Genomic DNA, 230686 nt, shown 5'->3' with positions numbered 1-230686 from the left:
CGCACGCGACGTTCCGCCTTTGCTCGGGCAGGGGCGAGCAGGTGGCGGGCCTCTTCTTGCGCTGCGTCCCACCGGCGCTTCTCCGCCTTGTCGCCACGGCTCTCCTGGTCGAGCGCGTGAAGTGCCTGGGCACGCTCGGTCTCCGTGAGCGCGGACATGGCCACGATGGCGGCGCGACGTTCATGGCGCTGGCGGCGTCTGTCTTCGTGGCGCACGCGCATGGCTTCGCGCTCCGTTGCCTCGCGTGTCTGACGGGCGTCATCGTCCTCGCGCACGCGACGCAATTCCTCTGAGGTGCTCCACATCTCGGCGCGGGACAGCAGGGATTTCACCTTGGCGTCGGCTACCGGCTCGACGCGGGCGCGTGCCTCACGGTCGAAGACGGGAGGCACGAAGCCCGGTACGTCCCAGCGTCCCGCGAGCATCGCGGAGAAGGCTCGCAGCACGCCGAGCGTTCCGTCCGACTGCCGCACCACGAGCACGCCGAACATCTTTCCGCCGTCTGGTCCCTGGAGGACAGCGCTGGCAATGCCGGGAGCGATGAAGCCCTCGCGAAGCGTGGCTTGCAGCGACTCCGCGGCCCGGCGCGCGAGGGCGTGCGGGCCCACGGCGTCGAAGGGGCTAGGGAACGCACCTGGCAATTCATCCGCCTGGGGCGCCGGTTCGAGGAGGGTGACAAGCGGGTCCACGGCTTCGGGGTAGCACGAAACCTGGGGACTGGGGACGCAGGCCTACGGAGTGGCTGGCCGGCTGGCGCGGAAGAGGGCGACAGCGCGGTCCATGCACCGCTGGACGTCATCCAATTCCATGTAGCCCGCGTCATAGGGCCCGCCCGGCCAGATCTCTTCGTGACGCCAGCCCTCACCGCGAGCCATCGCAGCCTCGTCGACGTCGAGCGGGTCGCAGCCTGGCTGCGCGATGTCCAGTTCCCACGAATCCCAGCGCGCACGGAAGTAGAACGGAAGGCCGTCCACCTCGCCGTCGCCCTGCATCGGGCAGGAGCCGCCGAAGTCACCGCTCCATCCGTTTCCTTCGAGCTTCACGGTACGATCTCCTGAATGCGCCGCAGTTCATCACGGATGACCGATGTGAATATGACAAGAGTCGAGCCGGGCGAGCGTTTCAATGAGGCGAAGTGATGGATATCCCTGCGCGATTGCGTGAGTGGATTTACGCGGGAAAGCAGGTAGGGAAGCGTAAAGACCTGGTGCGAGAGGGAGAAGCGATCTACCAGACCATGGGGATCCAGCGTTCAGGGGATGTTTTTGTTGCCTATTATTTTGAGATCCCCGAGGCGCTGATGGCTGTTGAGGAGAATGCTCTTGAGTTGAGGGAGAGATTCGAGACGCTGGAAGCAGCCATGGCCTTTCTGGAGAAAGCCTCGGGTTCAGACGTGCTCGACATGACACCTCAGAAGGAGCGGAAGATTTTCCAGGTTGGATGAATAGGGGTTGAGGCGGTCTAGACTGTCTGCATCCATGGCCACTGCCCGTCCTGTCGCTGTTGGCGTCCTGCTGTTGACCGCGCTCCTGCTTCCCACCTGGGGCGTAGAGGCTCGCACCGCCATCCTGAAGGCAGGGGAGGGCTGGAAGTTGGAGGTGGATGGCCAGCCCTACGTGGCGAAGGGCGTCACCTTCAGCGGCACGGGCGGGCCCGCGAACTTCGACAAGGATTGCGAGCAACTCAAGACCCTGGGCGTCAACACGCTGCGCACCTGGGGCACGGGGGATGAAACCGCCGCGCTGCTCGATGCCGCGCACAAGCATGGCCTGCGCGTGCTGTTGGGCCTGTGGCTGCGGCCGGGCCGCCCGGGCATGGAGAATGACGACGCGTTCGACTACGTGCGCGACGCCAAGGGCCGTGAGGCGCAACTCCAGGCCACTCTCGCGCAGGTGCGCCGCTTCAAGGACCACCCGGCGGTGCTCGCTTGGGGCGTGGGCAACGAAGTCATCCTCAATTCGCCGGATGATCCGTCCAAGGTCGCCTACGCGCGCTTCCTGGAGAAGGTCGTCCGCGCGGTGAAGAAGGCGGACCCCGCGCACCCGGTGCTGTCCGTGGACGCTTGGACGCTGGGCATCCCGTTCTGGGAGAAGTACGTGCCCTCGCTGGATGCGTATGGCTTGAACGTCTACGGCCGGGGCATCCACGCGCTGTCGGATGCGGTGAAGCAGGCTGGTGGCCGCAAGCCGTGGTTCATCACCGAGTTCGGCGCGCAGGGCGAATGGGAGGCCCCCAAGGACGCTCGCGGCGTGCCACAGGAACCGGGTGACAGAGAGAAGTACGACGTCATCGTGGACGGCTGGCGCAACGCGCTGGCTCCGCACGTCCAGGCGGGCCGGTGTCTGGGATTGTTCGTCTTCAACTACAGCGCGGCGTTGGATCACACCGGCCTGTGGCTGGGCATGCTGTCCGGTACGTCCACGCGGCCGGCGTGGCACGCGGTGCGGGAGGCGTACACGGGCGTGAAGCCAGCGCCCGAGCTGCCCGTGCCGGTGCGCCTGGAGGTCCGGGGCTTGGAGAAAGACTGGGCGACCGTGGCCTTCGACGTCACCTCCGCCACTCCGCTGGACGTGTCCTTCGCCTACAACTTCCGGGGCGCGTCAGCCCGAGCGGAGCGCGACCGCGTGACGATGCTGGAGTCCCGGAAGGGGACCACTCCCGGTACGTGGCGGGTGCGTCTGCCAGTCGTGACGGGCGCCATCAAGCTGTACGGCCTGGCGAAGGACGGCGCGGGGAACCTGGTCGCGGCCACGACGTCCGTGTCGGCTCCCGCGACTCCCTGAGGCCCTGCGCTACAGTCCAGCGCCATGTCCTGGCGTCTGCTGTCCCTCTTCCTGCTGTGCCTTTCAACGGGATGTGGCCACTACGGTCTTCCCCCGTCCACTGCGAGTCACGGTCATCTGTCACTGGCCATGGATGCCTACCTGGACGACCCGAGCTCCTATGAGCGCCGCATCGCCCAGGGCACGAACTTCGGGTTCGTCACCACCGACGCGTTTGCTTCCTTGAAGGCCCCTTCCGTGGAGCTGGAGCCTGACCAGGCGCCCCGTGTCTTCGAAGAGGTCGTCCAGGTCCTGAAGGGAAATCCCTCCGACGCGGAGCTTCGCCGCGCCTTCGGGGAGCTGCGAGCCTCATGCGACGCGGACTACGAGAAGGCGTGCGTGTTCTTGAAGGAGCAGGTGCAGCCTTCGGTCATCCTTGAGGCCGCGGCGGTACGCCCCATGAAGCGGGAGCCGCGGTTCACCCACACCCAGTACGCGCTGATCATCCTCGGCTGCCGGCTGGATGTGGATGGCCGCCTGCGCGACTGTCAGGTCATCGAGAGTGGGCCGGAGCATGAAGCAGCGCACCTCATCGCGCAGCTCTCAGAGGACCGGTACAGGCCGTGGATGCTGGCGGGGCATCCGATGAGCCGCCCGTACACCGTCAACTTCCATCCCATCTACGGCAGCAACCGGAGCCCGGACCTGTCCACGGAGTTGAAGCTGGAGTGGGCCCGGAAGCGGGTGGGGTGGTCCCCTACGAGCACATCGGCCTGGACCAACCTGGCCGCGCAGCTCGCCATCCATGCACCGGATCATCCGCACTATCCCCGGGTGCTGGCCCGGGCCTACGCGATGGCGCCCGAATACTGGTGGATCGCCACGGAGATGGCCTGGCAGCGCGTCCAGGCGGGCCAGCACTCCGACGCGCTGAAGGCACTGCGCCCCGCCATCCGCCGCTCTGCGCTGGGCGAGCACCCCAACCCCTACGTGCTGGAGACCGCCGCCGCCGCGCACTTCGGGCTGAACCAGTGCACCGAGGCGCTGGCGCAACAGCGCAAGGCCGTGGAGCTGCTGCCCGCGAAATGGCCCGCGCCGGAACGGGAACGCTTCGAGCGCAAGCTCCAGGATTACCAGTCCGCCTGCGCCACGTCTCCGGCCACTCCCTGAAGCACCGCGCTCAGGGAGTGAGCGGCCCGTCCTCCGGGAACTGACGCGCCCATCCAGGGGCGAGGTTGGCATTGGCCTTCAACGCCGCATCGCGGTCCGCGCGGGCTTGGGCAGAGCCTGGGTCCTTCGTGCGAAGGATTGCCGCGCGCAGCAGCAGGGCTTCGGGCCAGTTCGGACGCTCCTTGAGCAACGCGTCCGCCAGCGCGAGTCCCTTGGACAGGAGTGGCTCCGGATCCTGCTTCGCGGCGTTTCGCGCCACTGCCCACTCACGGAACAGCTGGCCCTCCTCCAGACGGACCTCCCGATTCAGGGGCTCCACCTGGAGGGCCTCCTCGTAGGACTTCTCCGCTTCGACGAACGCCTTCTCCGCCTTCTCCGGATCCGTGCGGGCCGAATGGCGGGCACGCAGGCTGAACATCGTCCCGGTGGCGAGATAACGCAGGACGCGGTCCTGGCCGATCCGCTCCATGATGTCGAGGCTTTCCCACGGTCGATTGAGCACGGGGTCGGGATCCCGGCCCTGCTCCAGCAGGTGGCGCGCCAGGATGTGGGAAACCTTCATGCGGCCTACGAACTGCTGGTTCTTATGGGTTTTGAAGAAGGGGCGCGCCTGGCTGTAGAACGCATCCGCCCGCTCCGCCTGCTCGGTGGGATCCGCTCCTCGCCACCAGGCGTATTCCGCCCGCGCCGCGTGGACCGACGCCTGCCCGAACTTGCCCAGGTCATGAGAGGGCGCCAGCTTCGCCGCCTGGACCTGGGCCGCCTCCGCTTGATCCAGCAGCGCGGAGGGATCGCCTCCGTGCTCCCAGGTCTCCCTCGCGTGCTCCAGGAGGACGAGCCCCAGTTCGTGATGCAGGGTCGGATTGTGGGCCCCGTTGATGAGGGCATTGCGGATGTTTTGTGCGGCCTGCTCGAACCTCCACGGGGCCGTCTCTCCTTGGGCTCGCTTCCGCAAGGCCTGAGCCACGTCGTGGTGCGCTGTCAGGAGCCACACCTCGGGTGCCTTCGTGTAGCCGCCCCGCATGGCTTGCGACACAGCCTTTCCCGCTTGCTCCAAATCCTCGTCGACATCCTTCGCCGTGGGATTGGAAGCCCGGGCCAGGAGGAGTTCCCCCAACCGGACCCAGTACGCGGGGACACGCTCCTCGAGCGCGACCGCGCTCCGATAGGCTTCGATGGCCTGCTCCTGGTGCTTCCATCCGTTGGAGCCGACCCTCCAACTCCCTACCTGGAGGTCGGCCTCCGTCCAGAGATGGAGGAGCCGGGCGCGCAGGAGGTGGAACCCGAGATCCCGTCCAGGCGGAGGAACGGCCTCCAGCAGATCCAGGGCCTTCTGGAGCTTGTAGAAGTCCACCGGGCTCTCCTTCAGGACCTTCTCGGTCTCCTGCACCATCACCCGGGTCCACTCCATGCGGCCACAAGCGCTCGCAGGCTCCAGCGTCAGTGCATGTTGCGCGGCTTCGACGGCCCTGCTGCGCAGGGAAAGGAAGCCTCCATAGGTGTTCGGTCGCTCCGCGAGCATGGTGAGGAAGCGCGCCTTTTCGCAGGCGAACCCCGCATGGCCGGGATCAATCCGGGTGGCCGCGTCCAGCGCAGCGAGCCCCGTCTGCGCCGGCCCTTGCTCCTCTTCGTCATCGATGGACAGGCGCAGCACGCTCTCTCCGTAGGCGGTACGCACGAGGTTCATCGCGGCGGCCTCGTAGCGTCCCAGGGCCAGGTGGGTTGGGGCGAAGCTCTCCGCCGTGGCCCTGGCATTCGTGAGCGCCTGGAATGAGGCCGTCATGTCCTCGCCCGACTCTTTCGTCCGCTGCTCCCTCCAGTGCCAGGCGGCGCGCAGCAGGAGAACGTCCGCGCGCATCAGCCGCGCTTCCACGAACCAGGGATGCTTCGTGTTCACGGCCTCCAGGAGCGCGAGCGCCGCGTCCAGGCGGTCTTCGTGCATCGCGACCAGCGCCGCGCCGTAGTCCGTTGACGGAGACTCCGCTCCCGCCGCTTGACGCAGCAGCGTGAGCACGGGTTCGCGGTACTTGCTTTCCGCGTCCTGCTCGCGCGCCTTCCGTTCATCCGCGTCGGGAGCGGCGATGGCTTCCAGCCGCAGCGCGCGGTAGCGCTCGCTCAGGAGTTGTGCCCGGACCCACGCCACGCGAGGGTCACGGAAGCCTGCGCTCCAGGCCGCCTCCAACTGTGCGAGCGCTTCCGTTTCGCGACCCAGGACCCGTTCCCCGCACCCGAGCGCGTAGTGTCCGGGCCCCTGGGCCTCCGCGCCTCCGAGGGCCATCTCCGTGGAGACGGTTGCCATCCAGCCGCGCAGCTCCGCCTGATCCGCGCGCACGTCGTGCAGGCGGGCCATGCCCACCGAGCGGGCCCGGGCCTCGATGCGTTCCGCGGCGCTGATGAAGTGCGCGGCCCAGGTCGTGTCCCGCTGGGATTGCCTGTCCGCCGCGCAGGCCGTTGCCGCAATGATTAGCAGGACCTGCAAGGCCAGCACGCCGCTCCTGGACCTTCCAGAGGTGGCTTTGCTCGGGACGTCATTCAATGGCGCGGCTCCTGGTGCGTTCCGTGACGGGCCGGAACGTGTGCCATTCCAGGATACAAAGCCTTACGCGGTCATGGGCATTTTGCTTGCGCGACGCACTGAATCGCCACGCTCAAGGCACCTTGGGCATATCCTCGGGGAACTGACGCACCCATCCGGGCGCGAGGTTGGCATTGACCTTCAGCGCCGCATCGCGGTCCGCGCGGGCCTGGGCCGAGGCCGGATCCTTCGTGCGCAGGAGCGCCGCGCGAAGCAACAGGGCTTCGGGCCAGTTCGGGCGCTCATTCACCAATGCGTCGGCCAGCGCGAGCCCCTTTGCCAGCAAGGGCTCCGCGTCCTGCCCCGCGGCCTTCATCGCCACCGCCCGGTACCGGTTCAACTCACCCATGGCCAGACGGGCCTCCTGACTCCGAGGCTGCTGTCCCAGGGCTTCGGTCAGGGCCGCCAGCGCGTAGTTGAAAAGCGTCTCCGCCTGAGGCCGATCCGTCCGAGCAACCCATCGGGCCTGTACGAGGGTGTCCTCCCCGAGGGTTCGCAGGTAGGAGACGCGCTTGTGCACGGTCAGCATGGCCCTCAGGTCGATGGACTTCCTCCGCCGGTCGAGGGCGGGCTCTGGATCCCGGCCCTGCTCCAACTCGTAGCGCGCCTGGGGTTGAAGCACCTGCAGGAGGCCCAGGATGGCCTCCGTTTTCGTGGGTCCCTCGGACATGGCTTGCGCGTAGAGGGCTTCGGCCTTGTCCACGTCGGGGGAGGGATCCTCTCCTCGCCGCCAGGCGTACTCCGCTCGGAGCGCGGCGATGTCCGCCCGCCCCAGCACCCCGGGGCCATGTCCGGAGTCCAGCTTCGTGGCTACCGCCTGTGCCGCCTCCGCCGCGTCGAGCAGCTCCGCGGGATTGCCTCCGTGTGCCCAACGCTCCTTCGCCTGCTCCAGGAGGATCCGCCCCAGGGCGTGATGCATGGACGATTCCTGGGGCTGCTGGGTGAGCCCGTCGCGGAGGCGTGCCCTGGCGGTCTCCCACGCCTTCCCGGACTCCTCACCCCGGGCCCGGCTTCGCAGGGCCTTCGCCATCTGGACGTGAGCTCCCAGCAGCCACAACCCGGGAGCCTTCGTGCGCAGGGTGCTTGCCTTGGCCCAGGCGGCTTCCGCCTGTTCCAGGTCCGCGGCGCCGTCCTCCATCAACGGGTCCATGCCCCGCTCCACGAGCAGCTCCCCGAACTGGATCCAATACGCGGGGATGCGCGCTTCGAGCGCGAGGATGGTCCGCCAGACGTCGAGCGCCTGGTCGCGGTGCGCGCCGTGCCGGTCACCGACCCGGGTATGTCCCCAGTCGTTCTCGATGATCACCCAGAGTCCGAGGACCCGGGCGTGCAGGAGGTGGAACGCGAGGTCCCGCCCCGCTGGGGGCACGGCCTTCAACAGATCCTGCTCCTTGGGCATATCCGGGCCGTAACCTTCCTGCCTCGCCCTCTCCGCTTGGGACACCTGGGTCCGGATCCGTTCCATGTAGGCGCAGCGGCTGGTGGGGTCCCGGGCCAATATCGCGTCGGTGGTCTCGACCGCTTCGTTGAACAGATGGCCCTGGAAGTGATCCTTGCGACGCGGATGCTCAGCCAGGGCATTGAACATTCGTGCCCGCTCACAGGGCGGTGCGGGGGCGGCGGGGTCCAGCCGGGACGCGATGTCCAGGGCGCCGAGCGCACTGCCCGCGGGCCCCAGACCCGCTTCGTAGGTCAACGGCACGGTGCCGGGCGGGTCGGTCCGGATGACGGCGATGACGGCGGACTCGAAGCGCGCCTGCGCCAGGTACGCCTGCATCTGGCTCTCCGCCGTGGTCCTGGCCGCGGCGAGGGCCTCGCGGCCGTGCTCCAGCCGCGCCCGGGCCGCGCCCTCCTGTCCTTCCTCCCACAGCTGGGCGGCGCGGAGCAGCAGCACATCCGCGCGCAGCAGTGGCGCCTCGACGAACCAGGGATGCGAGGCGGTCATGGGCTCCAGCAGGGCGGCCGCCGCGTCCAGCCTGCCCTCATGAAAGGCGATGAGCGCCGCGAGGAGATCCGCCGACGGGGCCTCCTTCTCGCGGGCCTGACGGAGCAGGGCGAGCACCGGCTCGCGGTGCTGACGTTCCGTGTCCTGCTCGCGCACCCTCCGCTCCTCCGGATCCAGCACCGTCAACGCCGTGATGCACTGCTCGCGGTAGCGCTGGCTGAGCGCCAGGGCCCGGGCCCACACCACCGAGGGCTCACGAAAGCCCGCGCTCCATGCGGCCTCCAGGTGCTCGATGGCCGCGTCCAGGTCGCCCAGGGCCAGCGCCCCCCGCCCGAGCGCGGCATGCCCGGGCCCCTGGGCCTCGGCGCCTCCGAGCGTCATCTCCTTGGACAGCGTCATCATCCAGCCGCGCAGCTCCGCCTGCTCCGCGCGCACGTCGTGCACCCGGGCCAGGTCCACCGCGCGGGCCCGCGCCTCGATGCGCTCGGCCTCGAAGGCGAAGTGCGAGGCCCAGGAGGTGTCCTGTTGGGAGGCTTTGTTCGACGCGCAGGCCGAGGCCGCGACCAACCAGAGGAGCTGCAGGGCCAGCACCGCGCTCCGGGACACACCATGAGGCGCGATGTTCAAGACGTCTTTCAAGCAGACCGCTCCAGGTGCGATCGGGAAGAAATTCCAGTCCAGGATACGCAGCTTCGCGACGACACAGGTTGTTCCCCGGGGCCATTCCATCCAGCGCTGGTTCGCGCTCAGGGATTGAGCGGCGGGTCCTCGGGGAACTGCCGCTTCCAGCCGGGCGCGAGGTTGGCATTGGCCTTCAGCGCGGCGTCCCGGTCCTCGCGGGCCTGGGCTGAAGCCGGGTCCTTCGTGCGCAGGAGCGCCGCGCGCAGCAAGAGGGCTTCGGGCCAGTTGGGCCTCTCCGCGAGCAATGCGTCCGCGAGTGTGAGCCCCCGTGCCAGCGGCGGCTCCGGATCCTGCTTCGCGGCCTTGCGCGCCACTGCCCACTCTCGGAACAGGTGGCCCTCCTCCAAACGGACCTCCTGATTCGAGGGCTCGACCTTGAGGGCCTCGTCGTAGTTCTGCTCCGCGCCCTTGAACTGCTCTTCCGCCTTCTGGGGATCCGTGCGCGCCGAATGGCGGGCCATCAGACGGAAGAACTCGCCGGTGGCCCGGTGATGCACGACGCGATCACGGCTGAGCCACTCCAGCCCGTCGTCCTTGCGCGGACGCATGAGCGTGGGCTCTGGATCACGGCCCTGCTCCAGCAGGTGTCGCGCCTGGAGGTGGGCCGCCTTATCGATGCCCGCGAATTGCTCATCCTTCTGCGCTTGGAGGTAGGGCTGCGTCTGGCGGTAGAGCGCTTCCGCCCGGGCCGCCTCCTCGGTGGGATCCGCTCCCCGGCGCCAGGCGTACTCCGCTCGCGCCACACGGACCGCCGCCTGCCCGAGTCTGCCCTGAGTGGGAGACAGCTTCGCCGCCTGGGTATAGGCCGCCTCCGCCTGGTCGAGCAGCGCGCTGGGATCGCCTCCGTGCTCCCAGGTCTCCTCCGCCTGCTCCATCCGGATCCGCCCCAGTTCGTGCTGCAGGTCGGGATTGCGCCTCTGGCGGATGAATTCGGAGTCGAGGAAGGCCACGGCCTTCTCCAGGATCGGCCCGGCCACTTCCCCGCGGGCCCGTTGCCGCTGGGCCTGCGCCACGCGGATGCGTGCCTCCAGGAGCCACACCTCGGGGGCTCTCGTGTTGACCCTGACGGACTTCCCCCAGGCTGCTTCCGCCTGCTCCAGGTCCGCGCTGGCGTCCTTCGTCGCCGGATCCGTCCCCCGGGCCAGGAGCAGCTCCCCCAGCCGGACCCAGTACGTCGGGATGCGCGCCTCCAACGCGAGCGCGCTCCGGTAGGCTTCGATGGCTTGATCCCGGCGCTCCGCGCCAGGCGACCCGGGCTGGAGCCTGGCCAACTGGGAGAGGTTGTCCGCCCAGGCACCGAGGAGCCGGGCGCGGAGCAGCTGGTACGCGAAATCCTGTGCGTACAGCGGCGTGGTCTCCAGCAACTCCAGGGCGTCCTTGAGCTGGTAGCTCCCACTGGTGCCATTCCTCGAGGCTTCCTCCGTCTCCTGCACGAACGCCAGGCTCCACTCCGCGCGGCCACACGTGCTCTCCGCATCCAGCTCCAGGACGTGTTTCGCGGCCTTGATGGCATCCTGGCGCAGGGCTCCGGAGAAGGGCTCGTCGCGGTCCGGACGCTCCGCCACCATGTTGAGGAAGCGCGCCTTCTCGCAGGCGAACCCGGGGTTGCCGGGATCCACCCGGGCCGCCAGGTCCAGCGCTTCGACGCCCCACTTCGCCGGGCCCGGGTCGCCGCCGGTCAGCAGCAGCACGGCGCCGGAGAAGTCGGGACGGGTGAGGTTCATCGCCGCGGTCTCGAAGCGGGCCCGCGCCAGGTGGGCCGGCGCGAAGCTCTCCGCGGTGGTCGCGCTCTCCGTGAGCGCCTGGCGTCCGGCCATCAGGTCCTCGCGGGCATGGACCTTGTCGTCCTTGCCCCAGCGTCGGGCGGCGCGCAGCAGGAACACGTCCGCGCGCAGCAGCCGCGCTTCCACGAACCACGGATGCCGCGTGCCCACGGACTCCAGGAGCGCGAGCGCCGCGTCCAGGCGGTCCTCGTGCAACGCGATGAGCGCCGCGCCGAAGTCCGCCGACGGAACCTCCGCCCCCGCGGCCTGCCGCAGCAGCGTGAGCACCAGCTCCCGGTACTGGCGCTCCGCGTCCTCCTCCCGCACCTTGCGCTCATCCGTGTCCGGCGTGGCCACCGCCGCCAGCCGCAGCACGCGGTAGTGCTCGCTCAGTGCCTGCGCCCGGGCCCACGCCACGTGGGGTTCGCGGAAGCCCGCGTTCCAGGCGGCCTCCAGGTGCGTCCGTGCCTCCGCGTCCTGGCCCAACGCGCGTGCCCCGCACCCGAGCGCGTAGTGCCCGGGCCCCTGCGCCTCGGGGCCGCCCAGAGCCATCTCCTTCGACAGCCTCTCCATCCAGCCACGCAGCTCCGCCTGCTCCGCGCGCACGTCGTGCAGCCGGGACAGGCCCACCGCGCGGGCCCGGGCCTCGATGCGCTCGGCCGCTTCGGTGAAGTGCGACGCCCAGGAGGCGTCCCGCTGGAAGGACTTGTCCGCCGCGCACGCCGAGGCCATTACGAGCACCAGGATGGGCAACGCGCGCAGGGTGTTCCGGGGCCATCCCGCGGCCGTGTCGTTCGAGGCGTCTTTCAAGCAGACAGCTCCAGGTACGTTCGGGAAGTAGTTCCACTCAAGGATACGCAGCTTCGCGGCGACCCGGGTTGTTCCCGGGGCCACTTCATCCAGCGCCGCCTCGCGGTCTAGAGTGCCGGGCCATGCGTTGGAGCTGGCTGTTCCTGTCCCTGCTGCTTGGATTCACTGGATGTGCCCATTCGGGCGTCCCGACCCTGCCCGCGAGTCATGGCCATCTGATGTCCGCCATGGAGGACGTTCAGTCGAAGCGGGGCCTCCCGTCGACGGGGCTCTGGGACCTCGCGATAGGGGACGAGGTCGCGCCGCGACCGGCGCCTAAACTGGATCCAGCACAGGCGCCTCTCGTCTTCGAGAAGGCGGTCAAGACGCTGCGGGGCACCCCCGGAGAGGAGGCCGTCCTCAGCGCATTCCGGGACATCTCTGCCGCGTGTGCAGCGGAGTTCGCCGAAGCTTGCACGTTCACGTCCGGGGCGTTCACCCGTCCGGAGCCGAGCTCGCCGGCGGCCTTCACTTATCCCGAGGCGTTCCTCAGGCAAGGCGCGTTCGCATTCATGGTCTTCCAGTGCCGCATCGGCACGGATGGCCAGGTGCGTGACTGCACGGTCGTGGAAGGGGCTCGACTTCCCGGCATCGAGCAGAACCTCGCGGCGCTTCAATTGGCTCGATACCGTCCCGCGACCATTTCGGGGCACCCCGTGAGTGTCGAATACACCTTCAACGTGCGCTTCGTTCCGCAGGGGATCACGTTGAACAGGCATCAAGAACTGGACTGGGCCCGGCTGCGGGTCCGCCAGAACCCCGAGAGCCGTTCGGCATGGCTCAACCTGGCCCGGGAGCTCGCGAAGCATGCTCCAGAGGATCCGCTCTATCCCCAGGCCGTCACCCGCGCCTGGTTCCTGGCGCCCAGGAGTGGGTGGGCCGCCAGCGAGGCCGCGTGGCAGCTCGTGCAGTCAGGCCAGTATGCGCCGGCCCTCAGCGCGGTGCGTCCCTTCGTACGACGCAGCCACAATCCCTATGTGCTGGAGACCGCCGCCGCCGCGCAGTTCGGGCTGAAACAGTGCACCGCCGCACTGGCCGAACAACAGAAGGCCGTGGAGCTGCTGCCCGCGGAATGGCCCGCGCCGGAACGGGAGCGCTTTCAGCGCAAGCTCCAGGACTACCAGTCCGCCTGCGCCCCGCCCAAGTCCGTCAGCGCAGCGACGGATCCTCGCTGATCCGCGCCACCGCGCCGTGCAGGATGCCCAGTTGCCGGGGCACGCGCTCCAGCAGCGCGCCCAGCACGGGGTCGTCACTGGTGCGTGGCAGCGCCAGGGCCGGTAGGGGCGGGGGCTCGCGCCGCTCCTGCAATGCGCTGGCGAGCAGCTCCAGGCTGTCGCTGGCCCGCTGCGCCAGCTGCTGCGGCAGCACTGTTGCGGTCCTCCCATCGAAGCGCCCTGTGCCCAGCGCCGTCACCGCCAGCGCGAACCTGCGCGCGTAGGTGAGCAGCGCCATGCCCGGCTCCAGGTGCCCGGGCGGGCCCCGGTACTCCGTCATCAGCCGCTGGAAGGATGACTCCGCCTCCAGCAGCGCCTGGTCCAGGCGGCGGCGCTCCTCGTTCACCGCGGGCTCCGTGCCGCTGCGGTGCGTGACCAGCTGTTGCAGGTACTTCCCGTCCGCGCGCAGGGCGGAGGCCGCCGCGTCCGGGAAGCGGCGGCGCTCCGGGCTGGGCCACAGCGTCCAGGAGCCCACCAGCGCCAGTGCCCCCGCGATGAGCACGCCCAGCGAGCGCTGCGACGCCACCGTCCAGTCCCCGGAGCTGAGCGTGGCCATCAAGAGATAATCCGGCGTGAGCAGGACCTGGAACGCGCCGAAGTTCAGCGGCAGCAGCGCCACGGAGATGGCCGTCAGCACGCTGATGACGCCAATCATCATCGGCGGCGTGTGCACCGTGGTCGCGATGAGCGCCGCCAGGCTCGCGCCCACCAGCGTCCCCAGCGTGCGCTGGAGGACGCGCTCCTCCGTGCTGCCCGCGTAGGGCTGGAGGATGGAGATGACCACGAGGCTCACCCAGTGCGCGTCGCCCACCTGCAACGCCCTCGTCAGCCCCAGCGCCGCCGTAGCCACCATCCCCGTGCGCAGCGCGTGCCGCAGCACCACCGAGTCCGCGTGCAGGTGGTCGCGAATCGGCCGCCACAGGGAGAACCCCGGCGCCTGTCTGGGACCGCCCACCGTGCCCTTGCCTCGCGCCGACACCGGGTCTCCGAAGAGCAGGCCCGACGCCGTCTCGTGCGCCACACCCGCGTGCTCGCGCAGCCGGTCCAGCAGCGTGGCGACGTGCGTGGACAGCGGCCCCTCCGCGCTTTGCCGCACCGGGGGCACGGCCATCCTCGCGGGCTGCCGGCGACGGGGTCTCAGCGCCAGCCGGGGCGGCTCGCGCATGCCCTCGTTGCGCTCCTGTCGCAGCGCTCGCGATACCCATTGGTCCATCGCGCCGAAGGCCTCGCACAGCTTGATGACCCGTTCGCGCGTGGCGTGCATGTGCGGGTCGCGCCCCACCACTTGCATGGCTTCAGCCAGCGCGCTGAGCAGCGCCACCATGGGCTCCACCAGCTCCACCAGCACCAGCAGGTGTTCGCCGCGCCGGGACTCGTCCGGCCTCCCGCGCCGCGTGGCCGCGAGCACGTCGCGTGCCCGTTCGATGTCCGGGCGGATCCGCGCGTGGCGCTTCAGCCCCGCTGCCCACGACTCGGCCGTGGCTCCATCCCTCGTGGCCCTTCCCAGGTCCTCCGCCGCGATCGCGAGCCCCGCGTACACCTGCGCCACCGCCCGGCGCGCGGGGCGATAGGGTCTGAGCGGCCACAGCAGCAGTGACAGCGCCATCGCCCACAGGCCCCCCAGCAGCAATGCCGCGCCTCGCAGCACCGCCTCTCGCGGCGAGGCGGTGGGCGCGCCCAGCGACACGACGAAGATGACGGCGAGCTGCCCTCCCACGGAGCCCGCTGTCTCGCCGTAGCAGCGCGCGAAGTTCGCCGCGGTGACACCCAGGAGCAGCAGCGTGGCGTCCACCACATAGGTGTGGCCCGCGGGCGCGGCGAGCAGGCCGACCAGCGCCCCCAGCACCGTCACCACCCCCATGACGCGCGCCCGCACGCGGTAGGAACCGCCCTTGTCCGCGAGCGTGACGAGCAGCCCCGTGAGGCCCGCCCAGCCGGCCTGGGGCACGGTGGTCAGGAAGGACAGACACAGGGGCAGGGCGGTGGCGACGGCGGCCCGGATGCCCGCCCACAGGGCCGGTCTTCCGGGGTCCACTCGGAGGAGCGACTGGAGGTGTCTCCGCAGTCGATGGCGCATGGATTTCGGGGGAGCGGCGGGCCGTCACCCCAGAGGGTGGCTACGGCCGTCCCCATCCACAGGCGGGGGAAGGTCCTCCCCCTCAAGGCCCGGGCGCCACCCGGGCAGTACCCCGGGCCCCGCGCCACAAGCCCCTCCCTCCCAGAAGGCGGAGGCGGGTGGCCCGGCGTCAGCCCGTTCCCAGGGCCGGCGCAGCCTCGGTGGGCGCGCCTTCCGCTTCGAGCGCGGTGCCGTCCCATGGGATGTAGCGCACTCCCGGCATCTGCTCCGGGCCATGGAACTCCAGCGCGCCCACGGTGGAGGTCAGCTTCCCGGTGGGCTTCCACGCAGCGAAGGGGTGGGGCCGGGAGAACAGCTGCACCTCGCAGCGGGCCACGTCGCTCTGGGCCACCATCACGTCCCAGCCCTTGGGGTCGCGGTACGCGTAGCCCACCAGCGTGCGCGGGTCGCACCACGCGCGGCCTTCCACGGCCACGGTGGCGGACGCGGCACGGAAGGACAGCTCCCCGGACGCGGGCGACGTCACGCGCGACAAGAGCACGTGGGGCATTTCATGGAACGTGTGCTCGGCGTCTCGCGTGCGCAGGTAGATGGGCGACAGCTGTGGGTGGCCCCGTTTGCGCTTCGCGCGCACCGCCATGATCTCCAGCCGCGCGTCCGGGTCCTCGGAGAAGCGCGGGCAGTACAGCCACGTCAGCTCCTCCAACCGCCGGTGGCCCCACAGGTGCTTCTGCAGGCCGGGCGCGCCCTTCACGTCGATGCGCTCGCCGTCCACCGTCACCGTGCCTTCGAAGAGGACGTCGTCGTGCACGTGGGCCACCTGCGTGGGCAGGGGCAACAGCGCGGTGCCTCGCGGCTCGCGGCGCACGGGCTCCGGGTGTCCGCCCTGGAAGCGCAGGTCCCACGCGATGGAGTGCCCGCCGCTGGCCACCTGGCCGTGGACGTGGCCGGGCGTCAGCTCCGAGTCCGCGATGCGCACGCCGCCGTTCGGCAGCGCCGTGAACGCGGAGGCCGGATGGATGGCCTTGAGCGCCACCGCGGGCCGGTCCTGGGACGCGCAGTCGAACGCCGCCGCCCACAGGGTGGCGCGAGGCTCGCCGCCGCTGCCCGGCGCGGGCGTGAACAGGGTGTAGCGCAACCACCAGGCGCGGTCTCCGCCCGGGTCGAGCACCACCAGGAACCAGATTTCGAAGAACCCCTGCTGATGACCGTTCCAGCGCGGCAGGTTGGCGCGCTTGCTCGACGGCATTTGGATGAATCCCCCTCTTCGCGCGGCGTTCACGGCCCGGACGCCGCGCGCAGACCCTCACGCTGGCAGATGGGGCCCGGTGCGAGCAAGGGGCCCCACGGTCGCGGATCCGCGAGCAGGGGGACGCCGGTGACTCAGGCGCCCGGAGCGCCCCAGGACACGCGGTACGTGACGCTGTCGTCGTCGAACTGGACCACGTCCACCTGCGTGGCCGGGCCGCTGGCGGCGCGCACCGTGGCCAGCATCACGCCCTGCTTGAAGTAGCGCAGCAGGCCGGGCTCGTTGAGCCACAGGTCCGCCTCGCGCTCGCCACGCTCGGTGATGCGCACCTCGGTGTAGTTGTTGCCGGTGCGGAAGCTGTGCTGCGTGCGCAGGAGCATCCGCTTGGGCCCGATGAGCCGCAGCACGCCCAAGAGCGCCCGGCCCACCATCGTGTCGCGGTAGCCGTCGATCATCCGCTCGCCGAGCATCCGCCACGCCACCGGATCCGGCTGCTCCGGGTGCAGCGTCTTCGCCGTTAGCGCCACGCAGCGTGTCCACGTGTCCAGCGAGTACGCGGGCTGCAGGGGCCGGTCCAGGTCCAGGCCCTCCTTGCGCAGCTGCTCCTTGAGGGAGAAGGGCACCTTCCCGGAAAGTCCCCGGACGAAGAGTCCTTCGACGATGGTCGGGAATACGAGTTTCTCGGCGGTGGCCATGGGGGCCATTCCGCCCAGCACCGCGCGTTCTGGTCAAGACCTACCGCCCGGGCGGCGTCCAACGCCCGAAAGCGCGGTCGTCCTCCAGGGCCATTCCACCCGTTCCGGCACCCGTGAAACATCGCGTGTATCCGAGAAATTCACGCAAGGTGCGTAAACACTCCCAGCCCTCGCGGGGAGCGTCCATCTGGTAGCGTCCGGGCGCCCTGGCTCCCCCTGGCTGACCTCCCGATGACGTCCCGTGTCCTGACGTGCCTGCTGCTGTCCGTGCTGTGCGCGCTCCCGGCCCTGGGCGCCCGGCCGGTGCCCGCGCCGGCCGCGGACGGCATGGCGATGCTCCAGCGCGTGGACACGGCGCGGGTCCAGGGCAGCCCCAGCACGCTGCGCACGGAGCTGGACGCGCAGCAGGCGAAGGCGCCCAAGGACCCCATGCCCCGGGTGTACCGGGCCTTCCTCGCGCTGCCCTCGGACGAGAGCTTCGCCGAGTTCAAGGCGCTGGCGGTGGTGTACCCGGAGAACCCGTGGCCGCACGTGGGGATGGGGCTCGTCTACGTGCGCTGGGGCATGTTGAAGGACGCGGCCGCGCCGCTGGAGACCGCGCGCAAGGCGGTGCCCGGCTTCGCGCCCGCGCTCTGGGCGGACGGCCTGCGGCTCCAGGCGGAGGGCAAGCCCGCGGAGGCGGAAGCCCGGCTGCGTGAGGCGCTGACGAAGCTGGACATCCCGCGCTTCCGCACGGACCTGGCGCTGCTCCTGGCGGGCCGGCCGGGAGCCGCGGCGGAGGCGCGCGCGCTGCTGGTGCGCTCGGTGAAGGACTGGCCCGAGCAGCCGGAGGCGCTCCAGGTGTTGTCTCGGCTGGCGCGCGAGGCCGGAGACGCGAAGGCGGGCGCGGAGGCCGGGGCGCTGCTCGTCGCGCTCCAGCCTCACGACCGCGAGGCGCACCGGCGGCAGGCGGACGCGTGGCTCGCCGCGGGCGACAAGGCGCAGGCGGTGAAGATGTTGGAGCGCTACGCGACGCTCGGGGGCGCGGAGCCCGCGGTGCTCTCCACGTGGGTGAAGCTCGCCGTGGAGCTCGACCGCCCGGAGGACGAAGCGAAGGCCCTGGTGCGCCTGGCCGCGGCGACGCCCAAGGACCCCGAACCGCTCTTGCGGCTGGCGACGCTGGCGGAAGCGAAACAGGACGTGGCCGCCACCGAAGCCCGGTTGGATCAGGCGGCGGCGCTGGCCCCGGAGCGCGCGGACATCCAGGTGCGGCGGGCGCGGCTGCTCCTCAAGCTGGAGCGCTACTTCGAATCCATGGCGGCGTACCGCGCGGCGCTCGCTGCTCCGGAGCGGCCGGTGCCCGAGGCGGCGGAGGAGGCCGCGCAGCTGACCAGGAAGCTGCACCTGCCCGCCTCGCCCGCGAAGGGCACGGTGGAGCAGATCTACGACCGGGTATCGCTGGGGCTGGTGGCGCTGTACCTGGAGCACCTGATGGAGAAGCCGGAGCTCAAGGGCAACCTGAAGGTGCGCGTGGACCTGGACCCCACGGGGAAGGCCACGAACGTGGTGGTGCTCTACGACAGCCTCCAGGACGTGCTCATCACCCACAGCGCGCACGTGGCCTTCATGGATGCCCAGTACCCGCCCGGCAGCGAGCCTCAGGTGTACCAGTACGTCTTCCGTCCTCCTCCGCGCTGAGGCGGACATCCGGAGCGCAGTCCTTCCGGATGCGGGTTGACGCTGGTGTGAGCGGGCGGCACAGACTGGATGGCTTCGCGCCAGGAGCCCGCCCGTGAACGCCACACCGCTGACGCCCGCCGCCCTGTGGCCCCGCACGCTGGACGTCACCCGCCACGCGTTGGAGACCGGGGCGCTCCAGCCCATCGCCACGGAAGCGCGCACGGTGCCGGTCGCGGGCACGGAGTTCCAGGTGCGCGTGCTGGGGCGGGTGGCGCTCAAGGAGCGCAAGCGTCCGGCGCCGTCTGGCTCGGAGCCGTTCAACCCGTTCGCGAACCCGGAGCCGGACCTGGTGCTGGGGGACGTGGCGCCCGCGCACGTGTGCCTGCTCAACAAGTTCAACGTCGTGGAGCACCACCTGCTGCTGGTGACGCGGGCCTTCGAGTCGCAGGACGCGCTGCTGACGCCCGCGGACTTCGACGCGCTCTCCACGTGCCTGGAGGGGCTGGACGGGCTGGCCTTCTACAACGCGGGGGAGACGGCCGGCGCCAGCCAGCGCCACAAGCACCTGCAGCTGGTGCCGCCGCTGGGGCCAGACCGCCTGCGCGCGCCCGTGGAGGCGCTCTTCCCCGTGCTGCCGGGGCCGGGCCGCGTGGTGGCCGCGGAGTCGCTGCCGTTCGCGCACCTGCTGGCGGGCCTGGGGCCGTGGGGCGCGCCGGGGCAGGGCGCGCGGATGCTGGCGGCGTACCGGCTCCTGCGGGACGCGCTGGGCCTTGCGGAACACGCGCCGTACAACCTGCTCGTCACCCGGGACTGGATGCTGCTCGTGCCTCGGAGCCGCGCGGAGCACCTGGGCGTCAACGTCAACGCGCTGGGCTTCGCGGGGTCGCTGCTGGTGCGCACGCCCGAGCAGTTCGACGCAGTCGCCGCGCTGGGGCCGCTGGAATTGCTGCGCCAGGTCGCGGGCGTGACTCCGTAGGAAGTGTGCAACCGCGCGAGCGGACCGGCACAATGCCCGGGCAGCAGGCTCACCCGTCGACCAGGGCAGTCGCACGACGCGGGTGGGGGCCCGAACCGTATGGAGCGACGACCATGGATGTGAACGAGCTGGCCCGCGTGCCGGGCGTGAATCCCCAGGTTCCCGACGCGGCACGCATCTACGACTACACGCTGGGCGGCAGTCACAACTTCGACGCGGACCGGCAGGCGGCGGAGTACATGTTTTCGCTGCTGCCCTCCACGCGGAAGTGGGTGCGGATGCTGCGCGCATGCCTCCAGGGCGCGGCGAAGCGGCTGTCCGCGGAGGGCTTCACGCACTGGGTGGACTTCGCGTCCGGCCTGCCCACCAACGACCATGTGCACGGCGTGCTGCCGCCGGACGTGAAGGTGCTGTACTCGGACATCAATCCGCTGACGATGGCGCAGGCGCGCGTGCTGTTGGGGAACGAGCCGCGCGTGCGCTACCTGGAGTGCGACATCCGCCAGGCGAAGTCCTTCCTGGAGCGCCCGGACGTGCGCGACTTCCTGGGCGGCGAGCGCAAGGTGGCCCTGGGCGCCAACGGCATCACCGTGTTCCTCAAGGCGGAGGAGAACCAGAGGTTCTTCCGAGACCTCTACGACTGGGCCGCGCCGGGCTCCCGGCTCTTCACCACGTTCGAGACGAAGGACCCCGCGAAGACGACGCCCCAGTGGGAGCAGTTCGTGGGCATGTTCCAGAAGATGGGGGAGAGCTTCGAGCTGTTCTCCCTGCCGGAGTACCTGGAGCTGTGCAAGCCGTGGACGCCGGGCCCCGGTGGCGTGCAGACCGTGAGCCGATTCCTGGGATTGCCGGACGACTACATCACCGAGGAGGACCGGCAGGGCGTGGGCATCGAGTTCTACGCCGTCATCCTGGAGAAGAAGTAGCCGCCGCCTTCGCGCGGTAGCGCAGTCCGATGAGCGCCGCGACGAAGCCCGCAGCGGCGCCCACGCCCAACGCCTGGCGGGGACCGAACGTGTCCGCGACCCACCCGACGATGGGGGCCCCCAGCGGCGTGCCGCCCAGCGCGATGGCCAGGAGGATGGCGAGCACGCGCCCGCGCATGGACGGGTCGGTGGACAGCTGCACCAGGCTGTTCGCGGTGGTGGTGAAGGTCTGCGCGGACACGCCAATGACGACGAGCGTGACGGCGAAGAGGGCGTAGACGGGCATCAGCGCCGCGAGCGTGAGCCCCGCTCCGAAGACCGCGGCCCCCGTCACCAGCAGTCCGATGCGAGGCTGCGCGCGCCGGGCGGAGAGCAGCGCGCCCGTCACTGAGCCGATGGCCATGATGGACGTGAGGAGCCCGTAGCCGCTGGCGCCCTGACCGAAGACGCGCACGGCCATGGTGGAGATGAAGATGGGGAAGTTGAGGCCGAAGGTGCCAATCAGGAAGAACATGGTCAGCACCGCCACCAAGTCGGGCCGCTTCCCGACGTAGACGAAGCCTTCCAGCAGGCCCCCTCGTGTGTGGAGCGCCCGGTCCCTCACGTGCAACTCATTCACGCGAAGCAGGCTCAGCGAGCAGAGCACCGCGCCGAACGAGGCCGCGTTGAGGACGAACATCCACCCGGAGCCCACTGCGGAGATGAGCAGCCCCGCGATGGCAGGACCGAGCATGCGCGCGGCGTGGAACGAGGTGGAGTTGAGCGCCACGGCGTTGGCGAGGTCCTCCTCGCCCACCAGCTCCGATACGAACGTCTGGCGCGCGGGGGCATCGAACGCGGTGACGCACCCCAGGAGGAACGCGAACACGTTCACGTGCCACAGCCGGATGTGTCCGGAGAGCGTGAGCAGCCCCAGGCCCAGCGCCAGCGCGCCCAGGGCCGCCTGCGTGGCGAACAGGAGCTTGCGCCGGTCGAAGTGATCCGCCGCGAAGCCCGTCAGGGGAAGGAACAACAGCGGCGGCGCGAACTGGAGCGCCATGACCACGCCCACGGCCGTGGCGTTGTTGTGGGTGAGCTGCGTGAGGACGAGCCAGTCCTGGGCGGTGCGCTGCATCCACGTGCCCACGTTGGACACGAGCGCCCCGGCTGCCCACGTCCGGTAGTTGTAGCCGCGCAGCGAATGGAAGGTGCCCTTCATTCCGCGGGAGACCTTATCCGCATGACTCCCCGTTGGGTGCGCAGCGGCCGGACGCGCAGGGCGTGAAGGACGCGCTGGAGCAGCCCGTGGCCTCGCAGCGGCAGGTGGTGACGCGGCGGGTGAGTGGGTCGCAGCACGGCGCGTAGGACACCGGCGGCGTGCCCGCGTCGGTGCTGGTGCCAGCGTCGGTGCTGGTGCCTGCGTCGGTGCTGGTGCCCGCGTCGGTGCTGACGCCGCCGTCTTCGATTCCGGTGCCCGCGTCGGTGCTGACGCCCGCGTCGACGCCGGCGCCTCCGTCGAAGCTCGTGCCGCCGTCCTGGCTGCCGTGGAGGGTCTCGCAGCTGTCCCGGAGCGACGGCGTGCAGGTGCCAGCCGAGCAGGCCTGGAAGCGGATCTCACAGCCGTTGAGGTCCTCGCAAAGACAGGTGTCCACCTGGTTGCGGACGCAGCAGACGGCCCAGGACTCCTCGCCCAGTTCGTCGGGGTCCTCGTAGAGCGGGTCGAAGCAGGCGCCCAGGAGCGCGACGAGGATGGCGATGGCGAGTCGTTTCACGGCGCTTGGGACACCCGGTGCGGCCGGCCTGGGACATGCCGCCGGGGTACGACTAGTATCCCACAGCCCATCGCCGATGCGATGCGATGTCCCAGGCCGCCGGGGCCGGGTGTCTCAAGGACGAAAAGGAAGGTCGGACCCATCGGATGGCGAGCGGGCTCGGTGCGGAGGAGCTCAGGGAGCTCTACGAGCGCTTCGCGCCCGTGGTGCACCGTCGCGCGCTCGCGCTGCTGGGACGCGATGCCGATGCCTGGGACATCGTCCAGGAGGTCTTCGAGCGCATGTTGACGGCTGGCGCGCGGTTCCGACGGGAGGCCCGTCCCATGACGTACGTGTACCGCGTCACCACCAACCTGTGTCTCAACGCGCTGCGCTCGCGTCAGCTGCGGGAGCCGGTGCTCCTGGAGGCGCCGGAGGCCGCGGCGCTCACGCCCAGCCAGTGGGAGGCCGCGGACTTCATCCGGCACCTCGTGGGGCGGATGGGCGAGCGCGAGCTGGAAGTGGCCACGCTGCACTTCTTCGACGGGCTGACCCAGGAGGAGATCGCCGGGATGCTGGACGTGTCGCGAAAGACCATCGTCCGCGACCTGGACTCCATCCGGAAGAAGGCGGCGGAGCTGGGGCGGCTGCCGGAAGCGTTGGAGGCGGAGCGTGGCTGAGCACCTGACACGGCTGGAGTTGGACGAGTGGCTGTCGGGGCTGGATGCCTCGGGGCGCGTGGAGCGGCACGTGGCCGCCTGCCCGGCATGCGGGATGATCGCCGAGCGGATGCGGCAGGCGCGAGCGTCGAGCCTGGCCCAGCCCCGCGCGAAGGCGGTGCTGGCGAGGCTGGAGGAGAAGCGCGCCCGGTCCGCGAGTCCCTGGTGGAGCTGGGGCGTGCCGCTGGTGACCGCGCTGGCGGTGGGGCTCGCGATGGTCGTCTACGTGCCGCGAGGCGCGGAAGACGGCGTGCGACTGAAGGGGACCGTGGCGCTGCGGCTGCTGTCCGTGCAGGGCACTCCGGTGCAGGACGCGAAGCCCGGCGAGCAGGTGACGCTGGCGGTGGGCACGGGGCCGTACCGGAACGTGCTGGTGCTCGCGGTGGATGAAGCGGGCGCGGTGGATCCGCTCTGGCCGAGGGATGGGCAGACGAGCGGCACGGTGGAGCCAGGGGCGGAGGTCCGGTTGTCCCCCGCGTTGGAAGTGACGCCGGGGTCGGTGGCGTTGCATGCGTTCTTCTCGGATGCGCCGCTGGACGTGGCTCAGGCGCGCGAGGCGCTCACGGCGCGCGTCGCGGAGGCACGCGGGAAGGGGCAGGGCCCGCTGGAGGTGGCGACGCCGGATGCCATCGGGAAGGCGCAGGCGCGCACGCTGCTGAGGGTCGTGCCGTGAGCCGCGCGGTGGGCCTGGGCGTTCGGGTGTTCGCGGTGCTGCTCACGGTGCTGGGCCCGCTCCGAAGCACCGCCGAGGAGGTGCCTCGCCGCTGGGCGCTGGTCGTGGGAGAGAACCAGGGCCTGGCCAACGAGGAGCGGCTGCGCTTCGCGGAGACGGACGCGCAGCGGATGCGCGAGGTGCTCCAGGAAGTGGGCACCGTGTCGCCAGAGCGCACGATGACGCTGCTGGGCACGGATGCCGCGAAGCTGCGCGAAGCCCTGGCGCTCTTCCGGGCGCGGCTGGCCGTGGAAGCCTCGCCGAGGGATTGGCTCCTGCTCTACGTGTCGTCGCACGCGGGAGATGGCAGCCTGCACCTGCGCGGCACCGAGCTGCCGATGCGCGAGCTGGTGGACTTCCTCAAGGGTGCGCCGGTGGGCGTGGGGTTGCTCATCCTGGACTCGTGCCGCTCCGGTGTCGCCACGCGATTGAAGGGCCTGAAGCCTGTGGCGGCGCCCATTACGATGGAGGCCTCGGACCTGGAGGGCCGGGTCGTCATCAGCGCGTCTGGCGCGGATGAGTACGCGCAGGAGTCGGACGCGTTGCAGGGCTCCTTCTTCACGCACCACCTGGCGGTGGGCCTGCGCGGAGCGGCCGATGCTTCGCGAGATGGTCGCGTCACGCTGGAGGAGGCCTACCGCTACGCCTACGCGAGGACGCTGGAATCCACGCTCGTCTCACCGGGAGGCATGCAACGCCCCACGTTCCGCATGGACCTGAGCGGCCGCGGAGAGTTGATCCTCTCCGAGCCCCAGCGCGCGCGAGGCCGGCTGACGCTCGACGTGAAGGCCCCGGGCCGCTGGCTGGTCATGGCATCGGAGAGTGGCGCGCTGGTGGCGGAGCTGGAGAAGGGCGAGGGCCCCACGACGCTGGCCGTGGCGCCCGGCGCCTACCGGCTGCTGCTGCGAGCAGAGGACGGATACCTGGAGCGGTCGGTGAGGGTGCCGCTCGACGGAACCGTGTCGGTGGGTGGCGAGCCCCTGGAGCAGGCCGCGAGGATGAGGCTCGCGCGAAAGGGTGGCGCGGGGTCGGCGCTGCTGGTCGCGGTAGGGCCATCGCTGACGTCGGGCATCGTGTCGGGCCTGTCGTCGCTCGCGGGCCTGGACGTGCGCCTGGTGCGCGAAGGGCGGCTGTTCTCCGGTGTGGACACATCCGGCCTGGGGCTCGCGGTGCGGAGGGGGACGGGCAGCAGGGTGTCCTTTCAGCAGACGGAGCTGGAGTTGAGGCTGGGCGCGGGGCCGCACTGGAAGCTCGGAGCCTGGACGTTCAGCGGCGCGCTGGAGGCCGGGGCACTGGCCGTCTTCCAGTCGCGCATCCCGGACGAAGATGCGCGCTTCGGGCTGGAGCCGCTGGGGCTCGTCACCGGGGGCGTGCGGCTGGACGTGCGAAGCCGCCTGTCGATGCTGCTGAGCGCCTCCGCCGGAGGCGTCATGGCGAAGCGGGACTCAGGCACGGCGCTGGTGCCCAGGGCCTCCGCGTCACTGATGGTCGGCTACGCGCTCTGAGCAGACGGTATGGCCGGAGCCATGTGTCGCCATGGCTCGCCGCTTGCGGGTAGAACGCCTCGCCTGTCTTTCTCCGGAGCCACCCATGACCCTGCGCCGCCACTTTCTGCTCACCGTCACGCTGGGCCTCACCCTGGGCTGCGCGGGCGCGAAGCCCACTGCGACCCTGTCCGCCGAACCGGGTGCATTGGAGCGGGTGGCGCTGGTGCATGGTGGTGCGGGGCCGTGGGCGGTCGCGGGCTACCGGATGGGCGATTACGCGCTCCAGCAGCTGAGCCTGCCCCGGGGCAGCTTCAAGCTGGAGGTCGTCCATCACAGCCCGGCGAAGGTCCAATACACCTGCGTCGCGGACGGCGCGGCGGCGGCCACCGGCGCCAGCCTGGGCAAGCTCAACCTGTCGCTGGAGACCACACCCTCGCCGGAGGATGTCGCGACCACGTTCCGCAACCGCGACACCGGCCAGTCCCTTACGCTCCGCCCGTCCGCCAGCTTCGTGCAGCGCTTCCGGGACGTCCCGCGCGAGAAGCTGGGCGAAGCGGGCCGGGCCGTCCTCACCCTGCCAGACGCCGAAGTCTTCGAGACCGTCACGCCCTGAGCGGGCACCGTCTCAGAAGACGACGATCGAGATGGCCAGCGCCGGCAGCGCGCCCTGGACGAGGCTGGCCAGGAGGAACTTCCGGTTGCTGCTCACCAGCACCACCGCCGCCGCCAGCATGCACCCGCAGCCGAACACCACCGCCGCCACGCCCGACGCCACCGCGCCCGAGTGCACCAGCGCCACGCCCGCCAGCACGCCCACGGCGAGGAACAGGTTGTAGAAACCCTGGTTGAGCGCCATCGGCTTCACCACGTCCGCGTCCGCCTGCGACTTCAGCCCGAAGCGCTTCCACACCTTCGGCTGCGAGAAGACGATGCTCTCCATCACGAAGAACAACACGTGGATGAGCGCGGCGATGACCGCGAAGACCTGTGCCAGTGGCGACATGATGACTCCCCCTCCGGGGTTGGGATATTCTGAACCAGTCAGTTCCGAATTCATATTGAAACGGTCAGTTCAGAATTGTCAAGGAGGGTGACGTGGCGCGGACGCGGTCGTTCGACGAGACAGAGGCGGTGCGGGCGGCGTTGGGAGTGTTCTGGTCGCGCGGCTACGAGGCGACGTCGCTGTCGGACCTGGAGGCCGCGACGGGGCTGAACCGCTCCAGCCTGTACCAGACGTTCGACAGCAAGCGCGGGCTGTTCGCGCGGACCATCGCGCTGTACCTCCAGGAGGTCATCGGGCCCCGGCTGGGTGTCTTCGCGAAGGACGCGCCGGGGCTCGAGCAGGTGACGGAGTACTTCGAGTCGCTCGCGGCGACCATGGCCACCGCGCCGCCAGCGCTGACCCGGCGGGGCTGCCTGCTGGTGAACACGGCCACGGAGCTGGGCCCGCATGACGCGGAGGCAAAGCAGGCCGTGGAGGACTACCGGGCGCTCCTGCGAGGCCACCTGACGCGGGCCCTGGAGGGCGCGGCCCGGGCGGGCGTGTTGCCGCGCAAGACGGTGGCGCGCCGGGTGGAGCTGCTCCTGGGCGCGGTCATCGGGGTGCTCGTCACGGCGCGCGTGGACCCGGCGGCCGCGGCGAAGCTGGCCCAGGCGACGGCGAGCGAGGTGGCGGGCTGGGCGGGGTAGGGGGGCGCCGGGCTTGTCCGGCGTGGGAAGGCTGGTACAAGGGCGCGATCTCCCGAGGCGCCCCGTGCCTCCGTCCCCCGAGGCTCCGATGGAATTCTCCGCGCTCTCGCTGTCGCCCCCGCTGCTCCAGGTGCTGGAGGAGCTGGAGTTCAAGACCGCCACCCCCATCCAGGCACAGAGCATCCCGGTGCTGTTGCAGGGAAAGGACCTGGTGGGCCAGGCGCGCACGGGCAGCGGGAAGACGGCGGCGTTCGCGCTGCCCATCCTGCAGAAGGTGAAGCTCACGCAGGACCGGCGGCTCCAGGCGCTGGTGCTCTGCCCCACGCGCGAGCTGTGCGCGCAGGTGGCGGGAGAGATTCGCAGGCTCGCGCGACGCATGCCGGGGGTGCAGGTGCTGGCGCTCGCGGGCGGGCAGCCCATCCGGCCGCAGGTGGAGGCGCTGGAGAAGGGCGCGCACATCGGCGTGGGGACACCCGGGCGCATCATTGACCTGCTGGACCGCGAGGTGCTGGACACACGGCACCTGGCCACGGTGGTGCTGGATGAAGCGGACCGGATGCTGGACATGGGCTTCCGGGAGGACATGGAGCGGGTGCTCGGCGCGACGCCCTCGAAGCGGCAGACGGTGCTCTTCTCCGCGACGTTCCCGGACGACATCGAGAAGCTGAGCCGCGCGTTCCAGAAGGACCCCGTGCGGGTGTCGCTGGCGCAGGAGGAGGCCGCGCCGGACATCCAGCAGGTGGGGTACGCGTGCACGCCGGAGGAGAAGCAGACGTTGCTGTTGCGGCTCCTTCGCCAGCACCAGCCGGCCTCCGCCATCGTGTTCTGCAACTTCAAGGCGGTGGTGGTGGAGTTGACGCGAGCGCTGGTGCAGGCGGGCGTGAGCGCGGACGGATTGCAGGGCGACCTGGAGCAGTTCGACCGGGACCGGGTGATGGCGAAGTTCCGCAATCACAGTACGCGCGTGCTGGTGGCCACGGACGTGGCGGGCCGGGGCATCGACGTGGAGGCGCTGGACGCGGTGGTGAACTACGAATTGCCGCAGCAGCCGGAGGCGTACGTGCATCGCATCGGCCGCACGGGGCGCGCGGGCCGTCGCGGGCTGGCGCTGTCGTTGGTGACGCGCTCGGACAGCCGCAAGGTGGAGGACATCGAAGGTACGACGGGCGTGAAGCTGGAGAAGGGGGACGTGGACGCGCTGGTGCCGGAGAACGTGCCGGGCGTGTCGCTCATCTCCGGCTGGGAGACGCTGTCCATCTCCGCGGGGCGCAAGGACAAGATGCGGCCCGGAGACATCCTGGGCGCGCTCACGGGCGAGGCGGGCGGGTTGAAGGCGGAGGACGTGGGCAAGATTGAAATCCACGACCATCACGCCTTCGTCGCCGTCTCCAAGCGCGTGGTGAAGGTCGCGTTCCAGCGGCTGAGCGAAGGCCGCATCAAGGGCCGCAAGCACCGCATCGAACGCGTGCGGTGATTGTCTCATGATGGAACCGTGATGAAGGAGGCTGGGAGGGGCATGAGAGATTGCTCGCATGCCCCGAAGCCTTGTGTGTCTGGCGTTGTTGACCTTGAGCGTGGCGTGCAGGACCGCCGCGCCCGTCGCTCCCGATGCCGTCCAGGTGGCCCGGACGCCTACCGCGGCGGAGTGGGAGAAACAGCTGGATGCGATCCGGTTTTCGCCCGCGGGGCCCGCCCAGCAAGAGGGCTTCGTCCGGGTCCAACAGGAACTGGAGCCCGCCGTCCAGAAGGACCCGGCGGACGCGCACCTGCATTACCTGTTGGGGCGTGTGTATTACTACCTGATCCGTGACGCGGAGGCGGGGCGGGAGTTCGACCGGGCCCTGTCACTGGCGCCAGATGTCGCGGAGTACCACTATCTCAAGGCGCACTACCTCCGAACCGCCGGCGATGTGCGGGGGGCCATCGCGGAGCTGACCCGCGCGACGGAGCTGGCGCCCCGGACGGCGAAGTACCATGCCGTGCTGGGCGAGACCTTGATGTCGGAGGACCCGGACAAGGCCCGAAGTGCGCTCATGCAGGCGCTGGCGGTGGAGCCGGACAGCGCCCTGGCAGCGGGGCATCTCGGCCTGATGCTCCTGGATCAGGGCAAGGACGCGGAGGCGCTCCAATGGCTGGTGAAGACCACGCCCGAGGAACCACGCGATCCGATGACCCAGTACAACATCGGGCAGGCGTTCCAGAACCAAGGGGATCATCCGCGGGCCCTGGCGCACTTCCAGTCCGCCGCCCTGGGCATGCCCGAGGACTGGCGCACGCTCGCGAAGCTGGTGCAGGAGCATGCCGCTTTGAAGCAGTTTCCAGAGCGCGACGCCGCGCGCGCGAGGCTGCTGAAGCTCAACGACGAGGGCAAGGTGGACAGCCCCTTCTTCGTCCGGGAGCAGTTCCAGGAGGGCACCGAGAAGGTGATGGTGGCCGAGTACTTCAAGCTCGAAGGTGACTGGGCCGTCCGCTACGTCTTCCATATGGAGACGGCGCGGCCGGATGGCACGTCCCACGAGTGGCGACTGAGCCTGGGCTCGTATGCGTTCACCAACTCCTCGCGACCGCCCGGCTCCAAGGAGCGACTGTTCCACTTCGATGCCTACGAAAGCGACAACTCACACCTGACCTTCGCCTTCTTCGACGGCGAGCCCTCCTACGAGGATACGCGCGCGCTGGCGGTGGCCGTCCTGCGAGGCAAGGTGAAGCCCGTGTCGGGCACCCGCTTCACCCGGGAGTAAAATGCGGCCCACCATGACGCCTGCGCTTCAGCTTCATCTGCGAGACCTGGGACACGGCGAAGACCCCCATCCGGTCGATGCTCTGCCCGGGCCTGGGCACTGCCGTGGGACGGATGCCGCCGGCGCGCTGCGCGCGACAGATGAAGGAGGCCTGGGTGCGCACGGTCATGGGCAAGCCCGCCATTCCCCATTCGCTGCGCCAGGCCGCTGAGGACGACTTCCGGCTCCGCGTTGAGCAGGAACGGTGAGGAACTACCAATTTCCCGCGGAATTAGTAGCTCATTAGGAGTTGTCACCCCGGCGCGCTCTTGCGCTCCGTCGCGACCGGCGCCTGCGTGTGCTTCGCCAGCGCCTCCATGATCTGCTCCGCCTTCCATCCCGGATCCAACACCGGGCAGAAGTAGCCCGGACCCGCGCGTTCGCGCACGGCCCAGGCGAAGAAGTCCCTCGCCACGGTGTGGACCTCTTCTGGCAGGAAGAGCGCCGCCACGTCGTACTCCGTGAAGCGCATGAGGCCTGGGACGCGCCACTCCCGCTCCCAGTCGAAGCGGTAGCTGTAGGGCGCGTTGTGCGCGTCGCCCTGGATGTCCACGAAGGGCGTCACCGCCCACACGGGCTCCTTCTGGGGCTCCTTCGCCGCCAGGGCCTGGTCCAACTGGTGCTTCATTGCCAGGTGCGCCGGGGATCCGTATTGCACGTACCAGACAGGGCCTCCGCCCTGCGACAGGATGAAGCTCTTCCGGAAGGCGATGCCGTACAGACTCCGGCGCTGCACCAGCCTCGCGAGTTGATCCAACGGAATCTCGCTGAAGCACACCGAGCGGTGCCGGTCCGCCACCACCGCCTCCCGCCGCGCGATGCCAAACCCCTCCGCGCCCGGGATGAGCGTGCGCGCTCCCAGGATGCTCATCATGTTCTGGTATGCGTCGTGGTACGGGGGCCCGGGCTTCGTGAAATGCACCACGAAGTCAGACATGTCCCGCCACTGCGCATTCGCCTGATACCCGAGCATCGCCTCGCGAGTCTCCCGGCCCGATCCCTCCTTCGCAACACAACGTGCCGGGTTGTCCCAAGGCCTGCCCGCTCTCCTGACGTGCGAAGGCGTCAGGGCAGGCGGACGGGCGCTGGCTCCCTCGGCCGCGATAGGCGCATCAATGCCAGGCCCGCGAGCACCGCTACTGACGCCACCGCCGCCTCCCGCGCGCTCGCGCCGAAGGCCACCAGCGTCAGCCCCAGCACCAGCGTGGGCACCGCCAGCAGCGCGTGCACCGGCCGCAGGTTCCGCTCCCGCCGCAGCGACAGCACCGCGAGCGCCGCCGCCGTGACACCGAATTGCATCAGCACCGCGATGGCGGAGAGCGCGAAGAGCTCCGACAAGTCCCCCAGGTTCACGAACCCCAGCACCAGCGCCCACGTCACCGCCAGCGCCCGCACGGGCACGCCCGACGCCGACATGCGCTCCAGCCCGAACAGCGAATGCTCCCCGGAGGCCAGCGCGGACAGGTAGCGCGGCGTCGTCACCATCATCCCCACGCAGATGCCCAGCGCGGACACGCTCGTGCCCGCCCCCACCAGCCGCTCCAGCCCCGCGCCGCCCCACACCCCCGCCGCCTGCGCCAGGGGCGCGGACGCACTCGCCAGAGCCGGCAGCGCCGCGACGCACGCCCACACGAGCCCCACGTACAGCAGCATCGCCAGCAGCAGCGAGCCCACCGTCGCCATGGGCACCGTGCGCTCGGACGCGCGCACCTGTCCCGCGATGACCGGGACGATTTCGAAGCCCTGGTAGGCGAACATCACCGTCAGGCCCGCCTTCAGCCAGGACGCTCCCGTGGCGGGCAGCGGTGGCGGCACATCCCTGTCAGGCAGGAAGAAGAACGCACCCAGCAGCACCGCCAGCGGCACGAGCTTCAGCACCGTGAGCGCCGTCCAGGTCCGCGCCGATACTCGAATGCCCGACGCCACCAGCGCCGCCAGGCCCGTCACCAGCGCGGAGGCCAGCAGCCGCTCGCCCATGGGCCCGCCCAGGCCCACCGATGGCGCCACCGCTCGCGCCAGGCCCGCCATCACCGCGGACGTGCTCAGGAAGGCGCTGACGTAGGCCACCCAGCCGACGAGGAACGACACGCGTTCGCCGAACGCCGCCCTCGCGAACACCACGGGCCCGCCATCCGAGTCGAACCGCCGGCCGAGCACCGCGAACGCGAACGCCACCGGCACCAGCGCCAGCCCCGTCAGCGCGAAGGCCCATACCGCGCCCAGACCGGGCGCCTGCGCAGCGACCTCCGCGGGTGCGAAGAAGATGCCGACGCCCACGATGCCGTTGACGCCCAGGGCCAGCAGTTGGAAGGGCCCGATGGTGCGCTCGGGCGCGACGCCGGAGGGAAGGGTGGACACGGCGTGGACTTCACTACACCCGCGCCCCGCGCACCATCGCCGTGCTCACGGATGGGCGAGCAGCACGCTCAGCGCCGCCATGCGCCCGGTCGCGGACTCCCGCTCCAGGGACTTCGGGATGGAGACGAACACGTCGTTCTCACGCAGGTCGCCGCAGGCGCGCGTGCCCCGGTAGTGCTTGCGGTCCCGCTCGATGATGAGGTTGTAGCCGCACGGCCCCACCGACCCCATCAGCGCGTCCGGGCTGAGCGTCAGCGATGAGGGCTCGCCCGCGAAGGTGCCCATCATCTCCACCACGTCCGGACGCTCGGCCACGGTGAGGTCCACGGGTTTCTCTCCCACCGTGCCCTCGATGCGCCGCTCCGACAGCTTCAGGTCCACGGGGCGCTGGAAGGCCTGGCCCTTCAGCGCGTTGTCCGACAGCTGGAGCTTCAGGTCCGGACCCTGGAGGCCCTGCGCGTCGACGTTCGCACGCACGGTCGTCCGGGGCGTCCGCAGCTCCACGGTGTCGTTCTTCTTCGCCATGGCGGATCCGCCCGCGAGCAGGGCGGCAACGGTGAGGATGCGAGCGATTCTCATGCTCCAAAGCTGGGGCGTCGGGCCGCGCGTCACCAGGGCCATGCCCCGGCTGCTCGGCGGGCCGCACGTTCGTGATATCCGTGCGCGCGTGTCCCGCACGCGCCTGCTGGCCCTCCTCGTCGCACTCGTCGCACTCGTCGCCATCGTGGTCGCCGTCTGGCAGCGCTCCCGAGCAGTCGAACGGCTGGGCCAGGACTTCGACGAGGCGGTCTACCTGCCCATCGCCTTCACCTATGCCGGGATGCTGGACGAAGGCCGCTGGGGCGACATCGGCGCGCTCCGGGAGAACTTCGAACACCCGCCGCTGGTGAAGCTGCTCTTCGCCGAAGCCGTGCGCGTGACGGACGCTCCGGAGCCGGACTGGCGGGACGTCCCCATGGGCCGGCCCATCCCGGACGCAGCTCGCCCCTCGTTCAACGTGACGCGAGGCCTGTCCGCGGTGGCCGGGGTGCTCCAGGTGGGGCTCGTCGCCCTCGTGGACCCGTTGGGCGCGCTCCTGCTCGCGTGGGACCCGTACCACACGAAGTACACGTCCCAGGCGTACCTGGAGGCGGTGCCGGGGCTGCTCGCGGTGCTCGCGCTGCTCGCGTTCGAGCGCGCCCGGCGAATGGGCTTCGCGCCGGGATGGACGGCGGTGTCCGGTGCACTGCTGGGGCTCGCGGCGGCGGGGAAGTATCCGTATGGACTGGTGGGCGGGCTCACGTTCCTTCCGTTCCTGATATCGGGCGCGCGCACGCGGTGGCGCCCGTGGGCCGCCATCGTCGTGTCCACGGCGGCGGTGTTCATCCTGGCGAACCCGGCCCTGTGGGCGTCTCCGTTCGCGTCGCTGTGGGAGTCCATCACCTTCCACTGGAACTACTCCCACAACGAGCACGTGCGCCGCGCCGCGCTGCCCTGGTACCAGCCGCTCGTGTTCCTCACGGACACGTGGCTGTCAGGCTCCGACCCGGGCATCTACCTCACGCACTTCAACGCACGGGCGCTGCTGCCGCTGGCGGTGCTGGGCCTGCCCCGGACGTGGCGCGAGCGGCCCGTGTGGGCGGTGGCCGCCGTCGTGGGCCTGGTGTTCCTGCTGCTTTGGAACACCAAGTGGCCGCAGTACCTGCTGCTCGTCATCCCCGCGCTGTGCGTCTGCGCGGGCCGGGGCGTGCGGACCGTGGCCAGCTTCGCCGTGTGGCTGTTCCGCAAGGTGCAGGGCTCGCGCGTCAGCGCAGGTGCGTGAAGACGCACGGATTCGCGGGCAGGTCCAGGTCGCAGGTGGGCATCAGGCACGTCACCTTCGCGCGGCGGGGCATCGGCACCCAGCCCGAGCGCAACAACAGACACGCGGAAGTGCCGGGTCCGCGCAACATGCCCGCGAATGCCACGCCCCGGCGCTCCATGTCCTGCATGGCCACCTGGAGCAGCCGCTGCCGGTCCTCGGTGGACACGGAGGCGTGGAAGGCCATCAGGTCCACCACCTCCGCGGTGAGCTCTCCCACGCCTGTCATCAACAGGCTGTGCGCACTCACCAACCCGCGCACCTCGCCGTCCTGCTCCAGCACGAAGGTCCGGGGCACGTCGCGGTACTGGAGCTGGGCCGCCAGCTGCTCGGTCGTGTACGTGTAGCCCAGCGTCACCGGGCGCAGCATGTCGTGGACCAGCGCCGTGCAGCGGTTCAGGTCCGCCGGCTGGTAGGGGCGGATGTCCTGACGGTCCGCCTCCCGGAAGCGGTGCCGCAGGAAGGGATGCGCCAGCGTGAACAGCCTCCGCTCGTTGTCCGTGAAGGACCAGCGGGCGAGCGCTCGCGCATCAAAGGCATACATCCACATCCCCAGGCCCCCGAAGAGGCGCGTGTTCCACGTGCGCCGCCAGAAGCCGGGCGGACGGGGCTCCGTGGTCGTGAAGCCCAGGGTGAGCCGCGCCGCCCGGTCCTGGTGCCGCCGGAGCAGTTCGTGCGCGAGCTTCGCGCCAATGCCCTGTCCTCGATGGGAGTTCGTGACGGTGGCCCGCAGTCCATAGCTGCCGTCCACTTCCACGCGTCCCAGGCGCAGCCTCGCGGGCTCCGCGAAGAGGGTGCCCACCAACGTCTTCCCCTCGTACGCCGCCAGCAGGTAGTCGCGTGGCGCCTGACCGCCGCGGAACAGCCGCCAGTCGCAGAAGCGCGAGTCCCAGACGGGGAGCGGGGCTGTCTTGCCGTAGGTGGATTGCCAGACGCGGTTGAGGAACCAGGACGCCTCGGAGGCGTCGCCTTCGAAGGTGCGCACCTCAATCATTGCCTGCCCTCCAGGACGGGATGCCAGAGCGCCCGGGGGTGGCGTGTCGCACGCATGCGCCATGAGCTTGCTTTCATGGCATGGAAGGTAGGGAGGGGGGCCGGGCGGGAAATCGGCCGCCGAGCCCGGTTCCTCCCTGGCTGTCATTGCTCCGTCAATGCGAGGCCTTCCGCGTGCGGTGGTCCACAGGCACCGCGCTGACAGGGCGGGGGAGTGTGCGGGGCTCGCCGTCCCGCGCTTCAGGGAGGGGTGAGCGCGAAGTCCGCGTACACCGCGCCGTGGTCGGAGCCGCCGTAGCCCCCGGTGGGCTCGCGGGCCACACGGAAGGAGCCCGGCACGTAGACGCCGCCCCCGTTGGGCGCGAGGTAGAGGTGGTCGATGGCCTGGCCCCTGCCGGAATAGAAATACGTCCAGGTCTCGTTGTCCGGCCGGTCCTTCGCGACGCGCAGCAGGGCCTGGTCCAGGGCGTTGATGGGCTCCGAGCCGGGGATGTCGTTGAGGTCTCCGCCGAGCACGATCATCGCGTCAGGGAACTCCTTCGCCGATGCGAGGAGGATCTCCCGCGCGGCATTGGCCTCCGCCATGCGGCGGCCCGGATCGTCGTCCACCTTGGAGCGGAAGTGCGCCGCGAAGACGATGACCCGCGTGCCGTCCACGTCCACGTGGACCTCGAGCAGGTCGCGCGAGAAGCGGGTGGCGGAACCATCTGGCCTGTAGATGTATTGGCTCCGGTGGCTGCGCACTTCCGTGATGGCGTGGCGCGAGAGGACCGCCACGTCCACGGAGGCCTTGGTGTAGGTCTCCCCGAGGTGCGAGTGGGGGAACTGCGGGACCTTCGTCAGCAGCCCATCCAGCGAGTTCTGCGTTTCGACCTCTTCCAGCATCACGATGTCCGCGTTGAGCGCGGTGATGGCCGGGCCGAGCTGGCCCACCTGCGCCTCGAACTGCTCCGGCGTGGGCAGCTCCTCGTAGTTGGTGCCGCCGCAGGAGCCCGTGTCGCAGACGGTGTCGAAGAGGCGGTGCACGTTGAACGCCGCGATGCGCACGCGGGTGCCGGACGGATCCACCGGCGTTCCGCTGTCGGGCTGCGGGCAGTTGCCCTGGACGCAGGCTCCCGCGTCTGGAACCGGCAGGTTTTGGGAAGAGCCGTCACAGCCCGCGAAGGCGAGCACCAGGCCCCACAGGGCCAGGGTCGAGCGGGGACGGAAGCGGAAGGGGCGCCGCGGCGGGGGTGACATCGGGGCGGCAACCTAACATCGGGCCTTCCCGGACGCCGCGCGGACCGGTCCGGAGTGTCCGTCGACGCGGCGCGGCTCGCATCTTCGTCCAGGGCGCGGACTCCTGGTCCCTGTGATGCGGACCCCGGGTGGGGATGGCCCGCCGCTCCAGGCCCGGGCCGTGCCGACCGGCCACGGGAGGGCCAGCGCCGTTCGGCGTGGCTCCGCGACCGCTCGCCCCCGAGGTCCCCAGCCGTGCCGCCGGGCGTGAGCATCCTGGCGTTGTTCCGGGTGCCGACGCGCCCGCGAGGTGCCGCCGCCATGAACCCGTCCGTTCCCCTGTCTCCGCTTCCTCCTTCTCCCGCTCCCTCCGTCGCGGCCCCGGCCCGGCCGCTGCTGCCCTGGGTGCGCGCCCCTCGCCGGACGCTGGCGGCGTCGCTGACCGTGGGTGTGCTCGCGGAGGTCCTGCTCGAAAGGGCGCGTTGGGGCCTGGGCTTCCCGTTGCTGGTGGCGGTCCTGGTGGGCGCGCTCGCGTGGCTGGGCGGACGCGAAGGCTGGCAGCGCGCGCGGCCCAATGCGTGGCTGCTGGCGCCGCTGGGGATGGTCAGCGTCTTCGTGGCGGTGCGGGACAGCTCCTGGCTCCTGCCGCTCAACGTGATGACCGCGGCCGTGCTCCTGATGATGCTGTCGCACTTCTGGGCCGCGGGCCGCGTGGAGCGGCTGGGGCTCACCGACTACATCGTCGTCTTCTTCGGCTCCGCCGCGCAGAGCCTGCTCTACCCGCCGGTGCTCGTCCGGGAAAGCGTGGACCTGCGCGGGCTCAAGACCCACTCACGCCTGTTGGGGGCGCTGACGCGAGGCCTGCTGCTGGCGCTGCCGGTGCTGTTCGTGTTCGGGCTGCTGCTGGAGTCCGCGGACGGCATCTTCTCCTCCACCATGCAGCGGCTCCTGTCGTTCGACATGGACCTGGGCACGCTGATGTCGCGCGGCCTCGGCGTGGCGTTCGGCGCGAGCGTCGCGGCGGGCGTGCTGGGGCATGCGCTGCGCCGCCGCGCCACGAAGGAGCTGGGGGACGCGGAGCTGTCGTCCGCCACGCCCCGCCTGGGGCTCATCGAGGCGCTCACGCTCATCTTCGCCGTGAACGCGCTGTTCTTCGTCTTCGCGGCCTTCCAGGTGGCGTACCTGTTCGTCGGCGACGCGTCGTCACCCGCGGCCGGCTACACCTTCGCGGAGTACGCGCGGCGCGGCTTCTTCGAGCTGGTGGTCGTCGCCTCGCTGACGCTGGCGCTGGTGATGGCCCTGACGCGCTGGACGCGGCGCGAGACGCGCGTGGCGCAGACGGTCTTCCGCGCGAGCACGTCGTTGATGGTGGTGCTGACGCTGATCATCCTCTCCTCGGCGATGCGCCGTCTGTCGCTGTACGAGGACGCGTTCGGCTACACGCTGCTGCGCGTGCACACGCACGTCTTCATGATGGCGCTGGGCGCGGCGCTGGCCTGGCGCGCGGTGACGCTGTGGTGGAAGCCGGAGCGCTTCGCGGTGGGCGCGTTCGCCACGGCCCTGGGGTCGGTCCTCGTGCTCAACTTCCTCAACCCGGAGGCCTTCATCGTCCGTCACAACCTGGAGCGGTCCGCACGCACCGGCGGTTCGCTGGACACCGAGATGTTCTTCGACCTGTCCGCGGACGCCGTGCCCGGGCTGGTCCAGGCGGCCTCCACTCTCCAGAATGGGGACCAGTGGCGTCTGGAAACCGTGTTGAGGGAGCACCGGGAGCGGCTGTCCCAGCAGGACTCGGTGCCGGAGTGGAACGTCTCCCGCTTCCTCGCTCGCCGGGCGCTGCTGCGGATCGGGTCGAGTGCGCCAGACTCCGTCGGGTCGAATTGACAAAAAATGCATCCGTTGTCACATTGTCTGAATGGTGACGACGATGAACGAAGCGGAGACCGCCGCGCGCCGAGCGAAGATCCTGCTCGCCGCGCGGTGGTGCTTCCTCAACTTCGGTTTCGCGAAGACGTCGTTCGAGGACATCGCCAGGCGCGCGGACCTCTCGCGCACGCTCCTCTACCGGGTCTTCAAGGACAAGGAAGACATCTTCAAGGCCGTCTTCGTGGAGTGGCTGGTTTCGCGCCATTCCCTGGCGTTGCAGGCGGCGAAGGCACCGGGCCGCACGCCGTATGAGCGCTTGCTCGACGTTTGCCGCGTGATGGTGCTCGAGCCCTGGGCGGAGATGGTCGGTACGCCGATGGGAGGCGAGTTCCTCGCGGCCTGCGAGCGGATTGATCCCGAGACCGATGCGCTCCATCGCAAGATTGCGCTGCGGTGCGTGGTCTCCATCCTGGGCGATGAGGCGAGCGCCGAAGTCTTCCTCCTCGCGCTCGACGGTCTGCTCGCGGACGAGCCGAAGACGGCGGTGCTGGAGAAACGAACAGAGCTCCTCGCGGCGCGCTTCACCCCTCCCGCGAAGGAGAAGGGGAGGCGGAAATGAAAGTCATCATCTTTGGCGCGACCGGAATGGTTGGCGCGGGCGCCCTGCGCGAAGCGCTCAGTGCTCCTGAGGTCGAAGCCGTGCTGAGCATCGGGCGGCAGCCGTGTGGCGTCGAGCATCCGAAGCTGCGCGAGCTGTTGCTGAACGATCTCTTCGAATTCTCCGCCATCGAGGACCAGCTCGTTGGCTACGACGCCTGCATCTGGGCGATTGGCATCAGCTCGATGGGACTCGACGAGGCGGCCTACGCCCGATTGACCGAGGAGCTGACGCTCGTCTGGGCGCGCGCGCTCCTCCGGCTCAACCCCGGACTCTCCTTTTGCTACTGCTCCGCAGGGGGGGCTGGCGGGAACTCGATGTGGGCGCGCGTCCGGCAGCGCGTGGAGGGTGCGCTGAAGTCCATGCCGTTCCGGCATGCCGGCGCCGTCCGCCCTGCATTCATCCGGGCGGGTCCCGGGATCCGGAGCCGCACGCGGGCCTATCAGGTCGGAGTGGTCCTGATGAAGCCCCTCAACCCGGTCATTCCTTTCTTCATCCGGGTCTTCCCGTCCGTGTTCACCACTTCCGAAATCCTCGGCCGCGCGATGCTCCGTGTCGTCGAGGGGAAGGCCGATCGCTTCATCCTCGAGTCGGCCGACATCAACAGGGTTGGCGCATGAGCGCGACGACTCGCTCGCTGCGAGTCGCGAGGCTTGGCGTCGTCGCGCTGGTGCTCCTCACGCTCGCGGGCGCCTGGTACTTCGACGTCTTCGCATGGCTCTCCGAGCCGAAGGCCCTGGCCCACACGCTCGTCGAGATGGGGATATGGGGCTACCTCGCGTTCATCGTCGCGTACACGGTGCTCCAGCCATTTGGGGTCCCCGGGTCTATCTTCATCGTAGCGGCACCGCTGATCTGGCCATGGCAGACAGCCTTCGCGCTTTCGATGATCGGGACGATGTCCGCGAGCGTGGTCGGTTTCTCGTTCGCGCGCTTCGTGGCGAAGGATTGGGTTTCAGCGCGCATTCCCGCGCGATTCCGTAAATACGACGACGCACTGGAGAGGCGCGCCTTCCAGACCGTCGTGGTGCTGCGATTGGTTCTCTGGATGCCGCAGGTGCTCCACGGGTTCCTTGGCGTCTCGAAGGTGGGGTTCTGGACCCACTTCTGGGGTTCGCTGGTGGGCTACGTGCCGCCGCTGCTCCTCGTGAGCTACCTCGGCAACGAGATGTTCGACGCATCCGGGCGGATGCAGCCCGGCGCGTGGCCCATCCTCGGCGGCCTGCTCGTCGCTTCAATTCTCATTGCCGCGCTCGACCGGGCCTCCAGGGGCGGACGTCGCCCATGCAAACCCTGGCGCAGAATCTCGCAGGCAAGGTGATCTTGCTCACCGGGGCGACCGACGGCATCGGCAAGGCGGCCTCGCTCAAGGGCGAGTACGCCTCGAAGCGACGGCCAGTGAAACCGCGGAATCAGGCGCTGGACCCGAAGCTCGCGGCCGGTCTGTGGATGCTGAGCGAGCAGCTCCGCGCCGACGCCTCGGCTCGCGTGGCGGTCGTGTGAGGTGCAATCGCAGGGTGCACTCGCCGGTTCAGGGGACACGCTCTAGATTGCCGCGCCATGAGCGAAGTCGCCGGACGCCGTGTCCCTGCCTTGCCCCCCATTCCCGCGGTCCTCGTCGCCGTGGTGAGCGTGCAGGGGGGCGCCGCGCTCGCGAAGGGGCTCTTTCCGGTGCTCGGCGCGGTGGGGGCCGCGGGCCTTCGGCTGGTGCTGGCGTCGGTGATGCTGCTGGCCTTCTTCCGTCCGCCGCTGTTGCGCTACACGCGGTCGCAGTGGGCGGCGGTCGTGCCGTATGGCGTGGCGCTGGGCGTGATGAACCTCACGTACTACCTGGCCATCGCGCGCATCCCGCTGGGGCTCGCGGTGACGCTGGAGTTCGTGGGGCCCTTCGTGCTCGCGGTGGTGGGTTCGCGCAAGGCGTTGGACTTCGTGTGGGTGCTCTTCGCGGCGACGGGCATCGTGCTGATTACGCCCTGGACGGCGAACCCCGGCGGGTTGGATCCGCTGGGCGTGGTGCTGGCGCTGACGGCGGGCGCGTGCTGGGCGCTCTACATCCTGGCGGGAGGAAGGCTGTCGCGCCGCGTGCCGGAAGGGCAGGGCGTGGCGGCGGGCATGGTGGTGGCCATGTTGACGGTGCTGCCCTTCATGTTGAGCGAGGGTCACCTGGAGCGGATGACGCCAGGGCTCTTCGCCGCGGGCGTGGGCGTGGCGCTGTTGTCCAGCGCGCTGCCGTACACGCTGGAGATGATGGCGTTGGGCCAGCTCTCCAGCCGCACCTTCGGCATCCTGATGAGCCTGGAGCCCGGTGTGGCGACGGTGGTGGGGTGGTTGTTCCTGCGCGAGCAGCTCACGCCCCTGCAATGGCTGGCGGTCGGGCTGGTGAGCGTCGCATCCGCGGGAGCGACGCTGACGGCGAAGCGGCCTCCTCCGCCCGTGGAGGCGTAATGCTCGTACGGGTGCTCCTGCGAACACGGGGCTGGCGTCTGCTGCATTCAGTTAATAAGAACATCGCTGCGAAGAAGCAGCCGGCAATGCCAAGTCAATTGGTGAATTCATTGACAGGGCTCCTCCTCTAACGGCGAGTGTTGCCAGGACTGGATTCCCTTGGGGAGCATTCAATCGCCTTTCTTGAGAACCGCCGCAACAGAGTCGGCTGCTTTTCCAAAGACATTTCCCACAATGCTGCCGTCGTCCGCATCTTTTTCGCTAGTCTTGCTTGGGCGGAGAGACTCAGGGCGCGAGGCAGGTTTAGAGGGGCGAAGCAGCTGTCCGATTACCTTTCGCAGTGTTTCGCGTTGTGTGTCTTTTGTGTCGCCCTGGGCGTAGTCGAGGGCTAGTTGGAGGCGGTCAAGTGCGGCGAGTTCCGACTCAGCGTCACGATGTTGCTCGCGCAGTTTGTTGTCATGGCGTAAGAGAGCAAGCCCAATAGCCAGAGGAACAGCCGCTAGGCTGATGCTTGCAAGTAGGTAGTGCCAGTCCCGACTTGTTACAAGTAGCCAAACTGCAACTCCTGGCCCGCCAGTAGATAGAAAAAGAAAGAAGCAAGCTAGCTGAAATGCCCGCTGGGCGCGAACCCAAAGCAGATCGCGATCATCTCGGATGGACGTTGTCCGACTGCGAAGCTTTGCGCTAGCATCCAGTTGAACAATCTGTTCAGGCTCTGGATAGTCTTCAGTAATGCCAAAAGGCACTTCAGTCGACGCCGAGAGTGAGCTCGGATCGGTATTCGGGTCAGAAGATTTGCTGGTGACTTCCAGCAAGCGTCCAGCGGAGTCGTGCCGGATAATCCTCCCGTCGGGGTGAAGATATATGTCATCTGATAAACGTCTCCTGCTTATGGACGGGTTTGTCTTATCTCCAAATGCTCGCTGGAACGGGCGTTCAATGTCATTGGCGCTATCGGAGAGATATGCAGCCGCAACAACCAAGCCAGCGAAGACGAATGGCGCGATGACAACGAGACTCCTCTCGATTGAGCGCGTAGCCAGCCACCAATAGAAAGTCCACAGTAGGAGTCGCCAGATTCCGTAGATAAGCCCAGTAACGGGTAGTGCGATGGCAAACCAAGTTGCTCCTTTTTGGAGGAGGACTCGGGGGCTCATTACGCTGAGTTCTGCCAGGGAGCGATTCTTCGCAGGAATGGATAAGGCGTCCATGGTCGCTTGGGCGAAATCGCGGGTTCGGGGACCTACTGTCGACCTGCTCCCCCGGTCGAACAGACGCAGCATTAATCGATCTTCTGAAGACGTCGCATCAAGCAGATCGAGACCATTTGATTCTGCGGCCTTGCGTACCTGCCGTTCCCATCCAGGTAGAAGAGGCGTCGGACGCGGTATCGATACGGTTAATCGAACGCCGATGAATTGCCGAAACCATTCGGTCAAGGTGAGTACCTCCTCTAGGTGTAGTAGGTGATGCTAAGGCTCCTGTGCTCCGTATTGGAGGAAATGATTGGGTCCGGAACTTCAGGATGTTGTGGTGCAGTGGTCCCCCGTGCTCGTCGAAGTCGACACGGAGCGGGAGGCCGCGATGCGTGAGGGTCCCAGGCATCAGCGCAGCGAATCCAGAGCCGCGAGCAGCCGGCCCACGTCCTCCGCCGTGTTGTAGTGGAGCAGCGACGCGCGCACCGCGCCGTCAGGCATGAGCCCCAGTGCCTCCGCCGCCATCGTTGCGTAGTAGTGCCCCGCCGCGACGCCCACGCCTTGCTCCGCCAGATGCTCGGCCACGGCGCGCGGTGACAGGCCGGTCACGTTGAAGCAGAAGGTGGCCACGCGCCCGGCGGACGCCTTCGGCCCGTAGAGCTGCACGCGCGGATGACGGGACAACTGCTCCAGCGCGGCCTCCAGCAGCGGCTGCTCCAACTGCGCGATGCGCTGGAAGGCTCGGGTCAATCCCTCGCGTCCCGGCTGGCCACCGCCCAGCACGTCACGCAGGTAGCGCAGCGAGCCCAACCATCCGGCCCAGCCTTCGTGGTTCGCCGTGCCCGGCTCGAACTTCTGCGGCCCGTCATCCGGCATGAACCACAGCTTGTCCGCCGGAAGCCCCGCGAGCAGCTCGCGCCGCACGAACAGACAACCCAGGTGCGGACCGAAGACCTTGTACGGAGAGAACACCGCGAAGTCCGCGCCCCACGCGCGCACGTCCGGCAGGTGATGCGGGCTGGAGTGCACCGCGTCCACGAACAGCCACGCACCCACGCCGTGCGCCACCTCCGCCGCCGCGGTCACGTCCGGCGTCGCGCCCACGGAGTTCGCCGCCGCTGACAGCGCCACCAGCCGCGTGCGCGGCGTGACGAGCTTGCGCAGCTCGGAGGCCTCCAGCCGCCCCTCCGGCCAGCTCGCGCGCCAGGTCGTCACCTTCACGCCCTGCGCCTCCAGCGCGCGCCACGGGGCCGCGTTGGATTCGTGCTCCAGTTCGGAGATGACCACCTCGTCGCCCGCCTGGACGAGGCGCGAGACGGCACGGCCCACCTGGAAGGTGAGCGCGGTGGCGCTGGGCCCGAGCATCACCTCGCCGGGCCGGCAGTTCAGGAACTCCGCCGTCTCCTCGCGCGCCCGGGCCTTGAGCGCGGTGGCCACTCGGGAGGCGGGGTAGGGCTGGCCCACGTTGCAGCTGCCACCCGAGAGGAATTGATGGATGGCGTCGATGCAGTGCGTGGGCACCTGCGCCCCCGCCGCGTTGTCCAGGTAGCTGAAGCCGGACCGCAGGGCGGGGAAGTGCTCGGCGAAGGGGGAGGGCATGGGACGGGAAGCATAGCCCTCCGACCTCCAGGCGGAACTACGGCGTGCCGAAGTCCTGCGTCCAGTACGCGCGGTACGTGCTGGACGGCGCGTTGAAGTAGCCGATGCCCGACTGCTTCAGCGCCCCGTTCATGATGTTGTTGCAGTGCCCGGTGCTGGCCATCCAGCCGTCCACCACCGCCTGCGCGGTGCCGTAGCCCGCGGCGATGTTCTCCGCCGCCGTCCGGTAGCTGTAGCCCGCGGACGCCATGCGCTGCCACGGCGTGGAGCCGTTGGAGCCCGTGTGGCTGAAGAAGTTGTTCGTGCCCATGTCCTTGGAGTGCTTGCGCGCCGCACAGCGAAGCTTGTCATTGGTCGTGAGCGCGCCCACCGCCGGTTTCACCACACCGCCACAGGTGGCGCCCGCGGCGCGGCGCTGGTTGATGAGGTTGAGCACGTCCGTCTCGAACTGCACCCAGGCCGGATCCCACGTCGTCACGTCGTCGCAATACGCGGCGCTCGCGCTCAGCCCGTTGCCGGCGACCTCCGTCTGGACCGGCGGCACCACGACGCCTTCCCCCTGCGGCGTGGGCGCCTCCTCGCCTCCACAGCCGCCCAGCAGGGCAGCGGCGCTCAGCAACGTCAGACACAGCGAACGGGACGAGGGCTTCATGGACAGACCTTTCACCGGCGGGGACCGGTCAGGGGGAGGGGTTCAGCGAGATGCATTCTTGTCGGTTATTCCTGGTTTCCGCCATGGACCCTCCGTGCATTGTGATTGACGCGTGAAAGGGCAGGGTTGTGTCCGCGGTGTTGGTGACGGAAAGTTCCTGCATCGTGAAGACGCCTTCCGCTGCGCCTGCCATTCGTTCCGTGGTGCTGGACACCAACGTGGTGCTGGACGTGTTCATCTTTGACGACGTCTTCACGCGGCCGTTGGCGCAGGCGCTGCGTTCGGGCGCGCTGACGGCGTGGGCGGACCGGCACACGCTGAAGGAGCTGGCGCTGGTGCTCGCCTATCCCTCGTTCAAGCTGACGGCGGATGCGCAAGCGACGGTGCGCGACGCGTACAGCGCGCTCGTGCGCGTGGCGGAAGGTGAGGGCTCACCGGTGGAGCTGCCGCCGTGCCGGGACCGGGATGATCAGAAGTTCCTGGAACTGACGGCACGCTCGGGGGCTTCATGGCTGGTGAGCAAGGACCAGCGCGTGCTGTCCATGGGCGGTGGGCGGCGGCTGCCCTTCGACGTGCTCTCGCCTCGCCGTGCCTCGCAGGTGCTCGAGGCGGAAGGCTTCGTACGGAGCGCTTGAAGCAGGCAGGCAGGAGTGCGCACGGGCAGTCAAAATCGCGCTCCGCGCTTGGTGACCCGGGCATCTCGGGTCATCCTTCGGCCCGGTGCGTTCCTCACTCCTGATCCTCCTGTTCTGCGCCGGCTGCGCCGCGCGTGTCGTCACCCCCGTTCCGGCGTCGGCTCCGGCTCCGGTCCAGGCCTCGCCCGCGACGCCGCCCGTGGAGACGCCCGCCGCGGCCGAACCCCAGGCCACGCCCGCCGTGAGCGCGTCCGGCGCGCCCATCGCGATGCCTTCCCCGGCGGAGGTCGCCGCCGTCGTCACCGCCGCCGCCGTGCGGGAGAACCCCTGCCCCGTGGACGCGGAGGACGAGGACGACGAGGCCACCGCGGCCACGGATGACGAAGGCGTGAGCGAGGAAGGCGAGATGCAGGCGCCGCTCGCGCCCGCCGCGCCCTCGGGGCCGCTGTACACCGCCGACCTGTCCGAGGAGGCGCTCACCGAGGCGTGGAAGAAGGACCCGGCCACGCTGGGCTCCATGTCCATTGGCTTCGTGGAGAGCGGCCGGCAGATCAACAGCGTGCGCGTGCCGGATGACAAGGATTGGCTCGTGGTGTCTCCGGAGATTGCCTATGGCACGAAGGAGACGGTGGACTACGTGGCCGCCGCCATCCGCGCCGTACGCGCGCAGTACCCGAACGTGCCCACGCTGCGCGTCAACCGCCTGTCCACCAAGGACGGCGGTTACCTGCGCCCGCACAAGAGCCACCAGAACGGTCGCGACGTCGACCTGGGCTTCTACTACCCGACCGCGGAGCCGGTGCGTGAGCGCGAGCGGGAGCGCTACATCGACGTGGCCATGAACTGGGCGCTGGTGCGCTCGCTGGTGGTGAACACCGACGTGCAGATGATCCTCGTGGACAAGCGCGTGATGAAGGTCCTGTACGACTACGCGCTGTCCATTGGCGAGGACAAGGTCTGGCTGGATTCGCTGTTCAACGCGGGCTTCAACTCGCTCATCAAGCACGCGCGCCGGCACCGCGATCACTTCCACGTGCGCTTCTTCAACGGACGCGCGCAGGAGCTGGGCCGCCGGGTGGCGCCGCTGCTGGCGCTCCAGCCGGACCAGAACCTCATGATGTACAAGGTGCGCAACGGGGACACGCTGGGTGGCATTGCGATGCGTCACAACTCCAGCGTGGTGGCCATCAAGAAGGCCAACCGGATGCGCAACACGTTCCTGAGCATTGGCCGGCGGCTGGTGATTCCGCTGAAGGGCCCGTGCACGCACTGCCCCATCCCCCCGCCGGTGCAGCTGCCGCCGCGCCGGATGCCTCCCCAGGCGGAGGCCCCCGCTTTGGTGAACACGGAGCCCGCGGCTTCGGGCAAGCTGCCCAACCCGTGCACTCCCGCCGCGCCGGCACCGACGCCGGTGGCCGTTCCCACGGGTGTTCCCTCCGGTCTGTCGACCGGACGCTGAAAGGCTTCTGCTTCCATGGCAACTCCGCACATCTCCGCGTCTCCCGGTGACTTCGCTGAAGTGATCCTCATGCCGGGCGACCCGCTCCGGGCGCGCTACATCTCCGAGCGCTTCCTGGAGAACGCGCGCTCCGTTACGTCGGTGCGCAACATGCTGGGCTTCACCGGCACCTTCCGGGGCAAGCGGTTGTCGGTGATGGGGCACGGCATGGGCGTGCCCTCCATCTCCATCTACGCGACGGAGCTGGTGAAGAACTACGGTGCGAAGGTGCTCATCCGCGTGGGCAGCTGCGGCGCGCTGCGCACGGACGTGAAGCTGCGCGACGTCATCGTGGCGATGGGCGCGGGCACGGACTCCAACGTGAACCGCATGCGCGTGATGGGGCACGACTTCCCGGCGGTGGCGGACTTCACGCTGGCCCGGCGCGCGGTGGAGGCTGCGGAGAAGCGCAACAAGCCGGTGCGCGTGGGCAACGTCTTCACCTCGGACCTCTTCTACCACCCGCAGGAAGCGCTCAACGCGACGCTGGAGAAGATGGGCATCCTGGCGGTGGAGATGGAGATCGCCGGCCTGTACGGCGTGGCCGCGGAGTTCGGCGCGCGGGCGCTGTCCCTGCTCACCGTGTCGGACCACATCCGCACCGGCGAGCACCTGTCGCCGGAGGACCGTCAGACGACGTTCGACGAGATGATCGAACTGGCGTTGGACGTGGCCGCCTCCGAGGCGTGAGGACCTGAGCGCATGGCCTTGCCTCCCCGCAGGGGCCCGGGTTCCCCGCTGGCGCGCAAGGCCGCGCAGCGCACGCCGGGCCACCACTACAACGCGAGCTTCCTGAACTCGGCGGACCGCACGGAGATATTGGCGTGGCTGGGGACGCTGCATCCGCTGTGGGAGGAGCGCTTTTCGAAGCACTTCCCGCCGCCGGAAGGCCAGCAGCAGCGGCGGTTGCTCAGGCCGGTGTACTGGCTGGGCAACTGGCAGTTCGCGTGTCTGGACTACTACCGGCCCCCGAAGGGCGTGCAGAACCGCTGCGTGAAAGCGGAGCCGTTCCCGGCGGTGCTGGAGCGGCAGATTGAAAAGGTGGAGGCGCTGGCGCGGCGGATGTTCCGGGGCCCGGACATGCCGCAGGGCTGGCACCTCAACACGTGCCTGGTGAACTTCTACGGCAACCGGTTGGAGGACGGGCGCTGGGTGGACACCGCGCGCGTGGGCGAGCACAAGGACTTCGAGCCCGGCCCGGTGGCGTCGCTGTCGTTGGGCGAGCGCGCGCTCATCCAGTTCGTCACGTCCACGCGGCCCGGCGAGCGGGACGCGGTGGTGCTGGAGCAGTGGCTGGATGACGGAGCGCTGCAGCTCTTTGGCGGGGCGCAGTGGAAGGAGCAGACGTTCCACCGGGTGCAGCGGGTGGACACGCGCGCGGGGCACGTGATGCCGCCGGAGCTGCCGGACTTCCGCACGCGGCGCATCAACCTGACGTTCCGCTACGTGCCGGACGCGCACGTGACGCCGTTCGCGGCGCTGAGCCCGGAGGCCCGCGAGGACGTGCGCCCGTACATGGAGACGCTCGCGAAGGGCAGCCGGTTCTTCCGTGAGGAACTGGCGCGCGAACAGCCGCCGACAAAGGCGGAGTAGGGCGCGGCACCCTCCGGCCGGCGCGGTTCAAAACCTGTCCGACAGTCGGACAGGTTTCCGCGGTGCGCTGGCGGCGGGGCCGACCTCGCGTCTTCCAAACTTGTCCGACAGTCGGACAGGTTTCCGCGGTCCGGCGGGTGACGCGGCTGGCCTCTCGGTCGTCTAAACCTGTCCGACAGTCGGACAGGTTTTCACGGTGCGCTGGCGGCGGGGAGGCCTGGTAGGGCGCTCCCCTGACCGAAGGCTAGGAGGAGCCTGTCTCGGGGTTCGAGGACGAGGCCGCGGGCGGACGGCCCACGTAGCTCACCTGGGGCGCGGAACCCCGGGACGAACGTCCCGCGCCGCGCTCCGGGCCCTGACGGGGCATCCGAGGACCGTTGTTGGGCAGGTTGCCACGCGCCTCGCGGGGACCCGAGCCCGGGCCCCGGCCAGTCTGGCGCGGCTCGCCGTTCTGCTGCGGGTCGCCGTCCTGGAAGGAACCGTTGTTGCGCGGAGGCCGTCCGTTCATGCGCGACTGCGCTCCCGGACCCTCCTGGCGCGGCTCGCCGTTCTGCTGCGGACGACCATTCGCGCGCCACTCGTTGCGCGGCGGCCGGCCGTTGCCGTTCGGCTGTTGAGCCTGACCGTTCACCGCAGCCTCGCCGCCGTGCGGCTGGCCGTTCACAGCAGCCTCGCCGCTATCCGGCTGACCGTTCTGGCGCGACGGACCCTTCAGGCCCGACTCACCGCCACGAGACCTGCCATTCATGCGCGGAGGCCGGCCGTTCTGCTGCGACGCCTGAGCGTTCTCGCCAATCGGCTGGCCGTTCATGCGCGGAGGCCGGCCGTTCTGCTGCGGTGCCTGGCCGTTCTCACCAGCTGGCTGCCTGTTCATGCGCGGCGGCCGGCTGTTCTGCTGTGGCGCCTGACCGTTCTCGGCAGAAGGCTGACCGTTCATGCGCGGAGGCCGGCCGTTCTGCTGCGACGCCTGACCGTTCTCGCCAGACGGCTGGCCGTTCATGCGCGGCGGCCGGCTGTTCTGCTGCGACGCCTGACCGTTCTCGCCAGAAGGCTGGCCGTTCATGCGCGGAGGCCGGCCGTTCTGCTGCGACGCCTGGCTAATCTCGCCAGCTGGCTGCCTGTTCATGCGCGGCGGCCGGCTGTTCTGCTGTGGCGCCTGACCGTTCTCGCCAGACGGCTGGCCGTTCATGCGCGGCGGCCGGCCGTTCTGCTGCGATGCCTGACCGTTCTCTGCAGACGGCTGGCCATTCATGCGCGGCGGCCGGCTGTTCTGCTGCGACGCCTGAGCGTTCTCGCCAATCGGCTGGCCGTTCATGCGCGCCTCGCCGTTGGGCGAGCGCGGCGGACGTCCATCACGGCGCGGCTCGTTGCGCGGATTGCCGTTGCGCGGCCCTCCCTGCTGCGGCCGGCCGTTCATGCGAGCATCGCCCTGCGCCGCCGGCGCATTCGCACCCTGCGCCACCGGAGCATTCGCGCCCTGCGCCGGAGCGCCGTTGCGCGGTCCGCCCTGCTGCGGACGCCCGTTGTTGCCGTTGGGCCGGTTGTTGCCACCGCCCTGCGCCGGACGCGCTCCCGCGTTCTGCTGGGGCCCACCGCTCCCGGGCCGCGGCGCATTGCCGGTGCGCGGCGGCGGCTTGCCACCAGACCCACCGCGCCGACGCCCATCGCGCGGGCTCGCCGTGACGACGGGCCGCCCACGCTCGCCGCCACCCTGGCGCAGCACCAGCGCCTCCAGCGCGCGCAGCTCCGCCTCTTCCTCGCTGAGCCCTTCCTCCACCGGCACGGGCGCCGGAGCCGGACGGATCTCGTTGCGCCGGGCCTCCTCCTGCTGGAGGAACCGCTCCTGCCGGGACGTCTGACGGCCGGCGCCCTGCCGACGCGGCGCCTCTCGGAACGCTCCCGACGGCACGAAGTCCGGCGTCAGCTCGCGCCGCACGTACGCGTTCCAGATTTCGCCCGTGTCACCCGCGCGACCCGCCAGCCGGGACGAAAAGCCCGCCAGGAACTCCCGCACGTTATCCAGGTCGCGGCGGAAGTAGAACTCCGCCTGGCTGTTGCGCGCCGCCGCCACCGTCTGCGGAAAGTCGATGATGGTCGGCCCGGACCCGCTCATCAGGATGTTGTAGGGCGACAGGTCCCCGTGAATGAGGTCCGCGCACATGGTGCGAACCACCTGGGCCCGCAGGTCCAGGTAGAGGGCCTCGGCCTCCTCGGGCGTCTGGGGCGGAGCCTCCACCAGCCGGGGCGCGGGCTGTCCTTCCGCGTCCCGCACCAGCTCCATGAGGAGGATGCCCTCGTAGAACAGCACCGGCGTGGGCACGCGCACGCCTTGTGCGTGCAGCTTGTAGAGCGAGTCCGCTTCCGCGTTCTTCCACGCCTCTTCCGCGGCGGCCTGCCCGAAGCGGCTGCCCTTCTCCATGGCGCGGCGCGTGCGCGAGTTGCGCACCTCGCGGCCTTCCTTGTAGCCGGAGTTGTTGCGGAAGTTGCGCTCGTGGCGCTCCTTGTACAGCTTCGCTGCGACAACCTGGCCGGCGTGCTGGACGAGCCACACCTCCGCCTCCTTCCCCGTCTTCAGCTGGCCGATGACGGCGTCGATGATGCCGTCGGCGAGGAGGGTCTCGAGGGAGTCATTCATTCTTAAGCAAAAGGCCGGAACGGCACGGGGCGGGGAGCAACAGCCGCTGCGCACACCGGCGGCCCCTGCTCGCCATGATGCACGTTGGAGATGAGAACACCGGGCCGGCCCTGGTTTCCATCGCCGTTACGCTGAACGTCATCCAGGAAGCCCACGTACCGCTTGCTAGCAGCTTGGGAAGCAGGGGGCCAGGGGTGCCCCCGTGCCTGTAGCCTGTTCTCCGCCCACCCCTGCCCAGGGACCGGATTGACGTCCGCCCGGCGTCAAACCGTTTTCACGAAAGGAGCATTCCGCCCATGAAGGTCCTGCTCGCGTGGGGTGTCCTGTTGGCCTCGCTGTGCGCCCACGCGGAAGACCGGGTCGCGGCGGCCCGCAAGCGCCAGACGGCCGGTCTCGTCAAAACGTTCAAGGAGGCGGGGCTGTCCTGGCCGCCGGAGGAACTCTACCTGCGGGCCTTCAAGGTCGAGCGCGAGCTGGAGGTCTGGGCGGGCAAGCCGGGCCAGCCGCTGGTGAAGGTGCGCACCTTCCCCGTCTGCGCGGCCTCCGGCGACGTGGGCCCCAAACGGGCCCAGGGCGACCTGCAGGTCCCGGAGGGCTTCTACACGGTGGACCTCTTCAACCCGAAGAGCGCGTACCACCTGTCCATGCGGGTGAGCTACCCGAACGCGCTGGACCGCAAGCTGGGCGCCGCGAAGCCCGGGGGCGACATCTACATCCACGGCGACTGCGTGAGCATCGGCTGCCTGGCCATCGAGGACGGCCCCATCGAGGAGCTGTACGTCATGGTGTCCGAGGCCCGCGCGAGCATGCGCCGCGACGTGCCGGTGCACGTGTTCCCACGGCGGCTGGACGCGGCGGGGCTCACGGCGCTGGAGGCCCTCTCCGGTGTCACCGACGCGCGGAAGGCCTTCTGGCGCGGCCTGGAGCCGGGCTACCGCCTCTTCGAGGAGTCCCGGCGTCCACCGAAAGTGAAGGTGGATGACTCCGCGTCCGCCTACGTGGTGTCGCCGGCTCCGCGGGCCCGGGCGCGCTGAGAAGTTGGTAGAACCCTGGGCATGGGAGGGCCGCGCCGCCGGGGCCGGCCTCTGGGGGAGTGCACGCACATGAAGTCATCTGTCCCGCTTCAGGAGGCCGGAACCGCCGGGGGCGCACGCGCGCTCGTCTCCCTCACGACGACGGAGCTGGCGGCCGCCCTGCGCGAGCGTCACGTCACCGCGGTGGAGGTGCTGGACGCCTTCCTCGCCCGCGCGCGAGCACACAACCCCACGCTCAATGCCGTCGTGACGTGGGACGAGGCGCAGGCCCGGAAGCGGGCGGAAGAGGCGGACGCGGCGCTTGCCCGGGGCGAGCTGTGGGGCCCGCTGCACGGCGTGCCCTTCACGGTGAAGGACGCGTTCAGCACCGAGGGCCTGCGCACGACGTCCGCCCACCCGGCCCTCGCGGAGTACGTGCCCGCGCACGACGCGACCGTGGTGGCCCGGCTCAAGGCGGCGGGGGCCATCCTCTTCGGCAAGACGAACCTGCCGCCGTTCGCGGGGGACTTCCAGACGGACGGGCCGCTCTGGGGCCGGACGAACAACCCGCATGACCTGGGGCACACGCCGGGCGGCTCCAGCGGTGGCGCGGCGGCGGCGGTGGCGGCGGGGCTCACGCCGTTCGAGGTGGGCAGCGACATTGGCGGCTCCATCCGGCAGCCGGCGGCCTACTGCGGCATCGTGGGCCTCAAGCCCACGGAGCACCGCGTCTCCACCTTCGGCCACATCCCGGACCCGCCGGACGGGCCGCGCCACGTGCGCCACATGGCGTGCGCGGGGCCGCTGGCGCGCTCGGTGGCGGACGTGCGGCTCATCCTGTCCATCATCGAGGGCGCGGATCCGCGCGCCCCGGAGGTGCCGCCCGTCGCGCCGGTGGGCGCCGCGAAGCCCCGGGCGCTGAAGGGCCTGCGGCTGGCGTGGGCGGACACGCTGGGCCCCTTCCAGGCCGACCGCGAGACGCGTGAGCTGTTCCAGCGCTTCACCGCCGCCGCCCGCGCGGAGGGCGTCGTGGTGGAGCAGGCCGTGCCTCCGGGGCAGGACTTCACGGACCTGGTGGAGGTGTGGGGGCTGACGGAGGGCGCCGAGGTGGGCGCGCCCCTGCCTCCGCCCGTGCGCGAGGGCTATCAGCAGCAGTTCCTCCCCTTCGAGCGGGACCTGCTGGCGAAGGCCATCGTGCAGGGCACGCGCGTGGACATGACGGGCTACGGCACGGCGCTCAGCCGGCGGGACGTGCACATCGGCCTGTTGGAGGACTTCCTGTCCGGCTGGGACGCGTGGCTCGTGCCGGTGGCGATGACGGCCGCGCCGCCGCACATGCCGTTCGGGGCGCCGTTGGACGTGGACGGCGTGCCTCGCGACTACCTGGAGGCCTTTGGCGGGTTCACCTGCCTGTTCAACGCGACGGGGAGCCCTGTCGTGGTCTTCCCGCTGGGGCTCACGTCGGCGGGCCTGCCGGTGGGGGCGCAGCTGGTGGGGCGGCGGTGGACGGACGGGGCGCTGCTCGACGTGGCGGAGGCGCTCCTGCCCCTGGGCGGAGGCGTGCGGTGGCCCGCGGCGTTCACGCCCTGAGTCAGTAGACGCGCAGCAGGCGCGAGCGGCATTCGAAGTGCGGGTTGCGCACGTCGATGACGTAGACCTCGCCGGTGGTCTCATCGAAGTTGCCGGCGAGCAGTCCCGCGGCGGTCAGGGCGGCGAGGTAGATGTTGTCCGCGCCCTTCTTCATCTCGCTGACCTTGCGCACGTAGACGACGCGACCTTCCACGGCCCAGACGCTGCGGATGCCGTCCGTGTGCACGCCCATCGCGTCCGGGGGCGGCACGGCGGCCTTCCCCAGCGCGGGCGGGACGGCCTGGAGCACGTAGTCGTCGTAGGCGCGGTTGCCGCTGCGGCTGATGAGCTTCACCTCGCGCAGGAGGCCGTCCGGGCCCTGGAGCAGCTCCAGCGTGACGGTGAGCTTCATGGTGCTGACGCCGTGGGCGAAGTCCTGGAGCTCCTCGCCCGCCTGGGAGAGGCCTCGCAGTCGGTTGTAGCCGGGCTCGTCGCGGGCGCGCTTCGCGAGGAGCTCGCCCGGCTTGGGAGGCTTGCGAGGCCCGGGCATGCTCCCGGGGGAGCCGGTGGCGCCGAACTGCCGGGCCTTCTCCGCGTAGGAGTACATCAGCTGCTTGGGGAAGCTGGGCATGTCGAAGAGGGGCGGGGCGTCCATCTGCTTCTCCAGCTGCGCGCGCAGCTGGCCGAAGTAGGGATGGATGCGGCCGGTGTCCACGCGGTCGCGCGCGCGGCGTTCGTCGACGATGCCCTGCACCCGCTCCGACACGCGTGCGTGTTCCTCGGCTCGGAGGGATTCGGCGGACAGGCTCGGGTCGCCAGGGCGCAGCGTGCGGCCTCCGCCCCGGGAGTTCTCCGGCGTCGTGATGATGACCCCCTTGTTCGAACCGGGGGAGGGAATCAGGTTCTGGGGAAGGGCACCCGGGGGCCGGTCCCCGTCTGGAGAGGGCACGCGGGTCGCGATGTCCAGGCGTGGAATGTCGTCCGCCGACGCGCGCGGAGCGTCTTCGGAAGGAGCCGGCTCTCGCGTCGCGACGGGAGGCGGAGGCGGCTCCGGGGGTTCGCGCGTCGCGGTCGCTGGAGGTGGCTCGGTCGGCGCGTCCTTCGCTGGCGCACGCGGCTTCGCGGGGGCCGGTGCCGGAGGAGGGGCGCTCTTCGGCGGCTCACGCGTCGCGATGCCGGACGGTGGGGCGGCGGGCTCCGGTGCCGGGGGCGTCGGGGCGGGCGGGGTCACCGGGGGGACGGAGGGGGAGGTGATGATCTCCACCTCGACCGCCTTCTCGCGCAGCCGGGCGGTGCGTCCGGCGGACGACAGCGCGGGGTCCACTGCCCACAACAGCCCGAAGATGAGGGCGTGCAGTGCCAGGGATATCAGTCCGGCCCATCCGAGACGTCGCAACACCCGCATGCTTGGACACTTCCCAGAAAGCGCGCCCTGTCTCAACACATAGGGACGGGGGCGTTCGCGAACCGACGTCCCACCCGCCGAGCAGGCAACCCTTCAACGCATGAAACGTCCCGGGGGTGACTCGACGCCCGCCGTGAGTCCTGCTGTGCTGCCGCCTTCCTCGTGCCTCCCATGCCCCTCGCCTGTCTGGACGAACCCACGTTCATGGACCTCCTGCTCGGGACGCTGCCCTCCGACAGGGCGGCGCTCGTCGACGAGCACCTGGACACGTGCCCCTCCTGCCGGCGCATGGTGTCCGAGGCGCTGAAGGTGCAACCGCCCACGGACTCCGGGCTGGCTGTTCCGGAGGAGGAGGTCCTCGACAGCCAGCTGGCGACGCTGGCCGTGGACCCGTGGCGCGGGAAGAAGCCGCGCCTGAGGCTGCCCACGCCGCCGCTCGCGCGTGGCACGGCGGTGGGGCGCTACCTCATCCTGGAGATGCTGGGCGTGGGCGGGATGAGCGTCGTGTACGCCGCCTATGACCCGGAGCTGGACCGCCGCGTCGCGCTCAAGCTCCTCCAGGTGGAGGCGCTGGGGCTGGGCGCGGAGGCTGGACGCACGCAGGTGCTGCGCGAGGCGCAGGCCATGGCCCGCGTCTCCCACCCGCACGTCGTCTCCGTCTTCGACGTGGGCACCTTCGGCCGGCAGGTCTTCCTGGCCATGGAGCTGGTGGACGCGCACACGCTGCGCAAGTGGGAGCACGACGGTCCGCACCCGTGGCGCCAGGTGGTGGAGGTCTTCCTCGCCGTGGCCCGGGGGCTCGCCGCCGCGCACGCGGTGGGCGTCGTGCACGGCGACGTGAAGCCGGAGAACATCCTCGTGGGCCAGGATGGCCGCGTGCGCGTCACCGACTTCGGCCTGTCGCGCATCATGTTCGGCGCCGTGGTCCCGCCGGTGATGCCGGGAAGCCCCGCGCATCCGCGAGCCATGGAGGGCGGCACGCCCGCGTACATGGCCCCGGAGCAGTTCCCGCCGGAGGAGCGCACCGACGCGCGAAGCGACCAATTCGGCTTCTGCGCCGCGCTCTACGAAGGCCTCTACGGCGAGCGACCCTTCGCGGGCGCCACGGTGGAGGAGCTGTCCCAGGCGGTGCATGCGGGGCGAGTGAAGAGCGTGCCCCGGCACTCCGGCGTGCCGCAGTGGCTGCGCAAGGTGGTGGTGAAGGGCCTGTCGGTGAAGCCCGAGGACCGCCACGCGTCCATGGAGGCGCTCATCGCCGCGCTGGATGCGGACCCCGCGGCGCGCCGGACGCGGCGGCTGCGCGTGGCGGGCGCGTCGCTGCTGCTCCTGTCCGCGGTGGGCCTCACGCACGTCCTCAACCGCCGCGACGTCACGGGCTGCGAGGGTGCCGCCCGCGCCATGGACGGCGTGTGGGACGCGTCCCGGCAGCAGGCGGTGGAGGCGGCCTTCGTCGGCACCGAGCGCCGCTTCGCGCACGACGCCTTCCGGCATGTGCGCCGGGGACTGGACTCGTACACCGCCGCGTGGGTGACGACGCGCACGGCGGCCTGCGAGGCCACCCGCGTACGCCACGAGCAGAGCGAAGCGGTGATGGCGCTGCGCATGCGCTGCCTGGACGCGCGGCTCGCGGACGTGGCCGCGCTCACGCAGTTGTTCACGCAGGCGGACCCGGACCTGGTGGAGCGGGCGCCCCGCGCGGTGGAGGGGCTGACGCCGCTGGCGGGCTGCTCGGACGTGGAGGCGCTGACGTCGCGCGGCCACTCCTCATCCGATGATCCCGCTGCAAGGGACCGCACGGTGGCGCTGCTCCAGGCGCTCGTGGACGCAAGGGCGCTGCGCGCCGCCGGCCGCTATTCGCAGGGAGTGGCGCGCGTGGAGCCGGTGGCCCAGTCCGCACGCGCCGCGGGGGACTGGTCCGGCGCCGCGGACGCGCTGCTGCTGCTCGCGGAGTTGAAGGACGGGGCCGGGGACTACCGGGGCGCGGAGGCCACGGTGCTCCAGGCCGCGTGGACCGCGGAGGCCGGCCGCAACGACGACGCCGCCGCCCGGGCGTGGACGTTGGCGGTGCGCGTGACGGGCGAACGGTTGGACCACTACGTCCAGGGACAGCAGGCCGCGGAGCGGGCCAGCGCCGCGGTGGAGCGGCTGGGCGCCAGCAGGGAACTGGCCGGCGCGCTCGCCATGAACCTGGGCCGGCTGTTGTCGCGCCAGGGCCGCTACCCGGAGGCCCACGAACAGCTCACTCGCGCGCTGTCCTTCCTGGAGAAGCGCTTCGGCCCGGAGGCCCTGGAGGTCGCGGACGTGCGCGTGGAGTTGGGCACCGTGCGCCGCTCACAGGGGCGCGCGGAGGAGGCCCTGGGCCTGTACGAGCGCGCATTGGGCACCGTGCGAGGAGCGCTGGGGCCCGAGCATCCGGACGTGGCGCGCATCCGCCTGGAGCAGGCCAGCGTGCGTTGGCAGCAGGGCGACTTCGTGCAGTCGGAGCGGCTGGCCCGGGGCGCGCTGGCGCTGCTGGAGCGCTCGCTGGGCCAGGACCACCCGCAGGTGGCGGACGCGCTCAACAGCCTGGCGCTGGCGCTCCAGTACCAGGGCAAGCGCGAGGAGGCGCTGCCCCTCTACGAACGCGCGCTGAGCATCGCGGAGAAGACGGAGGGGCGCGACAGCTCCACGGTGGCCATCATCGTCAACAACATCGGCACGCTGCTGGTGCACATGGGCCGGTTGGAGGAGGCCACCCAGCGCTTCGCCACGGCGCTCGAGCAGGTGGAGAAGAGCCTGGGCCCGGACCACCCCACGCTGGCGCTGGTGCTCCGGGGCATGGGGCAGACGCTCAGCTACCGCAACCAGCCGGACCAGGCCCTGCCGTACTTCCAGCGCGCCGCCGCGCTCCAGACGTCCCTGCCAGACGACGTGAACGGCGGCTGGACGGGGGCGCTGGTGGACCTGGGGCGCACGTACATGGTGCTCGGCCGTCCGCGCGAGGCGCTGGCTCCGCTGGAGCAGGCCGTCGCCGGTTGGGAGCGCGCCCGGCCCCGACCCGCGGAGCGCCCCGCCGCGCGCTACATGCTGGCCCGCGCGCTGTGGGACGCGAAGCAGGACCCGGCCCGCGCCGTCCGGCTCGCCGCCGAGGCCCGCCAGGAGGCCGCATCGCTCCCCGACGAGGAGTCCTCCGTGCCGGAGCTGCGACAGGCGATGGACCGCTGGATCGCCAAGCTGCCCCCCGCCGCGCGCAGGGACATCAAGGCCGCCATGGCCACGCCGAAGCCCGCGGACCCCGCCAGGGACGCGCTCGTCCGGTAAGCGCCTCGTCAGAAGCGCCAAGGCCCTGGAGCGAGCACGAACGGGCCACGTTATACGGAGGGTGGAATGACGCTCCTCACGGACTCCCCTGTCGCCGCCCTCCCGCCGGAAGCGGGTGTGGACGCCCTGGCCAAGCTGCTGCGCGGACGCCGCGTCGTGGTGCTCACCGGAGCCGGAATCAGCACCGAGTCCGGCATCCCCGACTATCGCGGCCCGGAGACGCGCCACAAGGTGCGCAACCCCATCCAGCACCGCGAGTTCCTGCACCAGCCAGAGGTGCGTCAGCGCTACTGGGCGCGCAGCCTGCTGGGCTGGCCGCGCTTCACCACCGCCCGGCCCAACGACGCGCACTTCGCGCTCACCGCGCTGGAGAAGGCGGACGTGGTGCCCGGGCTCATCACGCAGAACGTGGACGGCCTGCACCACGCCGCGGGCAGTGAGCGCGTGCTGGAGTTGCACGGCGCGCTGTCGCGGGTGCGCTGCCTGGCGTGTGGCGCGCAGGAGCCTCGCGCGTCGCTCCAGGCGCGGATGCTGGGCCTCAACCCGGACTTCGCGCACACCCTCGTGGAGCTGCGTCCGGACGGCGACGCGGAGCTGTCGCAGGAGGCCGTGGAGGGCTTCCGCGTGCCCGCGTGCACGCGCTGTGGCGGGACGCTGAAGCCGGACGTGGTGTTCTTCGGGGACAACGTCGCGGCGCCGCTGGTGCAGGACGCGTTCGCGCTCGTGGAGGAGGGGGACGCGCTGCTGGTGGTGGGCTCGTCGCTGACGGTCTACTCCGGCTACCGCTTCGTCACGCGCGCGGCGGAGCGGCACATGCCCATTGGCATCCTCAACATCGGGGAGAGCCGGGGCGACGGCCTCGCGGATGTGCGCGTGGAGGCGAAAGCGGGGGAGGTCCTGCCCAGGCTCGCCCAGGCGCTGACCCGCACCTGACGTTCCTCCTCCCACACCGGGCGTGCAGCCGGGCCTCGGGGCTCCGGGCTCGGCACCGAATGGGCACGCCAGGGGAGGGGTCAAGTGTGCCATCATTCCCGGCTTCGCGAGGCACGCGCGCCAGGCCGTGCCCGCCGGGACGGAGACACAGGGCCGATGGACACCGGGCGCCCACTGGGCGGCAGGTACGCGCTGGAGCGCAGGATTGGCGGCGGTGGCATGGGTGCCATCTGGCGCGCGGTCGACCTGCAACTCCAGCGGCACGTGGCCCTCAAGCTCATCGCCTCCGACGTCGTGGCACGCACGCCAGAGGCCCACCGCCACTTCGAACAGGAAGCCCAGGCCGTGGCCCGGCTGCGCCACCCGCACGTGGTGCAGGTGCACGACTCCGGCGTGGACGGCGGCATGCCGTACATCGTCATGGAGCTGCTGGAGGGCGAGGACCTGGAGACGCGCCTCACCCAGCAGGGGCGCCTGTCCCCGGCCCGCGTGGCCGCGCTCGTCACGCCGGTGTCCCGGGCGCTGGCGGCGGCACACGCGGCGGGGCTCGTCCACCGCGACCTGAAGCCCGCCAACCTCTTCCTCGCCCACGTGGATGGGGAGGAGGTGGTGAAGGTGCTCGACTTCGGGCTCGCGCGCTCGCTCATCCCCACCAGCACGCCCGCGCAGGCGGAGGGCCTCACCGGCACGCTGCGCTACATGAGCCCGGAGCAGCTGCGCGCCGACCCGGACCTGGACGCGAGAGCGGACCTCTGGTCGCTCGCGGTGGTGCTCTACCGCGCCCTTACCGGCCAGTTCCCCTACGGGCCTGAGTCCGTGGGCTCGCTCCTGCGAGGCGCCTTCCACCCTCCCGCGGTGCCCGTCTCGCAGCTGGTGCCGGAGCTGGGCGCTGGCGGTGACGCCTTCTTCCAGCGCGCCCTGCACCCAACGCTCGCGCAGCGCTTCACCTCCGCGCGCGAGCTGGCCTCGGCCTTCGTCGCGCTGGTGGAGGCGGGCCGCGCCGGGCAGGCCGCCACGGTGCTGGTGGTGGACGACGAGCCGGATGTGGAGCTGCTCATGCGCCAGCGCTTCCGCCGGCACGTGCGCGACGGCGTCTACCGCTTCGTCTTCGCGCGCGACGGCGAGGAGGCGCTGGAGGCCCTTCGCCAGCACCCGGACACGCACGCGGTGCTGTGCGACCTGAACATGCCGCGCATGGACGGGCTCACCTTCCTGTCGCGCGTGGGCGAGGTGGATCCGCTGGTGAAGGTGGTCATGGTCTCCGCGTACGGCGACCTGCCCAACCTGCGCACGGCGATGAACCGGGGCGCGTTCGACTTCCTGGTGAAGCCGGTGGACCTGGACGACCTGGAGTCCACGCTGGCCAAGACGGTGCGCCACGTGGCGGAGCTGCGCCGCGCGGTGCGCTCCACGGAGGAGAACGCGCTGCTGCGCATGTTCGTCCACGGCGGCATCGTGGACCGGGTGCTGCCGCTGGTGCGTGGCCCCGGCGCGCTCGCGGGCGAGCAGGTGGACGCCACGGTGGCCTTCCTGGACGTCGCGGACTTCACCGCCGTCACCCGCGAGCACCCGCCGGAGTCCGCGCTGCGCCGGCTCAACGCCAACTTCGAGGTCATCCTCCCGGAGCTGGAGTCGCGCGGCGGCGTGGTGGACAAGTTCCTGGGCGACGCCGTGATGGCCATCTTCCAGGGCGAAGGCCACGTGTCGCGCGCGCTGGACGCCTGCCTCGCGGTGAAGCAGCGGCTGCAGGGCCTGGCGTGGAGCGGCGGTGACGCGTCTCCGTATGCCCACGGCGTCTGCATGGGCGTGGACACCGGGCCGGTGCTGTCCGGCAACGTGGGCGCGGCCGGGCGCGGGCGCCTGGACCACACGGTGCTGGGCGACGTGGTGAACACCGCGGCCCGGCTCGCCACCGTCGCCGCGCGCGACCAGGTGCTGGTGAGCGAGACGCTGGCCGCACGGCTCCAGGACGCCTTTGACTGCCGCCTCGCCGGAGACCGCCACCTGCCAGGGCCCAGAGGCCCGTCGCTCGCGGTGCGCGAGGTGGTGGCCCGCCACGGCAGCCAGTCCGAGTCCTCCGCGGACCGCACCTCCGAACAGGTGGCCCCCGCTGTCCTGGAAGCGCCCGCATCCCCGCCCCGGCCCGGTGCCTTCACGGCCAAGGGGCCCACCTGAAGCCTGTCCCCTCCACGCGGTCTTGAGCCCATGCGCGTCATCCTCAATCCAGGCCAGGTGGATGAACGGGTGGTGATGCTGCCGGAGGGCACCACCACCATCGGCCGCACCGAGGAGAACGGCATCCGCGTGCCGCACCCCAGCCTGTCGCGGCGCCACGCTCGGCTGGAGCGCGCGGGCGGGCGCGTGGTGCTGGTGGACCTGGACAGCAAGAACGGCAGCTTCGTGGGGCCACACCGCGTGTCGCGCCAGGAGCTGGGCCACGGCCAGTCCTTCCGCTGCGGCGAGGTGTTCTTCCGGCTGGTGTCCCTGGACACGCCGCTGCCGGACGGCTGGGGCCCGCTGCGCACGCAGCCGTTGGAGACGCGCTTCTCCGGCGGGTCCACCATGGAGGCGCTGCTCGACACGCGCTCGCCGGACCGCACCCGCGACAAGCTCCAGGTGCTGCTCAAGGTGGGGCAGATCCTCTCGTCCCCGGGCCCGGTGGACGGGCTGCTGGAGCGCGTGCTCCAGCTCGTCTTTCAAATCTGGGCGGTGGACCGGGCGGCGGTGCTGTTGGTGGACCGCGACACGGGGACGCTGGAGCCGCGTGTGTCCCGTGGCGCGCGGGGTGGGGCGCTGCCGGAGCACTTCTACAGCCAGCACATCGTGGACTACGTGCACTCGCGCGGCGTGGCGGCCCTCTTCACCGACGCGCAGGACGACGCGCGGCTCGTGGGCGCGGACTCCGTCTTCCGCCAATCCATCCGCGCCTCGCTGTGCGTGCCCCTGCGCACGCGGGACGCGGTGCTGGGCGTGCTGTACCTGGACAGCCTCACGCAGGGAGGACTCTTCACCGACGAGGACCTGGAGTTCCTCACCGCCTTCGCCAACCAGGCCGCCATCTCGCTGGACCACGCGCACCTGGCGCGGCGGCTGGAGGAGGAGGCGGTGCTGAGAAACGCCTACCAGCGCTTCTTCCCGCCGGACGTCGTGCGCCAGCTGAAGGCGCTGAGAGGCGTGCCGCTGGAGGTGCGAGAGGCGAACGTCACCATCCTCTTCTCCGACATCACCGGCTTCACCGCCATGTCCTCACGCCTCAAGCCCCGGCAGGTGGTGGACATGCTCAACGCGTACTTCCCGGTGATGGCGGACGTCGTCTTCCGCCACGAGGGCACGCTGGAGAAGTACATCGGCGACGCGCTGATGGCCGTGTGGGGCGCCCCCTTCGCCCGGCCGGACGACGCGTCCCGGGCCGTGCGCGCGGCCGTGGAGATGCAGCAGGCCCTGGCGGACCTCAACGCCCGTTGGCGGGCGGAGGGCGTGCCAGAGATTCAGGTCCACATCGGGCTCAACTCCGGCCCGGTGGCCGCGGGCAACATCGGCTCGGAGCGCTACCTCCAGTACGCCACCGTGGGAGACGCCACCAACGTCGCGGCCCGCGTGTGCGGCGTCGCGCGGCCGGGCGAGGTGCTGATTACAGGCGCCACGCGAGCGCTCCTGGACGCGGACGGCTTCGCGCTGGAGCCCCTGGCCCCGGTGCTGGTGAAGGGCCGTGACGAGCCCCTGTCCCTCTTCCGCGTGCGCGGCTGACGGCTACTCGGCGTCCTGGCCCAGCCGCTCCGGCTGGAGGAGGACGATCTGCCCGCCCTCGAAGCTGAGCATCCCCTCGCGCACGTAGTAGCGCAGCCACTTGTTGACGCTCTCGCGGGTGACGCCGCACAGGTTGGCCAGCTCCGACTGCGTGAGCTTCGGGGTGATGACCAGCCCGTCGGGGGCCTGCTTTCCCTGCGTCTTCGCCAGCTCCAGCAGCACCCGCACCAGCCGGCTGCGCGCATCCAGGAACGCCGAGTCGTACACGAGCTGCGTCGTGCGCCGCACCAGCCGGCTCATGTTCGCCAGCAGCGCCAGGCTCACCTGCGGCCGCGTCTCCAGGTAGCGCCGGAAGTCATCTCGCTGGAGCGTCAGGAGGTGGGCCTCCTCGCGCGCCATCGCGTCCGTGGAGCGCATCTCGCCGTCCAGCAGTGACAGCTCGCCGAAGGCGTCCCCCCGGTCCAGCAGCGCCAGGGTGATTTCGCGCCCCTCGCTGGAGGAGAGCCGGATGGCCACCTGGCCGCGCCGGATGATGAACAGCGCGGTGCCCACGTCCCCCCGGTGGAAGATGACCTCCCCCCTCGCGAAGCGCCGGGGCTGGAGGAGCGACGACATGTTCTCCAGGTCCTCCCGGCCGAGGCTCTCGAACATGGGGATTTCGGCCAGCAGCTGCGCGTAGGACATGGGGGGAGGTCCATTCTGCCCGGAATCCCTGGATACAGGTAGGGAAGCCTCCCATCCAGGCCCGGCGGACAAGTCCGGCGGGTGTGAACGCCTTCACACCGGGCTTGTGGGCCGCTTCACAGATCGAAACAGAGGGTCCCGGTACTGTTCCTTCATCGCAGCACGGGAAGCAGGGGGGCCCGCGCAGCAGCAACACGGTGAGTCACGGAGTCGGGGGACTTCTTAGCTCACCGCGGCACGCGCGGGAAATGAGGGGGACCGCAGGGGCTGGCACATAGAAGGGGGAAGCGTCGAGTTTCTGAGGGGGAATTCGACGCGAATACGAGTGCCGGCTCCCGCTGGAGCCTGAAAGCAATGGAACCCGGGCCTGAAGGCCTGTCGCTCCGGGGGGAGTGACGGCCTTCAAGTCCGGGTTGTTTTATTTGGCCAGGGCCACCGCGGGCGTGAGCGTCAGCGTGGCCTCGCGGTGCTGCTCCACGGCCTGGCGCGTGTGGAGCATGGGGTGGAACTCCACCTTGCGGTTGAGCTCCATCAAGTCGTCGCGGTGCTTGTGGAACAGGTGTTCCGACTGCCCCGGCGAGTGGATGGACACGGAGCGGGACAGGTCCGCCAGGTCCACGATCATCCGCAGCGCGGTGCCGTGGACCACCTTGAAGGGGTTGCTCCAGACGAACGACGCGCCGTCCACGGAGTAGTTGTCGCCCCGGGCCGGCACCGGGCGGCTGTTGAAGACGCGCCGGATGGGGCCGGGGATGGCGGGCCCGCCCAGCATCTGGTGCGCGTAGGTCAGCTGGTGCACCTGGCCCCAGGCCCACGCCTCAGGCTTCGGGCCGTACGTCTTCGTAAGCCACGCGATGGCCACGCCCAGGGCCGCGCGGAGGATGTCGTCGCGCGTCTCCTTCTCCGGCGTCTTCGGGTCATCCCACCAGGCGCTGTCCGGCTGGGACATCAGGCCGATGACGAAGGGCATGTGCAGGCTGCCGTGCCGTTCGTACTGGCCCATCAGGTATTCCTTCACCAGCGACGGCTCCAGCTTGTGCTGGAGCAGCTTGCGCAGCACTTCGATGTACCAGGCCTGGAACACCGTGGCGCCCACGGCCTCCGGCTCGAAGCGCAGGTCCCACGCCTTCAGCGCGTCCACCGCCTGGCGCTGGAGGTCGTCCGCCGGCAGCGCCGCCGCCAGGAAATAGGGGCGCAGCGTCTCCGCGGGCAGCGAGTACGTCTGCGCCTGGATGTCCCGCATGGACTCCACGGTGTGCTGCGTGCCCGCCTCCAGCAGGTCGGTGATGCGCTTCGCGCGGTAGCCGGGGAACCAGTTGTGCGCGATGAGGTGCGGGTAGTCGTCGGACGTAATCTTGTTGTTCGCCGTGGCCGCGTAACCCGCGGGCGGGTTGAAGGACGCGGGCAGCTCCTCGAAGGGGATGAAGCCCGTCCACTCGGATTCGCCCGTCCAGCCCGGCATGGGGATGAGGCCCTGGTGTCCCTGGCGGATGGGAATCTTCCCCGTGGCCTGGTAGCCGACGTTGCCGGCCGTGTCCGCGTAGACGAAGTTCTGGCCCGGCCCCTCCCAGCACTTCATGGCGGCGCGGAAGGACTCCCAGTCCGTCGCCAGGTTGAGCTTGAGCACGGCGTTGATGAGCGGCTGGCATTCCCGGTGCGCCCACCTGAGCGTCAGGGGTTCGCTGTCCTTCAGGTCCTCCGCCATCACCGTGTTCATCAGCGGGCCGTGGCGGGTGCTCTGCACCTCCAGCACCACGGGCGCGCCGCCCTTGACGGGGATCTCCTCGCGGCGCACCTCCAGGTCGTGCCAGACGTCCTGGTAGAGGTACTTCTTGGGCGCCTTCGGGTCGTCCAGCTTCTCGATGTAGAAGTCCTGGGTGTCCGGCCCCAGGTTGGACATGCCCCAGGCCACCTTCCCGTTGTGGCCCACGATGAGCATGGGCACGCCGGGCAGGGAGAAGCCCACGTGCTGGAAGCGGCCGCCGTGCAGGCCGTTCTCGTACCAGGTGGACGGCATGCTCAGCGGGATGTGCACGTCGTTGGCGAGCAGCGGCTGGCCGCTCTTCGTGCGCTGGCCGTGCACCACCCAGTTGTTGCTGCCGGAGACAATGTTGGGGTCGCCCAACACATCGTCCACGCTGTCCAGGCCGGACATCGCCTTCACATTCTTCAGGCCCGGCAGGCGCGCCTCCTTCGGAACGATGAGGGGCGTCTCCGGCGCGTTCTGCGGCAGCAGCGCGTTGGCCACCTCCTCACCCACCGCCGCCACCAGCCGCGCGCGGAAGAGCTCGATGCGGTGATTGCCGCCCAGCATCAGCGCCAGCATGTTGCCGCGCGCGAGCGAGTCCACGGGCGTCCACGGCGCGGGCGCCGTGGCCATCACGGTGAACTCGTAGGGCAGCGGCTCCGCGGCGATGCGCGCGTTCATGCCCGCGCTGTAGGCCTCCAGGATGGCGCGCGCCTCCGGGTCCACCTGCGCCCAGGCCTTTTCGGCCATGTCGCGCAGGCCCATGGTGAGCAGGAACTTGTCCGCGCCCACGCCCATGGGGCCCAGCAGGGTCCCGAGCCGTCCGTCCACCAGCCGGCGGCCCATCTCCAGCTGCCACAGCCGGTCCTGCCCGTGCACGTAGCCCTGGGCGAAGAACAGGTCGTGCTCGTCACTGGCGAAGATGTGAGGCACGCCCCACGTGTCGCGCAGCACCTCCACCTTGCCGTGCAGGCCGGGCAGGGTGAGCGTGCCTTCCTCGCGCGTCCAGCGGCGGCGGGCGAGCCAGGGGCCCACGCCCGGGGTGGCCACGGCCATGGCGGACGGCAGCATGCGCAGCATGCGCAGGACCTGGGTGAAGGCACTCATGACGCGGAGGCTCCGGCGGTGGGGGCGTTGGGGGCGGTGGTGTCAGGAGGGGCGGGCGGCGTGTCCGGGAGCGCGTCCGGCAGCTCCTTGTCCAGGTTGCGCAGGCGCGGGTTGAGCCACCCGACCGTGACGTTCGCGAGCGTCAGCAGGCCCAGGACGATGAAGATGACGGCGATGCCGCGCCCCGGGCCCACGCCCAGCAGGCGGCCCATGGTGCTGGCGAGCACGCCCCCCTCGCGCATGGCGGGCTCGAAGATGTCATCCGCGAGCGGCCCCGCGATGAGGCTCGCGAACGGCGACACGCAGAGGATGACCATCCGCTTCACGGCGGCGGCGCGACCCTGGAGGTCCGAGGGAATCTTGCGCTGCCAGATGGACTGGATGCCCGCCATCACGGGCGGCATGGTGAACAGGTAGAGCGCGGCGGCGGCGGCGACCAGCGCCACGCTGGGCGACGGCGCGGCCATGAAGAGCACCACGCCCGAAAACGCATGGAAGCCGAGGATGCCGTACAGCGGGTTCTTGGGGCCGCCCCACACGCCCATGCCGATGCCGCCCAGGAGCGCGCCCACGCCCGCGATGGACGCGATGCGGCCCAGCGTGGAGATGTCCGTGAAGGCGAGCACCAGGGGGGTGATCAGTAGCACCACCAGGTCCATGCACAGCACGGCCACGCCGGTGAAGGCCATCAGGGACAAGAGCCCCTTGCGCGCGCTGATGAAGCTCCAGCCCTGCTTCATCTCCGTGAGCAGCGACCCCTTGCCCTGCTGGCCCTCCGCGGAGACGGTGGGCCGAGGGAAGCGGACCATCAGCAGGGTGGTGACGGCGATGAAGAAGCTGCAGACGTCCACCGTCAGCACGCCCACCAGGCCCACGCTGTCGATGAGCGCTCCCGCGATGATGGGGGAGAGGATCTGGCTGGCGCCGCTGGCCACCTCCGCCATGGCGTTGGCGCGGCCCAGGTGCTGCTTGGGCACGATGAGCGTCACCGTGGCGAAGAAGGCCGGCCAGCGGAAGGCGCCGAAGCACGAGCCCAGGGAGACGGGCAGGTAGAAGTGCCAGGTCTCGAGCTTGAACATCCCCCGGTCGCTGGCCATCAACATGCCGAAGATGAGCATGGTGGTGAAGCCGTTGCCCATGTCCGCCAGCAGCATGGCGCGGCGGCGATCCCACCGGTCGATGAGCGTCCCCGCGATGGGGGACAGCACCACCATGGGGGCGAGCGCGAAGAAGGACAGCAGCGCGAACTGCGTGGTGGAGCGCGTGTCCAGGAAGACCTTCGCGCCCACGCCGAAGGACGTGAGGCCGGAGCCGAGGATCGAGATGAGCTGGCCGAACCAGGTGATCCAGAAGACCCGCATGGGCTGGGTGATGGTCAGGCGTTGCGCGAGGCTCATTCCAAGTCTCTTTCTCCTGGGGGGGCAGGAGGGTCAAGGGCCCGCGCACCGTACTACGGGAGTGCGCGCGGGCCCGGCGTTGCTAAGGGGATTTCAGCTCTGCTCCAGCTCCGCGAGCATGGCTTCCAAAGCTTCGGGGTCGAGCTGACTGGCGCTCGCCTCCACGATGGCCACCGTCATCACCTCCACGGTGGGGGACTCGAAGAGGGCGCGCATGGACAGCTCGACCTGGAAGGCCTCGCGGATGCGCGACAGCAGCTGCACGCCCAGCAGCGAGTGGCCGCCCAGCTCGAAGAAGTTGTCGGTGATGCCCACCGACTCCAAGCCCAGCAGGTCCTGCCAGAGCGCGGCGACCTTCTCCTCGGTCTCGTCGCGCGGCGCGACGAAGGCGTTGGCGAGCGGGGGACGCGGGTGCTTGCCGCTGGCGCTTCCGCCCGCGCGGGAGGTGGAGGCACCGTCGCGAGCCACCTGACGCCGAGCCTCCAGCGACCCGAGCGACGCGAGGAAGCGTCCACCGGTGGGCTGGGTGAGCAGCGCGCGCAGGAGGCGGAAGCCCTCGGAGGGGGAGATGACGGCGTCGGGACGGAAGCCCTCGCCCACGCCCCACACGTCCCAGTCCACGGTGTACCAGCGGGTGCCACCCAGCCGGGCCTGCCGTGTCGCCACCGCGTCCATGCCGGCGTGCGCCGCCGCTACCGCGCTGACCGCCATGCCGCCCAGCACCACGGTGAGGGAGGACTGCACGACGACGAAGTCCGGCTGCCGTGACGACAGGGCCTCCGCCAGCTGCGTGAGGCCTCCGAAGCGGCCGGACAGCAGCGGGGTGGTGGCCTCCGGCGTGGCCTCGGCCACGGAGATGCGGGTGGCCATGCCGCCGTCGCCGGCCGCGTAGAAGACGCCGTCGATGCGGCCGAACTTCGTCTCCGCGACCTGGAGCGCCTTGTCGAGTTGACCGGGGATGCCCGCGTCCGCGCGCAGCGCCAGGACCTGTGCGCCCGAGCGTTCCAGCGCGCGCATGCGGTCGATGGCCTTGGACGTCGCGTCCTGCGCGTCATGGCCCGCGCGCCACGCGTCCCATTCACCGGGAGCGGGCAGCGTGCGGCGAGACAGCAGCACGAGCTTCGGCTTCACCGCCTGCGTGAGCTGCTCCGCGAGCGCAAGGCCCACGCGGCCCAGACCCCCGACGATGACGTAGACCCCGCCGTCCTTGAGGCCGGTCTGCTCCGTGGAGGCCGGGACGTCGATGGTCTCGAACGCCTCGACGTGCCGGTACGGACCGCGCAGCGCGACCACGGAGTCCTTGCCGGTGGCGAGTTCCGTCACCATCCGCTCCAGCCAAGGGCCGGACGCGGATTCGTCCGGAGCGGGCCAGGTGACGTCGACGGCGCGCACGGTGAAGCCGGGGTACTCCTGCGGCAGCACGCGGCTGGCACCGACAGCGGCCGCCTGCCAGGGCAGCAACGGCTCTTCACCCGTGACGTCCTGGGCGCCGGTGGTCACCACGTCCAGCATCACGGGCGTCTTCGCCGCGCCCGGGCCCACGGCCTTCGCCAGCGCGAGCAGCCCGTGGAACGACGTCGCGAGCCCCGACTCCAGGTCGCGCGGCTCCTTCACCAGCGGCCACAGGTAGGCGATATGCGCGGGCGTCCAGTCCTCACCACGCAGGCGCTCCAGGTGCTCGCTCAGCGCGTCGGGCGAGGCCACATCCACGGCGAAGCGCTTCGTTACTGGATCCGACGCGCCCTGTCCCGCGACGAGCGACACCACGTCCGCGCCCGCCTGGCGCAGCCGCTCCGACACGCGCGCGGCCACCGGCGTGTCCGCTTCCAGCACCAGCCAGCGCTGGCCGGAAAGCGACGGCACTTGCGGCGAGGCGCGCGTGCGCGGCCACGCGGGGACGGTCAACTCCACGCCCTGCGTCGTCGCGGTCCGTGCGGCGGCGGCGCGGGGCAGCGCGGGCGGCGGGCCCTTGAGCAGGTCGTAGCGCTCGCGCTGGAAGGGGTAGGCGGGCAGGGGGATGCGGCGTCGGGCCTCGCCCTTGTAGGCGCGGCCGGCAGTCGACTTCGCACCCGCGAGCCACAGCTTCGCGAACGCATCCGTGGCGTGCGTGAGCGCGTCCTGCTGGGCGTCGCGCGGCGCGGGCAGCGTCGAGAGGATGGCCGGGAAGGTGCCTTCGGCGGCGTTGCGGCGCACCAGCGTGGCCAGCGCGTTGCCGGGACCGACCTCCAGGAAGACGTGCTCGGGGTCGTTCAACAGCAACGTCGCCGAGTCCTGGAAGCGCACGGCGTCGCGCAGGTGACGCGCCCAGTACGCCGGGCTCACCGCGTCCTCGCGAGTCACCCAGGTGCCGGTGACGTTGGACAAGTAGAGGTCCTTCGGCTCCTTGCGCGCGACCTTCGCCACCGCCTGGCGGAACTCCTCCACGATGGGGTCCATCATGTGGGAGTGGAACGCGTGCGACGTGTGCAGCCGCGACACCTCCACCTTCTGCGCCTCCAGCTTCGCCTGGAGCGCGTCCACCGCGTCGGTGGGGCCCGCCACGACGGTGAAGCCCGGTGCGTTCACGGCTGCCACGGAGATGCGCGCGTCCATCAGCGGCGCCAGCGCCTCCGGCGTCATCCGCACGGACAACATGGAGCCAGAGGGCAGCGACTGCATCAGCCGTCCGCGCGTGGCCACCAGCGCCAGCGCGTCGTCCAGGCTGAACACGCCGGACAGGCACGCGGCCACGTACTCACCGATGCTGTGGCCCACCATCGCCTGAGGCGTCACGCCCCAGGACGCCCACAGCTTCGCGAGCGCGTACTCGATGACGAACAGCGCGGGCTGCGTGAGGGACGTCTGCTTGAGCTGCTCCGTCGCCTTCTCGCGCCCCTCCGCGGGCGGGTAGAGCACGGTGCGCAGGTCCAGGCCCAGGTGCGGCTTGAGCTTCTCCGCGCAGGCGTCCACCTCCGTGCGGAAGACGGGCTCCTGCTCGTAGAGGCCCCGGCCCATGTCCACGTACTGCGAACCCTGGCCGGAGAAGAGGAACACCACCGGCCGGCGCGTGTTGGTACCGGAGCCACCCAGCAGCCGCCGAGCGTCCCGCAGCGCCGCCTTCGCGTCCGCCACGTCCTTCACCACCACCGCGCGGCGATGCTCGTGCGCATGCCGGCCCACCTGGAGCGTGTAGGCCACGTCCGCCAGGGACACGTTCGGATTCGCGTCCAGGTGCGCGGCCAGCCGCTCCGTCGCCGCGTCCAGCGCCGCGGGCGTCCGGGCGGACAGGGGCAGCACGTGCCACGCGCGGCGCGACGGCGCGGGGGCGGCGGTCTTCGGGGCCTCCTCCAGGATGACGTGCGTGTTGGTGCCGCCGATGCCGAAGGCGCTCACGCCCGCGCGACGAGGCCCGTTCGCGGACGTCCACGGCCGGGGCTGCGAGGGCACGAAGAAGGGGCCCGCGTCGAAGTCGATGACGGGGTTGGCCTGTTGGAAGTGGGGGCTCGCGGGAATCTCGCCGTGCTCCATGGCGAGCACTGTCTTCACTACGCCCGCGATGCCTGCCGCCGCGTCCAGGTGGCCGATGGCCGCCTTGAGCGAGCCCAGCGCCACGCGCTTCTGGCCCGTCTCCTTGCCACCGAAGGCCTGGTTGAGCGCGGCCACTTCAATCGGGTCGCCCAGCGGGGTGCCCGTCGCGTGGGCCTCCACGTACTGGATGTCGTCCGGCGTGACGCCAGAGATGGCGAGCGCCTCCGCGATGACCGCGGCCTGGCCCTCCACGCTGGGCGCGGTGAAGCCCACCTTGCCCGCGCCGTCGTTGTTCACCGCCGTGCCCAGCAGCACGCCGTGGATGGTATCGCCGTCCTTCAGCGCGTCCGACAGACGCTTGAGCACGACCACCGCCGCGCCCGCGCCGCGCACGGTGCCGTTGGCCTTCGAGTCGAACGCGCGGCAGTAGCCGTCCGGCGAGAAGATCATCCCCTCCTGGTAGAGGTAGCCCGCCGTCTGCGGGAAGGACACGGACGAGCCGCCCGCGAGCGCCATGTCGCTCTCGCCGGACAGCAGGCTCTGGCACGCCAGGTGGAGCGCCACCAGCGAGCTGGAGCACGCCGTCTGCACCGTTGCGGAGGGGCCGCGCAGGCCCAGCCGGTGGGACACGCGCGTGGCCACGTAGTCCTTGTCGTTGGCCAGCATCACGCCGAATGAACCGGCCGCGTCCATCAGGTCCGGCTGCCGCATCAGCGCGCGCAGCAGGTACGAGCTCAGGCTCACGCTCGCGTAGACGGCCACCGCGCCCTTGAAGCGGCCCGGGTCGTAGCCGGCGTTGTCCAGCGACTCCCACGCGCACTCCATGAAGATGCGCTGCTGGGGGTCCATCAGCTCCGCCTCGCGCGGGCTGTAGCCGAAGAGGCCCGCGTCGAAGTCCGTCGCGCCCTCCAGCACGTAGCTGGAGCGCACCCACTGCGGATGGGCGCGCAGGGCCTGGGGAACGCCCGCGTCGTCCAGCTCCGCGTCCGTGGGCACGCGGCGCGCGTCGCCGCCGCGCCGGAGCATCTCCCAGAAGCCCTCCAGCGTCCGCGCACCCGGGAAGCGGCCCGACAGGCCGACGATCGCGATGCGCTCCTCGCCACCACCCACTGCGTCACTCATCCGCGTCTCCATCCGTTTCCACCCGACCGCGCGAGGCCCCCGCGCGGCGGTTGACCGTGCGTCGCGCCTCGGCACGGGAGCGGCCCGCCTGCGCCGCGTCCTCCGAGGGCGTGTCCTCCCGGCGCGACAGCCGCGCCGCCAGTGCCCGCACGGTGGGGTACTGGAAGAGGTCCGTGAGCGCCAGCGTCACGCCCAGCTCCGCCGTCAGCCGGCGGTGGAGCTGGAGGGCGAGCAGCGAGTTGCCACCCAGCTCGAAGAAGGGGTCGTCCAGGCCCACCTGCTCCACGTGGAGCAGGTCCTTCCACGCCTGGGCGATCTGCTGCTCGATGGCCGTCCCCGGCGCCACGAAGGGCCGCGAAGGATCCGCGCCACCGGACTCCGGCGCGGGCAGCGCCTTGCGGTCCGCCTTGCCGTTGGGGCTGAGCGGCATGCGCTCCAGCACCACGATGTTGGACGGGACCATGTACTCGGGCAGCCGCTCCAGCAGGTAGGTGCGCAGCGCAGCGCCCTCCGGCTTCGCGTCCTTGCCGGTGACGTAGGCCACCAGCCGCTTCTGTCCCGGCCGGTCCTCGCGCGCGAGCACCACCGCCTGGCGCACCGTGGGGTGCTTCTCCAGCGAGGACTCAATCTCGCCCAGCTCGATGCGCAGGCCGCGGATCTTCACCTGGAAGTCCGCGCGGCCCAGGTACTCGATTTCGCCGTCCGGCAGCCACCGCGCCACGTCGCCCGTGCGGTACATGCGCGCGCCCGGCACCGTCGCGTACGGATCCGGAATGAAGCGCTCTGCCGTCAGCGAGGGCCGCGCCAGATAGCCGCGTCCCACCTGCACGCCGCCGATGTACAGCTCGCCCGCCGCGCCTTGCGGCACCGGCTGGAACTCCGCGTCCAGGATGCGGATCTGCGTGTTGTCCACCGGCCGGCCAATGGGCACGGAGCGGCGGCCGTCGTTCGCCTGGCACGCGTGGAACGTGACGTCCACAGCGGCCTCGGTGGGGCCGTAGAGGTTGTGCAGCCCCGCGCCGGGCAGCGTGCGCAGGCACAGTTCCTTCAGCTCCAGTGGCAGCGCTTCACCGCTGCACACCACGCGCTTCAGCGACGTGCACTCGGCCACGCCCGGCTCGTCCAGGAAGGCCTGGAGCATGGAGGGCACGAAGTGCAGCGTGGTGACGGAGGCGGAGGCAATCAGCGACTTGAGGTAGCCTGGATCCTGGTGCCCGCCGGGCTTCGCGACCACCAGCTTCGCGCCCGTCATCAGCGGCCAGAAGAACTCCCAGACGGACACGTCGAAGCTGAACGGCGTCTTCTGGAGCACAACGTCCTGCGGCGTGAGCCGGTAGGCGGACTGCATCCACAACAGGCGGTTCACCACCGGGCCGTGCGCGTTCATCGCGCCCTTGGGTCGGCCCGTGCTGCCAGACGTGAAGATGATGTACGCCAGCGAGTCCGGCGTGGCGGTCGGCGCGGGCGCGGTGGTGGGCTCGCGGGCAATCTCCTCCCAGCCCGTGTCCAGCTTCACCACCTTCGCATCCGACGCCGGAAGCCGCGCGAGAAGCCGCTCCTGCACCAGTAGCACCGGCGGACGCGCGTCCTCCAGCATCCAGCCCAGGCGCTCCTGCGGGTAGCCCGGATCCAGTGGCACGTAGGCGCCGCCCGCCTTCAGCGTGCCCAGCAGGCCCACCACCATCTCCAGCGAGCGCTCCACGCACAATCCCACGCGGACTTCCGGTCCCACGCCGTGTTTGCGCAGCGCGTGCGCCAGTTGGTTCGCGCGGGCGTCCAGCTCGCGGTAGGTGAGGTGGCTGCCCTCGAATTCCAGGGCGACGGCGTCCGGCGTGCGCGCCACCTGCGCCTCGATGAGCGACGTCAGCGTCGCGTCCTTCGGGTGCGTGACGGCGGTGTCGTTCCAGTCCTTCATCACGCGCTGCCGCTCGGCATCGGGCAGCAGCGGCAAGCGGGAGATGGGCACGTCCGGCTGCGCGACGATGCCTTCGAGCAGCGTCAAGTAGTGGCCCAGGAGCCGCTCCGCGGTGGAGCGCTCGAAGAGGTCGGTGCTGTACTCGGCGATGACGCGCAGGCCCTGCGGCAGGTCCACCAGCAGGAGCGACAGGTCGTACTTCGTCGTGCCGGTGTCCACCGGCTTCGCCTCAATCACCAGGCCCGGGGCCTCAAGGGCCGGCATGGGCGCGTTCTGCAGGACGAACATCACCTGGAAGATGGGCGAGTGGCTGAGGTGCCGCTCCGGCTTGAGCGCGTCCACCAGCCGCTCGAAGGGGATGTCCTGGTGCGCGTACGCGTCCAGCGTGGACTCGTGCACGCGGTTCAGCAGCTCCTTGAACGTGGGCTTGCCGGACAGGTCCGAGCGCAGCGCCAGCATGTTCACGAACAGGCCGATGAGCCCCTCTACCTCCGCGCGCGGACGGCCCGCGATGGGCGTGCCCACCACGATGTCGTCCTGCCCGGTGTAGCGCGACAGCAGCACGTTGAAGGCGGACAGCAGCGTGACGAAGAGCGTGCGGCCCTCGCGCTGGCCCAGCGCCTTGAGCGCCTGGGTGAGGGCGGGGGACAGGTGCATCACCTGCCGCTCGCCCTTGGAGCTCATCAGCGCCGGACGCGGCTTGTCCTGGGGCAGCTCCAGCAGCGCGTTGGGGTTGAGCCGGTTCTTCCAGTAGGTGAGCTGGCGCTCCAGCTCCGCGCCCTGGAGCCATTCCTTCTGCCACGCCGCCCAGTCCGCGTACTGCAGCGGCAGGGGCTTGAGCGGCGAGGGCTGGCCCTCCAGGCACGCGCGGTACAGCACGGCCAGTTCGTGCACGAGCACGCCCATGGACCAACCGTCGGAGACGATGTGGTGCTGATCCACCAGCAGCACCTGCTCACCGTTGCCCAGGAGCATCAGCACCGCGCGCAGCAGCGGCCCCTGCTCCAGGCTGAACGGCTGCTGCGCGAGCGTGACCACGCGCCGCTGGGCTTCAGCCTCGCGCTCGGTCACCGGCAGTCCCTGGAGGTCCATCACCTCCAGCGGCACCTCGCCCGTGGACGCGATGACCTGCGCGCCGCCGCCTTCGCGCTCCTGGAAGGTGGTGCGCAGCGTGTCGTGCCGCTCCACCAGCAGGGCCAGGGCGCGGCGCAGCGCGTCCGTGTCCACGGTGCCGGTGAGGCGCACCGCAGTGGGCATGTGGAAGGCCGCGCTGCCGGGGCTCCACTTGTCCAGGAACCACATCCGCTCCTGCGCGAAGGACAGGGGCGCCTGCTTCGAGGCAGGGCGCGACTTGTCCTTCAGGAGCTGCGCCAGGCGTGCTCGCTTCTCTTCGGGCGTCATGTTCAGGCCGCGTCCTCGCTGCTGCTGCTACCACCGTCACCGCCACCCGCGTCTTCCATCACCGCGAGCAACTCCGCCACCTGTTCGTCCGACAGCTGGTCCATGTTCTCCAGCAACTTCTCCGCTTCCGCCGCGGACACCTTCTGCTTCGCGGCGGGCGTGGCCACCGGCTGCGCGGTCACCAGCGGCTGCGTGGGCGTGGCGCCCTCCACGGAGTAGCCCAGCCGTTCAATCACCGCGTGGGTGGAGGCGTCGAAGGGGCGGGGCCACTTGATGCGCTTCCAGGACTCGCCCATCTTCTTCTCGATGCCCTGGTGCTGGAGGATGTTCGGGTCGCCCAGGCCGCCCATCATGCGGTCCTTCTTGCCGTCGTACGGCTGGACCATGCGCTCGTCGAACTCGAGCCCCAGGAACTCGGCCACGCCGGTCATGACCTTCGTGGGGTCCGCGACCAGGTCCTCGTAGCGCACCCAGTGGCAGCGCTCGCGGCCGATGCCGTCGAAGAAGTTGAGCAGGTTCCGGTTGGACAGGGCCCACACGGTCTCCGCCACCACGTAGGGGTCTACGTCCGCGTCGCCGAAGAGGCCGGCGGCGAAGAGGCGGTCGAAGCGCATCCGGAGGATGGACTCCATCACCGGGAGCGGGTGGCGGTAGAGGTAGATGTACTTGTTGCCCTCGAACATCCGCTCCGCGCGCTCCAGCGTCTCCACGTCCATGGCGTACGTGGGCGTCTTGTCCACGAGCAGCCGGGGCGAGGACTTCTCCTGGAGGCGGCGGTAGACGTCCTGCGCGGACACGTCATCCGCGACCAGCCGGTCCACCAGCGCTGCGCCCGCGGGCGAGTCCAGCTTCTCCAGCTCCATGAGCGCCCACTGCAGGCCGCCCGTGGTCCACTCCATCTCGCTGCCGAAGCCGATGTTCTCGCGCCACTCTCGCATGCCCTCGAAGAAGAGCAGGTTCACTTCAGGCGGGCAGAACAGCCGCGGGTGTCCCGCGAGCATCACGCGGAACAGCGTGGAGCCCGCGCGCGGGCTGGAGTGCACGAACACCATGGGCGGGTTCTTCTTCGCCGTGTTGGTGCGCTGCATGCCGGACGTCTGCGCGCGATAGGGCTTGAGCGGATACGCGGACAGCGGCTTGTTCTCCGCGAAGCGCTGCGGGTCCTGCAGGCGGTCCATCTCCACCAGCAGGTACTTGGACAGCTCCGGGATGGACGGGTGCGCCTGCACCTCGTGCGGGTAGAGCTGGAACTTGAAGTCCTGCCGCAGGTCGTATTCCAGCTCCGCGCCCAGCGCGTGCAGGTCGTAGCCCTTGAGGCTGCCGTCGGCGGGCAGCTTGTCCAGCGGGATGCGCAGGCCTTCCGAGATGTGGTGGCGCAGGTACTCGGTGAGCAGGGCAGGACGCTCGGTGGGGAACGCGGTGCGCAGGCGCTCCGCGATGGGCTTCTCCGTGGAGGCCGCGCGCTTGCCCAGCTCCTGCTCCACGCGCCCGGCGACGCCCGCGACGGTGGGCGTCTCGAAGAGGCCGCGCAGCGACAGGTCCACCTTCAGCACCGCGTGGATGTGGTTGCGCAGCTGCGTGGCCAGCAGCGAGTGGCCGCCCAGCTCGAAGAAGTTGTCGTTGATGCCGATGCCGCCGATTCCCAGCACCTGCTCCCAGATGCCCGCGACGGTCTTCTCCAGCTCCGTGCGAGGCGCGGCGTAGGGCGTGAGGATGGAGGGCCGCGCGTGCTTGTTGCCCTTCGCCGCGTCCTTCTTGCCCTTCTCCGTCTTCGCGGCACGAGGCCCCTGACGGCGGCGCGCGGCCAGGTCACCGGTGGAGACAGCCAGCCGGCCGCTCTCACCATGCGACAGCGCGCGGCGCAGCGCCTCCAGGCCTTCGGCGGGCTGGATGGCGAACTGGGCCAGCGTGGGGGACAGCTCCGCCATGGCCTGCGCGTCCGCGAACTGCCACGCGTCCCAGTCCACGCTCAGCCACGGGTACGCGAAGCCCTCCGTGCGCGCTTCGGCGAACGCGTCCATGAAGGCGCTGGCGGAGGCCTGCGCCACCTGGCCCAGGCCGCCCAGCACGGACGACAGCGACGACACGAGGAGGCAGAACGCGGGGCCTTCCTTCGGGAGCACCTCTTCCAGCACCCGCACGCCGTGCACCTGCGGGCGGAAGTGCCAGGCGCACTCGTCCGGGCCCGTCTCCGCGATGGTGCCCAGCGTGGCGCCCTGCATGCCGCCCGCCGCGTGGATGACGCCGTCGATGCGGCCGAAGCGCGCCACCGCCGCGTCCACCACGCCGCGCATGGACTCCACTTCGGTGAGGGACGCCGGCAGCACCAGCATCTCCACGCCCGTGCGCTCCAGGGCCAGCGCGCGCTGGATGCGGCGGGACACCGCGTCCTCCACGCCGTGCTTCTCCACCCACGCCGTCCACTGACCGCGGCTGGGGAAGTCCGCCGTCTCCACCAAAGTCAGCTTCGCGTGGTGCACCGTGGCCAGCTCGGATGCCAGCGCATGGCCGATGCCGGTGAGACCGTCGGTGATGAGGTACGCGCCGCCGTCGCGCAGCACCTCCGCGCCGGCCGCCTCCAGGCGCACGGGCTCGAAGGTCTGCACCCAGCGCTGGCGGCCACGCAGGGCCACCACCGCGTCACGCGGTTCGGCGCGCAGCTCCGCGGTCAGCCGGTCCGCCACCGCGCTTGCGTCGCCGGGCACCACGTCCACGAAGCGGCACGCGAGGTTCGGGTACTCCTGCGGCAGCACGCGCGAGGGGCCCACCAGCAGGGACTGCTCCGGCAGCTGCGCGTCCGCCTGCTCCACGCGGGCGGAGCGGCTGGTCACCACGGACCAGGTGAGCGGCTCGATGTGGCCCGTGTCGCCCAGGGCGCGGGCGAGGAACAGCTGGCTGTGGAAGCCCAGGTCCAGCGACTTCTCCTGGGACACAGGCTCGCGCGACAGGCTCCACAGGTGCACCACGTTGGAGAACGCGCGGCCCTGCTTCTTCAGCGCCTCCAGCACCGCGCAGAAGTCCTCGCGGCGCGCCGGGTCCACCGTGAACGTGCCGTCCGGACGCTGCTCGAAGCGCGCGCCGGGGACGACGCGGAAGACGTCTCCATCCAGCTTCGGCGCCAGGGCCTCCGCCACGCCGGTGTCGTCCGCGAGCACCAGCCAGCCCGCGCCCGCCGCGTCCTTCGCCTTGGGCAGCGGGGACAGCTTCCACGACGGCGCGTAGAACCAGTCCGCCACGTCCGAGCGCTTCGCCAGCGACGCGGGCGCGTCCGTACGGGCCCCGCCGCCCAGCGGCTTCGCGTCGATCCAGTAGCGCTCGCGCTGGAAGGGGTAGGTGGGCAGCGGCACGCGGCGGCGCTGCTCATTGGCCGCGAAGCCCTTCCAGTCCACCGTCACGCCGCCCAGCCACAGCCGGCCCAGCGCGCCCAGGAGCACCTGGAGGTCCGGCGCCTGCTCGCGCGGGTGACGCGTGGAGGAGATGAGTACGCGCGCTTCCGCGCCCGGCTGCTGCTTCGCCAGCGTGGTGAGCACCGTGCCGGGGCCCACCTCCAGCAGGGCCGCCTGCGGCCACTTGCGCGACAGCTCCTGGAGTCCCACGGAGAAGCGCACGGCCTGACGCAGGTGCGTGGCCCAGTAGCCCGGGTCCGTCGCCTGCGCGGCTTCAATCCAGGTGCCCGTCACGTTGGACAGGAAGGGCAGGGTGGGCGCGTTGAGCTTCACCTGGCGCACGCGCTCGGTGAAGGGCGCGAGGATGGGGTCCATCATCGCGGAGTGGAACGCGTGCGACGTGTGCAGCCGCGACACCTCCACGCCCTGCGCCTCCAGCTTCGCCTGGAGCGCGTCCACCGCGTCGGTGGGACCGGCCACGACGGTGAAGCCCGGCGCGTTCACCGCCGCCACGCTGACGTTCGCGGGGAGGTGCGGCTTGAGCGCGGACTCGTCCAGCTTCGCGGACAGCATGGCGCCCGAGGGCAGCCCCTGCATCAGCTTGCCGCGCGCGGCCACCAGCGCCAGCGCGTCATCCAGGCTGAACACGCCCGCGAGGCACGCGGCCACGTACTCACCGATGCTGTGCCCCAGCATCGCGGAGGGCTTCACGCCCCAGGCCATCCACAGCTTCGCCAGCGCGTACTCCACGGCGAAGAGCGCGGGCTGCGTCAGTTCCGTGCGCGTCAGCGCCTGCGTCGCCGCTTCCGCCTTGGATGCATCCGGGAAGAGGACCGTGCGCAGGTCCAGGCCCAGGTGCGGCGTCAGCTTGTCCGCGCACGCGTCCAGGTGCCGCTTGAAGGTCGGCTCGGACGCGTACAGGTCGCGCGCCATGCCCACGTACTGCGAGCCCTGGCCGGGGAACAGGAACGCAACCGGCCGCTCGTGCACGTCCGGCGTGTTCGTCCACTGGCGGGGGCTGCCCTCCACCTCCAGCGCGGCGAGCGCGTCGTCGCGGTCACGGCACACCAGCACGCGCCGCTTCGCCATGGCCTGACGGCCCGTCTGGAGCGTGAAGGCCACGTCCGCCAGCGCCTGCGCGGGGTGCGCCTTGAGGTGCGCGGCCAGGTTCTGCGTCGCGGCATCCAGCGCCGCGTCGCTCTTCGCGGACAGCACCAGGAGCTGCGCGGGCCGGGACGCGCCGGACGCGGGAAGGACAGGCGCCTCTTCCAACACGATGTGCGCGTTCGTGCCGCCCACGCCGAAGGAGCTCACGCCCGCGCGGCGCGGATGCTTGGGGTTCGCCTGCCAGTCGGTGAGCTTCGTGTTGACGAAGAACGGGCCGCCCGCGAACGGAATCTCCGGGTTCACCTCCGTCACGTGGAGGCTGGGCGGAATCTGCCGCTGCTCCAGCGTCAGCACTGCCTTGATGAGGCTGGACACGCCGGCCGCGTTTGCCAGGTGACCGATGTTGCTCTTGAGCGAGCCCACCGGAATCCTGGGCGGGTTCGCCTTCGCCGCCGCCGAGCGGAACTTGAACGCCTTGTTGAGTGCACGCACCTCGATGGGGTCACCCATCTTCGTGCCGGTACCGTGCGCTTCCAGGTAGCCGATGGTCTCCGGCGCCACGCCCGCCGCGCCCAGGGCCTCGGTGATGACGGTGGCCTGGCCTTCCACGCTGGGGGCGGTGAAGCCCACCTTCAGCGCGCCGTCGTTGTTGATGGCGCTGCCCTTGATGATGGCGTGGATGTGGTCGCCGTCTTCAATGGCGTCCGCCAGCCGCTTGAGCACCACCACGCCCACGCCGCTGCCGAACACCGTGCCCTCCGCCTTCGCGTCGAACGCGCGGCAGTGGCCGTCCGGGGACACGATGCCGCCGGGCACGAAGGGGTAGCCCTCCGGGTGCTTCACGTGCACGGACACGCCGCCGGCCAGCGCCAGGTCGCACTCTTCATTCAAGAGGCTCTGGCAGGCCGCGTGCGTGGCCACGAGCGACGTGGAGCACGCGCTGGTGATGGAGTAGCTGGGGCCGCGCAGGTTGAGCTTGTACGCGACGCGGGTGGCCAGGAAGTCGCCGCCGTTGTTCACGTCGATCTGCACCTGGTCCATGCCGCTCAACTGGTCGAAGTTGGGGACCAGGTGGAACACCAGGTACGTGTTGGTGGCCGCGCCCGCGAATACGCCGATGGAGCCGTCGAAGCCCTCCGGCGTGTGGCCCGCCTTTTCCAGCGCCTCCCACGCGCACTCCAGGAAGACGCGCTGCTGCGGGTCCATCAGCTCCGCCTCGCGGGGCGTGAAGCCGAAGAAGCCCGCGTCGAACAGCTCCATGCCGGCGAGCGCGGCGCTGGCCTTCACGTGGCGCGGGTCCTTGCGAAGGACCGGGTCCACGCCCAGCTTCTCCAGCTCCGCGTCGGGGACGGGCTGGATGGACTCCACGCCGTCGCGCAGGTTCTTCCAGAAGGAGTCCAGGTCGGGAGCGCCGGGGAAACGTCCGGCCATGCCGACGATGGCGATGGCCTGCGCGTCGATGTTCGATTCAGCGGACATGGGGTGTGCTCGGGCGGCGAAAGGTGGGAGAGGGGACGGCTACTCCTCGTCGGAGGCGCTGTCTCCCCGGCGGTTGGTGCGGCGCGCGCGGCGGCGCTCCCCGCGGCTGAGCGCCTCGGTCTCCTCGGGCGCGGCTTCCGTGTCCTCGGTGCCGCTGGCGGCCTTGAGCAGCCTGGCCAGCGCCCCCACGGTGGGGCCTTCGTAGAGGGTGACGGCCGGCAGCGCGACGCCGAACTGCTCGCGCACGCGGGCAATCAGCTTCACGCCGACGAGCGAGTTGCCACCCAGCTCGAAGAAGTTGTCGTGCACGCCGACCTGGTCGATGCCCAGCGTCGTCTGCCAGAGGCGGGCAATCTTCTCCTCCAGCTCGTCGCGAGGCGGCACGTAGGCGTTCTGGAGCGCGGGCCGGGGCGTGGTGCCCAGGGACGAACCCGCCTCCTGCTTCGCCTCCGCCTGCTCCTGCGCGGCGGCCGGCTGGGCCCACTTGCGCGCGCGGGCGCGCAGGTTGCTCGTGGACACGGCCACGTGCGACACGGCGCCCAACTGGAAGAGCTGCTCGAAGGCGTCCTCGCCCTCCGCCGCCGTGATGGCCAGCGCGCCGAACGGGCTCTGCGCGCCGCCCGCGCGGGACTCGTACTGCCACGCGTCCCAGCCCACGCTCATCCACGGCACCGGCGACGTCTGCGCCTGCTTCGTGGCGAACGCGTCCATGAAGGACGTGGCCGCCGAGTACGACGCGAGCCCCAGACCGCCCAGCACCGCCGCCAGCGACGACGACAGCACGCAGAAGTCCAGCGCGCGTCCGCGCACGGCCTCCTCCAGCGCGTACAGCCCGCGCACGCGGCCGTGGAAGGTGTCGCGCACGTCCTCGGGCCGGGTGTCCGGGATGGCGCGGAAGAGCGCCTGGCCCACGTCACCCGCCGCGAACACCACGCCGTGCAGGGCGCCGAAGTGAGTCAGCGCCACGTCCACGGTCTCCTTCACCTGGACCTTGTTGCCCGCGTCCACGGACACGGTGTGCACCTGGGCGCCCAGCGCCTCCAGCTCCCGCACCTGACGGATGCGGCGGGAGACGGCGTCGTCCTCGCCATGGGCGGACAGGTGCGCGTCCCACTGCGAGCGCTCCGGCAGCGCCGTGCGGCCCGCGAGCACCAGCTTCGCCTTCGTCCGCTTCGCCAGCGACTTCGCATGGGAGAAGCCCAGCGTGCCGTAGCCGCCGATGAGCAGGTACACGCCCCCGTCGCGCAGCGGCAGTTGGGCAGTGCGCGGCGCGTCCGCCGGCACGTGCTCGAAGTGCTGGACCCAGCGAGCCCCGCCCCGGTACGCGATGACGGTCTCCAGCTTGGACGGCGTGGCGGCCTCGGACAGCAGGGCCTCCACCAGCGCCGTCTCCTGCCAGCTGCCGGACGGCGGCAGGCGCACGTCCACGGCCTTCGCGGACAGGTGGCCGTACTCCTGCGGGATGACGCGCACCGGGCCCAGCACCGTGGCCAGCTCCGGGTTCGGCGCCTCGTCGCCCAGCGCCTGCATGCGGTTCGTCACGGCGACCAGCGACACGGGCCGGGTGCCCGGCTGACGGCCCAGGGCCTGCGCCAGGGACAACAGCCCCAGGAAGCCCTTGCCCAGCGCGGACTCGAAGTCCGCCTCGCCGTGCGCGTCACCCAGGCCCAGCGTGCCCAGGTGCAGCACGTGGTCCGGGGCGCGCCCCTGCGCGGTGAGCGCCTCCAGCACCGTGGCCTCGCCGCCAAGCGCGAGCGACCAGTGGTGCTCGTCGTGCTTCGCGGTGACGGCGGCCGGGGTGATGCGCACCACGTCCTGGCCGGCCTCACCCAGCTTGAGCGCGAGCCGCGCGCCCACGCCTTCGTTGGCGTCGTCCGGGAGCAGCAGCCACCAGGTGGCCTTCTTCTCGCTCCAGGTGCCCTGCGGCGACGGCAGCGCGCGCTGCCACGACGGCAGGTAGAACCAGCGGGCCACGGGCTGCTTCTGATCCGCGGACGCCCACTCGGCGCGCTCGCCGTCGGCGGCGGTCTCCTTGCGCGGGTCCACCCAGTGGCGCTGACGCTCGAAGGGGGACGTGGGCAGCGCGATGCGGCGGCGCTTCTCTCCGCCACGGAACGCGTCCCAGTCCGCCTCCACGCCCTCCAGCCACAGCCGGCCCAGCGTGGCCAGTACGTGGTCCAGGTCCGCGACCTGCTCCTTCGGGTGGCGCAGCGAGTTGATCAGCGCGTGCTTCGCGCCCTTGTCCGGATGCTGCCGCGCAAGCGTGACGAGCGTGTTGCCCGGGCCCACCTCCAGCAGGATGGCGTCGGACTCCTTGAGCAGCTCGCCCACGCCGTCCGCGAAGCGCACCGCGCCGCGCAGGTGCTTCGCCCAGTAGTCGGGGCTCGTGGCCTGTTCGGCGGTCACCCAGGTGCCGCTGACGTTGGACAGGTAGGGCTTCGTCGGCGCCTTCCGGGCCACCTTGCGCACCGCCTCGCGGAAGGAGTCCAGGATGGGGTCCATCATCGCGGAGTGGAACGCGTGCGACGTGTGCAGCCGCGAGGACGCCAGACCCTGGAGCTTCAGCGTCTCCACGAACGCGTCCACCAGCGGCGTGGGGCCGGCGACCACGCACGTGGCCAGGCTGTTCACCGCCGCCACGGACAGGCCCTCCGGCAGCATGGGCGTGACGTGCTCTTCCGGCAGGGACACCGCGAGCATGGAGCCCGCGGGCAGCGACTGCATCAGGCGGCCACGCGCGGCCACCAGCGCCAGCGCGTCGTCCAGCGTGAACACGCCCGCGAGGCACGCGGCCACGTACTCACCGATGCTGTGGCCCACCATCGCGTGCGGCGTCACGCCCCACGACTCCCAGAGCTTCGCCAGCGCGTACTCGATGACGAACAGCGCGGGCTGGGTGAGGCCGGTCTGCTTGAGGCGCTCCGACGCCAGCTCGCGCGACTCCGCGGCCGGGTACAGCACCGTGCGCAGGTCCAGGCCCAGGTGCGGCTTGAGCTTCTCCGCGCAGGTGTCCACCTGGGCGCGGAAGGCGCTCTCCGTCTCGTAGAGCTCGCGGCCCATGTCCACGTACTGCGAGCCCTGGCCGGAGAACATGAACATCACCGGACGGCCACTGTTCTCCGCGCTGCCTGAGAAGACGCGGCCCGGGGTGCGCTCCGCCAGCGCGGAGGCCAGCTCCGCCGTGGTGCGCGCCACCACCGCACGGCGCTTGCCGAAGCGCTTGCGGCCCAGTTGGAGCGTGTGCGCCACGTCCGCCAGGTCCACGTTGGGGTTCTCGCGCAGGTGCGCGGCCAGCCGGTCGGTGGCGACCTCCAGCGAGTTCTCCGTGCGCGCTGACAGCAGCACCACCTGCGCGGGCAGGCGGGCCTTGTCGGTGGCGGGCAGCTCCGGCGCCTCCTCCAGGATGGCGTGCGCGTTGGTACCGCCCATGCCCAGCGACGTGACGCCCGCGCGGCGCGGCGTCTCACCGCGAGGGAAGTCGCGCAGCTCCGTGTTCACGTAGAACGGGCTGTTGGGGAAGTCGCAAGCCGGGTTGGGCTTCTTGAAGTTGAGGCTGGGCGGAATCACCTTGTGGTGCAGCGTGAGGGCCGCCTTGATGAAGCCCACCGCGCCCGCCGCCGAGTCCAGGTGGCCGATGTTGCTCTTCACCGAGCCCAGCGCGCAGAAGTTCTTCTTGTCCGTGCCCTGGCGGAAGGCCTGCGTGAGCGCCGCGACCTCAATCGGATCACCGACCTTGGTCGCCGTGCCGTGCGCCTCCACGTAGCCGATGGAGTCCGGATCCACGCCCGCGACGGCCTGCGCCAGCGCGATGACCTCCGCCTGACCCGCGACGGCCGGCGCCATGTAGCTGACCTTCTGCGAGCCGTCGTTGTTCACCGCCGAGCCGCGCACCACCGCGTAGACGGTGTCACCGTCCTTGAGCGCGTCCGACAGGCGCTTGAGCGCGACCACCGCCGCGCCGTGGCCGGCGACGAAGCCCGCGGCCTCCTCGTCGAAGGTGTGGCAGTGGCCGTCCGGCGCCGTGGTGCCACCCTCGTGGTACAGGTAGCCCGCCTTCTCCGGGAAGTGGATGGACACGCCACCGGCCAGGGCCATGTCGCACTCGAACGACAGCAGGCTCTGGCAGGCGTAGTGGATGCACGTGAGCGACGTGGAGGACGAGGACTGGACCGTGACGGCAGGGCCCTTCAGGTCCATCCGGTACGCCACTTCCGTGGTGAGGCTGTCCTTGTCGTTGCCGATGGACGCCTGGAGGCTCTCCACCGACGCGACGTGCGCCAGGTGCGAGTACAGGTTGGAGAGCAGGTACGTGTTCATGCTCATGCCGCCGAACACGCCCACGCGGCCGGGCTGGCGCTCCGGGCTGTAGCCGGCGGCCTCCATCGCCTCCCACGCGCACTCCAGGAAGACGCGGTGCTGCGGGTCCATCAGCGCGGCCTCGCGGGGGTTCATCCCGAAGAAGGCCGCGTCGAACTGATCCGTGTCGCCCAGCGTGCCGCGGGCCTTCACGTAGTTGGGCGCGCGGACCATCGCGGGGTCGGCGCCCTCCGCGATGAGCTCCTCATCGGTGAAGAACGTGATGCTCTCCACGCCGCCGGTGAGGTTCTTCCAGAACTCGGCGATGGTCTTCGCGCCGGGAAGGCGCCCGCCCAGGCCGATGACCGCGATGCCATCCACTTCGGGGGTGTCAGTGCTCATGGAGCCGTCCTTCGAAACCTGGGGTGTGCCTGAAAGTCTTTGGTTACTTGCCACGGCCGCGCGCCTGCTGACGCCGCGCCTGGGCGGCCCGGCGGCGCTCCGCCTCGTCCTTGATCTTCTGGGAGGCGGCGCCCGAGTCCTCGCCCTTGTTCGCCAGGTGCTGGGCCAGCGCGCTCACCGTGGTGAACTTGAACATGTCCACCAGCGCGAGCTCCGCGCCCAGCTCCTCCTTCAGCCGCCGGTGGGCCTGCGCGATGAGCAGCGAGTTGCCACCCAGCTCGAAGAAGTTGTCGTTGAGGCCGACGCGCTCCACCTTGAGCACCGCCGCCCAGATGGCCGCCACGCTGCGCTCCACCGCGCTCTGCGGCTGGGCGTAGGCGACGCCGGAAGCGAGGCGAGCCCCTTCCGGCGCGGGCAGCGCCTTCGCGTCCACCTTGCCGTTGGGCGACAGGGGCAGCGCGGACAGCGGCACGTACGCGGACGGCAGCATGTACGGCGGCAGCCCTTCCGCGAGGAACGTGTTCAGGTCGGAGTGCGTGGGCGCGGGCTCGCCCAGCACCACGTAGGCCACCAGGCGCTTGTCGCCGGGCGAGTCCTCGCGCGCCATCAGGAACGCGTCCTTCACGGCCGGGTGGCGGCGCACGGCGGCCTCCACCTCACCCAGCTCGATGCGGAAGCCGCGGATCTTCACCTGATCATCCGCGCGGGACAGGAACGTGAGCACGCCGTCCGGCAGCCACCGCGCGCGGTCGCCCGTGCGGTACAGGCGCTCGCCCTTGTCGGAGCCGAACGGGTTCGCGACGAAGCGCTCCGTGGTCAGCTCCGGCCGCTTCCAGTACCCGCGCGCCACGCCCAGGCCGCCCACGTACAGCTCACCGGCGACGCCCACGGGCAGCAGGTTGCGCTCCGCGTCCAGCACGTACACGTCCGTGTTGATGACGGGCCGGCCAATGGGCACCCACGCGTGTCCCTGCAGGTCCTCCACCGCCATGCGGTGGTAGGTGGAGCACACGGTGGTCTCCGTGAGGCCGTAGCCGTTCACCACCGGCACCGTGGCGAGCAGCTTCTCCACGTCGCTGGCCACCAGCGCCTCGCCGCCGGAGAGCACCAGCTTGAGCGGCGGCAGTTGCTCCAGGCGCGCGTTGAGCCCGGCGATGACCGCGGGCACCGTGCTCACGATGGTGACGGTGTGGCGGGTGATGAGCTGGTACAGCTTCTCCTGGTCGAGGATCTCATCCTCGGTGGGCAGCACCAGCGCGCCGCCCGTGCACAGGAGCGGGAGGATTTCGCCCACGAAGCTGGCGGAGGCCACCGACGTGAGCGGCAGCATCCGGTCCGTCGCGGTGGGCGCGTAGGACTCCACGAAGGAGCGCACCAGGTTCGCCAGGCCGCCGTGCTCCAGCATCACGCCCTTGGGCTGGCCGGTGGAGCCGGAGGTGTAGACGAGGCACGCCAGGTCCCCGGCCGCCACCGTCGCGGCGGGGGCGGAGGACAGCGCGCCGTCCAGCGGCTGGTCCACGAACAGCGTGCGCGCGGACATGCCGGAGGGCAGCGTGCGCTGGAGCCAGGACTGGGTGATGAGGACCGGCGCCTGCGTGTCGCCCAGGATGAAGGCCACGCGCTCGGAGGGATATGCCGGGTCGATGGGCACGTACGCCGCGCCCGCGGCCATCACGGCCAGCACGGACACCAGCGTCTCCACCGAGCGCTCCAGGCAGATGCCGACGATGTCGCCCGGCTTCACGCCCGCGCCGCGCAGCCACGCGGCGAGCTGCCCCGCGCGAGCGTCCAGCTCACGGTAGTTGAGCTGCGCGTCCTTGAAGAGGACCGCGACGTTGTCCGGCGTGCGAGCCACCTGCGCCGCGAAGAGCGCGGGCAGCATGTCCGCCTGCGTGAGCGGCACGCGCGGACCCTTCCAGGTCTCCAGCAGCTGCTGCTGTTCGGCCTGCGTGAGCAGCGGCAGCCCCGCGAGCGCGCGGCCCGGCTGGGCGGCGATGCCGGACAGCAGCGTGGCCAGGTGCCCGGCCATGCGCTCGATGGTGCCGGCCTCGAAGAGGTCGGTGTTGTACTCGAAGGAGGCCACCAACTCGCCGTCCGCCTCGCCCATGGTGAGCGTGAGGTCGAACTGCGCGCCGCCATGCGACAGCAGCAGCGATTCAATCGGCAGGCCCGCCACGGTGGACTTCGCGCCCGGGATGTCCAGGGCGAAGGGCGTGAGGCCGCGCTCGTCCAGCTTGGAGGCGCGCTGGTAGACGAACATCACCTGGAACAACGGCGAGCGGCTCTGGTCACGCACCGGCTGCAGCCGGTCCACCAGCGCGCTGAAGGGGTAGTCCTGGTGCTCCAGCGCACCCAGCATCGTCTGGCGCGTCTGGGCCAGGTAGTCCGTGAAGGACAGCGAGGGGGACGGCCGCGTGCGCACCACCAGCGGGTTGACGAAGTAGCCGGTGATGCCCGCCAGCTCCGCGCGTCCGCGGCCCGCGCTCACCACGCCCAGCGTGAAGTCCTGCTGGCCGGTGTAGCGGTGCAGCAGCACCTGGAACGCCGTCTGGAGCACCATGTTCGGCGTGGCGCCGTTGTCGCGCGCCAGCGTCTTCACCGCGCTCGCGACGTTCGCGTCCAGCCGGGTGGTGTGGACGCGGCCGTTGAAGGTCTGCACCGGGGGCCGCGGGTGGTCCGTGGGCAGGTCCAGCACCTGCAGCGTGCCGGACAGCTGCTCGCGCCAGTACTTCTCCAGCGCCTGGCCACGAGCACCGGCGAGCATCTCCGACTGCCAGCGCGCGTAGTCCGCGTAGGTGCGCGCGGGCTGCGCCAGCGTGGGCCGCTTGCCCAGCTTGAGCGCCGGGTAGAGCGCGTCCAGCTCCTCCGCCATCACCGCCAGCGACCAGAAGTCGGTGACGATGTGGTGCATGGCGATGAGCAGCGCGTGGTCCTCCGCGGACCGCGACACCAGCCGCACGCGCAGGAGCGGACCCTTCTCCAGGTCGAACGGGCGGCGGGCCTCGGCGGACAGGTGCTCCGCGACCTGCTCGTCGCTCCAGCCCTTCGCGTCCGTGGTGGTGAAGTCCAGCGGCAGCTCCGCGTGCACGCGCTGCACGGGGCCGGTGGCCGCCATGACGAACGTGGTGCGCAGGGCAGGGTGGCGGGCCACCAGCGCCTCGAAGGCGCCCTTCAGCGCGTTCGCGTCCAGCCCCGCGCGCACGCGCACCGCGACGGGCACGTGGTAGGCCGCGCTCTCCGGCGCGAGCTGGTGCATGAACCACAGCGCCTGCTGTCCACCGGACAGGGGCGCGTCACCGGTGGCGGACGAGGCGGCCACCGCGCTGGAGGACTGCTGGGACGGGGGCGCCGACATCAGCGTCACCACGACCTCCGCAAGCTTCGACAGCGACACGCCCTGGAGCACGTCCGACAGCGGCAGGTCGATGCCCAGCCCCGCGTCCACCGCGCTCTTGAAGTCCACCGCCATCAGCGAATCCACGCCGTAGGCATGCAGCGGCTTCTGCACGTCCACCTGCGCGGTGGGCAGCCGCAGCACCTGCGCGGCCTGCTCCTGGAGGAACACCGCCACCATGGCCCGGCGCGCGGTGACGTCCGTCACCACCGCCAGCATCTTCTGCAGCATGCTGGTGTCCGGGCCCACCGGCGCGGGCGCGGCGGCGGCTTCCGGAGCGGCGGTCTTCACGGCCTCGGGCACCTGCGTGGGAGCGGCGGCGATGACGCTCTTGTGCAGCGCCTCCAGCGTGTCCGCGACGTACTCCGCGCGGGTGGCGAAGCGCTGGATCTTGCCGCTGGACGTCTTCGGGATGGCGCCCGGCCCCAGCAGCACCACGCCCTGGGCCTGCAGGTCGTGTCCGGCCGCGACGGCCTGCCGGATGCCCTGCGCCAGCGCGTCCAGGTCCACGCCGTCGCGCTCCACCGCGCGGCGGTCCACCTCCGTCACGACGATCAGGCGCTCCTCGTCGTCCTGCTCGATGGAGAACGCCGCCGTGCAACCGGGGCGGATGGCGGGGTGGGCGGACTCCACCGTGCGCTCGATGTCCTGCGGGTAGTGGTTGCGCCCGCGGATGATGATCAGGTCCTTCAGTCGGCCGGTGACGAACAGCTCGCCGTCCGCGAGGAAACCCAGGTCGCCCGTGCGCAGGAACGGCGTCGGATCACCCGTGCCGGCCAGCGGCTGCTGGAAGGTGGTCCGCGTCTGCTCATCGCGGCCCCAGTAGCCCTGCGCGATGCTGGGTCCAGCGACGCGAATCTCGCCCACCTGGCCCGCGGCCAGCGGCGCGCCCGTCTCCGGATGCGCGATGACCAGGCGCTGATCCGTGAGGTTGCGGCCGGAGCCCACCAGCGTCTGGGCGCCGGGGCTCGCCGCCTCCTTCGCCACCACGCGGTTGTCCTTCAGCGCGCCCCCGTCCACGGTGCGCTGCACCGGCAGCTCGCGCTTGTCACCGCCAGAGGCGATGAGCGTGCCCTCCGCCAGGCCGTAGCAGGGATAGATGGCCTCCGAGCGGAACCCCTGCGGTCCGAACGCCTCCGCGAAGCGCCGGAGCGTGTCCGGCATGATGGGCTCCGCGCCGTTGAAGGCCAGGTCCCAGTGGCTCAGGTCCAGCTTCGCGCGCTCCTCCGGCGTGCTCTTGCGCACGCACAGGTCGAACGCGAAGTTCGGCCCGCCGCTCGTGGTGGCCTTGTACCGGGAGATGGCCTCCAGCCAGCGCATGGGGCGCTTGAGGAAGTCCACCGGCGAGAACAGCGTCACCGGGAAGCCGCCGTACAGCGGCTGCAGGATGCCGCCGATGAGGCCCATGTCGTGGTACGGCGGCAGCCAGATGACGCCCTGGCTCTGCGTGGAGTGACCGAAGCACGAGTGGATCAGCTTCGAGTTGTGCAGCAGGTTGCCGTGCGTCAGCACCACGCCCTTGGGCGACGACGTGGAGCCGGACGTGTACTGGAGGAACACCCGCGTGTCCGTGGCCACGCCGGGGTCCTTCCACCCTTCGGCGACCTCCGCGTCCAGCGTGTCCGTGGCGATCCAGTGCAGCTCCCGCAGCTCCGGCGCCTGCTCGAAGAGCATCTCCCCCATGCCGTAGATGAAGTCGGTGGTGAGGGCGATGGTGGCCTGCGCGTCCTGGCTGATGGCCAATAGGCGCGGCAGCGTGCGCGCCAGGCGCATGGGGTCCGGCGGATAGATGGGGACCGCGATCACGCCCGCGTACAGACAGCCGAAGAACCCGGCGATGTAGTCCAGCCCGGGCGGGTACAGCAGCAGCGCCCGCTGTCCCTGGGCTCCGCGCGCCTGGAGCGCCGCCGCGATCGCGCGAGCCTTCTGATCCAGCTCCGCGTACGTCAGGTGCGCTTCGTCCGTTTCCCCGTCCAGCAGGAACGTAAATCCGCGACGGTCGCCCTGGGTGCTTGCGCGAACGCGAAGCAATTCAACCAGGGTGGAAAACGCAAACTCAGGGACCGGGGAAGAACCGGGCGTGGTTCCAGTGGGCATTGACGCGACTCCTGCGAGGCGGGGGTGTTTCCGTGCACTGAGAGCACGGAGACGCGGATTCAGGGGCCGGGGGGCTGCTGTCTCCCGGCAAGACAGGGATTCAAGAGGTCAGTCGCAATCAGCACCCGCCGTGAAGGGGCGTTGTCTCGCGCATGTATCGCCTGGCGCGGGCGCGAGCAATCCCCCCCACCCACATTGGAGCCTTGCCGGCCGGTGGGCACGGCGGAGAGCTCGTGAATCAGGAGCGGAGCAGGGTGCGAATTTCATGGTGACGGAATTCGGAGAGCGTCTGGGCCGCCCGTCACTTCATCGCGCGAATGGAGGAACATTCAAATGACCCCCAAGGTCGGAAACCCGGGGACCTCCCCTGTTCGCGGGATAGTGCGCGCGGTGTCCGTGTAAACGTGACACATCGGATCATGCGACGGGAACACGCGGAGTGTATGGGTCCGCCTCCCCGCGAGCGTCTGGCCTCGGTGGGATCGCCCGGCGGCTGTCTGTGTCTGGGAATTGCCAGTGAAAATGGGATTCCTTGAATTCGTCTGATGAGTGTTTGAGGAGGATACGGGGTGGGTCCGACATGGCCCTGCGCGGTTTTGCCGCACGGGGGGAGCACTGCGCGCGTGGTAGACGCCGCCCGGGAGTGTGAGAGCCATGCCGGGATGGAGTCGGGACGTGACGCGGTGGACGTGGAAGGCGCTGCTCTTGTGTGGAGCGTTGGGGTGTTCCGCGGAGCCGGAAATGGCGGTGGTGTTGGACGCGGGCGTGGTGGATCCAGGCCCCGACAGCCTGCCCTGTGACGTGCAGGCCGTGATCGCGGAGCGTTGCGCGTACTGCCACACCACGCCCGCGAAGGCGTACGCGCCCATGGCGCTGCTGGCGCGCTCCGACTTCCAGCGGGCCTCGATGGTGGACGCCCAGAGCAGCATGGGGCAGCGCAGCCTGACGCGGATGAAGGACGCGCAGTCTCCGATGCCGCCGGCCTCCGAGCCGCCGATGCCGGAAGCGGAGCGGGCGTTGCTCATGGGGTGGCTGGAGTCGGGGATGCCGGCGGGGACCTGCGGCAGCCTGCCCGCTGGTCCCGCGCCCACGACGTGCGCGAGCGGGAGCATCTGGTCCGAGGCAAGCGGCACCGGGGCCTACATGGCGCCCGGCATCGCCTGCCGGAGCTGCCACCTGGAGCAGGCGCCCTCCGTGGCGTACTTCTTCACGGGCACGGTGTTCCCGACGCTCCACGAGGCGGACGGGTGTGATCCGCGGCTGCAGGAGCCGTCGAACGTGAAGGTGGAGATCCTGGACCTGGAGGATCAGGTGCGGCTCACGCTGGTGCCGAACTCCGCGGGCAACTTCATGTCCACCACGCTCCAGCCGTCCTTCCCGATGCCGTACCGGGCGCGGCTGGTGGGGCCGGATGGCACGTCGCGGATGATGGCCACGCCGCAGAGCAACGGGGACTGCAACAGCTGTCACACCGAGCAGGGCGCCCAGAACGCTCCGGGGCGCATCGCGCTGCCGTGAGGATGCCCGGTGCGGGCGCTGCGACAAATGACCGCAGCGTTCGTGCCACGGGAGGCTGATATCCGGAATGTTCCTTTCTTCCCGGAGTCACCCGATGAAGTCTTCCCTGGGGCCGCTGTGTGTTGTCGCGGGTTCGCTGCTGTCCTCATCCGCCTTCGCGCACGCGGCGGTGGCGGGTGCCACGCCTCCCTATGCCGGGGCGACCTTCGAGGCTGACATCACGGTGAGCCACGGCTGTGACGGCGCGGACACGTACAAGATGCGGGTCCAGATTCCGGAGGGCGTCACGAACGTGCGCCCGGTGGACTCCGTGTTCGGCACGGCCGAGGTGGAGAAGGATGCCTCCGGCAACGTGACGGCGGTGACGTGGACGAAGCCCACGGGCAACGTGAAGGCGGCGGACACGCACTTCTTCCACCTGGGGCTGCGCATGAAGCTGCCCTCGAAGCCGTTCACCACGCTGTTCTTCCCCACGACGCAGACGTGCAGCACGCAGGGCGGCGCGCTGACGGTGGTGGAGTGGACGGGCACCGCGGGCGGTGAGCACAACCACGATGGGGACGCGGGCACGGGGGCTTCGGAGAACCCGGCACCGTCGCTCTACCTGATGCCCTCTCGGTTGCCGGGCTGGAACCAGTACACGGTGGAGGAGCATGTGCATGACCTGACCGTGTTCAAGGACGCGCTCATTGTCTGGTCTGGCACGCAGGCGTACAGCTTCAACCCCGTCACGCAGGCGCTCATCGAGAAGGAGTCTGGTGTCACCGCGCTCACGCAGATCCATCCGGGCACGGTCATCTGGGTGAAGTACTAGGAGCGACCATGCGCCACTGGATCTTCGTGTTGTGCGTCGGTGTTCTCGCCGGCTGTTCGGACAAGCCCTCGCCGCCGCCCACGGGGCAGAGCGATGCGGGCACCATCGTGGAGGACGCGGGTACGGCCTCTGGTGTCGAGCGGCCGGGGGCGCTGGAGCGTCCTCCGCTGGAGCGGTTGCCGGACGACCTCAAGCCGCCCGCTCAGTAGCGGGCGTGGCGTTCGGCGACGCGGTAGAGCTGGGTGAGGGAGTGGTCCAACAGCGCCTGCGTGGACCGCATGTAGCGGTGCGCGCGGGCGAAGGGCAGCCACACGCGGTCACCGACTCGGACCTGGGCTTCCATCCATTGCTTGCGTGGGAGCCATTGTCCGCCCAGGTGTTTGACCAGCACTTCGCCCAGGTAGGCACCCACGGCGGGGACGGCGATGGCATCGATGTTGTGCCGCTCGAAGGTGTCCGGGAAGGTCTCCTTCCAGAAGTGGACGTCGATGTCCGTCAGGGATTCGGGGGACCCCTTGAACACGGAGGGCACCGGCGTGTGGAGCAGCGCCACGAGGCGTTCCGCGAAGTATGCGTACTGATCGAGGGCGGCTTTCGGGTCGGCCACGTCTGAAGGCAGGGCGGCGTCCAGGGGGAGCCATTCGTCTGGCTCTGGAGGGACGTAGGCGTTGAGCTCCGCGATGCGCCGCTGGCGCTGGGCCAGGGATGAGTATTCGGGGAGGCGTGAGAGCAGCGCGGCGACGTCCGGAGCGAAGCGGGGTTCGACGGGGGCGAGGGTCGCGCTTCGTTCGCGGAGGATGGCCATCACCGTGTTGAAGTCGAGGTCCGGCCGAAGGTGGACCCATGCGCGGGCCTGGGCGACTCGGGCGGCTTCGCTGGCGAAGTCCGCGGCGGTGGGCCAGGTGACGAGGAGGATGGATCCGTCCGGGAGTTCTTCGACGCGGTGGGCGGGCGTGGAGCGCATGCGCTCGCGGCCGACGGTGTCCACGAGCTTCGCGCCGAAGACGTTGAGCCAGCAGACTTCGTAGACCTTATCGAAGCCGTCCCGGAAGGTCGTCTCGTTGTCCCGGCCAAAAGAGGGGAAGTCCGCCAGTTCCTTGTCGGCCAGGCTGTGGGCCGAGGCGTGAGTGACGGGATAGTGGATGGCCCATGCACGGACCATCTCCACGAACGCCTGGCAGCGGGCTTCCTCCGCGAATAGGTCAATCGGGTTGACGTCGATCCATATGCGAAGGCTCGGAGGAAGAGGTGGAAAGCGAAGCAGAATCTCCATGTCCAGCTTGGGCCCCGTCGTGCGGTGGAGTCCGACGGAGGTAGTTCGCTCTTCTCGTGATTCTGTCAGGGCCTTCACGACCGCCGTGCGTGTGTAACGCTGCCGCCGTTTCCCCTGGGTGATGTCCGGCATCCATGGACCCGCACCTGACTCAAGCGCGGTGAGCAGCGGCGCCAATTCACCTGTGTGAGCCGCGAGTGTGTCGCAGGCTCCATTGAACGAGAGCAGCAGGTTGTCGTCTGTCACTGAATTACGACCTCCACGCCAGCGACGTTGCTGAGGACGGACTCCAACGCGCCTTTGAGCGTGCTTCCCTTGGCGGGTTTCAATCTGCCACCTTCATAGACAAGGCGAACCCTCTGGATTCGCACCGTTCCTTCGAGTCCTTGCCGACGGATGTTCACGGTCTCGCCGTAATACTGGACCGCTCCACGCGCGTCCGCCTTCATTTGAGCTGTCAGCTCGCCCAAGCTCAGCAGATGCAAGTCGCGGCTCTTGAAGCTGAAGGTCTCCGTGCGTGGCGGTTGGCCTGACGGTGGCTTCGTTTCGATGACCAGCACGTCCGCGAAGCGCAGATCCACTTTCGTCATGCCCACGTGCGTTTCGATGCGGGGCTGATCGAAGTCCTTGAGCCACCGACGCTGCGCTCGGGGCAGTGCTGCATCCGCGCGGAGTTGGGCGACCATGGCCCGCTCGAACATCAGCCCGCGGATGAACTGCCCGCGCAGCTCCAGGTAGCCCTCCCATCGCAGGGGACCCTTGGCGGGCGCGCCCTGCTCCAACTCCGCGAGCCGGGCCTCGCGATAGCTCGCGTACTCGGTCCAGAGGGGGTGACCTTCGGCGCTCCGCGGTGCATCCCGCTCCGGTGGATGCTCTTTCAGGAAGGACACATCGCGGGACAGCCGTGGTCCCGTGGCCTCCCATTCCACCTGGGCGAGCCGTGCCTCCAGGACTTCCGGTGGCACTCCCGCGAAGTCCTTCGACAGCGCGGCGGCGTCTCCACTTCTGCCGGTACTCTTCTGTGCGGCGCCCGGGCGTTCACGGCTTGCCTCCGCCAGCAGGGCCTGGGCCTTTGCTGGATTGCCTCGGGCCTCGTACAGCGCCAGCGCTCCGGCTTCTCCCCACTCGGCGGCGAGGAGGGCGCTCTCCCGGCTCGCTCGGAGCTGACGCAGCAGCTCCCGCGTGGCGTTCACCCCAAACTGGTCCTCCAGCCGCTCCACCGCCGCCTTGAGTGCCTCCAGGTCGAAGGTGGGCTGTTCTCTTCGCAGGGCCCGTGCGCCCTTGCCTCCCGCGTACAGCGCGACCATGAACGCGGCGGGTGCCAGCTCTCGCGTGGCCTGTTCGTATCGGCCCTTCGCCAGGGACGTTGCTCCCTGGGCCGTTCCTGCGACCAGATGGAAGAAGCCCATCGGGACGCCGAACGTCAGGTGATCGAAGCCACCCCTCACCACGTTGCCCGGTGAGAAGTGCCCTGCCATCAGGGCCCTCTCCACCGCGTCGAGCGCTTCCTGATAGGGCGGCGGCAATTGCGCACGCTTCGCGGAGAACTCCACATAGCGGGCCCCCGCGCTCACGTCGGTGCTGGACAGCGCATCCCGCCCCGCGCGCCCCAAACCCCGCAGGACGTCACCGGCCTGCTCTTCCCGCTCCGGATACGTCGTGACCTTCAGACCCCTGCGCAGCAACTCCTCGCGCACGGTGGGCATGCCGCCCAGGGTCTCCCCGAGCTGCTTGTCGCGGGCCAGGCGCTGGACCAGTTCGCGCAGTTCGTCATCGAAGGTGGCGTGGAGGATGAAGAGGGCGAACACCTCCGCGCGTGGTGCGCCATACTTCTCGACCGCGCTGACGAGGAACGCGGCGCGCTTGTGCTGAAGGATGCCGGAGGCCTTCGCATCCAACGGCCCCAACGCCCCCAGCCGGACGGCATCCCAATCATCAAGGGACTCCACCAGCCAGGCCATGTCCACGCCGCGCTGCATGGCCACGAAGGCCGCGGGCGAGGCACAGGCCAGGAAGGGCGCGAGGCGCAGTTCGCTTCGGTCCAGATCGGGCCAGCCAGGCGGCAGAGGCCGACTGCCACAGGACCCTCCCTTGTCGTCACGAGACTCAGCGGAAGCCTTCCGGACTCCTCCAGCCCAGGGGCGCCATGCTGCGCGCGCAGCCGGAGTGCCGTAGCTCCAGGTGCCTCCGAGTGACGGTGACGATGCACAGCCCGCGATGAGCAGGGCCATGCAGGCCAGCACCGCCCACCGCCGCACGGTGGAGCCCACGAGGAATCGCCATGGCTGAATCACAGCCGATGACGATACCGGCTCACGGCACGGTGGCGGGATCCGCGAAGCGCGGGTCGGTCAGGAACGCAGTGTCCGTGAGCGACTCCAGGAACGCGATGACGTCCGCCTTCTCCTCGGGCGTCAGCTCGAAGCCGCGCACGAAGGCGCTCTGCAGGGGGCTCGGCTGTCCGCCGTTCGCCGCCCGTGCTCGGCCTCCCGCCGCGTAGTGGTCCAACACGTCGGAGAGCGTCTCCACGCTGCCGTCGTGCATGTACGGCCCGGTGACGGCTACGTTGCGCAGCGACGGCGCTTTGAAGCGCCCCATGTCATCCGGACGGAACGTGATTTCGAAGAGGCCTGTGTCCCCAGCGGGATACGCGCCCTGGCCGTCTTCGTTGTAGAGCCCCGTGTTGTGGTACGGCAGCACCGGCTCCTTCGTCGCCTCGTGCACGGTCGCGTCCTGGAAGTTGAAGCCGGAGTGGCAGTGGTCGCACTCCAGGCGCTCGGACAGGAACAGCTGCAAGCCCCGCTTCGCCGCGGGACTCAGCGCGTCCACCTCCTTGCCGTACAGATAGCGGTCATACGGCGACGTGCCGGAGATGAGCGAACGCTCGAACGCGGACAACGCCCGCGTCAGCGTGGCCAGCGACACCGGCGTGGCCTCGTTCGGGAATGCCTCCGCGAAACGGGCCGTCAGGTCCGGATCCGCGCGCAGCCGCTCCAGCAACACGTCCTGTTGATCCGCGAAGCCCAGCTCCACCGGCTCCCGCCCGAACAGCGGCACCAGCGCCTGGGCCTCCAGCGTGGTGAGCGCGGAGTTGGCCCAGGTGAGGCTGGTCGCGTACGCCACGTTCGCCAGCCCTTGTCCGTTGCGACGGTGCGCCTGTCCCGTGCTGCCCACGGCGTGCACTCGCCCGTCCGTGAAGGCCCGGGCCTGCTCGTGGCAGGAGCCACAGGACTGCGTGCCGTTCAACGACAAGCGCTTGTCGTAGAAGAGGCGCCGGCCCAGCTGGACCTTCGCCTCCGACATGGGGTTGTCCTCCGGCACGCGCGGCTTGGGGAAGCCCGCTGGCAGCTTCCAGTCGTAGGGCACGGGCTCCTCGGTCGGACCCGAGGGATCCGCGCAGCCCGCGCCCAGCAACGCCACCGTCGCCAGGGCCTTCCACGCCTGTCCTTGTCGTCGTGCCACGTCGGACGTCCTTCCTGCTACTCGGCCCGGATGAAGGTCTGCGCGGCCGGGTTCGCCGCCTGGCCGCCGAAGGCCAGCCCCAGGGGCTGGAAGAGGGCACCGCAGTCCGTGTCGGTGGGGGACGACATGCAGCCCGCGGCCGTGCTGGGCGCGTTCACGTCCAGGTTGGCGCCCGCGAAGAGCGTGCCCAGGTCCATCACCACCTTGTTCTTCGTCACGTCGAAGCCGTCCAGGTGGAACTCCGGACGGTTGTTGTTCGCGCACCCGGCGGTGCCCTGCGTCTGGCCCTCGGGCGGCGGCGCGCAGGCCGTGCTGCCCAGGTGCAGGACGTGCTGGGGAAGGCCCTGCGTGCGGCCTTCGATGCGCGTGAAGATGAAGCCGCTCTGCCAGCTCCAGTGCAGGCCCGTATCATCCATCGGCGCACCGAGCGTCGTGGGGTCGCCGTGGTTCACGTCCTCCGGCACGCCCACCGTGAAGCGCAGGCCCGTGTAGTCACCCTGGGGCGCCGTGCCCTTGATGGACGCGTTCATCGCCGCCGTGCCTTGCGTGCACAGCCCGTCCTTGTTCGCGAAGTCCAGCAGCACCACGCCCGAGTGCTGCCACGTGCCGTCCTCGGTCAGCGTCACGGGCACCTCCTTCCCGTCCCGCGTCACCAGCCGCACGTTGTGGACATACACGCGGAAGTCCATGGGCTCGTAGGTCGTCCCCGTCGTCCCGACGTTCGTGTACGTCTTGCCGCACTCGAAGGCCTCCGTGCCCACGCGGGCGACGACAGGCAGGTTCACCGTCAGCAGCTCGGGCGTCTGGGGTTCGTCGTCCCCACAGCCGAGCGCGCCCACGAGGGCCAGCGGAAGGAGGATGCGGGAGCGGAGCAGGGAGCGCATGGGAATCATCCTTGGAAGGTGCCCCCGTCTAACGCACTGGCTGGGAAAGCTTGCCGTGGCATGTTGCCGCACCCGCCGCCCGTCTCAGGCCACCTCGCGCGTTTCGTCCGGAACCGGGAGCCCCGCACCCCTCGCCTTGCGCCGCTGGATGGCCAGGAAGAGGGCCTCGTGCGTGGCGGGCGAGGGCAGGTCCACGTCGCCGCCCGGCGCTCCGAAGGCGGCCACCGCGTCGCGCAGCGCCTCCCGCACGGACAGGGCCAGCATCAGCGGCGGCTCGCCCACGGCCTTGCTGCCGTGGATGGTGCCCTTCTGCTCGGCCCGCTCCATCAAGGCCACGCGCAGGTCGATGGGCGCGTCGCTGAACGCGGGCACCGCGTAGGTGCTGGCGGAGTGCGTGAGCAGCCGCCCGTTCGCGTCCCACTTCAGCTCCTCGCCGGTGAGCCACCCCATGCCCTGCACGAAGGCGCCCTCCACCTGACCCCGGTCCAGGCCGGGGTTGAGTGAATCCCCCACGTCCTCCAGCAGGTCCGAGCGCAGCACGCGCTTCATGCCCGTGTCGCCGTCCACCTCCACCTCGCTCACCGCCGCGCCATAGGCGAAGTAGAGGAACGGCTTGCCCCGGCCCAGGGTCCGGTCGTAGCCGATGCCCGGCGTGCGGTAGTAGCCCGTGACGGACAGGCCCACGCGGTCGCGATAGGCCTCCTCCACCACGGTCCCGAAGGGCAGCCCCTGGTCCGGCCGCGACGCCGCCGAGATGCGCCCGTCCTCGAACACCAGCGCGTCCGGAGACACTGCCTGCCCGTGCAACTGCACCAGCATGCGCGCGGCCACCGGAGCCAGCCGCTCGCGCACCTGGATGCACGCCTCGCGCACCGCCGCGCCGTTGAGGTCGGAGCCGCTGGAGGCCGCCGTCGCGGACGTGTTGGGCACCTTGTCCGTCGCCGTGTGCGCCACGCGCACCAGGTCCGCGGGCAGGCCCAGTTCGCGCATGGCCACGCCCTGGATCTTGGTGTGCAACCCCTGGCCCATCTCCGTGCCGCCGTGCGACAGCAATACGGAGCCGTCGCGGTACACGTGCACCAGCGCGCCCGCCTGGTTGAGGAAGGTGGCGGTGAAGGAGATGCCGAACTTCATCGGCGTGATGGCCAGTCCGCGCTTGATGCGGGGGCTGGACGCGTTGAAGGCCTCCAGCTCCGCGCGGCGCTTCGCGAAGTCGGACGACTCCATCAGGTCGTTCCACAGCTTCGGCAGCCGGTTGTCCTCCAGCTCCTGGCCGTAGTGCGTGGTGTTGGTGTCGCCCACGCCGTCGTAGAGGTTGCGCTGGCGCACGGCCTCCGGGGCCAGGCCCAGGGCGGCCGCGATGCGCGCCAGGATGTCCTCCATCACCAGCATGCCCTGCGGACCGCCGAAGCCCCGGAATGCCGTGTTGGAGACCAGGTGCGTCTTCGCCACGCGGCCGGTGTAGCGCACCGACGGCACGTAGTAGCCGTTGTCCAGGTGGAAGAGGGCCCGGTCGGTGATGGACTCGGACAGGTCCAGGGACCAGCCGCCGTTGGACGTGAGGTCCGCCTTGAGCGCGAGCAGCCGGCCCGTGGCGTCGAAGCCCACCTCCCAGGCCGCGTGGAACGGATGGCGCTTGCCCGTGACGACCATGTCCACGTCGCGGTCCAGCATCCACTTCACCGGCCGGCCCGTGTGCACCGCCGCCAGCGCCACCAGCGCCGCGGGCGCGTTTCCTTGAGTCTCCTTGCCGCCGAAGCCGCCGCCCATGCGCGGCGCCTTCACCACCACGCGGCTGCGCGGCATGTGCAGCACGTGCGAGATGATGGCCTGCACCTCCGACGGGTGCTGCGTGGAGGACGTCACCGTGACGTCGCCGTCGTCGCCCACCTCCGCGAAGGCCGCGTGCGTCTCCAGGTAGAAGTGCTCCTGGCCGCCCATCGTCAGCTCTCCGGCCAGCCGGTTCGGGCTGGAGGCGAGCGCGCTGTCCACGTCGCCCCGGCGGATGATGTGCGGGTCGGTGTGGAAGCTGCCTTGCTTCAGGGCCTCGGTCAGCGTGAGCACGGCGGGCAGGGGCTCGTAGTCCACCACCACCTGGCGCGCGCCCTCGCGGCAGGCCTCGGGCGTCTCGCCGACGACGAGCGCCACCACCTGCGCGTGGAAGAGCACCTCGTCCTTCGCGAGCAGCGGCTCATCATGGCGGATGGGTCCCGTGTCGTTCATGCCCGGGATGTCCTCCGCGAGCAGCACCTTCACCACGCCGGGCACCTTCAACGCGGCGCTGGCGTCGCGGCGGAGGATGCGCGCGTGCGCGTGCGGCGACAGCACCGGCCACACCGTCAGCATGGGCTGGCGCTGCGCGAGGTCATCCACGTACTGCGCGCTGCCCGTCACGTGGCCCAGCGCGCTCTCATGGCGCAGCTCGCGGCCCGCGTCCGCGGTGGCGACAGGAGCGCCCGGGGCGAAGCGGGGGCGTCCGTCCAGCGCGGCGCTGCGCTCGCCGGACGCGAACTTCTCCAGCAGGGACACCACCAGCCCGCGCCGGTACTCCGCGCTGCCACGCAGGTCCGTGAGGGGCGTGAACTCGCGCTCCAGCGTGGCGCGCACGCGGGCCACGGCCTCCGCGTTCCACGGGTGGCCCATGAGCTGGGCCTCCGTCTGCTTCGCCCGCGCCGGGGTGGCCGCGACGCCGCCGTAGCCCAGCCGCGCGGTGCGCACGAGGCCCAGCGCGTCCGTCTCGATGCAGAAGCCCGCCGCGACGATGCTGATGTCCAGCTCGCGGCGCTTGGACACCTTGAAGCTGTCCGAGTGCCGGGTCAGCCCGCTGTCCTTCGCCGGGGCGTGGGGAATGACGACGAAGCGGACCACCTCGTCCGGCTGGAGCGCCGTCTTGCGGTAGGCGAGGAAGAAGTCCGACAGCGCCACCGTCCGCTCGCCGCGCACGGACGCGAGCACCAGCCGGGCGTCCAGCGCGAGCAGCACCGGCGCCGTGTCCCCGATGGGCGAGGCCGTCACCAGGTTGCCCGCGAGCGTGGCGCGGTGGCGGATCTGCCGCGAGGCGAAGACGTTGAGCATCTTCGCCAGCTCCGGCACCTCGTGGCCCAGCGCGTCCTCCACATCCACCAGCGACGCGGCGCCGCCCACGTACCAGCCGTCCTCCTCGCGGCGGATGGCGCGCAGGGCCTCCACGCCTTCCGTCGAGATGAGGAACGGGTAGCGGCGGGACTTCTTGGTGATGTCCACGCCCAGCTCGGTGGCGCCGGCCACGAGCATCGCCTCCGGGTGCAGGGCTCGCAGCGCGAGCAGGTCCTCCCACGTGGTGGGGCGCAGGAACAGGCCGTCGCGCGCTTCGTAGCGCAGGGGCGGGGTGGGGGAGGGCGGCCCCTCCAGCGAGACGCCGGGAAGCCCGGGGCCCGCGCCCTTCGCGTCGCGGGTGGCGAGCGCGTCCACCATCGCGTCTCGGATGGGGCGGTAGCCGGTACAGCGGCAGATGTTGCCGCAGAGCTGATCCGCGATGGCCTCCGGAGAGCCCGCGTCCTTGCGACAGTACGCCTCCACCATGGAGACGACGAAGCCCGGCGTGCAGAAGCCGCACTGCGAGCCGTAGTGCTTCACCATGGCCTGCTGCACGGGGTGGGGCGCGGCGCGGCTGCCCACGCCCTCCACGGTGACGAGCTCGCGCCCGGCCACCATGGGCAACAGCGCGATGCAGCTGTTGAACGCGCGCAGCGTCTTCTGGCCGCTCACGTCCCGGTCCACCATGGCCACGGTGCACGCGCCGCAGTCGCCTTCGGCACAGCCCTGCTTCGTGCCCGTCAGTCCACGCGCGCGCAGGTAATCCAGCAGGGTGGTGTTGGGCGACGCGTCGTCGACCTGGACCGTCTGGCCGTTGAGCCGGAATTCGAAGGGGGTGCTCATTCCCCCGAGGATAGCAGGGGCGCGGGCGCTGGCTGAGCGCCTGCTTCCTGGGCCAGTCCGTGATGGAGCTGGAGCAGCCCGGCGGCGATGCTCACGGCCACCTCTTGCGGTGACTTTCCCCCGGTGGGCAGCCCCATGGGACACTGGACGCGGCCCACCTGCCGGGCGGGCATCCCCTTCGCATCCAGCCTCTGCCGGAAGCGGGCCCACTTCGTGTCACTGCCGATGAGCCCGATGTAACGGGCCGGCTTCTGGATGGCGAAGGCGATGATGTCCTGATCCACGTCGTGCCGGTGCGTCATCACCGCCACGTAGGTGCGCTGCTCGTCCCAGACCGCGCGCGACGCGAACTCGTCCCACGCCTCCTCGTGGCGCACCACGCCAGCGGGCACCTGCGGGGACTGGACCCACTCGGCGCGCTCATCCACCAGGTGCACGCGAAAGGGGGTTCCCTCCAGGATGCGGCACAGCGCCTGTCCCACGTGGCCGGCTCCGAAGAGGTACAGCTGGGGCCCGTGGTTGACGGGCTCGACGAAGACGTCCACGACTCCTCCACAGCACTGGCCCAGCTTCGCGCCCAGCGGATAGCGGAACGTGCGCGCCTCGCCCCTGGCCAGACACGCGCGGGCGTCCTGAAGGACCAACTGCTCCAGGTGGCCTCCGCCGATGGTGCCGTGGAAGGTGCCGTCCGCGCGCACCAGCAGCTTCGCGCCGGGGGGCGCGGGCGTGCTGCCCTTGCACTCCGTCACCGTCACGACGGCGAACGGCGTGTCCTCGCGTGCCCACTCCGCCAGCTGGTGAACCCAGTTCCACATGCCGCCGGTGAGTCTGCCACGGCCGCCATCCCCGTGGCGCTCCTCCGGACGCCTGCCGTGGGGACGAGGAGGCCAGCGCTCGTTGCCGGGCCGGTGAGGCGCACCACCTTTGCGCCAGTCGATTCCCGTTCACCGGAACCAAGGAGATGACGTCATGGCCAATACCGACATCGAGACGCTGAACTCCTTCCTGCGCGGTGAGCTCTCCGCCGTGGAGACCTACCGGCAGGCGAGCAAGCACATCAAGAGCGACCTGGCTCGCACGGAGGTGGACGCCTGCCTCCATGACCACGAGGCCCGCGTCGACGCCATCAAGGAGCGCATCGAGAAGCTGGGCGGCAATCCGGCGGAGAGCTCCGGCGTCTGGGGCGTGTTCGCCAAGGTGGTCCAGGGCGGAGCTGACCTGCTGGGGGAGAAGGCCGCCATCGACGCCCTGGAGCAGGGCGAGGACCACGGCCTGGCGGACTACAACCGCGACGTGGGCAAGCTCCACGGCGAGGCCCGCAGTTTCGCGCGTCAGCAGCTGCTGCCGGCCCAGAAGCAGACGCATGACCGGCTCAGCCGCTTGAAGCACAACCCGACCCTGCACTGAGCGTAGGGGTTGCGCAGTGCCGGACATCCCGAGGTGCCCATCCCGGCTGCGGGGATGGGCGCCTTGTGGTGCATCGCACGTCCCCGCATCCAGGCCTGGAGGCTTTCAGGGGGCGTGCGATATTCGGAAGGAGGGGACTTCCACCGGCGAACGAGGGCGAAGAAGCACATGGCGCGCGAGCACACGGTGCCGGGGCCGCACGGGCCCGGGACCGTCACCGACAGCGAGGACGCGAGGACACCGGCTTCCCGCTTGCCCGACGTGCGCGCCGAAGTCGAGGGGACGCCCTCCGTCCCCTCTCCGACGACCGCCGACACCAGCTACGCCGCGGGCGCCCTGGGCACCGGCATCGAGGTGCTCTTCACCACCTCCGAGCGCGCCCTGCAGTGGGCCTGGCGCGTGCTCCAACTCGCGCGCGGCGTGGTGGAGGCCACGCCCCGGGGCGACGCGTTCATCCGCGAGGCCCGCGCGTCCGTGGTGGACTTCCTGGACCACATCCCGCCCCACGTGCGCCGCAGCGTCGAGGAGGTGCTCGTCTTCTGCAACCTGTGGCAGGCCGTGGGCGTGCGCCTGCGCCGCCGGGGCGGCTTCCCCGCGGGGGACGACGCGGCCTGGCGCCAGCTCTGCGAGGACGTGGAGTTGCTCCAGCGCGCCGCCCAGGCCCGGCTGGGCACCGCCGCCGCGCTGGAGCAGGGGCTGCTCAAGGACCTGGGCCACCTGCGCGCGCTGGCCCTGTCCTGCGGCGACAGCGCCAACGAAGTCACCGTGGGCATGGAGGTGTTCACCCGCTGCATCGCGGAGCTGATGGCCGTGGCCAGCGCCGTGCGCCGCGCCTGGGAGGCCGCCGCCCATGAGCTGGCCGAGTCCGCCGCGTGGCTGCGCGCGGGAGACCCGGCCTTCAGCGCGTGGCTGGCGGAGCACCTGGTCGCCGCCGAGCCCGCGTGGGAGCGCACCCAGAAGGTCGCTCGCTGGCTTCACGACGTGGGCGCCTTCGCGGGCCAGCCCTGAAGCGCGGCCCTCTCAAGGCTCGATGAGGATGCGGTGCCGGTGCAGCTCCAGGAGGATGTCTGGATCCAGGTCCGCCTGCTTGTGGTCGCGCAGGTGCTGGCGGACGGCCTCCACGGGCTTCTGGCCGGTGAACTCCACCAGCAGCGAGTAGGCCTCACCCGGCAGCGCCACCGCGTCGTATTCGCTGTAGAAGCCCAGCGCGACGCTGCCGTCCGGCAGCCACTTCACCGTCGCGTCCGGGTTGAAGCGCAGCACGCGCGGCAGCGTGGGGGCGGAGGCCTGGGTGTACAGCTTCTCCAGCACCTTCTGTTCGATGGTGCCGTCCAGGCCCAGCATCCGCTCCAGCCCGTCCCGGGACACGGCGCGCACGGCGTCGTAGCAGGCGCGGTAGAAGTCCTTCTCCATCCCGGCGTACCCCTTCCAGAGCGCGGCGTACACCTTCGCCGGGGGCGCCGCGTCGTCCAGGTCCTCCACGGACAGCGGGCCGGTGGCCACCTCCGCCTTGTCGCGGCCGTCCAGGAAGAACTCCGGCATCAGCTGGAGCAGCGCGTGGCGCGACAGCTGGAACTCCGCCAGCGTCAGGTACGTCTTGAGCGACATCCAGAAGCGCTGGCCGTCCCGGCCCGCCACGTACTTGCAGAAGAACGTGGAGCAGACGGACTCGCGGTACGCCCAGATGGTGCAGCCGCCGGACTCCAGCGCGTAGTACGGGCAGCGCAGCGACGACGCGCGGCCGAAGAACTGGTGCGCGTTCTTGTACAGGTGGTTGAACTTCGCGGGCGGCTTCACCCACTGCGGGCTCACGCCGATGCGGCTGTCGATTTTCGCCTCGATGCGCCGGCGCCCCTCCGCCATCTGCGGTGAGTCATCCGACAGGAGCGCGCCCACGAGGTAGTTGGGCAGCCGCGGCTGGTACGTGCAGCACTTGGTGTCCGGCCGGAACAGGTGCTCCGCCCCGTCCACGGACTCCACCGTGGCCTGCGCGGAGGCGCGGCTCATGGCGCAGTTGGAGCAGGTGGCCTTCTCTTCCGTGGGCGCGTCCTTGCGGAAGAAGGCCGGCAGGAGGTCCTGGTAGAGGGCGGGCAGCGTCGAGAGGATGGAAGACATGAAGGCAGGGTGTCAGGAGGACCGGTCGGCCCACTCCAGGTGATAGGTGGCGGAATCGGGCGAGTGGCGGGTGCGGTGCAGGGTGAAGCCCTGGACTCCCACGCGCAACATCCCTTCTTCCAGCACGCCGTCCACGAAGCCCTCCAGGGCCTCCGGTTCGTTGAACCAGAGGTCCGCCTGGGCGGGGCCCAGCACGGTGAGGCGCGTCTCCGTGTAGTTGTTGCCGCTGCGGAAGTTGTGCTGCATGCGCTCCAGCGAGCGCATGGGCCCCACCACGCGGGCCAGCGTGAGGACCGCGCCGCCCACCAGCGTCTGCGCGTAGCCCTCCACCATCCGCCGGCCCATCAGGCGCCGGCCCTGCTCCACCGGCTGGTCGGGGTGGAGCGTGCGGGCCGTGTCCTCCAGGCAGTCCACCCAGACGGCCAGGGGGTACGCGGCGAGCAGTGGGGCGTGCAGGTTCAACCCCCGCGCGCGCAGCCGGTCCACCAGCTCGGGCGTCAGGGAGGGGGCCAGCACCTTGCGGTACAGGCTGTCCACGCTGCTGCTGAAGATGACGCGCTCGTCCCTCATGGCCCTTCTGTCCTTGCCGGGACCTGAACAGGCCCCGGGCGCGCATTCTTCGCCCAGGGCCCGGGAGGAGGCCAGCCCCCTGGCGCCCCCCCTCACAGCGGGTACGCGGTGAGGGGGGAAGCGCCCGGTGCGTCACCAGGCCACGGAGAGGCTCACGCCGCTGTAGGCGGTGAAGCCCCGGAGCAGGAGGTACTGCCGGCCGGCGATGGGCCGCGCCACCAGGTTGCACGTCTCGTTGTTGCCCGTCAGGTAGGGACGGCAATCGTAAATCTGGGTCGTGGGCGCGAAGTCGAAGCGCGTGTAGAGGTCCACGTCCCCGGTGCCGCCGGAGATGCTCACCGTGGAGGGCGTGTTCGCCGGCACGTCGAAGCAGTAGTACTTCTGCGACGAGGCGTTGCCGGAGATGAGGGACACCGTGGTGTTGTTGGGCAGCGGAACACAGGAGGGCGACGTCGTGACGCCCACGCCCACTGCGCTCCACGCCGCATCCACCGCGTCCTGGACGGCGGTGTTGTAGCCCAGGCTCTGCGCCGCCACCCGCGTCGCCAATCTGGCCGCGTAGAGGCTGGTGCTGCGGGTGAAGAGGTTCATGTTGGCGTACCAGAAGATGTGGGCCGCGGCCTCCACGCCGATGGCAGGCACGTTCACCAGCGTCTTTCCTCGCGGGTGCACGCCGCCGGTGGCCATCAGCTTGAACGCCAGGTTGGCCACCCCGGAGCCGTGGTGCACGTCCGTGCCGCTGTTCAGGTCCGGGGCGTAGTCCACGGAGTAGCCATCCGCCGCCGGGTCGTTCATGTAGCGCAGGGCATCCCCGGACGTGCCAGGGGTCCAGGCCGTCTCCGCGATGTGCCACACGGACGTCGCGGTGCTCCAGGTGCCCGAGGCCCAGCTGCCGCAGGTGGCGGCGTAGATGTCCGACAGTGACTCGCTGAGCGCTCCGGACTCGCCGCTGTAGATGAGGTCGGACGTGGTCTCGGTGACGCCGTGCATGAACTCGTGCACGACGATGTCCGGGTCCTCGCACGGCTGCCCCAGCTGGGGCAGGCTTCCGTCACCGCAGACCAGCTTCGTGCCGTCGAAGTACGCGTTCGCGTAGCTGGTGCCGTAGTGCACCTGCGCCAGCAGCGGGCCGCCCATGCCGTTATACGAGTCGCGGCCGAAGTTCGCCTGGAAGCAGTCGTAGAAGAGGCCCAGGTTGTCGTACGTCCTGTCGATGGTCGTGTCGCCAGTGGCCACCTGGCCTTCAACCCGGCACGTGCCGTTGTTGGAGCCGCCCACGGAGCACACCGTGCGGTTGCGCGCGGCGTGGATCTCCGGCGCGCGCAGCACCTCCTGGCCGTCCGCCGCGCTCACGTAGACGCGGTCGCGCAGGGGCATTCCGTCCGCGTCCTGTCCGGACACCACCACCTCGAAGGCGCGGACCAGGGACGCCTCGGGGGTCGGCCGGACGAAGACCTCGCGAGGGGCTCCCGCGCTGCTGCCCGCCGGGGACGCCGCCAGCGCAGCCTCGCTCGCGGCCTCTGGCGCGATGCGAGCGGGGGCCGGCAGGGGTTCGCCGTCACGCGCGGTGCCGTTCACTGCGTACACCTGACCCCGCGCATCCAGGTGGACGATGAGCTCCTCGTTCACCACCGGGAGCCCGTCCTTGGTCTGCGCGTAGCGCAGGTGCGTCTTGCCCAGCTCGTCCCGCTGGATGCGCTGGGGCACCAGGTCCTTCGCCGTCAGCCGGAAGGCGGGCAGCACGCGCAGCAGGGTGGGCTCCAGGAGCGCGTGCGCCTGCCGGGCGCTGGCACCGGAGATGGGCCGGCCCGTCGTGCCCAGCGCGCCCAGGATGAACTGGGGCGCGCCGTCCGCGTGCACGCCCCGCACCTCCGCGCCGGGCAGCGCTCCCAGGGCCGACTTCAGGTCGACCAGGCGGGTTTCAGAAGGAGCGGAAGGCGCCTCGGCCTGGGGATCTCCCGCACCACATGCGGACAGCGTGAACGTCAGGCCGGCGAGGAGCCAGCGGTTCTTTCGCGTCATGACATGCCCCCAGTGTGACGAAACGAGTCTGTAAAGCCTCGCGAGCAAAGCATGGAGCACTGACTGATATGTGAATTCCTGGATGACTGGGAGTGTTGGAAAGGAGGCTGAGGCCGGAGGAGCGCCCACGTCGGCGGTGGTTCACCCACCTGGGTGCTGTGCGGGCGTCCTGGCACGAACTCCGGACGTTGTGACGCGAGGCGCGGTGATAAGGACGGCCCCGCTGTTACCTCCCGTCACCCGTTCGCAAGGACCTTCATGCTCACGCTGCGCGGGGCTCCGGCCCTCTCCGAATTCAGGCTCGCCAAGCTGCTCGTCCGTTGCCGGGAGCAGGTGCCGTCGGTGGCCACCCTCTACTCGGAGTTCGTGCACTTCGCGGACACGTCGGCGGCGCTGACTCAGGACGAGGCGGAGCGGCTGGGGCGCCTCCTGGAGTATGGTCCCCACACGGCGAAGCGCGAGCGCACGGGCACGCTGCTCCTGGTGGTGCCGCGTCCGGGCACGGTGTCGCCCTGGGCCTCCAAGGCTACGGACATCGCGCACCACTGTGGCCTCACGCAGGTGCGCCGCATGGAGCGCGGCATCGCGTTCTTCCTCACCGGCCCCGGTGGCCGGCCGCTGGACGCGAATGAGGCGGAGGGCGTGCAGGCAGTGCTGCACGACCGGATGACGCAGGCGGTGCTGCCCCGGCTGGAGGACGCGGAGGTGCTGTTCCGCACGGACTCGCCCCGGCCGCTCACGCGCGTGGACGTGCTGGGCGGAGGCCGCGCGGCGCTGGCGAAGGCCAACGGCGAGCTGGGCCTGGCGCTGGCGGAGGACGAAATCGACTACCTGGTGGCGCGCTTCACGGAGCTCCAGCGCAACCCCACCGACGTGGAGTTGATGATGTTCGCGCAGGCGAACAGCGAGCACTGCCGCCACAAAATCTTCAACGCGTCGTGGACGGTGGATGGCGAGCCGCGCGAGCGTTCGCTGTTCCAGGCCATCAAGAACACCTACGCCCAGAGCCCGAGCGGCGTGCTGTCCGCGTACAAGGACAACGCCGCCGTCATCGAGGGCTTCGAGGTGGAGCGCTTCTTCCCCCAGGGCGAAGGGCGCGAGTGGGGCACCGTGCGCGAGCCGGCCCACATCATGATGAAGGTGGAGACGCACAACCATCCCACCGCCATCTCGCCGTACCCGGGCGCGGCCACGGGCGCGGGCGGTGAAATCCGCGACGAGGGCGCCACCGGGCGCGGCGCGAAGCCCAAGGCGGGGCTCACCGGCTTCTCCGTCAGCCACCTGCGCCTGCCGGACTACGCGCGGCCGTGGGAGGCGCCCTACGGCAAGCCGGACCGCATCGTGTCCGCGCTGGACATCATGGTGGACGGCCCGCTGGGCGGCGCCGCGTTCAACAACGAGTTCGGCCGGCCCAACCTCACCGGCTACTTCCGCAGCTTCGAGCAGCACGTGCCCACGCCGGAGGGCGTGGAGGTGCGCGGCTACCACAAGCCCATCATGCTGGCGGGCGGCCTGGGCAATATCCGCGCGGGCCACGTGAAGAAGGCCCTGCTGCGCGCGGGCGACAAGCTCATCGTGCTGGGCGGCCCGGCGATGCTCATCGGTCTGGGCGGCGGTGCGGCGTCCTCCATGGCGCAGGGCGCGAGCGCGGCGGACCTCGATTTCGCCTCCGTGCAGCGGGACAACGCGGAGATGGAGCGCCGCTGCCAGGAGGTCATCGACCAGTGCTGGATGCTGGGCGACCAGAACCCCCTGCGCTCCATCCACGACGTGGGCGCGGGCGGCCTGTCCAACGCGCTGCCGGAGCTGGCGCACGACAACGACCTGGGCGGCCGGCTGGAGCTGCGGGAAGTGCCCAACGACGAGCCGGGCATGTCCCCGGTGGAAATCTGGTGCAACGAGGCGCAGGAGCGCTACGTGCTGGGCGTGGCGCCAGAGGACCTGGCGCGCTTCGCCGCGCTGTGCGAGCGCGAGCGCGCCCCCTTCGCCGTGCTGGGCGAAGCCACGGCGGAGCAGGTGCTCACGCTCACGGACCGCGAGCTGGGGGACACGCCCATCGCGCTGCCCATGGACGTCCTCTTCGGCAAGGCGCCGCGCATGCACCGCGAGTTCGCGTCGCGCCCCCTGAGGCACGCTCCGCTGAGCATCCCGTCCGATTTGAAGGCCGCGGCGCACGCGGTGCTGTCGCACCCGACGGTGGCGGACAAGTCGTTCCTCATCACCATTGGCGACCGCTCCGTGGGCGGACACACCGCGCGTGACCAGATGGTGGGGCCGTGGCAGGTGCCGGTGGCGGACTGCGCGGTGACGCTGTCGTCGCTGATGTCCAACACGGGCGAGGCGATGGCGCTCGGCGAGCGCACGCCGGTGGCGCTGGTGGACGCGGCGGCCTCCGCGCGCATGGCGGTGGGCGAGGCGCTCACCAACCTGGCGGCGGCGCGCATCGAGAAGCTGTCGGACGTGAAGCTCTCCGCGAACTGGATGGCGGCGGCGGGCAGCCCCGGCGAGGACGCGAACCTCTACGCCGCCGTGCACGCGGTGGGCATGGAGCTGTGCCCCGCGCTGGGCATCGCCATCCCGGTGGGCAAGGACTCCATGTCCATGCGCACGCAGTGGCAGGAGGACGGCCAGAAGAAGGCGGTGACGGCGCCCTTGTCGCTCATCATCACCGCGTTCGCTCCGGTGCTGGACGCGCGCGTCACGCTGACGCCGCAGCCGGTGGACGTGGCAGGGGACACTCGCCTGTTGCTGCTGGACGTGGCGAAGGGCCGGCAGCGGCTGGGCGCGTCCGTGCTGGCGCAGGTGCACCAGCAGGTGGGCCCGGAGTGCCCGGACGTGGATGACGCGGCGGCCCTGAAGGGCTTCTTCTCCGCGGTGCAGGAGCTCCATGCGGCGGGCGTGCTGCTCGCGTACCACGACCGTTCCGACGGCGGTCTCTGGGCCACGCTCGCGGAGATGGCCTTCGCGGGCCACTGCGGCCTGGACGTGGACCTGGCCCCGCTGGGTGGCGACGCGGTGGCGGCCCTCTTCAACGAGGAACTGGGCGCGGTGGTGCAGGCGCGCGCGTCCGACGTGGCGCGCGTGCGTGATGCCTTCACCCGCCACGGCCTGGGCGCGCACGTCCATGAGCTGGGGCGCCCCACGTCCCAGCAGGTGGTGCGCGTGCGGCACGGCGGCGGGGAGCTGCTCGCGGAGGAGACGGTGGCTCTCAAGCGCACCTGGTCCCGCGTGAGCTACGAAATCCAGAAGCTGCGCGACAACCCCACCTGCGCGGAGGAGGAATACGCCGCGAAGTGCGACGCGCAGGACCCGGGCCTGTCGCCGGTGCTCACGTTCGACCCGGTCGTGGACGTGGCGGCGGCGTACATCGCCAAGGGGGCCCGGCCGCGCGTGGCGGTGCTGCGAGAGCAGGGCGTCAACAGCCAGCAGGAGATGGCGGCGGCGTTCACCCGGGCGGGCTTCGCCGCGGTGGACGTGCACATGAGCGACCTGCTGTCGGGCCGCGTGTCGCTGAAGGACTTCCACGGCGTGATGGCGTGCGGCGGCTTCAGCTACGGCGACGTGCTGGGCGCGGGCGGCGGGTGGGCCAAATCCATCCTCTTCAACCCGCGCACGCGCGACGCCTTCTCGGAGTTCTTCGCGCGGCCGGACAGCTTCGGTCTGGGCGCGTGCAACGGCTGCCAGATGTTCGCGCAGCTGAGAGAACTCATCCCCGGCGCGGAAGGCTGGCCACGCTTCGTGCGCAACGCGTCCGAGCAGTTCGAGGCCCGCCTGGGCACTGTTGAAATCGCGCCGTCGCCGTCGCTCTTCTACAAGGGCATGGAGGGCAGCCGGATGCTCATCGTCGTGTCGCACGGTGAGGGGCGGGCGGAGTTCGCCAACGCGGAGGCCGCCGCGCGCTTCAACGCCTCCAACCTGGTGACGACGCGCTGGGTGGACAACCGGGGCCAGGTGGCGGCGAAGTACCCGGCCAACCCCAATGGCTCGCCGCACGGCATCGCGGGCGTCACCACGAAGGACGGGCGCTTCACCATCACCATGCCGCACCCGGAGCGGGTGCACCGCACCGTGCAGCACTCCTGGCACCCGGCGGAGTGGGGCGAGGACGGCCCCTGGATGCGCATGTTCCGCAACGCCCGCGTCACCCTGGGCTGACGCGTCCGCGGGACGGGGCCTTCCTCGCCGCTACGGGAGGAAGGCCGCCTTCACCGCGTCCAGCAGCGGGTTGGCGCCGGTCTCCGCGTCCGTGCAGCCCTGGTTGAGCGTCCAGATGATGGTGCCGCCGTAGCCCTCCTGCCTCACGAAGGCGCCCTTGGCTGCGATGGCTTGCGGGCTGTCGTAGGAGATCCACGTCACCGTGCCGTCCTCCACGAGCTTGTCCGGGGCGAACGTCACGTAACTGGCCTGGGCCTTCTCGTCCCACTGGTACTTCCCCTGCTTCGAAAAGCGGAGGATCTTCTTGTAGGTGAACGAGTTGTCCCCGCCCACGTAGTCGGACCAGTTCGTGAAGGGCTGATAGGGCCCGGTGATGTGGCGCCACGCGAGGCCATAGAAGGGGATGCCGATGCCCAGCTTCGCCTTGGGGATGCCGGCCTTCACCCACAGGTCCAGACTGGACGCGATGGACGTGGGATGCAGGCCCTGTTCGCCCTTCAGCGCGGACGTGTGCCAGGACTTCCAGCCGTCCCACGCGCCAATCATCTCGTAGGACATCAGGTTCATCTGGTCGAAGTACGTCGCCAGCTCCGCGAACCAGGGGTCTGCGTCAGTGGGGAAGTTGGTGTTGATCCAGTGGAGGGGGAAGGTGAGAAGCATCTTCGGCCGCGCCTCGCGCAGGGCCTTCACCAGGGCCAGCAGCTTCGGCCGGTCCTCCTTCTCCACGGGCTCCCAGTCCAGATCCAGCCCGTCGTAGCCGAAGTCGTCCATCGCCTTCAGCAGCGAGCGGACGAACTTCGCGCGGTTCGCGTCGGACGCGGCGCCCACCCAGCCGTCGTGCTCACCGGATCCGCCCACCATGATGAGCGCCTTGCGGCCCGCCGCATGCGCGCGCTTCGACAGCGTGCGGGCGATCTCCGGCCCCCGGTCGTTGTCGAACTTCGTGCTCAGTGTGCCGTCCGCCTTCGGAGTGACGCGGCCCACGAGGATGTGCGTGAGCGCGCTGAAGTCCACCTTCTCCGGCGGATAGTCATCCGCGTTCCAGCCCGTGTAGTAGCCCGACACCCACTTGCCACCCTGGCCCGGCGGACCCTTCACGGCTGGGGATGCACTCACCACCACGCTGGCCTGGGCGACCTGGCTCGGGTCCGCCTTGCTCCGGACCATCACCCGGTACGTGCCCGGCTTGCGAGGCGCGGTGTAGACGCCAGCGGCGCTGATGGAGCCCCGTTCGTTTCCAGGCTCCACGCTCCATGCCATCTCCGTGTCCGGGCTGTTCGTCACGGTGGCACGGAAGGCGTGCGTGGCGCCCGGAGCCAGGAAGACCGCGGGCGTCTCGAGCGTGAGGGTCACTGGCCGGAGGCCCTGCTCGATGCGGATGTCGTCGAAGGAGAGGGGCGGCAGTGTCTTGCCGCTGTCCTCCTGGAGCCACAGGCCCGTGATGCGCGTGCGGCCTTCAGGCAGCAGCTTCGCCAGGGGCACGCGGCAGGTCGTCCACTTCCGGGCCGGGATGGCGCCGCCCTCGCAAGTGGGGCCCAGCGGCACGCCCACGGGTTGCTCGGAGCCGATGACGACGCGCGCGCGCACCGCCGCGTTCGCGCCATCCTTCCCTCCGTTCACCTTCAGCACCAGCGTGTCATCCGGTGACACATCGAAGCCCGGATGGCCGAAGTACAGCGCCTCCCATGGCCCCATCGTCACGGTGATGGCGTGGTTGCCCGAGGCCCCTGCCACGGTGGTGTTCATCGCGTGCGCCCCGGCCCACGTCAGGTCCTCCCAGGGCGAGGCCAATCGGTCCTGATAGAGCCACGTCACCAGGGGCTGCGTGGGAGACGCTGCTTTCGGAGGGGGAGCCCCCTGGGAAACACCGCCCAGCAGGAGCGCGGTCAGCAGCACCCGGAGTCCAGCCGGAGGTCGTCGCATGGTCTCCCATCCTCGCAGAGGGAGGGGAGGCGCGTCCTGCATCGAGGCACCGGCCAGGCCGCCATGAGTTCGTCAAAGAGTCCCGCGACCCGAAGTTTTCCGTGAGCTCTCGATCCCAACGGAGCGCCGCGATGGGCCGCGATGTCATGAATTCGCGGACGCCAAGGTTGACGCACCGACTGAAGCCTCTGCCCGGGGCCGGTTCCCTCAAAACCTGTCCGACTGTCGGACCGGTTTCCGCCGCACGAGTCCCCAGGCAGAGCCGACCCGGCAGGTGACGAGGACGGTTTGCTTGTCCGACAGTCGGACGGATTTCGCCGCATGGGCCCGAGGCCGAGCCGACCCGACAGGGGCGCGACGATATGCGTGAGCGAACACCAAGGTAGGGCACGGACAGAGGCGCCCGCCCGGGACCGGCTGCCTCAAAACCTGTCCGACAGTCGGACAGGTTTTCGCCCCATGCGGCCCGGGGGCGCGCTGGCCCGGCAATCGACGCAGAGGGTGGGCCCGCGCGTCCATGTCAGACCCCTGTGGTTGGATGGCGATGCTGGGACGAGGAAGGGGATGGGGATGGAACGGCGAGGACTCGTGGCCTATGTGGAGGCGCAAATCGAGCGCGACATCGCGCTGGGGCGGCTGCACCCGAGCGGGCAATTCGGCTCCGAAGCGAAGCTGGCGCGCCGCTATGAGGTGTGCCGGGGCACCATCCGCGAGGCGCTGCGGCGGCTGGCGGCGCGAGGCCTGGTGGTGCAGCGCCCCGGACGCAAGACGCGCGCGGTGCCGCTGGATGAGTCGCTGACGCTGGAGAACCTGGGGCTGGCGCTGCATGACGCGAGCAACCCGGATGCCCGGTGGCTGCTGGAGGGCTACTTCAGCCTCAAGCGGCAGGTGCTGGTGGAGCTGCTGGCCGACTGCTGCGCGAGGGCCTCGGACCTCGACTTGGACCGGCTGGGGAGCACGTGCTACCAGCTCCAGGACGCGGCGCGCTGGGAGTCGGGGGAAGTCTGCGCGTGGGCGGAATTCGAGTTGCTGCGGCATGCGGCGCGGGTGGCGGCGCGTCCGGGGCACGTGCTCCTCGTTCAGTCCCTGCAGCGGGCCTTCCTGGGAGGAGCCGCCCAACTGCTGCCGCTCATGGGCGGAGAGGCGCTGCGTGAGTGGGCCTTCCGCGCGATGGCGATTCTGAACGAGCGCGACGTGCAGGCCCTTCAGCATGAGCTGCCAGCGCTGCTGAAGGCTCGCGATGAGCGCGTGCTGAATGCCTTCGCCCCCGCGCCCCAGTCACCTGCGTCCCCCGAGGCCCCACGCGCCCACGAGGTTGCACCAGTCACTCATCAGGACGACGCTTTGGGGACACACCTCGGCATCGAGGAGGGTGACGTCGGTCGGCCTGGGCCAGCCATCGCGCAGGACGAGATGCTGGAGGCACAACCCGGCATCGCGGAGGGGGACGTCGGTTGCTTTACGTCAGCCACCGAGCAAGACGATGCGCCGGAGGCATGTCCCTGCTTTGAAGAGGGCGGACCTGGCCGCCTGACGTCATCCGTTGAGCAGGACGATGCACTTGAGGCACGCCTCCTCGTGGATGCGCGTGGCCCCGGTTGCTGTGTCGCTCCAACCGCCGAGGCTCTTGGGGTTGTACCTCGCCCCGATGGAGAGTCCTTCCCCTTGAGCCAGACAGTGGGGCGCTGTTGCCTCCAGCCGTCCCCGTGTTCGTGCCCTGTGGTCAGAGGGGAAAGTGCGTCAGTAGGAATGTGATGGACGCGGTCTTGGGAAGCCTGCCCGACTGTCGAACAGGTTTTGTCGCCGTGTCCCAGGAAGGGGCCCCAGCAATCCGAGGCTCCACCCACCGGCTTCTTCGGACTCATCCGCGTGGCGGTTCGCAAGGTGGACGAGCCGCTTCGTGGACTCCAGGGCTCATTGGGGCCGGTGGGCTGCTCGCCTCTGGGGCTCCATGGTTCGTTCACTGGGACCAGATGCTTCGTGAGCGATGACAGCCCATCGCGTCCGCTGTCTCCTGAAGTTCGCGCATGCCATTTCCTGAGATGGCATGCGGAGGTACCGACGAACTTCTGGCGACCTGATCAGGCCCGGACCAGCTCGATGGGGCTTCCTTCGGGGACGTGCTTCATCGCCACGGAGTTCATGCAGTAGCGCAGCCCCGTGGGCGGCGGGCCGTCCGGGAACACGTGACCCAGGTGGCCGTCGCAGCGCGCGCAGCGGACCTCGGTGCGAATCATTCCGTGCGACACGTCGCGGATCTCCGTGACGGAGTCCTCTGACAGCGTCTGGGTGAAGGACGGCCAGCCCGTGCCGGACTCGAACTTCGTCCCGGCCTTGAACAGCGGGTTGTTGCAGCCCGCGCACACGTAGGTGCCCGGCGTCTTGGTGCCGAGGAAACAGCCGCTCCCCGGGTACTCGGTGCCGTGCTGCCGCAGCACCTGGAATTCCTCGGGGGTGAGGCGCTTGCGCCATTCTTCGTTGGAAAGATTGAGCTTGTCCGCCATGGGTCCTCCTCCACGTTTCGGGCCTGGAGCCCGGAGCACGGCCTTGGATGCACCGTGGGCCTTTGCGTCGCACCCTATACCAGGCAGGCAGCAGGGCGGCCGGCCGCCTTGTTCTCTACCGCACGGCACGGCAGGCCCTGCGGACCAGGGCTTGGAGCACCGTGCTTCGGTTGTACTCCTCCCGGACGCGGTGCGCGCCACGAGGAGGCCTGCTGATGCGGATTTCAGAGCTGATGCACAGAGACGTGAAGACCATCGACGCGAATGAATGCCTGCGCTCCGCCGCCGAGCGGTTGGACAGCGCCAGCCTGGGCGCGCTGCCCGTCACGGAGCACGGCCAGGTGGTGGGCCTGCTCACCGACTCGGAGCTCTCCTTGTGCTCCACCGTCCACGGGCACGACCCCGACGTCACCACCGTGCGGGAGGCGATGACGGCGCCGCTCGTTACCTGCTCGGAGGACGAGCCGCTGGAGGCCGGCGAGCGGCTGATGGAGGAGCATCACCTGAACCGGCTGGTGGTCGTGGACGCGGACCACCACGCGGTGGGGCTCCTCCGCCTGGACGACGTCGCCTCCGAGTCCCTCACGCTGCTGCGGCCTGGCGAGCCGCTGGAATACTTGAGCCTCTACTCCTGACCACAAGAAGGCCCGGCGCCCCCTTCGCATGCCGGAAGGGAGCGCCGGGCCGGTGTTTCATGTCCTGACGCTCAGCCCACCACGGCCGGTTGGCACGCGGAGGACAGCCACGCCACGGCGTCATCCCAGGGCAGGTCGCGCTGGGAACCGTCGCGCTGGCGCAAGCGGACACCCTTTGACTCCACCTCGCGGCCACCCACCACCGCGAGGAACGGCACGCCGTCCTCGTGCGAGCCCAGGACCTTCTTCGACAGCGACTCGTCCCGCACGTCCGCCCGCGCGCGGCAGCCGGCCTGCCGCAGCCGCGCAGCCAGTCCCTCCGCGTACGCGGCGGCCCCCGCTCCCACGGAGGCCACCACCACCTGCTCGGGCGCGAGCCACGCCGGTAGCGCGCCCCCGTGGTGCTCCAGCAGCACGCCGATGAAGCGCTCCAGGCTGCCGAACAGCGCGCGGTGAAGCATCACCGGACGCAGGCGCTCTCCGGATGCGCCGACGTAGTGCAGGTCGAAGCGCTCCGGCAGCACCAGGTCCAGTTGGATCGTGCCGCACTGCCACGCACGGCCCAGCCGGTCCTTCAGCACGAACTCCAGCTTGGGCCCGTAGAAGGCGCCCTCGCCGGGCTGGTCCTCGTACTGGAGGCCCGCCTGCTTCGCCGCGGACTGGAGCCACGCCTCCGCCTGGTCCCACAGCGCGTCACCGCCGGCACGCATCGCCGGACGGCTGGAGAAGGCCACCTGCACGTCGCCGAAGCCGAAGCCCGCGTAGAACGCCTTGAGCGAGTGCACGAAGCGGACCACTTCCGCCTCCACCTGCTCCGCCGCGCAGAAGATGTGGCCGTCGTCCTGCGTGAACTGGCGCAGGCGGAACAGCCCATGCAGCGCGCCGCTGGGCTCGCTGCGGTGCACCAGCCCGAACTCCCCCAGTCGCAGGGGCAGGTCGCGGTGGCTGGGCGCCATGCGCTGGACGATCTGGATGTGGCCCGGGCAGCTCACCGGCTTCAACGCCAGCTGCCGGTCGCCTTCCACCATGCAGAACATGTTCTGGCGGAAGTTCTCCCAGTGGCCGCTCTGCTCCCAGAGTGGCTGGGAGCACAGCTGCGGCGTACGGACTTCGCGGTAGCCCTCTTCGAGCATGCGCTGGCGGACGTGGTCCTCCAGCAGCCGGTACAACCTCAGTCCGCGTGGGTGCCAGAACACCATGCCCGGGGCTTCCTCCTGCATGTGGAAGAGGTCCAGACGCTGGCCCAGCGCGCGGTGGTCTTGTTCATCAAGCATTGTCGTCTCCGTGTGTCGGTCGGGATGAAGCAGCCGGGGCCGGACACGGGGCGTGTGAGGTTGCACGGTCGCCCCGGCCGGAACTCGGCGGGGCGGGAAACCGTGCGCTCGTCAGGACACCGACACGCGCACCGCACCCACGCCCGCCGAAGCGGTGGTGGTCGTGGTCGCGGTGGTGTTGATGACGAGGTTCACGGGACAAGAAGTGCTCCCGAGCGCACGGAAAGTCAAGTCGTGCGCCGGGACAGGGGGCGTCAGCCCAAGAGGGCCAGCAGGCCGGCGAGGCCCACGAAGAGGTAGAAGAGCGACTCGCCCGCGATGAGGCCTCCGCCCACCAGCGACATGGTGCTCATGTCCTCCGGCAGCACCGCCTCGCCCGGAGCGGGCTCGCGCCGGAAGCGCTTGGACACGGTGTTGAAGAGGGACGTGAGGATGCCGCCCGCGCCGAACCAGATGGTCGCCGGCAGCGCGATGAAGCCGCCGAACGCGGTCGCGTAGGGGCTGGCCAGCACCAGCGAGTCCATCGCCCAGCCCACGCCGAACCCCGTGCGCGAACCCTGCACGTAGCGCAGGTATGCGGGGTGGCGGCGGACCACCTTGCGGATGACCTCCAGCGTGAAGCCGATGGACAGGCCCACGAGCAGCGCCGTCACCTTGTGCGCCGACAGCGTGCCCAGGTCGCGGATGGCGCCCACGAACTTGTACGTCATCGCGGAGCCCCACTGGCCCACCTTCACGTCCGGGTGATCCAACTGGTTGACGGACAGCACCGGGTACGCGCCCATGAACACGCGCGCCAGCACCACGCACAGCACCGCGCCCATGAAGATGCCCAGCACCTGGTAGCGGAACTGCACCACGCGGTTGGTTCCAAGGCGCCACCCGGTGGAGCGGTCCTGCTGCATGTCGCAGCCCACCGACGTGGAGATGAGCAGGATGGAGGACGCCATCAGCCCCACCAGCGGATCCTTCAGGCCCAAGAGCGACATCAGCAGCACCGACATCACGAAGGCGCTGGAGATGGGGTTGTTGTCGCTGATGCCGTAGGCGATGCCATTGATGAGCACGAACAAGAGCGACAGCGCGAGCCCGAAGATGATGAAGCCCGCGGGCTGGTGCAGCACCTGCGTGGCCACCACGACGACGGCCGCGCCCCAGCCCACCACCCAGGCGATGAGCCGGGGCACGTTGACCTTCTTCCACGCGGGCTCGGTGTCCGCGGGAGCCTGCGCGCGGCCCCGGATGCGGTCCACCGCCTGCACCGCGAGCAGCGCCAGGTCCACCAGCGCCGCGCCGCAGATCATCGCCAGCGAGATGAGGAAGCCAATCTTCCGGTACGGATCGCTCGGCCCCAACCACCCGATGTTCCGCAGGTAGGGCGTGATGGCATAGCCGGTGATTCCCATGAGCATGGCGGGCACGGTGATGCGGCTGCCCACCACCATGCCGGCGCCCACCGTGGAGCTGCTCACGCTCAGCGCGGCGACCGCGGCCACCTTCTCCGTGAGCCACGCGGCCAGGATGCCCAGGCCGGTGCCGCCGCCCAGCTTCGCGATGGAGGCCTTGAGCAGGCGCTTGTCCGTGAGCGCTCGCAGGATGTTGGCCACCGCGTAGCCGGACGGGTAGTCCAGCTGGAGCCGGTCCACGAGCAGCGGCGTGTAGAGCATGCCCACGCCCACGCCGAACATGCCCACGCACCCCACGAAGAGCATCAGCTGCCACGCGGGCGGCTGGGGCATGCCCAGCCACACCATGGATTGGATCAGCACGGACATGGCGCACAGCGAGGCCACCGACGCGGCCATCGTCTGCATGTAGTTGGCGCCGTGCTTGCCCTCCGCGCCGTAGCCGTAGGTGACGACGCTGCCGAGGATGCCGGACAGCACCTGGCTGGCGACGAAGAAGCCCAGGCTGAAGTTCATGTACGACGCGGCCACACCGCCCAGCGGGCCCAGGAAGAAGATGGCCACCGACGCGAGCAGCAGGTGGTACTTCCACGTGCCCACCGCGGGGAGGAAGCGGAAGCGCGGCGTAACGGCTTCGGGCACGGAGGACAGGGGGGCGGAAGGCTCCGGCGGGAGCGGCTCGGCGGGGTGGGCCATGGGTGCGCGGGAGGGTACCGGCCTCCATGGGGCGCCCACAACCCGAGAGGTCGCGGGCAGCCCGGCGGCCGGTCGCAAGCGCAATCCCTTGCGAAGGCCAGGGCGCCATGCGACGTCGCACGCATGCGATTCACCCTGCACCGAGGCGTCAGCCTGGCCGTCCTCGCCTCCGCCCGCACGGAGGCCGACCATCACGAGGACCTGGGGTGCAGCATCCAGGGGCCCACGGCGCGCCCCGTGCGCCGCGCGCAGGTGCCGCTGAAGCGCCACATCGCCGCGCTGGGCCGCGAGGGCGCCCTGCGCGAAGCGGACGCGCTCATCCGCTGGCTGGAGGACACGCCCCGCTACGCCGCGCTCTGCCAGGGCACGAAGCGGCGCATGGGCCGGCGCGTGCTGCGCGAGGACGTCCTCTTCCCGGATCCGCTGCGCCACCGCCCGCGCGTGCTGCACCTGCGCCAGGACTCGCTGGGGCTGGACGTTCCGGTGCGCGCGAGGGACTGGCCCGTGGTGGCGGACCTGTTCGCGTCACTCGCTCGTGGCGCGACCCGTGAAGAGCTGCGCGCGCTGGCCACCGTGCCCGTCGTGGGCGAGCTGCTCGGCGACCTGTCGCAGGCAGGCTGGCTCGTGCGCCATGACGGGCCGGTGGACGTGCCGGGACCGGGGGCCCTCTTCGTGGGGCACAACACGGTGCTGGTGTCGGGCAGGGAAGGGCGCGTGTTGGTGGACCCGTACTTCCGCCCCACGGGCGCGGCGGACCTGCCCGGCTATGGTTCATTGCAGGCGTCGGACCTGGGCCGGGTGGACGCGGTGGTCATCACCCATTCACATGGGGACCACTTCCACCTGGGCTCGCTGCTGCCCCTGCCTCGTGACACGCGCATCTTCGTGCCGGCGGTGGCTCGCGAAAGCCTCTTCTCCACGGACTGCGCGCTGCGGCTGAAGCAGCTGGGCTTCACGTACGTGGAGCCCCTTCGCTGGGGAGAGACGCGGCAGGTGGGCGACGTGACGGTGCACGCGCTGCCCTTCCACGGCGAGCAGCCCACCGACGGCGAGGGGCCCCACCCGGACCTCTTCAACGAGGGCAACACGTGGCTCGTGCGCTCGAAGGACTTCTCCGCCGCCTTCTTCGCGGACGCGGGGCATGACGTGCGCGGGGACATGGACGCGGTGTGCCGCCGCGTGCGCAAGCAGCAGGGGCCGGTGGATGTGCTCTTCTGCGGCGTGCGCGGCTTCCGGCTGCCGCCCATCTTCTTCGGCTTCACCACGCTGGATGCGTTCCTCGTCAACGTGCCGCGCGACGCGCTCACCACGCCGCAGCGCTTGATGGCGGGACCGGAGGAGGCGCTGCGCTACGGCGCGCTCCTGGGCGCGCGCTACGTGGTGCCCTGCGCGGACGGCGGCGCCCCCTGGTACTGGCGCGAGGGCATGGGCCCTCGCTACGCCGGCTATCCGGGCGAGCCCGTCGAGGGCGCGAGCAACATGGACGAGAACCCGGATGCGGATCCGTATCCGGAGCGGCTGGCCCAGGTGCGCAAGGAGCACGGCGAAGGGCCGCAAGCGCTCCTCTTGCGGCCCGGCGAGGCCCTGCGCTGGCGGGGCGCGCGGAAGCCAGAGGTGCTGAGCACGCCGGGTTTCGAGTGGCCGTTCGGGAACTGGCGCGAGGCCGCGCCTCAGCCGCGCAGCACGTCGCGGACCCGCCAGAGGGAGACGAGGTAGAGCACGCCCAGGGCCGCGAGGCAGATGATGCCCACCGTGACGTACCCTCGGATGATGTTGCCGACGGTCCAGCCGTAGGTCTCCACCAGGGCGCTGGGGTCGCTCAGGCCCACGCCCTCGATGCGGCCGAAGGGGATCCGGTCCACGTTCCTGCGCGCCGCCCACCACTGCTCGAAGCCGTCCATGAACGCCGCCGCGCCCATGACGAGGAACCCCCAACGCAGCTGATGCCGGTGGAGGTAGTGGCCCGGCGGCACGTAGAACGTGGCCATCAGCAGCGCCCCCAACACCATCAGGCCCGCGTCGCCGCCGAAGAAGAAGAGGGCCTGGGCCTGGGTCTGGGTGAGCCCGAACCTGCCCGTCCAATGCACCGCGAGGAGCCCCGCGCCCACGCCCAGCCACGCCCACCGGCGGCGCTTCCAGCCCTGCCACACGAGCGCGCCCAGGAGCCCCGACAGGACGAGGGTCATGAACGTCGAGCGCTCGTCCGACACATGGGTCACCCACAGCGTGGGCGTGGCGCTGAACCCGCAGAACCACGCGGTGACGGCGTGTCCCAGTTCGTGCACCGGCATCGTGAAGAAGATGCGCAGGAGCCCCTGGAAGCCCGGCGAACGGACCGCGAGCCAGGCGATGCCGAGCGCGACGGGCAGCACCGCCAGCCGCAGCCGTGCCTCCAGGCGGCCCTCGTCGCCGGTGTGCTCACCGTGGAAGGTGATGCCTTCCATGGCCGGGTCCGGCTCGGGCTGGGCCGCGACCAGGGGTGAGACGAACGTGGGGACGGTGTGGGCTTCCAGGGCCTCGCGCAGGGCGGCTCGCTGGTCCTCGGCCGCGCGCTGGACTGCTTCTCGGGCCTCGCGGTCGCGCGCTTCGGCCTGCTGGGTGGCGGCGCGCACTTCCGCGCGCAGGTAGATGACGCCGCACGCCGGGCACTCGGGCCCCGCCACGCGGGGGGCGCCACAGCGGGGGCAGGTCGCGGACGGAGGGCTCACAGGCCCCGCACTCTAGGTGCGCCGCGGGCGGGACGAAAATCGCACCGCCGGGAACCCACGAGGCTCCCGGCGGCGGAACGCGGAACTAGAAGCCGTAGTAGCTGCTGTAGTCCGTGCCGAACAGGTCGATGACCGTGACGCCCCACGAGTGCACGATGACGACGATGATCGTCTTGCGGAAGCGCGTGAGGTTCCAGTCGTTGATGGTGTGCTGCTGGATGCCCACGCTCATCGGCGAGCCGTAACGCGCGGACTTCACCGCCGAGGGGAAGGTCTCGATGACCGTCGCGCGCTGCGCGACCTCCTTGCCGTCCTTGTCGATGAGGCTGGCGATGGCCTTGTACTTGCCCACCTTGATGTCTTCCGGGTTGGCGCGGATGCTCACGCGGTAGTTGCCCGCGGGGATGCCCGCCTCCTCGGAGTCGATGTAGACGAAGGCCGCGTCCACGCCCTTCGCGTACTCCGCGGCGGGGACCTTGTCGAAGCCCGCGATGCTCGTCGCCACGACGGTGGCCTGCTCCGACGTGTGGGTGCCGATCTCCGCCTCGTCGATCGCGAGGCCCTGCTCCTTCGCGCTACGCGACAGCTCGCTCTTGAGCTCGGTGCAGGCGGCCGCGGCGGCCGACGCGTACTTGGACTCGCCCGCGAAGGCGGAGCCGGAGAGGAGGAGGGCGGCAACGAGGGAGGAGCGCATGAAGCTGGAAGTGATCATGGGGGACGGGGAACCAATCTCCAGGAGGGGACTGCGGTCGCGGATGCCACGGGACCTCGGCACCGGCGGCTCCCCTGTGCAGCAGTGGTGCCAATCCCTCTCACGGCCGCGTTCCACCCGGCTCCAGAGGGAAAGCCTCCGGATGTAACAAGGCTTGTGACAGGAGTTGTGACATGCCGTGTTACGGCGAGCGCCCGGCAATGACTTCCCGCGCTACAGCCGGAGGGGAACCCTTGACGTCCCCGGCCCGGAGCGCCCATGTCGTGCCCATGGCTCAGGAGCTGGACACCCGCACCCGGGGGAGGACCACGCGTGGGCGTCTGCGCGCACTGGACGCGTACCTCTGCCAGTTCGAGGCCCCGTTGCTCACGCGTGACGACGGCCCCTGGGCCCGCGCCGTCTTCGTGGACGTGGGCTTCGGTGAACACCCGTGGACCACGCTGGAGAGCGCCACCGCCTTCCGCGCGCTGAACCCGGAGCTGTCCGTGGTGGGCGTGGAGCTGGACCCCGAGCGCGCCACGGACGCCGCGAGAAACCACGCGGATGCGCGCACCCACTTCCGCGAGGGCGGCTTCGCGCTCCCGCTGTCACCGGACGAACCCGCCCGCCTGGTGCGCGCCATGAACCTCCTGCGCCAGGGCCCGCCGGAGCGCATCCCGGAGGCCCACCGCGCGATGTCGCGGCACCTGGTGCCCGGCGGGCTGCTCGTGGAGGGCTCTTCCGACACGGACGGCGCGGTGCTGGTGGCCCACCTGCTGCGGCGGACGCCGGACGCGGAAGCCCCCACGCGAGAGGGCCTCCTCTTCCACACCGACTTCTCCCGGGGCTTCGCGCCGCTGCTCCTGCGCGACTGGCTGCCCCGCGACCTGCGCCGCCGCGTCCGCCCTGGCGACCCCATGCACGCCTTCTTCCAGGCATGGGAGGCGGCTTGGAAGGCCGCGCGCGCGGAAGGCCACACCGCGCCCGCGGACGCCTTCGCCGAGTCCGTCGTGCGCCTCGCGAGCATGACCCCTGGGGTCGCCACCGACGCGTGGCTCCTGACCCGGGGCTGTCTGCGCTGGAGCCCGCCCGGCGGCACTCCGGCGTGAGCCCGGTTGCTCCTTGGAGGTGCAATCGTGCGGGGGCCGGTCCCAAGCGCCACCGGAAAAGGTATTCTGTCGGGAATTGAGCTTCCGGCGTCCCCCCGACTCGCCAGAGGCAGACGGCTCGACATGAACAGGCACCTTCTGACGCTTCTCGCCGCGGGGCTGATGGCAAGCACCTCGTCCGCCGCCGGCCCGTCGACCTCCGAGCTCGGGCGGGGTCGTCACGCGCAGCGTCCCCACCGCCAATCCCGTCGTTCCTCCGCGCGCCCGCGCCGCGAGGGCGACCCCGTGAAATTGGAGCATGAGATGGAAGAGGCCGCCTACTCCGATGAGGCCCCCGCGGCCGCCATCGCGACCCGGCCCCCCGCGTTGCTGTTCTCCGCCAACTTCTACGGCACCCTGGCCGCCGCCCGCTGTCTGGGCCGCCACGGCGTGGACGTGACGGTGGCGGACACCGGCCGGTTGGGGCCGGCCAGCTACTCGCGCTTCGTCAGCCGCCGCGTGCAGTGCCCGCCGGAGTCCCAGCCGGAGGCCTTCCTGCAGTGGCTGGTGGACTTCGGCCTGCGCGAGCCCGTCAAGCACGTGCTCTACCCGACGAGCGACGAGCTGGCGTGGCTCATCTCCGCGCACCGCTCCAAGCTGGAGGACCTCTTCCACCTCTACGACCCGGGCGTGGACGCGGTGTACGGGCTGCTCAACAAGCGCCGCCTCTACGAAGTGGGCACGGAGGTGGGCCTGAACCTGCCGCGCACCTGGTTCCCCCAGTCGGAAGCGGACCTGGAGCAGGTGCGCCGTGAGGCGAACTTCCCGGTGCTGCTCAAGCCCACCACGCAGATCCTCCACGCCACGCACCGCAAGGGCCAGCCGGTGGCCTCTCCGGACGACCTGGCGCGCGAGTACCGCGAGTTCGCGCGAGACACCTACGCGTCCATGCTCGTGAAGTTCGACCCGGCCGTGGTGAACCCCATGGTGCAGGAGTTCCACCCGGAGGCCGCCGAGGGCATCTACAGCCTCTCCGGCTTCGTGGATGAGTCCGGCGAGCTCTTCGAGGCCCGCGCCGCGATGAAGGTCCTCCAGCGTCCGCGCCGCCTGGGCGTGGGCGTCTGCTTCGAGTCCTCGCCGCTGCGCCCGGACCTGGTCGCGGGCCTCACCCGGCTGTGCAAGAAGCTGGGCTACCACGGCGTCTTCGAGGTGGAGTTCATCCAGACGAAGGACTCGTACCTCCTCATCGACTTCAACCCGCGCTTCTACGGGCAGATGGGCTTTGACATCGCGCGGGGGCTGCCCCTGCCGCTGCTCGCGTACCACGCGGCCACCGGAGACCGGGACGCGCTCAAGCGCGCGGTGGAGGACGCGCGCGACGCCAGCGCCGCGCACGAGGACGCGGTGTTCTGCAACCGCATCGCGCTGGAGATGCTGCTCAACCTCCAGCGGCTGTCCGGCGCGCTGCCGGCCGACGAGGCCCGGCAGTGGCGGCAGTGGTTCAACACCCACAAGGCGACGGCGGTGGATCCGCTCATCGACCGGGACGACATGATGCCCGCGGCGGTGGAGCTGGCCACCATCTCCTATGGGGCCGCGCGCCACCCCCGCGCCTTCCTGCGGATGATGGTCTTCAACCGCTGAAAGGGCCGTCAGCCCGCGGAGCGAGGGGCAGCGGGGACCGGATCATCGAAGGTGATCAGGTCCTCGTGCGTCTCCGCCCGGCGCAGGCGCCGCACCTTCCCGCCCTCCACGCCCACGATGCCCGGCTGCGGGAAGGAGAAGGACGTGCCGAAGGGCACGAAGTACGCGCCCGCGTCCATGATGGCCAGCGTGTCGCCCACCTTCAGCTCCGGCAGCCGCACCGCGTGGTACAGCGTGTCCGCCGGGGTGCAGACGGGGCCCACCACCGTGTACGCCCGGTGCGCGGGCGCGGCCGGCTGCTCGACGTGGAAGAGCTGGTGGTACTCGTTGCGCACGCATTCGGCGTGGTTGATGCCCATGTCGAGCGCCGCCCACGTCCGCTCGCCGCCGTCCTTGAGCGCGTGCACCCGGCCCAGGAGCAACTGCGTGTTGCCCGTCATCGCGCGGCCCGGCTCCAGGAAGATGCGCGGGCGCTTGCGGCCCTGCTTCGCGTAGTGCGCCTCCACCTGGGACACCACCTTCGCCACGTACCGCTCGATGGAGAGCGCCGCCGCGAAGTCCGGCGCGGGCAGGTCGCGCTGGAAGGTGAGGTTGAGCCGCCAATCCCGCTGCTCGATGTGCTCCACCGTCGGCGTGCAGAGGCTGCCGCCCAGGTCCAGCACCTCCAGCTCCAACCCCAGCTCGCGGTGCAGCTCGTCCGCGAAGTCCAGCACAGCGCCGACGAAGCCCTCCAGCTCCGCTTCCGTGCGGATGAGCTCGCCCCGGTGCGCGTGCAGGCCCACCACGTCCAGGTTGCCGTAAGACATCGCCTGCCGGTACGCCGCCAGCGCCTGGCCTCCCACGATGGGCGTGCCGAACTGCGAGTTCCAGCCCGACATCGTCGTCACCCGCACGGCCACGCGCGGGCGCTTGCCCAGCTCCGCCGCGTGGCGTGAGAAGACGTCCAGCTCCTCGCGGTGGTTCGCGGCCAGGAGGCCGATGCCCCGGGTGACGGACTCGCGGATGGACGCTTCCGACTTCACCGGGCCGTTGTAGACGATGCGCTCCGGCGCCACGCCCAGCTTGAGCGCGAGCCACAGCTCATAGGCGGAAATCACTTCCGCGCCCACGCCGCGCGCGTGCAGCGCGGACAGCACGCCCGGCACCGGGTTGGTCTTGTACGAGTAGTACACCTCGCAGCCGGCCGCCGCGCCCGGGGGCACCGCCTGGAACGCGTCCGCGTTGCGGTGCAGCGCCGCCATGTGCACCACGTGCAGAGGCGAGCCGTACTCAGTGGCCAGCTGGGACAGCGACACGCCCTCCAGGAAGAGGCCCTGGCCGGCGCGCGACTCCAGGCCCCACGTCTCCGGCGGGAGGAAGGCGCGGGCGGGGGCCATCGCGCGCTGCACGACGGGCCCCAGGGTCTGCTTCAACTGGCGCTTGGCGGTTCCAACGAGACGACGACGCAGGCTCACGGTGTGGGGCCCTTTCAGGAAACGCCAGGCAGCTTGAGGGGGAGGAAGCGCGTGAGGCCGAAGCGGTCCTTCAGCGCGCGCGTGGCCAGCTGCAGCAGCCGGTACTCCAGCTCGCCGTGCTCGCGCCGGTACTTATTGTGGATGATGGCGTTGGACTCCGCCACGGACTTCTCCACCTTCGCGCCCGTCTTGCCCAGGTCGTTCATCAGCGACGGCTTGCCCACCCGATAGTTGAGGATGGGCCGGTTCACGTAGACGTGGCCGTAGCGGCGGATGCCGCGCATGTAGAAGTCCACGTCCTCGTAGACGGGGATGTTCGGATCGAACCCGCCCAGGGGCTGGAAGTACTCGCGGCGCACCATGCACGCGGAGTTCACGTACAGCGTGCCCAGGAACAGGATGTGCGCCACCGTCCACGCGCTGTTGGGCGTGGTGGCCCCCACCTGCGCCACGCGCTCGAAGTAGGTGCTCTTGTCCTCCAGCCACTCGGGGTCCTCGCTGAAGGGCACCACCCAGCCCACCGCCACGCCCGCGTCCGGCCGCGCGTCCAGCGCCGACACCATCGACTTGAGCGCCCCGTCGGCGAGCATGTCGTCGTCATCCAGGAAGTGCAGGTAGCGGCCCCTGGCCAGCGTGGCGCCGTGGTTGCGCACCAGCGCGGGGCGCCCCTTGGATGGCACCTCCTGCTTGAAGTAGCGCACGCGGGCATCGCCAATGCCCTGCACCGCGTCCCGGGCCGTGCCCTCCGCGGAGTCATCCAGGACGATGACCTCCACCTGGACGCCTTCTTGACGCAGCGCGGAGTGGATGGCCTCCACCACGTCCTTCTCGCGCTTGTACGTGGGCATCACCACTGAGACGTCGACTGATGACATAGGCCCCGGTTTATACCGGTGGCCCCCCACGACTGAGAAGCGAGCCGGGCCCCTCCGCGCGTGGGGCATTCCGCCACCCGGGGGCATTGCGCCTCGGACCCTGTGTCCGGCGCTACCCGCCTGCTGTCCGGGGAAGCGAACGCGGGAGGCCGTCTCGCGATTTCTCGGAAGTTTCTACGGCCCCTTCAGGGGGCGGACCGGACAAAATGACAGTCGGATCGCGACAAGGCTGCCACACCCTGGCTCGCTGGCCACGGGATTTTCAGTAGCTGGCGACGGCGAAATCGAAGGCGTCCAGGTCGTCCATGGCGTCGGCTCCGGGGGCGGAGTGGAAGGCGTCGTCCTCCTCGAAGAAGGCGTCGCCCGAGAGGGGGCCGTCGGCCTCCTCGGGGTCCAGCGGCAGCCATCCGGGATGCAGTTCCTCGCGGGCCATGTGCGTTCATCCTCTTCCGCAAGCGGTAACGGCTCCAGCCGGGACTTGCAGCCGTTGTGCCACTTCCTGGATACGAAACGGCCCACGCGGACGGGTCGTTTCCGACGAAAGGTGGGTCGCCGGACGGGCAGGCATGGCTTGACGCCGGAGCCTGGGGCCGACAGGAAGGGAACACCGATGGCCGTCCTGCTGGCACACGAAATCGAAAATCCGCGCCCGTGCAGCTATCTGCCGGAGCGGGAGGCGTCCCTGGAGACGCTGCTGATGCGCAACGTGACGGCGCAGGAGTACGAGCACCTGCTGGTGCGCGGATGGCGCCGCTTTGGTCCGCAGTACTTCCGGCCCGCCTGCGCGTCGTGTCACGAGTGCGTGTCCCTGCGCGTGCCGGTGGCGGGCTTCACGCCCAACCGCAGCCAGCGCCGGGCCCGCGCCGCGTGCGCGCACCTGCGCGTGGAGGTGGGCCCGCCGCGCGTGGACGAGGAGCGCCTGGCGCTGTACCGCGCGTGGCACGCGGACCGTGAGTCATCCCGCGACTGGGAGTCGTCCGAGCTGGGGGCGCGCGAGTACTCGTTCCAGTTCGCCTTCCCGCACCCGTCCGCGCGCGAGGTGGCCTGGTACGACGACAGCGACCCCGCGGGCCCGAAGCTGGTGGGCCTGGGCCTGTGCGACGAGACACCGCACGCATGGAGCGCGGTGTACTTCTTCTACGACCCGGCCTACGGGCGGCTGTCCCTGGGCAAGGCGAGCGTGCTGTTCCAGGTGGAGCTGGCGCGCGAGCGGGGCATCCCCTACGTGTATCTGGGCTACCGCGTGCTGGCGTGCGATTCGCTGCGCTACAAGGCCGGCTTCCGCCCGCATGAGCTGCTGGAAGGCCGCCCCGCGCTGGACGCGCCCCCCGAGTGGCGTGCCGCGGCTGACGCGCAAGAAGCCGCGGCGGACGCGCCCGCGCCGGAGCTGGTGGGCCCGGAGGCGGTGCTCAGGAACCGCTGAGCAGCGCCGCGTCGAAGAAGCCGCGCAGGCGGTTCGCGTACTCCTCCGGGGCCTTCTTCGCGTACTCGCCGTGGTGCGCGCCGGGCACCACCCAGTAGGACTTGGGTTCGCACGCGGCCTGGAAGAGCGCGTCCTGGAGGAACGCAGGCGCGTACTCGTCGACGTCGCCGTTGATCAGCAGCAGCGGCCGGCCCTTCAAATCACACAGGCGCTTCATGGGGTCCACCGCGTCCACGTCCACGCCGGACAGGCGCAGGGTCCAGAGCACCGGCTGGACGCTCAGCGGCCCCCACTTGCCGTAGCTGTAGCGCGTGTCCGCCTCCAGCGACGGGTAGGCGCCCGCGGCGGCCACCGCCTTGAGGCGCTCGTCATCGAGGGCCTCCAGCATCGCGGTGGTGCCGCCCATGGAGAAGCCCAGCACGCCCAGGCGGGATGGATCCACGTCGTCGCGGTGCGAGACGAAGTCCACCGCCGCGCGCAGGTCCTGGCGCTCGTGGTCGCCCCAGGTCACCAGGTCGCCCTCGCTCTCGCCGTGGCCGCGCGAGTCGAAGAGCAACACGCCGTAGCCCGCGCGTGAGAGCACCTCCGCCTCGAAGAGCATCTGCGTGCGGTTCTCCGCGAAGCCGTGCATCACCACCACCGCCGCGTGGTTGCGCGACGGCACGTACCAGCCCCGCAGCGTCAGGCCATCCCGCGTGTGCAACACCACGTCCGTGCGCTCCGCGAGCGCGCCCTCCGCCACAGGCTTCAACGGTTGGCGCGCGGGGTGCAATACCGCGTGTGCGGTGCGGACGCTGCGGTACGCGATGACGGCCGCCACCGCGAGCACGCCCACGAGGGCGAGCGCGATGAAACGGGCGGGTTGGAGGTGGATGGGTTTTTTCACGAGGATGAATTGTGAGCCTATACCCGGAATCCCGTTCCTGGCAGGCCCCCGGGCTCGTTGAGTCCCCAAGCGGTGAACCCCGTCCCTTGACGCGTCCGGCGCCTCTTGACGCGTCAATGGTGGAACTCGCCCGGCAGGACGCCCTCCGGGTGTTTCAACGATGTATCAGCGGGCCGGTGATGGCCGCTGTCACGAAATGGCGTGGGCGCCCCCGGGAGATCCACCGGACGAACGGCGTTCAACTGTCTCCTGGGTGGCGGCGCCGGATGACCTTCGCTACCTATCGCAAGGTGCGTGGGCTAATGATCAACCCTCAGCTCCAGGGGTGGGCTCGCCGGACTCGCGTTCGCCGGGCAGGAGGTCAGAAAATCGTTTCTTACCGGGAATCCCAGACATTGGAACTGCAGGCGCGGCAAGAGATGGCGGTCCCGGCCCCTGGGCGGCGGCGCGTCTTGTTCACGCTCGTCTTCATGGGGACGGGGGGCATCGAGCGCTCCGTGTGCAACGTGTTGGCGGGTCTGGACCGGGAGCGGTTCGATCCCTCGCTGTTCTTCCACCATGGGCCGCCGCCGCCGGACACGCGTGGACGCATCCCCGCGGACGTGCCCATCTCCTGGGGCGTGGGCGTGGAGGCCTACCGGCGCTGGGAGCTGCCGCGGATGCTCTGGCGGCTTTTCCAGGAAGCGCGCAAGGCGGACATCATCGTCTCCGGGCAGGAGGGCAGGGCGGCCCTGCTGGCGCGGATGGCGGGAGCCCTCCTGGGCAAGCCGGTGTTGGGGATGGTGCACTTCGACTGGGGCGCCTTCCACCGCGAGCAGCCGAAGCGTCAGCTCTGGGGTTTGAAGGTGCTCTACCCGGGCATGGACCGCATCGTGGCGTGTGGCTACGACTCCGCGAAGGCGTTCGCGGAGCTGGTGAACGTGGACCGCGAGCGGATGGAGGTCATCCCCAACTTCGTCGACGCGGCCCGCATCCGTGCCGCGGCGGACGCTCCCCTGCCCGCGTGGGCGGTGCCGGTGTTCAAGAAGCCGGTGGTCATCGCGGTGGGACGGCTGGAGCCCCAGAAGTCCTTCGACATGCTCATCCGCGCGCACGCCCGGATGAAGGCGGCCGGGACGGACACGAACCTGCTCATCCTGGGAGTGGGCTCGCTGGAGGCGGAGCTCAAGGCGCTGGTCGCGGAACTGGGCGTGGGGGACTCCGTGTTCATGCCTGGCTACGCGGACAACCCGCACGCGCTGATGCGGCGGGCCACGGCGTTCGCCCTGTCCTCGCGCTTCGAGGGCCTGCCCATGGTGCTGCTGGAGGCGCTCGCGCTGGGCTGCCCCATCGTCAGCACGGACTGCCCCTCGGGCCCCTCGGAGGCCCTGGACGGGGGGCGGGCGGGGGTGCTGGTGCCCATGGGGGACGACGCGGCCATGGCCCATGCCCTGGGGCGGGTGGTGTCGGACGCGAAGTGGCGGGACGGGCTGCGCCAGCGGGCCCTGGACCGGGCGGACGAGTTGTCCGCTGAACGGGCGCTCAATGCCTGGGAGTCGCTGCTGGCGGAGGTCTGACGCGGGGGGCAGGAAAACCTTGCTCCCCTGGTTCTGCTTCCCAGAGGATTCGCCCCATCATGACGACGACGAACGAGACGCAGGGCCTCAACTTCCTCCAGGAAGTCGTTGAGGAGGACCGGCGGACGGGAAAGCACGGCGGACGCGTGCACACCCGCTTCCCGCCCGAGCCCAACGGCTACCTCCACATCGGCCACGCCAAAGCCATCGTGCTGAACTTCGGGCTGGCGCAGCAGTATGGCGGCAAGTGCAACCTGCGCCTCGATGACACCAACCCCCTCACCGAGGACACGGACTACGTGGAGTCCATCCAGCGCGACGTGCGCTGGCTCGGGTTCGACTGGGACGACCGGCGCTTCTTCGCGTCCGACTACTTCGACCGGCTCTACGCCTTCGCGGAGCAGCTGATTTCGCAGGGCCAGGCCTACGTGTGCAGCCTGTCGCCGGAGGAGATCTCCCAGTACCGCGGCAACTTCACCACGCCGGGCAAGGACAGCCCGTACCGCACGCGCACGGTGGAGGAGAACCTGGACCTGTTCCGCCGGATGAAGGCGGGCGAGTTCCCGGACGGCAAGCACACGCTGCGCGCCAAGATCGACATGACGTCGTCGAACCCCGTGCTGCGCGACCCGCCCATCTACCGCATCCGGCACGCGCACCACCACCGCACGGGCGACACGTGGTGCATCTACCCGCTCTACGACTTCGCGCACTGTCTGTCGGACGCCATCGAGGGCATCACGCACTCCGTCTGTACGCTGGAGTTCGAGAACCGCCGCGTGCTGTATGACTGGATCGTCGACGCGCTGATCAAAGGCGACCGGCCCAACCAGTACGAGTTCGCGCGGCTGAACCTCACCTACGCGGTGATGAGCAAGCGCAAGCTGCTCCAGATGGTGCAGGAGAAGCGCGTCTCCGGCTGGGATGATCCGCGCATGCTGACCATCAGCGGCCTGCGTCGCCGGGGCTACACGCCCGCGTCGCTGCGCGACTTCGCGAAGCGCATCGGCGTGAGCAAGTCCGACAGCCTCATCGACATGGGCGTGCTGGAGCTGTCCATCCGGGACGACCTCAACGAGGCGGCGCCGCGCGCCATGGCCGTCCTGCGTCCGCTCAAGGTGGTGCTGGAGAACTACCCGGAGGGCCAGACGGAGGAGCTGGAGACGGCGAACCACCCGAAGCGCGAGGACATGGGCACGCGCAAGGTGCCGTTCATGCGCGAGCTCTACATCGAGGCGGACGACTTCCAGGAGGTGCCGGAGAAGGGCTTCTTCCGCCTGGCGCCGGGCAAGGAGGTGCGCCTGCGCTCCGCGTACTTCATCAAGTGCGAGAAGGTCATCAAGGACGCGGCGGGCAACATCACGGAGCTGCGCTGCACGTATGACCCGGCCACGCGCGGTGGCGACTCGCCGGATGGCCGCAAGGTGAAGGGCACGCTGCACTGGGTGCCGGGCAACGCGCCCGTGGCGCAGGTGCGGCTGTTCGACCGGCTCTTCTCGGTGGAGGCGCCGGACAAGGACGAGACGAAGGACTTCAAGGAGTTCCTCAACCCGAACAGCCTGGAGACCCTCACCGGCGCGCGCGTGGAGCCGATGCTCGCGGACGCGAAGCCGGGCGACCGCTTCCAGTTCGAGCGCCTGGGCTACTTCTGCGCGGACGCGGTGGACTCCAAGCCGGGCGCGCCCGTGTTCAACCGCACGGTGACGCTCAAGGACTCGTGGGTGAAGGAGCAGAAGAAGTAGGGCGCTCCTTTCCACGCCGCTGAATCATCACGGAGCCCCGGGTGGAAGCACCTGGGGCTTCGTCGTTTCCCTCCCTCCCTGGTGGGTGATGGAGGGCCGTGGGGCGGGTGCTTCATGCTGGAGGGGGGCACTTCCGCCCTTTTCGCCGGAGCTCGTCCCACCATGATGCTCCAACCGTTGCCGCGCCCCTTTCCTCCGCCGACGCACGCCGAGGTGGAGGCCATTGGCCGCATGCAGAACGCGCCCCTGCGCAACCTCCACATCACGCACACGTACCACGTGCTGAAGGTGTGCTTCGCGGGCGTGCTGGGGGAGGTGGATCAGTCGTGGTGCGGCTTCTCCACCTGGGCGTCGAAGACGGCGGGGACCTTCATCCGCAAGGAGATGGTGTCCGTGATGGAGCGGGACATGCTCCACCGCGCGGAAGGAGTGATGCGCGGGCTGGGCGTGACGCAGGCCCGGCTCCTGGGTTCCTGGGGCCTGCCGTCGGGCGTGGCCACCGTGCTGTCGCGGGCCATGGATCCGGTGACGAGCGCGGTGGCGAAGCACATCGCGCAAGGCAACCTGCTGGTGTTCCAGGAGCTGGGACCGCTCTACACGGCGATGCTGGAGCACTTCACCGGTCCTCAGGCGACGAGCCCCGCCGCGCTGGAGCGAGTGGTGGCCGTGCTGAAGCCGGGGCCGCTGGAGTCCGGGGGGCAGGACCTGCTCATCCGCGCGGTGCGCGCGTACCACGAGGCCCTGAGCCTCACGCGCACCAAGGACCGGGCGGAGCGCGTGCTCCTGGCCAACGCGCTGGTGGGCTACCACGAGCAGGTGCGCCTGCAGGAGCCCATCATCGGGGCGCTGGGTTCTCCGCTGAAGGAGCTGTTCCTGGACCACCTGCGGGAGCTGCTGCGGGCGCGGGGGCACGGGATGCCGGATCCGTGGCGGGTCGCCCTCTTCACGCCGCTGGCGGACCGGCTGGAGCGCTGCTGGCGCGAGCTGATGACGCGCGAGTTGATGACCATGGAGCTGCCGGACCGGACGCTGCGGCTGGGCGAGGACATCCCGGCGCTTTCCGCCGCGGCGGACTTCCCTCAGGACCTGATGCGGCTGGAGCACCCGGAGCTGTGCGCCCTGCTGAAGCAGCTGGACCGGACGCCGGACGACACGGCGGGCAGCGCGGCGCGGGACTGGGGCTCGGTGAAGGACCGGATGAACCTCATCGTGGACCTGTTCCGCTCGCGCCAGCAGGACCGTGTCCTCTACCAGCCGCCCTTCACGCCCGCGCAGGTGGAGGCCTTCCAGCAGGGCCGGATGCCTACCGGAAGGTTATGAGCGGGGCGGCGTCTCGCGGGTCATCTCCACCATGGTGGGACGCCAGCCCAGCCGCGCGAACAGGCGTTGCGCGGCTTCGTTCTTCGCGGCGGTGTGGAGCACCACGCGCGGCGCGCCCATCTCCGTGAGCCGCTGCACCATGGCCTCCGCGAGCAGCCGGCCGGTGCCGGTGCCGCGCGCCTTCGCCTCCACCCAGATGTCGTGCAGAGCGCCGCACTTGTCGAGGAGCATGTTCCAGTCCACGCCCTCCAGCCGGCCGTAGCAGTAGCCGACCACTTCGCCGTCCAGCTCGGCCACGAGCACCACGGCCTCCTGCGGACGGCGCGCCTCCTTGCCCAGCCACCAGCGGTAGCCGGACTCCACGTCGTCCGGGACCATGAAGCGCTGCGGGTCGAAGCCGTGGTGCTGGCGCGCGAGCGCCGCGCCCATGCGGCCCAGCGCGGGTGCGTCCAGGTCCTTCGCGGGGCGGATGGTGACGGGCATGCGTTCTCCAGGAAGCGGGTGTCCGCTCCAGGTTGCGCATCGAGGGCCGCGTCTGTCGAAGCCTTCTGGCGAAAAGTGCTCAGCCGCCCACGCGGAAGGGGGCCCGGCGTCGCCTAACGGGCCTTCGCGCGCATCTGGGGGACGGCGCGCTTGCCCTCGCGCAGGGTGGAGCGGGCCATCTCCACCAGGCCCCAGCCGGCCACGAGGGCGAACACCGCGCCTCCCAGCGCCAGCAGGTAGTTCACGAGGCCCGTGTCTCCGCACTGGAGGCACGCCACGGACGGGTCCTCCGGCTCGTAGTGCAGCGTCACCGGGGCGCCGGCCGCGTAGTGGCGCGACACCGCCTGCGCGTCCGCGAGCCCACCCGCGCCGTGGCCGTCGAAGGCCACCGTGTCGGAGGTGTACGGGACGCCGTTCACCTCGTAGCGGTAGCTCACGTCCGGGCGGAAGCTCACCGCGCGCTTGCTGCGCAGCGTCTCCACGCGGGAGCTCACCACGGTGCCCTGCACGGTGGGCCAGTCCTTGCTCACCTTCGAGCGGTACACCATCCGGCCGCCCGCGAACGCCAGCGCCACGCCGATGCCCAGCAGGGCCAGCCCCATCAGCCACTTCATCATCGTACGAGTCCTTGCTTGCCTCCCGCCGCGCTGCCCGGGCGAGGAAGGCGAATCCGCCTCGGAAGTGCAGTCCCCGGGCCAGGGCCGCTACCCCTGAGGGAGGGCGCCGTGAGGCGGGGCAGATTTCCCCACGGGGGCAATTCGCCCCGGTAGACTCACGGGACTCCATGTCCGCACTCGCCCAAGAGCTTGAAGTGGCCCGGCGCATCGCCCGCCAGGCTGGTGACATCCTCCTGCAGGTCTACGCCACGGACTTCTCCGTCACGGACAAGGCCGGAGGCGCCGGGCCCGTCACGGTGGCGGACGAGCGCGCCAACGCCTTCATCGTGGGAGAGCTGCGCAAGGCCTTCCCGAGCGACGGCGTGGTGGCGGAGGAGAAGGAGGATGTCTCCGACGCCAAGCGCTTCAGCCGCTGCTGGTTCGTGGATCCGCTCGACGGCACGCAGGAGTTCGTGAACCGCAACGGCGAGTTCGCCATCCACATCGGCCTCGCCGTGGAGGGCCGGGCGGCGCTGGGCGTCGTCTACCGCGCGGTGGGGGACGTCCTGTACTCCGGCGTCGTGGGCGAGCAGGGCTACGTGGAGGACCCGCAGGGCCGCCGCGCGCTGCGCGTGTCGGACGTGGCGGACCCGGCGCAGCTGCGGCTCGTGGTGTCGCGCTCGCACCGCTCGAAGACGACGGACGCGGTGGTGCAGCGGCTGGGCATCACGAAGGAGCGGGAGTCCGGCTCGGTGGGGCTCAAGTGCGGCCTCCTGGCGGAGGCCCACTGCGACCTCTACGTGCACGTGAGCGACAAGAGCTACCGCTGGGACAACTGCGCGCCGGAGGCCGTCATCCGCTCCGCGGGCGGCGTGCTCACGGACCTGGCGGGCGACGCGTACCTGTACGACGGCTCCGAGCTCCAGAACCGCCGGGGCCTGCTCGCGTGCAACGCCGCTGCCTTCGACAAGGTGCTGCCCGTGGCTGCACAGGTGGCCCGCGAGGCCGGCCTGCTGAAGTAGTCAGCGCGTCTGGACCGCGCGGCACAGCTCGCCGTACAGCCGCGCGAGGTCCGGAAGCTGGTAGCTGGCGTTGAGCCCGCTGGGATTGGGCAGCACCCACAGCCGCGTGTCGCCCAGCGTCTCCTCCTGCGGTCCGAACTTCGCCTTCGGCCGCGAGAAGGCGGTGCGGTACGCGCCCAGCCCCAGCACCGCGAGGTACTTCGGACGGTAGCGTTTCACCTTGCGCGCCAGCGACTTCGCGCCTTCCGCGTAGTCCTCCGCGCCCAGCTGGTCCGCGCTCGCCGTGGCCCGGTCCACCACGTTGGTGATGCCCAGGCCCAGCACCAGCAGCTCCGCCTGTTCCGCCGGCTTCAGGAGGCGCGGGGTGAAGCCCGCCGCGTGTAGTGATGGCCAGAAGCGGTTGCCCGGCCGCGCGAAGTGCACACCCACCACCGCGGAGTAGAGGCTGGGGTTGATGCCGCAGAAGAGCACCCGCAGGTCCGGTGCCAGCAGGTCCGGCATGGAGCGGCCGGTGGCGGCGAACAGCTCGTCCTTCGTGGGGCGGTGGAGCTTCATGGAGTGGGCAATCCAGGGCGGAACCTAGCGGGTCGGGTGCCGCCTCGCACGTCCATGCGCCTGGACGCGGTCCGGGCGGGGAAGGGGACGGATGCCTTTCCCAGCGACAGCGCCCGGTCCTCGGGGGCAGAGTGACACCTCGTGTCCGCATCGACATCGTCCGAGCCCTCGCGGCTGACGCACAGGCACTGGCTCGCGCTCGCGGTGGCCGTGTTGCCGTTGGCGCTCTATGCGTTCTCTCCTCGCGAGGGCGACCTGCCGCTGTACTTCCGGACGGCCCGCGCGTTCCTGGATGGCGCGGTCCCCAACCGCGACTTCCGCTTCGAATACCCGCCCTACGCGCTCCTGTGGTTCGTGCCCGCGACGTGGGCAGGTGGCGACCTGCGTGGCTTCATCCTCGCGTTCGGTCTCCAGCTCACGCTCATCGACGCGTTCATCAAGTGGCTGCTGCTGTCCGAGGGCGTGCGCCGGTGGGGCACGGCCTGGCGCGCGTGGGTTCCGTTCGCGGCGTACTCCGTCGTCAGCTGGCTCCAGAGCGTGCACTACCTCAAGCGCTACGACCTCATCCCCGCCGCGCTCGCGCTGGCCGCGTTGGTGGCCCTGATGCGCCGGCGCGAAGGCCAGGCGGGCGCGTTGCTCGCGGTGGGCACCGTCACCAAGCTGTACCCGGCCGTGCTCGTGCCACTGGCCCTGGCCGTGTGCTGGCGCCGGGGCTCGAAGCCGACGCGGGCCCTGCTCACCGGCCTCATCGCGGGCGTGCTGCCGCTCTTTCCTCTGAGCTTCGTGTGGCCGTGGTGGCGGTTCGCGGCCTTCCACGTCGAGCGGGGGCTCCAGGTGGAGGCCTTCAGCGCGGGCCTGCTCTGGGCCGCGCACCTGATGGGCTTCGCCCACGTCCAGTGGGTCCACGCTCCCGCCGCCTACGAACTGCACGGCGCGGACGCCGAAATGGTTCGCGCTGTCACCCGCCAGGTGTGGATCGCGGGCCTGCTGCTGTCCGTGGCGCTGTCCGTGCGCGCCGCGTGGCGCAGGCCTCCGGTGCACATCGAGGACCTGGCCCGGCTGACGCTGGTGCCGCTCGTGGCCTTCGTCATCCTCAACCCGGTGCTGAGCCCGCAGTACCTCATCTGGCTCACCGGGCCCGCCGCGCTCGCGTTGCTCTCCGGAACAGTGGCGCCGTCCGCCGTGCTGCTGGTGGCCGCCGCCATCACGCGCGGGCTCTTCGCGGGCAGCACCTACAAGACGGGCTGGCAGCCGTCATTCACGCTGCTGCTCCTTACTCGTAACGCGATGGTGCTCTACGCGGGGCTCGCCTGGGCCCGCGAGGCCTGGCGGTGGGGACGCCCTGGCGTCGCGGCGCTTCCGGATGCGAAGGACGCACCCGTGCCGACACCGCCCCCCTGAAGCCCGGTTGCCTGCTCTCCGTGGACCGGAGCACCGCTGCGAAGCCGGGCGCTCGTGGTTACAGGGAAGGCATGGCCCGTCCGGTGAACGTCAACGCCATGCTGCCCATCGAGGTGGAGTTCCAGCGCGAGCGCGCCTCCGGGTTGCGCCGCTCCGGCGACAAGCTGGAGGGCGCCCTCGCCCTGGTGGCCCAGGCGGAGAAGGAGCTACGCGCCCTGCATGGCCTGTCGCGCATGGAGCGCTACGCGGCGTACCGCGCGCTCTGGAAGGAAGCGGAGCGGCTGCGCTGGAACCTCACCGTGCAGCGCGAGGCCTGTGGCCTGCGCAACCACAGCGACCTGGACCTCATCTACCCGCTGCCGCCCCTGCTGAGGGAGTGACGTTCACGGCGAGGTGCGCCACGCGGCCACGGCGAAGAGCGCCCAGCCGGCGAGGAAGGCCAGTCCGCCCAGCGGCGTGATGGCGCCCAGCACTCGCACGCCGGACAGGGCCAGCGCGTACAGGCTGCCGGAGAACAGGACGATGCCCGCGAGCATCGCCCAGCCCGCGGACTCCAGGAGCGCGGAGGGTCGCACCGTGCCCAGGAGCCCCACCGCCACCAGCGCGAGCGCGTGGTACATGTGGTAGCGCGCCCCGGTTTCGAAGATGACCTGCAGGTCCTGCGCGAGCCGGGCCTTCAGCGCATGTGCCCCGAAGGCACCCGCCGCCACGGACAGGAAAGCGTTCACCGCGCCCACCACGATCCACCACCGCATCATCGAGTGCCTTTCTTCGCGCGCTTGACTGCGGCACGCTACACCGCGCCTCACGGCAGCGTCCTGGTTGAACACGCACCCGCCCCAGCCGCGCCCATCCCCGATGATGACTTCCCCTTCCTTCCAGCCGACCCCGTCGATTCCCTTCGAGCTGCGCCAGTCCCCCATCCAGGGCACGGGCGCCTTCGCCACCCGCCGCATCCGCAAGGGCGCGCGCATCATCGAGTACATCGGTGAGCGCATCACCCAGGCCGAGGCGGATGCCCGCTACGACGACGAGTCGATGGAGCGCCACCACACGTTCCTCTTCAACCTGGACGACGACACGGTGTTGGACGCGGGGACCCTCCACAACGAGTCGCGCTACATCAACCACTCGTGCGAGCCCAACTGCCAGTCGCTCATCGACAAGGGCCGCATCCACATCTACGCGCTGCGTGCCATCGAACCGGGGGAGGAGCTGTCGTACGACTACGCGTACGAGCGCTCCCCGGAGATGGAAGCCGACGCCGAGTCGCTCTACGTCTGCCGCTGTGGCACTCCCTCCTGCCGGGGCACCATCCTCGCCCCGGAGAAGAAGGCCCCCGCGCGGCGCAAGAAGGCCGCGTCGAAGTCCAAGTCCAAGGCCGCGTCGAAGTCCAAGTCGACCTCCAAGTCCAAGGCCGCCAAGAAGTCGAAGGCCGCGCCGCCGGCCGCCGCGAAGAAGAAGCGGGGCACCCAGCGCGCGAAGTCTCCGGGCCGCGGCCGCCGCGCCGCGAGCTGAAGCCTCAAACGGAAGCGCGCGCGCTCCTGAGCCGGGCATTAGAGTGGAAGCGTGAAAGACGTCCTGCGCTTCCTGCTCACCGAGGCCCCTGACTTCCCGTCGCTCGACTCCGTGGACGCCTGGTGGCGACGGCACCTCGCGGTGCTGCCGCGCTTCCAGGTGCCCGCGGACCTGGCGCTCGCCAGCGGTTTCCGGATGGACCGGATGGGGTTCGCGTTCTCCTCCGGCTACCAGGCGGCGCTGCGCTCGCTCTTCCCCCAGCTCCCGGCGGACCGCCGCGCCGCGCTCTGCGCCACGGAGACGGGCGGCGGGCATCCGAGCGCCATCGAAACGAAGCTCACGCCGAAGGGCGCGGGCTGGACGCTGGATGGCGTGAAGACCTACGTCACGCTGGGCACGCACGCGGAGGTGCTGCTGGTGGTCGCCTCCGAGGGCCGCGATGCCCAGGAGCGCAACCGCCTGCGCATGGTGCGGCTGGACGCGAGCACGCCCGGAGTGACCGTGGAGCCGCTGCCGCCGCTGGGCTTCGTGCCGGAGGTTCCGCACGCGGCGCTGCGGTTGGACGGCGTGGAGGTGGCGCCAGAGGACGTGCTGCCCGGGGATGGCTACACCCGCTATCTCAAGCCGTTCCGCACGGTGGAGGACTGCCACGTCAACCTGGCGGTGCTGGGCTGGCTGGTGAAGGTGGCCCGCCGCTGCGGCTGGCCGGTGGCGCTGCGCGAGGAGCTGGTCGCCATCGCGGTGATGATCCACGCGATTGCCCTGGAGGACCCCAGCGACCCGGCCGTGCACGTGGCGCTGGGCGGCGCGCTCGCGCAGCTGCACCGCGCGCTGGAGCGCTGCGAGGTGGCCTGGGAGGGCGTGGACGTGGAGATGCGCGAGCGGTGGCAGCGCGACCGGCGCCTGCTCGACCTGGCGTCCAAGGTGCGCGCGAAGCGGCTGGAGGTCGCGCGCCAGCGGCTGGCCGGCGGCGCGGGCGAGGACTGAACCGGGGCGCTCGGGGGCGCCCCGGTCCAGCACCTCACGGAACGTGACGCCTAATAGAAGCGGTTGCCCTCGTTCCAGCCGCTTGCGTCCGTGAACGGCGTGGTGAAGACCGAGTATGGGTCCACGCTCCAGCCATTGGAACGCCACACGGTGAAGGCCCCCGACGGGTCTCGCACCACGAGGTCGTCAAGGCCGTCTCCATTGAGGTCCATGGGGAAGTAGCGGTGGCCGAACTTCCAGCCCGCGCCCGTCCGGAAGGGCGTCTCGAAGCGGTTTGGGTACTCGAAGAGGCTTAGTCCGTTCGAGCGCACGAACGTCAGGTCTCCATCGGAGCGTCGCGCCACCAGGTCGTCGCGATGGTCGCCGTTGACGTCCATCACGATGAAGCGATGTCCCTCACCCCAGCCGCGCGAGTTGTGGAGCGGCGTGAAGAACGTGTTGGAATAGACGAGCACCGAGCCATTGGAGCGCCACACCGCGAAGTGGCCGGTTGTGTCGCGGGCCAGCAGTTCCTTCGAGCGACGCGCTGTCGTCGGAGAGATGGCGCCGTCGATGTCCATGACGAAGAAGCGGTTGCCCTCGTTCCAGCCGTTGGCATCCGTGAAGGACGTGGTGAACGCGGCGCTGTAGGCCAGCGTCAGCCCGTTGGAGGCCCACACATCGAAGGCCCCGTTGGCGTAACGGGCCAGCACGTCATCCTTCCCATCTCCTGTCACGTCGATGACGAAGAAGCGGTGCCCCTCGTTCCAGCCGTTGGCGTCCGTGAAGGCGGTGCTGGTGGTGCCCGCATAGGTGAACGTCGTGCCGGTGGACACCCAGGTGTCGAAGCCGCCAAAGGCGTTGCGTGCCAGCAGGTCACTCTTGCCATCGCCGGTGACATCAGCCACCAGGAACCGGTTGCCCTCGTTCCAGCCCGAGGCGTCGGTGTACCCGGTGGGGAAGGCGCCCGCGTAGACCAGCGCGATACCATTGGAAAGCCAGATGTCGAAGGTCCCGTCGGCGCGGCGGGCGAGGAGGTCGTCCATGGCGTCGCCGTTGATGCGCATCCGCTGGAAGGACTCACGCGCGCCAGAAAGCTCGCGCGCGCCGTAGTACTGCTGGACCCCGACCTGGTCCCAGTAGCTCAGCTCTCCGTCGCCGTTGCGGATCGGATTGCAGTAGTTCATGACGGAGTCCCAATCCCAGGGCCCCACCGTCGTGTCGCCCTCCGAGCCTTGGGTATCGCAGGTGGCCGACGAAGGCCTGTCATCCCGGTTCTGCTCATGCGCGAAGCCGAGCGCATGGCCCAGTTCGTGGATGACCGTTGAGCGCACGCAGCGTTTCCGCGTGAAGTCGTCATCGCAGCCATTGCTCTGCCAAGTGTTGAAGTGGACGCCGCGTTCCATGCCATGGAGGCCGAACCCCAGCTCCTCCACGTACGCGCCTTCATCCTGGAACTCCATCCGGAGGCCCTGGTTGTTCGAGGAGTTGCAGCGGGTCCATCCGGTCAGGACGACGTTGGACACCGCGCCCCAGCTGTCCTCCCACGCTTCACGGGCCCACTGCTTTTCCACATCGTTCCCCGCGTCCTCCCAGCACACGGGGATCGTGTTGGGCGCGGGCCAGATGGCGTCGGTGGCTACATACAGCTCCTGCTTCGCGGAGGTCTTGATGACCGGCGCTGCCTCCGGGGGCGACCCAGGGGACACCTCCGTTCCGGAATCGCAGCCGGCCAACGCGAACGCGAGCAGACCCACGGACTTCGCAAATACTTGCTTCAACGGGAACTCCTTCACCACGGGGTGGGGATGGAGTGTGTCTGGAATTGAGCCTGAAAATCCAGCTCAATCCATTTCATGTCTGCGCATTCCCGATTCCGGGAACATTCCCAATTCTGGGAAGGAGATACCCGGAGGCGAGCCGGCCCAGCCTGGGGGGGCAGGACCGTGTTGGGACCGCCAGGCCACGAACGCGGCGCGGGCGAGGACAGAGGCCCGCGGGCGCCCGGTGGCGCTTCCACGTCACCGGCGGTCCCGGTGGATGTGACTAGTAGAAGCGATTGCCGGCGTTCCAGCCGTTCGCGTCCGTGAACGGCGTGGGGAACGTCGAGTAGTAGGCCAGGTTCCAGCCATTGGAACGCCAGACGTCGAAGCTCCCATCGGCGCTGCGGGCGATGAGGTCGTCCATGGCATCGCCGTTGATGCGCATCCGCTGGAAGGACTCACGCGCGCCAGGAAGCACGCGCGCTCTGTAGGACTGCTGAACCCCGACCCGGTCCCAGTCGCGCAGCTCGCCGTCGCCGTTGCAGACCGGATTGCAGGAGTTCATGACGGAGTCCCTGTCCCAGGGACCCACCGTCGTATTGCCATTGTGCCCCTGGGTATTGCAGGTGACCGCCGGAGGCTTGTCACCCCGGAGTTCCTCATGCGCGAAGCCGAGCGCATGGCCCAGTTCGTGGATGACCGTCGAGCGCACGCAGCGCTTCCGGGTGAAGAGGCCGTCGAGGTCGCATTGGCCATTTGGCCACGATGTTGGACACCGCGCCCCAGCTGTCCTCCCAGGCCTCTTGGGCTCACTGCTTTTCCACCTCGTTCCCCACGTCCTCCCAACACACGGGGACCGTGTGGGGCGCGGGCCAGAGGGCGTCCGTGGCCACGTACAGCTCTTGCTTCGCGGACGTCGTGACGACCGGAGCTGCTTCGGTCAGCGCCGGCCTGTCTGAATCGCAGCCGGCCAGCGCGAACGCGAGCAGTCCAACGGACTTCGCAAACACTTGCTTCAACGGGAACTCCTTCACCAGGGATGGGGAATGGAGTGTGTCTGGACGTGAGCCTGGAACGCCAGCTCAAGCCCGGCACGTCAGCCATTCCCCGACCCGGGAGTTCCCGGATGCTGTGTCAGTACCGCCCGCCGCCCACCGCGGAGACGAGGGCGGACAGGATGCGGTTCTCCACGCCCCAGACGGCCTTGTTCACGCCCTTCACGCCCGCGCCGCGCATGTAGTCCGTGAAGTCGTGCAGCGCGGTGGAGCGCTGCATGCGCTCGCCGCTGGCGGCGTAGAGCAGCGGCGTGTTCGGCGCGCCCGTGAGGCCCAGGTCCGGACAGGCTTCGGACAGCGCCGCCCGGTCGATGCCCGTCACCGCGGACATCATGGCCACGGTGAAGTGGTGCACGGGCAGCTCGCGCGCGTTGGGCACGCGCTCCAGCACCTTCGCGCGAGTCGCCGGGTCGGTGGCCAGCTGGGGCAGCGTCACCCGGGACATCTCCAGGATCTGCTCGTTGGTGATGTGCTTGTTGTCCAGGATGGCCCGGTCAAACAGGCTCTGCGGCGTGTCACCCTTGATGGTGATGTTCACGTCGGACATGCGCTGACGCATGGTCTGGATGGCGCGACCCACCTCCGTGTTGGGACCGCCGCGCCAGGAACCCGGCGTCGCCTGCACCGGCGCCATCGTCGCGCGGGTCCGCGCCAGCTCCGCGCGGTTGAGCACGTCCGCGCGAGACGCCGCGGTGGCCTGGTTGGTCCGGGCAGGCTGCGCGGCCGGCGCCTGCGTGCGGGCCGGAGCGACGGAGGGAGCGGCGGGACGGTTGCGGATCTCGGTCATGGAGGTGCCTTCTACCCTGGACTTCGGAGTACCGGATTATCGCAGGGAGGGCAGGGGAGTTGCCTTGCTGGAGCCTCCCCAGCACGTGCGTTCCGCCTACGTCCCGGTATGGTGCGCGCCATGTCTCCGCGCCTACCCACCCAGTTCGCCGATCTCCTCACTCCGAAGGGCCGACGCATTCTCGAAGGCCGAGACTCCGAGACGTGCGGCGCGCTCCTGGACCCCACGCGGCCCTTCATCGCGCTGCAGGGCGTCATCGACGTGAAGAAGGCAGCGGCTGCGCGGGACATCCTGGACGCCGCGCTGCGTGACACGCTCGTGACCATGGAGGACCCCATCCCCGAGGACTCCATCTCCGGCATGGTGGAGAACTACACGGAGGCGCTGCCCAAGACGGTGCGCGTGCGGACCGCGCTGCTGGAGAGCCGGCGCTCGCGGTCGTGGCGCGCGGCGGAGGCGGTGGGGCTGAGGGCGCTCCTGCGCTCGGACACGTTCGCGGCCTTCGCGGCGACGGTGAGCGGCCGGCCGCTCAAGCGGGGCTGGGGCATCCAGGTGCTCTGCTACGGCCCGGGCGACTACACGGGCCCGCACAATGATCACCACCCGGAGGAGGCGGACGCGCGCGACGGTTACGTGGACATGCACGTGAGCCTCACGCAGCCCGCCGTGGACCACCAGTACCTCGTGTACGCGAAGGACGGGCACTTCTCCGAGCTCACCAAGGTCAGCACCGTGGGCGGCGTCACCGTGTACCGGCTGCCCTTCTGGCACTACACGACCCCGCTCGTCGCGAAGCCGGGCAAGGAGGACGCGGCGCGCCGCTGGGTGCTCCTGGGGACCTTCCTGGATGCCGGGCCCGGGACGCGCCCTTCCTCCACCGTCCTGCCGGCGGGCGCCCCTCCGCCTGTCCGGGCCGTGACAGTCGGACGTGGCACCGGGGCCGGACGGCGTTAGCGTGCCGGGCCCATGAGCCCGACTGACATCGACACGCAGGCCAACGACCTCCTCCAGTACATCGACGCGTCGCCCACGCCGTACCACGCCGTGCGCGAGACGGCGCGCCGCCTCACCGCCGCGGGCTTCCGTGAACTGGACGAGCGCGAGTCCTGGTCGCTGAAGCCCGGCGACAAGGTCTTCGTCATCCGCGGCGACACGAGCATCGCCGCCTTCCAGCTGGGCACGAAGCCCGTGGACACCACCGGCTTCCGGCTGGTGGGCTCGCACACGGACTCGCCCAACCTGCGCCTCAAGCCCAACGCGGCCGTCAACCGCCACGGCTACCAGCAACTGGGCGTCGAAATCTATGGCGGGGTGCTGCTGCACACGTGGACGGACCGCGACCTGTCGCTCGCGGGCCGCGTGGTGGCGCTGCACAACGGCCGCCCCCAGCACCACCTGGTGGACTTCCGCCGGCCGCTGTTGCGCGTGCCCAACCTGGCCATCCACCTCAACCGCGGCGTCAACACGGAAGGGCTGAAGCTCAACCCCCAGGATCACATGGTGCCGGTGCTGGGCCTGGAGAGCGCGGGCCCCGCGGAGCTGAAGACGCTGCTGGTGGAGGAGCTGGGCCGCTCGGGCGTGAAGGCCGCCGCGGACGACCTGCTGGGCTACGACCTGTGCCTCTACGACTTGCAGCCGTCCACCCGCTCCGGCCTGCACGGTGAGTTCCTCCACGCGCCCCGCCTGGACAACCTGGCCAGCTGCCACACCGGGCTCACCGCGCTCTTGAAGGACACCGGCCCGCGCGAGGCCACGGTGGGCGTGGTGCTCTATGACCACGAGGAGTGCGGCAGCCGCAGCGCGCAGGGCGCCGCATCGCCGTTCCTGAAGGACCTGATGGAGCGCATCGTCCAGGCGCACTCGGATGGGCGCGCGGACGCGTTCCACCGCGCCATCCGCCGCTCGTTCATGGTGAGCGCGGACATGGCGCACGCGGTGCACCCCAACTACTCGTCCATGCACGAGCCCAAGCACCAGCCGCAGCTGGGCGGTGGCCCGGTCATCAAGTCCAACGTGAACCAGTCCTACGCGACGGACGGCGAGTCGTGGGCGCACTTCGCGGCGCTGTGCAAGGAGGCGGGCGTCACGCCGCAGCACTTCGTCACCCGCACGGACCTGGGCTGCGGCAGCACCATTGGCCCCATCTCCGCGGGGCAGCTGGGCATCCGCACGGTGGACGTGGGCAACCCCATGCTGTCCATGCACTCCATCCGCGAGCTGGCCGCCGCGTCCGACGTGGCCCGCATGGTGGCGGTGCTGTCTCGCTTCTTCGCCTGAGCCCGGACGCCTGACGGCGCCATGAGCGGCAAAAGAAAGAGGCGGGCCCGGTGGTGACACCGGACCCGCCTCGGATGTTTCAGGAAGCTTTCAGCGGAAGACTAGTTCACGCCCACCGCGGTCCAGGCGTCCTTCACCTTCTGCACCTGGTTGGAGTCCGCGCCGTACAGGTCCGTGGCGGACTTGATGGTGGCCTCGCGGGCCTGCGCGAACGTCGTCTTCGGCGTCATGTACGTGGTGAGGGCGCGGCCGAAGATCTTCAGGCCGTCCTCCATGCCGATGCCGCCCTTCACTTCCAGGCCGGACGTCTTGTTCTTGCCGCCCTCGACCAGCAGGTAGAAGGCGTTGTTGGAGATGCCGCTGGAGCCGTGCACCTCCGTCTGCTTCGGGTAGTTCTTGTAGTTGTCGACCGAGTAGTTGTCCTTGGTCGGGTCGTTCATGTAGCGCAGGCCGTCCTCGGAGTCGCCGTTGTTCGGCGTCCACGCGGCCTCGCCCACGGTCCAGTTCCACTTGGCCTCGGGGTTGTTCTGCGCGGCGTACCACTCCACGCCCGTGCCGATGATGTCGGAGAAGGACTCGTTCAGGCCGCCGGACTCGCCGCTGTAGATGAGGCCCGCGGTGCGCTCGGTGAGGCCGTGCGCGATTTCGTGGCCCGCGATGTCCAGCGTGGTGAGCGGGCCGGACTGCTTCCCGTCGCCGTCGCCGTAGCTCATCTTCTCGCCGTCCCAGTACGCGTTCACGTAGTTGTTCTTCACGTGCACGTAGTTGACGAGCTTCTCACCGGCGCCGTCGATGGAGTCACGGCCCAGGACGTTCTTGAGGAAGTCGTAGGTCGTGGCCGCGCCGTAGTGCGCGTCGATGCCGGCCTTGGCGCGCGCCGGGTCGGTGGCCTCGCCCCACTTGTCGTTGTTGTCGGAGATCTTCGTCTGGCCGGACGCGGTGGACTTGTTGTTCGCGTCGTAGGTCACGATGCCCTTGCCGCGCGTCGAGTCCTCCAGCGAGTACGTGCCGTCCGCTTCCTTCTTGGTCTTCAGGTCCACGTGGCCGCTGTACATCGTCAGGTCGTCCGCGGTGCCCGTGGGCGGGTTCTGCGGATCCGTCGGAGGCGTGGTCTCCTTCGCGGTGATGTTCAGGCTCCAGTTGTTCAGGGTGCCCGTGTCACGCGCGGCCTTGTCCTCGACGGTGACCGTCCACTCGCCCTTGGCGCTCTCGCCCTTGAAGGCCTCGGAGAGGTCGAACGAGCCCGCGATGTCGTCCTTGGAGCCGCCCTTGCGGTCCTGCAGCACGGCGGACTTGCCGGAGGGGCTGGTCACGGTGACCTTCAGGTCGCCGCTCCAGGTGTGCTTGATGTTCAGGTCCACGGACAGCTTGTCGACCGTGACGCCGTCCGGGATGTTGATCTTCGACTGGACCTGACCCTTGTCCGGGATGGCCACGTTCGGGCTGGCCGTGCCGTTGACCTGCAGCTGCGCCGCGGCGGACTTCGACCAGCCGCCGATCTTGTTGAAGCTCTCCAGCACCTTCCCCGTGTTGGCGTCGATGATGTAGTTCTGCTTCTTGGGCTTCTCCTGCCCGGCGATCTGCGTCACTTCCACCTGGTAGGCGGAGTGGTACTTGCCTTCCGCGTCCTGGTAGATGACGCGCTCGGAAGAGGGCTGCTTGTCGGCCTTGCCGCCCAGCTCCTTCTTCGCGATGTCGATGGCCGCCTGCGGGGCCAGCTTCGGCTTCTGCGTCCCCAGGCCCGCGGGGATGGGGTTCTGCTCACCGGTGACGCTGGACACCTTGCCGTCCGTGCCCAGGTGGCTGATCAGCTGCTCGCCGAAGACCTTCACGCCTTCGTGAACGCGGTCCAGGCGAACGTGGGTCATGCCCAGCTCGTCGACTTCCACGCTCTTGGGGGCCAGCGTCGGGCCGGTCTTGTTCGCCGCCAGCAGCGACGACGCGGTCATCGGCGGGGTCAGGGCCTTCAGGGACGTCTGGATGGCCTGCTGCGCCTCCTTGCTGTCCAGCGCGAGGCGGCCGGTCTGCGCGGAGGTGGCCCCCGTGGAGGAAGACTGGGTCGTCGCGGAGGCGGCGGCCGTGGGCTGCGCGCCAGCGGCGGCGCCCGTGCGGGAGACGGACTCGAAGCCGTCCTTCACGCGAAGAACGTTCTTGGCCTTCGCCGTCGTCGAGGTGTCGGTGGTGGGGCGGAGAGAAACGGGCGTCGAACCGTCGGTGCGGCGAATGGTCATGAATCACTCACGCTGCAAGGGGGATGAACAATTCTCGCACGGGGGCTCCGAGAGTTTCCGATGGCTCAAAGAAGTTAACGCGGCATCCCAGAAATCGGAGGATACCGATGGTTGACTTCCTGTGAATTCAACGGTTGACACAGAAATTTTGCTTTCAGTAGGGGTCCATTGCGACCCGAATTCCTGAAATCCCTGATGCGAGCCGTCATGGAACAGCGCGAGGCGGGCGGGAAAATTCGGGAGAAATACTTGGAAAAGTACACCTGAGCGGCAACCAGGCGAGCAGGCCCGGCGCGTGGAGACTGATACAGTGAGACACGGTTTCCCGGCCGGGTTGGTGCGGGGGCTGGACCCTGGGGGGGTTGGAAGACATGGAGACGTGGATTCATCCGGAGACGCGGGAGGCCCCTGGCCTGCCGCTGCTGATGGTGCGGGTGCCGCGCCGGAACTTCGAAGGGCTGTTCGAGCACGCGCTGAGGCCGTCGGGTCCGTTCGCGCAGGCGCTGCGGGACGTGGGCTACGACGCGGACACGGTGGAGGAGCGCCTTCCTCTAGAGGTGTGGCGTGCGTCGCTGGCGGTGGCGCGGCGGCATGCGTGCCCGGGCCTTCCGAGCGAGGACGCCAACCGCGTGCTGGGCACCCACTACGTGGAGGGGTTCGCGCAGACGCTGGTGGGGCGCATCTTCGCCGCGGCTGCGCCGCTCCTGGGCGCGGAGCGGTGCCTGGCGCGGCTGCCCACGTACCTGCGCGCGGGCCGCGAGGACATGAAGCTGATGCTGGAGCCGGTGCGCGCGCGGGAGTGGCGTGCGCGCGTGGTGGACTCGGATCCGCTGCCGGACTTCGTGGCGGGCGTGATGGAGCAGGTGCTGCGCCGTACGCGGGTGCTGCCGCGCGTGGACGTGCTGGAGCGCTCCGAGCACGCCTATTCGCTGCGGATCCGCTGGGACGAGGCCTGAGCCGCGCGCCTCCCGCCGGAGGACGGCTCCGGCGGGGGAGGGGCTCAGCGGGCCGCGGTCCTCAAGGGCTCCCCGGCGAAGGGGAGCACGTCCCGCGTCGTCGGGTCGGTGGGGTCCTCGAAGCGTAGGAGCCGGCGGAAGTCCTCCGCGCGCCAGAACACCTGGCCCGCCGTGTGGAAGCGCTCCAACTCCTCGCGCGTGGGCCAGGAACGGTAGGGGAAGCGGGCGCGGGTCACGTCCATGGTGTGCGAGGGGGGCGTCTGGCCCTGCGCGAGCGCCTCCACGTGCCGCTTGAGCAGCCACACCCCCGCCGCGGTCGCCTTCACCGTCAGCGCCAGATGGGAGTCCGACGCGGCGCGCGTGAAGGCGGACTGGCCATACACGTCCCCAGCGTCGATGCGCGCGGTGGTGCGGTGGAGCGTCGTTCCCACCTCCGGCACGCCGTTCAGCATCGTCTGGAAGATGGAGTCCACGCCGCGGAAGTCCGGCAGCAGCGACGGGTGGATGTTCAGGCACCCGTGGCGCGGCAGGCCCAGCAGCGGCTCGCGGAGGATCTGATCGCACATGCTGGTGACGACGAGGTCCACCTCCTGGCGGCGCAGCGACTCGACGGTCTTCTCCCCGGAGAAGTCGTCGCTGACCGTGAGGGGGATGCCGTAGGCGCGCGACAGCTGCTGGAAGCTCATCAGCCCGCCGCGAGGGGCGCCGAAGGGCAGCAGCGTTCCCCCGAGCCCCGCGAGGACGTTGTAGCCGGTGAAGCGCGCTCCGAACTGCCGCAGGAAGACGGGCAGGACCTGGGCCGGGGTGTAGCGCTTCTTCTGGAAGCGCAGGCCCCCCGAGGACAGCAGGATGCTGGTGGGCACGAGCCCCCCGCGCCGCACCAGGGTGTTGGCGAAGGCGAGGGACATGATGGACGGGATGCAGCCATAGGCGAAGCGGATCATGGTCACGCGGCCTTGTGGGAGGGGGGCTGCTGGCCGTCGTCGGGCGTGGAGACGCGGAAGCGGCGTCGCTCCTCGGGCTGCTTCTCGCTCAGCAGCAGCGGCAGCAGCGGGTTGATGAGCGGCCGCAGCCAGGGGGATTGCAGGCGCGCGGCCATGGTCATCCCCTCCAGCTCCGCGCCCACGGTCTGCTTGACGAAGTAGCTGGTCAGACCCAGGTCCGCCACCCGGCACGCGTGCCGGGCCGCGTGCTCCAGCTCCTTCCAGAGCAGCAGGTAGTACGCGGGGGTGCCCTCCGTGCGCGCGTAGTCCATGCCAATGAGGAAGGGGTTGTGCACCCCGCCGCCCGTGCCCGTGAGGATGAAGGCGATGAGCTGGCCCTCCTGGGTGCGCAGCGTGAGGAAGCTGCTGGTGGTGGGCATGCGCTCCGCGATGGTCTCGAAGAAGGCGCGCGGGAAGGGGTTACGCTTGAACTCCGAGGCGCCCTCGTGGACCTGGAGGTAGAGCGGGTAGCACGCGTCGATGAGCGGGCGGAAGTCGCGCACGCGCTCCACCTGAAACCCCAGCGCCTCCGCGTCCTTCAACTTCTTGCGCAGGTTCTGCCGCGACTTCTTCTTCAGCCGCTGGAAGTGCTCCTCGCTGCTCATCCCGTCGAGCGTCACCATCGCCATGGGGTGGTTGGCCACCGGCTTGAAGCCCCGCTCCAGGAACCACGACTGCAGCCGCAGGTCCTCCGGCAGCCCTTCCATGAAGTCGCGCACCAGCAGCAGCGCGGAGTTCGTGCAGACCTCGTCACAGGCCTCCAGCAGCGCCTGGGCGAAGTCGTGCTCCGACAGCTTGCGCGCGTCGTACCACCAGTGCCGCTGCGCCGTTTCGAACGTGCCCACCATGCCCAGGCCCAGGGACAGGAAGCCCGGCATCACCCGGCGCACCCCCTTGGCCAGGGCGCCCACCCGGTCCGGCATGAGGAGGGTGAGGTCCAGGCGCTCCTCGGTGATGACGGCCAGGCCGACGACGTCCTCGCCCTGGGACATCACCAGGTAGCCGAACTTCCGCTCCGGAAACGAGTCCTCCAGGCACGACAGGAAGGCCGCGCTCTTGAAGGGGTGGCCCTGGGCCAGCTTCTCGTCCCAGAGCGCCTGGGGGACGTGCTGGATGCTGGAGTGGATCCGCGTGGTGGTGGCCGTGCTCATTCCTCGCTCCCGTCGTCCAGCCGCTCGAAGTGGATGCCGTGACGGGCCAGGCCGTCGTCGTTCTCCTTCATGTCCCGGAACACGCGCTGCGAGCGGGGCAGCGGCGTTGGCGGGAACAGCTCCGCGCCGAAGCGCTTCAGCAGGGCGTCCAGCACCGGGTTCGTGTGGTGGACGGCCAGATAGAGCCGGTCCACCACCGCGCCGATGCTCGCCTTGACGGCGTAGCTCGTCTGGCCCAGCTGCACCACGGCCTTGCCGTGGGCCTCCAGCACCTCCACGATTTTGTAGATGCTGTTGAAGTACAGCGAGCCCTCATCCCGCAGGTGGTAGTCCAGCCCCAGGTAGATGGGGTGCACCCACTCGTCGTCCTTGAGGAACAGCTCGAAGGACACCAGCTGCTCGCCCTTGAAGCACAGGAGGGCGAAGACGCGCTCGCCCAGGAGCGCGGGCAGCCGGGCGAAGAAGTCCACGCTGAGCGTCTCGAAGCGGATCTTCGAACGGTTCAGCACCTGGAGGTACAGCGGGTGCATCTGCGCGGCGTAGCGGGAGAAGTCCGCGACCTGCTCCCAGCGCATGCCCGCCTCCTGGACGCGGGCCATGCGGTTGTTCATGAGGGAGCGGTACTTCTTGCGCAGCCGCTCCCGGTAGGTGCTCTTCCCGGGCTCGCCCAGGTAGAGGTAGGTGGTGGCGGCGCTCTCCACGAAGGAGAAGCGCGGGGACAGCACGTCCCGCACCTCCGGCAGCAGCCGGGTGGTGAGCTCCTTCATGAAGACCAGGCCCAGCTTCAGGTGCCGGGCCCGGGCCACCACCTCGTCGGAGATGGCCCGCAGCACGGCGTCACGGCGCGGCTTCGGCAGGTCCGGGCGCACGCCCAGCAGGTCCTTGCAGATGGCGATGGGCGTTCCGATGACGAAGGCGTTGAGGAACAGGAAGCCCGGCAGGACGCGGCGCACCTGGGAGACGACCTTGTTGACGTTGTCCGGCGCGATGACCGTCAGCGACATCCGGAAGCGGAAGCACGGCACGACGGCCAGCACCTCGCCCGCGCTCCGGACCTGGAGGTAGTGGAACTGCACGTCCTCGATGCTGGCGGCCTCCGTGGCCTGGTGCAGCTCGTAGGCCTGCATCACGTCAGAGGTGGGGAAGCAGGTGTTCCAGGCCTCCCGGCCGATGTCCTGGATGGAGGAGACCCAGCGGAGTTCGAGCGGCCCTGGAGGGGCGTGGGGCGCGGGAGCGCTCCCGATGGCGGTGGCGGACGCGGTCATGACGTGTCGTGCGAAGGAGGTGCGGAAGGGAAGGGGACTTCAGGCGGCCAGCGCGCCCGGGGCCCGGGAGGCCGGGGACGCGCCTTCCTGGAACATGGGCCGGAAGCGCAAGAGCCACAGCGAGCCGAGGACGGGGTGCAGGAGCAGGGGCAGGACGCCCATCAGGGGCAGGCCTTCCATCAGCGCCAGGGCGGGGATGAACAGCGCCACGCAGGCCAGCCGCGCGCACTCCATCCGCCAGGCCCAGGGGCGCGAATCCATCAGCACCCCCAGGGTCCAGGTGCTGACGAGGACCAGCCCCAGCGCCAGGACGCGCGCGGCCACGCCCAGCGTGTCCAGGTGCCACGCCACCAGGAGGATGCCGGCGGCGAGCACCAGGAACTGCGCGAAGCAGTAGGCGGCCACGGGCCAGGGCAGCCTCGGGTCGTACTTCTGGAAGGTGGCGGACGGCCCGTCATCCGCGTCGTGGAAGCGGTCCGCGCGCAGGGAGGGGGGCGTCCAGCCTGGACCGCGGACGATGCACAGGAGCTTGTCGGACACCCGCTCGCAGGCGGCGGCCTTCTGGAAGAGCTCGCCGAAGTAGTGGAAGTGCGCGGTGAAGGGGTTCCACGAGCGCAGGCCCGCGCGCAGGCCATAGACGGGAGGGTGCTCCGGCAGCTCCGGCTGGTAGGTGCCGAAGAGCAGGTCCCACACGACCAGGATGTTGCCGTAGTTCTTGTCGATGTACGGCGTGTTGCGGCTGTGGTGGACGCGGTGCTGGGACGGGGTGACGAGCACCTTCTCCAGGAAGCCCAGCGGCGGCACGTAGGTGTTGTGGATGGCGTACTGGAACACGAGTTGGAGGCTGGTGATGCCCAGGAAGACCTCCGGCGAGACGCCCAGGAGCGCCATGGGCACGAAGAAGGGCCACGTGGTCAGCTCGCCCAGGGCGCTCTGGCGTACCGCCAGGCCGAAGTTCATGTCCTCGCCCGAGTGGTGGACGACGTGGATGCCCCACATCCACGCCATCGTGTGATGCAGGCGGTGCGCCCAGTAATAGAAGAAGTCGTAGGACAGGAACGCCAGCACCCACGTCCACGCCGAGTCATTGCGCAACGCGAGGAGCGCGTGGTGCTGGTGCACGTACCCGTAGAAGACGAACGTGGCCCCGGCGATGACGACGCTGCCCAGGACGGTGAGCAGGCTCATCGTCACGTTGGTGATGAGGTCGTTGAGCCGGTACGCCGGCCGCCGCCGCAACAGCCCCACCACCAGCTCCAGGAGGATGGGGGTGAAGAACACGGGCAGCCCGTAGAGGAGCTGTTCCTTGAGGTCCATGGGAGCGCGTCCTGGGAGGGGGGAGGGCGTCAGGTGCCGGTGCGCGCCAGGGCCGGGTCCTGCTGCTGGACGCCCAGCTTGCGGCTGCAGCGGTCCAGGGTGTCCAGGAAGCGGTCCAGGTCCGACTGCGTCAGGTTGGCGCTGACGTTGATGCGCAGCCGCGTCCGGTTCTTGCTCACCGCGGGGTAGCCCACCGGGTTGACGTAGATGCCTTCCTCGTGGAGCAGCCGCGTCAGCTCGAAGGTCTTCTCGTAGGCGGGCATCAGCACGGGGATGATGGGGGACTCGCTGTTCATGCAGTCCAGGCCCATGGCGCGGATGCCGGCTCGCAGGACGTTCTCGTTGTAGTGCAGCCGCTGCTGCAGCTCGGGCTGCTCCTGGAGGATGCGGATGCCCTCCAGCAGGCCCGCGGCGATGGGGGGCGGCAGCGAGGCGGAGAAGATGTAGCCGTTGGAGCCGAAGCGCAGCAGGTCGATGGTGGCCTTCGTGCCGGCGGCGAACCCGCCGATGCCCGGCAGGCCCTTGCTGAGGCTGCCGGTGAGCACGTCCACGCCGTGCTGGAGGGCGAAGTGCGCCGGGGTGCCCCGGCCGTGAGGGCCCATGGCCGCGGTGGCGTGCGCGTCATCCACGAGGACGAAGGCGTTGTGCGCCTCCGCCAGCGCCACGATGCCCGGCAGGTCCGCCACGTCGCCGTCCATGCTGAAGACGCCGTCGGTGATGATGAACTTGCGCTGCTCGGGGGCCAGCTTCTTCAGCGCCCCCTCGATGCTGCGCAGGCTCTTGTGCCGGAAGGTGCGCACGTCCGCGCCCGACAGCTTCAGCCCGTCGATGATGGACTGGTGGTTGAGCATGTCCGACAGCACGACGTCGCCCTCGCCGCACAGCGCGGACAGCACGGACAGGTTCGCCGCGTAGCCGCTGCTGTAGGTGATGCAGTCCTCGAAGCCGAGGAACTCCGCCAGCGCGCGCTCCAGCTCCAGGTGCAGCTCGCAGGTGCCGTTGAGCAGCCGCACGCCGCTGACCGTCGTGCCGTAGCGCTTGAGGGCCGCCTCCGCCGCGGCCACCACGCGCGGGTGCCCGTTCAGGCCGGAGTAGTTGTAGGAGCCGAAGTGGAGGACCTCCCGGCGTCCGCGCGAGGCCGCCTCCCGGCGGGTCGGGCTGAGGCTGACGCTCGCCTCGCGTCCCGGGATGCCGTGGAACACGCGGCCGATGACGTCACAGTGGTGGTTGTCCACATAGTAGTGGACCGCCTTCTGGACCTCCTGGAGCCGGGCGGAGCCCACGGTGAGGTCGCGGTTCTTCACGAAACGGGGAGGGGCGGTGATGTCCATGGACGTTGCTTCCCAGGCCACGGCGCAAGGATCCCCTGCCTTCGGGCGCCCCTCTCCCGTGCGCGCGTGCGGCGAACGCCACGGGCGATGGAAAGCGAGGCCTCGAGGGCGGTCCGGGTACGGGGAGCCGCTGCGCGTGGACGGTTCAAACTCAGGTGTGAGTGCAGGGACGTACCGGATGGCCACGCTGCCGAGACCCAGGTCGGGTGCTCGCCGCAGTCCCCCTGCCGTGGCGGCTTCCAGTTATACAATGATAAGCAGATTGTCAAAGCATGGCTGCTTATTATGTTTTTGCTGGAATTGCTCCGCGTGTGTCGGGTCGCGACGCTAGTTGAGGTACGTCTTCGGCGGGGGGCGCTTGTTGGCGGGGGTGAGTGGCGCCGGGCGCGCCTGGCGCCACCGGCCGATGACGTCCATCAACCCGTCGAACGTGTCGCGCAGGGCCCAGGCGCGGTCCTCCACGTCCTTCAGGCTCTCGCAGCGCAAGAGGCCATCGCGCAGCGCGCGCTGGACGCCGGGGCAGTCGTCGCGCTCGTCGATGAGCTGTTCGGCGGTGTGCGCGTAGAGCCGGTAGCAGCCCTCCACGTCGCCCCGGTTGTAGGCGGGCGCGCCCACGTTGATGGCCTGGCCCAGCAGTGAGGCCACGGACTCCACGGCCGGCGTCGCACAGCCCTCCAGCAGTCCCACGGGGTGCTGCGGCACCTGGCGCACGCGGGTGGCGCGCTGCCGGGGCGCGTCCAACGCGGACAGCGGACGGGGCGGGCCGGGCGTCTTGAGGAGCGGCGCGATGTAGCGCACCGGGATGACCAGCCCCAGCGCGCGGCCGTTGGCGAGCGCCGCGGTGGCCAGCCCCACCACCTGCCCGCGCGCGTCCAGCACCGGCGAGCCCGACGCGTCCTCGGGCAGCGTGCGGGACAATTCCAGCAGGGTGAGCCATTCGCCCAGCACCTGCACCGCGCGGACCTCCAGGGTGCGCGCTTCCGGGGAACGGTCCGCGTGGGCCTGGACGACGTTCAGGGCCTCGCCTTCCGAGGGCAGCGTGGCCGGGCCCAGCGAGAGGGCGGGCACCAGGTCCGGGAGGGACAGGCACAGGACGGCCAGGTCGCGGCGCTCGTCCACGGCCGTCACCTGGACCACGGAGGAGCGCAGGCCGTCCGGCAGCACGGCGGTGATGGCGCGCGCGCTGGCCACCGCGTGGAGGCTGGTGACGACGTGGCCTTCGGAGGAGATGACGAAGCCCGTGGCGGTGTGGCTGCCCAGGTCCAGCAACACCAGGGAGGCACTCGTGCGCCGAAGGGCCTCTTCGGCCCGCGCACGGCGTGCCTGGACGTCGTCGGACATGGCCACCCCCGTTCGGCCGGCATTCCCACGGGATGCGTTCCATGTGACCGGCTGCATCACGTTGTATCAGCCTGCCCGCTCCCCACCCAACCCACCCGGGCGGGGCGATGTTGGCCTTCATGTTGTGATTGGCGCGCGAGTGTCCGGTCGTTAAACCTCCGGCCGGCATGCACAAGACCCACCTCGTCGGCGCCCGCACCCACAACCTCAAGGATTTGTCCGTCGATCTCTCCGAAGGAGAGTTCGTCTGCGTCACCGGCGTGTCCGGAGGCGGCAAATCGAGCCTCGCGCTGGACACGCTCTACGCGGAAGGTCAGCGCCGGTTCGTGGAGAGCTTCAGCCCGTACGCCCGGCAGTTCCTCGAGCGGCTGGAGCGGCCGCCCATGGACGCGCTGGAGCCGGTGGCCGCGGGCGTCGCGGTGGACCGGCGCGCGCCGGTGAAGAGCTCGCGCTCCACGGTGGCCACGCTGGCGGACGTGGAGCCATACCTGTCCGCGCTCTTCACCCGCGAGGCGATGCCGGTGTGTCCGGACTGTGGCCTGGAGGCGGTGCGCACCGACGCGCGCGTGGCCGCCCGGGCGGCGCTTCGTGAGCACCCGGACGCGCAGGGCGTCTTCACGTACCCGGTGCGCATCCCGGACACGTCCGCGTTCATCGACGCGCGGGCCCGCCTGCTGAAGGACGGCTACCACCGGCTGATGGTGCAGGGGGAAGTGAAGGAACTGGAGACGCTCAAGCCGGGCGAGGCCACCGACCCCGCGGGCGTGGCGCAGGTGGTGGTGGACCGGGTGAAGCTGACGGACGCGAACCTGTCCCGCGTCACCCAGGCGCTGGAGGACGCGTGGGCGCGCGCGGACGGCGAGGCGCTGCTCTTCGTTCCGGAGGTCGCGCCCAAGAAGCTGCGCCGGGGGCTGGTGTGTCCCAAGTGCGCGCGGGAGTTCGAGCTCGCCCGGCCGGGCCTCTTCAGCTACCAGAGCCCGGTGGGCGCGTGCGCGCCGTGCCGTGGCTTCGGGCGCACCATCGGCATCGACTGGGGGAAGGTGATCCCCAACCCGGCGCTGAGCCTGGCGGAGGGCGCCATCCGCCCGTGGTCCGGCCAGTCCACCACCTGGGAGCGGGAGATGCTCCAGCGCTTCTGCCGGCAGAAGAGCATCCCCTTCGACAAGCCGTGGGAGAAGCTCACCGCCGCCCAGCGCGAGGCGGTGCTCCAGGGCGAGGGTGACTACGACGGCGGCCGCGTCTACCCGGGCGTGCGCGCGTGGTTCCGGTGGATGGAGGGCCGCACGTACAAGATGCACGTGCGCGTGTTGCTGGCCCGGTATCGCGCGTACTCGCTCTGCGAGAGCTGTCACGGCGCGCGCCTCAACGAACAGGCTCGCGCGTGGCGCGTGGGCGGCATCGATCTGCCGGCCTGGCACGGGCTGGAGCTGACGGACGCGCTGGCCCGGCTGGATGGCCTGAAGACGCTGACGGGGCAGGGCGACCTGGCGCGGCGGGAGCTGTCCGCGCGCCTGCGCTATCTCCAGCGCGTGGGCCTGGGCTACCTCACGCTGGACCGGCCCGCGCGCACGCTGTCGGGTGGCGAGGCGCAGCGCGTGTCGCTGACCGCGGCGCTGGGCACGTCGCTGACGGGCGCGCTCTTCGTGCTGGACGAGCCCACCGTGGGCCTGCACCCGGGGGACGTGCCGCCGCTCACGGAGGCCATCGCGGAGCTGGCGGACCGGGGCAACATCGCGCTGGTCATCGAGCATGATCCACTGATCATCCGCTCCGCGCACCGGGTGCTGGAGCTGGGCCCGGGCGCGGGACGCAATGGCGGCAAGCTGTGCTTCGACGGCACCCCGGAGGCGCTGGCGAAGCGGCAGGACCTGCCCACCGGCCGCATGCTGTCCGGGGGCACGGAGGCGCCGCGCACGCCGCGCACCCGCACGGGCGAGCTGGTCATCCGCGAGGCGCGCGAACACAACCTGAAGGACGTGTCCGTGCGCGTGCCGCTGGGCGTGCTGTGCGCCATCACCGGCCCCAGCGGCTCCGGCAAGAGCACGCTGATGGACGAGGTGCTCTACCGGCACCTGGCGCGCGGGCTGGGCGTGAAGGACGTGGAGGCCCCCGGCGACGTGGCGGCGGTGGAGGGCGGGGCGCAGGTGGAGGCCATCACCTTCGTGGACCAGTCCCCGCTGGGGCGCACGTCGCGCGGCAACGCGGCCACGTACACCAAGGCGTGGGACCGGCTGCGCGAGCGCTTCGCCTCGGAGCCCGACGCGGAGGTGCGGGGCCTGACCTCCGCGCACTTCTCCTTCAACGTGGACAAGGGCCGCTGCGAGGCCTGCTCCGGTGAAGGCTACGAGACGGTGGAGATGCAGTTCCTCGCGGACGTGGCCCTGTTGTGCGCGGTGTGCCGGGGCCGGCGCTTCAAGGAGGAGGTGCTCGCCGTCCGGCACCAGGGCTTCAGCGTGGCGCAGGTGCTGGAGATGACGGTGGACGAGGTGCTCCAGCACTTCGGCGACGACTCCGCGCTCAAGCGCACCCTGGGGCCGGCGCAGCGGCTGGGCCTGGGCTATCTGCCCCTGGGCCAACCCCTGTCCACGCTGTCCGGTGGAGAAGCGCAGCGGCTGAAGCTGGCGCGCGCGCTGGCCAGCGACGCGAAGGGCACGCTGTTTCTCATCGACGAGCCGAGCGCGGGCCTCCACGCGGAGGACGTGCGCCACGTGATGGCGTCGCTGCACGCGCTGGTGGAGCGGGGCGCGAGCGTGCTCGTGGTCGACCACGACGTGTCGGTGATGAAGGGCTCGGATTGGATCATCGACCTGGGGCCCAAGGGCGGTCGCGACGGTGGCCGGCTGGTGGCGGAGGGCACGCCGTTGGATGTGGCGAAGGCGCAGGGCAGCGCCACCGCCGCCGCGCTCCGGGGCGAGGGCAAGCCGCTGGCGAAGGCGGTGAAGCTGCGCCGCCCGGGGAAGGAAGCGCCGCCCGCCATCGAGGTGGAGCACGCGCGCGAGCACAACCTCAAGGACGTGTCCTGCCGGATTCCCCTGGGGAGGATGACGGTGGTGACGGGGCCCAGCGGCTCCGGCAAGAGCTCGCTGGTGTTCGACGTCGTCTTCGCGGAGGGCCAGCGCCGCTTCCTGGAGACGCTGACGCCGTACGCGCGGCAGTTCCTGCCCACGCTTCCGCGTCCGGACGTGGAGCGCATCAGCAGCATCCCGCCCACCGTGGCGCTGGAGCAGCGCACGTCGCGCGCGGGGTCCACGAGCACCGTGGCCACCGTCACGGAGGTGGCCCACTACCTGCGGCTCATGTACGCGAAGATTGGCGAGCCGCACTGCCCGCATGACGACACGCCCATCGGCGCCACCACGCCAGCCGCGCTCTACGCACAGGTGCTGGCGACGAAGGGCGACGGGCAGGTTCTGGCGCCCGCGGTGCGCTCGCGCAAGGGCACGTACCTGGACGTCTTCACCGCGGCGGCTCGCGGGGGCATCACCCAGGCCATTGTCGACGGGGAGCTGGCGTCCACGGACAACCCGCCGCGCCTGGCGAAGACGAAGGAGCACGACATCGATCTCGTGATGTACGAGGGCAAGCTCGCGAAGCTGCCGCGCGAACTGTTCGAGTCCTCGCTCAACTGGGGCAAGGGCGCGGTGAAGCTGCGCACGGGCAAGGCGGAGACGCTCCTGTCCAGCGAGCGCACCTGCCCGAAGTGCGGCACCGCCGTGCCGGAGTTGGATCCGCGCTGGTTCTCCTTCAACACGAAGCAGGGCCGCTGCGAGTCGTGCGAGGGCACCGGCGTGCAGGGCGGCCCCTCCGCGATGGCCGAGGGCGAGACGGCCCCATGCCGCACGTGCGATGGCACCCGCCTGTCCCCGGTGCCGCGCGCGGTGCGGCTGGAGGGCGCGCGCTACCACGAGGTGGTGCAGGCGTCGGTGACGGCCACGCTCGCGCGCGTGCGCACCTGGAAGCTCAAGGGCGACCGGGCGCTCTTGGGCGAGACGGCGCGGCAGGAGATGCTGCGGCGCCTGGAGTTCCTGGAGCGCGTGGGCCTGGGCTACCTGTCCCTGGACCGCAACGCCGCCACGCTGTCCGGCGGTGAGATGCAGCGGCTGCGGCTGTCCGCGCAGCTGGGCGCGGGCCTCACCGGCGCGATGTACGTGCTGGACGAGCCCACCATCGGCCTGCATCCGCGCGACACGCACCGGCTGCTCGACAACCTGCGCGCGCTGGTGGAGACGGGCTCCACGGTGCTGGTGGTGGAGCATGACTCGGACACCATCCGCGCCGCGGACCACCTGCTGGACCTGGGACCCACGGGCGGCCGGGGCGGTGGCCACATCCTGGCGGAGGGCACGCCGGACGTGGTGCTGGAGTCGGACTCGCCCACCGCGCAGGCGCTCCGGGCCGCGCAGGTGCGGCCTCCGTCCGGCCGGGGCGAGCCGAAGGCCTGGGTGGAGCTGAAGGGCGCCCGCGCGAACAACCTCCAGCGCGTGGACCTCAAGCTGCCAGTGGGGCGGCTCAACGTCGTCTCCGGCGTGTCCGGCTCCGGCAAGAGCACGCTCATCCGGCAGGTGCTGTTCCCGGCGCTGCGCGACAAGCTGGGGCTCGTCACGGCGAAGGCCGGCGCGTTCGACGCGCTCAAGGGCACGGAGTCCATCAAGCGGGTGCTGTCGGTGGACCAGTCGCCCATCGGGCGCACGCCGCGCTCGGTGCCGGCGACGTTCCTGGGCATCTGGGACGAATTGCGCCGCGTGTTCGCGGCCACGCCGGAAGCGAAGATTCGCGGCTTCGGACCCGCGCGCTTCTCCTTCAACACGGCGGCGGGTGGCCGCTGCAAGGTGTGCGAAGGGCAGGGCGCCATCTCCCACGAGATGTCCTTCCTGCCGGACGTCGTCACGCCGTGCGAGGCCTGCAACGGGGCGCGCTTCGACGCCGCCACGCTGGAGGTGCGCTACCACGGCCTCACCGTGGGCGACGTGCTGCGCCTGTCCGCGGACGAGGCCAAGGACGTCTTCCGCGCGCTGCCCAAGGTCGCCGCGCCGCTGGAGTGCCTGGCCGACCTGGGCGTGGGCTACCTGCAACTGGGGCAGGGCTCGAACACGCTGTCCGGCGGTGAGGCCCAGCGGCTCAAGCTGGCCGCGGAGCTGACGGCCACCTCCCGCCACGAACCCACGCTGTACGTGCTGGATGAGCCCACCACCGGCCTGCACCTGGGTGACGTGGAGAAGCTGATCACCTTCATGGGCCGGCTGGTGGACCGGGGCGACACGCTGGTCGTGATTGAGCACCACCCGTCGGTCATCGCCGCGGGGGACCACGTGGTGGAGCTGGGGCCGGAGGGCGGCGAGGGTGGTGGTCGCATCGTGGGCGAAGGCACGCCTCGCGAGGTGGCGAAGCTCAAGACGCCCACGGGGCGTGTGCTCAAGTCGGTTTTTTCCACTGAAGAACCCAAGGCGCGCGTCGCCTCACGGGGACGGTGAATCCATGCGCTCCTTCCGGCATCCTGCGCCCGCCATGAGAACTTCCCTGCTGTTCACCGTCGCGACGGTGCTCTCCCTCTCCACGGTGGCCTCCGCCGCGGACAAGACCGAGAAGAAAACCATGTCCTTCCACCAGCTCTCCGCCAACCGGCTCGACGGCAAGCCCGAGAAGCTGTCGGACTTCCAGGGCAAGGTCGCCCTCGTCGTGAACACCGCGTCCGAGTGCGGCTACACGCCGCAGTACAAGGGCCTCCAGGCGCTCTTCGACAGCTACAAGGACAAGGGCGTGGTCGTCCTGGGCTTCCCGTCCAACGACTTCGGCGGCCAGGAGCCGGGCACCTCCGAGCAGATCGCCAAGTTCTGCGAGCTGCGCTTCAAGGTCTCCTTCCCCATGTTCGAGAAGGTGAAGACGAAGGGTGAGGGTCAGTCCCCCATCTACGCGTTCCTCGCCAAGGACCACGGCGAGCCCAAGTGGAACTTCCACAAGTACGTGGTGGGCAAGGACGGCCAGGTGAAGGCCGCGTTCCCCAGCAGCGTCACGCCGGACAGCCCGGAGCTGAAGGCCGCCATCGACAAGGCGCTCGCGGAGAAGTGACGGGCGTCTGACGTCCGACGTTGGCTCCGCCCCGGGGGACTGCTCGGCGGCGGAGCAGGGCGTGCGCAGCTTGGGTCCCGGCCCATGGCTCCGGCTCTCTTCCCCGTACGCGTCGTGACCGTGGTGCTGTTCGCGGCGCTGTGCGGGGGATGCGCGTCGCTGGAGCCGCAGCGCTCGGAGCTGGCCACGCGCGTGGGGCGGTCCGACCTGTCCGTGGCGGTGATGCGAACGCGGGTGCGGGACCTGGCCCGGCGCTTCTCTGGACTCATCGAAGCCCTGGCGGACGACCTGGCCGCGCGCTCCGGTTCGCCGCACGTGGCCTCGGCCATGCTGCGCTTCAAGGCCAACGCGGTGCCTGCCGTGCAGAGCGCGCTCTTCCAGCCGGATCCGGTGGCCGCCCTCCTCGACACCTGGACGCTGCTGGCCCAGCTCGAGGACTCGCTGCCTCACACGGCGGTAGACGCATCGCCGGAGTTGCTGGCGCAGGCCCATGACACGCTCGTGGACCTGGAGTCCCAGGTGGAGGCCGAGTGGCGCGAAGTGACGGGCCGCGAGGACGTGACCGGGGCGCGCGACAAGGTGCACGCCTGGGCCGCGGCTCACCCGCTGACCGGGCCGCTCGTCACGCGCGAATCCACCACGGCCCTGCTGGCCTCCCTCACGGATGTGACGGGCGGAGGCCTGCGGTCCACGGCCGCCGGCCTCGTCGAGGAAACGCGCGACCTCACCGCGCGCGTGGACCTCTACGCGGCCAGCCTGCCCCGGCAGGCGCGCTGGCAGGCGGAGTTGGTCGCGACGGATGCCCTGCAGGCTCCCACCGTCCAGGCCGCGCTGGCGGAGTTGGGGCGCACGGTGGACCTGCTGGACCGCGTGGGCGCGGTGGCCGCGAACTCGCCCGCGCTCATCGAACGCGAGCGCCGCGCGGTGCTGGCCGCGGTGAACGCCGAACGCCTGGGCCTCCAGGAGTTCGTCAACGGCGAGCGGCAGGCGGTGTTCGCGGACGTGGGACGGGAGCGGCAGGCGGTGGTGGACGCGCTGCACGCCGAGCGCGTGGCCACGCTCCAGCAACTGGATGGGCTGGCGCGCGGCTGGGTGGACCACGCGTTCGACCGGCTGGGCCCGCTGGTGGACCGCGTGTTCCTCTGGCTCACGCTGCTGGCCGTGCTGCTGGGCGTGGGTGGCCTCCTGGGAGGCCTGCTGCTCACGCGGGCGTGGCGGCGCGCTCGCTGAAGGCGCCTACTTCTTCTCCTTCGGCTCGGGCGGGAAGTCCTTCAGCATCTTGTTCACGCCTTTCTCAATCTTGCCGCTTTTGGTCTGGGCGCTCGGGCTTTCGCCGATGTCCGACTGGGCCGTGCCGCGCCAGACGAGCTTCTTCTCCTTCGCGTCCACCACGTCGAGGATGAGCGTGCCCACGTCGTACTCGCGCACGTACGTCTGCGAGGGCCCGTAGTACGAACCCCAGAACGGATCCCACGGGTAGCCCCAGTAGTTGTCCACCGTATCCGCGGACAGCCGCTTGTCGATGGCGCCCTGCCAGCCGATGAGGAAGTCCGGGTTCGCGCTCGCGTCCACCTTCTGGTAGCCGCGGGCCTGGAGGTCCTGGTCCACCGCCCCGGTCACCTGGCTGTTGGTGATGTCGTTGTTGATGCGCGTGTCCTTGGTCTGCTGGGGATGCGTCAGCCACGCATAGGTGTGGAACTGGTTGATGCGCTGGACGGCGGCGGGGTCGTAGTTGGTGTTGACATCGACGCCCGCGCAGGACGCGAGCCCCAGGCCCACGAGCACGGGAAGAACACGGGACAGCAGACGCATGGCGGACTCCATGAGGAGAAGCGCGTCCCTTGGGGAGGGACACGGTCAATGCCATGACGTTGGGTATGGCCCCCGGGGAGGTCCGTCCGTGTCCGCCCGTTCGCCTCGGACCTGAGGGAGGGGCGTCCTCAGTCGCCGCGCGATTCCTTCGGTCCCTTGGCCTTCATCCCCTTCATGCCCTCGGAGCGGGCCATGACCACGGCCAGCCGCGCGCGCTTCTCCGGGGTCAGGTCCTTGGCGAGCGCCTGGTACAGCTCCCGGTCCAGCGCGGCGATCCGCGCGCGGGCGTCGAAGACCTTCTGTGCCGCCTCGTCCACCTGACCCAGTGCCGCGCTGTCGCCCCGCGACGCCAGGTGGAGGATGCGCGCCGAGTCCCGCACCTGCTCGCGCAGCGGGCGGCGCCGGTCCTCGAAGCGGCGCAGCGTCTCATCCATCTTCAGGGCCTGTGCGCTGTCCAGCTCCAGCGTGTCCGCCAGTTCCAGCACCTGCCGCAGCCGCTGCCGCTGCTCGGCCCGGGCCATGCGGTCGGCGTCACGCGCCCCTGGCTCCTTAGGCCCGGGCTGCGCCAGCGCCATCATCGGCAGCGCGAACACGAGCACCCAGGTCATCCGCTTCATCGTCTTCACAGTGTCTCTCCCAGGTCGAAGTCCCCGTCCAGGTCGGAGTCGTCCCACGACAGGTCCTCGTCCAGGCCGTACCCCGAGCCGTCATCCTCCAGCGGATCCAACCCGGCCCACGCCTCGAAGGCGGCCAGCGTCTCCGCGTCCACGTCGTCGCGGGCGCTCGCGGACTGCACGGAGGCCGGCGTCGTCACCGGGTGGGGTGCCTTGAGCCGCTCCAGCGCGGACGGCCCCAGCATCAGCGCCACCACCGCCGCCACGGCCGCGAGCGAACCCAGCGCCCGGCGGCCCATGCCCCGGCGCGTCTGCTCCCGGCGCCACGCCGCCAGGGTCCTGGAGCCCAGGCCGTCTTGCGCGCGCACCTCCACGGGCGTCTGGGGCGGCAGCGCCACCAGGCCCAGGACTTCGCGAGCGGACGCCACCTCCGCCTGACAGGCCGCGCAGGACTCCAGGTGGGCCTGGAAGCGCGTGGCCTCCTCGCCCTCCAGCGCCTCCGCGGCGTGGAGGCTCGCCTGCTCCTCGTATTCCACGCACGCACCCATCACTGCGTCTCCCCGGCCACGTCGGCCTTCAAGCGTTTCACCGCGTGGTGGAACTGCACCTTCGCGTTGTTCTCCGTGATGCCCAGCGTCTCGGCGATGTCCTTGAACGGCAGACCACCGTCCACCCGCAGCGTCAGCACCTCGCGCTGACGGCGGGGCAGGGCGAGCACCGCCTGGCGCACCCGTTGGCCCTGCTGGGTGCGCTCCAGCGACGCGTCCGCGCCCTCGCTCAGGTCCTCCGCCAGGTCATCCGTCACCGACTCCACCAGCACCGGCCGCCACCGCAGCCCCTGGCGCGCGTGGTTCTTGGCCAGGTTGAGCGCCACCCGCACCAGCCACGAGCGGAACGGCGTGGGCGTGGTGGGCGTGAAGCGCGCGAACACCCGCCGGGACGCCTCCAGGGCCCGGAGGAACGCCTGCTGCGTCAGGTCCGCCGCGTCCTCCGCGCTCACGGTGTAGCGGCGCATCAGCGAGAAGACGAGGCCCCGGTGCCGTTCGAAGAGCTGGCCGAACGCCGTCGCGTCCCCCGCGAGGAAGGCCCCACACAGGGCTTCATCCGAGAGAGCGCTCACGGCCCCACCGGGCCGCACCAGTCCTAGGACCCGTCCGCTCACAGGGGCTTGAACCCTCCAGGGGACGGAAGGTTATTTTCCGGCCCGCTTTTCGCCTCCCGGGACGTGCGAAAGACGTCCGGTACCGGGCAGGCGGGCGGGCGCAAGGCCTCAGGCGGAGGCGGTGTTGCTGCCCGGGGTGGGGTGGGCCTGGAGGTACTTCAGCACGTCGTCCAGGTGGCGGTAGACGCGCACCTCATGGTGGATGACGTGTTCGACGACGCCGTCCGCGCCGACGATGAAGGTGACGCGCCGGTCGATGTTGAGGACCGGCCACAGCACGCCCCAGGCGCGGCTGATCCGCCGCTCGTCGTCTCCCAGGAGGGCGAAGTGGATGCCCTCCTGTTCGGCGAAGTCGCACTGGGTGGTGAGCGTGTCCACGGAGACGCCGACGAGCTCCGCGCCCAGCTCGCGGATCCGCTCGTGGTTGTCCCTGAAGGCCCGGTTCTCGATGGTGCAGCCCACGGTGAAGGCGCGGGGGAAGAAGAAGAGCACGACGCGCCGGCCTCGCAGCTCCGACAATCGAACGGTCTGCCCATGGCAGTCGGTCGCGGCGAAGTCCGGTGCGAGTTCTCCGACGGCAATCATTCGATGCGCGCTCCAGCCCGATACGGCGGGGATTGCCCTTCCCCTACCACGTTTTCCCCGTCATCCCACGCCGCGCCGCGCCGGGGGTCCGCTAAGGTGCCCCCCGTGTCGACTGCCTCGATGGATTCCGTCTCCCCCGCCTTCCTCGATGCCCTGGCCCGTGGCCTGGGAGTGACCCGGGTCGCCCGAGTCACCGGCCTGGACCGCACCGGCGTGGAGGTCGCCTGCGCGGTGCGTCCGGGTGGGCACGTGCTCCAGGTGTGTAATGGCAAGGGGCTGACCTTCGACGCCGCGGCCCGGGGCGCGCTCTTCGAGACCGCGGAGCTGTGGGCGGCGGAGACGGTGCGGCCGGAGCGGTTGCGCTGGGGCTCCCGGATGGAGCTGGAGCGGGGAGGCGACACGGTCTGGGGCGTGGAGGAGCTCGGGTCGGCGGGCGCGGTGGTGGCGCCGAGGCTCGCGGGGCCGGCGGTGCGGCTGGCGTGGTGCGAGGCACGGACGCTGGCCGGGGCCGAGCGGGTCTGGGTGCCGGCGCAGGGGGTGTACTGCCCGCCCTCGGGGACGGTGGAGCTGGGGCCGGTGTCGGTGGCGTGGACGACGAATGGCTCCGGGGCGCATCCGGAGTCGGAGCCGGCGCTGCTGCACGCGCTGCTGGAGGCCACGGAGCGGGACCAGCTGTCGCGGGCGTTGCCGGAGGGCTGGTCGGAGGAGGGCGTGGTGGGGCGGATGCTGCGGCCGGAGGCATTGGAGGACGGGGCTCCGCGAACGGCCGCGCTGCGAGACGCGCTGAGGGCCCAGGGGTTCCGGGCCTACCTCTTCGATGTGACGCCCGCGGCCCGGACGAAGGGAAGGGTGGGGCTGCCCGTGGCCGCGGCGGTGCTGGTGGACGCGGACGAGGGCCCGGTGCCGCTCACGGCCGGCTACGCCTGCGCGATGGACCGGGATGAGGCGTTGCTGAAGGCCTTGCTGGAGGCCGCGCAATCGCGGCTGACGGACATCCACGGAGCCCGTGAGGACGTGGCGGCGGCGGACCGCGATGCGGCGCTGGGGTTCGCGCAGGCCCTGTCGGAGGTTCGGCCCCGTCGTGGAGTGGACGCGATGCCGGACGCGGTGGACCGGCGCGCGAAGACCGAGGCGGCGAAGGTGCGCACGGTGTTGTCGCTGCTGGGCGGCGCGGGGTTCACAAGGGTGGCGGGCGTGGCGCTGGACGCCCCGGTGCCCGGGCTGCACGTGTGGAAGGTCGTGGTGCCGGGCATGCGCGTGTCGGAGCTCCTGTGAAGCGGCGGTCAGGTGTGAAGAGTGCAGGGGCCGTGGGCATCCCGGATGCCGCGAGCGGGCCCGCGCATGAAGGGGCTCGCGTGAAGCGCAGGGGTACCGGGTCCGCAAATGCAGGTGTCCTGGCCGCAGGGCACGACGCGGGGCCTGCGCGTGAGGGGGCTCGCGTGAAGCGCCGGCCGGACGACCTGGTGGTGTTCCTGGGGCCCTCGTTGCCCGCGGCCGAGGCTCGGAGGATCGCGCCGTGCACGGTGTTGCCTCCCGCGCGGCAGGGGGACGTGTGGCGAGCGCTGTCACTCAAGCCCCGCGCGCTGGTGCTGGTGGACGGAGTCTTCGAGGCGCAGCCATCCGTCTGGCATCACGAGCTGCTCGCGGCGCTGGAGGCCGGCGTGGCCGTCTTCGGCGGAGGCAGCATGGGCGCGCTGCGCGCCTCGGAGCTGTCCGAGCACGGCGTGGTCGGCGTGGGCCGCATCTTCGGCTGGTATCGCGACGGCGTGGCGGTGGACGACTCGGAGGTGGCGCTGCTGCATGCGGACGCCGAACACGGTTGGCGTCCCCTCACGGTGCCCCTGGTGAACGTGCGGCACGCGGCGGAGCTGGCAAGCAAGTCGCGAGTGCTGGGGCGCGCGGGTGCAAAAGCCCTGGTGGACGCGGCGGCGGGCATCTTCTACCAGGAGCGCACCTGGCCCCGGATCCGCGAGGCCGTGGAGCCCGCGTGGACGCGGCCCGTGCGCGAAGCCTGGGACGCCTGGTTCTCTGGCGGAGTGGAAGACCTCAAGCGGCTGGATGCCATCGAGTGCGTGCGCGCGGGGGCGGAGTTCGTGAGCCGGGCGCCTCCGATGCAACCTGGAGTCCGGCGCAATCCTTCGTCGTTGGTGCGGCGCCGGCGCCTGATGGAGGACGTGACGCGCGTGGGCTCGCGTGCCGTGGACTCCGGGCGCGTGATGGAGCTGCTGCGCGGCGCGCCCGATGCGGAGGCCTGGGCGGAGGCGGGCCTGCGGCGGACATTGCTCGCGGGCTGGGCGCGTTCGCTGGGGCTCGACGCGACGGAGGAGGAGCTCGCAGCGGAAGAGGCCGCGTGGTGGAACGAGCGGAAGGTTCGTGCCTCGCGCCGTGAGGCCTTCCTCGCCGCGAACGGGCTGGATGCGCTGGAGCTGCGCCGCCTGTGCGAAGCCCGCGCGCTGGAGCGCCTGGCCTTGAAGCACGCGTCGCGGCTCCTTCCGGATGGTCCTTCCTGGGACGAAGCCCTGGCTTCCGAAGCCCGCATGGGAGGCCAGTGGGAACAGGCCGCCCGAGCGCTGGCGGAAGCAGACGACGCGTCCGACGAAGGCGAATAGCCGGCCGGAGCCGCGCCCCCGCGCAATCCCAGACAGGGCCCGCCGTCACATCCGGACGGGCTGAAACCTGTTTCACGAACTCCAGGCTGCCTGGCGGGTTGGACGCCCGTTCAGGTTCGACCCCCCTGCTGCGTCACGAAAAAACGTGACAGCCCCGCAGGGCCAGATAGGGTCAACCCCGGAGGTTGTCCGCATTGAACACCGCTCCCTGGGTGGTTCCGCCAAGTGGGTCCGCGCCGTCATCGGCCGGGCACGCTCGCGGATTGCGGGGAATCCGACCTCCGCGGTGGGATGTGGCAGGGAAGGCACCCTCGCCGGTCTTGAAACCCCGGGTGGTCGTCCCCACCTCCCAGGTTGTGTCACGGCTTGAGTCAGCGACATGACCACGCCGCTCCACCCGGACCAGCTTGAAGTCGGCCACCATGTTGGCCCCTGGCGAATCGTCGGGACGCTTGGCGCGGGAGGCTTCGGCCGGGTCTTCAAGGTGGAGCGGGGCGGGAACGTCTACGCACTGAAGCTCGCGTTGCGGCCGGCGAACCAGCACGCCAGCGATGAAGAGGACGTCAACGGACGGCTCTCGCGGGAGGTGGCGGCGCTGCTCGCGTGCGCGCCGCATCCCAACCTGCCGCGCGTGCACGCCGTGGATCGCTGGCCGGAGCCACCGGACGGCTACCTCTTCCACGTCACCGACTTCGTGGACGGCGAGACGTTCCACGAGTGGCGCTGGCGGGTGAAGCCCTCCGCCGCGCACCTGCTGACCGTCTACACGGAGGTCGTGCGGGTGGTGGCGGATCTCCACCGCAGGGGCGTGCATCACCGCGACCTCAAGTCGGACAACCTGCTCATCCGCCGCCTGGACGAGCGCCCCATCCTCATCGACCTGGGCACGGCGCGCATCCCGGGGGCCTCCACGTTGACCGTGGGCGTGGCGCCCGCGTCGCCGCACCTGCTGCCGCCGGAGTGCGTGACCTTCCTGCGCGAAGGCTCCTGGAAGGCCGGCGCGAACTTCGACGCGGGCATCCCGGGTGACCTCTACGCGCTGGGCGCGCTGCTCTACGAGTCCCTGACGGACGGCTACGCCTTCGACCCGCGCCTGCCCTACGAACGGTTGCTGCCCGCCATCGAAACGGTGGTGCCGCGAGCACCGAAGGACATCAACCCCAAGGTCCCTTCCAGCCTGTCGGACATCGCGATGCGGCTGCTCTCCAAGCGCCCCGAGGATCGCTACTCGGGGACGGAGACGCTGCTGCAGGCGCTCTGGGACGCCGCGAAGGACAAGCGCCACGCGGACTGGAAGGTCTCGCTGGACGTCCCGGCGGATCCGGATGCGTCCGGGCTGGACCGGGGCGTCGTGTCGCTGTCGCAGTTCCCTGGGAGTTCCACGGAGCTGGCAGCGCATGTCCGGGAGCCAGCGCCTTCGGACCCATCCTCACCCGCGAAGGCCGTCGAGCCGAAGCGGCGCCGTCGATCCGGCGCGGTGCTTGGCCTGGGAGTACTGCTGCTCGGCTTCTTGATCTTCGGGCTGGCGCGACTGACGCCGGACCGTCCTCCACCTGTTGTCGCGCCTGTGTCTGAGAAAGGAAGTCCGTTCGTGACACCAACCCCGAGTCTTCCCGATGCCGCCGTGCTCGCGGTGGCGTCTTCCCCGGATGCGGGCGTCTCCGCTGCGGTGGAGCCGACTCCGCCCGAGCCTTCCGAGGTTGCGACAACCTCCGTGAAGTCCCTGCGAGCGGACGGCGGTGTCATGCGGAAGATCGCTGGCGCGGCCGTTGCGGCCTGCGTGGGCGCGTCGTGCGCGGGCGGCAGTGCCAACACCCGCGCTGATCAGAGCGAACCGTGCCCGGCGGGAGCCAAGGAGGCCATGGCGGAATTGAGGACCGGCCATGTCGTGTGGAACGGCCTCTGGCTGACGGACTCGCAGAGATACGAGACGGAGATCCGTGAAGGCCCCCTCCTGGGCACCGTCCATCAAGAGGCGGCGATGCGCGGTGCCTTGCCGATAGGGACAAAAGTGAAGGGCCGCTCGGTGTTCTACCCAGAAGTCACCCGTTTGCTCTTCACGGAAGCCACCCTACCTGACGGGAGGGTCTTCCCCATTTGCATGGAGTACTTCGACAAGAGGGGCATTCAAGTCGGCCACAAAAAGGACACGGAGGGCTACTCCCCGGACACCGCCACGACCCGGTGGGTCCCGAACCAGCTGTTCGGTGTGAGGGCGGTCAAACGGCTCAACGTGTACCAAGAGCAGATTCCGTAGGCACTTCGCCGCATCGATGCCTACTCGTGGAGGCGAGTCATCCGCGAACGGCGGGTACGCGTAACGCCCCGTGATAGAAGGGAACTCCTGCTGCCCCGGGTCGAGGAGCCCTCCCCACCGTGCCCTCTTGTCTGTTCGTCGCGCTTCCGGTTCTTCTCTGGTCGACCCATGTATTGGCGGCTTCTCCCGTCGGAAACGATGTGGTGGAGGGGACGCTCCGGATGGAAGTGGGAGCGGACGGCGTGGGGCAGCGCCCCATCCACATCGGGCCTGGGGTCAGCACGACGCTCCTCTTCGATACCGACATCCAGCAGGACCAACTGAGCCTGGAGTCACGAGCACAGTTCGCACGGGTGAGCACGGGCAGTTCGGTTCTCGTGCTCGTGCCGTCCAATGATTTGCAGGGGGGGGACAGCTTGAAGCTGTCCATTCCCTTCAAGGATGCGGGCTCGGCGCTCCCCGCAAGGTTGTCTTTGACCTTGGTGGTGGATTCACGTGCCGTGGATCGGCAGGTGGAAGTCTACCGACGAGTGCGTTCCGCGGAGTCGTACCGCCAGGAAGTGCAGCAACTTCGCGCGGAGATCGAGCGCTTGCGGCAGGAACGCGTTTCCTCGGGAGGAAGCGTGCGTGAGCCGATGGGACTTCGGGGGCTCCTGATGGCCTCGACGTCGCTTCCTGGCATCGGGGTCGATGGTGACTTGGTGATCAGCAACTGCAGGCGCCCGTGCTCATTCCATGTGGAGCGAGGTGCGGTGTTCACGTCAGGCCCGCGGAGGGCCGTGCAGTTACTGCTGAGGACGTCCGACAAGAAGCCATGGACCATCGGGAAGGCCGTGCTGGTGAATCGGCAGGGTAAGGAGTGGCAATCCTTCCCGCCCTTTCAGTCCGGACCCATCACGGCCGAGTCCCAGGAGACCTTGGTCCTGGAGTTCGATGTCAACAACGCGGAGCTGGAGGGCTACCAACTGAGGGTCACAGATGTGGATGGTGCCCGGACGGTGCAGTGGAGTGGCATCAACTTCCCCTGAGTCCCAAGCCTGGCTCAGTCCAGGAACCGGCGCTCCCATCGACGCTGGGCTTCGGCATCCACGGAAGGGCGGGAGTCACCACGAAGGGCCTCCACATCGCCCAGTTCCGTGAGCACCGGAGGCCCCAGGACGTTCATCCAATGGACGCCTCGGACGTGGTCGCCCAGGTGTAGGGACGCGGACTCATCGGGAACATCCATTCCAGGATGGCGAAGGCGTTCGCGTTGGAGCCATTCGTCGACCTCCAATACGCTGGGTGATGTCCTGGTGCGAATGCCTCAAGTAGAAGGCAATGCTGACGCCATCCCGGAGCAACATGCCTCCGTGCCCTGCGCGAATCCGGATGCGGGGATGAGAGCGGGTCACGGTGCTACTCCAGGCCAAGTCAAGATGGCCACCGAGCGTGCCAGAATCCCGGCACCCCCGTCCCCATGCCGGGTAGGGTGCGGCTCCACACGATGACCTCCGACCTCACGCCCGAATCCCTGCGCTGCGTCCGCGCCGACGCGCGCGAGCCCGAGGGCTACCGGGCCGCCCTCGGCGACACCCGCGCCTCGCTGCTCCACACGGACCCGCCGTATTGCCTGCTCACCCGGCGCCGCAAGGGCGGGGACCTGCGCGACCCCCGCGCGAACAAGAAGATCGACCGCAACCCCATCGTCCGCTTCGAGTCCGTGCGCGACTACCGCGTCTTCTCCGAGGCCTGGCTCACGCGCGCCACCGCGCACCTCACCCCCGACGCGCCCCTCATCATCTGGACCAACCTGCTGGGCAAGGAGCCCATCCTCACCGCCGCGCACGGCCTGGGCTACACCCACCTGCGCGGCGAATACGTCTGGGGCAAGCGCACCACCGACAAGAACGCCAACGAGCAGATGCTGCGCGTCTACGAGGTCGCCCTCGTCATCGCCCGCACGCCCGAGCCGCCGCTCGCCCTTGGGGACGCTCCCACCGTCTGGGCCGTCGTCGGCGGCTACGACGATGACGCCGAGGCCGCGCAGTGGGGCGGCCACCCGCACCACAAGCCCTTCTCCGTGCTGGAGCCCCTGGTCCGCACCTGGAGCCGCCCCGGCGACACCGTGTTGGATCCGTTCGCGGGCAGCGGCTCCATGCCCTCCGCGGCCCTGCGCCTGGGCCGCCGCCCCGCCTGCATGGAGGTCGAGCCCGAGTGGGCCGAGCGCGTCACCCACCGCCTGCGCGAAACCGCCCGTCAGCTGGCCAGCGCCCGGTAGAAGCGCGTCTCGCTCCACAGGGGCACGTCCGTGGGACGGTGGCCCCACCAGTTCATCACCAGCGTGCGCCGCTCGCGCGAAGGGCCCGGCAGCTTGCCGTCCGGCACCTGGTTGTCCGCGTCCAGCACCCCGTGCGTCAGCGTCCCGTCGAACACCACCAGCCGGTTGGGCCTCGGCGCCACCAGCGTCAAATCCTCCAGCCGGTCCGGCGCGAGCGATGGGTTGTCTTCACACGGCAGCTCCCGCGTCACCGCGAGCGCGCCGCCCCGCACCCGGTTGAGGAACAACACCGACGAGCGCACCGGGTGCACCAGCTTCCCCGTGGCCAACGCCAGCCGCTCGTCCCGATCCTGATGGAAGTCCACCCGCACGTCCGTGGCCCGCATCCGGGACAGCCACCACTCCACGCCCGCGATCTTCCAGCCCTTCGTCACCCGGGGCCGCAGCGTGTGGATGACCTCCTCCACCACGTTCTCCGGGGGGCCGAAGGCGTACCAGAACGTCGTCTGGTACGTGTGACGCAGGCGCTCTGCCTTCAGGTCCCCCACGCGGCGTGACAGCCGTTGGAAGAGGGTCGGGGGCAGGGCGGGCTCGGTGAGCTGGACGAGGGATTCCACGATGGGGCGGAAGCTTTCCCCTGAACGCGAGGTGGGCGCCACTCCCTTTCGCCGGTAGGCTTCGCCCCCTCATGAAGCCCCATCAGAAGATGCTCCTCGGCATTTCCGCCGGCGCGGTGGCCGGGCTCGTCTGCAACGCCGTGTTCGGGAGCGCGGACTGGCTCATCTGGCTCGTCGAGCACGTCACCAACCCGCTGGGGCAGATCTTCATCCGCCTGCTCCTGATGCTCGTCGTGCCGCTCCTGTTCTCCGCGCTCGTCGTGGGCGTGGCGGAGCTGGACTTGAAGCAGGTGGGCCGCCTGGGCGCCCGCACGCTGGGCTACACCGTCGTCTTCTCCGTCATCTCCGTGCTCATCGGCCTGTTGCTCGTCAACACGCTGAGGCCCGGAGACGGCTTGAGCGACGAGGCCCGCGCCCTGGCCCGCACGGGCACGACCATCAAAGCCGCGCCGCCCCCCGGGGACACCTCCATGGGCGCGCTCTTCATGTCCATGGTGCCCACCAACCCGCTGAAGGCCGCGGCGGACGGGGACATGATTGGCCTCATCGTCTTCTCGCTCATCTTCGGCCTGGGCCTGGCGCTCACCCCGGGCGAGCCCGCGCAGCGGCTCAAGGACGTCATCCAGGGCCTCTATGACGTGATGATGAAGCTCATCGACGGAGTGCTCCAGCTGGCGCCCGTGGGCGTGGGCGCGCTCCTGTTCTCCATGACGGCGCGCCTGGGCTTCCACATCCTGGGACAGCTGGCGTCGTACGTGGGCGTGGTGCTGCTGGCGTTGAGCATCCACATGTTCGTCGTGTACTCGCTGTCCGTGCGCTTCCTGGGCGGCCGCAACCCGGTGGAGTTCTTCCGCTCCTGCCGGCTGGCCATTGTCACCGCGTTCTCCACGTCCTCCTCCAGCGCCACGCTGCCCACCGCCCTCAAGGTGGCGGAGGAGAACCTGAAGCTGCCGCGCAACGTGTCGCGCTTCGTGCTGACCGCCGGCTCCGCGATGAACCAGAACGGCACCGCGCTCTTCGAGGGCGTCACCGTCCTCTTCCTCGCGCAGGTGTATGGCGTTCCGCTGGACCTCACGCAGCAGGCGACCATCATGTTCATCTGCGTGCTGGCGGGCATTGGCACCGCGGGCGTGCCGGCGGGCTCCATCCCCGTCATCGCCATGATTCTGGGCATGTTCCACATCCCCGTGGAGGGCCTGGGCCTCATCCTCGGCGTGGACCGCTTCCTGGACATGTGCCGCACCGTGCTCAACGTCACCGGAGACCTGGCGGCCGCAGTGTACGTGTCGCGCGGCGAGCCCTCCGACCGCCCGGTCGGCGAGGAGGCGGCGCAGTCCCCCACCGCCTGACGTGGCGTCACCCCGTTTCCACCTTTGACCGAAGTCCCCTCCGCCGTCTTTCGAATCCAAGGAGCTTCAGCCGCATGAAAGTCGCCAACGGTCGCGTCGTCGCCCTCGATTACCGCCTCCACATGGGAGACGGGCAGATCATCGACCAGAGCGCCCCGAACCAGCCGCTCGCCTATCTGCACGGGCACAAGCAGATCGTCCCCGGACTGGAGGGCGCGCTGGAAGGCCTGGGAGTGGGGGACAGCAAGCAGGTGGTGGTGACCCCGGAGCAGGGCTACGGCATCCACAAGCCGGAGGGCGTGCGCAACGTCGCTCGCACCATGCTGCCCAGCACCTACCTGCCCCAGGTGGGCGGCACGCTGATGGCCCAGACGGAGGACGGCGACGTCCCCCTGCGCATCATCGCCGTGAACCCGGACCACGTCGTGGTGGACTTGAACCACCCGCTCGCCGGCAAGACGCTCCACTTCGACGTCACCGTGCGCGAAGTGCGTGACGCGACGCAGGAAGAGCTGGCGCACGGCCACGTCCACGGGCCGGGCGGCGCGCACGGGTAGCGGCTTTTCCAACCGGAGGGCACGGAGCGTTTCGTGACCTCGGGGGGCGTGCACTATCTTGCGCCCCCCATGGTTCCTCCCGTCCCGAACCCCAGCCAGCTCCGCGTCCCCGCGCCCGACCCCGGCGCCGTCCCCGAACGGCCCGGCGCCTCCGCGGCCATGGATCCGGAGCTGTACTGGCGGGAGCACGTCTACCAGGGCGGCGCGCGGCAGCTCACCGTGCGCGCCGTCATCGCCGGGATGCTCATTGGCGCGGTGATGTGTCTGTCCAACCTCTACGTCATCCTCAAGACGGGCTGGAGCCTGGGCGTCACCATCACCGCGTGCATCCTGGCCTTCGCGGTGTTCGGCACGCTGCGCTCGCTGAAGCTGCTGCGCAACGAGTTCACCGACCTGGAGAACAACGCCATGGGCTCCGTGGCGTCCGCCGCGGGCTACATGACGGGCGGCGGCAACATGGCGGCGGTGCCCGCGCTGCTGATGCTCACCGGCACGCTGCCGTCGTCCGGCTGGCTGATGGTGTGGTTCGCCGTCATCTCCGCGCTGGGCGTCTTCGCCGCCATCCCCATCAAGCGCCAGCTCATCAACATCGAAGCGCTCCCGTTCCCCACGGGCACGGCCACCGCGGAGACCATCCGCGCGCTGCACGGCCACGGCGAGGTGGCCCGCCGCAAGTCGCGCCTGCTGGGCCTGGCGGGGCTGGTGGGCGCGCTGCTGGTGCTGGTGCGCGACGCGCGCTTCACCTGGCTGAAGAACCTGCCGGAGAAGGTGAGCCTGCCGTTCAGCATCCTCGGACGCGAGGCGGGCAAGTGGTCCCTGTCGTTCGACTTCAGCCTGCTGCTCATCGGCGCGGGCGCGCTGGTGAACTTCCGCACCGGCTGGTCCATGTTGCTGGGCGCCATCCTCAACTACGGCTTCCTCGCGCCGGCCATGGTCGCCCAGGGCGTCATCCCGGAGGTGACGTACAAGGCCATCAACAGCTGGTCGCTGTGGACGGGCTCCGCGGTGCTGGTGTCGTCCGGCCTGCTCTCGTTCGCGTTCCAGTGGAAGAGCGTGGTGCGCTCGTTCTCCGCGCTGGGCGGGCTGGTGGGGATGAAGCCCAAGGAGGGCGCTCGCGAGGATCCGCTGGCGGACATCGAGTGCCCCCCGGCGTGGTTCCCCCTGGGCTTCGGGCTCCTGGGCCCGGTGGCCGTCTTCCTCATGGCCTACCTGTTCCAGATTCCCTGGTGGGCCGGTGTGCTCGCGCTCCCCCTGGCGGTGGTGATGGGCGTCATCGCGTCGCGCGTGACGGGCGAGACGGACACCACGCCCACCAAGGCCCTGGGCCCCGTCACCCAGCTCATCTTCGGCGGCCTGGCGCCGGGCAACATCCCCGCCAACGTGATGAGCGCCAACGCCACGGGCGGCGTGGGGCTGCACTCGGCGGACCTGCTCACGGACCTGAAGTCCGGGTGGCTGTTGGGGGCTTCGCCGCGTCAGCAGTTCTTCGCGCAGCTGTTCGGCGTGGCCGCGGGCGCCATGGTGGTGGTGCCCATCTTCAAGCTGCTGGTGCCCACCGCGGACGTGCTGGGCACGGAGCAGTTCCCCGCGCCCGCGTCCATGGTGTGGGCCGGCGTGTCGAAGATGCTCGCCTCGGGCGTGTCCGCGCTGCACCCCACCGCGCGCGTGGGCGCCCTGTGCGGCGCGCTGCTGGGCATCACGCTGGTGCTGCTGGAGCGCTGGGCCCACCCGAAGGTGAAGGCCTTCCTCCCCAGCGCGTCCGGCCTGGGGCTGGCCATCGTCATCCCCGGCTCCAGCTCCATCAGCCTCTTCGTGGGCGCGGCGCTGGCGGCGTTCCTCCGGCGCACGAAGCCGAAGCTCGCGGAGGACGCGGTGCTGCCCGTCAGCTCCGGCTTCATCGCGGGCGAAAGCCTTTTGGGCATCGCCATCGCGATGGTGAAGGCCTTCGGCTTCATGCCGAAGTAGGGGGCCTGCTCAGTCCACCTTGCTGGTGGCCCAGGACACGCCCGCGACGAAGCGGAAGGTGGGCGTGTCGAACCCCGCGCCCACGCCCGGGCCGCCCATCACATACAGGTCCAGGCTGGACAGGGCATGGCGGCGGATGGCGATGAGCAGCTCCGCCCCCACCCGGCCTCCGTTCAGCGGGATGCCCGTGAGCACGCTCACCTCGCCGCGCGTCAGCTCGCCGTGGAGCGACGTCACCGTGGCGCCCAATCGCAGCTCATTGCCAGCGATGTCTTTCGGGTCGTAGGACACGGGACCCAGGTCCTGGCGCTTGCGCAGGAAGATGCCGGCCTCGCCGCCCACCTGGAAGCCCTCGCCCACGTAGCCCAACTGCAGACGCGGCTGCCACGCGTAGTCTTCGTGCGCCTGCGCCGCGCGGCTGCCCACCGGCAGTCCCGCGGTGAACCCCACCGAGAGGTTGATGGGGGCGCCCTTCGTCTGGCGGAGCACCGCGGCCCGGGCCGTCAGCCACGGCGTGGCGATGCCCCCGGAGTTCGGCCCGTAGTACTCCAACGTGGGCTTTCCCCCCTGCGTCAGGACGAGGGGCAGCTCACCGCCCACCTCCAGCCACGACAGCACGCCGAAGCCCACCGTCAGGTGGGCGGTCATCTTGTTCTCCACCAGGCCCGTGCCCTCGCCGGGCTCCCAGCGCGTCTGGAAGTGCAGGGGCAGCTGCTCGTAGTGGTAGTTCAAAGCCACACGCAATTGCCCTGCCTCCAGCGTCCGTCCCGTCCCCACCACCAGCGAGCCCAGGGCCGCCGGGTCCAGGCGCAACCGTTGCAGGTCAAAAATGGGCAGCGGACTCTTGGGACCGCTTTCCAGGGCGTGGGCGGAAAAGGGGACGGACAGAAGGGCAGCGGCGAGGACCGAGGCCGGACGGAACACGTGACGACTCCCGAGGCGGAGGGACGCGGACTCTAGCCAGAGTCCCCTCGCCCGAAAATCATGCACGGGTGCCATCAATTGATGTTTGCCCCGCTCAAATATCGCCGCGTCAGGCAGTTCCAGCCGCCAGGTCCTGCAATTCCTGCCAACGCGTATAGAGCCGATCCACCTCGGCGGTGGTGGCTTCCAGGGCCTGATTCACTTCCGCGACCTTGGAGCCCTGGCTGTAGACGGCGGGGTCGGCCAGCTTCGCCTCCAGCTCCGCCTTGCGCTTCTCCGCGGCCTCGATGGTGGCCTCCATGCCGTCCAGCTCCCGCTGATCCTTGTAGGAGAGCTTCCCGAGCTTCTTCTGGGCGGGCTTCTGGGCGGGCTCCTCGCGGGCCTCGTCCTTCTTCGGCTCGTCCTTCTTCAGCGCGGCGGCCTTGAGCGCGGCGGCCCGCGACTGCTCGCGCAGCCGCTTGTACATGTCGTAGTTGCCCTCGTAGCGGGTGACCTTGCCCTCGCCGTCGAAGGAGAGGATGGCGGTGGCCACCTTGTCGAGGAAGTACCGGTCGTGCGTCACCAGCAGGGTGCTGCCGGCGAAGTCCAGGAGCAGGCGCTCCAGGATGTTGAGGGTGACGATGTCCAGGTCGTTGGTGGGCTCGTCCAGCACCAGCACGTTGGCGCCTTCCAGGAACAGCCGCGCCAGCAGCAGGCGGTTGCGCTCGCCGCCGGACAGCGCGCCCACCTTCATGCGCTGCATGGGCACCGGGAAGAGCAGGTCCTCCAGGTAGTCGCGCAGGGCCACCCTCCGGTCCGCCAGCTCCACGTGGTCCTCGCCGTTGGAGGCCGCGTCGTACACCGTCTGCTCCGGATCCAACTGGGCGCGCTGCTGATCGTAGTAGGCGACCTTGGTGTTCTTCCCGATGACGAGCTTGCCGCTGTCCGCGGGAATCTCCCCCAGCATCACGCGCAGGAAGGTCGTCTTGCCCACGCCGTTGGGCCCCAGGAAGCCCACGCGCTCGCCGCGCTGGAGGCGGAAGTCCACGCCGTCCAGCACCTTGCGCTCGCCGAAGGACTTCTTCAGCCCTTCCGCCTCGATGACGGTGTGGCCCAGCCGGGGCGCCGCCACCACCTTCAAGTCCGCCACTTTGGGGCGCTGGAAGCCCTTCTCCGCCAGCAGCTTCTGCGCCCGTTCGATGCGGGCCTTGCTCTTGGTGCGCCGCGCCTCCGGGCCCTTGCGCAGCCACGCCACCTCCTGGGCAATCCAGCGTCCGCGCTTGTGCTCCGCCGTCTCCGCGTTCTCCTGGGCCACGAGCTTCTGCTCCACGTAGGCCGCGTAGTTGCCGGGGTAGGAGATGAGGCCGCCGCCGGGCTGGATTTCGACGATGCGGTCCACCAGGTCGTCCAGGAAGTAGCGGTCGTGCGTGACGAGCAGCAGCGCCCCGGGCAGCTTGTCCAGCTCGTCCTCCAGCCAGTCCACGGTGTCCGCGTCCAGGTGGTTGGTGGGCTCGTCCAAGAGCAGCAGGTCCGGGCGCGTGAGCAGCGCGCGCGCGATGGCCACGCGCTTCTTCAGGCCTCCGGACAGCTGCGCCACGGGCCGGTCCCAGTCCTTCACGCCCAGGCGGTCCAGCAGCGTCTTCGCGTGGTGCTCCGTGTCCCAGCCGCCCGCCTGTTCAATCCGGTCGCTCAGCGCGGACAGCTGCTCCAGCATCTTCTGGGTGGCGTGCGCGGGGTCCGCCTCCAGCTTCCGGGACAGCTCCGCGTGCGCGTCCAGCGCCTCCTTCAGCGGCGCCTGGGACACGGCCAGCTCGCTCTGCACGGTGGCGCCTTCGGGGAACTCCGGCTCCTGGGGCAGGTAGGTGACGCGTGCGCCCCGGCGCAGCTGCAGCTCGCCCAGGTCCGGCTTCGCCGCGCCGGCCAATATCTTCATCAGGGACGACTTGCCGGAGCCGTTGACGCCCACGAGGCCCACGCGCTCGCCCTCCTCGATGGTGAAGGTGAGGCCCTCGAAGACGGTGCGGCTGCCGAAGGCGAGCTGGACGTTGGCGGCGCGAAGCAGCGTCACGGAAAGGAACCTTTCGAAAAGGGGGACGGTAGAAAGCGAAAGGGCGCCCCCCACTTGAAGCGGGGAGCGCCCTTCCTACAGCCAGTGCGGCGTGGGCACCCGGACTACTTGCGGGCAGCCTGCTCCGCGGCCTGCTTCTCCTTGTACTGCGCCATCAGGGCCTCCGCCTCGTTGCGGGGGACCGGCGAGTACCGGGCGAACTCCATCGTGAACTCGCCCTTGCCCTGGGTCGCGGAGCGCAGGTCGGTGGAGTAGCCGAACATCGTGTTCAGCGGCACTTCCGCCACGGCCGTGACGTAGCCCTCGGCGGTGCCCGTCTCCAGGATGGTGCCGCGGCGCTGGTTCAGCTGGCCGACGACGGAACCCTGGAAGTCTTCCGGAGCCGTGACTTCGACCTTCATGATCGGCTCGAGGATGATCGGCTTTGCGGCGGCGTAGCCCTCGCGGAAGCCCATGATGGCGGCCGTCTTGAACGCCATTTCGGACGAGTCCACCGCGTGGAACGCGCCGTCGTTGATGACCACGCGCAGGCCCACCACGGGGAAGCCGATGAGGCTGCCCTTCTTCACGGCCTCCGTGAAGCCCTTGTCGCACGCGGGGATGAACTCGCGCGGGATGGAGCCACCGACGATGTCGTCCACGAACTCGTACTGCTGCACGGCGTCCGAGGGCAGGGGCTCCACGTAGCCGCACACGCGCGCGAACTGACCGGAACCACCGGTCTGCTTCTTGTGCGTGTACGCGAACTCGCCCTTCTGGGAGATGGTCTCGCGGTACGCCACCTGGGGCTTGCCGGCGACCACTTCGCAGTCGTACTCGCGCTTCATGCGCTCGATGTAGATCTCCAGGTGCAGCTCGCCCATGCCGCTGATGATGGTCTGCGCGGACTCTTCGTCACGGTGCACGCGGAAGGTGGGGTCTTCCTTGTGGAAGCGGTTGAGCGCCTTGGAGAAGTTGGTCAGCTTGTCGCGGTTCTTCGGCGTCACCGCCAGGGAGATCACCGCGTCCGGCACGAACATGGACGTCATCGTGTAGTTCACGGTGCCGTCGGTGAACGTGTCGCCGGAGGCGCACTCGATGCCGAACAGCGCGACGATGTCGCCGGCCGTGGCCTCGCTCACGTCGTGCATTTCCGACGCGTGCATGCGGACGATGCGGGGAACCTTGACCTTCTTCTGGTTCACCTGGTTGAAGATGAAGTCACCCTTGCTCACCTTGCCCTGGTAGATGCGCATGTAGGTGAGCTGGCCGTAGCGGCCATCTTCCAGCTTGAACGCCAGGCCGACGAAGGGCTTGTTCGCGTCCGACTCCAGGATGACCTTGGCCTCGTTGTTCTTCTGGTCGAGGGCCTCGTTGGTCGCTTCCTTGGGGTTGGGCAGGTAGCTGCACACCGCGTTCAGGAGCAGCTGCACGCCCTTGTTCTTGTACGCGGAGCCGCACATCACCGGCGTCATCTTCAGCGCGATGGTGGCCCGGCGCACGGCGGCGCGGAGCTGCTCCTCGTTGATGGCGCCCGGGTCCATGAGGAACGCCTCGCCCAGCTCGTCGTCGACGTTGGCGATGCCCTCGATCATCTCGTCGCGGCGCAGCTTCGCCTCGTCGAGCATGTCCGCGGGGATGGCCTCCTCGCGCACGTTCTCGCCGTTCTCACCATCGAAGTAGAACGCCTTCATGGAGAGCAGGTCGATGAGGCCCTGGAAGCGGTCCTCCGCGCCGATGGGGTACTGGAGCTTCACCGCGTGGTGGCCCAGCTTCTCCTTCAGCTGCGCGGCGACGCGGTCGTAGTTCGCGCCCGAGCGGTCCATCTTGTTGATGAACGCGATGCGCGGAACCTTGTAGCGCTTCATCTGGCGGTCCACCGTGATGGACTGCGACTGCACGCCCGACACGGAGCAGAGCACCAGGATGGCACCGTCGAGGACGCGGAGCGCGCGCTCCACCTCGATGGTGAAGTCCACGTGTCCCGGGGTGTCGATCAGGTTGATGTTGTAGTCGCCCCACATCGCGTACGTGGCGGCGGACTGGATGGTGATGCCCTTCTCACGCTCCAGGTCCATCGAGTCCATGATCGCGCCCACGCCGTCCTTGCCGCGGACCTCGTGGATCTCGTGGATCTTGCCCGTGTAGAACAGGATGCGCTCGGAGAGCGTCGTCTTGCCCGAGTCGATGTGGGCAGAGATACCGATGTTACGAATCTTCTCGATGGGTACGTTGGAGGCCACGATCCGGTCCTTCTTCTATTGAAAAAATTGCCTGAGGGAACAGAGCAGGCGGGGCCCTTACTTCCCACAGGACCCAGTTACCAGACAAATCCGCATGACGCGGGGCGTACATCCGCCTACTTTCCGCCGTCCCTGTTCCGACTGAGGTCTCATAACAATGAGCGCGAGCGAAAACTTCTCCCTGGCACGGGCCTGGCTCCAGGCCTTCAACGCCCACGACGTCACCGCCCTGGTGGCGCTGTACGCGGAGGATGCAACACACACCTCGCCCAAGATTCGCGTCCTGCATCCGGAGACGGGCGGGCGCCTGGTGGGCCGGCCGGCCCTGGAGCAGTGGTGGAGGGACGCCATCGCCCGGCTGCCGGGCCTGCGCTACGAGGAGACGGCCCTCACGGCGGACGGGGACCGGGTGTTCATGGAGTACCTGCGCCACGCGCCCAACGAGGCCCCCCTGCCGGTGGCGGAGGTGCTGGAAGTGAAGGGCGGGCGCATCGTCGCGTCGCGCGTCTACCACGGCTAAGGTGCCCCCCATGGCGACCCCCAATTTCGAACGGGACTTCGGATACCTGCTGCCCTTCATGGACAAGGTGGCGGCGGCCGCCTCGGACCTGCCGGACGCCTCCGCCCGCGAGGAGCTGGTGCGGCTGGTGGCGGAGGAGAAGGTGCGCTGGGAGCGCATCCGGGAGCTGCTCCAGGGCGCCCAGGGGCAGAGCGGCGCGTCCAAGGGGCCCGCCCCCAAGGCTTCTGCCTCGAAGGCCCCATCGCCCGCCGCCGCGCCCCCGCTGGCCCGGGTGTCCGCGGACGGCGTGAACCGGGTAGCCCAGCGCGAGGCGGGCTTCACGGTGGGAAGCCTCAAGGACTCGCGCTAGGCGCGGGCCGCCGAGGCGGATCAGGTGCTGCTCACCCGCACCTGGTCCAACGCGTCGTAGGTGGCGGCCTTGTAGGCCTCCGACAGCGTCGGGTAGTTGAAGCAGGTCTCCACGAAGAGCTGAGCGGTGGAGCCGGTGAGCAGCGCGGTGAGCCCCACGTGCACCAGCTCCGAGGCCTGCTCGCCCAGCACGTGCACGCCCAGGAGCTTCAGGTCGTCGCGGTGGAAGAGCAGCTTCAAGAGGCCCTGCCGCTCCCCGATGATCTGCCCGCGCGGGTTGGTTTCGAAGGTGGCGCGGCCGACCACGTAGGGGACGCTGCGCGCGCGCAGGGACTCCTCCGTGTCGCCGGCCATGGACACCTCCGGGATGGTGTAGATGCCGTAGGGCAGGATGGGCGTGAGCGTGCGCTTGCCCGGGCCGAACGCGTGCTCCACCGCGATGCGCGCCTGCTCCATGGACGTGGAGGCCAGTGCGGGGAAGCCGATGACGTCCCCCACCGCGTAGATGTGCGGCACGGCCGTCTGGTACGCGAGCCCCACTTCAATCTGGCCGCGCTTGCCCTGCTTCACGCCCAGCGCCTCGATGCCCAGGCCCGCGGTGTTCGAGGTGCGGCCGGAGGCGACCAGCACCTGATCCGCCTCCAGCACCTCGCTGGTGGACAGCTTCAGGCGGATGGGCTCCTCGTGGGACTCCGGGACGTGCGCGGACTCCACCGTCTGGCCCAGGCGCAGCCGCACGCCCAGCGTCTCCATGCAGTCGCGCAGCACCTGCCCCACTTCGGCGTCCAGGAAGGACAGGAGCTCGTTCTTCACCTCCACCAGCGTCACCGGGATTCCCAGCGCGGCGAACATGCACGCGTACTCGCAGCCGATGACGCCGCCGCCCACCACCACCAGCGTGCGGGGCAGGGTGGTGATGTCGAGGATTTCATCCGAGTCGTGCACGCGCGGGTCGCCGAAAGGGTACAGCGGCGGGCGGTACGGGCTGGAGCCGGTGGCGATGAGGACGGTGCCGGCGGTGAGCCGGGCGACCTCCGCGCCGTCGCGCTTCACCGCGACGGTGTGCGCGTCCGCGAAGGAGCCGGCGCCCTGGAACAGCGTCACGCCGTGGCGCTGGAGGTTCTTGTGGATGCGCTCGCGCTCCATCTGCTTCACGCGGCGCTCGCGGAAGAGGAAGTCGGAGACGGTGGCCTCGTGGCGCAGCGTCGCGTCCACGCTGTAGAGGCCGCGCGCCTTGAAGCCGGACAGGTGCAGTGCCGTCTCGCGCAGCGTCTTGGAGGGGAGGGTGCCCGTGTTGGCCGCGGTGCCGCCGAGCACCGCCTCCCGCTCCACCACCGCCACCCGCTTCCCCGCGAGAGAGGCCTGCACCGCGCCCCATTCACCCGCGGGGCCTGATCCGATGACCACCAGGTCGAAGTCCGCCATGGGCCGCACCCTAACCCCACCCCGGGGGGCCAGGGCACCGGGAAGTCAGTCCCGGCCCGAGTAATTCAGCTTCTCGCGGACCTCCTCGTCAGTGAGGAGGCGGAAGCCGCCCTCGGGGATGTCATCCAGGGTGATGTCGCCCACGGCCTCCCGGTGAAGCGCGCGGGCGGGCAGCCCCACGGCGCCCAGCATGCGCTTCACCTGGTGGTGGCGGCCTTCGGTGAGGATCACCTCCACCGTGTGCTCGTCGCGCACGCGCACCACTGCGGGGCGAGCGGGGCCGTCATCCAGCATCATCCCCTGGCGCAGCGGCTCCACCTTCGCGTCGTCCGCGGTGCTGAACACCGTGGCCACGTAGCGCTTGGGCAGGTTCGTCTCCGGGGACGTGGCGTGGGCCACCAGCTTGTCGTCGTTGGTGAAGAGCAGCAGGCCCGTGGTGTCCACGTCCAGCCGGCCCACGGCGTGCCAGGTGAAGCGGTTCAGCTCCAGGGGCAGCTGGGGCAGGAGGAGCTCGAACACCGTGCCCGTGCGGTGCTGACGCGCGGTGGAGGTCAGCACCCCCGCGGGCTTGTGGAAGGCCAGCACGTGCGTGGGCGCTCCCTTGCGCACCGGGTGCCCGTCCACCTTGATGACGGCGTCAGGAGGCACGGGCGTCAGCGGCGTGGTCGCCACGCGGCCGTTGACGGTGACACGGCCCGCCTTGATGGCGGCGTCGGCCTCGTCCTGGGGCATGGCGCCCGCGCGGGCGAGTGCGCGGGAGAGCCAGTCCGGCTTCTCCTTGCCCTCCCAGCGGTTGGGGCGGGGCGGGGACTTGGGGGGCCGTTCGGGCTTGCGAGGCATGGGCGCGGCACTGTAGCCGCGCTTGAGGCGGCGGCGTGTCCTTCAGTTAGTGGCGGACCGGTTCGTCGGGGTCATCGCCCTCGGCGGAGCCCGGCGTGGGGCCCGGCTCGTCGCCGTCTGCCATGCGGTGGGACTCCTCCTCCAGCCCGCCGTCCTCCGCCGTCCCGGGCGTGCGGCCAGGTTCCTCGAAGACCTCTTCGTGGGCTGGCGCCTGACGGCCAGGGCCGGGCTCGGTGCCTCCCACGATCATCGACTCGTAGGGCATGTGGTTCACGCGGTGCTCCTTTCCGTGAGGGCTTCGGTCGTTCCAGGAAAGGTAGCGATGCGCGGGCATCCCGCCGCGAGGGGTGGGGTGTCCCCCTGCCTGCTCAGGGGTCGTCCCTGCCCGGGAAATGCTTGCGCACGGTATGCAGCGCGGCCAGCCAGAGCCGGGCCTCGTTGCGCGTGAGGCGGGAGCGGCGCAGGGGCGCGACCAGGTCCCGCACCGCCGTGCGCCCGGGCTTTTCGTCCACGAGGAAGCCGCCCGCGCCCAGGAGCGCCTCCAGCGTCGCCTCTACCCGGGCCAGCTCCGCGTCCGTGGCGGCCAGGGGCAGGGGACCCGGCGGCGGCGCGGTGTCCGCCAGGTGCGCCATGCGGACCTCGTAGGCGTAGAGCAGCACCGCCTGCGCCAGGTTGATGGAGGGCTGCTCCGGCGCGGTGGGCACCGCGGACAGGTCGTGGCAGCGCTCCACCTCCGCGTTGGTGAGGCCGCTTCTCTCATCCCCGAAGACGAGCGCCACCGGCCCCTGCTTCGCCCTCGCCACCAACTCCTCACCCACGGCCCGGGGCGACAGGCGGCGCTTGCCCTCCACCTTGCGGGAGCTGGTGCCCACCACCCAGACGCAGTCGGACACCGCCGCGTCCAGCGTGTCCGGCCGCTTCACCCCACCCAGCACGTCCTCCGCATGCACCGCGAGCCGGTGGGCGGGTCCCAGGTCCTCCACCTCCGGCGTCACCCAGGCCCAGTCGGACAGGCCGCAGTTCTTCAGGGCGCGAGCGGCGGCACCCAGGTTCTCCGCGTTGCGCGGGCGCATGAGGACGAATCGGACGGGCAGCACCATGGCCGCGCACCCTACCGCCCCATGCGCCATGCAGGGACCCCAGTTGACCGCCGGGCTTGTCCCGGCGGGCAGAGGCCCCATTGAGCGCCGGGCTTGTCCCGGCGGGCAGAGGCCCCATTGAGCGCCGGGCTTGTCCCGGCGGGCAGGGACCCCAGTTGACCGCCGAGGTGTCTCACCGCCAGTCTGCACCGCGAAATCCCGCGTCCCGCGCGTCCGGAGGCCACCCGCGAGTGTGGCTGCCTGGACACCCTGTGGGCCCGCGGACGCGCATGGGGGAGCGCCGGCACGTGGTCGCCGGGCCGCACTTCCCGTGTGCCTCCGAGAGCCCCACGCGCGGCACGCGGCATGAAATCGGTTCCGCCGCCACCTCCTGGAGGAAACATGTCCCCGCAGTCCGCTGTCCCGCCGAAGGCCGCGCGCGCTCCCCGTGCCCGCTGGCTCTTGCCGGCGTTGCTCGTGGGTGCGCTCGCCGCTGGCTGCAAGCAAGAGCCCGCGAAGACGCCGCCCGTCACCCCCGCGTCCACCGAGGCGCCCGCCGCCAGCGCGACGTCCCCGTCCACCCCCGCTCCGGTGCAGGCCGCGAAGCTCACGCCCGTCATCCACGAGCTGGCCAGCGAGAACGCCGTGCCCACGGGCGTGGTCATCGAGTTCGCGCTGCCGGTGCGCCCGCGCTACGAGAGCGTCGACGGCAGCATCGTCACGGTGTCTCCGGAGGTCGGGGGCAGCCTGCGGTGGACGGGCCCCTCGTCGCTGCTCTTCACTCCGTCCACGGGCTTCGCCGCCGGCACGACGTACACGGTGTCCGTGGACGCGGTGAGCACCGACGCGGGCATCATCAAGCCTTCGTCCGCGCGCGAGTGGCGCTACAACTTCACGACCTACGCCTTCAAGTTCGCCCAGATCTACCCCACGCGCATGGACCTGCTGAAGAACCGCGTGGAGGCGAACGTGGACTTCTCCGGCCCGGTGGACCTGGCCGCCGTGCGCTCCCGCACCAGCTTCCGCGTGGGTGACGCCGTCATCAGCGACGTGAAGTGGAGCACCCGCGCGGACACGCGCAACTCGCTGTCCGTGGCGCTCACCCACCCGAAGCTCAAGCCCGGTGCGACGGTGCAGTTCGCGCTGCGCGAGGGGCTGACGGCGGCGGGGGGCGTCTCCACCGTGCAGGCGCCCGCGGCCACGGGCACCCTCCTGCTGAACGGCGGCAAGCGCCTGGACATCACCTACGTGAGCCTCCAGGAGGGCTCCAACGGCCACTTCTACGAGGTGAGCTGCCGCGACGTGGCGGCGGACGCCCCGGCGAGCCCCACCGACGAGCAGTGGGACTCGTACTACTACAACGACGACAACAAGGGCTGCTCGCTGAGCGACGCGGTGGCCCAGGAAGCCATCCGCTTCAAGCCGAAGGTGAAGTTCACCGTGGCTCCGTCGCGGCGCGGCTTCCGCATCTTCGGTGACTTCAAGCGCGGCCCGCACACGCTCTCCATCGCGGAGGGAACGCTCTCCGTGGGCGGCGGCACGCTCATGGGCGCCTGGTCGCGCGGCTTCTCCGTGCCCGCGCGCCAGTCCCAGGTGCGCTTCAACGCCAACGGCCGCTACCTGCCGCGCAGCGCGTGGCGCAACCTGCCCCTGCAGCACCTCAACCTGGAAGAGGTGACGCTCACGGTGCGCAACATCCCGCCGGAGAACCTCGTCTTCTGGATGGGCAGCGACTACTCGGAGAGCGCCGACGAGCGGACGAGCAACGTGCTGGTGCGCAAGGCGGTGCCGCTCAAGTCCACGCCGGACGCGCTGCTGACCACGTACATCGACGTGGCGTCGCTGGTGCCCGCGAACACGCGCGGCCTGGTGGAGATCGTCGCCGAGCGCGGTGACTACAAGGCCGCCGCCCGCATCCTGCTCACCGACCTGAGCCTCGTGGCCAAGCGCGGCGGTCCCGCCGTGGGCTCCAAGGACTCCGGCGAGGTGTGGGTCTGGGCCCTGGGCCTGGAGAGCACGGAGCCCCTGGCCGGCGTGGAGGTGTCGCTGGTGAAGAAGAGCGGGCAGACCGTGGCCCGCTGCACCACGCAGGGCGAGGCGGGCTGCCAGCTGAAGGTCCCCGCGCCCGGTGTGGATGAGAGCGCCCCGTTCGCGCTGGTGGCGCGCAAGGGCGACGAGCTGACGTACCTCAAGTACGACGAGCTGAAGACGGAGATCGCCAACTCGGACGTGCAGGGCGAGCCGTATCGCGCCGAGCAGCCGTACCGCGCCTCCATCTGGTCCGACCGCGGCGTGTACCGCCCCGGTGACACCGCGCACGTGGCCGCGGTGCTGCGCGGCCAGGACAACCTGGCGCCGCCCGTGGGCATGCCGGTGGAGGTGCGCGTCATCGACCCGCGCGAGCGTGAAATCCGCAAGGTGACGCTGAAGACGAACGCGGCGGGGCTCGTGGCCTTCGACCAGGCCTTCGCGGCGTTCCAGGACACGGGCCACTACTGGGTGCGCCTCAAGGTGGCGGACCGCGACCTGGCCTCCTACGCGGTGAACGTGGAGGAGTTCGTCCCGGAGCGCATGAAGGTGACGGCCAGCACCACGGCGCCGGGCTACGTGCAGGGCACGGAGATTCCGGTGGGCGTGGAGGCCGCGTATCTCTTCGGAGGCTCCGCGGAGGGCAGCCCGGTGGAGATGACGTGCCGGCTGGAGTCCGTGGCCTTCAAGCCCAAGCAGAACGCCCAGTACACCTACGGCGTCTGGCGCCAGGACGGCAACCTGCCCCGGCCCGTCACGCTGGTGCAGGTGAAGGGCACGCTCGACGCCAAGGGGCATGCGCTTCTCAACTGCCCGGCGCAGGCGGCCTCCGGCCCCATGAAGGGCGCGGCGCGGCTGTCCGCGGTGGCCAGCGTCTTCGAGTCCGGCAGCGGCCGCTCCACCATCGGTGAGGCCACCGTGCCCGTGCATCCGGAGGCGTACTACCTGGGCCTCCAGGCCAACACGCAGAAGGTGAAGGCGGCCACGCCCTTCACGCTGACCGGCGTGGTGGTGGACTGGAACGGCCAGCCCTTCACCGACGGCAAGGCGCCGAAGACGGTGCAGCTGGAGTACCAGCTGCTCGAGGAGAACTACGGCTACTACTACGACGAGGAATCCGGCTACGAGCGCTACCAGCGCTACCTGCGCCCGCAGCGCGAGGGCGAGACGACGGTGAAGGTGGAGAACGGCCGCTTCACCGCCACGGTGCTGCCGGGCCGCGACGGCGCGGGCTACCTCGTGCGCGCTCGCGCGGGCAACACCCAGACGGACCTCGCCATCGAGGGTGAGGGCCGCTACTACTGGTGGGGCGAGGGCTCGCGCGTGGACCAGACGCCGCGGCCCCTGAAGCCCACGGCGCTGGATATCTCGCTGCCCGCCAAGGGCAAGGTGGGCGAGTCCCTCACCGTGAAGATGAAGGCGCCCTACCGGGGCCGCGTGCTCTTCACGGTGGAGACCGACCGCGTGCTCACCACCGCGTGGAAGCAGGTGGAGCCCGGCGAGGTGTCCTGGTCGTTCACGCCGTCCGAGTACGCGCCCAACGTGTACGTGAGCGCGTTCCTGGTGAAGGACCCGCACCTGGAATCCGCCCAGGCGTTCATGCCCGACCGCGCCTTCGGCGTGGGCAGCATCGCGCTGGAGCCGGTGGACTTCACCCAGGCCGTCGCGCTGACGGTGCCCAAGGAGGTCCGCAGCAACGACACGCTCACCGTGGACGTCTCGGTGGAAGGCGTGGAGGGCCCCACCTTCGCCACCGTGGCGGTGGTGGACGAGGGCATCCTGTCCCTCACGCGTTTCCAGAGCCCGGATCCGCTGAAGGAGATCTTCACGCGGCGCGCGCTGGGCATCCAGACCTACGAGACGGTGGGCTGGGCGCTCCTGGTTCCGCCGGGCGGCAACTCCAGCTCCACCGGTGGTGACGAGGGTGGCGCTGAAGGCCGCGTACAGCCGGTGAAGCCCGTGGCGCTGTGGAGCGGCGTCGTGGAGGTTCCCGCCAACGGCAAGCTGAAGGTGCCCTTCAAGCTGCCGCAGTACCGTGGCGCGGTGCGCGTGATGGTGGTGACGGCGGGGGCCAAGCGAATCGGCCGGGCCAGCGCGCAGGTGCTGGTGCGCGACCCGCTGGTGCTCCAGACGACGCTGCCGCGCTTCCTCACCCAGAACGACGAGATCCAAATCCCCGTCTTCGTCACCAACCTGTCCGGCAAGGCGCAGGACGTGAAGGTGTCGCTGTCCGCGGAGGCGCTGGCGGTGCCGGGGCTCGCGATGCCGGAGGGCGTGGGCTCGCCGCTGGAGCTCAAGGGCAAGAGCGAGGGCCGCGCGAAGCTGGAGGACGGCAAGTCCCGCACCTTCGTGTTCCAGGGCCGCGCGGTGCAGTCCGTGGGCGCGGCGCGGCTGGTGGTGACGGTGGAGGGTGGTGGCTACACGTCACGCGAGCAGCTGGACGTGCCGCTGTCTCCCGCCGGTCCCCGTGAGCGCAAGATTCAGCAGGTGGAACTCGCGGAGGGCACCACGGACCTGAAGGCGCTGCTCGCTGGCTGGGTGCCCACCACGGAGCGCACCAACGTCTGGGTGACGAACAATCCCTACGCGAAGTCGCTCCAGCACCTCTCGTACCTGGTGCGCTACCCGTACGGCTGCATCGAGCAGACGACGTCCTCCACCCGCCCGCTGCTGTTCGTGAGCCAGCTGGTGGAGCGTGTGGATCCGACGCTGGTCTCCACGGCGAAGGTGGAGGACATGGTCCAGTCGGGCATCAACCGGGTGCTGTCCATGCAGACGGCCTCGGGTGGCTTCGCGTACTGGCCGGGCCAGACGGAGCCGATGGCCTGGGGCACGGCCTACGCGACGCACATGCTGCTGGACGCGCGCAAGCTGAAGTACCCGGTGCCGGACGACCGCGTGGACAGCGCGCTCGCGTGGATGGGTGACGAGCTGACCCGGAAGGAGGGCCGCGTGGGGCAGGACGACCACTACGGCCAGCACTCGGAGGCGTACATGCACTACGTGCTCGCGGTGGCGGGCAAGGGGCGCAAGGCGCGGGCGCAGGCGATGGTGAGCGCGCTGGAGACGGCGGCGAAGAAGGCCGCGCTCGGCGGCGAAGAGCAGGAGGACCTGTACCTGCTCAAGGCCGCGCTGTGGCTGTCCGGCGACCGCCGCTACGAGAAGGAGCTGCGCAACCCGGACGTGTCCACCGTCACCGATGACCGTCGCAACAACTGGTCGTTCTACTCGGACCGGCGCCGTCGCGGGATGATGCTCAGCACCTTCCAGGACCTCTTCGGCGACGCGCCGGAAGGGGAGCCCCTGGCGCGCATGGTGGCGACGGCGCTGTCGTCCCGCACGTCCGCGTACTACTCCACGCAGGAGCTGGTCTGGGGCATCACCGGCCTGGGCAAGCGGCTGCAGGGCATCGCGACCAGCTTCTCGCCGCCCACGCTCACGGTGGCGGGCAAGACGGTGACGCCTGTCGCGGAGAAGGACTCGCGCGTGTCGGATCGCACGTGGTCCCTGGCCCGCGCCAGTGAGCGCGCCAGCGTGTCGCTGGACCTGAAGGAGAAGGGCAGCGGCAGCGTGTACCTCATCCTCAACAGCGAGGGCGTGCGCACCACGCCCGAGGTGAAGGTGGGGGGCGAGGGGCTGGCGCTCAAGCGCACCTGGCGCTCGCTGGACGGCACCGCGCTGGACATGAAGGCGCAGCCGGTGAAGCTGGCGGACCTCATCTACGTGGAGCTGGAGGTGACCAACACCCGGGGCGAGCGCGTGCAGAACATCGCGCTGGTGGACCGGCTGCCGGCGGGCTGGGAGATCGAAAACGCCCGCCTGGGGCGCGGCGGCAGCGTGGACTGGGTGGACGCGGATTCGCTCTGGGCCGCCGACTACGTGAACGTGCGCGATGACCGCATGGAGGCGTTCGGCGCGCTGCAGGCCCATGAGACGAAGAAGCTCGTCTACGCGGTGCGCGCGGTGACCGCGGGCAGCTTCACCCTGCCGTCCGCGGAGGCGGAGGCGATGTACGACTCCTCGCTCTGGGCCCGGGATGCCGCGGGCACGGTGCAGGTGTTGGGTCCCTGGAAGGACGACCTGCTCTAGGCCCCATGCGTCGCGTGCGTTTCAACGTGAGGAAGTGGGTAGGGGTGGCGCTGGCGGGGCTCGTGCTGTTGGGCACGGGCCTCGTGGCGGCCTGGTGGGTGCCGCTGCCGGACCGGTTGGCGGCGCCCCCCTCGGTGGTGATGGCATACCGGGACGGGTCGCCCGCGTACGTCTTCCTCGCCCCGGACGAGCGGTGGCGCATCCCCGCGCCGAAGGACCGCATCGACCGGGCCTATGTCCGCGCCCTCCTGGCGCTGGAGGACAAGCGGTTCTTCCAGCACCCGGGCGTGGATCCGCTCGCGGCCCTGCGCGCCCTCGGTCTCAACCTGAGCCGGGGGCGGCGGGTGTCGGGAGCCTCCACGTTGACGATGCAGTTGGTGCGCGTGCTGGAGCCCCGTCCCCGCACGTTCACTTCGAAGGTGATTGAGTCGTTCCGCGCCGCCCAGTTGGAGGCGCGGTTGTCCAAGCAGGAGGTGCTGGAGGCGTATCTCCAGTTCGTGCCCTACGGGCGCAACGTGGAGGGCGTGGAGGCGGCGGCGCTCGCGTACTTCGGGCACACCGCCCAACACCTGAGCCCGGCGGAGATCGCCACGCTGCTGGCGGTGCCGCAGAACCCGAACCGGCGCTTCCCGTCGCCGGAGAACCAGGACCGGCTGCGCTCGGCCCGGGACGACATCGCCCGGAGGCTCCTGGAGTCCGGAGGGCTGGCCGTGGAGGGCGTCGCGTCCGACACGGTGCTGGCGGAGGTGCGGGCGACGACGGTGCCGGACGTGCTCACGCCGTTTCCGAGGGAAGCGCCGCACGCGGCGGTGTGGCTCAAGGCGAAGCGGCCCGGGGAGACGTGGCTGGCGACGACGCTGGACGCGGGCACGCAGCGCTTCGTGGAGCGCACGCTGGGCGAAGCGGCCCGGCGGTTGGACCGACAGGGTATCCACAACGGCGCGGCGGTGGTGGCGGACCGGGAGACGGGCGAGGTGCGCGCGCTGGTGGGGAACTTCAACTTCTTCGATGCCCAGCACGGCGGACAGATCATCGGCTTCGCCACGCCGCGCTCGCCGGGGTCCGCGCTCAAGCCGCTGCTCTATGCGCTCGGGATTGATCAGGGCCTGGTGGGACCGGAGACGCTGGTGCCGGACATCCCCATGGCTTACGGCGGCTACCAGCCGCGCAACTTCGACGGTCGGTTCCTGGGGCTGGTGCGGATGGAGTCCGCGCTGTCCCAGTCGCTCAACCTGCCGTTCGTGAGGCTTCTGGAACGGATAGGAGTCGAGGGCTTCCTGGGTTCACTGCGGCAGGCGGGAGTCACCAGCCTGGATCCACGGCCGGGGCACTACGGCCTGTCCGCGGCGGTGGGCGGATTGGAGCTGACGCCGCTGGAGTTGACGGGCGTGTACCTGGCGCTGGCGGGGGACGGGCAGGTGCGTCCGCTGCGGGTGCTGGCGCAGGACACGGCGCCGAAGAAGGCCCAGGCGTTGGTGTCGCCGGGAGCGTCGTGGCTGACGCGACAGGCGTTGGCGTTGAGGGATCGGCCGGACTTTCCGGAGCGGCGGCGGCTCACGGGACTGCCGGCGCGGGTGCACTGGAAGACGGGCACGAGCTTCGGCAACCGGGATGCGTGGGCGGCGGGCTCCGGTCCGAAGCACACGGCGGTGGTGTGGCTGGGCAACTTCGACCACGCGTCGAGCGTGCACCTGGTGGGAGCGGAGAACGCGGCCCCGCTGCTGTTCGACATCCTGGAGGGCATTGGCCCGCGAGGCACGGCGGTGCAGGAGGAGGACGCCGCGCCGCCGAAGGACCTGGTGAGCGTGGAGGTCTGCGCGTATTCGGGGCACCTGCCCACGGACGCGTGCACGCAGCGCAAGCGGGTGGACGCGGTGCGCACGGCGGTGCCGACGACACCGTGTCCGTACCACCACCGCGTGGAGGTGGACGTGACGACGGGGCTGGCGGTGGGGCCTGGGTGCCGGGACGGGCGCAAGACGGAGTCGCGCGTGTACCTGACCTGGCCGTCCAGCCTGCGGCGGTGGCTCGCGGAGCAGCAGCGTCAGTTGCCTGAGCCGCCGCCCCTGGCACCCGGCTGCGTCGCGGGAGGCGAGCGAGACACGCCGACCATCCTCTCGCCGCCGGAAGGGACGGTGGCGCTGCTCATCCCGGGCATGAACACGGAGGAGCAGAAGATCCCCCTGGAGGCGGAGGCCGCGCACGACCGGGAGCTGACGTGGTTCGTGGACGGCGCCGTCCTGGGAACGGCGAAGGCCGCGGAGCGCCTGTGGTGGAAGCCGAGCGTGGGTACGCACGACATCCTCGTCACCGACGACCGCGGCCTCACCGCTCGCCGCACCTTGGTGGTGCGCGAGCGGCAGTAGGGCTTAGCGCACCTCCCAGCCCTCCGAGCCGCGGGCGTAGTGCTTGCCCGCGGGCAGCTCGCCGTAGAACAGCGCGTCCTTCACGCCCACCACCGATGTGCCGTCGAACAGGCCCACCTCGCCCTTGGCGGGGAAGGTGATGCCCAGCGAGGCGGCCGTGAGCCGCACCGTCTGTCCCGGCGCCACCGTCGTGTTGCCCAGCACCGCGCCCATGGGGGCCTTCACGATGGTGGGCGCGTAGTCACCGCCCGCCAGGTTCACCCGGAGGTTCGTGGTCAGCGTCATGCCCTGGAGCGACACGGCCTGCGTGCCGTGGTTGGCCACCTCCACCCAGCCCGCGCGCGGGTCGAACGCCTCCAACACCAGCGTGGATTGCGCCGCCTTCAGCCGCTTCACCTCCGCCATCACGAACTCGCGGCGCACCTGCACGAAGCGCTTCATGTACGCCTTGCCCGCGCTGAACTTCGCGTAGTCCATGTACGGGTCCTGCTGCATGGACGCGTTGATCAACGCATGGAGCTGGTCGATGTACGGGTTCATCACCGCCGAGGTGAAGACCTCGTCCAGCGCCTTGTCCAGCCGCGCCTCCAGGCGGGAGCGCAGCACGGGGTTCAGCACCACGCGCGTGCCCATGTTGGAGAACGCCGGCAGATAGCCCGGGTAGCTGCCCTGCTCGAACTTGCGCTGCTGGTACATCTTCTCCACCCAGCCATCCAGCAGCGTGAAGCTGAACAGCGGGTGCTTCATGTTCTTCGTGGAGGCGGACTGGTCCGCCACGGTGTTCTCGTGCCACCAGCGCGCATCCACGTTGTTCAAGTCCCAGGGCACGTAGCGCCAGCGCCCGGTGATGTCGTCGTGCATGAAGTAGCTCTCGGAGTCCTCCACGTAGTTGTTGGACATCAGCGCGTCCAACACCATGGAGCGCACGTAGGACTCGATCTCCAGGTTCTTCTCCAGCGCGGCCACCAGCTGCGGCTCCGGCGTGTGGTTGATGACGTCCAGCACCTCCCACAGCGCGTCGTCGGGCTCGCTCTCGTTCGTCTTCTTCACCCAGTCGCCCTGGTAGGGGACCTTCCACGTCTTGAACTCCGTGTCCTTCCATCCCGCGCGGTAGATGGACGCGTCGTCATCCGGGAACTGCCTCGCCTTGAGGAAGGCCTTGTTGACCTGCTCCACCTCCAGGAACACGCCCTCGTAGTGGCCGTTCACGGAGAGCCGCACGAACGTCGCCTTCGACGCCGGCACCCGCATCGCAGCCAGCAGGTCGTAGGAGATCTTCTCCGCGATCATCGACGCGTCGGCGTACTCGGCGATGAGGTTGAGCGACGTGCGTCCCTCGAACTTGTCCTTGTCCGCGAAGCTGACGTTCCAACTCTTCTTGTTGAAGAAGCGCGCGGAGGCGCCGCGCAGCCGCACCTTCACCGGGAGCGTCTTGCCGTTCGCCTGGAACGTCGCGTCCTGCTCCTCCGTCCACGGGTCCGTGTTGAACTTCTCCATCGCCTCCGGAGGGATGAGCAGCACGTACTCCGGCAGCGCCGTCTGGAGCTTCGGCAGCGTGTAGGGCCGCTCCACCTCCGGAACAGGTTGCGGATCCGTGCCGGCATCCGTGCTCCCGCCATCCACGGGGTCGGTGCCCGCATCCACGGAGCCGCCGTCGGAAGCCCCGGCATCCGGGGTGCCCGAGTCGGGCGAGCCGGAGTCCGGTGTGTTGGGGTCCGTGATGCCGGGGTCGGTCACGGAGGGCTGTGGGTCATCGGGATTCGACGTTCCGGCACCGCATGCGGCCAGCAGCATCGAGAGACTGATCAGGAGTCGTAGGCGCATCATCGTCCTACCGCTGAGCAAGCCCCATGCCTCCCTGCCAGGAAGGCGGAAGGAGCCGCCCGTCGCCTGCAAGGAAGTCCACAGGGGCGACGCATGGCCCTGGATGACCCAGCGAATGGAAAACTCTTTCCCTCCCCGAATGCTCGCCTGCCCTCTCCAGGCGCCTCTGCCGGACCGCGTGAGGCTGCCCGCCTGCCCTCCAGAACAGGGGAGGCAGGCGTCATCGCCCCCTGGGGCGAGCAGCCGGGCAAAGGCCACGGAACGCCACGCTGTGCACGGACACGACCGCCGGAACTAGCTTTCCTGAGAGCAGGCTGGAGGACGGCCCAAGTCCGTCAAGGGAGCGATGATGGAGTCCTGGAACCAGACCTCGACCGATGCCGTGCGCGCCCACGCGCCTTCCACGATGAACCGGCGCATCGACGCCCATGTGGAGTCGTGTGTCCGCTACATGGCGGAGCAGGGGGACCGCTCGGAGATGAGCCGGTACCTCGAAAAGCTGGAGCACGAATGGGACGTGCACCGCACCCTGGTCGTGGGCGTTCCCGTGCTGGCGCTCGGCGGCCTGCTGCTGGGCCGCAGGTCCGGCCGGGGCTGGCGAGTGCTCGGCGGACTCACCCTGGCCTTGCTCCTCCAGCATGGCCTCACCGGCTTCGGGCCCCTCTCCGTGCTGGTGCGGGGGCTGGGCGTCCGCACCCGCCGGGAGATTGATTTGGAGAAGTTCGCCATCAAGGCCCTGCGCGGGGACTTCGAGCGCATCCCCAACGACGGGGGGCCACTGGCTCGCGCCAACGCCGCCCTCGTCGCCGCGCAGTCCTGACACGGGAGCGCGCTTCCCCGCGAAGTGGGAAGCGCGCCCCTGACCTCAGTGCACCATGGGCGTGGTGTAGCCGCCGCCCAGTGCCGGCATCAGCGCAGGGCCCGGCGTGGAGGAGCCGGGCTTGCGGTCGCCCCTGGTGTCGAAGAAGCCGTTGAGGCCGGCGACGCCGATGGAGAAGTTCGTCACCCAGCCCTCGTCGGGCATGCCCGCGGCGGCGTTGATGTCGAAGGGCTTCGCGAAGTGCAGGCGCAGCAGCAGGGGCCCCAGCGACAGGTTGAAGCCGACGACGGCGTTGAGCACGCGGTGGTCCCAGAGGTCCCTCGCGCCGTCGCCCACGCCGCCCATGTCCACCGCGGCGATGGCCTCCAGGTCGCTCAGGAAGGCCACCCGGATGATGTCGTTGAGGGGCAGCTGCGCCTCCAGCGTGGAGTAGACGAAGTGCTGGCCCAGGAGCCACCGCTCGTCGCCGAAGTTCACGCCGCGCAGGGTGTCGAAGCTGGACAGGTAGTAGGAGCGCGCGTAGCGGCCGCCCGCCGTGGTGCCCGCGCCCAGGCGCGCGAAGAAGTTGGTGCGGCCGTAGATGGGGAAGTACCGCTCCGCGTCCAGGCGCAGGTTGCCGTACGCCTGCCCGTCGAAGGGCTGCACGCCGGCGGTGGCCTCCAGCAGCACGGAGCTGCCCGCGAGCGGCCCCGTCGCGTAGTGGTACTTGATGCTGTCGTAGCCGACGCGCCCGCTGAGCTCCGTCTGGAAACGGATGTGCTGGTTGTCCGCGCGCCACGCGGACAAGAGCTCCATGTTCGACACGTTGCGCTCTGGGAACGCCAGGTAGAACTCGTTGTAGTCATCCAGGAAGTACTTCGTGCCGCCGATGCTCAGGTCGCCCTGGACGTAGAAGAAGGTGCTGAGCGGGTAGCGCAGGCTGCCCAACGCGCCGAAGTAACGCTCCGACGACACGAAGAACGGCCGCTGCTCCGGCGGCAGGTTGTCGAACGTCTTGTCCACGCGGAAGCGCAGTGACTGGAACAGACCGGCGCCCCACGTCGTGCGCTTCTCGTCGTTGACGTAGAGCAGCAGGCCGTCCGTCAACTCGAAGGAGCCGTACACCGCCAGCGTCAGGACCATCTGGTGGTCGCGAAGCCGGTCGGACGCGGACGCGAACACCTGGCCCACGAAGCCGCCGCCGCCCGCGCCCGCGAAGCCGAAGATGGGCCCCAGCTCGATGTTCTCCCGGGTGAAGGGCCTGTAGGCCTGCGCGTCGGTGAGCGGCTTGAGCGCCATGGGGGAGGGCGGATCCGCCACCGGCTCCTTCGGGCTCTCCAGCGACAGCATGCGCGGCGGACGCAGCAGGGACGGCTTCCGCTCACCGCTCATGTGGAAGAGCATCCACAGGCCACCGTCGGGGCCGGGGCCCGGCTCGAAGACACCCGTCGTCAGGTCGGTGCGGCGCACGATGCGGCCATCCGCCAGCCGCTCGTGCAGGTCGGAGCTGCTCTTGTTGAAGGCCACGAAGAACACGCGGCCGTCCGGCAGCGCCAGCGGATCCGCCTCGTCGCGGTCCTCGCTGGTGAGGCGCTCGGACTGTCCCACCGGCGCGTCCGGCTTGATGCGGAAGAGGTTGTACTTGCGGTGCGACGTCGCGTCGGACGTGTAGATGATGCCGGACGGGCCCCAGGTGACCTGGCGCTCGGCGAAGACGTCGTCGGTGAGCTTGCGGATCTTCGCGTCCTCGCCCTGCGTGAGGTCCACCAGGTACACGTCGCGCAGGCCCGTGTCGTTGATGCCGATGAACGCGACGTAGCGGCCGTCCGGAGAGAAGGCCGGCGAGTAGATGGCCAGCACGCCCTGCTTGTCGACGCGGTACGCGCGCCGGTCGCCCGTCTCCAGCGTCACGTTGAGGCCCACCTCCGTGCCAATGCCCGTGCGCACCGCCGACCGGCGCACCAGCACGTCCGTGGCCCGCTTCTCGGAGGTGTGCACGTAGTCCTGCACGTACAGCACGTCGCGTCCGGTGCGCTCCGCCACGAACGCGAGCTTGTCCTTGGTCAGCGCGAAGTTGCGGCCGGACACCGGGTGCAGGGACTCCACGCCCGGCACGCCGTCGCCCGCCACCTTCACCGTCTTGCCCGGCGTGCGCGGATCCGTGAGGTACAGCCGGCTCTCGCCCGTCTCCGGAATGATGGTGCGCAGCGCCAGCACGTTGCCGTCCGGACCGCTGGCCATCGCCGTCACGATTCCCGGCGTCTCTCCAATCGAGTCCAGCGCGGGCGCCGTCTGCGACGAGTCCAGGTACGTCTTGAACGCCCGGCGCTTGAGCCAGTTCTCGAACCGCGCGGAGATGCGCTTGGGATCATCCCCCGTCAGCCGCTCCAGCAACTCCTCGAACTTGAGCGACGGGGAATCGCGCGAGCCGCCCACCAGCCGGGGTGCCTCCTCCAGGAGCCGCTGGGTGATGCCCGCGCCGTACTCGTCCTCCAGGAACGCCACGCGCGCCTGACCGACCTTGTAGATCCACAGGTAGCCGTACGGCCCGGGGGAGAAGAAGTCGAGGAAGGCATAGCCCTTCATCAGGTCCGGGTTCACCAGCAGGTCCCGCACCATCATCTCGGCTTCGGGGTCCAGGCCGCGCTTGGCGTAGAACTCCGCCAGACCTTCGATGAACCACAGCGGGTAGCCGCCCAGCGGGTCGCCGAACGTCTTGGCCTGCTCGGCCACGGTGCGCACCTTCTGGATGGTGAACTGGTGCGCCAGTTCGTGCGTGCTGACCTCCTCGAAGAGATGGTGGTCGCCCAGGTACGGCAGGGACAGCTTCAGGTCCTCCGTGGAGGTGACGCCCAGCGTGCCCTCGGAGACCGCGAACACGTTCGTCTGCAGGAACTCCGCGTAGCTGCTGTAGAGGATGTACGGGAACGTCTCCGTGGGGACGTACTTGAACTGATCCACCAGGTACCGGTACGCCTCCTCGACGATGGGCGCGGCCCGCTCGGCCACTTCGCGCTCGCGCTCGTAGAAGTAGAAGCGCACGCCGCCCGTCTTCGCGCCCAGGTCCTTCGCGTAGGTGTACTTGAAGCCGCCGTCCGTGCCGCCTCCCAGCATCAGCGGCGCGCCGGAGAACACCGCGCCGCCGTCCTCGCTGGTGACGCCCGCGAGCGTGCCCGCGTCGCCCACCGTGCCGCCGTCCACCAGCGCCACCACGCCCGGGGGCGGGATGCCGCCGTCGGGAAGGCCCGTGACGGTCGGAGGGATGCCGGCGTCGGACGCGCCCATGTCGAGAGCGATGCCATCGGTCGGGGGCATCCGATCACCCGGCGGTGCCATGGTCACGTTGCCGGAAGGGGTGACCTCCGGGCCGCCCGGCGGAGACTGCGGGTCGCCCGTCTGGGGCGACGTGGTGGGCGCCTGCGGATTGGCGCCGCCCTGCGTGCCGGGAGGATTCTCATGCGCGGTGTGGTCCGCGGGCTTCGCCAGGCCGGTGGCGGCGGGGCCCACGAGGATGTCGATATGCCGCCACTCGAACTCGAAGCTGTTCACGGGCGTCTTCCCCGCGCGGCGGGGAACGACGAAGACCTGGGCCAGCGCGAGCTCCGGCAGGAGCAGGGCCAGCAGCACGGCGATGACGTGCGGACGGGGGTTCAAAAAGCACCTCGGTACGGCGAGGAGACAGGCTATCAGGGGCCTGGCGGAAGGCTCCCTCTCCCACCGGAAACGCACAAGCGGTCCTTTTGTTTCTTTGCGTTGCGGTGGACGTCCCGGCGCTTCTCCCTCTATGCACGCCGTGGGACTTGGCGGCGGTCGGGATGGCCCGGTATGGAGGAGGGAATGAATCGTCTCTCTCTCGTCGCCGCTACCGCGCTCCTCGCCTTCGGTTGTGGCAAGGACAGTTCCGATAACAAGGCTGAGTGTCAGCTTGAAGCCATCGACCTGACCGGTTGTGACAGGTCGACGTTGGGTGCCGTTCAGGCGGAAGGCGTGTGGAACGTCAACGTCGACCTGAATGACGGCTACTCGGGCCCTTCGTCCATCCGGTTCTCGCCCGGGGAGCCGCTCCTCGTCGGCCTGGCGATGACGACGAAGCAAGTCACTCCGGACACCTTCTTCCTGGCCAGCGACGTGGCGGGCAGCACGGCCGGCTCGACGGTGCGCTACGCGTTCGCCGGCTGCAAGGCCTCCGGGCCGGGCGAGGTGCTGGGGGTGGTGCGCGTGTGCGGCAACGGCGCGACGGTGAGCCAGGGCACCTTCACCGCCAGGCGCGTCGTGCGTCGCGAGGGCGAGGCCGAGTCCGACCGCGTGGCGTTGTTGGGCCAGGGCGTGCTGCCCCGCGGCGCCGCCAACGGCGTGGCGGTCGCGGACGGCTACGCCTACGTCATCGCGGGCAGCGAGGGCCTGTTCGTCTACAACGTGAAGGATCCCGCGAACCCGACGCTGGTGTCCGAGCAGAAGATTCCCTCGGAGACGTTCACCAACGCGCTCATCAACGGCACGACGCTCTACCTGGGCACCTACGCGAAGGGCATCCGCATCTGCAGCCTCGCCAACCCGGAGGTCCCCACCTGCGACAAGACGGTGCTGGGGGACCTGACGGTGCGCGTGGACGGCCTGGCGAAGGACGGCAACCTGCTCTACGTGGCGTCGCCCCTGCCCAAGTCGGACATCATCATCCTGGACGTGACCCAGCCGTCCGCGCCGACCCTCGTGGTGCGCTACACGGTGGAGGGCTCCTCGCCCGACCTGAGCGAGTACCCCTACGCCCTGGCGGTGCAGGACAACCGCCTGTACGTGAGCAACTGGAGCTACGGCATCACGGTGACGGACCTCGCGCCCCTGGCGACGACGGCGAAGTTGCCCAAGATCCTGGGCCGCTTCGGCGGGCCCTCCACCAGCGCCCTGGCGGTGGGCAAGCTGGGGGACACCGCGGTCGTCTACCAGGGCTCGGACGCGTGGGGCTCCTCCATCCTGGCGCTGGACGCCACGAACCCGGAGGCCATCGTGCAGCGCGGTGAGTTGCCGCTGCGGCTCGAGGCGACGCTGGGCGGCATGACCCTGTCGGGCACCACGCTCTACGTGGCCAACTACCAGGACGGCCTGCGGGTGTACGACGTGTCCACGCTGGGGACGCCGAAGGCCGCCGGGTACTTCAACACCTGGAACGAGACCGACGCGGGCCGTGGCAAGAGCTACTTCGACGGCCTGCAGGGCGTTCATGTCGCGGACGGGCTGGTGTATGGGTGGGACACGACGCGCGGGCTGCTCATCTTCCGCCACACCCCGTGACGCCAAGGCTGTGTCATGACCCCGTTGAACGGATGTGGACGCTGCCAGACCCTGCCCGAGACGCCGGACGTACCGGGGCGTCTCTTCCTGTGGCCGCCGCTGGGCCACAGCCTGGGCAAGCTGGTGGCGCACCTGCGTGATTCGGGGGACACCTTCCAGCTGCGCACCGACGTTCAGTGTGTCGTGGTGGGGATGGGGCAGGGCGGCCTGCGGAAGCTCTCCGCGAGCCTCCCCAACGTGCTGACGGCGGAGGAGGTGCGGGGCACGCGCGCCCTCTTCGTCGAGGGCGACGGCGAGCCCGGCATGGCGGACTTCCCGCGCGTGGACTCACTGCAGCGGCTCACCACGCTGCATCAGTCCGGGTGGCTGGTGGACATGCTGGCGGAGTCTCGGCTCACCACGTTCTTCCAGCCCATCGTGCACGCGCAGGACACCTCGCGCGTCTTCGCGCACGAGGCGCTGTTGCGAGGCCGCGACCGCGACGGGGCGCTGGTGCCCCCGAACCGGCTGTTCGACACGGCGCGCGAGGCGGACCTGTTGTTCCAGCTGGACCTGGCCGCGCGGACTACGGCCATCCGCGAGGCGGTGCGGCACCAGCTGAGCACGCACCTGTTCATCAACTTCACGCCCACGGCCATCTACGATCCGGCCTACTGCCTGCGCTCCACGGTGGCGGCCATCCGCGAGTCGGGCATCCCAGAGTCGCACGTCGTCTTCGAGATCATCGAATCCGACCGGGCCGCGAACGCGGCGCACCTGCGCGCCATCGTGGATTTCTATCGGGCGGCGGGCTTCAAGGTGGCGCTGGACGATCTGGGCGCGGGCTACTCGTCGCTGAACCTCATCCACCAGCTCCGGCCGGAGTTCATGAAGCTGGACATGGAGCTGGTGCGGGGCGTCCACGCGGACCCCTACAAGGCGTCCATCGTGCAGAAGCTGCTGGAGATCGCCCGGCAGCTCGGCATCCAGACGGTGGCCGAGGGCATCGAGACGCCCGAGGAGCTGTCCTGGGTGCGCCGGCACGGGGTGGACTTCGTGCAGGGCTATCTCATCGCGAAGCCCGCGGGCGCGCCGGCGAGCACCACCCCGCGCATCACGGATTGAGCAGCGAGTTGGACGTGCCCGAGCGCTCCAGGCTCGCGGCGCGCGCCAGCCGCAGGTCATCGCCCGCGCTCTGCAGTGCGATGCGCGCGGCGTAGCTGTCCCGGCGGTTGGCTGCATCCCGGGCGTAGGCGATCTGCGCGCGGATGCGTTCGGCCTGGACCACGACGCCACCCTGCCCGAAGGCCGCGGCGCTCTGACGAACGACGGAGAAATCCTCGTCGGCGATGTTCAGGGCGTTGTCCACGTTCATCTCGCCCTGCTCCAGCGCCTGATCCGCCGCGAGCATCCACTGGCCGCCGGATTGGATCCGCGCCAGCCGTTGCTGCCGGGCACGCTCGGCCTCGTAGGCGCGCTGCTCATGCGTGTCCACCTGGGTCTGCACGGACTGGGTGCGCTCGGTGGCGCGCGTGTCGCGAGCTTCCATCTCCTGCTCCAGGTCCGCGATGCGCTGGCGCAGACGCGTCACTTCCTCATTGGCAGCGGCGGCCTGCTGCGTCTGGGCCTGCCCCTGCGCGCCCTGAGGCGCTGGCGTTGTTTGAACCGGCGTCTGGGTTTGCCCCTGTACCCCCTGGGGAGCCTGCGTCGTCTGATCCGAGGGCGTCTGGGCCGGTGCGGTCGTGTCAGACGGAGCGGCGGCGCCAGTTCCCGCCGTGCCCGCCCCACCCGTCGCGGGCGGCGTGGCGGATCCGGTCCCCGTCGTGCCGGCAGCACCCGCGCCGCCCGTCGCGGTCCCCGGCTCCTGCACCGTCACGCTTGACGTATCCAGCGGTGCCTCGCTCGTGCCTTCCGGAGCGACGTTGCTCTGAGGGGCCGAGGAGGTCGCACCCGTGTCGTAGGCGCCGCCGAAGCCAGGGGCATTCCCCTCAGTGGGACCGGACGTTGGCGCAGTCCCCGCGGCACCCGAGCCCGTGGCGGGCTGCCCCGAGGTGTTCCCATCCGTGGTCGGAGTCGTCCCCGCCGCCCCTGAACCCGTGGTGGGCTGTTCCGTCGTGCTCCCCGCGGCTCCAGCGCCTCCCGTGCCCGTCTGGGGCTGCGCCGCCTCCGTCGCCTCATTCGACGCGGGCTCCTGCTCGAAGACCGTGGGGACGGGCGGCGGCACATACGTCTGGGACTGCTGGACCGCGACATCGCCCGAAGTGACCGGCGGGTTGCCATCGGACATCAGGGGCGTCAGCGAGTAATAGCTGCCTTCGGTCGGATCCGACGGGGCCTGGATGACATAGCCCTGCGGAGGCCGCGCACCGTTCCGGTCCTCATTGGCCTGCTCATAGGCATCCTGTAGGGCCGCGGCGGCGGGGTCCCTCACGGACGGATCCTCTGGAGGCAACGGCTCCGGGTCGTACGCCTGACCCATGCTCAATCCCGCGACGATGGCGATCCAGAGGCGCATGCCTTGAAGGTGTCCACGCGCGAACGCATCCACATCACCGCCAGCGCCCCTCCGCCCGCTCCTCCGCCAGGAGGGCGGAAAGGGCTCAAGCCTTCGAGCGCCGGGCCAACAGCTCGTCCGCCGCACGCCGTCCCGTCTCGAGCGCGCCATGCACGGTGCCTTCATCTCCGCCCACGTGCGTGGCCTCGCCAGCGAAGAAGAGCGTCCGCCCCACGGGCCTCGCGAGTGTCTCGACGGCGTCCATCGCGCCCGAGGGAATGACCGCGTAGCCCCCGCGCGTGTACGGCTCCGCCTGCCAGTCCTGTACGCGCCACGCTTCCAGCCGCGCGTGCAGCTCCCGCACGGGGAGATGGAAGAGCAGGGACAGCCCCTGGAGTGCGCGTCCCAGCACCACCTTCTCGCTCGAGCGGGACAGCAAGGCGGCGGTAGGGCCTCCACTCCAGCCCACCAGGTGCCGCGTGCGTCGATGGGGCGACAGCGTCCACCACGTGGAGAACGCGGAGGCGGGCGCGTGGAAGAAGCCAAAGCGCGAGGTGTCCTCCTGCTCCCGCCAGAACGCCGTGCGGAAGCGCAGCAGGACCTTCACCAGGGAGCCCATCGCCAACCGGTTCCAGGCGCGCTCCTGCTCACGCACGCGAGGCACGAAGCGCACGGCCCCCGGAGCGGGCGGCTTCGCCTGCAACACACCCACGGGAAGCGTCACCACCGCGTGCTTCCCCTGGAACGTCCCGAGCGGAGTGCCCTGCCGCGTCCGGGCCTGCACGAGGACCGAGCCCGGTCTCCAGCGCACCTCCTCGGCCACGGCGTTGAGGAACAGCGTGTCCGGCTTCGCGAACAGCTCCTCGGCCATCGCGTGCGGCACGCGGTCATACCCCTCCAGCACGCGCGACGGCGTCGTGCCCCCGGCTGCGTCAGCGGTCCGCTCCATCCGCGAGATGGCGAGCGTGCTCGCGACGCCCGGATCCGCCGCGTAGAAGCCCCGGACGTACGAGCGCGCCATCGCGCACACGACGGGTGGCCACCGGTGGATGCGCGCCTGCTCCGCCACCCACGCCGCCATGGGACGGTCCGGTCCCTGCGCGGACATCAGGGGCTCCTGGAACGCGAAGGCGTCGTCCCCGTCACCCAGCTTCCCACGCCACAGGAGCGCATGCGTGTCGTTGCAAGGGCTTACCGTCAGCCCCGCCCGGTGGATACGCCTCAGCAATCCAGCGGGCCTGCCATGGACGAACTCGGCGCCCAGCTCCAGGGGCACGTCCGCCACCGTGTCCCGGAGCGTCGCCACGCGGCCGCCCACGCGGTCTCGGGCTTCCAGCACGATGACCCGCAGGCCCTGGCTCATCAATCGTTCAGCCGCGGCGAGCCCCGCGGCACCGGCCCCCAGGATGACGACATCCGCCTTGTGATCCATGCCGCTCCTGCTTCTGCGGCGCGGAAGCGCCCATCATGGAAAGACGACCGCGGCCCACCGACGGACGGGGGCCGCGAGCCGGGGTTCCCCTCCCAGGAGGGAGAGGAACAGGGGAGGGGAGTGGCGCTGCTAGTAGGTCTTCGGCGAGCTGCTGGAACCCGTGTTGGAGCCCGTGTCCGGGTTCATCGTGGAGTCGTTGCCGGTGCCCTGGTTCTTGTCATCCATGCCCGAGCCGCCCGAGCCCTCGTTGATGGACGAGTCCGGCGCCATCGGGTCGGAGCCCGAGCCGCCCGTGCCCGAGCTCGGCGAGATGCTGGTCGCCATGTTCTTCTCGTCCTTCACCTGGAAGCTGGCGCGGATCTCCTGGCCCTCCTTCAGGCTCTTGGCGTTCTTCATGCTCGGGTCGGTGAACTGCGTCTTGCTGTCGATATCCAGGGGCACCACCGCGCCGCTGGTGCTGCTGACGTAGACCTTCTTGCTCTCGCTCTTGACGACCTTGCCCGTCAGCTCGTTCGAGCCTGTCATGCTCGACGAGCCCGAGCCGCCCATGGCGCCCGAGCTCCCGGAGGAGCCCTGCATGCTGCCGGACGACGTCGACGGCTGCTGCGAACCCTGCTGCGTCGTGCTGTCCTGGGCAAAGGCCACACCCGAACCCAGCAGCGCCACGGACGCGAAAACCCCAATGAGCTTCTTCATGGAATCTCTCCCGGATGATGTGTGAGTGGGACGGGGCGGCACCCACGGGGCCCCCCGCTGGGAAAAAGCTAGGGGTGGTGGGCGCGGGAGACAGGCCGGAGGGGGAAGACCGCGTGCGTGCCCGTTCGCTCTCCGGCCCGTGGGGCGTGGCCCGGAACCGACAACCGGCGCTCCAGCCGCCGGGTGGGGTGCTTGAAGCCGATTCCGGATTCACCTAGCGTGCTGGGGAAAGAGCGGAGGCTGGCCGCACGGCTGCCCCTGCCAGGAGACCGTGACCTCGATGCCCCCGCCCGCCAGGCCCTCCGCGCCGCAGCCCCAGCCCCAGGAACTGCCTGTCCCGTCCTACCCCGCCGTCGAGACCTTCATCGAGAAGGCCTCAGCCAGCGACGTCCAGGCGCTCTTCGCGCCCGTCAAGCAGGGGCTCGCCGACCTCAAGGGCCCGCGCGCGGAGATCGGCAAGAAGGCCCAGGCTGCGATCGCGCGGTCCGAGGAGCTGCTCGGCATGCTCGTGGACGTCCGCGAGAAGCTCGTCGCCGAGTCGAAGCAGTCCAAGGGCCGGAAATAACGGGCTTTTCGGGAGCCCGGACGATTTCTTGTCACCAGCAGGCAACCGGCGGCTGACTCTCCCGATAATCCTTTGAAAGAGCCACGGGATGATCCCCGGCTCCCCTTTTGAATCAACGCTGGCACCAGCGCGGAGGCTGAAATGAGCAAGATCGACAGCGGCATGATGGGTCCGAACCTGCGCATGAACACCCAGATGACCACGGCTCGGCAGACGCCGAACACGAGCTTCGGTGCGCGCGTTCAGAACGGTCTGAACAGCACCGTCGGCGCCGTGGGCGCGGGCGTGGGCGCGGTGGCGGGCTTCGTTCCCGGCGCGGGCATCGTCTCCGCGGCCGTCTCCTCCGCGCAGACCTTCTCCGGCGCCTCCGGCTCCGGCATGCAGGGCGGCCCGTACGTGGGCGTGATGAACACCGGCTCCGGCGCGGTGCCCTCCACCAACCTGCCGGGCGTCGGCGGCTCGGGCCTGCCCTCCACGGGCGGCTCCACCTCGCTGGGCACCAGCGTTGGCACCAGCTCGGGCGGCAGCGTGGGCGACCAGCTCAACACCAACGGCTCGCTCAAGTCCATGATGGACGACAACGTCAAGCTGCTGAACATGCAGTCCGCCATGCAGCACGAGTCGCAGCTCTTCACGGCTGTTTCCAACGTGATGAAGTCGCGGCACGATACGACCAAGAACTCCATCGGCAACATCCGCTAGTCTTCACGGACAGCGGAATCTGACCGGTGCAAGGAAGGCGGCCCTCGACGGCCGCCTTCCGTGCTTCCGGCGACAGGAAAGGCAGCGCGACGTCCATGGCGGAGACCCCTTCGGAGATTGCCAACAGCCTCGTGCCCCTGGCGCGCCAGCCGGCCATGGTCCTGCTGGAGTCTGGCTACCTGTGGCTGGATATGGGGCACTTCGACAAGGCCAAGGAGGTCTTCGTCGGTGCCGCCGCGCTGATGCCCAAGAGCGAGGTGCCCCAGATTGGTCTGGGCGCCGTGGAGTTCGCGCAGGGCAAGCACGACAAGGCCCTGGCGGCCTACCGGGTCGCCCAGCGGCTCGCGCCCCTGTCGTCACTTCCCCGGGCACACGCGGGTGAAGCGCTGTTGTTCATGGGCAAGGTGCCGGAGGCCCTCAAGGAACTGAAGGCCGCCATCGACCTGGAGCCCGAAAGCGACGGCGCGAAGCTGGCCCAGGCGCTCATCCAGGCGAAGGAAGCGGGGGCCCTGCCTCCGCCGAAGAAGTAGTCGCGGAAGGCGAAGGAGGTACGTCGATGGCTGTCGGTGGAGTTGGACGTGGGGGTGGGAAGGGCCGCGCGGGCGGCGCGAAGGGGGCGTCCGGTCCGTCGGGTGCCGCCGGCGCGTCCTTTGGCGGCAAGGTGGATCGCACGGAATCGCTCGTCGGGCCTTCGGGTCTGGTAGGCTCCAGCAACATCCAGGGCCCCCAGGCAACGGATCCGATCGCGGCGCAGGCCCTCGCCATCGCCAAGCGGCTGAAGAACGGGGGCTTCAAGAGCAAGGAAGAGGCGACGAAGGCGCTCGTCTCCGAAGTGTTGCAGGAGAAGTTGAACATGAAGTCCGCTGCCCTCACGGGCCGCATCGCCGGGGCCCTGCAGGATGATCCCCGGCTGAACCAGGTTCTCGAGCGGCTGTGGTCCAAGGCCGAGTGAGCGCGCCGCTTGCCTCTGGGTGAAGACAGGAAGGTCATCCTGGAGAAGTACGGCCCGTACGTGCGGTCGCTCGCGGCCACCGTGCGCAAGCAGTTCAATGCCCAGCTGGAGCTGGATGAACTGCTGGCCTATGGGCAAATCGGTCTGCTGGAAGCCGCTGAGCGCTTCGACCCCAAGGTTGGCGCCAACTTCCTCACCTTTGCCCACTACCGCATCAAGGGCGCCATCTTCGACGGTCTGAGGAAGATGGGGGTCTTGCGGGGCGCGGACGCCCGCACCGCCTATCAGGGCGAGCGCGCGACGGCGTATCTGGGAAATCTGGCGGACCGCGAGCAGGGATCAAGCAACCGCGGGTCGTCATTCGACGATGATATTGGAGACATCTCGGATGCCGTGGCGGGCCTCGCGGCGGTTTTCGCGGCGGGGGCGGAAGGGGCGGAGGCGGCGGGCTACGTGGATGAATCCCTCCCGGCGGATCAGCGCCTGGAGATGGAGCAGTTGAAGAACCGGGTGCGCTCGGCCATCGAGAAGCTTCCGGAGAAAGAGCGCAAGCTCCTGCAGGGCTATTACTTCCAGGGACGCACGCTGGAAGAGGCAGGAGCGGAAATCGGGCAGTCGAAGAGCTGGGCGTCGCGGCTACATGCGCGGGCCATTGATCGGCTCAAGGAACTCTTGAACGAGGAGGAGGAACTCCCTCCCCCCTCGACGGATGCAAGGAGGGTGTCACATGGCGGCTCCGATGAGCGGCATCTCCGCGGGACAGGTAGCGCAGCAAAAGCTGCAGGACCAGGGCGCGCAGCAGACTCAGAAGACGGGCGCGTCGAAGTTCGACGGAGTTCTCGCTGACAAGGCGCAGGGCGCCGGCCAGGTGGACGCCGCCCAGAACGTCAACAAGGCCCAGGCCGCGCAGGCCACCCAGAAGGTGGACAACGTCCGCCAGGTGGAGACCGTCAACAAGGCGGAGAAGGCCAACCTGAACAAGGTGAGCGGCGCGGCCCAGCAGCCCGCCACGGCCAAGGGCGCCGAGCCCGTGGACGCGAAGGCCGAAGCCTCCAAGACGACCAAGTCGGGCGGCATGGTGTCCGACCTCGTCTCCGGTCTGGAGAAGGGCCAGGTCAGCATGGACAAGCTGATCAAGGAGGCCTCCTCCGGCAAGAACATGTCCAACGCCGAGCTGCTCGGTCTCCAGGCGTCCATGTACAAGTACTCGCAGGAGTTGGATCTCACGTCGAAGGTCGTCGAGAAGGCCACCAGCGGCCTGAAGGACGTCGTCAAGACGCAGGTCTGAAGTCCCCACCCCGCCGGGCCATGGCGGCATGCGAAGGGCGGTCCCTCCCAAAGTCGGGAGGGGGCGCCCTTCCGCGTTTTGCAAGGGCCCTGTTAAGCTAAGCGCGCCCATGACTCGCCGAACGCCCGTCTTCGCCGCCCCGCTCCTCGCCCTGCTGTTCCTCACCGGCTGCTCCATCGAGCTGCAGCACGAGCTGACGGAGGCGGACGCGAATGAAATCTACGTCCTGCTCAGCAAGAACGGCATCAACTCCAAGAAAGAGAAGGCGGAGGGCGGTAACGAAGTGCGCTTCACCATCGTCGTCCCCAAGGGCGACGCCGCGCAGGCCGCGGAGCTGTTGAAGCGCAACTCGCTGCCGCGTCCGGTGGAGAAGGGCCTGTCCCACTTCGCCAAGGGCAGCATGGTGCCCACCGCCACGGAGGAGCGCGCCATGCTCCTCAAGGCCATGGCGGGTGAGGTCTCCAACGCGCTCAACCAGATCGACGGCGTGCTGGAGGCGCGCGCCATCGTGATGGTGCCGGAGAACAACGACCTGTCGCAGCCGGAGAACAAGCCGATGCCGTCGGCCTCCGTGTTCATCAAGTACCGCACGGTGGAGGGCGGCAAGCCCCCCGTGACGATGGACGCGGTGAAGCAGTTCGTCGCCAGCTCCGTGGCGGAGCTCAAGCCGGAGGCCGTCACCGTGCTGATGACGGAGGCCCTGGCCCCCTCGGCGGAGACCACGGAGACCAACCGCCTGCAGGACGTGCTCGGCGTGCGCATGACGGCCGCCAGCGCGAGCACCTTCAAGATGATCCTGGGCGGTGCGTTCGCGCTCATCCTGGCGATGATGGGCCTCACCGGTTGGACCTTCATGCGCGGTGGCTCGGGTGGCGCTGCCCCCGCCGCGGCGGCGCGGCCCGCGCGTGCGCGCGGCGGTCGCGAGGGCTAGAGCTGCACGTCGCTTCCCGCGGTCCTCCTGGGGTGGACCGCGGGACGTGTCCTCCAGGCCGGGGACACGACTTCCATCTTCAGCGGGCCACCTGGGGGCCCGCGAGGTGACCGTTGGATTCCTTCTTCACCTCGCTCAGCAAGCGCCAGACCATGATGTTGCTCACCGCGGTCACCTTCGGGGGCCAGGAGAGCATGGCGGCGCTGGAGCACCTGCCGGACGAGGAGGGCGCGCTCTTGCGCCACCGCGCGCAGGAGATCCTCCAGATTCCGCGCGAGAAGCGCCTGCCCGCGGTGGTTCAGGAGCTCAAGCGCCTGATGAAGGACCGGCGCGGCCAGCTGTGGACCGGGGATCCGGAGCGGCTGGCGGCGCTGCTCCAGCGCGAGCGCGGCGCCCTGGTGGAAGTCGCCCTGCGAGCGCTGCCCGGCAACATGGCGGAGGCCGTGCGCGGCCATCTGCCTCCCTCTCGCGTGAAGCTCACCCGCGAGGTGCGGCCGCAGGTCCTGGACATCATCCGCTGGAAGCTGGAGGAGGCGCTGTCGCGCGAGGCCGCAGGCCAGTCCGCGGGTTTCAAGTTCGCGGACGTGCTCAACCTCCAGACGCGTGAGTTGCTCACGGTGAGTGACCGCCTGGGGGCGCGCGTGCTTGGGCCGGCGCTGGCGGGCCTGCCCGAGGAAGAGCTGAACGGCCTCATGGAGTCGCTGCCTCCTGACCTGTTCCAGCTCATGAGCAAGTCCGTGGCGGCCAATGCGCCGCGCAAGCTCCCGGAAGAGGACGCGCGCGCGCAGATCAACCTGCACGAGGGCTTCAACCGGCTGGCCGGCGCCATCCGCAGCGCGGGCGTGCAGCGGCTGGCGCGCGCGTGCGTGGCGCAGTCCCCGGAGTTCGCCGCGCGCATGCTGGAGAAGCACCGCGGCGAGTTCGGCCACCTGGTGGCGAAGTGGGTGCGCGAGGAGCGCTCGCGGCCGACGGCCCGGGGCGATGGCGGACGCACCGACATCGTCATGGACCTGGAGCGGCTGGCCGTGCGCGGCCTCATCGAGCGGCCCGTGCGGCTGATCACGCCGCCGCGCCCCGCCGCCGTGCTCCCTCCACCGCCGGGGGCCCGGAAGCCCGCGCCCGCGGCCCCGGGAGCCCGTCCCGAAGCTCCGGCAGCCCGCCCCGCGGCTCCGGGAGCCCGTCCGGGGGCGGCACCCGCGCCGCGCGAGGGCCTGCGCACCACCGCGCCGGATCCGTCACGCCCGCCCGCGCTCCGAGCCCCCAAGGCCCTGCGGGGAGCCCCTCCCGCCGGAGAGTCCGCAGATGCGGGCGCCAAGCGCGACTTCATGGCCGAGCGCGCGGCCCGTCGCGCGGGTGCTGCGTCCAGCCGTGACGCGGGCCCGGGCGCGGCTCCCCCCGCCGGACGTCCGCGCCCGGCGCCAGGGGAGGAGCGGGGCTCGTCGGTGGGGCCCGCGCCCCGCGCGTCCATGGCTTCGCCAGAAGGGGACGCGAACGGTTCGAAGATGCGCCGGATGCCAGTGGAGCGCGAGCGCGGGCCCGCGCCCCGTGCCTCCATGGGGGCGCCGGAAGGTGAGGCGGGTGGTTCGCAGATCCGCCGGATGCCGGTGGAGCGCGAGCGTGGACCCCCGCCCCGCGCGTCCATGGCGGCCCCGGAAGGGGATGCGAACGGCTCCCAGATGCGCCGCATGCCGGTGGACCGGGGCTCGTCGGTGGGGCCCGCGCCCCGCGCGTCCACCGGGGCCATTCCCGGCCGCCGTGATCCAGAGGGCGCCCGGCCCGCGCGTCCCGTCCGGCCGGAGCCAGACGGCGCTCGCATTGGACCCCCGCCCTCGCGGCTGGGGGCACGCGGTGCGACACGCCCGCCGGAGCCGGATGCGCCGGAAGGCCGCTCCGTTCGGGCCGAGCGCCCCGCGCGGCCTCCCGCCGACGCGGAGGAGCGCGCCCCCCGGCGCCCGGAACCCTCCGGGGAAGCCGCTGATGGGGCCCGCGTGCTGCGCTCGCGCACGGGCAGCCGTCCCGCGGCGCGTCCCGAACCGGGGGGCGAGCCGGAGCGTCCCCCGCGCGTGCTCTCCAGCCAGGCATCCTCGCCCCGGTCCTCGGAGGGAACGCAGGTGGGCCGCCGGCGCCCGCCTCCCACCGACCGGCCGGGCCCGGATGACGCGGGCGGCCCGGGAGGGCGTGGACCGCGCGGCGGAACGCGCTAGCATCTGGTCTCCAAGGAGCGGCGCATGGCGATCGGCAAGGTAATCAAGGGGGACGGGTTGGCGGAGTCGGTGGTCGTCGCCACGTCCGAGCGGCCGGCGCTGCGTCCGCCGCGCGCGGGCGTGATGAACGCCGAGGTCTTCGAGGCGCGCCAGGGCGCCCAGGGCATCATCGAGGACGCCCAGCGCGAGCGTGAGCGCATCCTCGCCGAGGCCCAGCGTGAGAAGGAGGAGCTCTTCGCCAAGGCGAAGGACCTGGGCCGTCAGGAAGGCATCGCCCAGGCCACGGAGCTGCTCCTGCGCGCGAAGATACAGGCCGGGGAGATGCTCAACTCCCAGGAGCAGGACATCATCTCGCTGGCGCTGAAGATGGCGGAGAAGATCCTCGGCCGCGACCTGGAGCGCGAGCCGGAGCTGCTGGTGGACATGTGCGCCGCGGCCATCGACAACCTCCGCAACGCGCGCGCCATGATCCTGCGCGTGCACCCGAAGACGGCCACGGTGCTGCGCGCCAAGCGCCCCCAGCTGATGGAGCTCATCGGCCGCACGGTGGACCTGGCCATCAAGGAGGACCCGGAGGTCGCTCCCGTGGGCTGCATCGTCCAGACGGAGTTCGGCACCGTGGACGCGCAGCTGCCCACGCAGCTGGAGATGCTCCAGAACCTCCTGCAGCCGGACACCGCGCGCAAGAGCGGCCCTCCCTGAGCCTGCTGGCCCCAGCCGCGCCCTAGAGCCTCCAGGAATCCGTCATGGCCATCGACCTTTCGCGCTACTACGACCTCATCAAGGAAGCGTCCCTCGTCCGGGTGCGCGGCCGCGTCACGGAGCTGACGGGCCTCGTCATCAAGGCGAGCGTGCCCAACGTGCGCATCGGCGAGCTGGTGCTCGTCAAGAACCGCCAGCGCGGCCTGATGAAGTCGGAGGTCGTGGGCTTCGTGGGCGACGAGGTGATGCTCATGCCCCTGGGCGAGCTGTACGGCATCGGTCCGGACAGCGAGTGCATCCCCACCGGCCGTCCGCTCACCATCAAGTGTGGCGACGGGCTCCTGGGCCGCGTGCTCAACGGCATCGGCGAGCCCATGGACGGCATGCCCCTGGAGGGGGAGAACCTGATCGACTGGCCCGTGGACCGCGACTGCCCGGATCCCTTCACCCGTCAGCGCATCGAGCGGCCGCTGCCCCTGGGCGTGCGCTGCATCGACGGGCTTCTCACCGTGGGCGAGGGCCAGCGCGTGGGTCTCTTCGCCGGCTCCGGCGTCGGCAAGTCCACGCTGATGGGTCAGATTGCCCGCAACACGCAAGCAGACCTCAGCGTCGTGGCGCTCATCGGCGAGCGTGGTCGCGAGGTTCGCGAGTTCATCGAGGACGCCATGGGCGAGGAGGGCATGAAGCGCGCCGTGCTGGTGTGCGCCACGTCCGACCAGCCCGCCCTCGTGCGTCTGCGCGCCGCCTACGTCGCCACGGCCATCGCGGAGTACTTCCGTGAGCGCGGCGGCAATGTGCTGTTCATGCTCGACACGGTGACGCGTCTGGCGCGCTCCCAGCGCGACATCGGCCTCGCCATCGGCGAGCCCCCGGCGCGTCAGGGCTACCCACCCAGCGTCTTCTCCATGCTGCCGCGCATCCTCGAGCGCACGGGCAACTCGGCGAAGGGCAAGTGTACCGCCATCTACACCTGCCTCGTGGCCGGCGGTGACATGGAAGATCCGATCGCCGACGAGGTCCGCGGTATTCTCGACGGCCACTTCATCCTCAACCGTGAACTGGGCGCGCGAAACCAGTGGCCGGCCATGGACGTGCTCCAGAGCCTCAGCCGTGTGATGAGCGGCATCGTCAGCAAGGAACACAAGAAGGCCGCCGGCAAGCTGCGCGAGACGCTCTCCACCTACGAGAAGCAGCGCGACCTCATCCTGCTGGGTGCCTACCAGGCCGGCGCGGACCCCAGGACGGACTACGCCATCGAGAAGTACGACGCCATCATCGACTTCCTCAAGCAGGACACCCACTCCAACTCCCCGTACGAGGAGACCGTGGAGCAGCTCATCGCCCTCTTCGAGGACTGATGCCTCCGGGGGAGGCGCGTGGACGGGCCGTTTCCGGGTAGGATGGCCCGACCATGCCCCCGTACCGGTTGCAGGTGTTGCTGGACATGCGTGAGAAGGCGAAGGAGGAGGCCGAACAGGCCTTCTCGGACGCCGTCAAGGCGCTGGCGAAGGAAGAGCAGGAACAGAAGCGCCTGGAGGCGGAGCTGGAGCGCCGCCGCAAGGAGCGCAAGGCCAAGGTCCAGGAGTACTTCCAGCAGATCATGGCCAAGGGCGCCGGCATCAACGGCATGAACATGATGGGCCGCTTCGAGCAGCGTCTGAAGGACGACGAAGCCCAGGTCGCCCTCCAGATCGAGCACCAGAAGGAGGTCGTCCGGACGGCGGGCCGCCTGGTGGAGCAGCGCCGCATGCTGATGGCCGAGGCCGCCAAGGAGCTCAAGGCCATCGAGAAGAACAAGGAGAAGTTCGTCAAGCAGGTGAAGAAGGAACGCGAGGATCGGGAGGAGTTGGGCCAGGAGGAGATCGGCAGCGCCTTGTTCCTGGCCCGCCAGCGCAAGTAACCTCCCGCCGCCTTCCGCTGTATCTGGAGAAACGCCATGAGCCGAGTTGATGACGATCGTGATGCCGCGCGCTTGGCGGAGCGGATGATCCAGGAGCGCAAGCTCGCGGAGGCGAAGACCCAGAAGCGCGTGCAGGGCGAGTCCGTCTTCTCCAAGCTGGTCCAGCAGGGACAGGCCGAACAGGCCCAGCCCAAGCAGGCGCAGGAGCTGAAGCAGCCCCTGGGCAAGCAGGTGCTGGCGCGCCTGGCGCAGGGACAGGGCAAGACCTTCGACGAGAAGCTGGCCCAGAAGGAGACCGCCTTCGCCAGGCCCGGGGAGTCCACCCAGGGCGCCCAGCAGTCCCAGCGCAACAGCGAGTCGCAGGGCCTGTCCAAGGGCGGCGAGGCCCGCAAGTCGGAGGTCGTGGAGGAGAAGCGCTCCACGGACGTCCGCGAAGGCGACATGAACAAGGCCGAAGGTCAGGCCGGCCGGCTGAGCCAGGAGAAGGGCGAGCTGAAGATCGACGTCAACGCCGGCGGTGGTAAGGGCGCGGGCGGCGGGGGCAGCAAGGAGAAGGACGACAAGGGCGCGCAGATGGCCGGCGCGGGCTTCCGCTTCAACCCCGCGCTGATGGCGCCGGTGCCGGTGGCCAAGCCCAAGGACACCGCGGGCTCCGAGCGGCTGCGCGCCATGGCGAACGAGATCGCCCAGAAGATCGTCGAGCGCGTGCGCGTGGGCACCAACGCCGCGGGCAACGCGGAGTTCCAGATCGACCTGCGCGGTGACGTGCTCAACGGCCTGTCCATCAAGGTCAGCGCGAAGAACGGAAAGATTTCCGCCGTCTTCAGCGGCAACGACCGCGACACCTTGAAGATGCTGGAAGAGCAGAGCGACGGCCTGCGCAGCGCCCTGGGTGGCCGGGGGCTGGCGCTTGAAAATCTGAGGTTCGAGGCGAAGACATGAGCCTGGAGCCGGACGACGAGCCCGGAGTCTTTGAGCGCACCATGTTGGTCGACACCCGGAAGCTGGGACCCCCGCCCCCGAAGTCCGCGCAAGCCCCGGCCCCCGCGCCGGCCCCGGTGTCACCGTGGCGGAAGTTCGCGTTCACGAACCTGGAGAAGGTGTCGCGCACGCAGGGCCAGCTGGCGGAGCGGATGCGTTGGCTGACGCCCAACGCGGGCACGCTGGAGACGGTCTGCGCGCGCCTCAAGGCCCTCTTCGACGTGGACGTGCGCCTGTCGGTGGAGTCCGCCCAGGCGCGCCCCATGACGGAGCTGCGCCGCTTCCTGGGGGACCCGTCCTTCCTGGCGGTGCTGGCCCCCGGCGCGCTCAAGGGCCGGGTCATCCTCGAAATCGAGCTGTCGCTGGCGCACTCGGCGGTGGACCTGCTCTTGGGCGGCGCCGGTGAGACGGTGGGCCTGCGCCCCCTGACGGACATCGAGGAGGGCGTGATGGGCTACGTCGTCCTGGAGGCCCTGAAGGAGCTGGTGCCCGGGCTGCAGCCGGGCGTTCCCCGGCCCCGGCTGGACGGCGTGGCGCGCGGCGTGGATGAAGTCTCCGCCCGCCTGGGCGAGGACGGCCCGATGCTGGCGGTGCACCTGAACGCGGTGCTGGGCTCGCACCGCGGCATCGTGCGGCTGGTGGTGCCGTCGGCGGTGCTGGAAGCGGCGGAACCCGCGGTGGAGAGCGCCCAGCGGCGCGACCACCGCCGTCAGGACATGAAGGCGAACGGCCGGCGCCTGTCCGCGCTGCGCGACTGGCTGCGCGCGGAGATTGGCGTGGCGGAGCTGTCCGCCCAGGACCTGGCGTCCCTGCGCGTCAAGGACGTGCTGCTCCTGGACATGCTGTCGGCGCGGCCGGACCGGGGCGAGCCCGGCACGGCGCAGCTGCGGCTGGGCCTGGGGCGCACCGGCCACTTCCTGGCGGACGTGTCCGTGGAGCACGGCCGCTACCGGGCGCGCATCACGGACATCATCCCCGGGGAGCCGGGCAACCCGCAGGGTGGGGAGTCCGGGGGCGGGTCGGAAGACAACGAGGACTTCACCAACCCGGAGCTGGGCGTTCCTCCGGAACTCGAAGGGGCGGCATTGGACGACAAGGACGGAAGCGATCTGCTCAGCGACCTGCCCCTGCAGGTGGCGGTGGAGCTGGCGCGCGTGCCCATCACGGCCGAACAGGTGGTGGGCCTGCGCACAGGCCAGGTCATCGACCTGCGCCGTGGGGCGGGTGAGCCCGTGGACCTGTCGGTGAACGGCAAGGTGGTGGCCCGGGGCGAGCTCGTGGAGCTGGAGGGCCAGCTCGGGGTGCGCATCATCCACCTGAGCTGAAGCGTTTGCGCCCATGCGTCACAAGGCAGGCGGGCAGGGGGGCGTGGTCGTGCCCGGGCCCGTGGCGGTCCTGACTCGGGTGCACTAGGCTCGCGCCCATCCATGGCGGTCCTCGGTCTCTCTTCCTCGCGCCTGTTGCTCGGCGCCGCGCTGCTCTTCGCGTCGCCCGCCGTCCTGGCGCAGGCGCCCGCGGTCTCCACGCCTGACGCCTCCGTGGCGGCACCGGCCCCCCAGGCCCCCGCCGCTCTGGCGCCCGCGAAGGACGCGGCCGCCGTACAGGCTCCAGCTCAGGCCCCAGTGGAGGCCCCGGCTGCCTCGGGCGACAGCGCGGCCCGCGCGAAGCGCCACGCGGACGAATTGGACCGCGAGCTGGGCGTCTCCGAGGCCGAAGGCGGAGAAGCGCAGGAGAGCCTGGGCTGGGTGGTGGTGCGCACGGTGGCGCTGCTGGGCGCGGTGCTCGCGGCCATCTACCTCACGCTCAACGTGGGCCTGCGCCGGCTGATGGGCCTGCAGGGCGTGCCCGTGGGCAAGGCGTCGGTGGTGTCGGTGATGGAGCGCATCCCGTTGGATCAACGGCGCACGCTCTTCGTCCTGAAGGCCGCGGACGAGTACCTGCTGGTGGGTGGCGGCGAGGGTGGCGTGCAACTGGTTTCGAAGCTGGACCGCGACGCCGTGGAGCGCATCCGCGCCGCGCGTCCGCCGTCGTCGCCGGTGTCCCTGAGTCCTTTCCTCCAGAAGCTCCTCTCCCGCCGGACCGGTGGCACCACGCCGCCGCCGGGCGTCTGAAGGCCGTCACGTGAACCGTTCGTCTCCCGCTCGCCCGCTGCTGTTCCGCGCTCCGCCCTGGCTCTTCGCGGCCCTCGTGTCGCTGCACCCCTTCGTCGCGTCCGCGGCGAAGAAGGGCGGCGACTCGATGCCGGATGAAATGGTCAAGGAGGCGGTGAGCTCCGACTCCTTCACCTCCCGTCCGCTCATCCTCATCCTCGCGCTCGCGGCCATGTCCCTGGTCCCGTTCGCGCTGATGATGGTGACCAGCTTCGTGAAGATTTCGGTGGTGCTCTCCATCGTCCGCTCGGCGCTGGGCACCCAGCAGATTCCCCCCACCCAGGTCATCACCGGCCTGGCCATCATCCTCACCGTCTACATCATGGCTCCCGTGGGCCAGGAGATGTACCGGGCGGGCGGCATCGACATCTGGTCCCGCGGGACGTCCGTCTTCTCCTCTGAAACGGTGGGCACGATGCTGGGGGCCGCGGACAAGTCCAAGGAGCCCCTGCGCGACTTCCTGATGAAGAAGGTCACCAACAAGGACCGCACGCTCTTCTACAGCCTGGCGAAGAAGATGCGGAAGGAGGAGGACCGCAAGGACATTGGCCCGAAAGACTTCATGGTCATCGTCCCGGCCTTCGTCGTGTCCGAGCTGAAGGAGGCCTTCCAGATTGGCTTCCTCTTGTTCGTGCCCTTCATCGTCATCGACATGGTGGTGGCCAACATCCTGCTGGCGCTGGGCATGCACATGCTGTCGCCCACGACCATCTCCATGCCCTTCAAGCTCTTGTTGTTCGTGCTCGTGGACGGCTGGTACCTCATCGCCAAGGGCCTGGTCATCGGCTACCTGTAAGGAGCCCCGTACTTCCATGAATCAGCTCACGTTCATCACCCAGGAGGCGCTGTTCCTGGTGCTCGTGGTCTCCGCGCCGCCGGTGCTCATGAGCCTCCTGGTGGGCTTCCTCGTCTCGCTGTTCCAGGCCACCACGCAGATTCAAGAGCAGACGCTCTCGTTCGCGCCCAAGGTCGTCCTCGTCTTCGGCGTGCTGGCCATGACGGGCCCGTGGATTGGCGGTCAGCTCCTGCGCTTCACCTTCCACGTCTTCGACCGGTTTCCGGCGCTCATCGGCAGATGAACATCGGCGAAGTGATGGCCGAGCTGGGTGCTCGGGTCAACCTGTCGGTCACCATCTTCACGATGGCACTCATCATGTGCCGCGTGATGCCCATCCTCATCTTCAGCCCGTTCCTGGGCGGCGAGGTCGTTCCCTCGGAGATGAAGCTGGGCCTGGGCCTGATGGTGTCCGCGGTGCTCTTCCCGTCCGTCGCGGACCGGATGGACCGGATTCCCCTGAGCGCGCTCCCGTACATCGGGCTGTTGCTCAAGGAGGTCTTCATCGGCGTGGCGCTGTCGTACATCGTCAACATGGTGTTCGACGCGGCCCGCGTGGCCGGCACGCTGATGGACACCATGTCGGGCAGCAACAACGCCCAGCTCTACGTGCCGCAGCTGGGCACGCAGGTGTCGCTCTTCTCCAGCCTCAAGGTGCAGCTGTGCGTGGTGCTGTTCCTGTCGCTGGACGGGCACCACATCATCATCCGGGCGCTCGGAGACAGCCTCGCCATCGTGCCGCTGGAGGGCTTCCCGCGCTTCAGCCGCGGCGTGTGGCCCTTCTTCGACCTGATGATCCGCTCCTTCGCGGACCTGTTGAAGATCAGCCTGGCGCTGGCCGGCCCCGGCATGGTGGCCGCGTTCGTCACCGACCTGTCCCTGGGCGCCATCAACCGCGTCGCGCCGCAGATCCAGGTGTTCTTCATCTCCATGTCGCTCAAGCCGCTGGTGGGCGTGTTGATCATGTTCATCGCCATCCATGTCGTGATTGGCCGCATGCAGCAGGAGCTGGTCAACATGCTCCGCATGTTCCAGCACGCCATCCAGATGCTGGCCTGAGCCGGCTCAAGCCTCCCGGGATTCCTCCATGTCGGACGAGAGTGGCGACAAAACAGAAGAACCGTCGCATAAGAAGCTCGACGACGCGCGCAAGAAGGGTCAGACCTGGAAGAGCAAGGACCTGACGGGCGTGGCCGTGCTCGTCGCGGGCCTGGGCATCGTCAAGGGCACCTGGGACACCGTGGAGAGGGAGATCTCCACGCTCTTCCGCTTCAGCTTCGATGCCATCGCCCACTCGCAGGACCTGGGGCTGGCGACGACGCAGCTGCTCATCATGGGCCTGCGTACGCTGCTGCTCCTGACGGTGCCCATCGTTGCGGGCGCGGCGGTGCTGGGCGGGCTGATGGACTTCCTTCAGGTGGGGTCGCTCTTCACCATCGACCCGCTCATCCCGAAGTTCGACAAGCTCAACCCCATCGCGGGGTTGAAGAACATGTTCTCGAAGAAGTCCTTCGTGGAACTGCTCAAGAACCTCATCAAGATTTCCGTCGCCGCCTACGTCGTCACCGGCGTGGTGCGGGACTCGATGCCCCTGGTCATCGAAACGGTGCGCCAGGACACGCACGGCATCATGGCCATCATGGGGGAGATCCTCTACCGGGTCTGCGTGCGCATCGTGATGCTCTTCGTCATCTTCGGCGTGTTCGACGTGTGGTGGCAGCGCAAGTCGTTCATGAAGGACATGATGATGACGAAGGAGGAGGTCAAGAAGGAGTACAAGCAGAGCGAAGGCGACCCGCACCACAAGGCCAAGCGCAAGGAGCTCCACCATGAGATCATGGAGGGGGCCCAGATGGAGGCCGTGAAGGACGCGAGCGTCATCGTCACCAACCCGGACCACGTCGCGGTGGCGCTGATGTACGACCAGAACAAGGACGGGGCGCCGCGGGTGCTGGTGAAGGGCATGGACGCCAAGGCGGAGCGCATCAAGGCGCTGGCGCGCGAGGCGGACGTCCCCCTGCTGCGCAACGTCCCCCTGGCGCACGCGCTCCTGCGCGTGGAGGTGGGCGAGGAAGTCCCGGAGGAGCTCTACGACGCGGTCGCCGAGGTGCTGAACTTCGTCTACGGGCTCAAGCAACAGCAGAACGCGGCGCCGCCTGCGCGCGCCTGAGGAGGAGGCCATGGCCAGCGACGAAGAGGCGGACATCGCCATCGCCATCAAGTACGACACCAAGGCGGACGGTGCCCCGCGCGTGGTGGCGAAGGGGATGCGCCTCAAGGCGGAGAAGATCCGGGAGATCGCCAAGCAGTACGGCATCCCGGTGATGCGCAACGTGTCCCTGGCGCACGCCCTGTACCGGGTGGACGTGGGGCAGGAAGTCCCGGAAGAGCTCTACGACGCGGTCGCGGAAGTGCTGAACTTCGTCTACGCGCTCCAGCGGGAGCATGCAGGCGGGCGCTGAAGGGGGCTGGACGCGGGGCCCCCACCTGTATTGAAGTCGGGCCACCATGGCCAGAATCAACAATCAGCCCCCCAGCACCGCGCTTTGGCCCTGGGGAGGTCCCCGCAGTGTCCGCGAGCGGCTGGTGGACCCGTCCCAGCTGGACCGGGCGAAGAAGCTGCGCAAGGCGGGCAACATCAAGAACCCGTCGATGCCCTCCGCGGCGCTCCTGGACTTCATCGGTCCGGCGCACTCGTCGGAAGAGCTCCGGTTGCCCCTGCCGCCCCACCCGGGCGGTCACGACGCGGACCTGGAGGGCTTCAGCGACCGGCCGCACCTGGCCAGCGTCGCGGGCCGCGGGGACGACGGGCAGCGCCGGATGCTGGAGCGCGGCCTGTCCAAGGTGAACGCGCCCCCGGAGCGCCTGGAGCGCCTCAAGGCCCTGTTGCAGCGCGAGTCCGCGATGCTGGGCCTGGTGGATCAGGTGAGCGCGGAGTCGCAGGAGATCATCCGCCGCATGTGGGAAGAGCAGAAGGACGAGGGCTACTGACCCATGGCGGCGCTGGACCCGGAAGATCCGCAGGACGAGGCGAAGCTCACCGCGCTCCTGCAGCGTTGGGCGGAGGGCAAGGCCACGCTCCGCGAGGTGCGCGGCTATTCCAACGACGAGCTGTACGCCATCGCCAAGACGGCCTACTTCTTCTTCTACCAGGGCCGGCTGGCGGAGGCGCGCACGCTCTTCCAGGGCCTCTACGCCATCAACCCCACGGACGTGTACTTCGCCAAGGCGCTCGGCGTGGTGGAGATGGCCGCCGGAAACGGGCAGGGCGCGCTCGCCGCCTTCGACGTGGCCGCCAAGCTGGCCCCCCAGGACCCGTCCGTCTACGTGGGCCGCGCGGAGGTGAAGTTGGCCATGGGACAGAAGCCCCAGGCCCTGGAGGACCTGCGCCGCGCGGCGGCCATGCCCCCGGCGGATGATCCGGTGGTACGCAAGGCTGGCGCCATGGTCACCGCCCTTACCCGGCGCTGATCCTCGGGGTGGGACCCGTCTCCTGGCGCGTTGGCTGGAAGCCCCGTAATCTCTGGTAGGCTGGATTCATTCACCTCAACCGATGGAGCGGTTCATGAGCACCCCCCCCAAGACACAGCTTCCGCTGCCCCCGGAGCCGCCGGAGCTGAAGGAGAAGCGCGACAAGCTGCTGGCGGAGCTGGATGTCCAGGGCAAGACGGCCCAGGGCACCTTCCTCCAGGTGGTGCGCAACATGCGCAAGCTGGTCGCCGCGTCGGCCCCCGGCACGCCGCTGGATGAGGGGATGTACAAGGACGTCACGGATTCGCTGAACCGCTTCATGAAGGACCCCATCCTTCCGCCCCCGGCCATCCTCGGGCACGTGGTGGAGTACCTACAGTACCGCATCAGCACCTACGGCATGACCATCCAGAGCGCCGTGATGGAGATGAACCCGGAGCTGGGCGCCAAGTTCGCCGTGACGCCCCCGGTCGCCGCGCCGGCGGCCCCCGCGGCTCCTGCTCGCGGCGCGGGTGGGCACAAGACGTCGGATGGTTTCGAGAACTCCAGCCGCCCCAAGATCGCGCTGACCCGCGAGGACTCGCTGCCCGGCACCGCGAAGCCGGCGGACCCCCGCGCCGAGTCGCAGCAGCAGCTGGATTCCTTCAAGGCCTGGATGAAGAACCCGGCCCTGGGCAAGCTGAAGGGCTGATCCAGCCCGTGGTACCGAGGCGGGGAGCCGGGAAAAAATGATCCCGGGAAATTCCCAGGAAACTCCCGCCCCCCCTCACCGATAATCCTTTTGTAGCTGGTGCCGCACGAACCCATCTCGCAGGACCCGGAGACACTCTCATGGCCACGATCGACGTCTTCAACACGGCAGTGAACACCGCGAAGAACACCACCGGCACGGCGATGGACAAGATGATCGACGCCGCCCCGGCCGAGCAGAAGGGCTT

Annotated in this window: 176 protein-coding genes (1 of these 176 cut by a window edge); 94 read left to right on the top strand and 82 right to left on the bottom strand. The window is 70.1% G+C overall.

The window, feature by feature from the left end; all coding sequences use genetic code 11:
* Nucleotides 1-689, bottom strand: partial view of an RluA family pseudouridine synthase gene (locus GTZ93_RS25435; protein ID WP_315967359.1) — the start only. It extends 991 nt beyond the left edge of the window; 689 of the gene's 1680 nt are visible here — the first part of the coding sequence; it begins with the start codon at nucleotides 687-689; its stop codon lies off the left edge, out of view.
* Between the two features lie 42 nt (nucleotides 690-731).
* Nucleotides 732-1043 carry a hypothetical protein gene (locus GTZ93_RS25430; RefSeq protein WP_139915950.1) on the bottom strand — a complete coding sequence of 104 codons (312 nt, stop codon included), beginning with the start codon at nucleotides 1041-1043 and terminating at the stop codon, nucleotides 732-734.
* 95 nt (nucleotides 1044-1138) lie between these two features.
* Between GTZ93_RS25430 and GTZ93_RS25425 the strand changes: the two genes are divergently transcribed.
* From GTZ93_RS25425 to GTZ93_RS25415, 3 genes are read left to right on the top strand one after another with little or no spacing between them, the layout of a single operon-like run.
* Nucleotides 1139-1444, top strand: a complete 306-nt coding sequence (locus GTZ93_RS25425) for a hypothetical protein (RefSeq protein WP_139915949.1) — start codon at nucleotides 1139-1141, stop codon at nucleotides 1442-1444.
* Nucleotides 1445-1478: 34 nt separating this feature from the next.
* Nucleotides 1479-2783 carry a glycoside hydrolase family 2 TIM barrel-domain containing protein gene (locus GTZ93_RS25420; RefSeq protein WP_139915948.1) on the top strand — a complete coding sequence of 435 codons (1305 nt, stop codon included), beginning with the start codon at nucleotides 1479-1481 and terminating at the stop codon, nucleotides 2781-2783.
* A gap of 24 nt (nucleotides 2784-2807) precedes the next feature.
* Nucleotides 2808-3932: a tetratricopeptide repeat protein gene (locus GTZ93_RS25415; RefSeq protein WP_126933897.1), complete on the top strand. Its 1125-nt coding sequence runs from the start codon at nucleotides 2808-2810 to the stop codon at nucleotides 3930-3932.
* A gap of 10 nt (nucleotides 3933-3942) precedes the next feature.
* On the opposite strand, the gene GTZ93_RS25410 is transcribed toward GTZ93_RS25415, so the two are convergent.
* From GTZ93_RS25410 to GTZ93_RS25400, 3 genes are all read right to left on the bottom strand, one after another.
* Nucleotides 3943-6411: a hypothetical protein gene (locus tag GTZ93_RS25410; RefSeq protein ID WP_139915947.1), complete on the bottom strand. Its 2469-nt coding sequence runs from the start codon at nucleotides 6409-6411 to the stop codon at nucleotides 3943-3945.
* A gap of 169 nt (nucleotides 6412-6580) precedes the next feature.
* Nucleotides 6581-9091 (bottom strand): hypothetical protein, encoded by a 2511-nt coding sequence (locus tag GTZ93_RS25405; protein ID WP_139915946.1) that lies wholly within the window; start codon nucleotides 9089-9091, stop codon nucleotides 6581-6583.
* A gap of 107 nt (nucleotides 9092-9198) precedes the next feature.
* A complete protein-coding gene (locus GTZ93_RS25400; protein ID WP_139915945.1) occupies nucleotides 9199-11706 on the bottom strand; it encodes a tetratricopeptide repeat protein in 2508 nt (835 codons plus the stop codon).
* Between the two features lie 122 nt (nucleotides 11707-11828).
* On the opposite strand from GTZ93_RS25400, the gene GTZ93_RS25395 reads away from it, so the two are divergent.
* Entirely contained in the window at nucleotides 11829-12920 is a 1092-nt protein-coding gene (locus GTZ93_RS25395) for an energy transducer TonB (protein WP_139915944.1), read from the top strand.
* Here GTZ93_RS25395 and GTZ93_RS25390 read toward each other — a convergent pair.
* The 3 genes from GTZ93_RS25390 to GTZ93_RS25380 form a co-directional block, all read right to left on the bottom strand.
* Nucleotides 12895-15036, bottom strand: coding sequence for an FUSC family protein (locus GTZ93_RS25390; RefSeq protein ID WP_139915943.1), 2142 nt, complete (start codon nucleotides 15034-15036; stop codon nucleotides 12895-12897). The two genes, GTZ93_RS25395 and GTZ93_RS25390, sit on opposite strands and share 26 nt — an antisense overlap.
* A 169-nt stretch (nucleotides 15037-15205) precedes the next feature.
* Complete coding sequence (locus GTZ93_RS25385; protein WP_139915942.1) at nucleotides 15206-16285, bottom strand: hypothetical protein; 1080 nt, start codon at nucleotides 16283-16285, stop codon at nucleotides 15206-15208.
* 134 nt (nucleotides 16286-16419) lie between these two features.
* Nucleotides 16420-16980: a DUF2378 family protein gene (locus GTZ93_RS25380; RefSeq protein WP_120576409.1), complete on the bottom strand. Its 561-nt coding sequence runs from the start codon at nucleotides 16978-16980 to the stop codon at nucleotides 16420-16422.
* 231 nt (nucleotides 16981-17211) lie between these two features.
* Here GTZ93_RS25380 and GTZ93_RS25375 point away from each other — a divergent pair, with 231 nt between their 5' ends.
* The 3 genes from GTZ93_RS25375 (at nucleotide 17212) to GTZ93_RS25365 (ending at nucleotide 20541) form a co-directional block, all read left to right on the top strand.
* Complete coding sequence (locus GTZ93_RS25375; protein WP_139915941.1) at nucleotides 17212-18657, top strand: hypothetical protein; 1446 nt, start codon at nucleotides 17212-17214, stop codon at nucleotides 18655-18657.
* Between the two features lie 94 nt (nucleotides 18658-18751).
* Nucleotides 18752-19615 carry an ATP adenylyltransferase family protein gene (locus GTZ93_RS25370; protein WP_139915940.1) on the top strand — a complete coding sequence of 288 codons (864 nt, stop codon included), beginning with the start codon at nucleotides 18752-18754 and terminating at the stop codon, nucleotides 19613-19615.
* A gap of 113 nt (nucleotides 19616-19728) precedes the next feature.
* Nucleotides 19729-20541, top strand: a complete 813-nt coding sequence (locus GTZ93_RS25365; protein WP_139915939.1) for an SAM-dependent methyltransferase — start codon at nucleotides 19729-19731, stop codon at nucleotides 20539-20541.
* Here the strand turns inward: GTZ93_RS25365 and GTZ93_RS25360 are convergent.
* Both GTZ93_RS25360 and GTZ93_RS25355 read right to left on the bottom strand, forming a co-directional pair.
* Nucleotides 20522-21739, bottom strand: coding sequence for an MFS transporter (locus GTZ93_RS25360; protein WP_139915938.1), 1218 nt, complete (start codon nucleotides 21737-21739; stop codon nucleotides 20522-20524). The genes GTZ93_RS25365 and GTZ93_RS25360 overlap by 20 nt on opposite strands.
* 13 nt (nucleotides 21740-21752) lie before the next feature.
* Nucleotides 21753-22292 (bottom strand): hypothetical protein, encoded by a 540-nt coding sequence (locus tag GTZ93_RS25355; RefSeq protein WP_139915937.1) that lies wholly within the window; start codon nucleotides 22290-22292, stop codon nucleotides 21753-21755.
* A gap of 146 nt (nucleotides 22293-22438) precedes the next feature.
* Between GTZ93_RS25355 and GTZ93_RS25350 the strand changes: the two genes are divergently transcribed.
* From GTZ93_RS25350 to GTZ93_RS25335, 4 genes are all read left to right on the top strand, one after another.
* Complete coding sequence (locus GTZ93_RS25350; protein ID WP_120576415.1) at nucleotides 22439-22951, top strand: sigma-70 family RNA polymerase sigma factor; 513 nt, start codon at nucleotides 22439-22441, stop codon at nucleotides 22949-22951.
* The gene (locus tag GTZ93_RS25345; RefSeq protein WP_161663045.1) at nucleotides 22944-23663 is read left to right on the top strand and encodes a hypothetical protein; all 720 of its coding nucleotides are present in this window, start codon (nucleotides 22944-22946) and stop codon (nucleotides 23661-23663) included. The genes GTZ93_RS25350 and GTZ93_RS25345 overlap by 8 nt, the downstream gene beginning before the upstream one ends.
* Nucleotides 23660-25207 carry a caspase family protein gene (locus GTZ93_RS25340; protein WP_161663044.1) on the top strand — a complete coding sequence of 516 codons (1548 nt, stop codon included), beginning with the start codon at nucleotides 23660-23662 and terminating at the stop codon, nucleotides 25205-25207. Before GTZ93_RS25345 ends, GTZ93_RS25340 begins: the two co-directional genes overlap by 4 nt.
* A gap of 85 nt (nucleotides 25208-25292) precedes the next feature.
* On the top strand, nucleotides 25293-25802 hold the full coding sequence (locus tag GTZ93_RS25335) for an FmdE family protein (protein WP_139915935.1): 510 nt from the start codon (nucleotides 25293-25295) through the stop codon (nucleotides 25800-25802).
* Nucleotides 25803-25814: 12 nt separating this feature from the next.
* On the opposite strand, the gene GTZ93_RS25330 is transcribed toward GTZ93_RS25335, so the two are convergent.
* A complete protein-coding gene (locus GTZ93_RS25330; protein ID WP_139915934.1) occupies nucleotides 25815-26192 on the bottom strand; it encodes a DUF1304 domain-containing protein in 378 nt (125 codons plus the stop codon).
* Between the two features lie 92 nt (nucleotides 26193-26284).
* Here GTZ93_RS25330 and GTZ93_RS25325 point away from each other — a divergent pair, with 92 nt between their 5' ends.
* The 3 genes from GTZ93_RS25325 to GTZ93_RS25315 all read left to right on the top strand — a co-directional run bounded on the left by GTZ93_RS25325 (nucleotide 26285) and on the right by GTZ93_RS25315 (nucleotide 29619).
* On the top strand, nucleotides 26285-26878 hold the full coding sequence (locus GTZ93_RS25325) for a TetR/AcrR family transcriptional regulator (protein ID WP_161663043.1): 594 nt from the start codon (nucleotides 26285-26287) through the stop codon (nucleotides 26876-26878).
* Nucleotides 26879-26966: 88 nt separating this feature from the next.
* Nucleotides 26967-28352 (top strand): ATP-dependent RNA helicase DbpA, encoded by a 1386-nt coding sequence (gene dbpA, locus GTZ93_RS25320; RefSeq protein WP_139923741.1) that lies wholly within the window; start codon nucleotides 26967-26969, stop codon nucleotides 28350-28352.
* Nucleotides 28353-28410: 58 nt separating this feature from the next.
* Entirely contained in the window at nucleotides 28411-29619 is a 1209-nt protein-coding gene (locus GTZ93_RS25315) for a tetratricopeptide repeat protein (protein ID WP_139923743.1), read from the top strand.
* 292 nt (nucleotides 29620-29911) lie between these two features.
* Here the strand turns inward: GTZ93_RS25315 and GTZ93_RS25310 are convergent, their stop codons facing one another.
* The 3 genes from GTZ93_RS25310 to GTZ93_RS25300 form a co-directional block, all read right to left on the bottom strand.
* Nucleotides 29912-30595, bottom strand: coding sequence for an abortive infection system antitoxin AbiGi family protein (locus GTZ93_RS25310; protein WP_257979551.1), 684 nt, complete (start codon nucleotides 30593-30595; stop codon nucleotides 29912-29914).
* Nucleotides 30596-30723: 128 nt separating this feature from the next.
* Complete coding sequence (locus GTZ93_RS25305; protein WP_161663071.1) at nucleotides 30724-31977, bottom strand: APC family permease; 1254 nt, start codon at nucleotides 31975-31977, stop codon at nucleotides 30724-30726.
* Nucleotides 31978-32061: 84 nt separating this feature from the next.
* Complete coding sequence (locus GTZ93_RS25300) at nucleotides 32062-32595, bottom strand: hypothetical protein (RefSeq protein WP_139919403.1); 534 nt, start codon at nucleotides 32593-32595, stop codon at nucleotides 32062-32064.
* Between GTZ93_RS25300 and GTZ93_RS25295 the strand changes: the two genes are divergently transcribed.
* On the top strand, nucleotides 32594-33817 hold the full coding sequence (locus GTZ93_RS25295) for a hypothetical protein (RefSeq protein ID WP_139919404.1): 1224 nt from the start codon (nucleotides 32594-32596) through the stop codon (nucleotides 33815-33817). The genes GTZ93_RS25300 and GTZ93_RS25295 overlap by 2 nt on opposite strands.
* Here GTZ93_RS25295 and GTZ93_RS25290 read toward each other — a convergent pair.
* A complete protein-coding gene (locus GTZ93_RS25290) occupies nucleotides 33801-34850 on the bottom strand; it encodes a GNAT family N-acetyltransferase (protein WP_139919405.1) in 1050 nt (349 codons plus the stop codon). The genes GTZ93_RS25295 and GTZ93_RS25290 overlap by 17 nt on opposite strands.
* Nucleotides 34851-35089: 239 nt before the next feature.
* Nucleotides 35090-36088: an endonuclease/exonuclease/phosphatase family protein gene (locus tag GTZ93_RS25285; RefSeq protein ID WP_139919406.1), complete on the bottom strand. Its 999-nt coding sequence runs from the start codon at nucleotides 36086-36088 to the stop codon at nucleotides 35090-35092.
* Nucleotides 36089-36388: 300 nt separating this feature from the next.
* Between GTZ93_RS25285 and GTZ93_RS25280 the strand changes: the two genes are divergently transcribed.
* From GTZ93_RS25280 to GTZ93_RS25255, 6 genes are read left to right on the top strand one after another with little or no spacing between them, the layout of a single operon-like run.
* On the top strand, nucleotides 36389-37951 hold the full coding sequence (locus GTZ93_RS25280) for a DUF4153 domain-containing protein (protein ID WP_139919407.1): 1563 nt from the start codon (nucleotides 36389-36391) through the stop codon (nucleotides 37949-37951).
* Between the two features lie 43 nt (nucleotides 37952-37994).
* Nucleotides 37995-38552 carry a TetR/AcrR family transcriptional regulator gene (locus tag GTZ93_RS25275; RefSeq protein WP_139919408.1) on the top strand — a complete coding sequence of 186 codons (558 nt, stop codon included), beginning with the start codon at nucleotides 37995-37997 and terminating at the stop codon, nucleotides 38550-38552.
* Complete coding sequence (locus GTZ93_RS25270; protein ID WP_139919409.1) at nucleotides 38549-39211, top strand: Rossmann-fold NAD(P)-binding domain-containing protein; 663 nt, start codon at nucleotides 38549-38551, stop codon at nucleotides 39209-39211. Before GTZ93_RS25275 ends, GTZ93_RS25270 begins: the two co-directional genes overlap by 4 nt.
* Nucleotides 39208-39912 carry a TVP38/TMEM64 family protein gene (locus GTZ93_RS25265; RefSeq protein WP_257979261.1) on the top strand — a complete coding sequence of 235 codons (705 nt, stop codon included), beginning with the start codon at nucleotides 39208-39210 and terminating at the stop codon, nucleotides 39910-39912. Before GTZ93_RS25270 ends, GTZ93_RS25265 begins: the two co-directional genes overlap by 4 nt.
* Complete coding sequence (locus GTZ93_RS25260) at nucleotides 39876-40094, top strand: hypothetical protein (RefSeq protein ID WP_180946088.1); 219 nt, start codon at nucleotides 39876-39878, stop codon at nucleotides 40092-40094. The genes GTZ93_RS25265 and GTZ93_RS25260 overlap by 37 nt, the downstream gene beginning before the upstream one ends.
* 57 nt (nucleotides 40095-40151) lie before the next feature.
* The gene (locus GTZ93_RS25255; protein WP_139919410.1) at nucleotides 40152-41036 is read left to right on the top strand and encodes an EamA family transporter; all 885 of its coding nucleotides are present in this window, start codon (nucleotides 40152-40154) and stop codon (nucleotides 41034-41036) included.
* A gap of 170 nt (nucleotides 41037-41206) precedes the next feature.
* Here GTZ93_RS25255 and GTZ93_RS25250 read toward each other — a convergent pair whose 3' ends face one another.
* The 3 genes from GTZ93_RS25250 to GTZ93_RS25240 form a co-directional block, all read right to left on the bottom strand.
* On the bottom strand, nucleotides 41207-42475 hold the full coding sequence (locus GTZ93_RS25250; protein ID WP_139919411.1) for a hypothetical protein: 1269 nt from the start codon (nucleotides 42473-42475) through the stop codon (nucleotides 41207-41209).
* Nucleotides 42476-42640: 165 nt separating this feature from the next.
* Nucleotides 42641-43831 (bottom strand): cysteine desulfurase-like protein, encoded by a 1191-nt coding sequence (locus GTZ93_RS25245; RefSeq protein WP_139919412.1) that lies wholly within the window; start codon nucleotides 43829-43831, stop codon nucleotides 42641-42643.
* A gap of 37 nt (nucleotides 43832-43868) precedes the next feature.
* The gene (locus GTZ93_RS25240) at nucleotides 43869-44483 is read right to left on the bottom strand and encodes a CAP domain-containing protein (RefSeq protein WP_139919413.1); all 615 of its coding nucleotides are present in this window, start codon (nucleotides 44481-44483) and stop codon (nucleotides 43869-43871) included.
* A 164-nt stretch (nucleotides 44484-44647) separates the two neighbouring features.
* On the opposite strand from GTZ93_RS25240, the gene GTZ93_RS25235 reads away from it, so the two are divergent.
* The 4 genes from GTZ93_RS25235 to GTZ93_RS25220 all read left to right on the top strand — a co-directional run bounded on the left by GTZ93_RS25235 (nucleotide 44648) and on the right by GTZ93_RS25220 (nucleotide 48209).
* Complete coding sequence (locus GTZ93_RS25235; protein ID WP_139919414.1) at nucleotides 44648-45118, top strand: putative toxin-antitoxin system toxin component, PIN family; 471 nt, start codon at nucleotides 44648-44650, stop codon at nucleotides 45116-45118.
* Between the two features lie 85 nt (nucleotides 45119-45203).
* Nucleotides 45204-46577: a LysM peptidoglycan-binding domain-containing protein gene (locus tag GTZ93_RS25230; RefSeq protein ID WP_139919415.1), complete on the top strand. Its 1374-nt coding sequence runs from the start codon at nucleotides 45204-45206 to the stop codon at nucleotides 46575-46577.
* Between the two features lie 15 nt (nucleotides 46578-46592).
* Nucleotides 46593-47306: a purine-nucleoside phosphorylase gene (gene deoD / locus GTZ93_RS25225; protein ID WP_121754782.1), complete on the top strand. Its 714-nt coding sequence runs from the start codon at nucleotides 46593-46595 to the stop codon at nucleotides 47304-47306.
* Nucleotides 47307-47318: 12 nt separating this feature from the next.
* Nucleotides 47319-48209: an alpha-ketoglutarate-dependent dioxygenase AlkB gene (locus tag GTZ93_RS25220; protein ID WP_120581544.1), complete on the top strand. Its 891-nt coding sequence runs from the start codon at nucleotides 47319-47321 to the stop codon at nucleotides 48207-48209.
* A 244-nt stretch (nucleotides 48210-48453) separates the two neighbouring features.
* On the opposite strand, the gene GTZ93_RS25215 is transcribed toward GTZ93_RS25220, so the two are convergent.
* The gene (locus GTZ93_RS25215) at nucleotides 48454-50844 is read right to left on the bottom strand and encodes an RIO1 family regulatory kinase/ATPase domain-containing protein (protein WP_139919416.1); all 2391 of its coding nucleotides are present in this window, start codon (nucleotides 50842-50844) and stop codon (nucleotides 48454-48456) included.
* 296 nt (nucleotides 50845-51140) lie between these two features.
* Here GTZ93_RS25215 and GTZ93_RS25210 point away from each other — a divergent pair, with 296 nt between their 5' ends.
* Nucleotides 51141-51878, top strand: coding sequence for a L,D-transpeptidase family protein (locus tag GTZ93_RS25210; RefSeq protein WP_139919417.1), 738 nt, complete (start codon nucleotides 51141-51143; stop codon nucleotides 51876-51878).
* 69 nt (nucleotides 51879-51947) lie between these two features.
* Nucleotides 51948-53447 (top strand): amidase, encoded by a 1500-nt coding sequence (locus GTZ93_RS25205; RefSeq protein ID WP_161663042.1) that lies wholly within the window; start codon nucleotides 51948-51950, stop codon nucleotides 53445-53447.
* A gap of 1 nt (nucleotide 53448) precedes the next feature.
* On the opposite strand, the gene GTZ93_RS42925 is transcribed toward GTZ93_RS25205, so the two are convergent.
* Nucleotides 53449-54822, bottom strand: a complete 1374-nt coding sequence (locus GTZ93_RS42925; protein WP_261778850.1) for a TonB C-terminal domain-containing protein — start codon at nucleotides 54820-54822, stop codon at nucleotides 53449-53451.
* Between the two features lie 180 nt (nucleotides 54823-55002).
* Here GTZ93_RS42925 and GTZ93_RS25195 point away from each other — a divergent pair, with 180 nt between their 5' ends.
* The 4 genes from GTZ93_RS25195 to GTZ93_RS25180 all read left to right on the top strand — a co-directional run bounded on the left by GTZ93_RS25195 (nucleotide 55003) and on the right by GTZ93_RS25180 (nucleotide 62811).
* Nucleotides 55003-58131 carry a tetratricopeptide repeat protein gene (locus tag GTZ93_RS25195; RefSeq protein ID WP_139921935.1) on the top strand — a complete coding sequence of 1043 codons (3129 nt, stop codon included), beginning with the start codon at nucleotides 55003-55005 and terminating at the stop codon, nucleotides 58129-58131.
* 66 nt (nucleotides 58132-58197) lie between these two features.
* Nucleotides 58198-59064: an NAD-dependent protein deacetylase gene (locus GTZ93_RS25190; RefSeq protein WP_139921937.1), complete on the top strand. Its 867-nt coding sequence runs from the start codon at nucleotides 58198-58200 to the stop codon at nucleotides 59062-59064.
* Between the two features lie 156 nt (nucleotides 59065-59220).
* Nucleotides 59221-61239 (top strand): protein kinase domain-containing protein, encoded by a 2019-nt coding sequence (locus GTZ93_RS25185; RefSeq protein WP_139921938.1) that lies wholly within the window; start codon nucleotides 59221-59223, stop codon nucleotides 61237-61239.
* A gap of 30 nt (nucleotides 61240-61269) precedes the next feature.
* Complete coding sequence (locus GTZ93_RS25180) at nucleotides 61270-62811, top strand: adenylate/guanylate cyclase domain-containing protein (RefSeq protein ID WP_139921940.1); 1542 nt, start codon at nucleotides 61270-61272, stop codon at nucleotides 62809-62811.
* 3 nt (nucleotides 62812-62814) lie between these two features.
* Here the strand turns inward: GTZ93_RS25180 and GTZ93_RS25175 are convergent, their stop codons facing one another.
* The 8 genes from GTZ93_RS25175 to GTZ93_RS25140 all read right to left on the bottom strand — a co-directional run bounded on the left by GTZ93_RS25175 (nucleotide 62815) and on the right by GTZ93_RS25140 (nucleotide 91786).
* Nucleotides 62815-63495, bottom strand: coding sequence for a Crp/Fnr family transcriptional regulator (locus GTZ93_RS25175; protein ID WP_120580773.1), 681 nt, complete (start codon nucleotides 63493-63495; stop codon nucleotides 62815-62817).
* 418 nt (nucleotides 63496-63913) lie between these two features.
* The gene (locus GTZ93_RS25170; RefSeq protein WP_139921942.1) at nucleotides 63914-66349 is read right to left on the bottom strand and encodes a penicillin acylase family protein; all 2436 of its coding nucleotides are present in this window, start codon (nucleotides 66347-66349) and stop codon (nucleotides 63914-63916) included.
* Nucleotides 66346-67746, bottom strand: coding sequence for an MFS transporter (locus GTZ93_RS25165; protein ID WP_161663041.1), 1401 nt, complete (start codon nucleotides 67744-67746; stop codon nucleotides 66346-66348). The genes GTZ93_RS25170 and GTZ93_RS25165 overlap by 4 nt, the downstream gene beginning before the upstream one ends.
* A 93-nt stretch (nucleotides 67747-67839) precedes the next feature.
* A complete protein-coding gene (locus tag GTZ93_RS25160; protein ID WP_161663040.1) occupies nucleotides 67840-72375 on the bottom strand; it encodes a type I polyketide synthase in 4536 nt (1511 codons plus the stop codon).
* Entirely contained in the window at nucleotides 72368-75691 is a 3324-nt protein-coding gene (locus tag GTZ93_RS25155; protein WP_139917696.1) for a non-ribosomal peptide synthetase, read from the bottom strand. The genes GTZ93_RS25160 and GTZ93_RS25155 overlap by 8 nt, the downstream gene beginning before the upstream one ends.
* A 2-nt stretch (nucleotides 75692-75693) precedes the next feature.
* Nucleotides 75694-81663 carry a type I polyketide synthase gene (locus tag GTZ93_RS25150; RefSeq protein ID WP_139917694.1) on the bottom strand — a complete coding sequence of 1990 codons (5970 nt, stop codon included), beginning with the start codon at nucleotides 81661-81663 and terminating at the stop codon, nucleotides 75694-75696.
* Nucleotides 81664-81702: 39 nt separating this feature from the next.
* On the bottom strand, nucleotides 81703-86361 hold the full coding sequence (locus tag GTZ93_RS25145; protein ID WP_139917692.1) for a type I polyketide synthase: 4659 nt from the start codon (nucleotides 86359-86361) through the stop codon (nucleotides 81703-81705).
* Between the two features lie 43 nt (nucleotides 86362-86404).
* Nucleotides 86405-91786: a non-ribosomal peptide synthetase gene (locus tag GTZ93_RS25140; protein WP_161663039.1), complete on the bottom strand. Its 5382-nt coding sequence runs from the start codon at nucleotides 91784-91786 to the stop codon at nucleotides 86405-86407.
* 741 nt (nucleotides 91787-92527) lie between these two features.
* On the opposite strand from GTZ93_RS25140, the gene GTZ93_RS25135 reads away from it, so the two are divergent.
* From GTZ93_RS25135 to GTZ93_RS25125, 3 genes are all read left to right on the top strand, one after another.
* The gene (locus GTZ93_RS25135) at nucleotides 92528-93370 is read left to right on the top strand and encodes a hypothetical protein (protein WP_161663038.1); all 843 of its coding nucleotides are present in this window, start codon (nucleotides 92528-92530) and stop codon (nucleotides 93368-93370) included.
* A gap of 94 nt (nucleotides 93371-93464) precedes the next feature.
* A complete protein-coding gene (locus GTZ93_RS25130) occupies nucleotides 93465-94184 on the top strand; it encodes a YcnI family copper-binding membrane protein (protein ID WP_139917686.1) in 720 nt (239 codons plus the stop codon).
* 8 nt (nucleotides 94185-94192) lie between these two features.
* On the top strand, nucleotides 94193-94393 hold the full coding sequence (locus GTZ93_RS25125) for a putative periplasmic lipoprotein (protein WP_121777057.1): 201 nt from the start codon (nucleotides 94193-94195) through the stop codon (nucleotides 94391-94393).
* On the opposite strand, the gene GTZ93_RS25120 is transcribed toward GTZ93_RS25125, so the two are convergent.
* The 6 genes from GTZ93_RS25120 to xdhC all read right to left on the bottom strand — a co-directional run bounded on the left by GTZ93_RS25120 (nucleotide 94387) and on the right by xdhC (nucleotide 104536).
* Nucleotides 94387-95346 (bottom strand): hypothetical protein, encoded by a 960-nt coding sequence (locus tag GTZ93_RS25120; RefSeq protein ID WP_306464186.1) that lies wholly within the window; start codon nucleotides 95344-95346, stop codon nucleotides 94387-94389. The genes GTZ93_RS25125 and GTZ93_RS25120 overlap by 7 nt on opposite strands.
* 353 nt (nucleotides 95347-95699) lie before the next feature.
* A complete protein-coding gene (locus tag GTZ93_RS25115) occupies nucleotides 95700-97436 on the bottom strand; it encodes a hypothetical protein (protein WP_261778862.1) in 1737 nt (578 codons plus the stop codon).
* A 334-nt stretch (nucleotides 97437-97770) separates the two neighbouring features.
* Nucleotides 97771-98919, bottom strand: a complete 1149-nt coding sequence (locus GTZ93_RS25110) for a methanobactin export MATE transporter MbnM (RefSeq protein WP_139923446.1) — start codon at nucleotides 98917-98919, stop codon at nucleotides 97771-97773.
* A gap of 17 nt (nucleotides 98920-98936) precedes the next feature.
* Entirely contained in the window at nucleotides 98937-99803 is an 867-nt protein-coding gene (locus GTZ93_RS25105; RefSeq protein WP_139923444.1) for an MbnP family copper-binding protein, read from the bottom strand.
* 84 nt (nucleotides 99804-99887) lie between these two features.
* Entirely contained in the window at nucleotides 99888-103721 is a 3834-nt protein-coding gene (gene xdhB / locus GTZ93_RS25100) for a xanthine dehydrogenase molybdopterin binding subunit (protein ID WP_161663037.1), read from the bottom strand.
* Nucleotides 103718-104536: a xanthine dehydrogenase accessory protein XdhC gene (xdhC, locus tag GTZ93_RS25095; RefSeq protein WP_139920221.1), complete on the bottom strand. Its 819-nt coding sequence runs from the start codon at nucleotides 104534-104536 to the stop codon at nucleotides 103718-103720. Before xdhC ends, xdhB begins: the two co-directional genes overlap by 4 nt.
* A gap of 154 nt (nucleotides 104537-104690) precedes the next feature.
* On the opposite strand from xdhC, the gene GTZ93_RS25090 reads away from it, so the two are divergent.
* Together GTZ93_RS25090 and GTZ93_RS25085 are read left to right on the top strand one after the other, a co-directional pair.
* Entirely contained in the window at nucleotides 104691-105128 is a 438-nt protein-coding gene (locus GTZ93_RS25090; protein ID WP_120575678.1) for a DUF2383 domain-containing protein, read from the top strand.
* 168 nt (nucleotides 105129-105296) lie between these two features.
* Nucleotides 105297-106136 (top strand): hypothetical protein, encoded by an 840-nt coding sequence (locus GTZ93_RS25085; protein WP_139920220.1) that lies wholly within the window; start codon nucleotides 105297-105299, stop codon nucleotides 106134-106136.
* Nucleotides 106137-106148: 12 nt separating this feature from the next.
* On the opposite strand, the gene GTZ93_RS25080 is transcribed toward GTZ93_RS25085, so the two are convergent.
* The 3 genes from GTZ93_RS25080 to GTZ93_RS25070 all read right to left on the bottom strand — a co-directional run bounded on the left by GTZ93_RS25080 (nucleotide 106149) and on the right by GTZ93_RS25070 (nucleotide 109835).
* Nucleotides 106149-107243 carry a hypothetical protein gene (locus GTZ93_RS25080; protein ID WP_121754004.1) on the bottom strand — a complete coding sequence of 365 codons (1095 nt, stop codon included), beginning with the start codon at nucleotides 107241-107243 and terminating at the stop codon, nucleotides 106149-106151.
* Nucleotides 107244-107255: 12 nt separating this feature from the next.
* Entirely contained in the window at nucleotides 107256-107813 is a 558-nt protein-coding gene (locus tag GTZ93_RS25075) for a DUF2378 family protein (protein ID WP_120575681.1), read from the bottom strand.
* Between the two features lie 132 nt (nucleotides 107814-107945).
* Entirely contained in the window at nucleotides 107946-109835 is a 1890-nt protein-coding gene (locus GTZ93_RS25070) for a M4 family metallopeptidase (protein ID WP_139920218.1), read from the bottom strand.
* A 258-nt stretch (nucleotides 109836-110093) separates the two neighbouring features.
* On the opposite strand from GTZ93_RS25070, the gene purL reads away from it, so the two are divergent.
* A complete protein-coding gene (gene purL, locus GTZ93_RS25065) occupies nucleotides 110094-113990 on the top strand; it encodes a phosphoribosylformylglycinamidine synthase (RefSeq protein WP_139920216.1) in 3897 nt (1298 codons plus the stop codon).
* A gap of 30 nt (nucleotides 113991-114020) precedes the next feature.
* On the opposite strand, the gene GTZ93_RS25060 is transcribed toward purL, so the two are convergent.
* Nucleotides 114021-115913: a glycoside hydrolase family 18 protein gene (locus GTZ93_RS25060; RefSeq protein WP_139920214.1), complete on the bottom strand. Its 1893-nt coding sequence runs from the start codon at nucleotides 115911-115913 to the stop codon at nucleotides 114021-114023.
* Nucleotides 115914-116477: 564 nt separating this feature from the next.
* On the opposite strand from GTZ93_RS25060, the gene GTZ93_RS25055 reads away from it, so the two are divergent.
* Nucleotides 116478-117668, top strand: coding sequence for a FadR/GntR family transcriptional regulator (locus GTZ93_RS25055; RefSeq protein WP_161663036.1), 1191 nt, complete (start codon nucleotides 116478-116480; stop codon nucleotides 117666-117668).
* 326 nt (nucleotides 117669-117994) lie between these two features.
* Here the strand turns inward: GTZ93_RS25055 and msrB are convergent, their stop codons facing one another.
* Nucleotides 117995-118417 (bottom strand): peptide-methionine (R)-S-oxide reductase MsrB, encoded by a 423-nt coding sequence (msrB, locus tag GTZ93_RS25050; RefSeq protein WP_120581381.1) that lies wholly within the window; start codon nucleotides 118415-118417, stop codon nucleotides 117995-117997.
* A 215-nt stretch (nucleotides 118418-118632) separates the two neighbouring features.
* On the opposite strand from msrB, the gene GTZ93_RS25045 reads away from it, so the two are divergent.
* Nucleotides 118633-119052: a CBS domain-containing protein gene (locus tag GTZ93_RS25045; RefSeq protein ID WP_120581382.1), complete on the top strand. Its 420-nt coding sequence runs from the start codon at nucleotides 118633-118635 to the stop codon at nucleotides 119050-119052.
* Between the two features lie 71 nt (nucleotides 119053-119123).
* Here the strand turns inward: GTZ93_RS25045 and thrS are convergent, their stop codons facing one another.
* On the bottom strand, nucleotides 119124-120326 hold the full coding sequence (thrS, locus tag GTZ93_RS25040) for a threonine--tRNA ligase (RefSeq protein ID WP_139923583.1): 1203 nt from the start codon (nucleotides 120324-120326) through the stop codon (nucleotides 119124-119126).
* Between the two features lie 254 nt (nucleotides 120327-120580).
* Nucleotides 120581-122428: an OPT/YSL family transporter gene (locus tag GTZ93_RS25035; RefSeq protein WP_161663035.1), complete on the bottom strand. Its 1848-nt coding sequence runs from the start codon at nucleotides 122426-122428 to the stop codon at nucleotides 120581-120583.
* A 123-nt stretch (nucleotides 122429-122551) separates the two neighbouring features.
* Between GTZ93_RS25035 and GTZ93_RS25030 the strand changes: the two genes are divergently transcribed.
* Nucleotides 122552-124144, top strand: coding sequence for an MBL fold metallo-hydrolase (locus tag GTZ93_RS25030; protein ID WP_139921668.1), 1593 nt, complete (start codon nucleotides 122552-122554; stop codon nucleotides 124142-124144).
* Here the strand turns inward: GTZ93_RS25030 and GTZ93_RS25025 are convergent.
* Both GTZ93_RS25025 and GTZ93_RS25020 read right to left on the bottom strand, forming a co-directional pair.
* Nucleotides 124099-125091, bottom strand: coding sequence for a hypothetical protein (locus tag GTZ93_RS25025; RefSeq protein WP_139921666.1), 993 nt, complete (start codon nucleotides 125089-125091; stop codon nucleotides 124099-124101). The genes GTZ93_RS25030 and GTZ93_RS25025 overlap by 46 nt on opposite strands.
* 130 nt (nucleotides 125092-125221) lie before the next feature.
* The gene (locus tag GTZ93_RS25020; RefSeq protein WP_139921664.1) at nucleotides 125222-125830 is read right to left on the bottom strand and encodes a hypothetical protein; all 609 of its coding nucleotides are present in this window, start codon (nucleotides 125828-125830) and stop codon (nucleotides 125222-125224) included.
* 287 nt (nucleotides 125831-126117) lie between these two features.
* Here GTZ93_RS25020 and GTZ93_RS25015 point away from each other — a divergent pair, with 287 nt between their 5' ends.
* Both GTZ93_RS25015 and GTZ93_RS25010 read left to right on the top strand, forming a co-directional pair.
* Nucleotides 126118-126936, top strand: coding sequence for a methyltransferase domain-containing protein (locus GTZ93_RS25015; protein ID WP_139921671.1), 819 nt, complete (start codon nucleotides 126118-126120; stop codon nucleotides 126934-126936).
* Nucleotides 126937-127239: 303 nt separating this feature from the next.
* Complete coding sequence (locus tag GTZ93_RS25010) at nucleotides 127240-128559, top strand: carboxylate--amine ligase (protein ID WP_180946148.1); 1320 nt, start codon at nucleotides 127240-127242, stop codon at nucleotides 128557-128559.
* Nucleotides 128560-128567: 8 nt separating this feature from the next.
* Here the strand turns inward: GTZ93_RS25010 and GTZ93_RS25005 are convergent, their stop codons facing one another.
* The 3 genes from GTZ93_RS25005 to GTZ93_RS24995 form a co-directional block, all read right to left on the bottom strand.
* Nucleotides 128568-130013, bottom strand: coding sequence for a type III PLP-dependent enzyme domain-containing protein (locus GTZ93_RS25005; protein WP_139921662.1), 1446 nt, complete (start codon nucleotides 130011-130013; stop codon nucleotides 128568-128570).
* A 14-nt stretch (nucleotides 130014-130027) separates the two neighbouring features.
* Nucleotides 130028-130888, bottom strand: coding sequence for a glycosyltransferase (locus tag GTZ93_RS25000; RefSeq protein WP_139921661.1), 861 nt, complete (start codon nucleotides 130886-130888; stop codon nucleotides 130028-130030).
* A 262-nt stretch (nucleotides 130889-131150) separates the two neighbouring features.
* Nucleotides 131151-131321 (bottom strand): hypothetical protein, encoded by a 171-nt coding sequence (locus GTZ93_RS24995; protein ID WP_158624551.1) that lies wholly within the window; start codon nucleotides 131319-131321, stop codon nucleotides 131151-131153.
* 177 nt (nucleotides 131322-131498) lie between these two features.
* Between GTZ93_RS24995 and GTZ93_RS24990 the strand changes: the two genes are divergently transcribed.
* Nucleotides 131499-132311 (top strand): arginyltransferase, encoded by an 813-nt coding sequence (locus GTZ93_RS24990; protein WP_139921659.1) that lies wholly within the window; start codon nucleotides 131499-131501, stop codon nucleotides 132309-132311.
* On the opposite strand, the gene GTZ93_RS24985 is transcribed toward GTZ93_RS24990, so the two are convergent.
* A complete protein-coding gene (locus GTZ93_RS24985; RefSeq protein ID WP_139921657.1) occupies nucleotides 132298-133197 on the bottom strand; it encodes an alpha/beta hydrolase in 900 nt (299 codons plus the stop codon). The two genes, GTZ93_RS24990 and GTZ93_RS24985, sit on opposite strands and share 14 nt — an antisense overlap.
* A 452-nt stretch (nucleotides 133198-133649) precedes the next feature.
* Here GTZ93_RS24985 and GTZ93_RS24980 point away from each other — a divergent pair, with 452 nt between their 5' ends.
* From GTZ93_RS24980 to GTZ93_RS24970, 3 genes are all read left to right on the top strand, one after another.
* The gene (locus GTZ93_RS24980) at nucleotides 133650-134753 is read left to right on the top strand and encodes a glycosyltransferase (protein ID WP_261778840.1); all 1104 of its coding nucleotides are present in this window, start codon (nucleotides 133650-133652) and stop codon (nucleotides 134751-134753) included.
* A gap of 59 nt (nucleotides 134754-134812) precedes the next feature.
* Entirely contained in the window at nucleotides 134813-136495 is a 1683-nt protein-coding gene (locus GTZ93_RS24975; RefSeq protein ID WP_139918783.1) for a glutamine--tRNA ligase/YqeY domain fusion protein, read from the top strand.
* A 162-nt stretch (nucleotides 136496-136657) separates the two neighbouring features.
* The gene (locus GTZ93_RS24970) at nucleotides 136658-137815 is read left to right on the top strand and encodes a hypothetical protein (RefSeq protein ID WP_139918781.1); all 1158 of its coding nucleotides are present in this window, start codon (nucleotides 136658-136660) and stop codon (nucleotides 137813-137815) included.
* Here GTZ93_RS24970 and GTZ93_RS24965 read toward each other — a convergent pair.
* A complete protein-coding gene (locus GTZ93_RS24965; RefSeq protein WP_120598083.1) occupies nucleotides 137810-138298 on the bottom strand; it encodes a GNAT family N-acetyltransferase in 489 nt (162 codons plus the stop codon). The two genes, GTZ93_RS24970 and GTZ93_RS24965, sit on opposite strands and share 6 nt — an antisense overlap.
* 113 nt (nucleotides 138299-138411) lie before the next feature.
* Complete coding sequence (locus GTZ93_RS24960) at nucleotides 138412-138915, bottom strand: DUF3592 domain-containing protein (RefSeq protein ID WP_139918779.1); 504 nt, start codon at nucleotides 138913-138915, stop codon at nucleotides 138412-138414.
* 167 nt (nucleotides 138916-139082) lie between these two features.
* On the opposite strand from GTZ93_RS24960, the gene GTZ93_RS24955 reads away from it, so the two are divergent.
* The gene (locus tag GTZ93_RS24955; protein WP_139918777.1) at nucleotides 139083-139916 is read left to right on the top strand and encodes a 3'(2'),5'-bisphosphate nucleotidase CysQ family protein; all 834 of its coding nucleotides are present in this window, start codon (nucleotides 139083-139085) and stop codon (nucleotides 139914-139916) included.
* On the opposite strand, the gene mug is transcribed toward GTZ93_RS24955, so the two are convergent.
* A complete protein-coding gene (mug, locus tag GTZ93_RS24950) occupies nucleotides 139917-140471 on the bottom strand; it encodes a G/U mismatch-specific DNA glycosylase (RefSeq protein ID WP_276528798.1) in 555 nt (184 codons plus the stop codon).
* A 141-nt stretch (nucleotides 140472-140612) separates the two neighbouring features.
* On the opposite strand from mug, the gene GTZ93_RS24945 reads away from it, so the two are divergent.
* Nucleotides 140613-141872: a glycosyltransferase 87 family protein gene (locus GTZ93_RS24945; protein WP_139918775.1), complete on the top strand. Its 1260-nt coding sequence runs from the start codon at nucleotides 140613-140615 to the stop codon at nucleotides 141870-141872.
* A 71-nt stretch (nucleotides 141873-141943) separates the two neighbouring features.
* Nucleotides 141944-142252 (top strand): hypothetical protein, encoded by a 309-nt coding sequence (locus GTZ93_RS24940; protein ID WP_120578387.1) that lies wholly within the window; start codon nucleotides 141944-141946, stop codon nucleotides 142250-142252.
* 3 nt (nucleotides 142253-142255) lie between these two features.
* Here the strand turns inward: GTZ93_RS24940 and GTZ93_RS24935 are convergent, their stop codons facing one another.
* Nucleotides 142256-142630: a DUF423 domain-containing protein gene (locus tag GTZ93_RS24935; protein ID WP_120578386.1), complete on the bottom strand. Its 375-nt coding sequence runs from the start codon at nucleotides 142628-142630 to the stop codon at nucleotides 142256-142258.
* A 103-nt stretch (nucleotides 142631-142733) separates the two neighbouring features.
* Between GTZ93_RS24935 and GTZ93_RS24930 the strand changes: the two genes are divergently transcribed.
* Together GTZ93_RS24930 and GTZ93_RS24925 are read left to right on the top strand one after the other, a co-directional pair.
* Nucleotides 142734-143390 carry an SET domain-containing protein gene (locus GTZ93_RS24930; RefSeq protein WP_139918785.1) on the top strand — a complete coding sequence of 219 codons (657 nt, stop codon included), beginning with the start codon at nucleotides 142734-142736 and terminating at the stop codon, nucleotides 143388-143390.
* A gap of 51 nt (nucleotides 143391-143441) precedes the next feature.
* Entirely contained in the window at nucleotides 143442-144377 is a 936-nt protein-coding gene (locus GTZ93_RS24925) for an acyl-CoA dehydrogenase family protein (RefSeq protein WP_139918774.1), read from the top strand.
* Nucleotides 144378-144427: 50 nt separating this feature from the next.
* Here GTZ93_RS24925 and GTZ93_RS24920 read toward each other — a convergent pair whose 3' ends face one another.
* From GTZ93_RS24920 to GTZ93_RS24905, 4 genes are all read right to left on the bottom strand, one after another.
* The gene (locus GTZ93_RS24920; RefSeq protein WP_139918771.1) at nucleotides 144428-146137 is read right to left on the bottom strand and encodes a M12 family metallopeptidase; all 1710 of its coding nucleotides are present in this window, start codon (nucleotides 146135-146137) and stop codon (nucleotides 144428-144430) included.
* A gap of 265 nt (nucleotides 146138-146402) precedes the next feature.
* The gene (locus tag GTZ93_RS24915; RefSeq protein WP_139918770.1) at nucleotides 146403-146831 is read right to left on the bottom strand and encodes a M12 family metallopeptidase; all 429 of its coding nucleotides are present in this window, start codon (nucleotides 146829-146831) and stop codon (nucleotides 146403-146405) included.
* A gap of 97 nt (nucleotides 146832-146928) precedes the next feature.
* Complete coding sequence (locus GTZ93_RS24910) at nucleotides 146929-147138, bottom strand: hypothetical protein (protein WP_139918768.1); 210 nt, start codon at nucleotides 147136-147138, stop codon at nucleotides 146929-146931.
* Nucleotides 147139-147253: 115 nt separating this feature from the next.
* A complete protein-coding gene (locus GTZ93_RS24905) occupies nucleotides 147254-147961 on the bottom strand; it encodes a hypothetical protein (RefSeq protein WP_139918766.1) in 708 nt (235 codons plus the stop codon).
* 120 nt (nucleotides 147962-148081) lie between these two features.
* Between GTZ93_RS24905 and GTZ93_RS24900 the strand changes: the two genes are divergently transcribed.
* Entirely contained in the window at nucleotides 148082-148915 is an 834-nt protein-coding gene (locus GTZ93_RS24900; protein WP_167548377.1) for a hypothetical protein, read from the top strand.
* 12 nt (nucleotides 148916-148927) lie between these two features.
* Entirely contained in the window at nucleotides 148928-150238 is a 1311-nt protein-coding gene (locus GTZ93_RS24895) for a M18 family aminopeptidase (protein ID WP_139918762.1), read from the top strand.
* A 101-nt stretch (nucleotides 150239-150339) separates the two neighbouring features.
* On the opposite strand, the gene GTZ93_RS24890 is transcribed toward GTZ93_RS24895, so the two are convergent.
* Entirely contained in the window at nucleotides 150340-152469 is a 2130-nt protein-coding gene (locus GTZ93_RS24890; protein ID WP_139918760.1) for a M4 family metallopeptidase, read from the bottom strand.
* A gap of 371 nt (nucleotides 152470-152840) precedes the next feature.
* Between GTZ93_RS24890 and GTZ93_RS24885 the strand changes: the two genes are divergently transcribed.
* Nucleotides 152841-153425, top strand: a complete 585-nt coding sequence (locus GTZ93_RS24885) for a DUF2378 family protein (protein ID WP_121755134.1) — start codon at nucleotides 152841-152843, stop codon at nucleotides 153423-153425.
* A 44-nt stretch (nucleotides 153426-153469) separates the two neighbouring features.
* Here the strand turns inward: GTZ93_RS24885 and GTZ93_RS24880 are convergent, their stop codons facing one another.
* From GTZ93_RS24880 to GTZ93_RS24855, 6 genes are all read right to left on the bottom strand, one after another.
* Nucleotides 153470-154369 (bottom strand): formyltransferase family protein, encoded by a 900-nt coding sequence (locus GTZ93_RS24880; RefSeq protein WP_139918759.1) that lies wholly within the window; start codon nucleotides 154367-154369, stop codon nucleotides 153470-153472.
* Between the two features lie 2 nt (nucleotides 154370-154371).
* On the bottom strand, nucleotides 154372-155559 hold the full coding sequence (locus tag GTZ93_RS24875) for a GNAT family N-acetyltransferase (protein WP_139918757.1): 1188 nt from the start codon (nucleotides 155557-155559) through the stop codon (nucleotides 154372-154374).
* Nucleotides 155556-156824 carry a GNAT family N-acetyltransferase gene (locus GTZ93_RS24870; protein WP_126935167.1) on the bottom strand — a complete coding sequence of 423 codons (1269 nt, stop codon included), beginning with the start codon at nucleotides 156822-156824 and terminating at the stop codon, nucleotides 155556-155558. Before GTZ93_RS24870 ends, GTZ93_RS24875 begins: the two co-directional genes overlap by 4 nt.
* A gap of 39 nt (nucleotides 156825-156863) precedes the next feature.
* Nucleotides 156864-158141, bottom strand: a complete 1278-nt coding sequence (locus GTZ93_RS24865; protein ID WP_120578373.1) for a sterol desaturase family protein — start codon at nucleotides 158139-158141, stop codon at nucleotides 156864-156866.
* A gap of 29 nt (nucleotides 158142-158170) precedes the next feature.
* A complete protein-coding gene (locus GTZ93_RS24860; protein ID WP_120578372.1) occupies nucleotides 158171-159472 on the bottom strand; it encodes an aminotransferase class I/II-fold pyridoxal phosphate-dependent enzyme in 1302 nt (433 codons plus the stop codon).
* Between the two features lie 327 nt (nucleotides 159473-159799).
* Nucleotides 159800-160813 carry a S1 family peptidase gene (locus GTZ93_RS24855; RefSeq protein WP_139918755.1) on the bottom strand — a complete coding sequence of 338 codons (1014 nt, stop codon included), beginning with the start codon at nucleotides 160811-160813 and terminating at the stop codon, nucleotides 159800-159802.
* 167 nt (nucleotides 160814-160980) lie between these two features.
* Between GTZ93_RS24855 and uvrA the strand changes: the two genes are divergently transcribed.
* From uvrA to GTZ93_RS24840, 3 genes are all read left to right on the top strand, one after another.
* Nucleotides 160981-166284, top strand: coding sequence for an excinuclease ABC subunit UvrA (gene uvrA, locus GTZ93_RS24850; protein WP_139917926.1), 5304 nt, complete (start codon nucleotides 160981-160983; stop codon nucleotides 166282-166284).
* 34 nt (nucleotides 166285-166318) lie between these two features.
* Nucleotides 166319-166879, top strand: coding sequence for a glutathione peroxidase (locus GTZ93_RS24845; RefSeq protein ID WP_180946052.1), 561 nt, complete (start codon nucleotides 166319-166321; stop codon nucleotides 166877-166879).
* A gap of 84 nt (nucleotides 166880-166963) precedes the next feature.
* Complete coding sequence (locus GTZ93_RS24840; protein ID WP_139917924.1) at nucleotides 166964-168109, top strand: chemotaxis protein; 1146 nt, start codon at nucleotides 166964-166966, stop codon at nucleotides 168107-168109.
* Nucleotides 168110-168115: 6 nt separating this feature from the next.
* On the opposite strand, the gene GTZ93_RS24835 is transcribed toward GTZ93_RS24840, so the two are convergent.
* The 5 genes from GTZ93_RS24835 to GTZ93_RS24815 form a co-directional block, all read right to left on the bottom strand.
* Nucleotides 168116-168691, bottom strand: a complete 576-nt coding sequence (locus GTZ93_RS24835) for a DUF4136 domain-containing protein (RefSeq protein ID WP_139917922.1) — start codon at nucleotides 168689-168691, stop codon at nucleotides 168116-168118.
* Nucleotides 168692-168819: 128 nt separating this feature from the next.
* A complete protein-coding gene (locus GTZ93_RS24830; protein WP_139917928.1) occupies nucleotides 168820-169308 on the bottom strand; it encodes a hypothetical protein in 489 nt (162 codons plus the stop codon).
* A gap of 5 nt (nucleotides 169309-169313) precedes the next feature.
* Nucleotides 169314-169853 carry a zf-HC2 domain-containing protein gene (locus GTZ93_RS24825; protein WP_139917920.1) on the bottom strand — a complete coding sequence of 180 codons (540 nt, stop codon included), beginning with the start codon at nucleotides 169851-169853 and terminating at the stop codon, nucleotides 169314-169316.
* Nucleotides 169853-170425, bottom strand: a complete 573-nt coding sequence (locus GTZ93_RS24820; RefSeq protein WP_139917918.1) for an RNA polymerase sigma factor — start codon at nucleotides 170423-170425, stop codon at nucleotides 169853-169855. The genes GTZ93_RS24825 and GTZ93_RS24820 overlap by 1 nt, the downstream gene beginning before the upstream one ends.
* A 150-nt stretch (nucleotides 170426-170575) precedes the next feature.
* Nucleotides 170576-171052, bottom strand: a complete 477-nt coding sequence (locus GTZ93_RS24815) for a peroxiredoxin (protein WP_121754393.1) — start codon at nucleotides 171050-171052, stop codon at nucleotides 170576-170578.
* A gap of 120 nt (nucleotides 171053-171172) precedes the next feature.
* Between GTZ93_RS24815 and GTZ93_RS24810 the strand changes: the two genes are divergently transcribed.
* From GTZ93_RS24810 to GTZ93_RS24795, 4 genes are all read left to right on the top strand, one after another.
* Complete coding sequence (locus GTZ93_RS24810) at nucleotides 171173-172327, top strand: YcaO-like family protein (RefSeq protein WP_139917916.1); 1155 nt, start codon at nucleotides 171173-171175, stop codon at nucleotides 172325-172327.
* Between the two features lie 164 nt (nucleotides 172328-172491).
* Entirely contained in the window at nucleotides 172492-173661 is a 1170-nt protein-coding gene (locus GTZ93_RS24805) for a TfuA-like protein (protein WP_139917914.1), read from the top strand.
* 379 nt (nucleotides 173662-174040) lie between these two features.
* Complete coding sequence (locus GTZ93_RS24800; protein WP_139917913.1) at nucleotides 174041-175918, top strand: serine/threonine protein kinase; 1878 nt, start codon at nucleotides 174041-174043, stop codon at nucleotides 175916-175918.
* A 119-nt stretch (nucleotides 175919-176037) separates the two neighbouring features.
* Complete coding sequence (locus tag GTZ93_RS24795) at nucleotides 176038-176946, top strand: DUF2381 family protein (protein ID WP_139917912.1); 909 nt, start codon at nucleotides 176038-176040, stop codon at nucleotides 176944-176946.
* Between the two features lie 14 nt (nucleotides 176947-176960).
* Here GTZ93_RS24795 and GTZ93_RS24790 read toward each other — a convergent pair whose 3' ends face one another.
* Entirely contained in the window at nucleotides 176961-177194 is a 234-nt protein-coding gene (locus tag GTZ93_RS24790; protein WP_161663033.1) for a type VI immunity family protein, read from the bottom strand.
* 210 nt (nucleotides 177195-177404) lie between these two features.
* On the opposite strand from GTZ93_RS24790, the gene GTZ93_RS24785 reads away from it, so the two are divergent.
* On the top strand, nucleotides 177405-178178 hold the full coding sequence (locus GTZ93_RS24785) for a DNA-methyltransferase (protein WP_139917909.1): 774 nt from the start codon (nucleotides 177405-177407) through the stop codon (nucleotides 178176-178178).
* Here the strand turns inward: GTZ93_RS24785 and GTZ93_RS24780 are convergent.
* Nucleotides 178157-178795, bottom strand: a complete 639-nt coding sequence (locus GTZ93_RS24780) for a hypothetical protein (RefSeq protein WP_139917907.1) — start codon at nucleotides 178793-178795, stop codon at nucleotides 178157-178159. The genes GTZ93_RS24785 and GTZ93_RS24780 overlap by 22 nt on opposite strands.
* Before the next feature lie 71 nt (nucleotides 178796-178866).
* On the opposite strand from GTZ93_RS24780, the gene GTZ93_RS24775 reads away from it, so the two are divergent.
* The 3 genes from GTZ93_RS24775 (at nucleotide 178867) to GTZ93_RS24765 (ending at nucleotide 182666) form a co-directional block, all read left to right on the top strand.
* Nucleotides 178867-180144 (top strand): dicarboxylate/amino acid:cation symporter, encoded by a 1278-nt coding sequence (locus tag GTZ93_RS24775; protein WP_120580639.1) that lies wholly within the window; start codon nucleotides 178867-178869, stop codon nucleotides 180142-180144.
* A 74-nt stretch (nucleotides 180145-180218) separates the two neighbouring features.
* Nucleotides 180219-180701: an FKBP-type peptidyl-prolyl cis-trans isomerase gene (locus GTZ93_RS24770; protein ID WP_120580640.1), complete on the top strand. Its 483-nt coding sequence runs from the start codon at nucleotides 180219-180221 to the stop codon at nucleotides 180699-180701.
* A gap of 69 nt (nucleotides 180702-180770) precedes the next feature.
* Complete coding sequence (locus GTZ93_RS24765; protein WP_120599073.1) at nucleotides 180771-182666, top strand: OPT family oligopeptide transporter; 1896 nt, start codon at nucleotides 180771-180773, stop codon at nucleotides 182664-182666.
* A gap of 9 nt (nucleotides 182667-182675) precedes the next feature.
* Here GTZ93_RS24765 and GTZ93_RS24760 read toward each other — a convergent pair whose 3' ends face one another.
* The 3 genes from GTZ93_RS24760 to fusA all read right to left on the bottom strand — a co-directional run bounded on the left by GTZ93_RS24760 (nucleotide 182676) and on the right by fusA (nucleotide 187859).
* Nucleotides 182676-183479, bottom strand: a complete 804-nt coding sequence (locus GTZ93_RS24760) for a flagellar motor protein MotB (RefSeq protein WP_257979143.1) — start codon at nucleotides 183477-183479, stop codon at nucleotides 182676-182678.
* A 220-nt stretch (nucleotides 183480-183699) separates the two neighbouring features.
* Complete coding sequence (locus GTZ93_RS24755) at nucleotides 183700-185637, bottom strand: ABC-F family ATP-binding cassette domain-containing protein (RefSeq protein ID WP_139917904.1); 1938 nt, start codon at nucleotides 185635-185637, stop codon at nucleotides 183700-183702.
* Nucleotides 185638-185741: 104 nt separating this feature from the next.
* Nucleotides 185742-187859, bottom strand: a complete 2118-nt coding sequence (gene fusA, locus GTZ93_RS24750; RefSeq protein ID WP_139917902.1) for an elongation factor G — start codon at nucleotides 187857-187859, stop codon at nucleotides 185742-185744.
* A gap of 157 nt (nucleotides 187860-188016) precedes the next feature.
* Here fusA and GTZ93_RS24745 point away from each other — a divergent pair, with 157 nt between their 5' ends.
* Nucleotides 188017-188379 (top strand): nuclear transport factor 2 family protein, encoded by a 363-nt coding sequence (locus tag GTZ93_RS24745; RefSeq protein WP_139917900.1) that lies wholly within the window; start codon nucleotides 188017-188019, stop codon nucleotides 188377-188379.
* Nucleotides 188380-188389: 10 nt separating this feature from the next.
* Entirely contained in the window at nucleotides 188390-188728 is a 339-nt protein-coding gene (locus GTZ93_RS24740) for a hypothetical protein (RefSeq protein ID WP_139917898.1), read from the top strand.
* 20 nt (nucleotides 188729-188748) lie between these two features.
* Here GTZ93_RS24740 and sthA read toward each other — a convergent pair whose 3' ends face one another.
* The 4 genes from sthA to GTZ93_RS24720 form a co-directional block, all read right to left on the bottom strand.
* Nucleotides 188749-190152 (bottom strand): Si-specific NAD(P)(+) transhydrogenase, encoded by a 1404-nt coding sequence (sthA, locus tag GTZ93_RS24735; RefSeq protein ID WP_139917896.1) that lies wholly within the window; start codon nucleotides 190150-190152, stop codon nucleotides 188749-188751.
* Nucleotides 190153-190197: 45 nt separating this feature from the next.
* Nucleotides 190198-190992, bottom strand: a complete 795-nt coding sequence (locus GTZ93_RS24730; protein WP_126934915.1) for a pseudouridine synthase — start codon at nucleotides 190990-190992, stop codon at nucleotides 190198-190200.
* A 46-nt stretch (nucleotides 190993-191038) separates the two neighbouring features.
* Entirely contained in the window at nucleotides 191039-191266 is a 228-nt protein-coding gene (locus GTZ93_RS24725; RefSeq protein ID WP_014398446.1) for a hypothetical protein, read from the bottom strand.
* A gap of 94 nt (nucleotides 191267-191360) precedes the next feature.
* Nucleotides 191361-192092, bottom strand: coding sequence for an RNA methyltransferase (locus GTZ93_RS24720; protein ID WP_120600374.1), 732 nt, complete (start codon nucleotides 192090-192092; stop codon nucleotides 191361-191363).
* A 381-nt stretch (nucleotides 192093-192473) separates the two neighbouring features.
* On the opposite strand from GTZ93_RS24720, the gene GTZ93_RS24715 reads away from it, so the two are divergent.
* Both GTZ93_RS24715 and pbpC read left to right on the top strand, forming a co-directional pair.
* Nucleotides 192474-198188, top strand: a complete 5715-nt coding sequence (locus GTZ93_RS24715) for an Ig-like domain-containing alpha-2-macroglobulin family protein (protein WP_139919365.1) — start codon at nucleotides 192474-192476, stop codon at nucleotides 198186-198188.
* A gap of 5 nt (nucleotides 198189-198193) precedes the next feature.
* A complete protein-coding gene (pbpC, locus tag GTZ93_RS24710) occupies nucleotides 198194-200554 on the top strand; it encodes a penicillin-binding protein 1C (RefSeq protein ID WP_139919366.1) in 2361 nt (786 codons plus the stop codon).
* Nucleotides 200555-200557: 3 nt separating this feature from the next.
* Here pbpC and GTZ93_RS24705 read toward each other — a convergent pair whose 3' ends face one another.
* Nucleotides 200558-202381, bottom strand: coding sequence for a CotH kinase family protein (locus tag GTZ93_RS24705; protein ID WP_139919367.1), 1824 nt, complete (start codon nucleotides 202379-202381; stop codon nucleotides 200558-200560).
* Nucleotides 202382-202724: 343 nt separating this feature from the next.
* Between GTZ93_RS24705 and GTZ93_RS24700 the strand changes: the two genes are divergently transcribed.
* Entirely contained in the window at nucleotides 202725-203198 is a 474-nt protein-coding gene (locus tag GTZ93_RS24700; RefSeq protein WP_257979258.1) for a hypothetical protein, read from the top strand.
* 45 nt (nucleotides 203199-203243) lie between these two features.
* On the opposite strand, the gene GTZ93_RS24695 is transcribed toward GTZ93_RS24700, so the two are convergent.
* Nucleotides 203244-206831: a PD40 domain-containing protein gene (locus tag GTZ93_RS24695; RefSeq protein WP_139919368.1), complete on the bottom strand. Its 3588-nt coding sequence runs from the start codon at nucleotides 206829-206831 to the stop codon at nucleotides 203244-203246.
* Nucleotides 206832-207014: 183 nt separating this feature from the next.
* Between GTZ93_RS24695 and GTZ93_RS24690 the strand changes: the two genes are divergently transcribed.
* A complete protein-coding gene (locus GTZ93_RS24690; RefSeq protein ID WP_161663032.1) occupies nucleotides 207015-208466 on the top strand; it encodes an LVIVD repeat-containing protein in 1452 nt (483 codons plus the stop codon).
* 15 nt (nucleotides 208467-208481) lie between these two features.
* Nucleotides 208482-209570 (top strand): EAL domain-containing protein, encoded by a 1089-nt coding sequence (locus GTZ93_RS24685; protein ID WP_121753671.1) that lies wholly within the window; start codon nucleotides 208482-208484, stop codon nucleotides 209568-209570.
* On the opposite strand, the gene GTZ93_RS24680 is transcribed toward GTZ93_RS24685, so the two are convergent.
* The 3 genes from GTZ93_RS24680 to GTZ93_RS24670 form a co-directional block, all read right to left on the bottom strand.
* The gene (locus GTZ93_RS24680; RefSeq protein WP_139919370.1) at nucleotides 209560-210960 is read right to left on the bottom strand and encodes a hypothetical protein; all 1401 of its coding nucleotides are present in this window, start codon (nucleotides 210958-210960) and stop codon (nucleotides 209560-209562) included. The genes GTZ93_RS24685 and GTZ93_RS24680 overlap by 11 nt on opposite strands.
* Before the next feature lie 85 nt (nucleotides 210961-211045).
* Entirely contained in the window at nucleotides 211046-212371 is a 1326-nt protein-coding gene (locus tag GTZ93_RS24675) for a flavin monoamine oxidase family protein (RefSeq protein ID WP_139919371.1), read from the bottom strand.
* 129 nt (nucleotides 212372-212500) lie between these two features.
* A complete protein-coding gene (locus GTZ93_RS24670; RefSeq protein WP_139919372.1) occupies nucleotides 212501-213067 on the bottom strand; it encodes a hypothetical protein in 567 nt (188 codons plus the stop codon).
* Nucleotides 213068-213347: 280 nt separating this feature from the next.
* Between GTZ93_RS24670 and GTZ93_RS24665 the strand changes: the two genes are divergently transcribed.
* The 22 genes from GTZ93_RS24665 (at nucleotide 213348) to GTZ93_RS24560 (ending at nucleotide 230439) form a co-directional block, all read left to right on the top strand.
* Complete coding sequence (locus GTZ93_RS24665) at nucleotides 213348-213632, top strand: hypothetical protein (RefSeq protein WP_121753674.1); 285 nt, start codon at nucleotides 213348-213350, stop codon at nucleotides 213630-213632.
* A 141-nt stretch (nucleotides 213633-213773) separates the two neighbouring features.
* Entirely contained in the window at nucleotides 213774-214334 is a 561-nt protein-coding gene (locus tag GTZ93_RS24660) for a hypothetical protein (RefSeq protein WP_120580832.1), read from the top strand.
* A 95-nt stretch (nucleotides 214335-214429) separates the two neighbouring features.
* Nucleotides 214430-214864: a tetratricopeptide repeat protein gene (locus GTZ93_RS24655; protein WP_120530743.1), complete on the top strand. Its 435-nt coding sequence runs from the start codon at nucleotides 214430-214432 to the stop codon at nucleotides 214862-214864.
* A 26-nt stretch (nucleotides 214865-214890) separates the two neighbouring features.
* Entirely contained in the window at nucleotides 214891-215286 is a 396-nt protein-coding gene (locus tag GTZ93_RS24650) for a hypothetical protein (RefSeq protein WP_120580833.1), read from the top strand.
* A 9-nt stretch (nucleotides 215287-215295) separates the two neighbouring features.
* Entirely contained in the window at nucleotides 215296-216132 is an 837-nt protein-coding gene (locus GTZ93_RS24645) for a sigma-70 family RNA polymerase sigma factor (protein ID WP_120580834.1), read from the top strand.
* Nucleotides 216133-216154: 22 nt separating this feature from the next.
* The gene (locus GTZ93_RS24640; protein ID WP_120563422.1) at nucleotides 216155-216574 is read left to right on the top strand and encodes an ATP-dependent helicase HrpB; all 420 of its coding nucleotides are present in this window, start codon (nucleotides 216155-216157) and stop codon (nucleotides 216572-216574) included.
* A 109-nt stretch (nucleotides 216575-216683) separates the two neighbouring features.
* Nucleotides 216684-217505, top strand: a complete 822-nt coding sequence (locus GTZ93_RS24635; protein WP_120580835.1) for a type III secretion protein — start codon at nucleotides 216684-216686, stop codon at nucleotides 217503-217505.
* Nucleotides 217506-217618: 113 nt separating this feature from the next.
* Nucleotides 217619-219709 (top strand): hypothetical protein, encoded by a 2091-nt coding sequence (locus GTZ93_RS24630; RefSeq protein ID WP_139922311.1) that lies wholly within the window; start codon nucleotides 217619-217621, stop codon nucleotides 219707-219709.
* A 24-nt stretch (nucleotides 219710-219733) separates the two neighbouring features.
* Complete coding sequence (locus tag GTZ93_RS24625) at nucleotides 219734-220411, top strand: FliH/SctL family protein (protein WP_139922313.1); 678 nt, start codon at nucleotides 219734-219736, stop codon at nucleotides 220409-220411.
* Nucleotides 220412-220455: 44 nt separating this feature from the next.
* Entirely contained in the window at nucleotides 220456-221769 is a 1314-nt protein-coding gene (sctN, locus tag GTZ93_RS24620) for a type III secretion system ATPase SctN (protein WP_120580838.1), read from the top strand.
* Between the two features lie 53 nt (nucleotides 221770-221822).
* Complete coding sequence (locus GTZ93_RS24615) at nucleotides 221823-222311, top strand: flagellar assembly protein FliH (protein ID WP_120580839.1); 489 nt, start codon at nucleotides 221823-221825, stop codon at nucleotides 222309-222311.
* Between the two features lie 36 nt (nucleotides 222312-222347).
* Nucleotides 222348-223253, top strand: coding sequence for a flagellar hook-length control protein FliK (locus GTZ93_RS24610; protein WP_120580840.1), 906 nt, complete (start codon nucleotides 222348-222350; stop codon nucleotides 223251-223253).
* Nucleotides 223250-224617 (top strand): type III secretion system cytoplasmic ring protein SctQ, encoded by a 1368-nt coding sequence (gene sctQ / locus GTZ93_RS24605; protein ID WP_161663031.1) that lies wholly within the window; start codon nucleotides 223250-223252, stop codon nucleotides 224615-224617. Before GTZ93_RS24610 ends, sctQ begins: the two co-directional genes overlap by 4 nt.
* 102 nt (nucleotides 224618-224719) lie before the next feature.
* Nucleotides 224720-225403: a flagellar biosynthetic protein FliO gene (locus tag GTZ93_RS24600; protein ID WP_139922000.1), complete on the top strand. Its 684-nt coding sequence runs from the start codon at nucleotides 224720-224722 to the stop codon at nucleotides 225401-225403.
* 10 nt (nucleotides 225404-225413) lie between these two features.
* Nucleotides 225414-226238: a type III secretion system export apparatus subunit SctR gene (sctR, locus tag GTZ93_RS24595; protein WP_120580933.1), complete on the top strand. Its 825-nt coding sequence runs from the start codon at nucleotides 225414-225416 to the stop codon at nucleotides 226236-226238.
* Nucleotides 226239-226254: 16 nt separating this feature from the next.
* On the top strand, nucleotides 226255-226521 hold the full coding sequence (sctS, locus tag GTZ93_RS24590; RefSeq protein WP_120528175.1) for a type III secretion system export apparatus subunit SctS: 267 nt from the start codon (nucleotides 226255-226257) through the stop codon (nucleotides 226519-226521).
* Entirely contained in the window at nucleotides 226518-227336 is an 819-nt protein-coding gene (locus GTZ93_RS24585; protein WP_120580932.1) for a flagellar biosynthetic protein FliR, read from the top strand. Before sctS ends, GTZ93_RS24585 begins: the two co-directional genes overlap by 4 nt.
* A 28-nt stretch (nucleotides 227337-227364) precedes the next feature.
* Complete coding sequence (sctU, locus tag GTZ93_RS24580; protein WP_120580931.1) at nucleotides 227365-228447, top strand: type III secretion system export apparatus subunit SctU; 1083 nt, start codon at nucleotides 227365-227367, stop codon at nucleotides 228445-228447.
* Nucleotides 228448-228457: 10 nt separating this feature from the next.
* The gene (locus tag GTZ93_RS24575) at nucleotides 228458-228739 is read left to right on the top strand and encodes an EscU/YscU/HrcU family type III secretion system export apparatus switch protein (RefSeq protein WP_120580930.1); all 282 of its coding nucleotides are present in this window, start codon (nucleotides 228458-228460) and stop codon (nucleotides 228737-228739) included.
* Between the two features lie 46 nt (nucleotides 228740-228785).
* Nucleotides 228786-229268, top strand: coding sequence for a hypothetical protein (locus GTZ93_RS24570; RefSeq protein ID WP_120580929.1), 483 nt, complete (start codon nucleotides 228786-228788; stop codon nucleotides 229266-229268).
* 3 nt (nucleotides 229269-229271) lie between these two features.
* Entirely contained in the window at nucleotides 229272-229748 is a 477-nt protein-coding gene (locus GTZ93_RS24565; protein ID WP_120580928.1) for a SycD/LcrH family type III secretion system chaperone, read from the top strand.
* A gap of 94 nt (nucleotides 229749-229842) precedes the next feature.
* Entirely contained in the window at nucleotides 229843-230439 is a 597-nt protein-coding gene (locus tag GTZ93_RS24560; protein ID WP_126936331.1) for a hypothetical protein, read from the top strand.
* The last annotated feature ends 247 nt before the right edge of the window (nucleotides 230440-230686 follow it).

The sequence above is a fragment of the Corallococcus exiguus genome, assembly GCF_009909105.1.
In the GTDB taxonomy this organism is placed as follows: domain Bacteria; phylum Myxococcota; class Myxococcia; order Myxococcales; family Myxococcaceae; genus Corallococcus; species Corallococcus exiguus.
The sequence above is the reverse complement of the archived record's forward strand: the minus strand, read 5'-3'. Positions and strand labels throughout refer to the sequence as shown.

Excerpts from the sequence above, each read along its gene's own strand:
- GTZ93_RS24560 (WP_126936331.1), top strand. The coding sequence starts at position 229,843 with ATGAGCACCCCCCCCAAGACACAGCTTCCGCTGCCCCCGGAGCCGCCG.
- GTZ93_RS25045 (WP_120581382.1), top strand. The coding sequence starts at position 118,633 with ATGCGGATTTCAGAGCTGATGCACAGAGACGTGAAGACCATCGACGCG.
- GTZ93_RS24600 (WP_139922000.1), top strand. The coding sequence starts at position 224,720 with ATGGCGGTCCTCGGTCTCTCTTCCTCGCGCCTGTTGCTCGGCGCCGCG.
- GTZ93_RS24585 (WP_120580932.1), top strand. The coding sequence starts at position 226,518 with ATGAACATCGGCGAAGTGATGGCCGAGCTGGGTGCTCGGGTCAACCTG.
- GTZ93_RS24660 (WP_120580832.1), top strand. The coding sequence starts at position 213,774 with ATGAGCAAGATCGACAGCGGCATGATGGGTCCGAACCTGCGCATGAAC.
- GTZ93_RS25015 (WP_139921671.1), top strand. The coding sequence starts at position 126,118 with ATGGCTCAGGAGCTGGACACCCGCACCCGGGGGAGGACCACGCGTGGG.
- GTZ93_RS24730 (WP_126934915.1), bottom strand. The coding sequence starts at position 190,992 with ATGCCTCGCAAGCCCGAACGGCCCCCCAAGTCCCCGCCCCGCCCCAAC.
- GTZ93_RS24835 (WP_139917922.1), bottom strand. The coding sequence starts at position 168,691 with ATGCGTCTGCTGTCCCGTGTTCTTCCCGTGCTCGTGGGCCTGGGGCTC.
- GTZ93_RS24895 (WP_139918762.1), top strand. The coding sequence starts at position 148,928 with ATGAGCCCGACTGACATCGACACGCAGGCCAACGACCTCCTCCAGTAC.
- GTZ93_RS25375 (WP_139915941.1), top strand. The coding sequence starts at position 17,212 with ATGACGTCCCGTGTCCTGACGTGCCTGCTGCTGTCCGTGCTGTGCGCG.
- GTZ93_RS25105 (WP_139923444.1), bottom strand. The coding sequence starts at position 99,803 with ATGCGCTCCCTGCTCCGCTCCCGCATCCTCCTTCCGCTGGCCCTCGTG.
- GTZ93_RS24615 (WP_120580839.1), top strand. The coding sequence starts at position 221,823 with ATGCCCCCGTACCGGTTGCAGGTGTTGCTGGACATGCGTGAGAAGGCG.
- GTZ93_RS24815 (WP_121754393.1), bottom strand. The coding sequence starts at position 171,052 with ATGATTGCCGTCGGAGAACTCGCACCGGACTTCGCCGCGACCGACTGC.
- GTZ93_RS25180 (WP_139921940.1), top strand. The coding sequence starts at position 61,270 with ATGCGCGTCATCCTCAATCCAGGCCAGGTGGATGAACGGGTGGTGATG.
- GTZ93_RS25425 (WP_139915949.1), top strand. The coding sequence starts at position 1,139 with ATGGATATCCCTGCGCGATTGCGTGAGTGGATTTACGCGGGAAAGCAG.
- GTZ93_RS25295 (WP_139919404.1), top strand. The coding sequence starts at position 32,594 with ATGCTCCAAAGCTGGGGCGTCGGGCCGCGCGTCACCAGGGCCATGCCC.
- GTZ93_RS25130 (WP_139917686.1), top strand. The coding sequence starts at position 93,465 with ATGAAGTCTTCCCTGGGGCCGCTGTGTGTTGTCGCGGGTTCGCTGCTG.
- GTZ93_RS25385 (WP_139915942.1), bottom strand. The coding sequence starts at position 16,285 with ATGCCGTCGAGCAAGCGCGCCAACCTGCCGCGCTGGAACGGTCATCAG.
- GTZ93_RS24625 (WP_139922313.1), top strand. The coding sequence starts at position 219,734 with ATGGCGATCGGCAAGGTAATCAAGGGGGACGGGTTGGCGGAGTCGGTG.
- sthA (WP_139917896.1), bottom strand. The coding sequence starts at position 190,152 with ATGGCGGACTTCGACCTGGTGGTCATCGGATCAGGCCCCGCGGGTGAA.
- GTZ93_RS25310 (WP_257979551.1), bottom strand. The coding sequence starts at position 30,595 with ATGTCTGACTTCGTGGTGCATTTCACGAAGCCCGGGCCCCCGTACCAC.
- GTZ93_RS24870 (WP_126935167.1), bottom strand. The coding sequence starts at position 156,824 with ATGACCGCGTCCGCCACCGCCATCGGGAGCGCTCCCGCGCCCCACGCC.
- GTZ93_RS25220 (WP_120581544.1), top strand. The coding sequence starts at position 47,319 with ATGGCCTTGCCTCCCCGCAGGGGCCCGGGTTCCCCGCTGGCGCGCAAG.
- GTZ93_RS25255 (WP_139919410.1), top strand. The coding sequence starts at position 40,152 with ATGAGCGAAGTCGCCGGACGCCGTGTCCCTGCCTTGCCCCCCATTCCC.
- sctU (WP_120580931.1), top strand. The coding sequence starts at position 227,365 with ATGTCGGACGAGAGTGGCGACAAAACAGAAGAACCGTCGCATAAGAAG.
- GTZ93_RS24930 (WP_139918785.1), top strand. The coding sequence starts at position 142,734 with ATGACTTCCCCTTCCTTCCAGCCGACCCCGTCGATTCCCTTCGAGCTG.
- GTZ93_RS25365 (WP_139915939.1), top strand. The coding sequence starts at position 19,729 with ATGGATGTGAACGAGCTGGCCCGCGTGCCGGGCGTGAATCCCCAGGTT.
- xdhB (WP_161663037.1), bottom strand. The coding sequence starts at position 103,721 with ATGAGCACCCCCTTCGAATTCCGGCTCAACGGCCAGACGGTCCAGGTC.
- GTZ93_RS24855 (WP_139918755.1), bottom strand. The coding sequence starts at position 160,813 with ATGTCCGACGACGTCCAGGCACGCCGTGCGCGGGCCGAAGAGGCCCTT.
- GTZ93_RS25350 (WP_120576415.1), top strand. The coding sequence starts at position 22,439 with ATGGCGAGCGGGCTCGGTGCGGAGGAGCTCAGGGAGCTCTACGAGCGC.
- GTZ93_RS24700 (WP_257979258.1), top strand. The coding sequence starts at position 202,725 with ATGATGGAGTCCTGGAACCAGACCTCGACCGATGCCGTGCGCGCCCAC.
- GTZ93_RS25000 (WP_139921661.1), bottom strand. The coding sequence starts at position 130,888 with ATGTCATCAGTCGACGTCTCAGTGGTGATGCCCACGTACAAGCGCGAG.
- GTZ93_RS24990 (WP_139921659.1), top strand. The coding sequence starts at position 131,499 with ATGGCCGTCCTGCTGGCACACGAAATCGAAAATCCGCGCCCGTGCAGC.
- GTZ93_RS24865 (WP_120578373.1), bottom strand. The coding sequence starts at position 158,141 with ATGGACCTCAAGGAACAGCTCCTCTACGGGCTGCCCGTGTTCTTCACC.
- GTZ93_RS24705 (WP_139919367.1), bottom strand. The coding sequence starts at position 202,381 with ATGATGCGCCTACGACTCCTGATCAGTCTCTCGATGCTGCTGGCCGCA.
- msrB (WP_120581381.1), bottom strand. The coding sequence starts at position 118,417 with ATGGCGGACAAGCTCAATCTTTCCAACGAAGAATGGCGCAAGCGCCTC.
- GTZ93_RS24875 (WP_139918757.1), bottom strand. The coding sequence starts at position 155,559 with ATGAGCACGGCCACCACCACGCGGATCCACTCCAGCATCCAGCACGTC.
- GTZ93_RS24905 (WP_139918766.1), bottom strand. The coding sequence starts at position 147,961 with ATGACCGAGATCCGCAACCGTCCCGCCGCTCCCTCCGTCGCTCCGGCC.
- GTZ93_RS25260 (WP_180946088.1), top strand. The coding sequence starts at position 39,876 with ATGCAAACCCTGGCGCAGAATCTCGCAGGCAAGGTGATCTTGCTCACC.
- GTZ93_RS25070 (WP_139920218.1), bottom strand. The coding sequence starts at position 109,835 with ATGACGCGAAAGAACCGCTGGCTCCTCGCCGGCCTGACGTTCACGCTG.
- GTZ93_RS25020 (WP_139921664.1), bottom strand. The coding sequence starts at position 125,830 with ATGCGCTCCTCCCTCGTTGCCGCCCTCCTCCTCTCCGGCTCCGCCTTC.
- GTZ93_RS25290 (WP_139919405.1), bottom strand. The coding sequence starts at position 34,850 with ATGATTGAGGTGCGCACCTTCGAAGGCGACGCCTCCGAGGCGTCCTGG.
- GTZ93_RS25160 (WP_161663040.1), bottom strand. The coding sequence starts at position 72,375 with ATGAGTGACGCAGTGGGTGGTGGCGAGGAGCGCATCGCGATCGTCGGC.
- GTZ93_RS25115 (WP_261778862.1), bottom strand. The coding sequence starts at position 97,436 with ATGCAGCGCGGCGTGGACATGGCCTGGCTGGTGGAGTCCCTTGATGAT.
- GTZ93_RS25055 (WP_161663036.1), top strand. The coding sequence starts at position 116,478 with ATGGGGATGGAACGGCGAGGACTCGTGGCCTATGTGGAGGCGCAAATC.
- GTZ93_RS24810 (WP_139917916.1), top strand. The coding sequence starts at position 171,173 with ATGGATTCCGTCTCCCCCGCCTTCCTCGATGCCCTGGCCCGTGGCCTG.
- uvrA (WP_139917926.1), top strand. The coding sequence starts at position 160,981 with ATGCACAAGACCCACCTCGTCGGCGCCCGCACCCACAACCTCAAGGAT.
- GTZ93_RS25075 (WP_120575681.1), bottom strand. The coding sequence starts at position 107,813 with ATGAGGGACGAGCGCGTCATCTTCAGCAGCAGCGTGGACAGCCTGTAC.
- GTZ93_RS24720 (WP_120600374.1), bottom strand. The coding sequence starts at position 192,092 with ATGGTGCTGCCCGTCCGATTCGTCCTCATGCGCCCGCGCAACGCGGAG.
- GTZ93_RS24565 (WP_120580928.1), top strand. The coding sequence starts at position 229,272 with ATGGCGGCGCTGGACCCGGAAGATCCGCAGGACGAGGCGAAGCTCACC.
- deoD (WP_121754782.1), top strand. The coding sequence starts at position 46,593 with ATGGCAACTCCGCACATCTCCGCGTCTCCCGGTGACTTCGCTGAAGTG.
- GTZ93_RS24960 (WP_139918779.1), bottom strand. The coding sequence starts at position 138,915 with ATGATGAAGTGGCTGATGGGGCTGGCCCTGCTGGGCATCGGCGTGGCG.
- GTZ93_RS24610 (WP_120580840.1), top strand. The coding sequence starts at position 222,348 with ATGAGCCGAGTTGATGACGATCGTGATGCCGCGCGCTTGGCGGAGCGG.
- GTZ93_RS25010 (WP_180946148.1), top strand. The coding sequence starts at position 127,240 with ATGGAAGAGGCCGCCTACTCCGATGAGGCCCCCGCGGCCGCCATCGCG.
- GTZ93_RS24785 (WP_139917909.1), top strand. The coding sequence starts at position 177,405 with ATGACCTCCGACCTCACGCCCGAATCCCTGCGCTGCGTCCGCGCCGAC.
- GTZ93_RS24845 (WP_180946052.1), top strand. The coding sequence starts at position 166,319 with ATGAGAACTTCCCTGCTGTTCACCGTCGCGACGGTGCTCTCCCTCTCC.
- GTZ93_RS25145 (WP_139917692.1), bottom strand. The coding sequence starts at position 86,361 with ATGAGCACTGACACCCCCGAAGTGGATGGCATCGCGGTCATCGGCCTG.
- GTZ93_RS25080 (WP_121754004.1), bottom strand. The coding sequence starts at position 107,243 with ATGTCTTCCATCCTCTCGACGCTGCCCGCCCTCTACCAGGACCTCCTG.
- GTZ93_RS24690 (WP_161663032.1), top strand. The coding sequence starts at position 207,015 with ATGAATCGTCTCTCTCTCGTCGCCGCTACCGCGCTCCTCGCCTTCGGT.
- GTZ93_RS24955 (WP_139918777.1), top strand. The coding sequence starts at position 139,083 with ATGTCCGCACTCGCCCAAGAGCTTGAAGTGGCCCGGCGCATCGCCCGC.
- GTZ93_RS24715 (WP_139919365.1), top strand. The coding sequence starts at position 192,474 with ATGTCCCCGCAGTCCGCTGTCCCGCCGAAGGCCGCGCGCGCTCCCCGT.
- GTZ93_RS24655 (WP_120530743.1), top strand. The coding sequence starts at position 214,430 with ATGGCGGAGACCCCTTCGGAGATTGCCAACAGCCTCGTGCCCCTGGCG.
- GTZ93_RS25035 (WP_161663035.1), bottom strand. The coding sequence starts at position 122,428 with ATGGCCCACCCCGCCGAGCCGCTCCCGCCGGAGCCTTCCGCCCCCCTG.
- GTZ93_RS24940 (WP_120578387.1), top strand. The coding sequence starts at position 141,944 with ATGGCCCGTCCGGTGAACGTCAACGCCATGCTGCCCATCGAGGTGGAG.
- GTZ93_RS25210 (WP_139919417.1), top strand. The coding sequence starts at position 51,141 with ATGAAGGTCCTGCTCGCGTGGGGTGTCCTGTTGGCCTCGCTGTGCGCC.
- GTZ93_RS25170 (WP_139921942.1), bottom strand. The coding sequence starts at position 66,349 with ATGAGTGCCTTCACCCAGGTCCTGCGCATGCTGCGCATGCTGCCGTCC.
- sctQ (WP_161663031.1), top strand. The coding sequence starts at position 223,250 with ATGAGCCTGGAGCCGGACGACGAGCCCGGAGTCTTTGAGCGCACCATG.
- GTZ93_RS25205 (WP_161663042.1), top strand. The coding sequence starts at position 51,948 with ATGAAGTCATCTGTCCCGCTTCAGGAGGCCGGAACCGCCGGGGGCGCA.
- GTZ93_RS24665 (WP_121753674.1), top strand. The coding sequence starts at position 213,348 with ATGCCCCCGCCCGCCAGGCCCTCCGCGCCGCAGCCCCAGCCCCAGGAA.
- GTZ93_RS24970 (WP_139918781.1), top strand. The coding sequence starts at position 136,658 with ATGATGCTCCAACCGTTGCCGCGCCCCTTTCCTCCGCCGACGCACGCC.
- GTZ93_RS25175 (WP_120580773.1), bottom strand. The coding sequence starts at position 63,495 with ATGTCCTACGCGCAGCTGCTGGCCGAAATCCCCATGTTCGAGAGCCTC.
- GTZ93_RS25420 (WP_139915948.1), top strand. The coding sequence starts at position 1,479 with ATGGCCACTGCCCGTCCTGTCGCTGTTGGCGTCCTGCTGTTGACCGCG.
- GTZ93_RS24830 (WP_139917928.1), bottom strand. The coding sequence starts at position 169,308 with ATGAAGCGGATGACCTGGGTGCTCGTGTTCGCGCTGCCGATGATGGCG.
- GTZ93_RS25265 (WP_257979261.1), top strand. The coding sequence starts at position 39,208 with ATGAGCGCGACGACTCGCTCGCTGCGAGTCGCGAGGCTTGGCGTCGTC.
- GTZ93_RS25315 (WP_139923743.1), top strand. The coding sequence starts at position 28,411 with ATGCCCCGAAGCCTTGTGTGTCTGGCGTTGTTGACCTTGAGCGTGGCG.
- GTZ93_RS24995 (WP_158624551.1), bottom strand. The coding sequence starts at position 131,321 with ATGGCCCGCGAGGAACTGCATCCCGGATGGCTGCCGCTGGACCCCGAG.
- GTZ93_RS25165 (WP_161663041.1), bottom strand. The coding sequence starts at position 67,746 with ATGAGCCTCGCGCAACGCCTGACCATCACCCAGCCCATGCGGGTCTTC.
- GTZ93_RS24570 (WP_120580929.1), top strand. The coding sequence starts at position 228,786 with ATGGCCAGAATCAACAATCAGCCCCCCAGCACCGCGCTTTGGCCCTGG.
- GTZ93_RS25085 (WP_139920220.1), top strand. The coding sequence starts at position 105,297 with ATGGCGCGCGAGCACACGGTGCCGGGGCCGCACGGGCCCGGGACCGTC.
- GTZ93_RS24770 (WP_120580640.1), top strand. The coding sequence starts at position 180,219 with ATGAAAGTCGCCAACGGTCGCGTCGTCGCCCTCGATTACCGCCTCCAC.
- sctS (WP_120528175.1), top strand. The coding sequence starts at position 226,255 with ATGAATCAGCTCACGTTCATCACCCAGGAGGCGCTGTTCCTGGTGCTC.
- GTZ93_RS24670 (WP_139919372.1), bottom strand. The coding sequence starts at position 213,067 with ATGAAGAAGCTCATTGGGGTTTTCGCGTCCGTGGCGCTGCTGGGTTCG.
- GTZ93_RS25285 (WP_139919406.1), bottom strand. The coding sequence starts at position 36,088 with ATGTCACCCCCGCCGCGGCGCCCCTTCCGCTTCCGTCCCCGCTCGACC.
- GTZ93_RS25280 (WP_139919407.1), top strand. The coding sequence starts at position 36,389 with ATGAACCCGTCCGTTCCCCTGTCTCCGCTTCCTCCTTCTCCCGCTCCC.
- GTZ93_RS25330 (WP_139915934.1), bottom strand. The coding sequence starts at position 26,192 with ATGTCGCCACTGGCACAGGTCTTCGCGGTCATCGCCGCGCTCATCCAC.
- GTZ93_RS25090 (WP_120575678.1), top strand. The coding sequence starts at position 104,691 with ATGGCCAATACCGACATCGAGACGCTGAACTCCTTCCTGCGCGGTGAG.
- GTZ93_RS25120 (WP_306464186.1), bottom strand. The coding sequence starts at position 95,346 with ATGGTCCGTGCATGGGCCATCCACTATCCCGTCACTCACGCCTCGGCC.
- GTZ93_RS25360 (WP_139915938.1), bottom strand. The coding sequence starts at position 21,739 with ATGAAGGGCACCTTCCATTCGCTGCGCGGCTACAACTACCGGACGTGG.
- GTZ93_RS25030 (WP_139921668.1), top strand. The coding sequence starts at position 122,552 with ATGCGATTCACCCTGCACCGAGGCGTCAGCCTGGCCGTCCTCGCCTCC.
- GTZ93_RS24685 (WP_121753671.1), top strand. The coding sequence starts at position 208,482 with ATGACCCCGTTGAACGGATGTGGACGCTGCCAGACCCTGCCCGAGACG.
- GTZ93_RS24680 (WP_139919370.1), bottom strand. The coding sequence starts at position 210,960 with ATGCGCCTCTGGATCGCCATCGTCGCGGGATTGAGCATGGGTCAGGCG.
- GTZ93_RS25195 (WP_139921935.1), top strand. The coding sequence starts at position 55,003 with ATGCCCCTCGCCTGTCTGGACGAACCCACGTTCATGGACCTCCTGCTC.
- GTZ93_RS24880 (WP_139918759.1), bottom strand. The coding sequence starts at position 154,369 with ATGATCCGCTTCGCCTATGGCTGCATCCCGTCCATCATGTCCCTCGCC.
- pbpC (WP_139919366.1), top strand. The coding sequence starts at position 198,194 with ATGCGTCGCGTGCGTTTCAACGTGAGGAAGTGGGTAGGGGTGGCGCTG.
- GTZ93_RS24740 (WP_139917898.1), top strand. The coding sequence starts at position 188,390 with ATGGCGACCCCCAATTTCGAACGGGACTTCGGATACCTGCTGCCCTTC.
- GTZ93_RS24840 (WP_139917924.1), top strand. The coding sequence starts at position 166,964 with ATGGCTCCGGCTCTCTTCCCCGTACGCGTCGTGACCGTGGTGCTGTTC.
- GTZ93_RS25125 (WP_121777057.1), top strand. The coding sequence starts at position 94,193 with ATGCGCCACTGGATCTTCGTGTTGTGCGTCGGTGTTCTCGCCGGCTGT.
- GTZ93_RS25245 (WP_139919412.1), bottom strand. The coding sequence starts at position 43,831 with ATGCCCTCCCCCTTCGCCGAGCACTTCCCCGCCCTGCGGTCCGGCTTC.
- GTZ93_RS24860 (WP_120578372.1), bottom strand. The coding sequence starts at position 159,472 with ATGGACATCACCGCCCCTCCCCGTTTCGTGAAGAACCGCGACCTCACC.
- GTZ93_RS25240 (WP_139919413.1), bottom strand. The coding sequence starts at position 44,483 with ATGAAGCCCTCGTCCCGTTCGCTGTGTCTGACGTTGCTGAGCGCCGCT.
- mug (WP_276528798.1), bottom strand. The coding sequence starts at position 140,471 with ATGAAGCTCCACCGCCCCACGAAGGACGAGCTGTTCGCCGCCACCGGC.
- dbpA (WP_139923741.1), top strand. The coding sequence starts at position 26,967 with ATGGAATTCTCCGCGCTCTCGCTGTCGCCCCCGCTGCTCCAGGTGCTG.
- GTZ93_RS24775 (WP_120580639.1), top strand. The coding sequence starts at position 178,867 with ATGAAGCCCCATCAGAAGATGCTCCTCGGCATTTCCGCCGGCGCGGTG.
- sctN (WP_120580838.1), top strand. The coding sequence starts at position 220,456 with ATGGCCATCGACCTTTCGCGCTACTACGACCTCATCAAGGAAGCGTCC.
- GTZ93_RS25155 (WP_139917696.1), bottom strand. The coding sequence starts at position 75,691 with ATGACGCCCGAAGAGAAGCGAGCACGCCTGGCGCAGCTCCTGAAGGAC.
- GTZ93_RS25270 (WP_139919409.1), top strand. The coding sequence starts at position 38,549 with ATGAAAGTCATCATCTTTGGCGCGACCGGAATGGTTGGCGCGGGCGCC.
- GTZ93_RS24635 (WP_120580835.1), top strand. The coding sequence starts at position 216,684 with ATGACTCGCCGAACGCCCGTCTTCGCCGCCCCGCTCCTCGCCCTGCTG.
- GTZ93_RS24890 (WP_139918760.1), bottom strand. The coding sequence starts at position 152,469 with ATGACCATTCGCCGCACCGACGGTTCGACGCCCGTTTCTCTCCGCCCC.
- GTZ93_RS25390 (WP_139915943.1), bottom strand. The coding sequence starts at position 15,036 with ATGCGCCATCGACTGCGGAGACACCTCCAGTCGCTCCTCCGAGTGGAC.
- GTZ93_RS24575 (WP_120580930.1), top strand. The coding sequence starts at position 228,458 with ATGGCCAGCGACGAAGAGGCGGACATCGCCATCGCCATCAAGTACGAC.
- GTZ93_RS24675 (WP_139919371.1), bottom strand. The coding sequence starts at position 212,371 with ATGGATCACAAGGCGGATGTCGTCATCCTGGGGGCCGGTGCCGCGGGG.
- GTZ93_RS25380 (WP_120576409.1), bottom strand. The coding sequence starts at position 16,980 with ATGGCCACCGCCGAGAAACTCGTATTCCCGACCATCGTCGAAGGACTC.
- GTZ93_RS25395 (WP_139915944.1), top strand. The coding sequence starts at position 11,829 with ATGCGTTGGAGCTGGCTGTTCCTGTCCCTGCTGCTTGGATTCACTGGA.
- purL (WP_139920216.1), top strand. The coding sequence starts at position 110,094 with ATGCTCACGCTGCGCGGGGCTCCGGCCCTCTCCGAATTCAGGCTCGCC.
- GTZ93_RS25300 (WP_139919403.1), bottom strand. The coding sequence starts at position 32,595 with ATGAGAATCGCTCGCATCCTCACCGTTGCCGCCCTGCTCGCGGGCGGA.
- GTZ93_RS25185 (WP_139921938.1), top strand. The coding sequence starts at position 59,221 with ATGGACACCGGGCGCCCACTGGGCGGCAGGTACGCGCTGGAGCGCAGG.
- GTZ93_RS25215 (WP_139919416.1), bottom strand. The coding sequence starts at position 50,844 with ATGAATGACTCCCTCGAGACCCTCCTCGCCGACGGCATCATCGACGCC.
- GTZ93_RS24885 (WP_121755134.1), top strand. The coding sequence starts at position 152,841 with ATGGAGACGTGGATTCATCCGGAGACGCGGGAGGCCCCTGGCCTGCCG.
- xdhC (WP_139920221.1), bottom strand. The coding sequence starts at position 104,536 with ATGTGGAACTGGGTTCACCAGCTGGCGGAGTGGGCACGCGAGGACACG.
- GTZ93_RS25335 (WP_139915935.1), top strand. The coding sequence starts at position 25,293 with ATGACCCTGCGCCGCCACTTTCTGCTCACCGTCACGCTGGGCCTCACC.
- GTZ93_RS24745 (WP_139917900.1), top strand. The coding sequence starts at position 188,017 with ATGAGCGCGAGCGAAAACTTCTCCCTGGCACGGGCCTGGCTCCAGGCC.
- GTZ93_RS24765 (WP_120599073.1), top strand. The coding sequence starts at position 180,771 with ATGGTTCCTCCCGTCCCGAACCCCAGCCAGCTCCGCGTCCCCGCGCCC.
- GTZ93_RS25275 (WP_139919408.1), top strand. The coding sequence starts at position 37,995 with ATGAACGAAGCGGAGACCGCCGCGCGCCGAGCGAAGATCCTGCTCGCC.
- GTZ93_RS25060 (WP_139920214.1), bottom strand. The coding sequence starts at position 115,913 with ATGCGACGACCTCCGGCTGGACTCCGGGTGCTGCTGACCGCGCTCCTG.
- GTZ93_RS24935 (WP_120578386.1), bottom strand. The coding sequence starts at position 142,630 with ATGATGCGGTGGTGGATCGTGGTGGGCGCGGTGAACGCTTTCCTGTCC.
- thrS (WP_139923583.1), bottom strand. The coding sequence starts at position 120,326 with ATGCTTGATGAACAAGACCACCGCGCGCTGGGCCAGCGTCTGGACCTC.
- GTZ93_RS25150 (WP_139917694.1), bottom strand. The coding sequence starts at position 81,663 with ATGTCCGCTGAATCGAACATCGACGCGCAGGCCATCGCCATCGTCGGC.
- GTZ93_RS24900 (WP_167548377.1), top strand. The coding sequence starts at position 148,082 with ATGTCTCCGCGCCTACCCACCCAGTTCGCCGATCTCCTCACTCCGAAG.
- GTZ93_RS24975 (WP_139918783.1), top strand. The coding sequence starts at position 134,813 with ATGACGACGACGAACGAGACGCAGGGCCTCAACTTCCTCCAGGAAGTC.
- GTZ93_RS24965 (WP_120598083.1), bottom strand. The coding sequence starts at position 138,298 with ATGCCCGTCACCATCCGCCCCGCGAAGGACCTGGACGCACCCGCGCTG.
- GTZ93_RS24825 (WP_139917920.1), bottom strand. The coding sequence starts at position 169,853 with ATGGGTGCGTGCGTGGAATACGAGGAGCAGGCGAGCCTCCACGCCGCG.
- GTZ93_RS24650 (WP_120580833.1), top strand. The coding sequence starts at position 214,891 with ATGGCTGTCGGTGGAGTTGGACGTGGGGGTGGGAAGGGCCGCGCGGGC.
- GTZ93_RS25415 (WP_126933897.1), top strand. The coding sequence starts at position 2,808 with ATGTCCTGGCGTCTGCTGTCCCTCTTCCTGCTGTGCCTTTCAACGGGA.
- GTZ93_RS25190 (WP_139921937.1), top strand. The coding sequence starts at position 58,198 with ATGACGCTCCTCACGGACTCCCCTGTCGCCGCCCTCCCGCCGGAAGCG.
- GTZ93_RS24800 (WP_139917913.1), top strand. The coding sequence starts at position 174,041 with ATGACCACGCCGCTCCACCCGGACCAGCTTGAAGTCGGCCACCATGTT.